We start from the raw sequence: 230,686 nt of genomic DNA on the forward strand, positions 1-230,686 counted from the left end.
GCGACTCCGATGCCAGATTCCAAGGCACCTGCCACAAAGCCCTGGATGCCTGCCTAATCCAGGTTGGTGCACGTGTGGTGCTGTGACGATGGGTGCATCACGTCGCACGCACACACCGCGCGTCGCGACGCGTGGCTCCCGTGGAGTTCACGACTTCAACCGCCTCATGCCAAGGCACTTGCTCCGCGACCGATTGCAGGCGCCCAGCCAGCGCCTGACCCGGCGCTAGCGACTCACTGCAAACCGGCGCGAATGCGTCCATCCCGACCGCCGCCTGAATGTTCTGCGTGAATCGGTGCAAGTGCCAGACTCCTCCTCTTGCCCTCAACGGGATCCGGCCCCATCCTGTGCGGTCTCGTAGGAACCAGCCACGACTATGTTCAACGATGCCCACACCATGACGGCAAACGGCGGACACTCGGCAGCCATCGCCGATGCTCAAACGCAGTGTCCCTGTGGCGGCGGCAAGAGTTACGAGCTGTGCTGCGCGCCGCTCCATGCGGGAACAACGCAAGCCGCGGACGCACTTGTGCTTATGCGCGCACGCTACAGTGCCTACGTTCGCAAACGTACGGACTTTCTCTTGACAACATGGCATTCAAGCACGCGTCCGCCAACGCTGGACCTAAGTGATCGCCCGGGCTTGCGCACTCACTGGCTTGGACTTCAGATCATCTCGCATCGGGTGCTTGATGCAAGCCGCCAGGAAGTGAGCTTCATTGCCCGAGTCAAGGTCGGCGGAGGCCCCGCCCAAAGAATAGTCGAGCGCAGCCGCTTTCTGCTGGAAGACGGCGTTTGGTACTACGTCGACGGCGAGATCGGGCCAAAGTAAGCCAGTGTCGTGAGCGTCGCTAACGATGCATCCCGCATTAGCGACGAACTGCAAGACGCCATTCGTACGCAGTATCGAAAGCTGCGCGACAGCTTTCCAGACTTTGTCGCGCGCTCTTCGCAGCGCCAGATGATCGCTGCGGTTGCACGGTCTTTGGCGCAGGACAAGGGTGTTCTGGCGGTTGAAGCCCCTACCGGTACGGGCAAGTCGGTGGCGTATCTCCTGGCGGCGCTGCCCATTGCGCTTGCCCAGAACAAAAAGCTGGTCATCGCGACCGCCACGGTCGCGCTGCAGGAACAGCTCGTCGAGCGCGACATTCCTTCGTTTCTTAGGGCCACCAGCTCAGACGCAATCGTGGTGCTGGCGAAGGGACGGCAGCGCTATGCGTGCACGCGGAACATGCATGAGCTGACTCGAGACGATGCGGAACTGCCTCAGGGCGGTTTCGATTTCGGCATCCCCCAGGGAACTGGCAGTTGGCCACGGCCTCCCCGCCGCGGCGAAGTCGAAAACTTGCGCAGCTTGCTGGATGCCCTGAGATCCAACACCTGGGATGGCGATCTTGATCGCGTTCCCACCACACTGGATGACGACACCAGGCGGCTGGTTACGACGTCTGCCGGGGGATGCAGCAATCGGCGTTGCCCCTTCATCACGGCATGCCCCTTCGTGCTGGCGCGCAATCGACTCAACGGCGCCCAAGTCATTGTGGCCAACCACGACCTCGTCCTGGCGGACCTCGAACTCGGACGAGATGAAGACGGTTCTGGTGGGGTGCTGCTTCCCGCACCCAGCGAAACGCTGTATGTCTTCGATGAGGCGCATCAACTTCCCGACAAAGCGATTGATCGCGGCGGAGCTGACGTCAATCTGGCCGACGCGGGGAGAAGGCTTCAGCGCGTCGCCGCACCGCTGCGCGCGGTCTATCTCGCCACCCAGAAGGAAAGGATAGGGCGCAAGGATGCCGCCGAAATCGACGGTTTGCTTGAGCAACTCATTGCAGACGTGGAGCGTCTCGACGCCGCGCTGGATGCCGCTTGGCCGAGCACTCCCGCACCGACGGAGCCCGTGTGGCGCGCCAGCTTGGGCCAGCTGCCCGAGGCATGGCGCCAGCTGGCCCAGGCCCTTTCGCAGCGCAGCTCAGAACTCGTCCGTTGGCTGCCGCTTGCCATCAAGGCCCTGCTGGAGAGCGACCTTCCGCCCGATCGCAGGGAAACCACGGCCCGCGAGCTGGGGATAGCGCGCGAACGCCTGGAGGCTCAAGCCGCGCTCTGGTGGTTGTGGTCGCAAGACGAAGCATCAGATCAATTGCCCAGAGCCCGCTGGCTGTCGCGCGAAGCGGATGGATCGATCACTTGCCACGGTTCCGAAGTGTCTGCAGCGCCGACCCTTCGGCGCGTGCTGTGGCCACAAGCCGCAGGGGTTGTGCTCACCTCCGCAACGCTATCCATCGGCGGCGACTTCAAGAGCTTCGCGGCGCAGGTGGGTCTACCCGCGCACGCTGAAACCTTGGCCCTGCCTTCTCCCTTCGCGCTGCGCCAGCAAGCGCGACTGCAGGTGCCGGCCTTCTCCGTTTCTCCCGACGAGCGCGATGCGCACGTACGCCACGTTGTGCAGTGGCTTGAGCGTGAGCTCGACTGGGCCGCGGGAAATCTGGTCCTGTTCACTTCCCGTGCCAAATTGGAGCAAACCCTTGATCAACTGACGTCCGCGTGCCGCGCGCGCGTGCTTGCACAAGGATCACGCAGCAAAGCTGCGCTACTCGCGGCCCATTCGGCGGCAATTACCTCCGGGTTGGGGAGCACCTTGTTCGGCCTGGCCAGCTTCGGCGAGGGCCTGGACCTGCCGGGTCGCCTCTGCGAGACCGTGGTCGTCACCCAGCTGCCATTCGCCGTGCCGACCGATCCCGTCGGCGCAACGTATGCCGAGTGGCTGGAAGCGCGCGGTCGTAACGCTTTTGTCGAAGTCAGCGTCCCCCAGGCCACACGAACGCTGATCCAGTACTGCGGTCGACTCATTCGCAGCGAACGCGACCACGGCCGCATCGTGATACTCGATAGCCGCCTGCTGACGCGGCGCTACGGTCCGCGCATGCTCGCGGCACTACCGGACTTTCAGCGAGAGCTCGGCTGACGGCGCGGACTCTTGTATCGCCTTCGCCAGCGCGATCGCGGACGCCTCGTCCCCGAACACGCGACGCAGCCAGCCGGGCAGCAAGCGTCAGCCGGTGACCCGCGGTACGAGTCAACGGCTCTCGATCTCTACCGGCAATGGCTTCAGCGGCGAGCTGTACCAGCCCACGACGCGCCCACGCTCGAAGCGCACATGCGAAGGGCCGTACTCCCACAGATCCGCCTGGGTCACCATCGGCGCACCCATCAGACGCTCAACCTGCGCTTCCGTGCTGCCCACCCGAATGCGAAGGCCCGGACCAGCTGCCGCGGCAGCAACCTCCACAGAGGCACCATGGATGGGTGCTTTCAGAGGTTCTGCCGCAAGGGCTGCCTCATCGCTGGGCTCGCTCTGCAGCAGGCCGCTCAGGGCAAGCAGCACACCCAGCGCCAGCACCACCCAGAACGTGAAGCCACGCGCCACACGCAGCGAGCTTGGGCCAGACATCCCGGCGCTGGACCCTGTACCCGCCGAGTCCGCAGCCGCGGGAACCTGAGCCGCGGGAACCTGGAAGCCCTGCACGGGAAGCGGTTCGGCCAAAGTTCCACCCGGCAAGCGACCGTGTTCACGCTCGAAGCTCCGCAGTCGCCGATAAGCAGCCGTCAGCTCATGCAGGCGCTGGGACCGTGAGGCCTCATCCAGCCCGGCGGCGATCCGATCCGGATGCAGATCGCGCACCGCGAGCCGCCAGGTACGCTGCAGCGCATCAACGCTGCAGCCTGGCTGAAGACCCAGTCGGGCATAGTCCGCAAGATAGTCGTCGGTCCGCATGTCCTGAGATCAAGTGTGATGGGCTTCTCATTAAGCCCGGGCGGGCTTATCATCCCAGCCTCCGGGGTTCTGCGAAAGACTTCACAGAGCCGGATGTCTGAAACGCCCTCAGGAGCGCCCGCGTGAAACGCACCCTCCGCCTGCTGCAGGCCCTGCTCACCCTTGCCTGCCTGATGACTGCGGCTCCGATGCCGGTGCTCGCGGCCGAGTCGACCGAGAACCTTTACCGCATTGGTGTGGATGACCAACTGCAGGTCGCAGTCTGGCGCAACCCCGAACTCAGCGTCAGCGTCCCGGTGCGCCCCGACGGCAGGATCTCCGTGCCTCTCGTCGGCGATGTCCTCGCCGGTGGACGCACCCCGGAGGAGGTCGCCCGGGATATCGAAGGCCAGCTCGCCGCATACGTTCGCGACCCCAAGGTTGCGGTCATCCTCACCGAGCTGCGCAGCCATGAGTTCCTCTCGCGCGTGCGAGTCACCGGCGCAGTACGCACCCCGATCTCGATCCCCTACCGTCAGGGCATGACCGTGCTCGACGCCGTGCTGCAGGCGGGAGGAGTCAGCGAGTTCGCGGCCGCCAACCGCACCCGCCTCTACCGCCGCGAAGGCGCCGATACGCAAGCCCTGAACGTCCGTCTGGGGGCCATTCTCGGCAGCGGCGACCTTGAGACCAACCTCGAAGTGCGTCCGGGGGACGTCATCACCGTACCGGAGCGCGCCCTGTGAAGCCGCAGGCCCTGCCGGGCCCCGCGCTGTCGTCGGGCGCCGAACTGTTTGCGCGTCTGCCCATGATGGTGGCAGAGCTGAGGCGCCACGGTGCGCTGCTGCTGGCGGCCTTCGGGCTGATCGCTGTGCTGTTCCTTGCGGCGGGCATTCTGTTGCCGCGCAAGTACCAGTCCGCAAGCACCATCCTCGTCAGTGAGGCGAACATCATCGCGCCGCTGATGGAGGGCCGCGCCGTGCCAACCGGCGTCGCCGATCGAGCGCGCATTGCCCGCGAAGTGATCTTCAGCCGCAGCATCATGGCTGAGATTCTGAAGACCGGTGGCTGGGGAGAAACCGTCACCGAGCCGCTGCCACGCGAGCGCCTGATCGGCGAGATCAAGCAGCGCACGCGCATCGACAGCCCGGGCCAGAACCTGATCCGGATCACCTACACGGATGCTGAGCCCGAGCGCGCCTACGCAATCGCCAATCGCTATGCCGAGCTGTTCATCAGCGAAAGCCTCGCCGCCAAGGAGCGGGAAAGCCGCGAAGCCTTCGAGTTCATCGCGGCGCGGGTCGACGAGTACCACCGCAAGCTGACCGATGCCGAGGAGCGCCTCAAGCAGTTCCGCGCCGCCAATCTCGATGCGCGGCCCGGTACGGACATCGATGTCCGCACGCGCATCGCCGAGATCCGCTCGCAGATCGAAGGCGCGCGCACCGATCTTTCCGAGCTGCAAATGCGCGAGAACGCCCTGCAGGCGCAAATCAGCGGCGAGGCCGAGGTCTCCGACCTGCGCTCACGCTCGGCCCAGGTCCGCATACGCATTGCCGAACTGCAGTCCCAGCTCGACACCCTGCTGCTCGACTACACCGATTCGTATCCCGACGTCGTGCGTCTTCGCCATCAGATCGAGGACATGCAGGCCATCCTCGCCCGCGAGGAGCGCTCGGAGTCCTCAGGCGCCCGCGGTGCCGACGTCGCGGCCGCAGGCAATCCGCTGTACCAGCAGCTGCGTTCCGACCTTGCCCGCGTGCGCAGCGACATCGCTGCCCTGCGCGCGCGCATCAGCGAGAACGAAAGTCTGCTGCAGTCGGAGCTCGATCGCGGCCGTCGGGTGGCCGACAGCGAAGCCTCGCTTGCTGAACTGACGCGTGACTACGAGGTCAACCGCGACATCTACCAGGATCTGCTGCGTCGTCGCGAAAATGCGCGAGTCTCGATGAGCCTCGACGCCGAGCAGCGCGGATTGACCTTCCGCATCCAGGAGCCCGCGGCGTTGCCGCTGCAGCCGACGGGTCTGCGCCTGATGCATTTCGCCGCTGCAGGCCTCGGCCTCGGCCTCGCGGTGCCGCTGGGTCTGCTGTTCGCCCTGCTGCAGATCGACCCGCGTGCGCGCAGCGCACAGTCGCTGGCGCAGGCCCTGCCGGTGCCCGTGCTGGTGAGCATCCCCGAGTTCCGCACCCGCGCGGATCGACGACGCACCGTCGCCAAACTGGCGGCTGCCTTCGCGGTACTCGCTTCCGTTTTCCTGATCTATGCCTGGGCGGCCATCAGCCGCGGAGTCATCGTGCTGTGAGCAAGCGTCATGAAGTCGAACCGCAGCGCGCCGGGCAGGCGCTCGCCGAGCGCGTGGGCACGCTGGCGCCCTTCACCGAGCAGCAGCTGCAGGCACGACGCATCGTCAGCCACGACATGTCCGACTCGCGGCCGGCCGACGCCTTCCGCGATCTGCGCACCCAGCTCCTGGCGCGCGTAGGCGGAGGCAGCCTCAGCCTGCTTGTGGTTCCTGTCGCACACGGCAGCGGCGGCAGCTTCGTCTCCGTAAACCTGGCCTCGGCCATGGCCTTTGACGAGCGCCGCACGGTGATTCTCGTCGACTGCTGCCTGCGTGCGCCGCAGCTGCACCGGCGGCTCGACGTGCCTGCGGATGCGTTCGGTCTGGTGGACTTCCTGGAGGGGCGGGTGGATCGCGTCGAGCAGATCGTGCACGCCACGGCCGTGCCGCGCCTGCTGCTGGTGCCCGGCGGCCCGAGGCGCGAAGCCAGCGGCGATCTGCTGGGCTCGGCGCGCATGCGCCTGCTGCTCGACTCGCTGCGCGGCACCCAGGAGGGCGTCAGCGTGATCCTCGATGCGCCGGCGGTGGCAGCCTCACCGGACGCCCGCATTCTCTCGAGCATGGCCGAACTCTCGGTCCTTGTTGCCGGCTACGGGCGCGACACGCCGACCGCGGTGCAGGAAGCGATTGCCGTGCTCGACCGCGTGCGACTTGCGGGCGTTGCGTTCAATCGCGTGCCGCAGTGATGAACTGCAGCCGGCCTTTGCTGCCATGCGCTGTCTCTGGAGAACCGCCGTGTTCCTGAAATCCACAGGCGCGTCCTCGCTTGTCCTGCTCGCCGCGCTGCAGGCGCAGCCGCTGGCCGCGCAGCCCACGGCCGAACGCCCGCTGCGGCTCGACTATCGCCTCGGCATGGCCATCGAGCGCAGCGACAATATCCGCCGCAGCGCGCTGGACCCGGTCGCCGACACCGTGCTGCGGCCCAATCTTGCCTTTGCGCTGACCGGCGAGGGCGATCGCCTTAGCCTGCGGGCGGCCGGTGACGCCGAGTTCTACCGCTATCAGACTTCCGGCTTCGACAGCGAGCTGCGCACCCGCCTTGGACTGAGCGCCGCATGGCGATTGCTGCCTGAGCGCTTGAGCTGGACCTTCGAGGATTACCTGGGCCGCCAGCCCGTCGACGCGTTCGCCGTCGACCGTCCCGACAACCAGCAGCGTACGAATGTGCTGTTGACGGGCCCCACCCTCAGCTTGCGGCCGGATGCGCGTACCCGCGTGCTGGCCGAGCTGCGCTGGGTCGATGCCTGGGCGCAGCGTACCCGCGAGTTCAACAGCGCTCGCTGGAACCTCGCCCTGCGCGGCCTGCGTCAGCTGTCGCCGACCCAGACGCTGACGGCAAACCTCGAGTACAACGACACCGCGTTCGAGCAGACCAGCGTGAGCGTGCAGGACTTCAAGCGCGTCGATGCCTTTCTGCGCTGGGGGCGACGCGGCGCGCAGGTGGAGCTCGCCCTCGATGCCGGCGGCTCTCGCATCGACTTTGTCGACGATGTGCGTCGCCAGGGCTCGCTGTTGCGCTTGAGCGCTGCCTGGTTGCCGGATGAGGCGCAGCGGTTCGAGCTGCGGGCTGCAGAGCAGTATTCCGATGCGCTGGCCGACCTCATCGGCGCGGCGCCGCGTCTGCAGGATTTCGGGCTTCCGGTCAGCGTGCCTAGCGAACGCGGCAGCTTCCTGAATCCGGATGTGTACCGTGAGTCCAGCCTCAACCTTGGCCACACCCGCAACGGCGCCACTCTGTTCTCACGTGTCGAGGCGTACTGGCGCGACCAGGACTACGCCCGCAGCGATGTGCTCGACCAGCGCGTCAGCGGTTTCGCCGCGGGTCTTTCGAGGCCGCTGCGACCGACCTTGACTCTGAATGTGTATGCCAACTACGACCGTCGCCGCTATCTCCTTGACGGACGTGAAGATCGCGATCGCATCTATGGCCTCTCGCTGCGCTGGCGCTGGCTGCGCAATCTCGAACTTGAGCTGGGCGCAAGCCGCGCCCAGCGTCGCGGCAGTGTGCTCAGCCAGCACTTCGACGAGACGCGCTACGTCCTGGGCCTGCTGTACCGCCGCGATCGCAGCTGATCGCGGCCCGGCAGGTATCGCGTCGGCCGGGTCCAAAGCCCGGCACCGCGGCATACTGGCGTCGCCCCTCTTCTGGAGCCCCTCTCAACGTGAATGCAGTGTCCCTGCTGCGCGACGACGCCAGCGTGCGCGTGGTCGAGTTGCATCTTGACGCCCTGGAAGCGGACTTCGATCTGCTGGATGCCGCCGAACGCGCGCGCGCGGTGCGTTTCGCGACGCCGCAGCTGCAGCGCCGCTTCATCGCCGCGCACGTGGCGCTGCGGCGCGTGCTGGGCTGGGCGGCGAACATCGATCCGGCCGCGCTGCGCATCGACGCCGACCCGCAGGGCAAGCCCTGCCTGCCGGAGCACCCCGGCCTGCACTTCTCGCTGAGCCACTGCGGCGGCCAGGCGCTGGTGGCTTTGGACGCCGCGCCGGTGGGGGTCGACATCGAAGCGCTAATCCAGCGCGACACCGACGTGCTGGCGCCGCAGATCCTCGGCCGCGGCGAGCTTGAGGCCTGGCGTCGGCTGCCCCTGGGCCACCGCGTCGAGGCGCTGACCGAAGCCTGGACCCGCAAGGAGGCCGCGCTGAAAGCCTGTGGCTTCGGGCTACGGGTCGATCCGGCCAGTTTTGAGGCTCCCCTGGGGGTGCTCGATCTGGGGCCGGGCAGACGCTTCCACCTGCGCGATCTGCGCGCGGCACCCGGCCATTGCGCCGCCTTGGCGCAGACGCAGCCACCGCGGCCGCTGCAGCGCTTGCGTCTGCAGGCCGAGGGCGTCCTGCAGACACTCGGCGGCGGCTGAGGCCGATGCGCAAGCCCGTGCCCGAAAAGCTCTGCCCGGTCTGCCTCCGGCCTTTCAGCTGGCGCAAACGCTGGGAGCGCTGCTGGGACAGCGTCGTCTATTGCTCGGATGCCTGTCGACGCGGAACCCCGCGCGGGCGAGCCCTTGCGCCCCCGGTGGGCCCCAGCGCGCCCGACACCACAAGCGACCGCCGCTCAGCGCCGCTCGCGCCCGCCTCCCGCCGCAAGCGCGGCTGAGGCCGATCCGCTCCCTGCGTGTAGGCGCGGCTGCCCTCAGCCTGCGGTCGGGTGCGTGGAAGTGAGAGCATGTGAGGCGTCTGCGCCGACTGCGATCACTGCGAGTCGCCGGTGGCGACAGCGGGCTGCGCGAATGCTGCCGTCACCGGTGCGCACGACTGCCGTACGTTCTCGCACTGCGCTCAGTCACGCACGCAGCGACGCCCTCGCGATGGCGGAGCGAGACTCGCGCAGGCTTTGGTCACACACCACGCAGGGCCTGCGCTTGCGCGTGCGTCCGTCACCCCTGGGGAGGGAAGGATGATTGCCGGCTGGGTTCTGCTGCTGGTTTCGCTGGTCTACATCGCCATCCTGTTCGGCGTTGCCTACTACGGCGATCGCCGGCCGATGTATCCCGACCGCACCTGGCTGCGGCCGATCGTCTACAGCCTTGCCCTGGCGGTGTACTGCTCGTCGTGGACCTTCTACGGCGCAGTCGGCACCGCGGTCTCGAATGGCTGGGCCTTCCTGCCGATCTACCTCGGGCCCGTCCTGCTTTTCCTGTTTTTCAGCGGGATCCTGCGGCGGCTCATCCAGATTGCCCGCGAGCAGTCGATCACCTCGATCGCCGACTTCATCGGCAGCCGCTTCGGCAAGTCGCAGGGGCTGGCTGCGCTGGTGACGGTGATCGCCGTGATCGCTGCAGTGCCCTACATCGCGCTGCAGTTCAAGGCCGGCGCGATGAGCATCGCGGTCCTGAGCGGCGCCACCGCGGTTGAAGGCGGAACCCCCGTTCTTGCTGACTCGGCCTTCTACCTCGCCGTGCTGCTGGCCGTGTTCGCGATCCTGTTCGGCACCCGCCAGGTGGATGCCACCGAGCACCACCACGGCTTGATGCTGGCGGTGGCGCTGGAGTCCCTGGTCAAGCTGCTGGCCTTCGTCGCGGTCGGCCTGTTCGCGCTGCAGTACGTGCCGGAGGACTGGAACCCCTTGCAGCCCGCCACGCTCAGTGCGCAAGGTCTCGATGTGTTTCCGGAGGGCTTTCTCGCCCAGACCGTGCTGGCCTTTCTCGCGATGTTCTGCCTGCCGCGGCAGTTCCAGGTCGGCGTGGTCGAGTGCGAGAACCCGGCCGACCTGCGCTACGCGCGCTGGCTCTTCCCGCTCTACCTGCTGATCATCTGCGCGCTGGTGCTGCCGATTGCGGCGGCTGGTACGAGTCTCTTCGCCGGCAGCGGTGTGCACCCCGATTCCTACGTGTTGCAGCTGCCGCTGGCGGCCGGCGAGAACGCGCTGGCCCTGTTCGCCTACCTCGGCGGGTTCTCGGCGGCCACCGGCATGGTGATCGTCGCCACCGTGGCGCTCGCCACCATGGTCAGCAATGACCTGGTGGTGCCGGCGCTGCTGCGCACCGCGCGCTACGCCAAGGGCGCGCCGCCGGATCTGTCGGTGCTGGTGCTGCGCATCCGTCGCACCACCATCGTCGTGCTCGCACTGCTGGCCTACGCCTACCACCGCGCCGCCGAGACCCAGACCAACCTGGCGGATATCGGGCTGCTGTCCTTCGTCGCGGTGGCCCAGTTCGCGCCGGCGATCATCGCCGGCCTCTACTGGCGCGGCGCCAGCCGCATTGGCGCGATTGGCGGCCTCTGCGCCGGCTTCGCCCTGTGGCTCTATACCCTGCTGCTGCCGACCCTGGCCCATGCCGGCTGGATGGATGCCGAGTGGACGCGCACCGGCCCGTTCGACATCGGCTTTCTCGAGCCGCAGGCGCTGTTCGGGCTGTCCGGCTGGAACGCGATCACCCACGGCACCTTCTGGACCCTGCTGTTCAACAGCGCGGCGCTGATCCTGCTGTCGCTGCGCTATCGCCCGAGCATCGACGAACGCCTGCGCGCCTTGCCCTTCCTCGACCCCTGGTACCGGCGTCCGGTCGGTGCGGTGACCGAATGGCGGGGGCGGCTGTCGGTGGCGGATCTGCGTCTGATCGCCGAGCGCATCCTCGGCCCGCGCGCGACCTCGCGCGCCTTCGAGGACTACGCCCGCGAGACCGGCCGCGCATTCAGCGATGGCGAGGCCGCCGAACGCGGACTGTTGCAGTACACCGAGCGCCTGCTCGCCGGTGCGATCGGCGGCGCCTCGGCGCGTCGCGTGCTGACCACCGCCCTGCGCGGCACCGGCCTCGATCTCGGCGAGGTCGTGTCCCTGCTCGACGAGGCCTCGCAGGAGCTGCGCTTCAACCGCGAGCTGCTGTCGGCCACGCTGGAGAACATCTCGCAGGGCATCAGCGTGGTCGATGCCGAGATGCGTCTGGTGGCCTGGAACCGCCGCTATCTCGAAATGTTCGACTACCCCGAGGGCATGGTCTATGTCGGCCGTCCGGTGGCCGATCTGATCCGCTACAACGCCGAGCGCGGCGAGTGCGGGCCTGGCCTCGTCGAAGACCACGTCGCCAAGCGCGTGCGCTACATGCAGCGCGGCAGCCCGCACGTGTTCGAGCGCGTGCGGCCCGACGGCAGCGTCATCGAGATGCGCGGTCGGCCCATGCCCGGCGGCGGCTTCGTCACCACGTTCACCGACGTTACCGCCTACAAGCGCGTCGAGCATGCGCTGATCGACGCCAACGAAACGCTCGAACAGCGCGTCGCCCAGCGCACCGGTGAGCTCACCCACGCGTTGGACGCGCAGCGAGTGGCCAAACAGGAAGCCGAGTCCGCCAACCAGTCGAAGACCCGCTTCCTGGCGGCCGCCAGTCATGACCTGCTGCAGCCGATGAATGCAGCGCGCCTGTTCACTGCCGCGCTGGCCGCCAAGCCGCAGGCCGACGCCGATGCGCGCCTGCTGTCCTCGCGCATTGACAGCGCCCTGCGCGCCGCCGAGGACCTGCTCGACGGCCTGCTCGACATCTCGCGGCTCGACTCGGGCGCGCTCAAGCCCGAGCTCACGGTGTTCGCCGCCGGCGAGCTCTGTCGTTCGCTGCAGGAACAGTTCGCGCCGATGGCCGAGCAGCGCGGTCTTGAGCTGCGCGTGCACGCGCCTTCGCTGGCCCTGCGCAGCGATCGCGGCCTGCTGCGGCGCATCCTGCAGAACTTCGTCGCCAACGCCCTGCGCTACACCCAGCACGGTGGCGTGCTGCTGGCTGCGCGCGCGCGCGGCGACAGCGTCGAGTTCCAGGTCTGGGACACCGGCCCCGGCATCTCGCCCGAGCACAGCGCGGTGATCTTCGAGGAGTTCCGCCGGCTGGAGCAGCCCTCGCCCTGGGGCGAAAAGGGCCTGGGCCTCGGCCTGTCGATCTGCGAACGCATCGCGCGCATGCTCGACCATCCGATCGCGCTGCACTCGCAGCCGGGACGCGGCAGCGTGTTCAGCGTGCGCGCGCCGCGTGCAAGGCTCAGCGACATCGCCGCGCCGCGTCCGGTCGAGAGCAGCCCCGGCCCGGTCGAAGGCCTGCGCGTGCTGTGCGTGGACAACGACCCCAGCATTCTCGAAGGCATGCGCGCCCTGCTCGAACGCTGGGGCCTCGCCGTCGATACCGTGACCGGGCTGGAAGCCGCCCTGCTGCAGGTGCGTGAACAGCGCCCCGACATGCTGCTGGTCGATCTGCATCTGGGCGAGAACCTGGACGGCCTTGCAGTCATCGACATCCTGCGCCGCGCCCTGCAGCCGGACGCGCCGCCGGCGGCGCTGGTCACCGCCGAAAGCGGCGACGCCCTGCAGCGACGCTGCCGCGAGGCGGGCTATCCGCTGCTCAACAAGCCGGTGCGACCGGCGGCCCTGCGCGCGCTGATCGCCGCGCTGGCCAAGCGGCGCGAGCGACCGCACGCCATCGACTGAGGCGCCCGGCGGTTCGCTGCGTCGAATCGCCCAGGTGGCCGCACCTTCACTCGCGCGCTTCGCCCTGCAGGCGCTGCAGCGCCGCCTGGGCGCTGCGCAACAGCCGACTGCGTTCGGCGTCGGGCTCGGACTGAAGTTCCGGCAGCGCGCGCTGCAGCAGGGCGCGTGCGGCTTCAGCCTCACCCGAGCGCTCCAGCAGCAGGCCGCGCAGCGCCGCCACCGTCTGCGCCCACTGACCGGTGCCGCGCTGGTTCTCCAGCGCCTCCACCTGCAGGCTGTCGATCAGCGCGCCCGCCGCCGCCAGCTCGCCGCGTTCGATCTCGACGCCGGCCAGCACCACCGCCAGATCCTGCGCCTGCGGCGCCTCCGCGCCTAGCGCGTCGACCAGCGCCGTATGCGCGGCTCGAAGCTCGACCTCGGCCTCGTCGAAGCGCCCCATCTCGTACAGCACGCGGCCGAGGTTGCCGCGGCTGACCAGGCTTGCGTTGTGGCTCTCGCCCAGGCGTTCGCGAATCCGCTGATGCACCTGCTCGGCATAGGGCAGCGCGCGCGCCCAGTCGCTGCGGCGGAAATACACCGCCATCAGCTCGTTCAGCAGACCCAGATGTCGGGTATGCGAGTCGCCGAGACGCTCCACGATCACCGGGCGCGCTTCCAGCAGCACGGCCTCCGCTCGCGCCTCGTCGCCGAGCGCACTGTGGCTGCGCGCGACGGCGACCTGGGTCAACGCCACCAGCAGGCCGTGGTCGCCGGGCCGGGCGCCGGCTTCGTCGATCAAGCGCTCGGCTTCATCACGCGCTTCGGCGTGCGCGCCTGAAAAGCCCAGCGCGACGATCAGGTCCACCCGCAGGCTGTCGTGCAAGGCCTGATGGCCGGGTTCGGCGATGCCGACGGTGGCGAGCGCTTCGCGCAGCTCGGGCACGGCTTCGCCGAAGCCCCCGCGGTGGTAGTGCAGGCTGTAGCGGGCCTTCGCCAGTGCGTGGCGGTGCAGCGGGTCGGTCCGGTCGACCCGGCGCTCCAGCTCGGCGATCTCCGCTTCGGCCGCATCGAAGCGCGCGAGTCGAGTCAGCAGCTGCGCGCGCAGGGCCCGGGCCTGCAGGCTGCCGCGGCTGCGCTCGCCCAGTTCGGCATCGAACAGGGCCAGGGCGCGCGTGATCTCCTGTTCGCCTTCGGCCCACAGATCGAGCGCCGCGAACAGCTGGGCGAGGCTGGCGCGCACGCTGGCCTCGGCCAGCGGCTGATCGGCGAATCGCGAAGCCAGCCGTTCGCGCGCCGCCAGCAGCACATCGCGCAGCGGCGCCTCGGCGCCGCGCGCCAGCACCAGCGGGTTGGCGCGGCTGATCAGGTCCTCGCTCAGGAACCGGGTGACTGCATTGGCCCGCGCCAACTCCGCCTCGGCCTGCCGACGCGCCTGCTCGGTGCGCTGCTGCAGGCCGATCGCCACGGCAAGGCCGAGGCCCAGAACGCCCAGCAGTGCCCAGACAAAGGGCCGACGGGCGCGGGCGCGGGCGAGCGCAGCGCTCGCCTGTCGCGCCTCGCGTTCGCCGCGCTCGGCCAGAGCCAACTGCGCCCGCCGCTGCGGCAGGGCGCGCAGACGGGCCGCGAACTCGGCGGCGCTCGACAGCCGCTGGCGGGGGTCGCCGTGGGTGGCGTCCTGCAGGTCGTCCCGCAGCAGTGGATCTTCGATGGCCTGCTCCCAGCCCGGTGCCATCGGCTGCCGCAGGCGATCGCCGAGCAGCTGGTACAGCAGCACCCCGAGCGCGTACACGTCGCTGCGCGCCGTCGGGATCTGCCCGGCGAACACTTCCGGTGCCAGGTAGAGCAGGGTGCCCGACTGCGAATCCGCGCCCAGGTTCTCGGTGAGGGTCAGGCCCATGCGGGTGATGCCGAGCTGCTGCAGCCGTTCGGGATCGAGCATGCGGCCGCTGCCGAAGTCGGTCAGGCGCAGCTGCGGTGATTCGATGGTCCCGGCCACCAGCACGTTGGCGGGCTTCAGATCCTTGTGCAGCACGCCGACCGCGTGGGCGGCGGCCACCGCATCGGCGATCTGCAGGAACAGGTCGATGCGCGCTTCGTTCGACAGTGCGGCCAGATGCTGCTCGCACCAGGCCTGCAGATCGAGGCCGCCGTATTCGCACTCGAGGAAGAACGGCGCGTCCGAGAAGTTCCAGTCGATCAGCGCGGCGAAGTGCGCCGGGTCGACCTCGCTGTCCTGCAGCACCCGCAGCAGGGTCGCCTCGCGCTTCAGGCTGCGCAGGCGCTCGCCGTCGAGCGCGAACTTGTAGACCCGCGCGTCGCGCGTCTTGGCGTGCTCGGCCAGCCAGACCTCGCTGCCGCGGTGCGCGCCCAGCGGCCGGCGCAGCACGAAGTTCGGACGCCCCGGCACCGGCTCGCCGGCGCGCAGCTCCAGGGGTGCCGCCGGCGTGCGGCCCACCGCCACGCGCGAGACCGGCCCGTCCAGGCGGTAGCCGATCCGCGCCTGGGTGGTGATGTATTCGGCATTCGCCTCGCCCAGCGCCCGCCGCAGCTTGGTGACCGCATTCGGCAGCACCTTGTCGACGGTCACCCGCCCGGCCCAGACCTCGCGGAACAATTCCTCCTTCGTGACCACCTCGCCGGCGTGGTGCAGCAGGCAGGACAGCACCTCCAGCGCCCGCCGCTCGACCTCCACCGGCAGGCCGGCGACCTTGAGCTCGAAGCGCGATTCATCGAATTCGGCACTGCCGAAGCGGAAGCAGTAGAGGGCTCGGTCCATCGGGCGCGACCCGCAGCGAAGGGCAGGGCGGCGGACCGTAGCACGCGCCTCCGCGCCCATGAACCCTGCCGTCTGCCGCCAGCAGACGCGCTCAAAGCGCGAAGTTACCGAAGCGTTACCGGTTTCCGGGGGGCGATACCCCGGCTGCCGACGGGGCCGACCTAGACTGCGCGCCCCTCGACCGGACGAGGGCCCGTTCAGACCAAGGATGACCCGACCCATGACCCCTTCCTTACGACTGCTCTGCGCCGCCCTGGCGCTGCTGCCCACTTCCGCCTTCGCCCAACAGCTGGACTGGCGGGTGCTCGCCTCCGACAGCGGCCAGGTGCTGGCGCCCGGGTTGCCCGCCGTCAGCCGCAGCCTGCAGGAGCCCCTGCTGGGTGATCGCGGCCGCGATCTGATCGGTGTGCGCATCAACTCGCCCAGCGCCCAGGCCGGCTTCTGGACCTGGCAGGCCGGCAGCTTCCAGCGCTGGTTCCAGTTCAGCGCCTCCGGTGCCCTGGGCCCGGGCCGCAGCGGCGCCGAGGCCGGCCACCAGTTCCTGGAAGTCGCCAGCGGCTACGGCGCCGCGGCCCCGGATGGCCAGCGTCTGGTGCGGGCCCGCGCAGGCGACCCCGCTGCGACCTTGAACAGCAGCTGGGGCCTGTGGCGCTGGAACGGCAGCAGCAACATCGAGATCGCCCGCCACGGCACCGACGGCTCACTGGGACCGAACCTCGGCGCCAACTGGGTGTTCGAGCCCGGCGCCAGCAACTTCGCCGAGGCGCAGATGCTCAACGGCGGCCGCGCCCTGCTGGTGGCCACGGTGCTGAGCCCGGGCAATGTCGAGAGCCGCCTGGTCGCCCGCCACGAGCCGGGGTTCGGCAACCGCCCCTGCCTGCGCAGCGGCAGCACCGACCCTGCGCTGGCCCCGGGCCTCGCGGTCGGTGACAGCTTCTTGAGCTTCTCGCAGACCCTCGATCGCTTCGTCAGCACGCCCGAGGGTCGCGTCTTCGCCCTGCTGCCCGCCACCAACACCCGCGATGCGATTTTCGAACTGTGCGAGGGCGCGCCGCGGGCGATCGCGGCCAACCGCGACACCGCCGCGCTCGGCCCCTTCGTCGCCGAGGCCGGCGCCGAGTTCGTGAACTTCTACCGTCTGCGGCCCTCGCCTTCGCAGGGGCTGGTGTTCGCCGTTGACTGGCGCACGCCCGGCACCGCCAGTCGGCCCGGCATCTTCCGGCACGACGGCAGCCGCAACCTGCCGGTGGCCTACGGCGACAGCAGCGGCTACTACGGGCCCAACTGGCTGGGCTCCACCTGGTCGAGCATGTCCGACCTGAGCGTGGCCGACGACTGGTCCGCGTTCATCGCCAGCGTCCGCACCAGCGACGGCGGCAGCGCCACCGGCCTGTGGCGGGTGCGCATGGGCGAGCGTCCCCAGCTCGTCGCCCTGCTGAGCCTCACTGACCCCGCCTACGTGCCGGAACCCGGCCGCACCTGGCGAACCTTCAACGCCATGGCCGTGCTGCGCGACGGCAGCCTCGTGCTGGATGCCAGCACCAACCCCAACCAGACTCGCGACCTCTGGCTGCTGAAGCCGCCGCAGGCGCCGCGCCGTCTGCTGTCGATCGGCCAGAGCCTGCCGGTGCCCACCACCAGCGGCCCGGTGTCGACCGTCGTGGCCGGCTTCACCCTGCCCGGCGACGGCAACCCCGAAACCGGCCGCGACGGCTGGGTCGGCGACGACGGCCAACTGCTGCTCCGCGTGTCCACCAACACCTACGGCACGGTGCTGGTCACCACCCGGCTGAGTCTGCCGGCGCCGGGCGCGCTGTTTTCCGACGGCTTCGAGTGAGCCCTCGGGCCTCGCCCCTCGCGTCGAATCGGCGCGAGGGGCGGGGCGGTCGACGCCGGGGCCTTGGCGCGCGCAGGTGAAGCGTGGGCTGGGTCCGTGCACGGCCGGCGCGGGCGCGACACACTGCAGGGCCCTTCTGCACGGACGCCGCCATGCTCGACCTGCACTACTGGCCCACCCCGAACGGCCACAAGATCACCCTAATGCTGGAGGAATGCGGGCTCGACTACCGCATCGTGCCGGTGGACATCGGCAGCGGCGCGCAGTTCGAGCCCGAGTTTCTCAAGATCGCGCCGAACAACCGCATGCCGGCGCTGGTCGATCACGCGCCCGCCGGCGGCGGCGCGCCGCTCAGCCTGTTCGAGTCTGGCGCCATCCTGCTCTATCTGGCCGAGAAGACCGGGCGCTTCCTGCCCACCGATCTGCGCGGCCGCAACGAGGTGCTGCAGTGGCTGTTCTGGCAGATGGCGGGCCTGGGGCCGATGCTCGGCCAGAACCACCACTTCAACGTCTACGCGCCCGAAAAGATCCCCTACGCCATCGACCGCTACGTGCGCGAGACCGCGCGCCTGTACGGCGTGCTCGATCGACGCCTGGCGGATCGCGAATTGATTGCCGGCGACTACAGCATCGCCGACATGGCCTGCTACCCGTGGATCGTGCCGCACGAGCGCCAGGGCATGCGCCTCGCCGACTACCCCCATGTGCAGCGCTGGTTCGAGGCGATCGCCGCACGGCCGGCCACCGTCGCCGCCTACGCCAAGGGCAAGCCCTGGGAGCGCACGGGGCCGATGAGCGAGGCGCAGAAGCGCATCCTGTTCGGCGCCAAGCCGGCCTGATCCGTCACCGGCCGGTGGCATCGCCTGCCGCGCCGCGCGGGCCCGTCACCGTCTCTGGCACAGGCCCTGCACTGGGCGGCCCATGCTTGAAACCAGCCCCCGCCTGCTAGCCCGCTTCATCGAGATGATCGGTGACGCCGTCTGCGTGGTCGATCGAGAGGGCTTCTTCCGGTACATCAGCCCCGGCGGTCGCGACGTGTTCGGGCGCGAGCCCGAGGCCATGCTGGGCACGCGCATGCTCGATTACCTGCACCCCGACGACCACGGCCGCACGCTCGCGGCGGCCGAGGGCGTGATGCGCGGCGCGCCGCTGCGCAACTTCCACAACCGCTACCTGCGCGCCGACGGCAGCGTGGTCGATCTGCTGTGGTCGGCGCGCTGGTTCGAAGACGAGCAGCTGCGCATCGCCGTCGCCCGCGATGTCACCGAGCTCAAGCGGGCGGAAGCGCGGCTGGTCGAGATGGCCCGCACCGATCCATTGACCGGCCTCGCCAACCGCCTGCAGGCGCAGGAGTGGCTGCAGCGGGCGCTGGCCCGGGCCGCCGAGCATGGCGCGCGTCTCGCGCTGCTGTATCTCGACCTCGACCGCTTCAAGGACATCAACGACCGCCACGGCCATCCCTTCGGCGACCGCGTGCTGCAGGCCTTCGGCGCGCGACTGCGCGACCTGCTCGCGCCCGACTGGCGCGCGGCGCGGCTGGGCGGCGACGAGTTTCTGGTGCTGCTGCCCGAGGTCGAATCCGCTGCGGCGGCGCAGGCCGCGGCGGATGCCTTGTGCGTGCGCCTGTGCGCACCGATCGACGTCGACGGTCGCATCATCACGCCGGGCCCGAGCATCGGGCTGGCCCTCTACCCCGATGACGCCGCGGACGCCGACAACCTGGTGCGCGAGGCCGACCGCGCCATGTACCGCGCCAAGGCCGCGGGCGGCAGCTGCGTGCGCGGCGGCGCGCTCATGCGAGCGCCAGCCGCTTCAGCGTAAGCGGCAGAAACGGCTCGCCCTCGGCGGCGCAGTCATAGCGCGTCCAGCGGCACAGGCGCTCGCCCTGCGCCGCGCTCCACTCGATCAGATTCACCGAGTTCGGCGCGCCGGGCCGCACGCGTTTGGAAACCGCCGTGCCCGCATTGATCGCCCAGGCCGCACGCGCCTGCGGCAGGCGCGCGGCGAACGGCCAGTGGATGTGCCCGGCCAGGCACAGGTCCGCACCCGCCGCGACCCAGGCTGCGAGTGCGGCGTCGGCGCCGCGACAGCGGTTGTGCTGATCGTCGGCGCGATCCACCCACAGCGGCTGATGCGTCACTACCAGCTTGAGATCTGCTGCGGGCAGCGCGCGCAGCGTGGCGGCCACCGCCTCGATCTGCGCCGGCGAGACTTCGCCGTCGATATGCCGCCGGCGCCGCGTGGTTTTGACCGCGACCGCATGCACGCCGGGCAGGCTAAGCGTCGGCGCCAGCGCGTCCACACCGAGCCCCGCGCGGTAGCGCGCATACGGCGAAAGCGCGCGCTGCCACAGCGCGAGCAGCGGGATGTCGTGGTTGCCCGGCAGCAGCAGGCGCGGGCAGGGCGGCAGCGCCTCAAGAAAGCGCCGCGCCGCCGCGAACTGCGCGCGCGTGGCGCGCTGGGTGATGTCGCCCGAGACCACGATCAGCTGCGGTGACAGCGTGTGCGCCAGCGCGATCAATGCGTCCACCACCTGCGGCCGCTCGGTGCCGAAGTGGGTGTCCGACAGATGCAGGATGCGCGTCATGCCGCGGCCTCCGTGCGTCGCGCCGGCACCAGCAGCGGCAGCCGCGTCTCGCTCACCCGAAAGCACAGCGGCGGACGCATGCGCGCCACCTCGCCGTCGCAGGCCACGCGCACGCTGCGGCGCCCGCGCGTGGGCTGCACGAGCAGCTGCTCGAACACGAACGCGTGCGAGCGCGCATCGTTCTGCCACCGGCCCATCAGCCCGCGTAGCGCCACGCCCAGCAGCGCCAGCCGATCCTGGGGGTGGAGGGTGAATCCGAGCAGCTGGCCGTGCTCTACGGCCTCGGCCTGCGGCAGGCCGAGCTGCTCCAGCTGCAGGCGATTGATGCCGGCGCCAAAGCTCAGCACTTGTTCGCGGCGCTCGCCGTCGGCGTCGCGCAAGAACAGCTCCAGACGCGGGTGCGGGCGCAGCAGCGTGTTCAGGCCCGCCCACAGCGCCACCAGACGCGAACGCCCCAGTCGCCGCTTGAACTCCTCGCGATCCTGCAGCAGGCGCCGGTACAGGCCGATGCTGGCATTGATCAGAAACACCCGCTCATTCACCAGCCCCACCGGCACGTAGCGCAGCTCGGCATCGAGCAGATCGCGGGCGGCGGTCTCGATGTGTTCGGACAAACCCTGGCTGCGCCCGAAGAAATTGAAGGTGCCCTGCGGCAGCGCGCCAAAGGGCAGGCCCGTGCCCAGCACCTGCTGCACCACCGCATTGATGGTGCCGTCGCCGCCCGCGGCCACCACCGCCCCGCCCACGGCCCGCGCCGACGCGATCGCCGCCGCGATCTGCGGCGGCAGCTCGCGCGGATGCCGCACCAGACGCACCTGCACCTCGCGCCCCGCCTCGCGCAGCACCCGCTCGACGCAGGCGCGCCGCGCCTGCGCCTCGGTACGACCGGAGCCGGCGTTCATCACCACGTCGAAGTGGGGCAGGGGCTGCATGCGGAGCTCAGTGGCTGGTGCGGGCGTACAGCACTAACGCAGGCAGGAGCCGCCCAAGTCAAATCTCGCTCAGGCGTGGGTCGCGGGCCCTGCCACCCGCCAGGCTCCGCCCACCCTCCTTGCCGCGCGCGCAGTGCGAAAAAAGAGGCGCATCCGATACGAACAGCCAGCGTCGCGGTCGTGCAGCGCTCGCGCGGGACAGCGCGGGCTCGCCCCAGCCGCTCGACCCGGCGGGCGTTCCTGCAAGACCAGAGTGCCTCGAAGCGGTGGTGAGACTCCGCCCTCGAGCGCCAGCCGTGCCCTGGCGTGTGTCCAGACAATCGACGCCGAGCTGCGGGCGACACGAAGATCTCGCGCAACGCAGCGACGGAGGCCGAACGGGATGGATCGGGTCGGTCTGGGGCGCTCCCTCTGAACATCACGCTGAACGGTGACGGCAGTCACTTTGCAAAAAAATGTGTACGAGTAAGGTTCTCGCCCGAATGACACCGTTGTCAATGACTGCCATCAGAGCGCGCGAAACCACGTTGCGGGCGTGGCTCGGCCACGGTGCTTGCCCAAACACTCCGCCATCCCTTCGGGAAACACGATGATCAAGCAACTTCTCGCCGTAGCCATTGCCCTTATCGCCAGCAACCACGCGCTCGCACAGGCCATTCGGGACGGACGGTACGCCCTGATTAACCGCCACAGCAGTCTCGCCTTGGATGTGGTGGCCGGCGGCACGCAGAACGGCGCGCGCTTGCAGCAATGGGGCTACGCGGGGAGCGCGAACCAACAGTTTGATCTGGTCTATCAGGGCTCTGGCTATTACTCGATCAGAGCCGCGCACAGCGGCAAGGCGCTGGATGTCGCGGGCATAAGTACGGAGATTGGCGCGGTCATCCAGCAGTACACGTGGGCGAATCAGGCCAATCAGCTGTGGCGAATCGCCGCGACGGATTCCGGCTACTACACACTGACGGCAAAGCACAGCGGCCAAGCGCTCGACGTGTGGCAAAGAAGCAGGGACAACGGCGGCGAGGTTCGCCAGTACACCCTCAACAACGCCTCTAATCAGCAGTGGAGATTCCAGTCCGTCAGCGTGCCATCGGGCAGTGCTCCGGTGGTCACTGGATTCGCCTCAATGCCGGGTGCGAATGGCATTCGAACAACTACGGGGGGCGGAACCGCCGCGCCGAGCGTCGTCACCAGCTGCGCGGCGCTGCAAAGTGCGCTCACCGACAGTGCCGCCCGAGTCATTCACATTCCCGCGAACGTGACGATTGACTGTCGTACCGCGCCGCGCACGCAAGCGGTCTGTGAGGTTCCCTGCTCAGGATCAGGCAAATCCACCTACCGCGTTCGGGTCGGCGCGCAGACGTGCACCGAGCTTGGGTCAAGAACCAACGCGACGGTCAACCGACTCCGAAACGAAACCCGAATCCAAGCCAAATCGAACAAGACCTTGCTGGGGCTTGGCACGGGCTCGCGCATCCTCGGCGCCAACATTGTCATCAGCGATGCTAACAACCTGATTTTCCGAAACTTCACCCTCGAAGACGTCAATCCCCACTTGGTTGAAGCGGGCGGTGGAATTGACATGAGCGATGTCACGCACGTCTGGATCGATCACGTCCGCTTCCGCATGATCAGCGACGGTTATGCCGACATGAGCAATGCCAAGAACATCACGCTCAGCTGGAATCACTTCGACGGCTACAACCCCAACACCTGCGACAATCATTTCAGTTACACGATGTTCGCTGACGACAGCACGGTCACCTTCCACCACAACTTCTTTGACCGCGCGGCGGGCCGCAACCCCAAGCTCAACAAGAGCCAGACGCGTGCACACCTCTACAACAACTACTGGTACGACATCACCTATTTTGCGACCAATACGGGAAACGGCGCCCAGGCAAAAATCGAAGGCAACTACTACGAAAACGCCTCCCGCCCGCACTGGAACGAGTCGGGCCTGATAGATGCCAACTTGGCCTCCAACCGCTACACCGGGCGATCGGCAACCGACAGCTACCGCCACACGGGCAGCAGGGTTTTCGGAGATGTCACCCTCTATCCCTACCGGCTGGACAACGTGGATACCCTGCCGAATCTGTTGCGCAGCCGGACGGGGCCTCAGTGAGGCCTGCCGATAGCAGGCTGTTTTTCGACGTCTCGCCAAAGACTGCTCCGCGTCAAGTCGACTGCGGAGCAAACCCGATTGAAATCTGTCCGAGCCAAACTCGCGATACCGGCCACCCTGACGACGCGCGCCGCGCGCCGAAACTCCTGAAACAGTGATCTTGGAGAACTCACCGTGCGACTCTCTCGTCTGACCCCGTGGCGCCTGGCCGCCGTGACCTTGTGCCTGCTGGGCGCCTTTACGAGCGCTGCGCTGGCTCAAACGGTCAACATCAACCCGAACACCACGTATCAGACGATCCGGGGTTTCGGCGGCATGAACGGCGCGGGTTGGATACCCGATCTCACCCCGGCACAGGTGGAAACCGCATTCGGCAATGGCAGCGGCCAGATGGGCTTGTCGATCATGCGCATGCGCATCGACCCGGACCGCGCCAAATGGCCGACCCAGCTGCCGTCGGCACAGCGCGCCAGAGCGCTGGGCGCCACGCTGTTCGCCACACCCTGGACACCGCCCGCCGCTTGGAAGTCCAACAACAGCCTCATCAATGGCGGCAGCCTGCTGAGCTCCCGCTACGGCGATTACGCAGGCCATCTCCTGAGCTTCGCCAGCTACATGAGCGCGGGCAATGCCGCGCTCTATGCCATCTCGCTTCAGAACGAGCCCGACTACGCGCCCGACTACGAAAGCTGCCGCTGGACAGCCGGTGAGTTCGTCAGCTTCCTGCGAAGCCAGGGCTCACGCTTCAACGGCATCCGGGTGATCGCGCCCGAGGCCTTGGGTTTCAACAAGGCGCTGTCCGACCCGATGCTCAATGACAGCACGGCCGTGCAGCATGTCGACATCATCGGCGGCCACCTCTATGGCACCTCGCCCAGCGACTACCCGCTGGCGCGCAGCAGAGGCAAAGAGCTGTGGATGACCGAGCACTTCACCGACAACACCGATGCAAACAACTGGACGGCCGCCATGCCGGTTGCCAGAGAGCTGCACAGCAGCATGGCCTCGAACTACAGCGCCTACGTCTGGTGGTACATCCGCCGCTCCTACGGCCTGCTGACCGAAGCCGGCACCATCAGCAAGCGCGGTCATGTGATGGCCCAGTTCGCCAAGCACGTACGCCCCGGTTTCGTCCGCATCGCCGCCACGGAAAAGCCCCACTCCGACGTCTTCGTCACGGCCTACAAAAACTCCGCCGGCCGACTGGTGGTGGTCGCAATCAACACAGGCACCTCGCAGCGGCGCCTGGTGCTGACCATGCAGGCGGGCTCGGCGAGGTCGTTCGTGAAGACGCGCACCTCGGCCGCCCACTCCAACGAATTTGCCGGCACCTACGCCGTGAGCGGCGGCAGAGCCACTGCCTTCGTCGACCCCGGCAGCGTGAACACCTTCGTCAGCCAGTAGGCGGGCAGACCTCGATTCACCCCCGCCTTGCGCCGCTGAGGGCGCAGGTCGGGGCGGGTCCAAACCATCGAGCGGACCCAAACCCTGCGGCTGGACGCGCCCCCGACGTGCACAACCGGGGGCGCAAGCCGCGGTCGGCCAAAAGGCCAGACCGCTTTGGCTCTCGTGCATCGGGTGGCGGGTGGATGTGTGGGCCCGGTCGCTCGGACGAACGCGTTGGCGCGGGTGAGAAGACAGAACCCGCTCGCGGGTTTCCCAGAGTCAACGCAGCTTCTTCTTCCTGCTGTCGGCGGGCGTGGAGATAAACGCCGGCAGCGCCGATGGCGAAGTCGGTCGCCGAGTCGGCGCGACAGGACCGGCCTGATCCGCCTCCGTTGATGTCGCGAGCAAGGCGGCGGACAGCGGCCTGCCATACCTGCGCTTGCGCTCTTCGGTGTAGTCCCACCAGGGCCTGGGCGCCGCGCCCCCCAGGAAGTCGGTGACTGACATCAGCACATCGAGCACACAGGGGTCCTGGCGCGTCCCCGAGGCGATGCAGAGGGCCTGGTACAGATGCCATGGATCAGCCCCGACGAGCTGCGAGGGCTGGGTAAACCCGAGAAGCTCGAAGTCGCCAGCCGATGCCGGCCCGATGTTCGGAAGGTCCGTGAACTTTGCGACCCTGCTCCTGATGACCTTGGCGGGATTCATTTTGGCAACCCCCTGGGTTGAGACGGGCAGCGGAGCCGCTACCGCTCCTGCGAACGGTTGGGCCAGCCCGGCGTGAGGCCCTCTTGGGCCCGCACTCTGCCACCCGCTGAGGGTGCGGTCATAGGCGGCAAGTCAGACGAGCTGGGCGCTGGCGAACACGACTTCAGCCCGGACTTGCCCCGGACCTTTTGCTAAAGCAGGCCGGTGACCAGCCCCAGCCCGATGAACACGAGCAGCACGGCCACCACGCGCTGGATCAGCGGCAGGGTCACTTTGTGCAGGTAGCGATTGCCGAGCACCGCACCGAGCAGGGCCGCCGCCACCGCCGCGGCAAGCACGGGCAGTGCGTCCCCGGGCAGCGCGGGTGGCATGGCCCCGGCGTAGACCGCAAGGCGCGAGACATCGACGAGCACGGCGATCACGACGCCGGTGCCGACGAAGGCTTCCTTCGACAGACCCGCCCGCACGAGAAAGGCCGAGCGCAGCGCCCCCTGCATGCCCGACAGCCCCCCAAAGAAGCCACTGACCAGCCCGCCAACGAAGAGGTGACGCGGCGCGAAGGAGAGCCCGCGGAACCTCGGCGCCACCTCAAGCAACGCAAACAGCAGCAGGGCCGAACCCACCACCAGCTTGACCGGCGTGACCTCGATCGCCGCGCCAAGCGCGCTGTAGGAAACAACCGGCGGCGCCGCGGACAGCCTCGCCAGCAGCCAGGCCCCGAGCAGGGCAGAGGCGATCGAGGGCAGGCCGAAGCGGGCAACGATGCCGAAGTCCGCCTGTCGCCCGATCAGCGCCAGCTTGAACAACCCGTTGAGGAAGTGCACAACCGCAGTCATCGCCACCGCGAGCTCGACCGGAAAGAACAGCGCGAACGCCGGCAGGAGCAGCGTGCCCAGCCCGAAGCCAGAGAAGAAGGTGAGCGCCGACGCCGCAAAGGCCACCAGGCAAATGATGAGAAAGCTCATGGTGTTGCGGGCCCTCTCGCCCATCCGCGGCCGCGGGCGGCCTCTCTCCGACCTGCATCATCGCGCAGCCGGGGCATGTCGTACCGCCCGACTCTGACAGCGTGACTTCAAGCCGCAGAGAGCCGGGGCAGACCGCTAGGGCGGCGGCCGGCTCGACATCACTCCAAAGACCTCTCGGCGCGGGCGCCAGCGTCCCCGGCCATGCGGCGGCGCCAGAGCTTGCGCACGTCGGTCTGGGTCCTGGACCCAGGACAGCGGCACCGGCGCGAGATCGGCATCCGCCGCGCCCTCGGCAGCACGGCCTTCGCAACCGCGTGCCGCGTGCCGTGATCCCTCGGGGCACTCGAATACGACAAGCCGTGTGCAGCCGTCGCTCTCACCCATCGAAGGAATTCCCCGTGCGCTGTTTTCTGCTTTTCTCCGCCCTGCTCCTCAGCCATACAAGCGTCGCAGGTCCAGCGCTGTGGACCAGCACCGGCCCCCACGGAGGCGGCCTGACTCATCTCGCGACCACTGCCGCCAGTCCGGACACGGTCTACGTCGCCAGCAGCTTTGCGGTCTTTCGCAGCAGCGATAGCGGGGTCAGCTTCAGTCGCCGCGCCGGCGCTCAGGATCTGGGTTTCATCGTGGACGTGGTCGTCAGCCCGACCGATGCCGATCGGGTCTATCTGCTGACGAACACGGGCGTCATGCGGTCCGTCGATGGCGCCGGCAGCTTTGCTCCGGCGAGCACGGGACTGCCGACAGCGAACTTCGTCCCCCGCGACCTCGCCATGCAGCCCGGCACGCCGGACACGCTGATCCTGACCTCCAACAGTCACGGCGCTTTCCGCAGCACCGATGGCGGCGCCAGCTGGGCGGCCATCGCCGCGGGCACCCTGCCCACCACGCTGTCACAGGTCGCGTTTGATCCGAACGACCCTGCACGCGTACTGATCAGCCCGTGCCCGCCGGATGACGGTTCAACCTATGCCGGAGCACCGCTGTATCGCAGCACCGATGGCGGCGTGAGCTTCAGCGCGGCCACCGTCACCGGCGCGCCACCGGAACTGGCCACCTGCACCGCCGCGCTGGCCTTCAGCAGCACCACCCCCGGCGTGGTGCTGGCGACCGAGGGCAACGGGCCGCTGCAACCCTTCAACACGCTGCTGCGCAGCACCGACGGTGGGCTCACCTTCGCGCGAAGCGCGCCAGGCCCGGCACCCACGTTTTCAATCGCCAGCTTCAACTTCGTACCCGGCACACCCTCCGTCGTGCTGGCCGCCAATGCGCGCGGCAGCCTGCAGCGCAGCATCGATGACGGCCTGACCTTCGCCGCGGCGTCGACACCGACCCTTCCCGGCCCGAGCGCCGCCCTGGAAAGCCAGGTGGTCACCAGCAAGCCCGGCGACCCGAGCGTGCGCTACTTCATCTCCCGCGGTGCCGGCTTCTTCCGTTCGACCGACTCGGGTGCCACCTGGACCGAGAGCAATGCCGGCATCGGTGCCGTCAATGTCCGCGCCATCGCGCTCAACCCGGCCAACCCGGCGCAGGTCTACGCAGGCCATGCGGAGTCGGAAGGCCCGGCCGTCACCTGGCCGTTCTTCAGAAGCAGCGACGCAGGCAGCAGCTGGAACAGCACCGGCAGCAGCTTCGCGCTTGACTGGATTCGCGGGCTGCTGGTCGACAGCAACACCGCGGCAACGCCAGCGAGCACCGTGATCTACGCGGTCGGTCGTGACATCGCGCCGACCAGCCAAGTGCTCCGCCTGCGCGCCAGCGGTGTCGCCAAGAGTACGGATGGCGGCGCCACCTGGATCAACCTCAACAGCTTCGCCGGACTGGGCCCCGCCCCCAACCCGCCAGTCGCCCAGCTGGGCACCGTCCGCACCATCGTGCCCGACCGCAGCGTGGTGAGCGGTGGCACGTGGACCAAGCTCTACCTGGCCGCCAGCGGAAACGGCACGTGCAGCGCCGTCGGCGGCACCGTCAACCTCACTGTGCCCAGGCTGTGGCGCACGCTTGACGCCGGTGCGTCGTGGAACACCATCAGCACCGCCGGCAGTACCAGCGTCGGCAGCGATGGCCTACCCACCGGTGAATGCGTAAACGCTGGCACGGTGGCGGAGCCCTTCGCGGTTGCCGATTTTCCGATTCCGGTGCCACTGGTGGTCGACCACGCGGATCCGAACACCCTCTACGTGGGTACCTACCTGCGCGGCTACAACAGTCAATCGAGCTACACCCCGAACGCCCCCAATGGCGTCTTCAAGAGCACCGATGGCGGTGTCAGCTGGACCCTCTCGTCGACGGGCCTGCCCCTGCAGCCGGGGTCGACAAGCAGCCACTATGCGGTGCTGGCGCTGGCCATGGATCCGACCAATCGCAACCTGCTGTACGCCGCGGTCAACCCCTTCCTCGACAACAGCAGCTTCATCGGCAACGTCTACAAGTCGACCAACGGCGGCAGCAGCTGGGCGCCGGCCGGCAGCGGCCTCGCCGGACAGGACATCCGCGCGCTGTTGATCGATCCAGACAACTCACTGCGGATCTTCGCCGCCAGCGGCGGCAGCTCGCTCAATCCCGGCGGCGTCTTCGTGTCCGAAGATGGCGGCGCCAACTGGAACTCGATCAGCGCAGGCCTGCCGCTGAGCTCGGCCACGGCCCTGGCGATCGACAACAGCGACCCCGCCGCGCCAGTCCTCCATGCCGGCACCCGCACCGGCGTCTACAGCTTCACCCGTGTCAGCGATGGCGATGGCGACGGCGCCGCGAGCGCTCCGGAAAATGCCGCGCCCAACGGTGGCGACGGCAACGGCGACGGCCAGCCCGACAGCGGCCAGAGCAACGTCGCCAGTCTGCCCGGCACGTCATCCGCCGCGCAGCGTGCGAGCTTGCCCTTCACTGTCAGCCTGACGCCGCTCAGCGGAACCTGCAGCCGTTTGTACGATGTGATTGCGGTGCCGTCCGACACCTTCGCCGCCGACCCGCAGGTGCAGAAGCCAGACGGCGCCTTTCGCTTCGAAGTGGCCGACTGCAGCAGTGCGCGCATCAGCCTGCGCATTCACGGCGGCAGCTTCGACGCCGACAGCTTCGTGCGCGCCTTCGGTGCACGCGTGCAGGGCGACCCGCTCAGCATCGGCTGGAACACGCTTGACGCCAACGTCGCCGGCGACACCCTCAGCTTTGTGTTGAACGACAACGAGGCCGGCGATGCTCGCCAGGACAGCGGCCGCATCCTGTTCCAGGGTGGCCCGGCGTTTGAGCGACCGCTGTTCAGCGACGGCTTCGAGTAAGCGCGCACGGTCGGCTGCAGCGCGGCTTGCGCGACGGCCTGCGCATTGATCAGGTCGTTCCTCTGCGCACGCACGAACGACGACACCCCTTTGCGGGCACCCGCCGCCGCACCTCTCGGCCTTCCGCGCTCACGCGCCGGGCCGGATGGCGCGCGCCGACTCAAGCCCCAAAGGGAAACAGCTCCGCATCAAGCCGCACGAGTGCTGCGAGGATGCCGCCCCGCGTGTGCTTGCCACGCAGGGCGGCATCACCGCTCGCCTCAGACGCGAACTCGAACCTCAGATGCACGGTCTTGCGGATCGGATCCGCCTGGATCGACGCGGCGCGCAGCTCGGCATGGACCTCGCCGAGCAGCGCGCGCTGCAGCGAAAGACGCAGCGCGACGGGAGTGAGCGGAGTGTCGATGCAGGTGAGGTCGTGCGGTGCGCTCGCAGCGCGAGATTCGGAACTCCGGACACGCGCCATACGTGCAAGGCTCGAACAATCCAACCAGAGCGATGCCCGTACTGCCCGCTTGTCTGGCGCCCGCCGCTACTCGAACCCATCGCGGAACATCGGCACGGCCGGCGCACTCTCACCCGGGCCCGCGTCGCATTGGCTGAAGCCATCGCCATCGTCATCGCGCGGCCGCGGATTGGACCGTGCGTCGACCTGCGCACAGCGGTTGAAGTCGGTGGCCGACTGCCCGGCGGTGGGCCCGTAGGCGTCGAAGATCGGGCTGCCCGCCGCGAAGGTCAACAGCGGCACCGGATCGGTGCTGGACACGCGACCGTAGCCCGCAATCCGTACATCGCTGCTGGCAAAGCCCGCGGCGGTGCAGCCGCCGCCACCGAAGTTGGCGATCGCTGACGCAGGCATGGCTTGCAGCGCGCAGAGGCCGCCACGCGAGGGTCCGAACACATTGCCGCTGAAGCCCCTGATCGTTCCGGAGAGCTGCGCGACGTGATTGGTGTTGTCGAAGAACGCGTTGTGCCGCATGGCCAGTGTGCCGCCGTCAATGGCAACGGCGGTCGGAAACAGGGCGGTGGGCGAGGAGGCGTTGCGATAGAAGCTGGTGTTCTCGATCCGGACCTCGCTGTTGAAGGCGGTCAGCGCGGTGCCCTGATCCGCATAGTTGTCGGCAAAGGCGACCCGATTCAGCGAGATCACACCACCGGCAGCGGCGTAGATCACGCCACCAGAATCGCTGGCACGCAGTTGGTTGTGGGCGAACTCCGTGTCTTCCGCTTCGAGAGAGCTGCCGCCTGCAAGATAGACGATGCCCTGTTGAGCACCAGGGCCTCCGTTGAACAAAAATCTGGAGCGCCTCAAGGTGAGGGTGCCGCGGCGTTGGTAGATGGCCGCACCTTGGCTGTTGCCGATTCCCGTAACGCTGGCAGCACGGATCGTGCTGTTTTCCAGGGTGAGGTTGCCGTTGGCGTAGATCGCACCTCCCGTCGAATTGTTGGCGCTTGAGGCGGCCGTGCAATTCGTCAGTTCCACGTTGGTCAGGGTGATCGTCCAGGGCGGCATGCCGGGGCGCGGATCGGTGGCGATGCAGCCGCCAAAGCTCGTTGTGGCTGCCGAGTTCACGTCGGCAATCACATTCAGGTTCGCCAGACTGAGTGTGCCGAGGATTCCACTCAACGCAAAGATGAAGCCCGAGCGAGGCGTGATCACGCGGGTCCGTACTTGCCCTGTGATCGAGAGACTGCGTCTGAGCTCCGGCAGCGGCTCCGTCAGCACGATCGGATCGGCTGAGGGCAGGATCTCGATGAGGTGCGGGTCACCTGCCGTGAGGTTGGCATCGAGCACAGCCTGACGCAGGGAGCCCGCGCCGCTGGCGTTACCGTTCGTCACGGTGAACGTGGCCGCGTCGGCTGCGAGATTCACGACCAGGCAACCGAGGAGCAGAAGCGCGCGCATGGCAGACCTTTTAGAAAAAGAAACCCGGGATACGCGCTGACGCGGCCTAACCCGACATGCGGATCCGAGGCCGGCTCTTCAGGACCTTTCGTCCATCGTTGGCGCTGATCACCGACGTCCGCTTCGGGCGGAGCCGGGCGCATGCCGTCGACCCGAACGATGAGCCGGGGCCTATGGCACAACATGCATTGACGAAGGATTCCACATGGACTCGGGCGCGGACGCTCAAGTCAGGTGCGGGTGCGCCGGAAGAAAGTGAACCCGCAACGCGGGCGGAGTTTTCTCAGCCCTGTTGAAGCAGGGGACGCGATCATTCCCCGTAACGCTCGCAGGCGCTCAGTCCAAGGCCTCGAACCCATTGCCAAACACCGCCACCGTAACGGCATAACGCTCGATGTAGCGCGCGGCGCTGGGCGGGCGGTTGCCATGCACGACCTGATAGGCATGCAGCGCAGCCACGGGCGCAGAAGCATCCTGCAGAACGGCGGCGCCGCCGACCACGCTACGGCTGTCGATCGCCGCGCCATCCCGCAGCAGTGTCACCGTGGACGCGCTGCTGGCGACGTCGAAGCGCAGGGGCTGGGCCGAGGTGTAGTCGTCGTCAGTGCGCTCGCCGTTGTCATCTTCAGCACGCAACACCGGCGGCGCATCGCATAGCTCCATGTTCGGATCATCTGATGGCCCGACGAACTGAACATCGCCGCGGACCTCCGTGCAGGCATCCAGCAGATTGCAGTAGGTCGCGGTGTACATGACCGCCCCCGGACCGTTGGCGAGCATGCCGTTGGTGCTGAGCAGCAGCGAGATGTCCAGCGCGACCCCGCGGACCACGATACGGGTCGGCGTCTCCTCGATGATCGCGGCGGACCCCACATCGCCACGTCGAAAGCGAAAGCCCGGCGGCCATACCGGCCTCGGGGTGATCTCGTACACCATCACCCCCGATGAAGTCGCCACATTCTCGATGCGAAACCTGTTCTGGACAGGCAGGCCGTTACCCACCTCGATGCACAGGCTCAGCGCTCGAACCGTCTGGATAGGCGCAACGCCGAACTGCACGCCCACGCGCGGAGCAGTGAAGGTGTAGGTGCCCGCCTCGGCGAGCGAAGCCGAGCCCGCGGCCCAGAGCAACAGCAACAGCGCAGCAAGGCGCGACCGGGTGAGAAATGCGTTCACTGGAGAGACCCCTGTGTGGACCGAGCATGCCCGCACACCGCGCTCGCGGCTTCGGGCTCCACCCAGAAAGCGTAGGGCGGCGGCCCACCCCTTAAGGCAACACGGATCAAGGCCAGGAGGGACTTGATCCGTGGTCGCGAGTCACAGCTCGACCGGGTCAACGCAGAACTCACGCAGCTCCTCAACGACACCGAGGCTCGCGCTCTTGCACCGGAAGAGCCAGACCTGCGGCTCAGCGCGCAGACTTCCGCCGCCTGTTGCGTCGGAATCGCCGAGAACCAAGAAGAGTTCGCCATCAGCGTCCTGAGCCAACCCGACCAACACGAACGAGTCGATGCCCTGACCCACCTCGGACGCGTGAAAACTGCGCCGGGATTCAAGTGCGGTGGCGACGCAAGGCATCACTTGGGTATCGATCTCTCCCGCGCGCATGCGGCCGTACTCGGTAGAACCCTTCCCTGATAGTTCAGCCAGGGCTGTTTGGAACGAACGTTCCATCGTCGGGATTGCGTTGCGGTGCGCGACACCGGAGCAGCCCGCCACCAAGAGCAGGCACATCAGGACAGCGATGCCTCGGGCAACGATCAGCATGAATCACGTCCTTGAGAGCGGGGTCGACCCGCCTCGGGCGTAAACGCTGGATGTCGTGCTGAAGCCTGCATCGACACGGAATCAGCCCGCTTTGCAGAAGCCGAAGCGCGTTCTCCAGGCATAGAGCGCCCCAGGAAGACCGAAAAAGAGCAGGAACAACAGGGCATTGAGGGTCGAAGGCTCGGCGCGCGACGTCGAGGCGACCGGGCCTGCGCCCAGCGTGGAGGCGAGGTACCACACGCCGGAGCCGAAGACGACGGCGCCAATGATGCTGCCGACAAACTGCCGAGGACGCCCTTTCGAAACACAGGCAAACGAGATCAGAAAGCAGAAGCCGGCGAATGCGTAGAAGAAAAGCCGCTTATCGCCTTCTTCGGGAGAAGCGATGAGTACCATCATGGCCCCAATCAGCAGCGTGAACCCGCCGAGAAGTAGTCGAGCGCCGAGACTCAAGTCCTCATCGGCTTCCTGATTCTGTCCACCGTTCATTGTTGGCCCAATGATTGAAAGGGGAGGTGCGGGGAATGGTAATGCTCATCGGCGATTGTAGAGGAAATGAATCGAACTCCGTATTCGCCGTTGCCAGCGCAAGGCGTTAGCAAGTGAACGCGAGCGCTTAATCTGAGCCTGAGATCTGAATACTGGGTCACAAATCGTCCTGTCAGATTCGACAGGTTGTGAGATTGCGCCCCCCTCAGTACGCTGCACCACAGGTCAGCCTGGTGCGATGGCGAACCTCCGTTGACGACGGGCGTGTTTAATCGCCCAGGGCTCTGCTGCTCTCAGTTTTCATGGTGTTGCGCGGCCCGGCAGATATGTGTCCATGGCGGGCTTGGAAGGGCGCCCATTCAAGTCATTCTCCAAAGCCCAAGTTCTAGGAGTTTCTGAGTTTCTGGGTCTCGGGGTTGGCGTTGGGCAACCGGACTCGACAGATAGCAAGACATCCTTGACTTAAACAGCCTAGTCCACAGCCCTTTGGTCTGAAGCGACGCCAGAGGCCGTAATTGATGCGTCAGCAGCAACTGTACGTCCACCACCCGAGATGCCCATGACCAATCAAACACAGACTACCTACAGCGGTGACTTGTCGAGCTGGATGTCGGGCTTGGACGATGCGTTGACGATGGCCCAGCTGTCGGTGCCGGGCACGCACGACTCGGGGACGAAGAAGATATCTGCCGGTCCATCCCACACGCAGAATTTTGGCATTGCCCAGCAGCTTGCAGACGGCATTCGATTCCTCGATATACGGCTCGCCAAGAGCTCGCCAAAAACGCCCGATGATCCACTCCAGGTTAATCACGGCAGCGTCTCCTGTGACATCACTTTTGGCGATGTTCTGAACCACTGCAGCGTCTTTCTCGCTGCAAATCCGCGCGAAGTTATTTTCATGCTGGTCAACGATGCCTACGGCGATGCAACGGATCCCACGGTGTACGACGGATTCCAGGCCTACCTGGGCAACCCTGCCTATCAGAATCTATTTTGTGTGAGCGCGACGCCGGCCCGGCTCGCGTTGTCGCAGCTGCGCGGAAAGGTGGTGTTGCTCCGTCGCTTCTTCGCGCCGGACGGCGTTGAGCTGGGATTGAATCTCCAGGAGCAGGGGAAGAATTTCGCAGGGGTCGGTTGGCCCAATAAGTACAGCTATACCTTTGATACCACCACCCCCGACGGCCAGACAACGCTGCATATCGAAGACCAATACAAAACGCACGATACCAGCCAGAAAATGCAGGCGGTTTCCGCTGCGCTGGACAAAGCGGCGGCCACTCCGACGGATGGCACGCTGTACATCACCTTCAACAGCATCGCTTTCGCTTCGGGGCATACGCCCTACCAGTACGCGTGGTCCGTCCAGGGTGCGATGAACCCAGCCCTCGAAGCCTATTTCTCCAACAAGTTCGCGAATTCGACGAGCCCGGCGCGTCTGGGGTTCGTCGTGCTCGACTTCTACAACAACGAAACCGGCCACCTGGACAACCGCAATGTGCAGACGGTGATCGGCACCAATTTCGGATAACGCTCGGGCGCGTCAATGGCGCATCGGGGCATCTCGTGGAGCCACTACAGAGGGTGTTACTGACATGACGACCATGCACGACAACGACTTCACGTTCAACTTCCCCGGCTTGACGCATGTGGGCTTTGTGGAGCGCGACCACTCCATCAGCAGCGGCCAGCCCTATGGCGGCGTCAGCATCAAGAACAGCAAGACCGTGACGGTCAAAGCCGGGCGGCACAAAACGTCGGAGGTGGCGCATTGGTTCAAGCAAGCGGTGCAAGGCGGTGGCGGCATCGCGCTGACCTACTCCGACACCTCGCCTGAGGAGCTGAACTTCGCTGTGCGCGGCACGCTGACCCTGGTCATCAACAACGTGACCTACACCGCCGAAAACTTCGTGCTGGCGCAAGGCAGCACCCCGACCGGCGGCAATAACTGGTGGCTGGGTTCGGCACAGATGTCCGCCATCACCCACAGCAATGTCACCCTCGACTATGCGACCGCCATCGTGGAAGCGACCCTGGGCTATGTGGTCGACATCGTGACCGAAGACCCGATTGGCGCCGTTGAAGACAGCGCAAAGCTGATCGTTGCGGCGCTGCAAAAGCACAAGGTCGGCTCGGGCCAGGTGCCCTTTACCCTCAGCACGGCCAACAACGCCGTCGAACTGCTGCTGTTCCAAGTGTCGGAGAACCACGACACCGATGGCTCGATACTCACCGGTACCTACACCGCTCCGTAATCCGCTGTTCACTTGAGCCGCGGGGCGAAGAGTAGGCCAATCGGGTAAATACGCACAGGCCGCTTCATCGTGATGAAGCGGCCTGTTCTTTTTGCTCGGGACTGGGTCCGAAGCGGGGTCCGCACACTTTCCATTACGGAGAAAGTGAACCTGAAGACTCATCGCGCCGCCCCCGACTGCTGACAGGACAGTCCAAGGTGCGGAACCTAGCTGGCTCATGTCCAGCAGCAGTAGGAGGCGGCGATGACACTGTACGCAGCGATTGATCTTCATTCCAACAACGGGGTGCTGTCCGTCATCGACGAGCAGGACGAAGTGGTGTTCGAGCGACGTTTGCCGAACAGCTTGGAGCACGTGCTGCAGGCGCTTGGGCCCTTCCTCAATGCGCTGAAGGCGCTGGCGGTGGAGTCGACCTACAACTGGTACTGGCTGGTCGATGGCCTGATGGATGCCGGCGTTGATGTTCGTCTGGTGAACACGGCCGCGATTCCGCAGTACGCAGGCCTGAAGCATGGCAATGACCACACGGATGCGCGGCATCTTGCCCATCTGCTGCGCCTGAACCTGCTGCCCGAGGGCTACATCTACCCGCGTGAGCGACGCGGCGTGCGCGATCTGCTGCGACGACGCTTTCTGCTGGTTCGCCAGAGCGTGACGCTGACCAATTCGCTGCAGAGTGCGTGGTCGCGGCGTATGGGCCACGGCATCCGCACCAACGACCTGCGGCAGCTGACCGGCGAGGCGATCGAGAGCACGTTCATGGACGTTCATGAGCGCCTGGCGGTGCTGTCAGAACTCAAGCTGTTGCAGTGTTTGCACAGCCAGGTCGACCAGATGGAACGCTGGGTGCTGGAGTCGATCCGTTGCACGCCCGAACTGCAAGCGCTGCGCAGCGTGCCGGGTATCGGTGTTGTGCTCGGTAGCACCATCCTCCTGGAGACGGGCGAGATCTCACGCTTCGAAAGCGTCGGCGACTACGCCTCGTACTGCCGCATGGTCGAGAGCACGCGGCTCTCCAACGGCAAGAAGAAGGGCAGCGGCAACGCCAAGTGCGGCAACCGCTACCTGAGCTGGGCGTGGATCGAAGCCGCGAACTTCGCGATCCGCTTCAGCCCCGAGATCCGCCGCTGGTTCGATCGCAAGGCGAGCAAGAAGCCGCGCCCGGTGGCGATCAAATCCGTGGCCCACAAGCTGGCACGCGCCGGCTACCACCTGATCAAAGACGGAGGCCACTTCGATGTGAAGCGGGCGTTCGGCTAAGCACACCGGCGGCGCCTGAGGTCGGAACATGGGGTTGGTTTGCAACCACCAGATCTGAATGATCCAGGCGTCGTCGGACCCGATTCAAAGGCAGGGGCCGCCTGCCCGGCGAGCCAACGAAGGGTTGGACGCGCACCGCGCGAACCACGTTACCTGTGCAGCCAAAACCGGCCACATGGACGCCAGGGCAGAACCGATGAGTGTTTGGGGCAGCGATGCCTGGGGCTCCCGAAGGAGCCTAGATCCAAAATGGTGACTGGTGCGGCCAAGAGCCGCAGCCACACGTGAACACAGGCGGGGACGGTCAAGCCAAGAGCGGGTCAGCAGGAATAGAGAGAAGCCCGGGAAGCGGGAGGAGTTTTGTCAGCCCTGTTGACACGGGCGGCGCAATGGTGACCCCGTTATTTGTTAGCCTCGTTTGCCTCTAGATCGTTCGCAATCGCTGTAGAAGCTTTCAATGAGACCTACGGTCTCGCCTTGGAACCTCAGTGTCCAACCCAACATCTGAGCGACGCCGGCATCTAGCAAGGAAATCCCTTGGGATGAGCGAAAAATCATGTAATCGCCAATGGCTGTTTTCCCTTCTTCTACTGTGTAATTGAGTTTGCCTACGAGTTCCTGCTTCAGTGAAGTCAGATCCCCCGTTCCTTTGTGGATTGAAACGGTGCCATTCTCCGGCGCATTGTAGAAATAGAAGTGCGATACGGTTGAATCTTGGCCTAGGCTGAGCGCATAACCCTCAGGAAGTGAAAACTGGCACTCCTGAATGTCTATCATTAGGCTTGCCGAGGCATTCGTACAGAAAGCGAGCGTCAGAATGAGCACGTTGGCCCAACGCTGAGTGGATGTTCCAATTCTTGCGTGCACAAATAGCTCTCTCAAAGAGAAGGTGCGCGAGGGGTTGGACTAGAGTGCGAGCCAAGATGTGGCAAAGCAAGACTCGACCCCGGTTTTGCTTATGACCCCGGTTTTGCTTAGGTGTTGACTTCGAGATCTAGACGCCTACTCTCAAAGCTCGTATGTGTGCCATTAACTTGCACGGCCAAACGATAGGAGCAGCCGGAACGGGGTCAGGTACACTTCCCGTTACGGAGAAACTGAACCTGATCCCGTAACTCGTGGTCGGGTTCGTTCGCTATCGCGAACAAGGTGAACCTGACCCCGTTCTTGCCGGGACAGTTTTTGTGATGACACATCAAGCGCCTTCAGTTATCGGATGATCACACCAATGACGGCGGGCAGGCTTAGGGCCAAAATCTGCCAACGACCACGCCACGCATGTGGCAAAAACAAGGCCTGCCTCCGGATTCTCGGAATCCGAAAACAGGAATAACTAGGCCGGTTCGCCGGCCTGCGGAAGATCTATCGTTAGATAAATGCGCTGCAAGAATAGCTGCTCGGCCAAGTCGATCGGAACCGCAAATCCATCCGGGTCAGCAACTGCTGAAAGCTTGACGGACACATCCGGGTCCAATGCAAGAAGTGCTGGCCGCTTTTCCTCGAACCAGGAGACAATTTGTTGAAGCGGCGACGTGGGCGGCTCCGCAGACACCACCCAGTCACGCATCCAGATCGATTGTCGCCGGATGAGGCCACTCGGGCGCGCCGTACCCAAGGCATGCTCCTTAAGACGACTCTCACCGAGTACAGCTTCCAGAGCGGCAAGATCCGCATTGGGAGAGTTGACGATCAAAGTGGCGCGCATTTTTGCTTACCTAAACTAGAGTAAGGCCGCGCCGCGATGCGGAGCCGGCTTGGATAATCAAAAAGTCGGGGGTCAGAAAGATCCGAGTACAGCTCTTGTCTTGCCACATCATTCTCCTGACCATCGGCGCGCGAGCCGTCTGATCGGAACGGGGTCGATCGGAACTGAGCCACGGGCACTTTCCATTACGGAAAAGTGAACCTGATCCCGTTATTCAGTGCTACAAAGCTAGACTAGACCCCAAGCTCCGCGATGAAATCAAGCTGACCCACGTGGAAAAACAATATAACTCCGTATTCCTCCCTCGGATTGCCGGGAACGGGATCCGCCTGACCATCAGTTGCGGGGAAATGAGCCTGACCCAAACGTGAGGCAGCCTTGCGACCTCAGTCGCCATAGCGTGTTACCAGTGCGGTGCGAGCCTGGTCCAACAGCGCCGCATACTCTGGGTGGAAGGGCTCCGCAAGCTGCTTTTCGAGTACGCCCGCCAAGGCCCAGAGCGCGTTGCGCTCGGGAACCTCAACGACCGCATCAAGCCGCTCCGATGCGAGTAGCCCGAACAACACTAGAGCTACGTCGTCCTCAATTGTTAGCTGGACCGCCACGATGACTCCCTGATGCTGCCAAACGGTTAGCTTGCAGCAGCAGGGCAGCAACGACTGCGACAACCTGACCGAGTGCGAATCCTACGAGGACAGGCAAAAGTGCCTGCTCGACGCTTGCGAAGTGCGCAAACAGCCCGCCGGCGAGAGCGCCAACACTGCCACCGAGAAGCAACTGATTACGCCTGGAACCCATCCATGCCATCTCTACAACCTCCATTCATGTACAACCTAGCGCCGTGTTAACCGGCCCGCGGCCGAGAGTGTTCGGTTCATTCGAAGCATGTCCCCGCAGGTCCGGTTGAACACAGAGTTAGACGAAAGCTCGAAGAGCGCGCGAAATTCGGGCTGTATGCCGTGAAACGGAGGGCCAAAACCAGGCCTCCGGCGACCCGAGCTCTGGGCTTGTTGGGAACCACTTCAACGCACGCTTCTGGGAATTGGCGCTAATGGAGGACGCGACCGTACTTGTGCCCCGAGCAAGAAGTTGGATCCACACCAATCCCCAACCCGAGAGCGCATGCCGGAATGAGCCAGCAGGAAAACCCGGCCCCTTCAGATCAATGCGGCGCTCCTGAACTTCCCCAAACATGTCTGGGTAGCGCAGGCCAAGATGAATGAGTGGGCCTCTCACACCAGAGCGCGCTTCCTCACAGTAAGAAAGCAACTCGTCCATGTTCGTGAATCGTCTGAGCTTCTCACCAATTGATGAATAGGCCTCCACGATCTCGGGTTCAGGGAACGCGAAGATCGCTTCACACACTTTGCGAATCGCGCCTTCTGGGACTGCAGAATAGGTAGGCATCTTTCGTCTACTCAATGTGGACGTCAAAGTGACGTCCAATCTGTCTTATAACTCGGGCCCCAACCCGCACGAACCCAAAAATCACCAGCAGTTTCAGCGCACTTCGTCCGGCCAGCGGAACAATCTGCGGCCGGAAATGGCGGAAATGGGGTCGGGTTCACTATCTATTGCGGAGAAAGTGAACCTGACCCCGTTATTAGCTAGTCTGTGTACTTTGTGCAAGGGCGAAATTAATGCGCTTCGGCACGTCATCATCTTTACCAAGGGCTATAGGAAAACCTCCAATCTCGAGAATCGCGCTCTCAATGGAAACGACAAGTTTGTCACCTTCAACCGCCAACCCGAATACTCTCGATCGCTCACCCAGTATGCTTCTGGCCAGCACATTGAAGCTTGTTGATGTGTCGCCGCTCTTGAATCTCTCGTGCGCGGGTGCAACAACCGAAAGCAACAGATCTCTCAACGCATCGGCTTCACAAATAATTTCCGCCCCTGAAGCATATTTAATGCATCGCGCCACGTCCGAATAGGTGGCATAAACATCTTGAGGCGAAAGCTGATTTAGGCTGTCGACTTCAATTACGGCAGCAGCTGGCTTACCAATCGAATTCAACTTGTCAGGCGCAAGGTAGTAGGACTCAATTGAGCCTCTGCGAAGAACGAAAAGACCACTCTGCTCCAACAAGTCAAGCAAGGCAATGAGTCTAGCCCTCATGCTTGTCCACGCGTCATCAGATGCCAGCTTCGACAAACCCATGTCAGAGGTAGTGAAAAGCGCACAGAAAGCAGATCGGCGCTTTGCCTTTGTATCTTCACCACTCTTCCGGTTTATCCAATATGGATGGACTTCGGCGAGTGAAGAAATCTCATCCCATCGGCTGTCCACCAATTTGCAGAAGTCAGCGTGTATCGTGCCGGCCATTTGGTTTGCGGACGCAAATCCTGACGAAATCGCACGTTGATCCGCTAGGGGATTTTCACTGAGGTAGGAGGTGACAAGATCGACTCCATCTGCAATACCATCTGCGTCTGTCAGTGAAACCGGAGTCTTTCCCAAAAGACGCAGCAACTTGCAAACGATCGGCATCTGGTCTTTACCGATAACAGGAAGCAGTTGCGATCCAGCAGCCTCCAGGTGCATATCTAACTTGCGCGCAAGCGAGCTACATATGATTACGTCAGATGGCCCTTCAACCAACAGAGGCCGCTTAGAAAACAGCGATAGTTTATGTTCTTGACCGAGGCGTGCGACTAGGTTCTGAATCTTTCTGTTTTTCAGTTCGCCCGCATCGGCCGGAATTTGAACGGGATCGGTCATAAGGTCATAGCAAAAGACTAGCGATAGCAGGTCCTCAGGGCTATGAATTTGAATCATCTCTGTTGAATGTGTGGCGATGATTACAATCTTTTTGTTTTTCTCTGCTGCTGGATCCCCCGAAACGCTAATTATCTCATTTAGAAGAAAAGCCTGCAGCTGAGGATGCAAGGACACCTCGGGTTCATCCAGAAGAAGTGCCCCCACATCATCATCATAAAGCGCGGCCAATACTCCAACCAATTGCATAAGGCCCGACGCTTCTCGGCCAGACGAATACGGCTCAACTTGGATATCCAATCGAGAAAACGATACGCTAAGGTTTCCTCCATCCCAGTCGATTAGGACATCACGCTTGAAGAGTTTACGCAATCTCTCCTGAATTTTTATCAAGATGTCAGCGCGCTCTGCAAGGGTTTGAAAATCCCCCGTTAAGGTTTCCATCTTGTGCCTAAGCTTTCCCTCACGTTTACTGCCATAGATTGCTTGATCGTAATTCGGTGAGCCCCCGCGTTGCCCGTCGTAGTCTGACCTAAACTGTTCCAGCAACCCCATTCGGCCAGCGGAAAGGAAACGGACATGTTTGCCGTTCATGTGTTCACTAAGACTTTGCTTAAGCCCCCTCAAAAGGTGCGTCTTGCCGGCTCCGTTTGGTCCAAGGAGCACCGTAAGCCCGCGGTGCAACGTGAGTTTGCGAGTGAACTTGCCATTGTGGCTCTGGATTTCTGCCGCCAGTTCTATAGGAAAGCTCACTTTCGTTACCTCGTAACGCTTCTCGAAACTTGCAGGGAATGGAGTCAAGTTGCTTTACTATGTGGGAAGAACTGAACCTGACCCCTTTGCCGCATGGTTAGAAGTCGATTTCCGACTGAGTATGCCGTGTCGGCGGAACCACTTCGATGACGTGTAGCACGGTGTGCACAACATGAACCACCTCACCGGTGTGACCATACGACACCTCTTGCCGCATGCGAACTCGCAGAGAATCGCCGGGGCGAACGGATTCCTCGCCGTTCTGAAAGCGAACAAGCCAATCATGATCTGCAATGGCAGCTTCAATTGAGTGGCCTGAGTACTTAAATGCCCACTTCGACCTGCCCAGGTAGTCAGGCTTCTTCACCTTGACGATGCGCGTATCCTCTGAAGCGAGGATTTCGCTTGTTAGAATCTCGCGAATCATCACTTCGTCAATGTGGAGACCTCGCGGAATCTCGACCTTTCCCATGGGGCTTTCGTAGAACACAACGTCTCGCTCGTCCAGGTAATGGACGGCGATCTGCAACTGGTTTAGATGCTCCAACAGCTGGTCTGTGCTGATAGGTTCGTACGCTGGAATCTCTCGAACACCGGTACGCTCTGCCAAAGTCTGCAGCTCGCCCTCAAGCGCTCGAACCTGCTGGATACTCTCAATCTTTTCGTTTTTGCCAAGCCACTCGATGACGCGGTACTTCGCTTTGACCAGGAAGTGCCCGATGATTTTCTTCGCATCGAGCTCGGATAGCGGACCATCCGGTATGGACGACAGGACGTTTCGAAGCCTCGATCTTATGGAGCCGGCAGTGATCTCTTCGAGTACGAGCTCAGTCGCCGCATCCCGGCCAAAGACACCAACCAGCTGCTTGTCGAGCGCGGCGAAGGTATCTACCAACAGTGCCATGGATTGAAAGACGCGTGACGGGCGCCCTTCCGACTTAGCGAAGTCCAAGTAGATCGCGAACCCTGAAGGCTCTTCGGTGGGGATTACCATGATCTCTGGCATCGACTTCTAACTAAAAGTGGACGACAGACTGAGGCTTAATCTGTCGTGTAACCGTTGCGCTTCTGTGCCCCGCCGCTGAAATCACATTCAAGCTCCGCTGCTTGCAACAGACGGGCGCACAGCACTGTCGCCTAATTCGCTTAGCGTCCTTCGGCGCGCCGAAGAAGCGCGTCCGACGCTACCTGAACAATCCAGGTGACTCAATCGCGCCTTGGGTCTCACCGCGTCCAAATACGCTACAGCCACCTACGGCTTGAAGGCCCCGATCAACCGCCCAACCCCGCCGACCGCTGAAAACCCAGCCGGCGGGGCCGCCCCAGCCTTACTCCCCCAAGCCCCCATGCTCCTCAAACCAGCGCTTCACCTGCTGGTACCAGAACACCGAGTTCTGCGGCTTCAGAATCCAGTGGTTCTCGTTGGGGTAGTACACGTAGCGCGTCGGTACGCCTTTCATCAACAGCGTCTGATACAGCTCCTGGCCGTGATTCACCGGTACGCGCAGGTCGGTCTGGCCGTGCACCACGAGCGTCGGCGTCTTGAAGTTCGCCGCGTGGTAGTGCGGTGAGGTCTTCTGGATCATTTCGCGGTTGGCCTCTTCCCAGAAGCCGCCGAAGCGCGGCAGCTCGCTGGCGAAGTCGGCGGCGTACTGGGTGTAGAGGTTGTAGACCGCGGCGTGTGCGACGAGGGCGCGGAAGGGGTGTTCGCGGCCCAGGATCAGGCTGGTGAGGTAGCCGCCGTAGCTGCCGCCGCCGGCGACCATGCGTTCGGCGTCAATCCACGGCTGCTGGGCGAACCATTCGGCGGCCTTGATTACGTCCTCGTAGGGCTTGTCGGCCCAGTTGGGGTTGATCGAATCGGTAAACGCCTGGCCGAAGCCCGAGCTGCCGTGGAAGTTCGGCCAGGCGGTGACATAGCCCCAGCTGCCGAACACCTGGGCGTTCCAGCGGAAGGCCATGCCGTTGGTGATGGCGTTGTGCGGGCCGCCGTGGATCAGCATGAAGAAGGGGTACTTCTTCGTCGTGTCGAAGCCCGGCGGGTAGTTCACCCACATCTGGATTTCGGCACCGTTGGCGCCGGTGTAGGTGATCGACTCGTAGGTGCCAAAGTCGGTGGCGGCCAGCAGGGCGTCGTTGATGGTCGAGAGCTTGGTGGTGCTGCCGCGGCGGGTGTCGATGGAAACGAGCGTCGGCGGCTCGATGAAGGTCTGGCGCAGGCCGACCAGGCGGCCGGACTTCGACAGGGCCAGCGAGCCGACCGATTCCACACCCGTCAGCGCGCGCGGTGCGCCATCGAGCGGCAGCTCGTAGACGCGCTCGGTGCCGGCGTCGTCGATCGAGGCGTAGAGGCGCTTGCTGTTGTCGGCCCACAGCGCGCCGCTGATGCTGCGGTCGAAGTCCGGGTACAGCTCGCGGGTGTTGCCGCTGCGGCGCTCGCGCAGCATCAGGCGCATGCGGTCGGCGTAGAAGCCCTTGATGCGCTGCTGGCTGTAACTGAGATAACGGCCGTCGGGGCTGTAGGCGGGGCTGCCGTCGTTGGCCGGGTTGTCGGCGGTGTGGTTGGTGGAGGCCTCGCTGCCCAGGGCCACGGTGAACACGTCGAGGTTGCTGCGGTTCGGCGCGGGGTCGGCGTCGGCCACGAAGGCCAGCTCGGCGCCGTCCGGCGACAGCGCGAACAGGCCGTCGGTGCCCTGCACGGCGGCGCGCGGCAGGCTGAAGCCGGTGGGCTGGGTCAGGGCCTGCACTTCACCGCCGGCGGCAGGCACGGCGAAGACGTGGAACTCGCGCTCGTCGAGGTACTGGTCCCAGGCGGTGACTGAGCCATCGAACACGCGCGCGGTCATCTTGCTGTTGGCGCGCTCGTCCAGGCGCTTGCCCTGATCGGCCAGCGGCAGGTCGGTGAACACGCGCGAGACGAAGGCGAGCTTCGATCCGTCGCCGATCCACTTCGGGCTCTGCACGCCGGTCGCCAGCGTGGTCAGGCGCGTGGCCTCACCGCCGTCGATCGGCATCACGTACAGCTGCGGGGCCTTGTCGTCTTCGCGCTGGGCGACGAAGGCGATGCGCCTGCCGTCGGGGCTGAACACCGGCGCGTTCTCGCCGCTGGTGTGGCTGGTGAAGCGGCGCTCGCCGCTGCCGTCGGCGTTCCAGAGCCACAGGTCGGTGTAGCCGCGGTCTTCCGCCATCACGAAGCGCGTCACTGGAGCCACGATGCGGCTGCCGTCGGGCGAGATGGTCGGCGTGCCGAGGCGCTGGATTTCCCAGCTGCGCTCGATGGTGAACGGCTGCTTGGCCGCGGTGTCCGCGAACGCGGGCAGGGCGGCGGCCAGCAGGCCAAGGCAAATCAGGTGTCGAAGCATCACGGGCGCTCCAGCGGGTGGAAAGCGTCGATGCTGGTCGGCGCCATCGCGCCGATCAAGTGCCGTCCGCCGTTATGGCTGGCGGGTTTCGTCGAGGGGCGCGTGAGCGATGTGTCTAGGCCGCCACGATCTCCGACACCTTCGCGCCCAGCACCTGCGCGAACACGCGCGGGTCGAGTTCGAGCTGCAGGCCGCGCTGGCCGCCGTTGCAGTAGACGGTGGTGTGCGCCAGCGCGGTTTGCTCGATCACCACGGGCAGGCGCTTCTTCTGGCCGAAGGGGCTGATGCCGCCGACGTGGTAGCCGGTGATGCGTTCGGCGGTGGGCACCGGCAGCATCGCGGCGTGCTTGCCGCCCAGCGCTGCGGCGAGCTTCTTCAGGCTCAGCTCGTGGTCGACCGGCAGGATGGCGCAGGCGGATTTGCCGTCGAGTTCGACCATCAGCGTCTTCAGCATGCGCGCCGCTTCGATACCCGGCGCGGCGGTTGCCTGCAGGCCGATGTTGGTGGCCTCGGGGTCGTAGTCGTAGGTGTGCAGTCGATATGCCACCTTCGCGGCATCGAGCATGCGGGTGGCGGGGGTGGCGCGGCACGTGGTGGCGTTTCCACCGCAGCGGTGGACGCGAGGCGAACAAGGTGTGAGGCGGGGTGGGGCTCACGGTGGGTCAAGACCCACCCTATGAGCTTCGCCTTCGCATAGGGTGGGTCTTGACCCACCGGAGCTCAATGCTTGCGGAGGTGATGGTCCGGGCCCTTCCCTTTGCCCCGCGTCGCGCGCACGGCGGCGTCCGGCCCGCGGTGATGTGGGTGTTCGCGGATCGGTGGGTCAAGACCCACCCTATGCAGTGCTGAGGCCTAACCCATCGTGGCGTTTCCATCGCGAGACCTCGCGCCAGCGAGCGCAGACCCGCGCCGGTAAGCGCGCTGCGGCGGCAAAGAATGCCGAGTGGGCTCAGGCCCCTGATGCCTTGAAGCGTGCTGGCTGCTGCAGCAACCAGGTCTGCAGGTCACGGCGGCTGTCGATGACCGCGACGACAAACACCGAGGTGTCTTCGACGCGATAGACGATGCGCCAGGGCGCTTCGATCACCTCGCGAAACCGCGTCCCTGCCAGCCGCCGCAGCTCCGGAACGATTCGCCCACGGGTCGACAGGCGAGCCAGCGACGTGGCCCGTCGTTCCAGAGCGTCGACGACTTCGAGAGCGTTCTCCAGACTGTCGTTCGCGATATGGAAGGCGATGGCGCGCAAGTCATCGCGCGCAGCATCCGACCAGAGAACGGTTCGCTCAGCCACGCGTGCGACGCGGGGATTTCGGCGATGCGGCTCGGGCTTCAAGGTCGCGGCGCAGGTCGGAGAACACCTGCGCCTGCGGGGTGACGCGGCCAGCACCGATATCGGCTTCGCCTGCGGCCACGATCTGCAGCATGGCAAGGGTTTCCTGCGTCTGCCGCCAGGATTCATAGCTCTGGACCACGGCGGTACCGCGGCCATTCTGGGTCAGCACGACGGGCGGCTGAGTCTGCAGACGCTTGATCCATCGGGCCGCGTCGTTCTTGAACTCGGTGAGGCTGATGATGTCCTCGCTAGGCACGGCAGCGCTCCGGTCTGAATTCGGACCGATGCTAGCACGCAAGCTGTCGGAAGCATCCGAGGGTGGCGGGCAAGGGCAGGGCCGCCAGCAGCTCGGCCTGATGGCTCCCTCGTGAGGTGCCGTGGATGATTGACGCAAGGTTTTCCGGGCCGCCGATCTCAAACACTTCAGTCCGCAGCGCTCACCCCGCCGCCACGATCTCCGCCACCTTCGCGCCCAGCAACTGCGCGAACACGCGCGGGTCGAGTTCGAGCTGCAGGCCGCGCTGGCCGCCGTTGCAGTAGACGGTGGTGTGCGCCAGAGCGGTTTGCTCGATCACCACGGGCACGCGCTTCTTCTGGCCGAAGGGGCTGATGCCGCCGACGTGGTAGCCGGTGATGCGTTCGGCGGTGGGCACCGGCAGCATCGCGGCGTGCTTGCCGCCCAGCGCTGCGGCGAGCTTCTTCAGGCTCAGCTCGTGGTCGACCGGCAGGATGGCGCAGGCGGATTTGCCGTCGAGTTCGACCATCAGCGTCTTCAGCATGCGCGCGGGTTCGATGCCGAGCGCGGAGGCAGCCTGCAGGCCGATGTTGGTGGCCTCGGGGTCGTAGTCGTAGGTGTGCAGGCGATATGCCACCTTCGCGGCATCGAGCATGCGGGTGGCGGGGGTGGCGCGGCTCATCGTGGTGTTTCCATCGCAGCGGTGGGAGCGCGGCATTGCAGTGTGGGGCGGGGCGGAGCTCATGGTGGACCGGGGCCCACCCTATGGGCTTCGCGCTTGCATAGGGTGGGTCTTGACCCACCGGAGCTCAACGCTCGCTTCGGTCATGCGCATCGCTTCGATCTCAAGGCTGGCCGCGGTCAATTCAATCGAAGCGATCCATAGGGTGGGTCTTGACCCACCGAAGCTCAACGCTTGCCTCGGTCAGCGCTGTCGGTTCGATCCAGTCGAAGCAATCCATAGGGTGGGTCTTGACCCACCGGAGCTCAACGCTTGCTTCGGTCACGCGCAGTTTTTCCATCTCGATGCTGGCCACGGTCAACGCGTCAGCAGCCGGCTTCCAGCAACGGTGTCGTTGGGGCGGCGTCGCGTGGTGTTGCGCGTGCATTGGGTGATGCGAGAGTTCCGCGGCGTTGGGTCAAGACCCACCCTATGAACAGCGCAGGTCTTCGCGGGTCACGCGACGGTGTGTCAAGACCCACCCTATGCGCAGCGCGAGTCTTTGCCGGTCGCATTGCGGTGGGTCAAGACCCAGCCTATCGGCAGCGCAATTCCTCGTGGGTCACGCGACGGTGGGTCAAGACCCAACCGATGCGGAAGGCGCGCGCCTACTCGTCGTCGTCCGCCGGCACCGCGGTTGCGCGGCCGTCGACGGTGAGCTTCGCGGCGAGCAGCACGGCTTGGGTGCGCGAGTGCGCGCCCAGCTTGCGCAGGATCGCGGTCATGTGGGCCTTGATGGTGGCCTCGCTGACGTTCAACTCGTAGGCGATCTGCTTGTTGAGCAGGCCGTTGCAGACCATGCTCAGCACGCGGTACTGCTGCGGCGTGAGTTCGGCGATGCGCGCGGCCAGAGCTTCCTCTTCCGGGTCCAGTGAGACGCCCGAGCCGCCGATGCCCGGCGGCAGCCAGGTGTCGCCGTCGAGCACGGCGTGGATGGCGCGACCGATCTGTTCGACCTCGGCCGATTTCGGGATGAAGCCCGAAGCGCCGTGACCCAGCGCGCGGCGCATCAGCGCCGGGTCTTCGCGCGCGGAGACGATCAGGATCGGCAGGGTCGGAAACGCCGCGCGCAGATGCACCAGTGCCGAGAAGCCATGCGCGCCCGGCATGTTGAGATCGAGCAGCAGCAGCTCGGCGCGCGGGTGTCGCGCGGCCAGCTCGCTCAGGCTGTCGACCGAGTCGGCTTCGAGCAGACGCGCGTCGGGCAGGATCTGCGCCACCGTGCGGCGCAGGGCGTCGCGGAACAGCGGATGGTCGTCGGCAATCAGGATGTCGCGCATGAGTTCGCTGGCCTCGTGCTCCGGGTGGGCGCCGGCCCAAGCCTGCGCCGGGCGCTCAGATTCGTCCATGTGGCCGCGGGCTTCGCTGGAACCGGCCATGGCGGTGTCCTCGCTTGCGCAACCCGGCGGGCGCCGCAGCGGCCCTGAACGCATCGACGGCGTGCCCACGCGGCAGTGCCCGGCCGGTCCACGACGGCGCTGCGCGGGCAGTCGATCACTTGAGGAAGCGCTCGCGCACCAGGTTTTCGACCACGCTGGGGTCGGCCAGGGTCGATGTGTCGCCCAGCTGGTCGGGCTGGTTCTCGGCGATCTTGCGCAGGATGCGACGCATGATCTTGCCCGAGCGGGTCTTCGGTAGGCCCGGCGCCCACTGGATGAAATCGGGCGTGGCGATCGGGCCGATCTCCTTGCGCACCCACAGCGCCAGCTCTTTGCGCAGCTCTTCGCTGGGCTGCTCGCCGGCGTTCAAGGTGACGTAGGCATAGATGCCCTGGCCCTTGATGTCGTGCGGGCAGCCGACCACCGCGGCCTCGGCCACCTTGGGATGCGCGACCAGCGCGCTTTCGACTTCGGCCGTGCCCATGCGGTGGCCGGAGACGTTGATGACGTCGTCGACGCGGCCGGTGATCCAGTAGTAGCCGTCCGCGTCGCGGCGCGCGCCGTCGCCGGTGAAATAGGTGCCGGGGAAGGTCTTGAAGTAGGTGTCGATGAAGCGCTGGTGGTCGCCGTAGACCGTGCGCATCTGGCCGGGCCAGGAGTCCAGCAGCACCAAGTTGCCTTCGGTCGCGCCCTCCAGCCGCTTGCCCTCGCCGTCGACGATGGCGGGGCGCACGCCGAAGAAGGGCAGGGTGGCCGAACCGGGCTTCTGCGCGATCGCGCCGGGCAGCGGCGTGATGAGGATGCCGCCGGTCTCGGTCTGCCACCAGGTGTCGACGATCGGGCAGCGGCTGTCGCCGACGACGCGGTAGTACCACTCCCAGGCCTCGGGGTTGATCGGTTCACCCACTGAACCCAGCAGGCGCAGGCTGGCGCGCGAAGTGCGTTTGACCGGCGCTTCGCCCTCGCGCATCAGCGCGCGGATCGCCGTGGGCGCGGTGTAGAACAGGGTGACCTGGTGCTTGTCGCAGACGTCCCAGAAGCGGCTGACGCTGGGGTAGTTGGGCACGCCCTCGAACATCAGGCTGGTGGCGCCGTTGGCGAGTGGGCCGTAGACGACATAGCTGTGGCCGGTGACCCAGCCGACGTCGGCGGTGCACCAGAATACGTCGTCCTCGCGCACGTCGAAGATCGCCTCGTGGGTCAGGCTGGCGTAGAGCAGGTAGCCGCCGGTGGTGTGCAGCACGCCCTTGGGTTTGCCCGTGCTGCCCGAGGTGTAGAGGATGAACAGCGGGTCTTCCGCGTTCATGCGCTCGGGCTCGCAGGTGTCGGGCTGGCCTTCGACCAGCACGTCGTACCAGCGGTCGCGCGGGCTCTGCATGTCGATGGCGCCGCCGGTGCGGCGGACCACGATCACGGTCTCGACGCAGTTGGTCTCGGTGTTCTTCAGCGCCGCATCGACATTGGCCTTGAGCGGCACGTGTTTGCCGCCGCGCATGCTCTCGTCGGAGGTGATCACGAGCTTGCTGCCGCAGTCGGCGATGCGTCCGGCCAGCGCATCCGGCGAGAAGCCGCCGAACACGATCGAGTGCACCGCGCCGATGCGCGCGCAGGCCAGCATGGCGACCGCCGCTTCCGGAATCATCGGCAGGTAGAGCGTGACGCGGTCGCCGCGCTTCACACCCAGGTTGCGCAGCGCATTCGCGAGTTTGCAGACGCGCGCATGCAGGTCGCGGTAGCTGACGTGGGCGGATTCGTCGGGGCTGTCGCCTTCCCACAGGATCGCGGTCTTGTCGCCGCGCGTGGCCAGATGACGGTCGAGGCAGTTGACGCTGACGTTCAGCTCACCGTCCTCGTACCAGCGAATGTGCAGGTCCTCGGCCTTGAAGCTGACGTCCTTGACCTTGGTCGGCTTCTTGAACCAGTCGAGGCGCTCGGCCATGCGGCCCCAGAAGCCGACGTTGTCCTCGATCGATTCGCGGTAGAGGCGCTCGTAGTCCTCACGGCGATAGCGGGCCTTGGCGGCGAACTCGGCGGACGCGGCGTAGATGGGGCCGCTGCTGGCTTCATTGGACATGGCTTCCTCCCTTGACTGAGCCGTGGCGCTCGGGCTGTTCTGCCACGGACAGATGCCGTGCGCCCGCGCGAGCAGGTGAGGAGTCTAGCCCCGCCGCGAGGCGTCGCGGCGTCGCGGTCGACCATGGTCGAAGGTCCGCTGCCTCTGCCGCAGCCCAAGCGGCCGCAGTTAGACCAACGTGGAATGGAATGCTGCACCGCGCCGCAGCCATGCTCGCCCCGCATCCTCGGGAGGGAGTGCCCTATGTTCAAACAAAAAACATTCAAACGCGGGCCATTGGCTCTGGCGATCGCTGGCCTCTTGGCGATGGGACCGGCGCTGGCGCAGAGCGAACGCGAAGCCCAGCTCGAAGCGCGCATCGCTGAGCTTGAGCGCCTGGTGGGTGAGCTGGTCAAGCAGCAGGCGCCCGCCGCCGCGCCCGCTGCGTCCGCGGCACCTGCAGCGCCTGCCGCGCCGCCCGTGCAGTCGGTGAGCATCGTGCCGGGCGCGAATCCCGGCACGCGCTTCAGCTATGGCGGCTTCATCAAGGTCAACAGCACCTACACCGACTACAGCGATGGCAACCCGCCGGCCGGCAGCCTGGCGCGCGATTTCTACCTGCCGGGTGCGATTCCCGTCGGCGGGCCCGGCGAGTCGGCGGTGTTCGACAGCCACGCCAAGCAGTCGCGCTTCTGGTTCGCGACCGATACGGTGCTGGACAACGGCGACAAGCTCGCCTCGCGCATCGAACTCGATTTCGGCGTGCCGACCGGTGGCGATGAGCGCAACACCAACACCTACAACCCGGTACTGCGGCGCGCGTACTTCACCTACAACAACTGGCTGGCGGGCCAGGAGTGGACGAACTTCATGGAGCTCGCGGCGCTGCCCGAGACCGCCGACTTCATCGGCCCCACCGAGGGCATGATCTTCGACCGCCAGGCGCAGGTGCGCTACACGAGCGGCGCCTGGGCGCTGTCGGCGGAGAATCCGCAGACGACGCTGCTGCCCTTCGGCGGAGGCGCGCGCATCGTGTCCGATGAGAACACCCTGCCCGACCTCACCGCGCGCTATATGCGCAAGGGCGATTGGGGCCTGCTCTCGGTGGCCGGCATAGCGCGACAGCTGCGGCTGGAGACGCCGGCCGGTGCGGAATCCGCGAACGGCTACGGTGTCAGCGTCACCGCCAAGCTGCTGTTCGGCGCCAACGACTTGCGGCTGATGGCGACGGCGGGTTCGGGCATCGGCCGCTACCTCGGCCTCAACTTCTTCGAGGACGGCGTGCTCGATGCGCGCGGCGAGATCGATCCGCTCGACGTGGTCGCCGCCTACGCCGCATGGCGTCAGGTCTGGGCCGGCAGCCTGCGCTCCAACTTCATCCTGGGCTACACCTCGGCCGACAACGACCGCGCGCTCACTGGCTTGAATGCGAACGCCGAGGCATCGAGCGCGCGGGTCAATCTGTTCTGGACGCCCGCGCCCAAGCTCGACGTCGGCATCGAGCTGTCGACCGCCAAGCGCGAACTGGAGCGTGGCACCAGCGGCACCCAGAACCGCATCGATCTGATGGCGCGCTACGCCTTCTGAGGCATCACGGAGCCCGCCGCGTGACCTGCGCGGCGGGTGTCAAGGGAATCCAGGGAGACACCCCATGTCAGGCAACAAGTCACCTGCGGAGTACTGGAAGGCCAATGTGCGGATCATCAGCATCTGCATGGCGATCTGGGCGCTCGTTTCGATCGGCTTCGGGATCGTGCTTCGGCCGCTGATCTCGGGCATCCAGTTCGGCGGCGCCGACCTCGGCTTCTGGTTCGCCCAGAACGGCTCGATCTACGTGTTCATCGCGCTGATCTTTTTCTACACCGGGTACATGAACCGACTCGACCGCGCCTACGGCGTGGACGAGCAGTAAGGAGCGCGACCCATGGACCAATTCACCATCAACCTGCTTTTTGTCGGCGGCTCGTTCGCGCTCTACATCGCGATTGCGATCTGGGCGCGCGCCGGCTCCACCTCGGAGTTCTACACCGCGGGCGGCGGCGTTGGCCCTGTGGTCAACGGCATGGCCACGGCCGCCGACTGGATGTCGGCCGCCAGCTTCATCTCGATGGCCGGCCTGATCGCCTTTGTCGGCTACGGCAACTCGGTCTATCTCATGGGATGGACGGGCGGCTATGTGCTGCTGGCGCTGCTTCTGGCGCCCTACCTGAGAAAGTTCGGCCGCTTCACGGTGCCGGACTTCATCGGTGACCGCTTCTACAGCCGCAACGCGCGACTGGTCGCGGTGGTCAGCCTGCTGATCATGTCGATCACCTATGTCATCGGCCAGATGACCGGCGCAGGCGTGGCCTTCTCGCGCTTCCTCGAAGTCGACACCAATACCGGCCTGATGATCGCCTCCGCCGTGGTGTTCGTGTACGCGGTGCTCGGCGGCATGAAGGGCATCACCTACACCCAGGTGGCGCAGTACATCGTGCTGATCATCGCCTACACCATCCCGGCGGTCTTCATCTCGCTGCAGCTCACCGGCAATCCGCTGCCGCAGCTGGGCCTGTTCTCCGAGCACGCCGCCAGCGGCACGCCGATCCTGCTCAAGCTGGACCAGATCCTGGTGGAGCTGGGCTTCAACAACTACACCGGCAATCACGGCTCCACCCTCAACATGGTGCTGTTCACCCTGTCGCTGATGGTCGGCACCGCCGGCCTGCCGCACGTGATCATCCGTTTCTTCACCGTGCCCAAGGTGTCCGATGCCCGCAAGTCGGCGGGCTGGGCGCTGGTGTTCATCGCCCTGCTGTACACGGTCGCACCGGCAGTGGGTGCGATGGCGCGGCTCAACATCATGACCACCATCTACCCGGAGGGCACGACCGCGCAGTCGGTGGCCTTCGACGAGCGCCCGGACTGGATGCGCAACTGGGAGAAGACCGGGCTGCTGAAGTTCGAAGACAAGAACGGCGACGGCCGCATCCAGTACTACAACGACACCAGCGAGAGCTTCAAAGCCGAGGCCGAAGCGCGCGGCTGGAAAGGCAACGAGATGGTGACTTTCAACCAGGACATCCTCGTGCTCGCCAACCCGGAAATCGCGCAGCTGCCGGGCTGGGTGCTGGGCCTGGTGGCGGCGGGTGCGCTGGCGGCGGCATTGTCGACCGCGGCGGGCCTGCTGCTGGCGATCTCGGCGGCGATCAGCCATGACCTGATCAAGTCCACGCTGAAGCCGGACATCACCGAGAAGGGCGAGCTGATGTCGGCGCGCGTGTCGATGGCGGTGGCGATCGTGCTGGCCACCTGGCTGGGCATGAATCCGCCGGGCTTCGCGGCGCAGACCGTGGCCCTGGCCTTTGGCCTCGCGGCGTCCTCGCTGTTCCCGGCGATCATGATGGGCATCTTCTCGAAGAACATGAACTCGACCGGCGCGATCGCGGGCATGCTGGTGGGCCTGCTGTCCACCTGCCTCTACATCTTCACCTACCTGGGCTGGTTCTTCATTCCGGGCACCAACATGCTGGAGAACGTGCCGGCCAACTGGATGTTCGGCATCGCGCCCTACGCCTTCGGTGCGATCGGCGCTCTGCTGAACTTCGCCACCGCCTATGCCGTGCTGGCGGTGACCCAGCCGGCGCCCGCGCACATCCAGGCGCTGGTGGAAAGCATCCGCATTCCGCGCGGTGCGGGTGCGGCCACGCACCATTGAGCGGGCCTCAAGATCCGTGAACTGCAGCGGCCCGTCCCTTCGCAGGGGCGGGCCGCTGCCTGTCCGGAGCCACTCCGCCGATGCAGCGGGCGTGCTGCCGCTGTCACCTGCCACACTTCACGCGCCCTGTTTGCGGGCACGCCTGTCCTGGAGCTCCGCATGCTGTTCGAACTGATCGCGGTGTTCGCCGCCGGCTTCTGCCTCGCCGGCTTGGCGCTCGGCCTGCGCTGGCTGCTGCGCGGGCGAGCGCCGGTATGGCTGGTGCCGGTCGCGGCCGGGCTGGGCATGCTCAGCTACGCCGTGTGGTCGGAGTACAGCTGGCTGGAGCGCGCGCGCGGCACGCTGCCGCGCACGGCCGAAGTGGTATCGACGAACGAGGCACAGGCCTGGTATCGGCCGTGGACGTACGCGGTGCCCCAGGTGAACCGCCTGATCGCCGTGGACCGCGCTGAGCTCAAACGCAATCCCACGCAGCCGGGCAAGGTGCTGGCCGGGGTGATTCTGATGGGGCGTTGGGAGCCCACCCGCCGAATCGGTGCGATGTTCGACTGCACCGAAGCGCGGCGCGCCGATCTGGTGGACGGCGTGCGCTTCGATGAAGCGGGTGCGCTGCAGGGCGCGCGCTGGATTGATCTGGACGCGGCCGACCCGTTGCTGGCGGCGGTATGCCGCGAGGATGCCGCGGGCTGAGCCCAGGGGCGGCGCCCCCTCGCCCGATCAGGCCGAGGGCGAATCCTGCGCGGCCGCGGCTTGCTGGGCGCGGCGGCGGGCTTCGGCTTCGAGCCGCAGGCGTGCCACTTCGACCGGATCGACGATGGCACCGCCGCTTTGCGACACGCTTTCGATGCGCGACTGCACCAGCAGCAGGGTGCCCCAGACCATGGCGACCAGCGCGATCGCCAGCAGCGGGAAGGCGATGAGCACGGTCTGGCTCTTCAGCACAACAGCGAAACAGACCAGCGAAAGCCCGAACAGGGCCCAGGGTTTCCATGCCATGGCAAGACTCCGGCGCGCCTGACGGCGCAGGTTCGTGGGTAGACACTAGGGCGGCAGCGCCCGGGGGCGAAGTGTAGTGTGCCTTCGGACCGCGCGTCGGGCCGCCCATCGGCTTGCTGACGCTTTTGCCGGCGGCGTGTCGCGTTTACGCCCCGGATTTCGTACCTGCGTTGACAGGCCCGCTTCCTGCGGGTTCCCCCACACCTGCTGTTGCCCGGAGTTCCACCATGCATCTCTCTCGATTGCGCAACCTGGCTAGCTTGGCGGCGCTGGGTTTGGCCGCGCCCTGTGCGGCGGGGCCGGGCGTCTGGACCGGCAGCGGCCCCGATGGCGGCTCGGTCTATGACGTCGAGATCCATCCCACCAGTCCGGCGCTGGTCTATGCCTCCACGCGCGGCGGCATTTACCGCAGCGTCGATGGCGCCAGCACCTGGCAGCGCATCGAGAACGGCTTTGGCGCCGGCAGTCGCGAGGATGTCAAGCTGACCCTCGATCGCGATGCGCCCAACCAGCTGTGGGCCGTCAACTTCGGCGGTCGCCTGTTCCGCAGCAGCGACGGCGGCGACAACTGGACGCCCACCGGATGGACCTCGACTTCGCCAGTGCGGGCGATCGCCGATGTGCCAGGAGTCAGCGGTCAGCTGTATGTCATCGACAACAGCGGCAGCCTGCTGCGCAGCACAGACAACGGTACGACCTTCGCGCCCCTGGGCTTGACCTTGCCCCTGCAGCCCATCGCCGAGCTGCGTCTGTTTACTCAGCCGGGCCGCCCTTTGGAGCTGGTGGTTGGCGTGAGCTACGTGACCGGCACGGGCGGTCCGGACACGCGCGTCGCCCTGCACCGCAGCGTCGACGGCGGCGCCAGCTTCACCCCGCTGCTGACCCTGCCGGCGGAAGCATCGATGTTCGCCGTCGACTTCAGCCGTGGCCCCGGTACGCGCCTGTATGCCGCGGCCAACGGCCAGCTCTGGCGCAGCAACGACGATGGCCTGAACTGGACGCTCACGGGCTTGTCCGCCCAGCGTGTGCGCGCCCATCCCAGCGTCGCCGATACCGTCTGGCTGGGGCAGTCGCTGCAGGACGGCAGCGGCAATCTGCGCCGCAGTACCGACGGCGGCGTCTCGGCAGTCGACATCGCCACCGGGCTGTCGCCCAACCCGGGCTACGGCTCGACCGCGGCGGTGTCGGAGATCGTCTTGCACCCGCAGTACCCGACGGTGCCGCGGCTGTTCGTGGCGGCGGTCGACGGCGGTCTGTTCGTCTCCGACAACGACGGCGTGAGCTTCAGCACGGCCCAGCAGGGGCTGGCGTCGATCAACGTGCGCGCGCTGGCGGTGCTGCCCAACCCGGCCTTCGCCGGCACCAGCAACCGGCGCATCTACGCGGGCTACGGCGATGCCTTCAACGCCGCCCTGCCGCTGCACTGGAGCATCAACAGCGGCGCGACCTGGACCGGCCGCAGCGTCGGCCTGCGCGGTCTGCAGGTGCGCAGCCTCGCGATCGATCCGACCACGGTCGGCAACAGCGCGGGTGCCCTGGCCTCGACGGTGATCTATGCCGGCGGGCGCTCGGCGCAGCCCTTGGCGCTGCGCAATGCCGGCCTGTACAAGAGCAGCGACGGCGGCAACAGCTGGGTCAGCATCGAGGCCGGCCTGCCGACGTCAGGCACGCCCGCCGCCGCGTTCCTTGGCACGGTGCGCCAGATCACCCTCGACCCGCGCTCCTGCGCCAGCCCGCCGGTCAGCGGTGCCTGCACGAGCGGGCCGCTGCAGACCCTGTATGCGACCAGCAACGGCTTCTCGACGTCCGTGGTGGGTGTGGACGGCGTGCGCCGACAGCAGCTGAGCCATCGTGTCATCAAGTCGACCAATGGCGGGGGGCTCTGGGCGAACGCCGAGACCGGCCTGCCGCTGCAGTACGGCCCGGTCCAGGGCACTGCGCCCAACGAGTTCCAGAACCTGCGCAGCTGGGCGGTGCCGGTACCGCTGGTGCTGAACCCGCAGAATCCGCAGGTGGGCTATCTGGGCACCTTCCTCAGCACCAGCGATGACATTTCCCTGACCCCGCCGACCCTCGCCAGCGGCGTGTTCAAGACCGTCGACGGCGGCGCCACCTGGAACCACGCCAGCGCGGGCTTGCCGACCTATCCGGGCAGCAGCGCCACCGCGTTCGATGTGCTGGCCTTGGCCATCCATCCGACCAATCCGGACATCCTCTGGGCCACCGCGGTCAATCTGCGCGACGGTGTCAATCCGCGCCAGGGCTTCGTCTACAAGAGCACCAACGGCGGCGTGAGCTGGAGCAACAGCTCGACGGGCTTGAGCACGGACGTCGACATTCGCGCCCTGCTGGTCGATGCCGGCAACCCGAACGTGCTGTACGCGGCCGGTGCGGGCACGCTGTCCAACCCCGGCTCGGTGTTCAAGAGCGAGGACGGCGGCGCCAGCTGGCGTTCGCTGAGCGTGGGTCTGCCGGCAGATGCCGCGCTGGCCCTGCATATCGACCCCTTCAACCCGACCCTGCTGTACGCCGGCACCAATGCCGCGGTCTGGCAGATCGAGCAGGTGCCCGATGCCGATGGCGACGGCGCGCCCGACCAGGTTGAGGGCAATGCGCCCAACGGCGGCGATGGCAACGGCGACGGCCAGTCCGATGCGCAGCAGGCGCGCGTGGGCTCCGCCATCGCACTGCTGGGCGCGCGCGCGGGCGATGGCAAGCAGGCGCTGGTGGCGGGCTCGTTCACTGCCACCGTGGTCAGCGGCACCGGCGCCGGCTGTCAGCGCCTGAACGATGTGCAGGGCGTGGTCGCCGCCCGCAACGGCCGCGACTGGCTGCCGGGCGGTGAAGGCCTGGGGCGCTTCTTCGCCTACCCGCAGGACCTGGTGCGCTTCGAGCTGCGCGAGTGCAGCGAGGCCGTGGTGGACATCCGCTTCCACGCCCCGGGCCTGGATTTCGGCGGATCCGACTGGAGCTGGCGCATGTACGGCCCGTCGCAGCCGGGCAACGATGCCAGCATGGGCTGGTACGACCTGTCCTCGCGCGCGCAGCGCATCGATGCCCGCACCTGGCGAGTCAGCCTGCAGGCCAACGAATTCGGCAGCTACCGCCCGAGCGACAGCGCCATCCTGTTCGTCGGTGGCCCGGCCTTCTTCGCCACGGGCGTGTTCGGCAACGGCTTTGAGGCCACGCCCTGAGCCTGTCGTGATCCAGCGCTCGGCTCCGTAGCACGCCCGGTCCGCATGAAGCAGAGGGAAGCACGATGAAGAACGCAAAGCTGTTGGGTGGCTGCCTCGCCGTGGCCCTGCTGTTGCTGGTGGTCGGCGGCGGAGCGCTGTACTGGATCGTGCTGCGGCCGCTGTGGCAGGGCGCCAGCGCTCTGGTCGACACGGCCCAGCAGTGGCAGCAGGTAGCGCAGCTGGAGCAGGAGGTGCGCAATCGCGAGCCCTTCCAGGCACCCTCCGACGGCCGTCTCGACGCCGGTCGCGTGGCCGCACTGGTGGCCGTGCAGCAGGCCATGTCGGCGCGGCTTGGCGATCGCTGGCAGCAGCTGGAGGCCAAGTACGAGGAGCTCAAATCCGACCAGCAGCCCGACGGCCGCGAGCCCGGCGTACAGGACATGTTCGTCGCCTATGCCGACATCGCCGGCCTGATCGTCGAGGCCAAGCGCGCCCAGGTCGAAGCCCTGAACGCGCAGGGGCTGTCGCTGGAGGAGTACCGCTGGATCCGCGCGCAGTCGTTTGCCGCACTCGGTCTCGCGACACAGGGCGGCGCACCGGCCGCGCTGGCCGGCAGCGAGGTCGCCGCGAACGCCGAACTGCTGCGCCCGCATCGCGATCTTCTCGTCAAGACAGCAGCCAGCGCCTGGCTGGGGTTCTGAGAGCCTCTTTGCTCCGCATCGCGGTGCGGGTGCTTCTGAAGAATCTCGAGTTCGTCAGCTTGCGCACCGTGTAGGAGCCTGCTCGCAGGCGACCGCGGCCTGCGCCTCGCACCCACCTTGCGCCCGGCCCTCAGCCTGCGGGTCGCGAGCAAGCTCGCTCCTACAAACAGCCGGGATCGGGATTTGGGATTCGTACAGCCCCCACTGCCACTGCCAAGCGCACGCTCTGCTCTTTGTAGGAGCCTGCTTGCAGGCGACTGCAGCCTGCGCCCAGCGCCGACCTTGCGCCCGGCCCTCACCCTGCGGGTCGCGAGCACGCTTGCTCCTGCAAGCAGACGGGATTCGGGATTCGGGATTCGTAGAGCCCCACGGCCACTGCCAAGCGCAGCCCCTGCGCCTTGGTCTGGGGCCGGCGGCGCGGTGGACCCGGCGCGCTGCACGGGCGGATGTGCGGAACCGTCTCCGGTGGGCCTTTCGACCCTTCCGTCGCGCGCGCGGGCTACCCCATACTCCGGCGTACAGCTGTTGGAGCGCGCTCTCGAATGCACAGTCACACCTTTGCCGGCGCGGCCGGACTGCGACTCGCCGCGAGCGTGGGTGGCCCGCTGGAGGGCCAACCGATTGTGCTGCTGCACGGCGGTGGCCAGACCCGCCACGCCTGGCGTCACGTCGCCGCGGATCTCGCCCGCGCCGGTCGCCGCGTCATCAGCCTTGATCTGCGCGGCCACGGCGACAGCGCCTGGTCGGCCGAGGCCGACTACAGCTTCGACGGCTTCGCTGCCGACCTGCGCGAAGTGCTGGCAACGCTGACCGAACCCCCGGCCCTGGTCGGCGCCTCACTGGGCGGGCTGACCTCGCTGCTGGTCGCGGGCGAAGACCCGCCGGTCGAGCTGCGCGCGCTGGTGCTGGTCGATGTGGTCCCGCGCCTGGAGCGCGAGGGCGTGATGCAGATCGTGCGCTTCATGCTGGCGCATGCCGACGGCTTCGCCAGCCTCGATGAGGCCGCCGATGCTGTCGCCGCCTACCTGCCGCATCGCCCGCGCCCGGAGAGCGCCGCCGGCCTGCGCAAGAACCTGCGCGAGGGTGCCGATGGCCGCCTGCGCTGGCACTGGGATCCAAAGCTGCTGCTCGGCGAGCGCGTGCCCGACCCCGAGCCCGCCATCGCGCGCTTCGAGGCAGCGTGTCGACACGTGCGCGTGCCGACCCTGCTGGTGCGCGGCGCGCGCAGCGAGATGGTGACCGAGGCGGGCGTGCAGGATTTTCTGCGCCTGATTCCCGCCGCCGAGTACATCGACGTGAGCGAGGCCGGCCACATGGTCGCCGGCGACGATAACGACGCCTTCAACGTGGCGGTCAAGAATTTCCTGGCGCGGCTGCCGTGAACCTGATTGCCGCTCCGCGCACCGCGACCCCCATAGGGTGGGTCTTGACCCATCATGAGCTGGATACTCGCCTCGGACTTCGCTTGTCGGCTGCCGCTGGCAGCCGATGCTGTCCGGAGCCCGAGCGAAGCGAAGGTCGGTCGGGGGAGAGGGGTGGAAGTCCTGCGGCGAGCGTTGCCCCCTCTCCCCAACCCCTCTCCCGCGAGGGGAGAGGGGCTCGCCCCGGTGGCCTGCGAGGCTGCGCCCCAGCCCAAGCCCAAGCCCAAGCCCAAGCCCAAGCCCAAGCCCAAGCCCAAGCAGCAGCCTCACGCGCTCGCCCATAAGCACGTCCGCCCATCCCTCTCCAAGCCCATCGGAGCCCCCATGCCCCTTCCCGCCTTGCTCGAAAACCGCCTGCGTCTGCCGCTCGTTGGCGCGCCGATGTTCATCGTCTCCGGCCCCGAGCTGGTGGCCGCGCAGTGCAAGGCCGGCATCGTCGGCAGCTTTCCATCGCTCAACGCGCGGCCGCTGTCGCAGCTGGACGAATGGCTGGCCCAGCTCAGCGAGGACCTCGGCGCGGCGCATGCGGCCTCAACGCCAGGCGACCCGGTGGCGCCCTTCGCGGTCAACCTCATCGTGCACGCCAGCAACAATCGTCTGGCCGAGGATCTGAAGCTGGTCGAGAAGTACCGGGTGCCTGTGGTGATCACCAGCCTGTCGCCGCCCGCGGAAGTTGTTGCGGCCGTCCACGGCTACGGCGGCGTGGTCTTCCATGACGTGATCAGCCGGCGTCATGCGGAGAAAGCCGCGGCGCAGGGCGTGGACGGGCTGATCGCCGTCTGCGCCGGTGCGGGCGGCCATGCGGGCCCCTTGAGCCCGTTCGCGCTGGTGCGCGAGATCCGCCAGTTCTATCCGGGCACGATCCTGCTGTCGGGGGCGATGGCCTCGGGCGCGGACGTGCTGGCGGCGCAGGCGATCGGTGCGGATCTCGCCTACCTCGGCACGCGCTTCATCGCCACGCCGGAGGCGCGCGCGGTCGACGACTACAAGCAGATGCTGGTGGACTGCCGCGCCGAGGACATCGTCTACAGCTCGCTGTTCACCGGGGTCAAAGGCAACTATCTGAAGCCCAGCATCACCCGCGCCGGCTTCGATGCCGACAACCTGCCCGAGGCCGACAAATCGAAGATGGACTTCGGCTCCGGCGGCAATACCGATGCCAAGGCCTGGAAGGACATCTGGGGCGCAGGGCAGGGCGTGGGCGGCATCCATGCGGTGCAGCCGGTGCGCGAGCTGGTGCTGCAGATGCAGGCCGAGTACCGCGAGGCCGTGCAGCGGCTGGAGCGCATCCGCTCGACCTGAGTTCGCGCCCGACCCCGCGGCTTTCGACGCCCTGGCCCGATGCAGTGCAGCATCTGGCCGCGGGCGGCCCCCTCCGGTATCGTTCCGGCGCATGAACTACGCCTCGGACTCGCCAGCGCGCGTGCGGCAGCGCGACCCCTGGCGCGCGCTGCGCTATGCGCTGCGCGTGCCGGTGCTGCTGCTGCACCTGCTGCTGTGCCTGCCGCTGACCGTGCTGTTGATCAACCCGATCACCCGGCGCATCGGCCGCGGCCGCGACCGCCTCGACTTCCGCGTGATCCGCCTGTGGTCGACCGGACTGCTGCGAATCTTCGGCTTTCGCATCCGCCAGTACGGTCAGCCCCTTCCCGGGGGCGTGCTGTTCGTCGCCAACCATGTCGCCTGGCTCGACATCACCCTGATGCACAGCCGCCATGTGGTGGGCTTCGTCGCCAAGGCCGAGATCAGCCGCTGGCCGCTGATCGGCTGGCTGGCCAGCCGCGGCGGCACCATCTATCACCATCGCGGCAACAACGAATCCCTGCACGGCGTCATGCACCAGATGGTGACCCGCCTGCAGGCAGGGCTGCCGGTCGGTGTCTTCCCCGAGGGACGCACCACCGACGGTCTGAAGGTGCACACCTTCCATGCGCGGATCTTCCAGCCGGCGCTGGCGGCCGGCGCCATCGTGCAGCCCGTGGCCCTGCGCTACGGCGAGCGCGGCAGCGCCCAGGCTCTGGTCGCCTTCCAGCCGGGCGAGAGCTTCCTGCAGAATTTCCTGCGCGTGCTGGGCGACCCGCCGCGGGTCGCCGAGGTGCATTTCCTCGCGCCGATCGAACCCAGCGACGAGGGGCGGCGGCGCATCGCCGAGACTGCGCGCGCGCAGATCGCCGAGGCGATGGACAGCTGATGCGGGCGGAGTTCCAGCCGCCGCGTCTGCTGCGCAATCCCCACCTGCAGTCGGTGCTGGCCAGCAGCCGGCTGCGTCGCTATGCGCTGAGCGCGCGCTCGCGCTTGGAACACGACGCCGAGGTGAGCGAACTGCACTGCCCCGGCGGCGCGCGCCTGCAGGGCTTCATCACCCGCCAACAGGCCAGCCCCGAAAGCCGCGGGCTGGTGATGCTGCTGCACGGCTGGGAGGGCAGCGCCCGCTCGAACTACATCCTCGATACCGGCAGCGAGCTGCTCCAGCGCGGCTTCGACGTGTTCCGGCTCAACTTCCGCGACCACGGCGATACCCATCACCTGAACCCGGAGTTGTTCAGCTCGAATCGCATCGAGGAAGTGGTTGAGGCCGTCGCCCTGGTGCAGCAGCAGTACGCGCCGCCGCGCTTCGCGGTGGCGGGCTTCTCGCTCGGCGGCAACTTCGCGCTGCGGGTGGCGCTGCGCGCCCCCGCGGCGGGCATCCGCCTCGATCATGCGGCGGCCGTGTGCCCGGTCATCAGCCCCGAGGCGGGCTTGAGCGCGATCGAGCGCGCGCCCTGGTTCTACGAGCACTACTTCATGCTCAAGTGGACCGGTTCGCTGAAGCGCAAGCAGCTGCTGTTTCCCGAGCGCTACCGTTTCACCCCGACGGAGTTCCGCAGCGGCATGCGTGAGCTCACCCGCATCCTGGTCGAACGCCACACCGCGCTGGGCAGCCTTGACGCCTACCTCGACAGCTACTCGATCGCCGGCGACCGGCTGGCGCCGCTGCAGGTGCCGGTGAGCATCCTCACCGCGGCCGATGACCCGGTGATCCCGGTGGCCGACTTCCACCAGCTGCAGCTGCCCGCGCACGCGCGGCTGCAGATCGCGCGCCACGGCGGCCACTGCGGCTTCTTCGACGGCTTCAACGCGCGCAGCCACGCCAGCCACTGGGTCGCCGAGCGTATCCAGCATGCGCTGGACGGACACGCCCGGTAGCCTCGTGGCGCGCTGCACTTCGGCGCCGTCCGGGGCACTGATAGACTCGCGGGCTTTCGTCTTCCAGGCCCCGCCTCATGCTCCAGCCCATCCAGGACGCGCTGCGGCGCAACGAACCCGATACCGCGATCCGTCTGGCGCGCGAAGCGCTGACCAGCCTGCCGAGCAGCCCAGACCTGCTGCATCTGCTGGCCCTGGCGCTGCTGCAGAAGGGCCGGCGCGAGGAGGGCGAGGACACGCTGGCACAGGCGATCGCGCTGGCGCCGCACCGCGGCGCCTTTCTGCTGACGCGCGCCGACCTGGCCTCCGCACGGGGCGATCTTGAGGCCGCCTACGCTGATCTGCGGCAGTCCGTCGAACTGGATCCGAACCTGCTGGCGGGCTACGTGGGGCTTGCCCGTCTGGAGGTGCTGCGCGGTGAGCTGGATCTCGCCGAGACCCGCATCAAATACGGCCGCCGCATCGACGCGGAGAACCCCGCACTGCTGCGCGCCGAGGCGGAGCTTGCGGCGGCGCGCGGAAACCTTGATGCCGCACTCTCTGCGCTCGATCGCGCTCTGAAGCAGCAGCCCAACCACCCCGATCTGCATTACGACCTGGCCATGATCCTGCAGCGCCGCGGCCTGCCCGCGGTCGCCGCGCAGGCCCTGCGCAATTGCCTGAAGCTCGCGCCCGGGCTGCGCGTGGCTGAGCGCATGCTGGTGACCGTGCTGCTGGATGCCAACGAGATTCCAGCCGCCCAAGAGCAGCTGCTGGAGATTCTGCGCAAGGAGCCGGGCGACGCCGGCGCCTGGGGGCTGCTGGGACAGATCGCGCATTCCTTGGGCAACGCCGCCGGGGCCGAGCAGGCGACCCTGCAGAGCCTCGTCCTCGCGCCCGAGCAGCCCGCGCTGATCGGCCGCCTGCTCGATCTGTGGAACCGCGCCGATGCGCTGCCGCGCGCGCGCGCCGCCCTCGACGCGCTGCTGGAGCAGCATCCGCAGGTCACCGCGTTCTGGAACGCGCGCTTCAGCCTCGACCTCTCCTCGCCGGAAGGTGAGAGCGTGCTGGAACGCTGGCGCCTGGCCCAGCCGAACAGCCTCGATATGCGCGAGGCCACGGCCCAGCGCGCGGCCACGCTCGGCGATCACACGCTCGCCGAGCAGATCGCGACCGAAGTCCTGGCGGTGGAGCCCCAGCGCGTCGGCGCAGCCCTGATCCTGGTCAACGGCGAGCGCCAGCGCGATCCGGCGGCGGCGCTGGAGCGTCTGGCCGCGCTTGCGCAGCGCCCGCTCAACCTGCCGCTGAGCCGCAGCATCGCAAGCCTGCGCGGACTTCTGCTGGACCGCTTCGACCGCATCGACGAAGCCCATGACGTGTGGTTCGGGGTGCACGCGGTGCAAGCCGACCAGCCCCTGCCGGGCCTGCCGCTGCCCGCGCTGCTGCCTGCAGGCCCGGCGCTGGCGGCAGAGGCTCCGCGTGGCGCCGCCGCGCGCTTCCTGTGGCCGCTGCCGGGCACTCCGGTCGGCACCGTGCTTTCGTGCCTTGGTGCACTCGCGCCCTTCCTGGTCGATCGCCTTGGCAACCCGCGTCGCATCGACGGCCTGGGGCCGCTGCGCCCGCAGGCGGGACACCACGGCGAGCAGGGTGCGGAAGCGGTATGGCGTGAGCAGATCGCGCAGGTCGGCGTCGCGCCCGAGCAGGTGGTGGACGTGCTGCCGCACGTCGACGCCGCCGTGCTCTCGGCCCTGCCGGAGGCGCGCCTGCTGGTGCTGCTGTCCGACCCGCGCGAGCTGCTGCTGAACTGGATCGCCTTCGGCTCGCTGCAGAACTATTCCGTGCAGAGTCCGCAGCGGATGGCCGTCTGGCTGGCTGAAGCGCTGGAGCAGCTGCGCCTGCGCCTGGCCGCCGAGCCTACGCGCGTGCACCTGCTGACCGTCGATGCGCTGGCCGCGGACCCCCAGGCGGCGCTGCGCGAGGCGGCCACATTCCTCGGGCTCGAGGGCGAGCCCGGCGACTACGCGAATGCACGCAGCGCAGCCGGCGATGTCTTCGAGCTTGCGCCCGGGCGCTGGCGCAGCTATGCCAGCGGCGCGCTGGGCGAGGCCTTCGAACTGCTTGCGCCGACCGCGGAAGCCCTGGGCTTCACGCGCTGAGGCCGACGCGCCGCGCCCGCCTCAGGCGCGCGCGGCGCTGAGCACGCGCGCGGGTGGCGACGGCGTTGCCAGCACTGCCGTGAAGCCGGGCGCCGGCGCGAAGCGCAGGAAGCGCCATGCGGCCGCATCGCCGGCCTCGGCAGGCGCCGCCAACAGTCTCGGTTGAGTCGCCCGCCGGTCAAGGTCGAAGACCCAGGCGTCCAAGCGGTTGCGCAGGCCGCTGCCGGTCGCCTTGCAGGCGGCTTCCTTGGCCGTCCAGGCCTGCAGAAACGTCTGCTCGCGCAGAGAGTCGGGCAGGGCGGACAGGGCCTCGAACTCACTCGATGCGAAGTAGCGGCGCGCCAGCCGCAGCGCGGGCATGCGGCGGTCCGCGCGCTCCAGATCCACGCCAATGCGCAGCCCGTTCGCCACCGCCAGCAGACAGCCACCGACGGTGTCGCTCAGGCTGAACTGCAGCCCGGGCAGACGCGATTCCTGCAGGAAGGGTCGCCCGCGCGGCTCGCGACCGAAGCGCAGCGCGGCCGGCGGCAGGTCGGCATAGGGGGCGAGCGCCGAGCGCAGCAGCGCCTCCAGCCCGTCGCGGCGGCCGCCGGGGCGCGGCTCCGGTGCCGGTGACCACAGCAGGTGCACGTCGCCGGGTTCGAGGTCAGGCAGGTCGCTCATGGCCGGCAAGCATGCCACGGCGGGAACGGGCCAGCTTGCCGGAGGGGCTTGACACCGGCATAATGCGCGGCTCGCTGTGTCCAGCCGATCCGTCGGCCGGTGTTTCAGGGCTTGCGCAGTCGCCCGCGAACGCACCGTCTGGCCAGCGCCGTTGTCTCCCGACTGTGCGCCAGCGCCTTCCTGTGAGGGTGCTGCGCGGGGCCGCTGTCGCCCTGGCCAAGGGCGGCTCCACAGCTACCATCGAGGTGCGCCATGGCACGCGTTTGCCAAGTGTCCGGAAAGGCCGTTCAAAGCGGCAACAATGTTTCGCACGCCAACAACAGAACCCGCCGCCGCTGGCTGCCGAACCTGCACGAGCGCCGGTTCTGGGTCCCCAGCGAGAAGCGCTGGGTCAAGCTGCGCGTTTCCACCCACGCCCTGCGCACCATCGACAAGAACGGCATCGAAGCCGTGATCGCCGAGCTGCGCGCCCGCGGCGAGAAGATCTAAGGAGCGATAGTCATGGCATCCAAGCGCGACAAGATCCGCCTGATCTCCTCCGCCGGCACCGGTCACTTCTACACGACCGACAAGAACAAGAAGACCATGCCGTCGAAGATGGAAATCAAGAAGTACGATCCCGTGGTTCGCAAGCACGTGATGTACAAGGAAGGCAAGATCAAGTAACCGAAGCCCCGCTTCGGTTGCAGCTGATCTCACCCGGGCCCGCTTGACGCGGGCCCGGGTTTTTTGTGGCCCCGGAAACCTGGCGCCATCGAAGCGGCGAGCGCCGCTCTCGCCTCGCCAGCCGAGGGTCAGGACACCGCTCGGCAAGCGACCTGCAGGCATGCCAAGCCGGACGCAGGGCGCACGGCGCGGCCGCTGGCCAGAGCCCTGCGGCTACACTGGCGCCCGAGCGCCGGGCCGCTTCCACCCGGCGCGCCTGTTCTGTTTCTCCGGAGACCTGCGTGAGCGACACGCCGCCTCGCCCCGAAACCTCTCCCGCCCCGGCCAAGCGCGGTCGCGGCCTGCTCTGGTTCGCCCTGGTCCTGCTGGCCGCAGCCGGCGGCGGCGCGGGCTATGTCCACTACGAGCTGCAGCGCGTGCGCGGTGCGGCGGTCGACGCCGAGGCCTGGCGGCTGGAGGCGGAGGCCCTGAACGCGCGGCTGTCGGCGCTGGATCGCCAGCTTGCGCAGTACGACGGCGGCCGCCGCAGCCTGGACGAGCGCACCGCTGAACTGGCCAGCAACCAGCGCGTGATCCGTCAGGAGCTGCTCGGTATGGGCGAGCGCGCAGCCACCATCGAAGACGCCGTCGCCCGCCTGTCAGATCAGCGCCTGCGCGGCGAGATCGCGCTCAAGCTCAACGAAATCGAAGGTCTGCTGGTGCTCGCCGACCAGCGCCTGCTGCTGGCGCGCGATCGCGCCGGCGCGCGCACCGCCCTGCAGCTTGCGCTGTCGGCGCTCGATACCATCGAGGATCCGCTCTACGCCGGTCTCGCCCTGCCGCTGCGCGCTGAGCTGGCGCAGCTCGATGCTCTGCCGGCCGATCCCCTGCCGGGACTGCGCGCGACCCTGGCGAACGCACTGTCGGCGCTGCCCGGCCTGCCGCGCGCGCCCCTGCAGGAAGCCCGCGGCGCGGCCTCGGCCGGCATGGGCCGACTGCAGCAGGCGCTGTCCGGTCTGGTCACCGTGCGCCGCACCGACGAGGCCGCGGCCGTGCTGACCGGCAGCGCGCGCGAGGCCGCGCTGGAAGCCCTGCAGCTCGACCTGCGCGTGGCTCTGCTCGCCGCCGAGGCCCGCGATGCAGACGCCCTGTCGGCAGCGCTGTCGCGCGCGCAGTCCGCCTTCGCCCGGCTGTTCGATGCGGACGATGCGCGCGTTCGCGGGCTCAGCGAAGCGCTGGCCGCCCTGAAACCCGCCGATCTCGCCGCCCCGCTGCCCACGCTTGGCGCCAGCCTGGCCGAGCTGCGCGCCTTGCGCGGCAGTCGCCCGCGGCTGCCGGAGGCGTCCGATCCGCCGTCGCCCGCGATTGAAGCCCCGCCGGCGGCTGCGGATCCCGTCGAGCCCGAGCCAGCGCTTCTGCTTGAGCTTGAGCCCGAGACGGAAGGCGAGCCCGGGTCGCGCGCATGAAGAGCTACCGCCTGCTGCTGTGGGGCCTCGGCCTGGCCGCGCTGGGCGCCCTGCTGTTCGGCCTGCTGGCCGAAGACCCCGGCTATCTGCTGCTCGAGTGGCGGGGCTATGCCATCGAGTCCACCGCGGTCGCCGCACTGGCCCTGGTCGCGGCGGCCTGGCTGCTGCTGCGCATCGTCCTGGGCCTGCTGCTATGGCCGCTGCGCGCCTGGCGTCGGCACGGCGAGCGCACCGCGCGCCGGCGTCTGGCCGATGGCTTGCTGGCCGCCCAGCGCGGCGAGCATGCCACCGCGCTGAAGCTGCTCAACCGCGTCGCGCGGCGCGCCCGCTTTCGCGTGCCGGCGCTGATGGCGGCGGCGGACAGCGCGCGTGCGCTGGCCGACGACGCGGCCGAGCAGCGCGCGCTGTCCGCGCTCGACGACGCCGACGCCGAGTCGGCGCGACTGGCGCGTTCGCGTTCGCTGCTCGCGCGCGGCGATGCGGCGGCCGCCCTCGTCTTGCTGCGCGCCGCCGCCGAGCCGGCGGCGCCGGCCATCCGTGTTGAGCGCATGCGCGCGGCGCTGGCCGAAGGCGAGGCCGGTGCTGCCCTGCAGGATCTGCGTGCGCTGAAAGCCGGCGCCGCCACGGTGCCGGCCGAGCTGGAAGCCGAGACGCTCGCCGCGGCGCTGCGCCACAGCCCCGACATCGAGCTGCTGCGCCAGCGCTTGGCCGAACTGCCGCGCAGCGCCCGCATCGAGCCGAGGCTGGTGGCCGCCTTCGCCGACCGCGCACGCGCGCTGGGGGCGCCCGAACTCGGCGACGACGCCATTGAGCACGCCCTGCGCAAGCAGTGGGACGAAACGCTGGTGGCCGACTACGGCCGCGCGGCACGCGGCGACCAGCGCGAGCGCATCCGCCGCGCCGAAGCCTGGCTGGAGGAGCACCCTGGCAGCCCGGCCCTGCAGCTGGCCCTGGGCCGCCTGTGCCGGATCGACGGCCTGTGGGGCAAGGCCGAGGCCCACTTGCTGCGTGCCAGCCACGGTCCGCACGCGGCCGCGGCCTGGGAGGAGCTGGCCTTGGCCTTTGTCGCGCAGGGCGAAGAGCTGCGCGCGCGGCAGGCCCTGCAGAACGCGCTTGCCGCCCAGCGCGGGCAGGTGGCCTCCACGCTCACGGCGCGGGCGCGCACTGCGCTTGGCGTCGGCAGCGAAGCCATCGAACGCCGCAGCTCGATGGGCGTGCCCCTGCTGGCCGACGGCAGCGCGCCGCAGGCGGATTGACCCTACGCACGAATCGGCTCAGGGACACCCTCGGAAATGGCAGGCCAGACAGTCTGCCTTTCAGGCCAGACAGTCTGCCTTTTCTGTTGCCGGCTGCGGCTACCAGCTGCCGATGTTCGGCATCGAGGCCCAGGGCTCGGCCGGCGGCAGCGCCTCGCCCTTCTGCAGCAGCTCCACCGAGATCAGGTCCGGGCTGCGCACGAACGCCATGCGGCCATCGCGCGGCGGGCGGTTGATCGTGATGCCACGCGCCTGCAGGTGCGCACAGGTGGCGTAGATGTCGTCGACGGCGAAGGCCAGATGACCGAAGTTGCGGGCCGACCCATAGGCCTCATCGTCGTAGTTGTACGTCAGCTCGACCTCGGCTTCGGGGTTCTCGGGCGCCGCCAGATAGACCAGCGTGAATCGCCCCTGCGGGTAATCGCGGCGACGCGTCTCGACGAGGCCGAGCCCGTCGCACCAGAACTTCAGCGACGCGTCCAGATCGCGGACGCGGACCATGGCGTGGAGGTACTTCATGGGATTGGGGATTGGGGATTGGGGATTCCCGAGCGTAGCGGAGTCATCGCCGAACTGGCGTGTCAGGGTTCAGCCGTGGCCATGCCAGGTGCCAGTCACTGCTCTCAGGGGCTCCGCGCGCGAGCGTGCCCACGAGACTTGCTTTGCTCGCAATGGTTCAATCCCCAATCCCCAATCCCCAATCCCGGCTCAAAGAAACAAATCCGCCATCAGCGGATGCCCCGGCTTCACCGCATAGGGCTCGAAGTCCTCGACGCCGTGCACGCGCAGCACGTCCTCGTCGATCAGGAACTGGCCGTTGAGGCGCGCAGCCGGTGTGGACAGCACCGCGTGGGCGGCGTCGGCGACGATCTCGGGCTTGCGGCAGCCGTCGTGGTCGACGCCCGGGATCATGTTCAGCGCATCCGTAAGGATCACCGTCTTCGGCCACAGCGCGTTTACCGCCACGCCCTGCGGACCGAACTCGGCCGCCAGGCCCATCGTGGCGAGGCTCATGCCGTACTTGGCCATGGTGTAGGCGGTGTGCGGCGCGAACCAGCGCGGGTCGAGGTTGGGCGGCGGCGCCAGCGTGAGGATGTGCGGGTTCGCAGACTTCAGCAGGTGCGGCAGGCAGGCCTGGCTGCACAGAAACGTGCCGCGCGCGTTGACGCCGTGCATCAGGTCGTAGCGCTTCATTGGCGTGTCCAGCGCTCCGCGCAGCCAGATCGCACTGGCGTTGTTCACCAGGATATCGATGCCGCCGAAGCGTTCGACCGCTGCAGCGACGGCTGCCAGCACATCGTCTTCTTCGCGGATGTCGCACTTGAGGGCCAAGGCCTGTCCGCCCGCTGCGATCACCGCTTCAGCGGCACTGTGGATGGTGCCCGGCAGCTTTGGGTTCGGCACCGACGACTTCGCTGCGATCACCACATTCGCGCCATCGCGGGCGGCACGCAGGGCGATCGCCAGTCCGATGCCGCGCGAGGCGCCGGTGATGAACAGGGTGCGATCCTTGAGGGACATGGTGTTTGGGCTCCGGGAGGCGGGGACAGGCGTTCGAGTGTAGGCGGTGGCTGGCCGCCTTCGCGTGGGGGATCGCCGAGGACAGGGGTCGCGCCGGGCGCGGGCACGGCCTACCGCGCTTCACTTGCCGTAGCGCAGGGCGCCGCGCATGCTTGCCGGCTTGCGCGACGGGGGTCGCGCGTTGATTGGGGACACACCATGCTTCACACGATTCTGCGGGCGCCGCTGGCCGCGCTCGCTCTGCTGCTGATGATCGCGCCTGCCGGCGCGGCCTTTGCCCAAGCCACCGCCGCCTCGGCGGACGGCCTGTGGAGCGCCATCGACGAAGCCCAGGTCGCGCGCAGCGCGGAGCCGCGGCGGCTGGTGCCGCAGCGCTACCGCACCCAGCAGCTCGATCGTGCTCGCCTCGCCGATCTGCTTAGGACGGCTCCGCTCGAAGCGCAGACCCCGGCGGCGGAGAGCAGCCTGGAGCTCAGCCTGCCGACCCCCGAGGGCGATTACGCCCGCTTCCGCATCGTCGAGTCACCCATCATGGAAGCCGCGCTCGCGGCCAAATTCCCTGAGATCCGAACCTACCTCGGCCAGGGCATCGACGACCCCACCGCGACCCTGCGCTTCGATGTCAGTCCGCAGGGCTTCCGCGCCCAGGTCATCGGCTGGCGCGGTAGCTACTACGTCGACCCCTACCAGCCGCGCGATCTCGACACCTACGTGGTGTATTCGAAGGCGGATGCCCCGGATGACGGCGAGCGCCTGCGCTGCGGCGTCACCGGCCAGGAGCTGCCGAAGGACCTGCCCAACTTCCAGCAGCGCGGCGTCACGCCCAAGATCAGCTCGGGCACGGTGCGGCGCACCTACCGGCTGGCCATCGCGGCAACCGGCGAGTACACCGCTTTCCACGGTGGCACCGTGGCCGACGGGCTGGCCGCCATCGTCACCACCATGAACCGCGTCAACGGCGTCTACGAGCGCGAGCTGTCGGTGCGCATGCTGCTGGTGGCCAACAACGACCTGATTGTCTTCACCAACGGGGCGACCGATCCGTACACCAACGGCAGCGGAACGACGATGCTCGGCGAGAACCAGGCCACCCTGACGAACCTGATCGGCGGCGCCAACTACGACATCGGTCATGTGGTGAGCACCGGCGGCGGCGGCGTGGCCGCGCTCGGCTCTGTCTGCAGCGCCAGCAGCAAGGCGCAGGGCGTCACCGGTTCAGGCTCGCCCGTCGGCGACCCCTTTGACATCGACTACGTCGCCCACGAAATGGGGCATCAGTTCCGCGGCCGCCACACCTTCAACGGCTCCGGCGGCAACTGCGCGGGCGGCAACCGCAGCGCTGGCAACGCCTACGAGGCCGGCAGCGGCATCACCATCCAGGCGTACGCGGGCATCTGCGCCGCCGACAACCTGCAGCCCAACAGCGACGACTACTTCCACCGCGCCAGCCTCGACGAGATGCTGGCCTTCGTCACCACCGGCGGTGGCGCGAGCTGCGGCACCACCAATGCCACCGGCAACACCCCGCCCACCGTCAACGCGACCGCGGTCTTCACCATTCCTGCGCGCACGCCCTTCGAGTTGAGCGCCACCGGCAGCGATACCAACGGTGATTCGCTGACCTGGGTGTGGGAGCAGTTCGACCTCGGCACCACGGCCAACACTGCCGGCAGCATCGTCGATGCCGGCCAGGGCCCGCTGTTCCGTTCCTTTGCGCCCACCCTGTCCAACAGCCGCGTCTTCCCCAGCTGGCGCTGGATCCTCAACAACGCCAACGTCGCCCCGGCGACCGCACCGCTGCAGGGCAGCAGCTCGCCGAACTGGCTCACCGCCGAAGTGCTGCCGAGCACCAACCGCACGCTCAATTTCCGCGTGACCGCGCGCGACAACCGCGCGGGCGGCGGTGGCACCAACGAAGCGGCCACCGCACTGACCGTGGTCGCGGCCGCAGGGCCCTTTGTGGTCACTGCGCCCAACACCGCCGTGAGCTGGGCCACCGGCAGCGCGCAGACGATCAGCTGGGACGTGGCTGGCACCACCGCCAATGGCATCAATGCCGCCAACGTGCGGATCACCCTGTCGCTGGACGGCGGCCTCACCTGGCCGATCGAGCTGGCGGCCTCCACCGCCAACGACGGCAGCGAGAGCCTGACGATTCCCGCCAACGCACCCGCCAGCACGCAGGCGCGCGTGCGCGTGCAGGCGCTGGGCAACGTCTTCTTCGACGTCAGCGACGTGAACTTCAGCATCACCGCGAGCGGCAACACGCCGCCGACGGTCAGCGTGACCGGCACGGTGAGCACGCGCCAGGGCAGCCCCGCCGCCACGGCCAATGTCGCCACCGTCAGCGATGCCCAGCAGAGTGCGGGCAGCCTGGGCGTGGCCCTCAGTGGCGCACCTCCGGGTCTCGCGGTCAGTGCGGTGAACACGGGCGGCACCATCAGCCTGTCCGCCACCGCCAGCTGCGAGCTGGTCGCGCCGGGCGGCAACCGCGCCTATCCGCTGCAGCTCAGCGTGACCGACAGCGGCGGTGCCACCGCCACCGCGGAAGTGGTGGTGAACGTGTCGCGAAACTTGGTGCCGAGCCTCGGCGCCTATACCAACCTCACGCTCAATCGCGGCGGCAGCCAAACCGTCGTGCCCACTGCTGCGGTCGCTGACGGCAACGGCAATCTGGTGGGCGTGACCGTCAGCCCGACCACGCTCGCGGGCGGCGGCAGCGTCAGCGTTGCTGGCAACGGCACCGTCACCCTCAACGCTGGCGCCAGTACGCCCTTCGGCAGCTATCCGATCACCGTCGAGGCGGCGGACACCTGCGGTGCGATCGAGCGCCGCAGCTTCACCCTGACCGTGGCCAGCGCGCAGCCGACGCTGGAAGTGGCGTCGACCAGCCTGCCGACCGGCAACGGCCTGGTCGAGCCGAACGAGTGCAACCAGTTCAACGTCAGCCTGCGCAACATCGGCACGACTGCGGCCACCGCGGTGAGCGCGAGCCTCGCGACCACCACGCCGGGCGTCAGCATCGCCCAGGGCAGCACGACCTTCGCCGACATCGCCGGCAATGGCGGCAGCCAGACCAGCCAGACGCCGTTCCAGATCAGCACCTCGGCCGGCCTTGCCTGCTTCGGCAACATCGACCTGCAGCTCACCGTGACCTACAGCGGCGGCGGCGGGCCCTTCAGCAGCACGATCCAGCTGCCCGTGGGCCAGCCGGCGTCGCCGAACTACACCTTCACGCCCAGCAGCGGCGCCACCCTGCCGGGCGGCGGCACCCTGGTCGCCGGCACCCAGGCCGACGATGCGGTGGTCAATCTCAGCGTGCCGGCGGGCTTCGCCTTCAGCGTCTACGGGCAGAGCTACACCGGCGGAGAGACGCTGCGCGTCAGCACCAATGGCAATCTGCAGCTGGTCGGTAGCGGCGGGTCTGCCGGTTGGACCAACACCGCGCTGCCCAGCGCCGGCAACGGCGACAGCGGTGCGGGCGCCTTCCCGACCTCGGCGGCGGTGCTGCTGCCCTACTGGGATGACCTCGACCTGCGCACCGCCGGCTCGCCGGGCGCGGGCGTCTACCAGCAGGTGACGGGCACCGCGCCCAACCGCCGCTGGCTGATCGAGTGGCGCGGGAAGCATGTCGACGACACCAGCATCGCGCAGACCGTGAACTTCGCCATCGAGTTCGTCGAGGGCAGCCCGCAATTCAGCTACCTCTACGCGCAGACCGGCAACACCAATGCCAACGGCGTGTCGGCCAGCGTGGGCGCACAGGCGGCCACCACCGGCAGCCAGTTCACCCAAGTGTCAACCGCACAGGGCGGCATCACCCCGGGCCTGCGCCTGACGGCGGCGCGCCCTGCGGCGATCTGCAGCCAGGGCAGCGGTGGCTGTGGTCCCCAGGTGTCGGTGCTGCTGATCGAGAGCAGCGGCAGCACCACCGCCAGCGAAGGCGGCGCGGGCGATACCTACAGCGTGAGCCTGAGCGCCGTGCCTTCGGGCACCGTGAGTTTCACCGCCAGCCCTGACGCCCAGCTGCAGATCAGCCCGAGCAGCCTGCAGTTCGACGCCCTGAACTGGAACCTGCCGCAGACGATCACCGTCAGCGCCGTCAACGACACCGTGGTCGAAGGCACGCACAGCGGCGTCATCACCCACAGCGTCAGCGGCGGCGGCTACAGCGGCGTCAGCGTGCCGCCGATCACGGTGGCCATCACCGACGACGACGTCGCCACCCTCAGCACCCAGGGCGTGGCGGTGGCCGAAGGCGACAGCGGCACCACGCCCATGATCTTCACCCTGCAGTTGAGCGGCCGGGTCGCGGGCGGCTTCAGCGTCAGCTACGCCACCCGCGCCGGCACCGCGACCGCGGGCACGGACTTCGTCGCCGCCACCGGCAGCGTCAGCTTCGACGGCAGCGCCAACCCCTCGCGCACGGTCACCGTGCAGCTGCAGGGCGACAGCGTCGCCGAAGCCGACGAGACCCTGTTCCTCGACCTCGTCAGCAGTACGCCGGGCGTGCTGCTGGCGCCGGACTCTCCGCAGGGCAGCATCGTCAACGACGACTTCAGCGCCGACCTGCGCCTGCGTCTGTCGCGCCTGCCGGGCACGGTCAGCGCCGGTGCTGCGATCACCTATGTGGTCGACGTCGACAACGCCAGCACCCTGCTCGCGGTGCCGCAGGCGAGCCTGAGCTTCGCGCCGGCGGCGCAGCTTCAGGGAGTGACTTGGACCTGCACCGCGCCCGCCGGCTCAAGCTGCTCGGCGGCCAGCGGCAGCGGCGCCCTGCCGACCGTCGCACTCGGCACGGGCGGCAGCGCCCGCCTGCAGATCACCGCGACGGTGGCGGCAGGCACCGCCCTGGGCACGCGCTTCGGCAGCAGCGCCACCGTGAGCCCAGTGGCGCCGTTCACCGACCCGGTGCCGGGCAACAACAGCGCCAGCCTGCAGAGCACCGTCGGCATCGACGATGTCTTCGCCAACGGCTTCGAGTAAGCCCGCCGCAGCGCGTTGAACGCAGAAGGGCAGGCCTTGCGGCCTGCCCTTCTGCTTTCCGACACGCGGCCCCGCGCCGGCCGGCCCGAGCCAATCTGCATTTCACGCGCACGCGCCCACACTCCCGACCATGCATCTCACCGTCCGACAGCTGCAGCGCCGATTCGGCGATACCCCGGTCCTCGATGGGCTCGATCTCGACCTCGCCCCAGGCGAGTGCGTGGCCCTGGTCGGGCGCAGCGGCGCGGGCAAGTCGACCCTGCTGCATCTGGTGGCGGGCATCGATCGCGCCGATGGCGGCGAGATCCGCTTCGATGACACGCGGCTCGATGCGCTGGATGAAGCCGCGCGCACGCGCTTCCGGCGGCGGCATCTGGGGCTGGTGTTCCAGAGCTGGAACCTGGTGCCCAGCCTGAGCGCGCTCGACAACCTCTGCCTGCCGCTGGAGTTGATCGGAGTCGCGGGTGCGGAGGCCAAGCGGCGCGCGCAGGCGCTGCTCGATCAGCTCGGTCTCGGCGAACTTGCCAAGCGTTTCCCGGATGAACTTTCCGGCGGCCAGCAGCAGCGCGTGGCGGTGGCGCGGGCGCTGGCGCATGGGCCCTCGGTGCTGCTGGCCGACGAGCCCACCGGCAGCCTCGATGCGGAGAGCGCGGCGGCGGTGATGCGGCTGTTGATCGGTGCGTGTCGTGAGGCCGGCGCCAGCCTGTTGCTGGTGACCCATGCGGCCGAGGTGATGGGCCAGGCCGATCGCCTGCTGCGCATGCAGGACGGCCGCCTGGTGCCGGCCTGAGGCGATGACGCAGCGACTCGCACTCACGCTGTGGAACGCGCACCGGCGCGCGCCGGGGCAGGCTCTGTTGATGTTGCTGGGCCTCGCGCTCAGCGTTGCGGTGGTGGTGGCGATCGATCTCGCTGTCGACTCCGCGCGCGGGGCTTTTCTCGAATCGCGGCGCGCGCTGTCGGGCTCGGCCACGCACCAGATCACCGCGGATGGCGGCGAGGTGCCGATGCGGCTTCTGGCCGAGCTGCGCGCGCAGGGCCTGTGGCGCAGCGCGCCGCTGATCGAACGCGAGGTGCTGCATGCGGGTTCCGGCGCGCGCCTGCGCCTGCTCGGCATCGAGCCCTTGAGCGAAGCCGCACTGCGGCCGTGGCTGGCGGGCGGCGTGGGGGGCCGAAGTGATGCCGAGTCGGCGCCGCGCGACCCCGCTCCCATCGACCCGGGCGCGCTGATCGGTCGAGACGACGTCGTGCTGCTGTCGCAGCGGCTGGCGGCGCGCTTGAAGCTCGCGCCGGGCGATGCGCTCACGCTCAGCGTGGATGGCAGGCGCGTCGAACTGCGCGTGCTCGCCCTGCTGCCCGACGACAGCCTGCCGAGCGGCAGCGGCGACTGGGTGCTTGCCGACATCGCTGCCGCGCAGGCCATCACCGGCCTCGAAGGCTTCACCCGTATCGATCTCATCGCCGATGAAGCCCGCGCCGCCGAGCTCGCGCAGTCGCTGCCGCTGGGCCTGCGTCTCGTCGCCACCACCGAGCAGGACAGCCAGCTCGCCGCGATGAGCGGGGCCTTCGAAATCAATCTGAAGGCATTGAGTCTGCTGGCGCTGCTGGTCGGCGTGTTCGTGGTGTTCCAGACCCTGAGCTTTCTTGCCCTGCAGCGTCGGCGATTGATCGGTCTGCTGCGCGCGCTGGGCGTGTCGAACCGTGAGCTCGGCGCACTGATGATCGGCGAGGCGGCCCTCGTCGGTGTTCTTGCCGCAGGCATCGGCATCGCACTCGGCATCGCCTTGGGCAGCGTGCTGCTGCAGGGCTTGGCGCGCAGCTACGGCGAGCTGTTCTACCGGGTTGAAGTCAGCGCGCTCAGCCTGTCGCCGCTGCTGCTCGGCAAGGCCGCGGTGCTGGCAATCGCCGGTGCCCTCGTCGCCGTGCTGCTGCCGCTGCGCGACGCCCTGGGCGTGCCGGTGCTGGATGCACTCGGCCGCGCCAGCGCAGGCCTGCGCGCGCCCGAGCAGCGTCTGCGCGCGCTGCTGATGCCGGCCGTCGTGCTCTTCGCGGCGGGTCTCCTGCTGATCCTGTACGGACCGCAGGGCTTGTTCTGGGGCTTTGCAGGTCTCTTCGCCTGCCTGATCGCAGCCCTGGGCCTGATCCCGTGGGCGGCCGGCCATGCGCTGGGCGCGCTCGAAGCGGTGCTTCGGGACACCCCCGTGCGCTGGCGCTGGCTGATCGCCGGCACCCGCCGCACGCTCGGTCGCACCGGCATCGCGCTGGCCGCGCTGTCGCTGGCCATCGCCACCGTGATCGGCATGAGCAGCATGATCCACAGCTTCCGCGAAGCGCTGAGCGTGTGGATTGATCGCAGCCTGCAGGCGCAGGTCTACCTCTCGACCGGGGGCCGCAGCGCGCTGCCCGAGGGGCTGGTGGAGGCGGCGCAAGCGCTGGACGGTGTTGAAGGCATCGGCCTCAATCGCCGCAGCCAGCGCTTGCCCGAGTCCGGCCCCGTTGAAGTCGTGGGCCTGCAGCTGCCCGCGCAGGGCCGCAGCGGCTTCGAGCTGATCGCCGGTGCCGAAGATCCGCAACTCTGGGCGCGCTTTGCGGCGGGCGAAGCCCTGATCAGCGAGCCGCTGTCGCAGCGCCTGACGCTTGCCGTGGGCGACGCGTTCCGCATGCCCACGCCGCAGGGCGAGGTCGATCTGCGCGTGGCCGCCATCTACCGCGACTACAGCAGCCCGCAGGGCGTGCTGACCCTGGACCTCGCGCGCTACCAGCAGCTGTTCGACGACCGCGCAGTCGGCGCTTTGGCTCTGTACGCGCCGGTGAGCGAAGCGGCGCGCCTCAAGACCGAACTCGAAGCGCTGATCGCCACGCGCTTCGCCGACCGCGCCGGCCTGCAGGTGGTCACCGCCGGCGAGATCCGCGCGATCAGCCTGGAGGTATTCGCCCGCACCTTCGCGATCACCGACGTGCTGCGCCTGCTGGCGGGCTTGATCGCCGTGGTCGCGGTGCTCGGCGCACTGTCGGCGCTGGCGATCGAGCGCAGCCGCGAGTTCGCCCTGCTGCGCGCGCTGGGCCTGACGCCGGTCGAACTCTCGCGCCTGCAGCGCGTTCAAGGCGCGGTGCTCGGTCTGCTCGCCGGCCTGGCCGCCCTGCCGCTGGGGCTGGGCCTCGCCGTACTGCTGATCGAAGTGATCAACCGCCGAAGCTTCGGCTGGAGCATGCAGCTCGACCTGCCCTGGGCGCAGATCGCCAGCGCGATCGCGATCTCGACGCTGGCCGCGGTGCTGGCCGCGTGGTGGCCGGCGCGGCGCAGCGCGGGCGCGGATCTCAGCCGTCAACTGCGAGGCGCGGGCGCATGACTGCGATCGCGAAGCTCCAAGGTCTGCGGCGATTGCGCCGAGTCGCCCTCGCGCTGTCGACCCTGCTGGTGCTGGTCGCCTGCACGCGCGCGCCGGGCGGCGCCGCTGGCGAGGTCGAGTCGAGCGCTCCGGCACCCCTGGCCCGCACCCTGCAGCTCGGCGAGGACACCGAAGGCTTCGACACGGTCACACCGCGCGCGCTCAGCTTCCCTGCCGACCACGGCGCGCATCCGCGGCATCGCATCGAGTGGTGGTATCTCACCGCGCGGCTTCAAGACGCGCAGGGCCGGCGCTTTGGCGCGCAGTGGGCGCTGTTCCGCTTCGCGCTGCGGCCGGAAGACGCAGCCACCCGCGCCGACTTCGAGGGCGGGCAGGTTTATATGCTGCACGCGGCGGTCAGCGATCTTGACCGCGGCGGCTTCCGCCACGTCGAGCGCTTCGCCCGCGGTGCAGCAGGGCTTGCGGGTGTGCAGACCTCGCCCTGGCGCGGCTGGCTGGGCGACTGCGTGGGTGCGTCTTCCGACGCGCAGCAGCTGCTGCCGCTCACGCTCGACTGCGGTGGCGAGGATTTCCGTTACCGGCTGCAACTGTCGGAAGCCGGCCCGCGCGTGCTGCACGGCGAGGGTGGCTACAGCGCGAAGTCGGAGCTGCCCGGCGCCGCCTCGTACTACTACGCGTATCCGTTTCTCGACGCGCGCGGCGAGATCGAGATCGATGGCGAGACGCATGCGGTGCAGGGCGGCGCCTGGTACGACCACGAATGGACGTCCAGCCTGCTCGGCGACGACCAGGTCGGCTGGGACTGGTTCTCGCTGCGCTTCGATTCGGGTGAGGCCTTGATGCTGTTCCACATCCGCGACCAGGCGGGCGCCGTGGTGTCCAGCCGCGGCAGCTTCATCCACGCCGACGGCCGGGTCGAGCCTTTCGCCGATGGCATGGTGGAAGCCAGCGCGCAACGCCAGTGGCTCAGCCCCAGGACCGGCGTGCGCTATCCGCTGGGCTGGCGCCTGCGCTCAACGCGCTTCGACTTCGATCTGCAGGTCGACAGCGTGCAGGACGCGCAGGAGCTCGACACCACGGTGCGCTACTGGGAGGGCGCGATCGATGCGCGCGGCACCTTGGGCGGGCGCGAGGTGCGGGCCGAGGGCTATCTGGAGCTGACGGGCTACGGGGAGTGAGCTTCCAGCTTCCCTTCTCCCCGCGGGAGAAGGTGGCGCGCAGCGCTGGATGAGGGGCCTTGCAGCGCGCGGCGATGTGGCCTGCATGCAGATCCGCTTGCACCCAGCTTGCGCGGAATGCCCGCAGCGCCTAACCCGCTGTCGGCAGCGCGCAGCTCTGCAGCGATTCGCCGCTCGCCTGCGCCCACGCGTCGGCGGCCACCGGCTGCGGCGTCTGCGGAAACGCGATGTGCGCCACCACGTTCTCGCGCGCGCTCTCGCGGATGTTGGTCATGCCCTCGAAGCGCAGCAGCCACTGATCGGCGTCGCGGTAGATCACATCGATGGCCGGCGCGAACAGCCCGAACACGCCGCTCAGCGACAGCCGCATGCGGCTGGCGGCCTCGCCTTGGATCTGCAGCGCCTCGACCTTGCTCAGCCGGAAGCCGTAGCTGCGCGCTCGCGAGGGCACCAGGAAATCGATGGGCACGCTTTCGCCGGCCTGCAGCTGCGCCCAATGCTGACGCACGAAGGGCTCGAAGCCGGCGTCGGCGACGATCGACTCGATGTCCTCCAGCGGCGTCTGGTGGGCGCGCTCGCCGGCCCCACCGAACACGATCCAGGCCTCACCCTCACGGCGCAGGCCCTCGCGGTAGTCGAGCCGCGCATCGACCAGCTCGAAGGCGGGCGCGAAGGGCTGTGCGCCGTACTCGACCTGCTTGCGCGCGAACGGCGTGCCGTCGGCGCAGCGGTACAGCACCAGTCGCTCGACCGGCTGCCCGGCCTGCTCGCGCAGCAGGTGTTCTTCGACATAGATCAGCGCGCCGCTGTCGGGCGCGCGGGCTTCGCCGGCGTAGCGGAGCAGGCGCGCGCCCTCGCCGGGCTCCGGCACGGCGGCGTCGGCGACAGTGAGCGATGCGCCCAGGCCCAGCGCGAGCAGGGCACGGGGCAACAGACGGAGCGGAGGAGGGCTGAGGCTGGGCATATCCGCATGCTTGAGCAGGCCGACGTAAGCCGGCGTGCAGACCGCGTGCGCAGCGCGTCAAGGCGCGCACGCGGCCCGATCGCCTTACGCCGCCTGCAGGGTCGACATATCGATGACGAAGCGGTAGCGCACGTCGTTCTTCAGCAGGCGCTCCCAGGCCTGGTTGATGTCGGCCATGGCGACCGTCTCGATGTCGGCCAGCACGCCGTGCTGGGCGCAGAAATCCAGCATCTCCTGGGTCTCGGCGATGCCGCCGATCAGCGAGCCGGCCAGGCGACGACGGCGGCCAATGATGGCGAAGGGATGCACCGGCAGGGCTTCCTCCGGCACGCCGACCAGTACCAGGGTGCCGTCGGTGCGCAGCAGATTCAGCGCGCTGTTCAGATCGTGCACCGCCGACACGGTGTCGAGGATCAGGTCGAAGCGCCCGGCGGCGGCCTTCATCGCCTTGGCGTCGGTGCTGACCAGAAAATCGTGCGCACCCAGCTCGGCGGCATCCGCGCGCTTGCGCTCGGAGGTCGAGATCACGGTCACCTCGGCCCCCATGGCGCGGGCGATGCGCACGCCGACATGGCCCAGCCCACCCAGGCCCATCACCGCGACCTTCCTGCCCGGCCCGCAGCCGAAGCGCTTCAGCGGCGAATAGGTGGTGATGCCGGCGCACAGCAGCGGCGCGGCGCGGTCCAGCGGCAGGGCCTCGGGCACGCGCACCACGAAGGCCTGATCGACCGTGATGCGCTGGCTGTAGCCGCCGAAGGTCATCGTTTTGCCGTCCTGCTCGAAGCCGTTGTAGGTCATCGACGCGCCCTTGTCGCAGAACTGCTCCTCGCCGGCCGCGCACTGCTCGCAGGTCCGACAGGAATCGACCATGCAGCCAACGCCAACGCGGTCACCGACCTTGTAGGCGTCGACCTTGGCGCCAACCGCGCTGACATGGCCGACGATCTCGTGCCCCGGCACCATCGGGAACAGCGCCGGCCCCCAGTCCTCGCGCGCCTGGTGCAGATCGGAATGGCAGACCCCGCAGTAGGCGATCTCGATCAGCACGTCGGTCGGCCCGACTTCGCGACGGTCGAGCTTGAAGGGTGCGAGTGCGGCCTTGGCGGAGGGAGCGGCGTAGGACAGGGTGGGGTGGGGCATGGGGAAGCTCCGGCGGATTCGTCAGGCCATGCTAGATCACTGAATGCAGTCGCGGCGTCGTCGCTGCGTTCGAGCCCCTCTCCCCCGGAGCGGTTCGGCGCCGCTCAGCGGCTGCCAGTGGCAACCGCTGACGCCGAGAGCTCGAGCGAAGCGAAGGCCGAGGGCTTGGGGTGAGGGCTGGGCGAAGCGATCACTTCAAACGTCGCGGAGCATCGCCTCTCGTCTTTCCGCCCGTGTGTCGTCTTGGACGAAGCGCAGAGCATTCGATCCGCCCTTCGCCCAGAACGTCTCTCCGCGCCGCCCATGCCGCGGGCATGCACGGAGCGCGCGACGGACGGATTCCGTCTGATCAAGGGCGAATGCGGCGCAGTGGATGCCTCGCAGGGCTTGAGCCGAAGCGGCTCCGTGATCTCCTGCAGCAGACGTTCGCCAAAGCCGTCAGGCCTGCCCGCCAGCTGCGGAAACTGCGGCTCCCATGGGCTCTGCTCGAAGTGCTGACGATAAAGTGACTCCACTTCGTCGACCTGGTCTGGGCTGAGCGGCCTGCCATGCACCTCGCGCCAGTCGTCGCCGCCCAGATAGGCACGCCGAAACAGGGCGGAGGCGACCTCGGGCTTGCGCCAGTCCTCCGGCATCACGCCGGCAAGGGCATCCGCGCCGGAATGGGCGCCGACCCAAGCGAGGAGCACGTCGGGATGGCCTGCGTCGAAGGCGAGCCGGAACAGTTGCCATGCATGCAGTCGGTACATCGCGTAGAGCTGCGGATCGCGCACCAGATCGCCCGGCTGCGCCGCGATGGAAACGAACTGAGCGGCCGACTGCACGTTTCCCTGCAGGGCAGCGGTCAGGTGGTAGCGGGGCAATTCGTGCTTCACCTCGGGAGCGACGCGCGCGCAGCCTTCGACCAGACGCCTGCCGCGCTCCAGCTGGCGAGTCAGCTCCGGCAGCAGAGCGCTCACGTCTTGGTGCTCAGCCGCGCGCAGCGCAAGCAGCTCCGACCAGTTTCGCGCGCCCCAGAAACCCAGCTTCTCGCAGCGCACAAGCTCGTTGCCGATGCGGCAGGCCGCCATGGCCTCGCCCGCGCGAGCGGCTGCATCAAGCTGCGCGATGACCCGGTCCACCGGGGTGTCGTCGGGCAGCAGGGCAGCGGCGCTGGCGGTGGCCACGCTCTGCTTCGTGTCCGTGCGGGTCGGCGCGCTGCTGAAGGCGGCGCTGGGATCAGCGCGATCCGGCGCGCGCACCTGCGCAGTCTCCGCTGCGCTTGGCGTCGCCGTAGGCCCTGCGTGGCTGGAAAGGTCTGTGCGGGAGGCGTCGAGATGCCAACCGGCCGCGAGCGCGGCAATGACCAGCGCTGTCCCAAGAAGGACGCGAGAGTGGAGGGTCATGCAAGGCAGACAGGCAAGCACCCAAAGGTGCGGAGACCGAACAGACTGCGCAGTTGCTGTGGAGTTCCGTGGGCGTGCTCGCGTGGCCGGTGAGCGGCGTTGTTCCATGGGACATCAGGGAAGCGGTCAAGCGGAGCGCAGGCGCTTATAGCGATGGATGGCCAGTCATCGGGCGCATGGAAAGGCTGATCGACAGCGATCGCTCACCTCTTCGAACAACGCAGCAACGAAGCCAGGCCCAGGCGAATACCGCGCTCACGCTGGGCCAGGGTGCACGCTAAGGGCATCGGGCGGCCCTGTCCGCTTGCGGCGATCCTCATGCCTATGCGCATCAGGATTCATCCGCTGCTCGACTCGCAGGGTTTCAGGCGAATCTGTTCCTCCACCTGATCGAGCAGGTAGCGCTGCGGGTCCCAGGGCTGCGTCTGCGGCGGTACGTACTGTGGCTCCCAGCGGCCCTGTTCAAACCGCTGGCGATACAGGTCTTCCACCTCTGCGGCCTGCTCCGGGCTCAGCTGCTGGGGCTGTATCGCCGGCGACCGAGGGTCTCGAAATACAACGCGTTGGGCCAGGGTCTGGGCCACTTCCGGCTTGCGCCATTCCTCGGGCAGGACACCCCCGAGCATATGGTTGCCGCGACTTGCCTGCGCCCAAGCAAGAAGCACGTCGGGGTGACCGGCTTCGAAGGCCTGCAGAAACAGCGGCCAGGCGTGGGCGCGATACAGCGCGTACAGCTGGGGATCACGCACCAGATCGCCAGGGTCGATGGCGATGCCCGTAGCGAACTGGGCTGCCGAGTGGATGTTGCCGCCGAGCGCTGCTACCAGGTGGTAGCGCGGCAGCTCACGGCGGACCTGGGGCGCGACGCGCGCGCACGCGTCACGCAGCTGGGCGCCACGCGCCAGCAATCGATCCAGCTCGGCGAACATGGCCTCGCCGGTGTCCGGGCCCAGCTCGGTCTGAGCCGCCTGACTGAGCCAGCGCGACTCGTCCCAGTACTGCATCTTCAGGCAACGCTGCAGCTCGCTGCCGACCCGGCAGGCCGCTCGCGCCTCGCCCGCCCGCGCACGTGCATCCAGCGCCGCGATGACCTGGTCCACCGCCACATCGTCCGGCGGAAGCGGCGCCTCTTGGGCCGGTGCCAGCCGCGCTGGGTGCGGCGCAGGACTGCGCGTGGCCGAGTCGAAGACCGTGGCCGCATTCGCGGTTTCGATCTCCGGTTCTTGCGGCACGGAGGCTTCCCTTGTCTCGAGGGTGTCCGCGGAAGGCTCATGTGCCGGCTTGGCCGGCCAGACGTGCCAAAGCACGAGGAGTGTGCAGACGAGCAGTGCAGCAAGCGCTGCGCGAAGCAGGGAAGGGGACATGAAGGACCTGCAGAACGAAGGACGGAATCCGCCCATGCGGACAGCATGGACGGCAGAAGGTTACGCGTCGGACTATGCCGCGCCGAGCGCTTCAATGCCATGACATGCCACGCGACGCCAAAGGACTGGCAGCTCGGCGATACGTGGGCTGGGTTCTTCTTCTGACGAGACCGGACCGCAGTGCCCTGGGAGAGACCTGCGCCGGAGGCGCCGGCGCTCTGCCCGAGAACGCGCGAGCGGCTAGCAGCTTGTTGAAAAGCTCCCATCCGGGGAGTCTTTCAAGTCGGCGGTCCGGTGCAGGTCCGTACCGCCTCACGACACATCAATCGCATACGCGCTTGCTTCGTCGTCCCGGCCATCCCTGGCCGGACTTGCAGGCCGCTCTTCAACAGCCTGCTAGCCCTCCGACAGGCCGGCGGTTTCGCAGGGTCGTGGACGATGCGCGTCCTGCAGCACGTGCAGCTCCCGCTCTGCGCCGGCAAGGCCAACGCCGGTCGAGTGCTGGCCCTGCCAGCGCGCGTTGGCGAAGCGCGTCTGGTAGATCTGTTCGGCCTCCTGCTGCAGCGCACGGGCCCCGGCCGACTGGCCTGGGTCAATCGGAACTGAACCCGGTCGGTGCACGCGCATCATCAGCGCACCCGCCAGCTCGGGCCGGCGCCATGCGTCCGGCATGACGCCCCAGAGGGGCATCAAGCGCGCGCTCGAATTGCTGTAAACGACGGCGGCGGACCAGGTTTCCAGGGCGTCAGGGTGCCCCGCTTCGAAGGCCAGCTCGAACAGGCGCCAGGCATGCGCGCGGTACAGCGCATACAGCTGCGGATCGCGCACCAGATCGCCCGCATTGACCGCCGCCCCTGCGAACTGGGCGGCCGAGTGCGGATTGCCCTGCAGCGCCGCCACCAGATGGTAGCGGGGCAGGTCTTTCTGAACGCTGGGGGCGACACGTGCACAGTCCTCGATGAGCCGTCGCCCTTCCGCGAGGATTGCCTGGCGTCGCTCGGCAGGCAATTCGCCTGCCGGCAAGTGTGTGGCGTATGCCTCCCAGTGTTCCATGCGTTGGCAGCGCTGCAGCTCGCTGCCGATCCGGCAGGCGGCACGCGCGTCACCGGCACGTGCGCGCGCATCCAGCGCAGCGATGACCTGGTCGACCGGCGTACCGTCCGGGGGTAAGGCGCGCAGGAACTCCGCGGGTTGCAGACCCGCGCGGCTCCCCGATGGTGGGAACACCGGATCGCGCAGCGCGCGCTCCTGAGGCCTTGGCATCAGGGCATCCGGACGCAAGGCCATTGCGTCGTCGCGCGCTTGCCTGAGCTGATCTCCAGGGGCGTTCCCGCCGCCCTGCAGCAGGAGAAGCACCACACTGAGGCCGAGCCCCAGGGCCAGACCGAGCCGAAGTGCGGGTTGGAAGCGGCGTGCCATGGCGGACTCCGGTGTCTGGACTGGCGTGGATCGAATCACTCTGGAATTGCGCTCGAACGAGGTGTGACGCGCACGGATGCCGCGTTGCCTCAGTGGCTTGGCCTGAGGCGCAGACATCGCCCGGCGAAGCGCATGAAAGCAGGCCTGCCCTGCAGGGCTTTACCCTTTGCGCGTTCGGGCTCCTCTCCCGTCGGGAGAGGGATTGGGGTGAGGGCTGGGCGAGGCGCGCGCTCCGGATCTCGCCGAGCATGTCGACTCGGCTCTCGCCTCGCTTGCTGCTTGTCGCGTCTCGCTCCAGCAGATCGCAAGCGCTTTCGCTCAGCCCTTCGGGTGGGGCGAAGAACGCACCCAAAGCCTTTCGCTTCGGTCAGCACCGCGAGCAAGCGGAACCGGGGCGAGCGTGGAGCTCATGGTGGGTCAAGACCCACCCTATGGGCTTGGAGGACCGAGGCCTAAGCGGAGCTCACGGTGGGTCGAGACCCACCCCATGGGCTTGAAGGGCCGAGGCCTAAGCGGAGCTCATGGCGGGTCGAGACCCACCCCATGAGTCGGATAGGGTGGGTCTTGACCCACCGTGCGCGGCGTTTGCCTCTGGCGCCGGGTTAGCGGGATTTGCGCATTGCCATCGCAATGCAGTGATGCCGAGGCCAGCGTCGGGCTCCGGTGGGTCAAGACCCACCCTATGAGTCTCGCGACGAAGTCGGGTCGAGCGCAGCGACGCGCCTCGGTGGGTCAAGACCTACCGTGTGCGGCGCACGGGTGGCTGATGCATGGGCCGCGTCGCCGACCGTTCCCCACGCCGTGAAACCGCTGATCACATTTTTCCGGCAGCCGCGTCTGGCCCCGGGCACGCTCACTGTGCACACGTATCCGGGGAGACCACCATGACCGCTTCGCGCAATCTGCCTTCCGCTCTGATCGACACCTATCTCGCACCCAGCCAGGCTTTCGCTGCCCTGCGCGAGCGTCCCGCCTGGGCCTGGGCGGCGCTGCTGCTGGTGGCGCTGGCCACGGTCGCCTCCACCTACACCTTGTTCGGCGGCATGACGCCGGAGTGGATCGTCGAGCAGCAGATGGCCGCGCAGCCTGACATGCCGGCCGACCAGGAGGCCGCGATGCGCGCGCAGATGCAGCAGATCGCGCCGGTGACCGCGCACTTCGCGGCGGGTGGCAGCGTGGTCGCGCTGCCGATCTTCGCCCTGCTGTTCGCCCTGGTCTACTTCGCCGGCGAGCGCCTGCTGAGCCGCGAGCGCAACAGCTTCGGCCGCTGGTTCGCGGCCTCGTGCTTTTCGATGCTGCCGATGGTGATCAGCGCGCTCGGCCTGATCGCGCTGGTGCTGGTGCGCGGCGGCGGCAATCTGCCGATGGACCTCGGCAACTACGCCAGCCTCAACGCGCTCATCTTCGGTATCCCGGCCGACGGCAAGGGCTACACCCTGGCCAGCAGCGTCAACCTGTTCTCGTTCTGGAGCCTGTTCCTGGTGGCGGTGGCCGCGCGCGTCTGGAGCGGTCTCGGCTGGGGCAAAGCCGTGCTGCTGGCGGCCCTGCCGAGCCTGCTGATCTACGGCCCCTGGCTCACCCTGACCCTGCTGAAAGGCTGATCCCCATGCGTAAACCCCTCATCGCCCTCGCCATCGTCGCCGGCCTCGGCCTCGTGCTCTGGGCCGGTTCGCGCGGTGGCCAGCAGACGCCGCAAGTCGACGTGGCCGAAGTGGAGCGCGGCGCGCTCAACGACACCGCGCTGGCCTCCGGCAACCTGGTCTACGAGACCCAGATCCAGCTGCGTTCGGAAGTCACCGGCCGCGTCGCCGAGGTGCTGGTCGAGGAAGGCCAGCGCGTGCAGCGCGGCGACCTGCTGATGCGGCTCGACCAGGAAGCCTTCCAGGCCGATCTGGACTCCGCCGATGCCGGCGTGCGCGCCGCCGAAATCGAGATTCGTTCGCGGCGCGCGCGGCTCGCCGATCTCTCGCGCCAGCTGGAGCGCCAGCGCACGCTGCGTGAGCGCGGGCTGGTCGGCCAGGACGGCTTCGAGCAGCTGCAGAGCCAGCACGAGATCGCCCGCATCGCGGTGGAAGCCGGCGAGCAGACCCTGGCGCAGGCGCAGGCGCAGCGCGAGCTGTCGCGCGATCGCCTGCAGCGCACGCTGTTCACCGCGCCGATCGACGGTCTGATGGTCTCGGTCGACGTCAAGCCGGGCGAAACGGTTATTGCCGGCACCACCAATATCGTCGGCTCGGACCTGATGGTGCTGGCCGATCCGTCGGTGCTGCTGGCCGAGCTGCGCGTGGACGAGGCCGACATCGCGCGCGTGCAGCTCGGCCAGAAGGTCGAGGTGTTCGCCGCCGCGCATCCGAACACGCCGCTGCTGGGCAAGGTCGTGCAGATCGGCACCTCGGCGCGCGCCGCCACCGCCCTGCAGGGTGCGAGCAGCAGCCTGAGCTTCAAGGTGCGAGTGCAGCTGGAGCCGAGCGCGCTGAGCCTGCACCCGGGCATGAGCTGCCGCGCCGAGATCGAAACCGCGCAGGGCGAGCCCGGCCTGAACGTGCCGGTGGCGGCGGTGCGCAAAGAGGGCGAGCAGCACTACGTCTGGCGCCTCAGTGCGGAGCAGACCGCAGAGCGCGTCGAGGTCGAGGTCGGCATGGCCAACGACTTCTCGCAGGAAGTGCGTGGCGAACTCAAGGAAGGCGATCGCGTGGTCACCGGCCCGGGTCGGGTGCTGGCCTCGCTCAGCGCTGGCCAGGCCCTGCGTCTGCGCGAGGGCGCCAGCGCCGAGGCTGCCGATGCCACCGAGAGCGAAACCGAGGGCGAGGACGAATGAGCGCGCAGCCGCTGCCAAATGCCAGCGAGGTGATCCGCCTCGAAGGCGTGCGCAAGCGCTACCGCATGGGCGACAGCGAGTTCATGGCGCTGGACGGCATCGATGTCGCCATCGAGGCCAACGAGTACGTGGCGATCGTCGGACCCTCGGGCTCGGGCAAATCGACCCTGATGAACATCCTCGGCTGCCTCGACGTGCCCAGCGAGGGCCGCTACCTGCTGCGCGGGCGCGACGTGGCGAAGATGGACGAGACCGACCTCGCGCACGAGCGCAACCGCTCGGTGGGCTTCATCTTCCAGAGCTTCAACCTGCTGCCGCGGGCCTCGGCCCTGGCCAACGTCATGCAGCCGCTGGTCTACCGGGTGATGTCGCGCAGCGAGCGCCGCGAGCGTGCGCTGCACGCGCTGGAACGGGTGGGGCTCGCGCAGCGGGTGAACCATCTGCCCAACCAGCTCTCCGGCGGCCAGCGCCAGCGCGTCGCAATCGCGCGCGCCCTCGTCACTGAGCCGACCATCCTGTTGGGCGATGAGCCCACCGGCAACCTCGACAGCCGCACCACGGTGGAGATCATGGCCCTGTTCGATGCGCTGCATGCCGAAGGCCACACCATCCTGCTGGTGACTCACGAGCAGGACATCGCCGACCACTGCCGGCGCAGCCTGCGTCTGGTCGACGGCCGCATCGTCGAAGACCGCCGCCAGCGCGGACGCGCGGGGGTCGCCCATGGCCAGCACTGACAGCAGGCGCGGCGTGCCCGCGGTGATCGAGTCGGGCCTCATGCATGCGGTGCTCGAAGGCAGCTTCGCGGCGATCGCGGCGATTCGCGCGAATGCCCTGCGCAGCGCGCTGACCGCGCTCGGCATCATCATCGGCGTGGCCGCGGTCATTGCCGTGGTGGCGGTGATGCAGGGCCTGTCCAGCTCGGTGACCAAGCAGCTCGACGACCTCGCCTCGGACATGGTCATCGTCAGCGCCTACACGCCGCGCCAGCAGGCCATGCTGGGCCTGCGCAACACCCTGTCGAGCGAGGACTTCCTGGCCGTGCGCGAGCGCGTGCTTGAGGTCGAGGACATGACCGCGGTGACCCAGCCGATCGGCCTCGGCGGACAGATCCGCAGCGCCACTTCGACCACCAGCGCGCAGATCCTCGGCACCGTCGCCAACTACCAGCACGTGGTGCGGGTGTATACCGATCAAGGCCGCTTCATCTCCGACAGCGACGATGCGCGCCGCCGTCGCGTGGTCGTGCTGGGCACGACCGTAGTGAAGGACCTCGAACTCGGCGACAACCCGGTCGGACAGTTCGTGCAGATCGGCGGCGAGTGGTTCCGCGTGATCGGCGTTGGCGAGGAGCGCGGCACGCTGTTCGGGTTCGATCAGGACAACTACGTGTTCGCGCCCTTCTCGACCCTGCGTTCGCTGTCGGCACCCGGCGCGCCCGAGGACGTGCAGATCTACTTCCGACCCAAGGCCGGTGGCGACGTCAAGCAGCTGGAAGCGCAGGTCAAGCAGGTGATCCGCGCGCGCCGCGGGCTGGCCAAGGACGCGCCCGACCCGGTGCAGTTCCAGACCGCCGAGCGCACCCGCGAGAGCTTCGACAGCATCGTCAGCGGCGTGACCCTGGTGGCCGGCGCCGTGGTCGGCATCAGCCTCCTGGTCGGCGGGATTGGGGTGATGAACATCATGCTGGTCTCGGTCACCGAGCGCACGCGGGAGATCGGCATCGTCAAGGCGCTGGGCGCCACGCCGCGCTTCATCCTGCTGCAGTTCCTGGTCGAGGCGCTGGTGCTCAGCCTGTTCGGCGGCTTGATCGGGCTGGCCCTGGGCTGGGGTTTCGCATTCCTGCTGAGCGCGGTAGTGCCGGCTCTGAGCGGTGCCTCCGTGCCGGGCTGGGCGGTGCTGCTGTCGCTGGGCTTCACCACGGCGATTGGCGTGATTTTCGGGCTGGCGCCCGCGGTGAAAGCGGCGCGACTGAACCCGATCGAGGCGCTGAGGTATGAGTGAGAAGCCCGGATTTGGGATTGGGGGGTCGGGATTGGTCTGTGGGCCGGCAGGTGAGGCGCCATGGCGGCCGATCCATGCAGGTCGGTGCCTTGGCTCCCCTCTCCCCTCGCGGGAAGCGGAGGAGAGCGCTTGTCGGCTGCCGGTGGCAGCCGACGCTCTCTGGAGCCCGAGCGAAGCGAAGGTGGGCTGGGGGGAAGGGGCGCACGCTCGCGGCGAGGTTTCTCCCCCTCTCCCCAACCCCTCTCCCTCATGGGGAAAGGGGCTCGAAGTCAGGCGTCTTTCCGATACCGGAGTCTCGCCCTCGAACGCCAAGATCCGATCGGCGCGGAGCGATGCCCGAGCTCCCCTCTCCCCTGGAGGGAGAGGGGCTCGAAGTCAGGCGTCCTTCCGATACCCGAGTCTCGGCCTCGAACGCCAAGATCCGATCGGCGCGGAGCGATTCCCGAGCTCCCCTTTCCCCTCGTGGTAGAGGGGCTCGATGTGTCGCTCTCTTCCGGTATCGGAGACCGGGTGTCGCTCGCTCGATCGAACTCCGCCGCCTCGTTCGCGATGCGGTGGTTGCGAAGCGCGGGATGCGCTTCGGTTGGGGCGCGTTCGCGCGTCCCGTCGCGCCGCGCGCAGGGACGCGCGCGGGCGGCATCTTGTTTGCGGCCTGCGCGATGATGCGCGGGCCTGAAGATCACTGAGAGCCCATGCACGCCGAGGCCACGCCGCCATCTACGCTGAGGACCCTGATGCAGGGCTGGCGGCGCACGCTGTTCCGCGCCTCGCCGGCGTACTGGGCGCTGCAGGCGGTCGTGTTCGTCGGCTCGATTCTGGTCAGCGCCGTCCTGCTGCAGAAAATCGTGGGGTCCGGCGGCGCCAGCAGCCAGGCCTGGATCGCGCGCATGGCGCTGGAGGCCTGGGTGTTCTTCCTGGTCACCCATGCGGGCCTGCGGCCCGCGCTGCGACTGTTCTTCTTCGGTCAGGTGCCACGCTGGCCGGCGTGGTTGGGCCTGCTCGCATGGATCCTCGTCCTCTCTCTGCTCTCGCTCGGTGCGACACTTGCCATCGACTCGCTGAAGCTGATGCAGGCCGGGACCATCACCTCGGTGCGCTTCGATTCCGAGGGCGCCGAGTTCGGCGTGAGCATCGAGGGCCCGCAGTTCTACGTGCTGGCGGTCGCCAACCTCGCCTCCACGCTGTGCGTGTGGACGGCGCTCTATCTCGGCTGGCATGCCTTCCGCCAGCGCCGTCGCCTGCAGCAGCAGGTGCGCCAGGCGCGGCTCGACCAGCTAACCCGTCAGCTCAATCCGCATTTCCTGTTCAATGCCTTCAACACCATTCGCGGCACCATCTTCGAGGACCCGCAGCGGGCGGCGGATCTGGTGACCCAGCTGTCGGAGCTGTTCCGCTTCCATCTCTCGCAGGCCGAGCGCAGCACGCAGACGCTGGAAGAGGAATGGCGGCTGGCGCAGCGCTACCTCGCCATCGAACAGGCGCGCTTGGAACAGCGTCTGCGGGTGAACCTCGATCTCGACCCGATCTGCATGAGCCGCAGCCTGCCGTCGCTGGCCCTGCTGCTCTTGGTCGAGAACGCCATCAAGCACGGCATCGCGCCGCGGCCGGAAGGCGGCGAGCTGCTGATCCGCGCGCGCCCGCAGGCCGATCACTGGTGGCTGGAGGTCGTGAACCCGCTGTCCTCCGACGCGCATGCCGACGGCACCCGCACCGGGCTCGCCAACCTGCGCGAGCGACTGCAGCTCGGCTACGGCGACGCCGCGCGACTGGAGCTGCAGGCGCTGAGCACCCAGTTCCGGGCACGCATCTGCCTGCCCTGGCGTTCGAGCGGGGAGGGCGCATGAAGCGACACGCCTGCGTCTCGGTCACGTCGTCAGCCTCCGTGTGGACGCTTGCGCGCCAGGGTGGGTCAGGGCCCACCCTATTCCTGTGCAAGTGGGGAAAGCGCATGAAGACGTCGATCGGTGCTGCGGCCACGCCGCTGGCGCTCGTGAGGACGGATGTGGGCGGCGGTGGGCCAGGGCCCACGACTGCTACCGCGCGCACGCGCGTCGGGCGGGAGCCCGCATGAATGCCCGTATCCGCACCCTGCTGGTCGACGATGAGCGCCTCGCCCGCGCCGAGCTGCGGCGCCTGCTGGCGGTGCATCCGCAGATCGAGATCGTCGGCGAGGCCACGCACGCGCAGGAAGCGCTGCTGGCGATGGAGCAGCTGCAGCCGGACCTCGCCTTTCTCGACATCCAGATGCCCGGCATGAGCGGCCTGCAGCTGGCCGAACACATCGAGGACCGCTGCCAGTTCGTGTTCTGCACCGCTTTTGACAGTTTCGCAATCGACGCCTTCGGCCTGAACGCGCTCGACTATCTGGTCAAGCCGGTCGAGCCCGAACGCCTCGCGAGAACGATCGCCCGCCTGCGCCCGCCCGAGGCGCCGTCCACCGCGGTGGCGACCCTGCCGATGGAGCACGGCCTGCTGCTGAAGTTCGGCGAGAGCGCGCGCATCGTTCGCCTGCGCGACATTGAGCGCTTCGAATCCGTCGGCAACCACGCCGCGGTGTACAGCGCGCACGGCCAGAGCTTCGTGCTGAGCTCGCTCAATCGCATCGAACAGCGGCTCGATCCGGCGCACTTCTTCCGCGTCAACCGCAGCTGCATCCTGCGGCTGGATGCCATCCGCAGCCTCGAACCCGATGTCGGCCAGGGGCTCATCGCACGCACGGCCAGCGGCGTCGAGATCGAAGTCAGCCGCAGAGCGGCCCAGCAGCTGCGCGCGCGGATGGTGTTGTAGAGCGGGGGCCGAGGCCGGGATTCGCTAGAGCGCGAACGCCCTGATCCCGTAGGGTGGGTCTTGACCCACCATGAGCTCGACGCCCGCCCCGGTCCCAACGCCCGCCGCACCCCGGGCTTGCCTACCTGGCGATCGAGCGGCGATCAGCCATCCCAGGGCGATCGGCGCCCCAAAACGAACGAAGCCCGCTTCGTCTTCACGAAGCGGGCCTCTCCCTCCCCAGGGTTCGCGGCGGACGTCTTAGCGCCGCAGCCGCGAGAGCGACTTTAGACACTGTTCAGGCGGCCTTGCACGCTGCACTGCACTAAAGAACGCGGAGCGACCTTCCGACGGGACGCGATGGATCACGGGTGGATGCACGAAGGGGCGCCTTGCGGCCGACCGAGCGATGCGTACGGCTGCCGTTGATCGGTTGAGGCAAGCGTTCGGCTCCGGTGGGTCAAGACCCACCCTATGCTTGCTTCGGCTTCGGCTTCGGCTTCGGCTTCGGCTTCGGCTTCGGCTTCGGCTTCGGCTTCGGCTTCGGCTTCGGCTTTGGTGGGTCAAGACCCACCCTATGTGCGCTTTGGCTTTGGCCTGACGGGCTAGGCCTCGGCCAGACCGCGTTCATTCCAGGCCTGAGCAATCCGCTGGCGCGCGGCCTCGGGGGCTTTGGCCTCTGCCACCAGGCGCGGGCGGCCGTCGAGGGTGCAGGCGAGGCCCAGCGCCAGCAGCTCGGCGTGGGCCTGGGCGAGTGCGCTGGCGGTGTCGGCCTTGAACCAGCCGGCGGCGGCACAGCGCTGGATCAGCGTCGCGCTCTCGCGTGATTCGACCAGCGCGGGATGCTCAGCGCCCAAGGCCAGCACGCCGGCCTGCAGCAGGAATTCGAGATCGACCAGGCCACCCTCGCCCTGCTTAAGATCGAACTCGCCCGGCCGGCTGCGATCCAGCGCTTCGCGCATGCGCCGCCGCATGCCCGCGACTTCGCGCAGCACCTCGTCGAGGGATCGCGGCGCGGTCAGCACCTGCGCGCGCGCGCGCTCGAAGCCGGTGCCGATCTGCGCGTCGCCGCAGACGTAGCGCGCGCGCACCAGGGCCTGCTTCTCCCACAGCCAGGCCCGATCGCGCTGGTAGGCCTCGAAGCTGGCCAGGGTCGAGATCAACAGGCCCTTGCTGCCGTCCGGGCGCAGGCGCAGGTCGGCTTCGTACAGGCGGCCGCCGGTGGTGGTCATGCCCAGCCAGGAGATCAGCTTCTGCACCACCCGCTGGTAGTAGCGCGCGGCATCCAGCGGCCGCGCGCCGTCGCTCTCGGCGCCCTCACGGGCGCGATACAGAAACACCAGATCGAGGTCGGAATTGAAGCCGAGCTCCAGCGCGCCGAAGCTGCCGAAGCCGAGCAGGGCCAGCCCGCTGTCGGGCAGGCGGCCGTGGGTCGCGATCACTTCGGCCTCAGCACGATCGAGCAGCCGCGCCACGATTACTTCGGCCAGCCAAGCCAGCTGGCGGGCGCTGTCGCCGGCGGCCTGGCCGCCGAACAGGGTGGCGCGGGCGATGCGGAAGGCCACGCTCTGGCGGAACTCGTTCAGCGCCGGCAGCAGGCGCTCGATGTCGTCCGGCGGTACTTCGATCAGCGCCTGATCAAGCTCGTCGGCGATCGCCTGCAGCGACTCCGGAGCGCCCTGGCTGCGGGTGTCGAGCAGGTCGTCGAGCAGCAGCGGATGCGCCGACAGGCGCTCGGCCATCCAGGTGCTGGCGACGAAGGTGTCGAGCAGGCGCTCGCGCGCCGGTGCGCTCTCGTCGAGCAGGGCGAGGTAGCTGGAGCGACGCAGCACCGCGTGCAGAAAATGCAGCACGCGCTCCAGCAGCTTCTGCGGCTGCGGCCGCGCGGGCAGGGCCTCGAGCAGGGCCGGCACCAGCCGGTCGAGCCGCGCCCGGGCGCGTGCCGACAGCTGCGCCCGCACGGGGCTGGCGGCGAACTGGCGCAGCCGCTGCTGCGCTTCCTCGGGCTGCGGAAATCCGGCCTGCCGCAGCAGGTCGATCGGCGGCTCGCGGTCGATCTGCCGCCAGTAGTCCTGCATCAGCCCCGCGCGCGGGCTGGCGGTCTCGCCGCGGCCGCCTTCGAAGACCTCCTCGAAGGCCGCACGCACCAGCGCGCGCTGCAGGTTCAAGGCGTCCAGCAGCGCTGCGTAGTCGGCATGGCCCAAGCCGCGGGCCAGGCGCAGCTGTTCGAACGCATCCTCGGGCAGCTCGTGGGCCTGCTGCTCGCGCAGCATCTGCAGGCGGTTCTCGACGTGGCGCAGCAGACGGTAGGCGGCAAGCAGGGCGTCGGCGCGCGCTTCATCGACGTGGCCGCCCTCGCGCAGCGCGGCCAGCGCCGGCTCCAGCCCGCGCGCGCGCAGCGCCGGCTCGCGGCCGCCGCGGATCAGCTGCTGCAGCTGGACCATGAACTCGATCTCGCGGATGCCGCCGGGGCCCAGCTTGAGGTGCTCGGCCAGCTCGCGGCGCTGCACCTCGGCCTCGATCATGGCCTTCATCTCGCGCAGGCCCTCGTAGGCGGTGTAGTCGAAATAGCGCCTGTAGATGAAGGGCCGCAGGCTGCGCAGAAAGGCCTCGCCGGCCTCGATGTCGCCGGCGATCGGACGCGCCTTGATCCAGGCGTAGCGCTCCCAGTCGCGGCCTTCGCGCTGGAAGTAGTGCTCCATCGCCGCGAACGACAGCGCCAGCCGGCCGGAATTGCCGAACGGCCGCAGGCGCATGTCGACGCGGTAGACGAAGCCGTCGACGGTGACCTCGCCGAGCAGGCGGATCAGCAGCTGGCCCAGGCGGACGAAGAAGCTCTCGTTGTCGAGCGCACGCGCGCCGTCGGTTTCGCCGCCCTCGGGATAGGCGAAGACCAGGTCGATGTCGGAGCTGAAGTTGAGTTCGCTGCCGCCCTGCTTGCCCAGCCCGAACACCACCAGCTGCTGCAGCGCGCCCTCGCGCGAGCGCGGCAGGCCGTGACGCGCGACCAGCACCGCCATCGCATAGTCGAGCGCCAGCTGGCAGCAGCGGTCGGCCAGCACCGCGCTGGCCCGGACGGTGTCCTGCACGGCGTCGATGCCGGCGACATCGCGGGCGATCTGGCGCAGCGATTCGGCGTGGCGGTAGCGCCTTATCGCGGCCATCGCGGCGGCCTCGTCGAGACCGTCGAGCGTGGGCTCCGCCGCGGGCTCCAGCAGCTGCGCCATCCGTCCCGGGCGCTTGCACAGCTGCTCGAAGGCGTAGTCCGAGGCCGCCAGCAGGCGATCCAGAGACGGGCCGATCGGCCCCGACTGCAGGGCCTCGAAAGCGCTGCCGTCCAGCGCCTGCAGGCGGGCGCGGCGTTCATCTAGGAGGGCGGACAGACGGAATCCGATCGAGGTCACGCGGGGCTCCCTTAGGCTTGAACGGGCGCGCCTGCGGGCGCGGCAGCGCAGTCTAGGACAACACTGATCAAGTCCCTCCTGGCCTTGATCAGTGGTCGCGAGTCCGGCGCGGGTCGGGACTCGTTCGGCCGCACCGCGGCGACGCCTTCGCTGCGCCCGGTCACCCAGATCGAGCACGTGGGCGCTGGATCCGCGGGCGCGCCTCCCAAGGGGCGCGGCAACGCTGGAATTTGCCGCGCCGCTTTCGTGGATGCGGCTCAGCGGCCAAGGCACTGCCGCTGACTGGGTTTCAGGGGAGGTGATCAGATCGGCTGCCCCACTGCGCGTAGTGCCCAGGAAGGACGCCGGCGACCGTGCCAGGGACGCGGCACACGGGATTGCAGGCGGGATCCTTCCATCCAATCGAATGAGGGAGAACACCATGAAGATCAGCAAACTGATGCTGGGCGCTCTGTTGGCCATTGGCTCGGCGGTCGGCGCTGGCGTGCAGGCGGAGTCGATCAACTACGGCATGTACATCTGCTGCTCGCAGCTGCAGGACGACTGCAACTGGTCCTACGGCGAAGACCATCCGCGCTGCGTAGGCCTCTACGAGCGCTGCATGCTGAGCCGCCGCTGCATCATTCCCTGATGCCTGGCTGTGCCTGAACGCGCGCACGTCGCGCCCCTGCTGCGGCCCGGCCTCGCGCCGGGCTGCGGCATTGTCCCGAGGATTCCCATGCAGACGCTGAAATCCGTTCTGCTGATGCTTGTCGTGGTGCTCGCCGGCACCCTCGGCGGCAGCCTGCTCACCCGCTGGTGGTTCACGACGCCCGAGCCACCCGCCGTCGAAGCGCTGCGCGCGCCGGTCGCGGCCCTGGCGCAGCTGCCGCAGCCGGTGGTGTTCACACTCAGCACCTGCCCCGCCTGTGCCCAGCTGCGGCGCTGGATGGGTGAGCATGCGATCGCCTACCACGAGCTCAGCGTCGACACCGACAGCGAGGCCGCGCGGCTCGCCCGTGAGCTCGGCATCGACAGCGTGCCGGTGCTGTTCACCGCCACCCATCGCGTCAATGGCTACGTGCCCGAGCAGCTGCAGTCGGTGCTGCAGCGCGAACCGCAGCACACGCCGTGAGCCTGTCCCCTTGAGACCGATGCCCGCGCCCGACGGTGACGTCGCCGGATTGGCGGCGCGCGCCGCCGCCACCTACACTCGCGCGCTTGCCCTGTTGCGGGATCGCGGCGTGAACGAACCCTCCGGCGACATCACCGAGCTGCTGGAGCGCTGGCGTTCGGGCGACCGCAGCGCCGAAGCGCGCATCGTCGAACAGCTGTATCCCCTCCTGAGAAGGCTCGCCAGCAGCCAGCTGCGCGATGTCGACGGCACTCCGACTCTGTCGGCGACGGCGTTGGCCAACGAGGCCTTCATTCGTCTGCACGCGCAGCGCGTTCTGGATTGGCAGAACCGCGATCACTTCTTCGCGATCGCCGCCTCGCTGCTGCGGCGGGTAGTGGTCGACTATCTGCGCGCGCGCAGTGCGGAAAAGCGCGGCGCCGGCGCGGTCGTGCTGGCGCTGCAGGATGCCCGCGAGATCGATCTGCCGCAGCAGGGCGACCACACCGATTGGCTGGCTTTGGATCAGGCTTTGAACCGTCTGGCCCTGTTCGACCCGGACTGCGCGCGAGTCATCGAACTGCGCGTGTTTGCAGGCCTGACCATCGAAGCGGTCGCCGCACTGACGGAGGTATCGGTGCCGACGGTGGTGCGCCAGTGGCGCTTTGCCCGCAGCTGGCTGGCCGAACAGATGGAACTGGACGGTGAAGACTGAGATCGCCGCCAGCGAGGCCCAGCGCTTTCGCCGGCTGCGCGCGCTGTTCGACGAGGCGATCCTGCTGACGCCGGCGGCGCGCGAGGCGTGGCTTGCGGGGCTTGCGGGCGACGACGCCAGGCTTCGCGAAGCGCTGCAGCGCCTGCTTCAGCATGACCAGGCGATCGTGGCACAACCCACACAGCGCCCGGAGGCGGCACTGCAGGCCTGGTGTGCCGAAGCGGCCGAGCCCTTGCCTGCACGCATCGGACGCTTTGCGATTGCCGGTGAGCTCGGCCGCGGCGGCATGGGCCGCGTCCTGCACGGTGTCTGCACCCGCGACAACGTGGAGCAGCATGCGGCGATCAAGATCCTGCGCAGCGATCGTTGGGACCCGCTTGCCGAAGGGCGACTGCGCGAAGAGGCGCGCGCCCTCGCGAGCCTCGATCACCCGGGCATCGCGCGCCTGCTGGAGGCCGGCCGCAGCGCCGAAGGCATCGCCTTCATCGCCATGGAGCGCGTGCGAGGCGAGCCGCTGATGGCCTGGTGTGCGCTGCGGCGGCTGGGTCTGCGCGAGCGCATCGAGCTGTTCCGCGGCGTGCTGGCTGCGGTGGCGCACGCGCATCGCGCCCTGCTCGTGCATCGCGATCTGAAGCCCTCGAACGTGATGGTGGACGAGCACGGCCGGGTGCGTCTGCTCGACTTCGGCCTGGCCCGCTTCATCGACGCCGAGCCGCAGGAGCGGACGCAGACGGCCGCGCGCTTCCTCACGCCGGCCTATGCCGCGCCTGAGCAGCTGCGCGGCGAGCGCATCACTATCGCCACCGATGTCTATGCGCTCGGTGCGCTGCTCTACGAGCTGCTTGCAGGCACGCCGCCCTTCGAGCTGGCGGACTGCTCGGCGGGCGCCGCCGAGCAACTCATACTGGAAGCGACTCCGCCCACGCTGGCGCAGAGCTGTCTGGGGCGCGAGCGTGCGCAGGCCCGGCTGGGGCGAGAGGATCGGTTGGCGTGGGCGCGCGCGCTTCAGGGCGACCTGGAGGCGGTGGTGCAAAAGGCCCTGCGCAAGTCGCCCGGGCAGCGCTATACGAGCGCTGAAGCCTTCGACGAGGACCTGCAGAACTGGCTGCAGCGGCGCCCGGTGCACGCCCGGCACGGGCGGCTTGCGTACCGCTTCCAGCGATTCCTGCAGCGCAACGCGCTGGCCGCGGCCTTGACCGGCTTGAGCGCGCTGGTGCTGTCCCTCGCGGCGGCGCAGGTGTGGCAGCAGGGGCGTCTGGCGGCGCATGAGCGAGATCGCGCGGTGGCTGCCCTTGGCATTCTTAACGACGCTTTCCTCGCGGCCGATCCCACCCGCTCGGAAGCCGGCGAGACCCGCGTGCGCGAGGTGTTGCATGCCGCCGCTGAGCGCTTGCGTTCACTGCAGTCCACGCAGCCCGCACTGGCGGCCGAGCTGAGCGCGCAGATCAGCGAGATTCGCAGCGCCCTCGGCCTGATTGTCGATGACGGCGTACTTGAGCAGGCCCTGGTGAACGCCGAACGCCTGCAGGTGGACTCCGAGCTGCTGCATCGACTGCAGCTGGCGGCCGCGCGCGAAGCCGTGTTGGCGCAGAAACTCGATCTCGCGGCGCAGCGCATCCAACAGCTGCGTGCGGCTGCGCCTCTTGATCCGCGGGTCGCTCTCATCGACGCCCAGCGCTGGCTGCAGCAGCAGGAGGCGGGCCCGGCGCTCACTGCGCTGCAGCCGCTGCTGGAGCAAGCCCAGCCGCTGGAGCCGAGTCTGCGACGCGAGCTGCTCTGGCTGCAGGCGCGGTCATTGCGCCTTGCGGGTCGCGGTGAGGAGGCGCTGAGCGTGCTGGCGGCGTTGCTGGAGAGCCAGCAGGAGGCCAGCGAAGGCGGCGCGCTGATGACGCGCTTGCACCGGCTGGACGTGCTGGTGGAGCTGGGCCGGTTCGATGAGGCGGAAGCCGAGCTGGAGCCGCTATCCCGAGCGCTTCCCGAGCGCTTCGGCCAGCGCTCGGCGGTGCTCGCACATCTGCATGCGAGCCGTGCCAGCCTGCGCATGGCCCAGCAGCGATTTGCCGAGGCCGCCGACGCCTACAGTGCGGCGGCGATCGAGTACGCCGGCAGCCTGGGCGACCATCATCTGAACGCCGCGCGTGCCCGCTTCAACGCCGCCCAGCTGCGCGTGCATCTGCAGCCCGGCACCGACGCCGCCGACGCCGACTTTGCGGCGGCGATCGACAGCGCCTCACGCGCGCGACCGCCGCTGTCGCCGCTGCCGATGTTCTTCCGCGCGGTGTTCGCCCGTCAGCTGATGCAGCGCGGCCAGTTGGCCCAAGCCCGCGAGACCCTGTTGCCGGCGCGCGGCGTGCCGCAGCTCGAGGGTTTCGAGGCGGGCAACCGCGCCGACTTTCTCGATCTGCTGGCGCAGCTGTACGGCGCACCCGAGTGCGCCGCCACCGGCGCCTCGCTGCAGGACGAAGCGCCGCGCGGCGCGCGCGCCAGCTTCCTGCAGTGTGAAGCCGCGCGTGCGCCGCGCAGCAGCGAACGCACCGACCCTGACCCGCCCGGCGCAGCGCCTGCGTCTGCTTCCATTGAGGATTCACCATGACTGTGCCCCAGCTTGCGCTGTTGTCGCTGCTGCTTGCGTTCGGCGGCGCCGCCGCTGCTCAGCCCATCACTGCGCGTGAGCCTGCACCGCTCGCACCCCCTGATTCGGCCCCAGCGTCACCGGCGCCGCGGAAATCGCCCGTGCTTTGCCCCATCCCCAAGACCGGGTCAGAGGGCTCGTTCTATGTGGTCGCTGCCCCGGACGTCGTCTGCCCGAAGTCGATTGCGGTCAATGAGCCGATCTACGCCATCCTCGAATGCATGACGGGTCCGCACAGTGCCACCTGTGAAGCCTGGCCGCGCGTGTATGCGGTGAACCCCGGCGATGAGGACCGGCTTCAGTACACGTGGACGGTGCGCGTCGGCTGGAGCACCACCCACTATCCGATCAGCAGCAACCCCACGATCAGCTTCCCCTGCCCCGGCATCCAGCCGGTCAGCGTGACGGTGCGCGTGAGCAACGGCACGGCCAGCGACCTGGATATGACTGGCTTCCGCTGCGGCGACGATCCGCGCTGAGTCGCGGGCAGGCGCGGTCGCGTCGTCGCGACCGCTGATCCCGTTGGGGCAACACGGATCCAGTCAATCCTGAGCTTGATCCGTGGTCGCGACTTCGACGCAAATCCGGACGCGCTTAGGATGGATCGAGCATCGCGTGCTCGGCCTCGCTGCCCCTCTGCTGGAGGTTCTGCGGCAGCGCGGCCACCGCGTCGACCGCGCCAGTGGATGCCTGCTGGGTCTGTGCATGGCCGCTGTTGGCGACTTCGATACGCTGATGTGCGATCTCGATCCGCTGCGCCTCAAGGGCCTCGGACTCTGCGCACCGCTGCGTGCCTGGGGCCATTCGCTGCCGGCGCGGATGCCGAGCGCGGGCGACGCGCTCGATGTCTGCCGCGCCGGCTGCGATCGTGGTGCTTACGACGACATGCCCAAGCCCTTCGGTCTGCTTGTGCTGGAGGCCGTTCCGCACGCCCTGCGCAGGCGGCAGCGCGGCTGCGTGCCGACGACCGCTGTGCGCGGCTCGCCAAGCAGGTCTCGGGTGAGGACGTGTCCGGCGTCGTCGCCCTGCACAGCCTGATGCGCGCAGCGCGGGATCGACCTTTCGGCCGTGCGCTGATCCGCAGCGCCGCGGGCATCGGCTATCGGCTGGCCAGCGCCTGGCGAGGCGTGGCCGGAACTGCGGCTTCGTCGGTACTCGCTTCGTCGTCCGCGCTGCCCGGCTCGCTGGCCTGCACCGCACCGTCGAGGAAGGCCTGCGCCGGCAGTAGCCACAGGGGGCTGCGCTTGTAGTCGAAGCGGCCCTCGCTGCGCGCCGCAAGCGCGCCGCGCACGCGCTTGTCGCGAGCGAGCAGCAGGCCCTGCGGATGGGCCTGTGCCCACGCCTGCGCCGCGGCCGGTGCAATCGCCGCGATCGGCTGGCGCAGTCGGCCTGCGAAATGGAACTCACCCTGGTAGATGCCGATGTAGGCAAGGGGCCGGCCCTGTGCCTGGGCGGTCGCCAGGGACGCGCCGATCGCGGGCAGCGGGTAGTGCGTCGACAGCGGACCCGACGCCAGCGCCAGCAGGAGCAGCAGCGCGGCGCTTCCGGCGAGGGCGATCCGCCGCGCGGGGCGCTCGTGCTCGCCGCACTCTGCAAGCAGGCGCGCCAGCAGCAGGTAGCCGAGGGCGAGCATCGGGATCAGGTAGTGGACCTGCTTGCCCGCGATGCCGAGGTGGATCAGCGACGCCACAGCGAGCGTCGCCATCGCGAAGCGGGCGCCGCTGTCCCGGGCCAGCGCGCGCAGCCGCCCCAGTGCGCGCCAGGCCGGCGGCCACAGGCTCCAGGGCAGGGGCAGCAGCAGCAGGAAGGGCAGATAGAACCCGAGCGGTCGCGGGTGGCCCATCGCGCCCTGCACGCGATCCAAGGTCTGGCCGAACAGCAGGGCCTGGCGGAAGGCCTCGCCGCCGCGTTCGCTGGCGGCCAAGGCCCAGAGCAGCACCGGCAGCGTGGCCAGTACGGTCAGCAGCAGGGGCAGCCACAGGCGCTTGAGCGCCGGCTGCCCGGGCGGGCGCCACCACGGCCAGGTCAGGATCGGCGCCAACAGATGCACCAGCGCCACCGGCCCCTTGCACAGCAGGGCCAGCGCCGCCCACAGCAGGAACAGCGCGGCCGCGGCCGGAGTGGGTGCCGACAGCAGCCGGTGCAGCTGCAGCCACGCGGCCAGCAGCAGGGCCAGCAGCAGGGTGTCGAACATCAGCAGCGAGGTGTAGGCGAACAGATACAGGCTGCCGAAGGCCAGGATCGGCGCCAGCGCTGCCGCCGCCGGGCGCTCGGGCCACAGCGCGCGCGCGAGCCCGCGCAGGCCGAAGACCGCGGCAACGGCGGCCAGGGGGCTCAGTAGTCGCGGCCAGACGTCGTTGACGCCGAACACCGACCAGCCGGCGTGGATCAGCCAGAACAGCAGCGGCGGTTTGTGGTGGTAGGGCTCGCCATTGAGCCAAGGCAGCACGAAATCGTCGCGCCACCACATCTCCCAGGCCACGGCTAGATAGCGGGTTTCGTCCACCGGCAGCGTTGGCCGCAGCCACAGCGAGGCAAGGCCAAGGGCGGCGATTGCGAGCAGCAGCAAACGCAACCCAGGCTCCCGCAGGAGCGCGCGAAGACGGTCGGAAGCGGCGAGGCGATCGGACTCACGTGTGGACACGGCGGACGCTCGGTTCGCAGCGACGGGTGGCCACAGCCTGGACCAAGGGCTGTTAAGGCAGCACCGATCATGTGCATGCCGCGCTTGATCGGTGTTGCTCTGGCAGGACCCCAGCGGCGCTCCGCCGCCTGCGGACAGAGCACTCGGGCTTAACGAATCACTCACTCCCTGCCAAGCTTTCTGCAAACTCGAACGCGCATTCTTGTTGCCCATGGCTTCCTTCTTCCCTGCCGCGCTGCGCCTGCGCCCGCCCCTCGACCTCTGGCTGCTGGCCGCGCTCGCTCTGTGGCTGCTTGGCGTCGGCTACGGCCTGCGCGATCCGTGGCCGGCGGATGAGCCGCGCTTCGCGCTGATGGGCCGCGACATGGTCGAGACCGCGCGCTGGTGGGTGCCGCACCGCGGGCCTGAGCTGTACGCCGAGAAGCCGCCGGTGTTCCTGTGGCTGCAGGCCGCCGCCTACGCGCTGACCGGGCAGACCCGACTGGCCTTCCTGTTGCCCTCGCTGCTGGCGGCCTTCGGCACGCTGGCGCTGACCTGGGATCTGCTGCGTCGTGTCTACAACCGCCGCGTCGCCTTCTGGGGTGCGCTCGGCCTGCTGTTCTGCGTGCAGTTCACCCTGCAGGGCCGCACCGCGCAGATCGACATGGTGCTGGTGCTGTTCACCACGCTGGGCCTCTACGGAATCCTGCGCCATCTGCTGCTGGGGCCGGCCTGGGGCTGGTACGTGCTTGCCGGCGTCGCCACCGGCCTTGGCGTCATCACCAAGGGCACCGGCTTTCTGCCCTGGCTGCTGCTGATCCCCTATGTCGTGGCGCGTCTGCGCGGCATGTACGGGCTCGCCCGCTTTGAGGGCGGCTGGCGCTGGGCTTGGGGGCCGCTGGCGATGCTGCTGCCGATCCTGGCCTGGGCGCTGCCGCTGCTGTACTTCGCCGCCCAGCCGGGCAACGCCGAGCTGGCCGCCTACCGCGACGACCTGCTGTTCAAGCAGACCGTTACCCGCTACGCCAATGCGTGGATGCACCTGAAGCCCTGGTGGTACTACCTGATCGAGGTGGTGCCGGTGCTGTGGCTGCCGCTCGCGCTGCTGCTGCCCTGGGCGCTGCCCGCTTGGTGGCGGCGGATGCGTCGTGGCGATGCGCGGCCGCTGCTGCTGATCGGCTGGGTCGCGCTGGTGCTGCTGTTCTTCTCGCTCTCGCCGGGCAAGCGCGGTGTCTACCTGCTGCCGGCGGTGCCGGCGCTGGCGATGGCGCTGGCGCCGCTGCTGCCGGGCCTGCTGCGCCGGGCCGGCGTGCAGCGCGCGCTGTGGGCGCTGGGCTTCGCCCTCGCCGGCCTGCTCGCGGTCGCCGCCGCTTGGGCGCTGCTGGGCGAGCCGCGCTTCGCTCAGCGCGTACTGGAGCAGAACGGCGTGGCGCCCTGGGACTGGCTGCTGGCGGTTGGCACGCTGGGCGTGCTGGCCTGCATCGCGCTGTGGCGGCGCGGTGCGATCGCCTTCGCCGCGGTGATGACGATGGTGTGGAGCGGCTACGGCCTGCTCGGCTACCCCGACATGAACGGCGCGCGCTCGGGGAGCGCGCTGATGGAGCGCGCGCACGCGCTGCTGCCGGAGGGCGCCGCGATCGGCATCGTCGGCGGGCCGGAGCAGTTCCTGCTGCAGGGCGTGGGCGAAGTCCGCGCTTTCGGTTTCAAGACCACGATCGAGCACCAGCGCGAACTGGCGGACGCCTGGCTGCGCGCGTCCGATCGCCACTGGATGCTGATCCAGCGCACCTACAAGGACGACTGCATCGACCCGGCCCGGGCCATTGAGGTCGGCATCTCCAACCGCCGACACTGGTTCCTCGTCAACGCCGCCGGCCTGCGCGCGAACTGCGTTCCGCCGGCTGCCGAACAGACTTCTCCGCTGCACCTCGATCAGGATGACTGAACCTGTGGACACCTCCGACCGCCTGACGATCTCGGTCGTCATTCCCGCCCATAACGAAGCCGGCAACCTGCCGGGTTTGATCGACGAAGTCGTGGCCGCCTTCGCGGGTCGCCGTGACTACGAGATCGTGGTGGTGGATGACGCCAGCAGCGACGCCAGCCCGGCGGTACTGGCAGAGCTGCAGCAGCGCCTGCCGCAGCTGCGGGTGCTGCGGCATGTGCGCAATGCCGGCCAGAGCACCGCGCTGATCAATGGCGTGCGGCATGCGCGCGGCCTGTGGATCGGCACCCTCGACGGCGATGCGCAGAACGACCCCGCCGACCTGCCGCGCCTCTTGGCCGAGATCGAGCGCCGGGCCGACCCCGCGCTCAAGCTGATCCAGGGCTGGCGGGTCAGCCGCCGCGATTCGGGCATCAAGCGGATGTCCTCGAAGATCGCCAACGCCGTGCGCGGCGGCCTGCTGCGCGACTCGACGCCCGACAGCGGCTGCGGCATCCGCGTGGTCGAGCGCGCGGCCCTGCTCAACGTGCCGGCCTTCAACCACATGCACCGCTTCATCCCGGCCCTGATCCGTCAGGGCGGCTGGACCGTCGACAGCCTGCCGGTCAACCACCGCCCGCGCGGCGCCGGGCAATCGCACTACGGCACCTGGAACCGCCTGTGGGTCGGCATCGTCGACCTGTTCGGCGTGGCCTGGCTGGGCCGGCGGACGCGGGTGACGACGGTGAACGAGCAGCGCATCGAGCGCGCCGCGCCCCACCAGCGGCGGGCCTCGTGAACTTCGCCGATCCGATCTGGCTGGGCGTGGGCCTGCTCGCGCAGGTCGCGTTCTCGGCCCGCTTCCTGGTGCAGTGGGTGCTGTCCGAGCGCGCTCGCCGTTCGCTGCTGCCGGTGCACTTCTGGTTCTTCAGTGTGATCGGCTCGGTGCTGCTGCTGGCCTATGCCGCGCACCAGCGCGACGCGGTGATCGCGCTTGGCCAGATCGTTGGGCTGGCAATCTACCTGCGCAACATCGAGCTGGTGCAGCGCGCCGCGCGCGGGCGCGCGATCGGCTTCGCCTGGCCGTGGCTGGGGCTTGCCGGTGTGGCGCTTGGCGCTGGTCTGCTGAGCCACGAGGCGCCCGTGGCGAGCGCGGCGGTTGAACGCGCGGAGCCGCTGTGGTTCGCGCTGGGCTTTCTCGGCCAGGCGCTCTTCACCGGCCGCTTCGTGGTCCAGCTCTATGCCTCCGAGCGCGCCCAGGCCTCGGTGAATCCGGTGCAGTTCTGGTATCTGTCGCTGTCCGGCAGCCTGCTGCTGTTGGCCTATGCGCTGCACACCGGCGATGCGGTGATCATTCTCGGCCAGAGCTTTGGCCTGATCGTCTACCTGCGCAATCTGGCGCTGATCCGCAAGCAGCGCGCGCCTGACCGCCACGGCGAGGACTTCGACGATGAAGTCGCCGCGCTGCGCGCCGCCGAAGGGGCCAAGGATGAAGTGCCAGCGTCGCCAGCAAAGCCCGCTCCGACCTCGCGTCCGGGCTAAGGCGGCACGGATCGAGTCCACGCTGGGCTTGGGCAACACGGATCAAGTCCCTCGTGGCCTTGATCCGTGGTCGCGAGTCCGGCACATGTCCGGACTCGCTTGCGCTGGATCAAGCACGTGCGCGCTCGCTCCGCGGGCGCGCCCTCCATGGCGCGCGCAACGGCCTGGGCGCCCGCTATGGCGCACGCAACGGCCCGGTCGCGCGGCGCAGCACAGCGATCGATGCCCGCTGTCCGCCTGCGCACGGTGGCGGCGCCACCCGGTGCAGGCCGGCGCGGTCTCGCGGGAGGAAGCCCCCACGCCCGCGCCTGCGACGGATCGCTGCCGCCCCGGCGTACCACGGCTGCACCGCGCCGCATTCCTGCTCCCACCTCACGAGGTCGTGCCATGAGCCAAGCCCGCTATCCCCGCCCGCTGATCGCGCTGCACTGGTTGACCCTGCTGCTGATCGCGGTGGTCTACGCCTGCATGGAATTCCGCGGCTACTTCCCGCGCGGCAGCGAGCCGCGCGAGCTGATGAAGGCGATCCATTTCTCCGGCGGCCTGACCGTGCTGCTGTTCGTGATCGCGCGCATCGCACTGCGTCTGCGCGGCCCGATCCCGCCGGTCAGCCCACCGCTGCCGGCCCTGCAGAAGCTGGCCGCGAGCGCCGGTCACCTGGCCCTGTACGGGTTCATGCTCGGCATGCCCATCGTCGGCTGGCTGATCCTCTCGGCCGAGGGTACCGCGATCAGCCTGTGGGGCATTCCGCTGCCGGCCCTGGTCGGCGAGAACAGCGATCTTGCCCACACGCTGGAAGAGTTCCACGAAATCGGCGCCACGGTCGGCTACGCGCTGATCGGGCTGCATGCGCTGGCCGGGCTGTACCACCACTACCTGCGTCGCGATGACACCCTGCGGCGCATGTTGCCGGGCCCGCGCGCGTGATGCGCCGCTGGCACGTCGAGCGCCATGGCGTGCAGCGCGGCGGCTGGCTGCGCGCCGCCGTGCTCGGCGCCAATGACGGGCTGATCTCGACCGCCAGTCTGGTGCTGGGCGTGGCCGCGTCCGGCGGTGAGATTTCGGCGGTGCTGATTGCTGGCACCGCGGGCCTGATCGCCGGCGCGCTGTCGATGGCGGCCGGCGAGTACATCTCGGTCAGCACCCAGGCCGACATCGAGCGCGCCGACCTCGCCCGCGAACGGCGCGAGCTCGTCGAGACGCCGGATGCGGAGCTGGAGGAACTTGTGGCCCTGCAGCAGGCGCGCGGGCTGCCGCCTGCGCTGGCCCGCGAAGTCGCCATCGCCCTGACCGCGCATGACGCCCTCAGTGCGCATGCGCGCGACGAGCTGGGCATCACCGATCAGCAGCGCGCACGGCCGGTGCAGGCGGCGCTGGCCTCAGCCGCCGCGTTCGCCGCCGGGGCCGGGCTGCCGCTGCTCATGGTGCTGCTGGCGTCGCCGGCGGCCATGGCGATCGTGGTGCTGGTGGGCAGCCTCGTCCTGCTCTGCGTGCTGGGGACACTCGCCGCCTGGGCCGGTGGAGCACCGCTCCTGCGCGGCGCGCTGCGCGTGCTGTTCTGGGGCGGGCTGGCGATGGCCTGCACTTGGGCCGCGGGTGCGCTGTTCGGGGCGGTGGGTTGATCCCGGCCGGCGTCCTCCAGCGCAGCGATGCGAACCCATAGGGTGGGTCTTGACCCACCACGCGCTTCGCTTCGGCCTCGGTGTTCCGATCTCATTGGGTGGGTCTTGACCCACCAAGAGCTCCACGCTCGCCTCGGTCCTGTTTCGTCGCTTGAAGCGAAGATCAAGAGCTTTCGGTCCGTCCTTCCGCGCTCCCAAAGCATGGCCATCCATGGCCATTCCCGCGTGCGGCCGGCCCGACCTACCTTTCTTTGAATGGCCAAAGAAAGGTAGGCCAAAGAAAGGCCACCCCTCGTACGCGCCCTCTGCGCATCCGTGCGCAGAGGGTACGCGTGAGTCGGTCGGGGTTTTCGGACAGGCCCTCCCTGGCCTGTCGAAAACCTTGGCCGCATCCCTGCGGCCAACCCTGCGGGCGGATCGACCGCCTCCCGCCGCTCCCCAGGGGCCCCGGGCAGAGCGCGGGCTCCTCCCCGCAAGAGCGAAGCGAGAGCCGAAGCATTCATAGGGTGGGTCTTGACCCACCGTGGCGTTGATGTGCGCCCCGGTGCGTCGACACGCGAACCGCCGTGTGCTCGGATGTGTCGCGAAGCCGGTGATCGGGCGAGGGAAGCCGAAGCATTCATCGGGTGGGTCGTGACCCAGCGTGGCGTTGATGTGCGCCCCGGTGCGTCGACACGCGAACCGCCGTGTGCTCGGATGTGTCGCGAAGCCGGTGATCGGGCGAGGGAAGCCGAAGCATTCATCGGGTGGGTCGTGACCCAGCGTGGCGTTGATGTGCGCCCCGGTGCGTCGACACGCGAACCGCCGTGTGCTCGGATGTGTCGCGAAGCCGGTGATCGGGCGAGGGAAGCCGAAGCATTCATCGGGTGGGTCGTGACCCAGCGTGGCGTTGATGTTCGCGCCGGTGCGTCGCCACGCGAACCGCCGTGTGCTCGGATGTGTTGCGAAGCGATGATCGGGCGAGAGAAGCCGAAGCATTCATAGGGCGGGTCTTGACCCACCGTGGCGTTGATGTTCGCCCCGGTGCGTCGCCACGCGAACCGCCGTCTGCTCGGATGTGTTGCGAAGCGATGATCGGGCGAGAGAAGCCGAAGCCTTCATAGGGTGGGTCTTGACCCACCGTGGCGTTGATGTTCTCCCCGGTGCGTCGCCACGCGAACCGCCGTGTGCTCGGATGTGTCGCGAAGCCGATGATCGGGCGAGAGTGAAGCTCGTGGTGGGCCAAGCCCCACCCGATGCCCTCGTGAGCTTGCGCCGAGCGCTCATGGCCGCGAGCCGTTCCTCACTTCTCACTTCTCACTTCTCGTTCCTCGCTTCCCGCCTCACACAACCCTCGCCCGCGCCAGCGGATTCAGCGCCAGCGCGCCGACCGCCGCCGCGGCGCCCAGCGCGAGCGCGGTCAGCAGGGGTGTGAGCTGCGGCACCGCGGTGCCGAGCACGCCCGAGGCCGCGGGCCACAGGGTCAGCGCGAGGCTGGTCAGCGCGAGCGCGGCGATGAGGCGGGCGCTGCGGCTTCGACCGAGGCCGATCAGCACGGTCGCGCTGAAGGCCACCAGCGCCGCCAGCGCGAGCGTGCGAGGCAGCGCGTCGGAGTCCGCGCCGTCGAACCACGTCGGCAGCGCCTGGGCCAGCAGCACTGCGGCGCAGCCCAGGCTGCCGCCGAGCAGCAGACGCCGCCAGGCGCGCGCATCGAACAGCTGGCCGGCACGCGTCGGCGCATCGCCGTCGACGCCGCCCGCCTCGCGCTGGAAGCCCAGCATCGCGCTCGGATGGATGATCAGTTCCAGCCAGACGATGTGGATCGGCAGGAACAGCAGCGGCCCGCCGAACGCCGGCACCAGCGCGGCGCTGAGGACGAAGGGCAGGTGCACCAGCAGCAGGTACGCGAAGCTCGCACGCAGGTTGCGGTACAGCGCGCGGCCTTCGGCGATGGCGCCGGCAAGCGTGGCGAAGTCGTCGTCCAGAAGAACAATCGCGGCCGCCTCGCGCGCCGCCTGGGTGCCGCGTTCGCCCATGGCGATGCCGACATCGGCGGCCTTCAGCGCGGGCACGTCGTTGACGCCGTCGCCGGTGACCGCCACCGCCACGCCCGTCGCCTGCAGGGCCTGCACCAGGGCCAGCTTCTGCTTCGGCTGCGCGCGCGCAACCACATCGGCCTGCGCCAGCGCTTCCGGGCTGACCTCGTCGTCGAGGCTCACCACCCGCGGCGCGCCCGCGCACAGCCCCGCTTCGACGGCGATCGCCGCGGCGGTGGCCGGGTGGTCGCCGGTGAGCATCACCACCCGCAGACCCTGCGCGCGGCAGCGCGCCAGCGCCGCCGGCACGCTGGCGCGCAGGGAGTCGCCGAAGCCGAGCAGGCCGAGCAGGCGATAGCCCTGATCGGGTTCGATCGTGAGCTCGGCCGCGTTGTCGATCAGGCGCTCGGCCAGCGCCAGCACCTTCAGCCCGCGCGTCGCCAGCGACTGCGCCTCGGCCTGCCAGTGCTCGAGCTCGGGCGGCGCCAGAGCGCAGGCCCGCAGCACGGTTTCCGGTGCGCCTTTCATGCGGGCGATCCGCGTCTCACCCTCAATGAGCAGCACGGTTTCGCGACGGCGGTCCTCGGTGAACGGAAAGCGCTGTTGCACTGCTGGCACGGGTGCCGAAGGCGCGGCCTCGCGCAGGCAGACATCCAGCGGGTCGGTACTGTCGGCGGCCACCGACTGCGCGGCGCGCTGGGCGAGTTCCTCGATCGAAAGCGCGGCCACAGGCCGCAGCTCGCGCAGGCGCAGTCGGCCTTCGGTAAGCGTGCCGGTCTTGTCGGTGCAAAGCACGCTGACCCGGCCGATGTCCTCGACCGCCACCGCACGCCGCACCAGCGCATTGCGTCGCGCCAGCCGGAACACGCCGACGCCGAGGAACAGGCTCAGCACCACCGGAAACTCCTCGGGCAAGGCGGCAATCGCCAGCGTCAGCCCGCTGAGCAGCGCGTCCAGCCAGCCCTGGCCCTGCCACAGCCGCACCGCGGCCAGCAGAATGCACAGAACCAGCGCGATCCACACCAGGGTCATCACCAGCCGCGTCACCGCCTGCTGCAGAGGGGTGCGCGGCTGCGTGGTGGTCACCGCCAGCCGGACCAGCTCGCCGTAGCGGCTGTCGCCGCCGGTGCCGAGCACCTGCAGCTCGCCGCGGCCGGCCAGCACGCGGGTGCCGGCGAAGCCCCAGTGTTCGGAGGTGAGCTTCGCGTCCTCGGTGATCTGCTTCCGCACCGGCACCGACTCGCCGCTCAGGCTGGATTCGTCAACCTGCAGCGCCTCGGCCGCGCGCCACAGGCCGTCGGCCGGGATCGCCTCGCCGCTGGCCACGCGCACGCGATCGCCCGGCACCAGGGCGGAGGCCAGGATTCGCTGCCATGTGCCATCGCGCAGCGCCATCGCTTCGCTGGCCAGACGGCTGGCCAAGGCTGAGGTCGACAGCTGCGTGCGCCGGTGCAGGAAGGCGTCCATGCCGAGCAGGGGCAGCATCGCCAGCAGCAGTACGCTGGCTTCAAGCGTCTCGCCGGTGGCGAAGAACAGCGCGCTCACCACCAGCAGGAACCACAGCATCGGATCGGACGCAGCGTCGCGCAGCGCATGCCAGAAGCGATGCCGTGGGGGTTCGACGATGCGGTTGTCGCCGTAGCGGGCGCGCAGGGCTTCGACGTCTCTCGCCGTGAGACCGCCTTCGCCGCCTGGCAGGGTGGACAGTCGATCGAGCAGGTCGTGCGGGCTTTGCATGCGCAGCCTCCGAGCGTTGGCCTCCAGCGAAGCACGTGCGAGTGCACCGCGTCGGTGGGTCAGGACCCACACGATGGGCGTGTGGGGCGCGGCCCATCCCAAGGCATGCATAGGGTGGGTCTCGACCCACCATAAAGCAGATATGCGGTGGGTCTCGACCCAGCCTAAGCGCCACGCTCGCTGCAGGTCATGGGTTCTGCGCCGTAGCGAAGCCCGCGTCTTCATGGATCGGTGGGCGACACGCGGGGAAAGAATCCATGCGACGGTGGGTCAAGACCCACCCTATGGGCCTGGGGCCAGACCCACCGAAAGCTCCACGCCCCCACGCCCCTCGCGCAGCAATTCCTTAACCCGCTCCAAAGACGCGCTTAACGCGCCGACAAGCTTGGCCCAAGCTTCGGCGCGCAGCCTGTGCGCCATGGACACCTCCCGCCACGGGCCTCGCGCCTTCCGCCACGCCGACTGCATCGACCGCGCGCATCCGCAGCGCGCCGAAGTCGAGGCCTTCATCCAGCGCATCTACGCCGCCCGCTTCGATGCGCGGCCGCCGGCCTTGATGCCGCATCTGCTGGCTTTCCGCGATGCCGACGGCAGTCTCATCGCCGCGGTCGGCCTGCGCTGCGCCATCGAAGGCCCGCTGTTCGTCGAGCGCTACCTGGGCGCGCCGGTCGAGCGCGTGCTGGCCGAGCGGCTCGGCACCGCGCCGACGCGCGCCGAGGTGGTCGAGATCGGCAACTTCGCCGCAGCCTCGGCGGGCGCGGCGCGGTCGCTGATCCTCGCGCTGATCCCGCTGCTGCGCGGTGCTGGTCTGCGCTGGACCCTGTTCGCCGCCACCCGTCAGCTGCGCAACGCCTTCGCCCGCCTCGGCCTCGACCCGCGCTTCCTGTGCCGGGCGCAGGCCGCAGCGCTGGGCGCCGAAGGTGAGGCCTGGGGCCGCTACTACGAGACCGACCCCGAGGTGCTGTTTGGCGACCTCGACGGCGCACACGTCGACGCGCCGGAGCGCGCGGCGAACGTGGCTGCGCGCGAAGCCGCGCTGTCCAGCCGTGACGCACTCGGCTGCGGAGCGCCGGCATGAGTGGCGCGCAGATCCACAACGCGCTCTACGCTCGCCTGCTCGCGGCGACGCGTCGGCAGCCGCAGGCGCTGGCGCTGAAGGACGGCCACTGGGCCCTGCGCTTCGGTGAGCTCGCCGATGTGCTGACCGGCCTGCTGTATGCCCTGCGCATCGAGGGCCCGGTGCTGGCCAGCCGGCTCGACAACGGCGTGCCGGCCCTGCTGGTCGAGCTCGCCGCGCAGGCGGCCGATGTCGCCGCACTCGCGTTGCCGCCGTACTTCACTGCCGCACAGTGCCAGCATGCGCTGGACCAGAGCGGTGCGCGGATGCTGCTGCTGCCGCAGGGCGCCCCGGCACCCGACGCCCGCTGGCGCTGCGAGGCCTCCGCGCCCTGGCCGGGGCTGTCGCTCTGGCGTCGCGCGGCGCCGGCGCCGGCCATCGCCCTGCCGCCGGGCACGGCGTGCATCACCTACACCAGCGGCAGCACCGGCGCGCCCAAGGGCGTGTGTCTGTCCGCAGAACATCTGGCCACGGTCGCCGCTTCGCTGGGGGATGCCTTCGACGTGCTGGCGCCGCGCCATCACCTCTGCGCGCTGCCGCTGTCGACCCTGCTGGAAACGGTCGGCGCCTACGCGGCCCTGTTCGTCGGCGCGCGCGTCGAGCTGCGCGGGCTGGCCGAGCTGGGCTACACCGGTGCGGCCGGGCTTGATCCGCTGCGTCTGCGCGCCGTGCTGGCCGAGCTGCAGCCGCACAGCCTGATCCTGGTGCCGCAGCTGCTGGATGGGCTGCTGCTGGCGATCGACGCGGCGGGCCCGCTGCCGCAGCCGCCGCGACTCATCGCCGTCGGCGGCGCCCGCGTCGCGCCGCGACTGCTGCAGCGCGCCGCCGCAGCCGAGCTGACGGTGTTCGAGGGCTATGGCCTGAGCGAAGCGGGTTCGGTGGTGTGTCTGAACCGCCCGGGCGAAGTCGCGCCCGGCAGCGTCGGCCGACCGCTGCCGCACCTGCAGCTGAGCGTCGCTGCCAACGGCGAGCTGTGCGTGGACGGTCCGCGCTTCCTCGGCTACCTCGGTGAGCCGGCACCGCCGCCGGGCCCGCTGCACACCGGCGATCTCGGTGCCATCGATGAGGCCGGCCGCGTGCACATCGAAGGCCGCCTGCGCGAAATGTTCATCACCAGCTACGGCCGCAACGTCGCGCCGGCCTGGATCGAGGGCGAGCTGCTGGCCGAGCCGGCGATCGCCCAGGCCGTGGTGAGCGGCGAGGCCGAGCCCTGGAACCTCGCCCTGATCTGGCCGCGCGATCCGGCGCTCAGCGAGGCCGAACTCGCGCGCGTGATCCAGCGCGTCAATGCCGGCCTGCCTGACTACGCGCGCATCGGTGGCGTCCTGCGCCTGCCCGCGCCGCTGTCGATCGCGGCCGGCCTGCTCACCGCCAACGGCCGCCCGCGCCGCGAAGCCGTGCTCGCCCACTACGCCGAGGCCATCGCCGCGCGCCGCGCGCTGGGCCCGGATGCGGCCCTGATCGCCGCCACTGCATCGACGCACTCCACCTCTCGCCCCCAGGAGATCCCCGCATGAGTTTCCACACCCGACTGCTTGCCGAGACGGCCCGCGAGCGCGCCGAACTGCAGAGCCTGCCGATCGTGCAGCGCGCGCTCGCTGGCCGCATCCGCCGCGAGGAATACGCCGCCTTCCTCGGCCAGGCCTATCACCACGTGCGCCACACCGTGTCCCTGCTGATGGCCTGCGGCGCGCGCCTGCCGGCCAGCCACGAATGGCTGCGTCGCGCCGTGGCCGAATACATCGAAGAGGAGATCGGTCACGAGGAGTGGATCCTCGACGACCTCGAAGCCCTGGGCGAGGACCGCGCGCGCTGGGCGGCCAGCACGCCGCTGCACGCCACCGAGATGATGGTGGCCTATGCGCACGACGGCATCGCGCGGGTCTCGCCGCTGTCCTTCTTCGGCATGGTGCTGGTGTTGGAAGGCACCAGCGTGGCGCTGGCGACGCGCGCGGCCGAGGCGATCGAACACAGCCTCGGCCTGCCGCGCACGGCGTTTACCTACCTGCGCTCGCACGGCGATCTCGACATCGAACACACCGGCTTCTACGAGCGTCTGATGGACCGCATCGAAGACCCCGCCGAGCAGGCCGTGATCGTTCACGCCGCGCGTCGCTTCTATCGACTGTACGGCGACATCTTCCGCAGTATCGAGGCCGGCCCCGCGCTGGCGGAGGCCGCGTGATGGACCTGCGCGGCAAGACCGTCGTTCTGACCGGCGCCACCGGCGGCATCGGCAGCGCACTGGCGCTGGAGCTGTGCGCCGAAGGCGCCCACGTCATCGCCATCGGCCGGCGGCCGGCCGCGCTGGAGACCCTGCGCCAGCGCGCGGCCGGACGTCCCGGTCGGCTGCAGCCGCTGGTCGCCAACATCAACTGCGAACGCGACCGCGCGCGCGTCGTCGAGGTGGCGCGCGCGCCCGATGCACTGATTCACGCCGCCGCGCTGGGCAGCTTCGGCCTGTTCGCCGACAGCGAGGCCAGCGAGCGCGAGGCCCTGTTCCAGACCAATGTGCTGGCACCGATGGCCTTGACCCAGGCCCTGCTGCCGGCCCTGCTGAAGCGCCCCGAGGCGCGCGTGCTGGCGGTGGGCTCGACCTTCGGCAGCCTCGCGCATCCGGGCTTCGCTGCCTACAGCGCCTCGAAGTTCGCTCTGCGCGGCTTCATCGAGGCGCTGGGACGCGAGCACGCGGACTCAAGCCTCGTCGCGCAGTGGATCGCCCCGCGCGCCACCGACACCGCCTTCAACCCGCCGAACGTCGTGGCCCTGAACAAGGCGCTCAAGACCCACGTCGACGCCGTCGACGAGGTCGCGTCGCAGATCGTGCAGGCCCTGCGCGCTGGCACCCGCCGACGCCAGCTGGGCTGGCCGGAGAAGCTCTTCGCCTGGCTCAACGGCGCGTTTCCCGCGCTGGTCGATCGCGGCCTGCGCGCGGCGCTGCCGGTGGTGAGGGCGCACGCAGTGGGGCAGCGCGAAGCCCTGGCTTTCCCAAGGCCGCCGATCGCGGCGTCCGAACAGGCGCAGTTGGCCGCCGTTTTGGACGGGCGCGAACGGCCTCCAAGCCCTGGCCCTGACGCCACGGTGAAGCCGCGAACGGCGGCCTCGCTACGCATGCCGTGAGGCCTCCCACGACGACCTGCCCCGCCGACGCGCGCGCTTGCTCTGCTCGATCGCCGACGGCGCTGCCGATGCACCCGCGGCGCACTCGCCGCACCCTTCTTTCCCTCTCTGTCACCGCTCCAAGGAGTCACGCCATGAACTCGCATACCCCGCCTGCTGCACACCTCGATCTGGCCGTCAGCGCTTCCGACACACCGCGCAGCGGACGCAGCCCGCGTCCGCGTACCGCCGGCGCGCGCAGCGCACTCGCGATGGCGCTGGTCGTCGGCGTGCTGGGCGGTCTGTCCGCCTTCAACTGCGCGCACGCCGCCGAGGTCAGCGCTGCGCCGGTCGCGTCCGTGCAGGCGGATTCGACGGCAGTGGCCGCGACTGCGAATGACATCGACGCAGACCCGCTGCCCGGCATCCAGGCGCGCTGGGCCGAGATCCACTATCAGCTGCCGGAGGACGAGCGCGTCAAGGCCTTCGATGCGCTGGTGAACGAAATCGGCCGCGCCCAGCTGCGCGCCCCGGACGACCTGCGCCTCAAGGTGTGGAAAGGCATCGTGCTCGCCAGCGAGGCCGGCGCGCAGGGCGGCCTGGGCGCGCTCAGCCTGTGCAAGCAGGCGCGCACCGAGTTCGAGGCGGTGATCGCCAAGGACGGCCAGGTGCTCGACGGCTCGGCCTATACCAGCCTTGGCAGCCTCTACTACCAGGTGCCCGGCTGGCCGCTCGGTTTCGGCGATGAGGACACCGCGCGCGAGCTGCTGCAGCAGGGCCTGTCGATCGCGCCCGACGGCATCGACGCCAACTACTTCTGGGGCGACTTCCTGCTCGATCAGGAGGACTACGCCGGCGCTGTGCAGGCCTTCCAGAAAGCCCTGGCCGCCCCGCCGCGCCCGGGCCGCGAAAGCGCCGACGCCGGCCGCCGCGCCGAGATCGAAGCCGGGCTGGCGAAGGCGCAGGAAGAGCTGCGGGGGTGAGAGCGGGGATTGGGGATTCGGGATTCGAAGCAGCGTTGCGGTTCGAATGGGCTCGCGAAACCCGCATAGCGTGGCCCTGGCCCACGACGGGCTCCACCCTCGAAGCGCGCATTTCCGTCGCAAGCCGCACGGGCAAGCTCCTTCGAAGCGATGCATCAACGCACCGGGGCGGGCCTCCACGCCCCGGTGGGCCAAGGGCAACCCTATCGGTGTGACGCGATTACAGTGTCGATCGCACGTGCCACGGAGCCCCCATGCGCCTCTTGCTGATCGAAGACGACACCCTGCTCGGCGAGGGCCTGCAGGAAGCGCTGCGGCGCGCCGGCTATACCGTTGACTGGCTGCAGGACGGCCAGCACGCGCTGGACGCCCTGCGCGACGGCGGCTTCGATATCGCGGTGCTGGATCTCGGCCTGCCGCGGCTCGACGGCCAGCGGGTGATCCGCCAGGCGCGCGCCGCCGGTGCCACGCTGCCGGTGCTGGTGCTGACCGCGCGCGATGCGGTGGCCCATCGCGTCGAAGCCCTCGACGGCGGCGCCGATGACTTTCTTGCCAAGCCCTTCGACCCGGCCGAACTGCTGGCGCGCCTGCGCGCGCTGCTGCGCCGGCGCGAGGCCGCACCGCGCATGCAGCTGGCCTTCGCCGGCATCGAGCTGGATCCGGTGCGCTTCGAGGCGCGGCTGGCGGGCCAGCTGCTCGATCTGCCGCGGCGCGAGTTCGCGCTGCTGCACTCGCTGGTCGAAGCCAACGGCCGGGTGGTCTCGCGCGAGCTGCTGCAGCAGCGCCTGTACGGCTGGGACGAGGACGTCAGCAGCAACACCCTGGAGGTGCTGATCCACCACCTGCGGCGCAAGCTCGGCGCCGAGCGCATCGGCACCGTGCGCGGCATCGGCTACCGCCTGCTGGCGCCGGCATGAGGACGCTGTGGAAGCCGCTGCTGTTCGGACTGCTGCTGGCCACCAGCGTGGCCGGCGCGCTCAGCACCTGGGTCAGCTGGCGCGCCGCCCGCATCGAAGTCGACGAGCTGCTCGACGCCGAGCTGGCGCAGTCGGTGCGCGGCCTGGCCGTGCTTGCGCAGGGCCTGCTGCAGGACGAGGCCGACCGCGACGCGCCGCGCGTGCTGCCGGCCTGGCAGGGCGCGATGGCGCAGCTGGGTGCGGCCGCCACCGGCGAGCGCGGCCACGCGTATGAGCGCCTGCGTCGCTACTACCTGTGGCGCGGCGAGCGCCTGCTGCTGCGCTCGCAGGAAGCGCCTGAACTGGCCTTCGATGCCGCCCTGGAGGGCTTCGGCGAGGTCCGCGAGGGCGATCGGGTGTGGCGCAGCTTTCGACTCGACGGCCCTGAGGGCCTGCGCGTGCTCGGCCTGGAGCCGCTGCGCGTGCGCGGGCACATCAGCGCCGAGATCGCCCGCGGCATGGCCTGGCCGCTGCTGCTGGAGCTGCCGCTGCTGGGCCTGTTGATCTGGGCCGCGGTGCGCGCGGGCAGCCGCTCGCTGCGGCGCATTGCGCGTGCGGTGTCGACGCAGGCCGGTGATCACCTGCAGCCGATCGAGCGCACCCGCGTGCCGGTCGAGATCCACGGCCTGGTCGATGCGATCAACGATCTGCTCGGCCGCGTCGATGAAACCCTGCGCCGCGAGCGCCGTTTCATCGACGAAGCCGCACACGAGCTGCGCACGCCGGTGGCCGGGATGCGCCTGCATCTGTCCAATTTCATCGAGGCCGAGGATGAGGCCGCGCGCGCCCGCGCGCTGGCCCAGATCCAGCGCGGGCAGGCGCGGCTTGAGCGCGGCGTCGCCCAGCTGCTCGCGCTCAGCCGACTCGGGCCCGGTGCACCGGCACCGCGCAGCGAGCGCGTGGACCTCTGTGTCCGCCTGCCCGAGTGGCTGGCCGAATGGATCGACGCAGGCCTGGCCAATGATGACGAGCTGGAGCTCGTCGCTGCCGCCGGCTGCGCGATCGAGATCGACCCGGAACAGCTGCAGCTGCTGCTGCGCAATCTCATCGACAACGCGCTGCGCCACGGCGGCCGGCCGGCGCAGCTGCGGATCGAGCTGGCGCGAAGCGCAAACGAGGTGCGCCTCGTGGTCGAAGATGCCGGCCCCGGCTTGCCGCCCGACGAGCGCGCGCGCGTGCTCGACCCCTTCTACCGCCCGCCGGGCACACGCGCCGATGGCAGCGGCCTCGGCCTGTCGATCGTTGCCCGCGTCGTCGAGCTGTCCGGCGGACAGTTGAGCCTGGGCGCCGGCCGCGAGGGCCGCGGCCTGCGCGTGGAAATCGCCTGGCCGGCCGCTTGAGCACGCCCTGAGCACCCGCCCCCGAGCCCACGCCGCGCATAGGGTGGGTCTTGACCCAGCCTACGGCGGGCGTCGAGCTCCGGTGGGTCAAGACCCACCCTATGCAGGTTCGGGGTTTCGCGGGTGTGTTGCGGCGAGTCGCGGCGAATCCCCGCTCTTCAAGGCATAGGGTGGGTCTTGACCCACCGGGAGCGCCCTCACCGCAGTGGTGTCCCGCGGTTCGCGTCGGGCGATGACCTGACAGCGGGGCGAGGTTGTGGCGCGGCATGCCTCGCATGAGCGTGAGGCGGGCGTCGGGCTCCGGTGGGTCAAGACCCACCCTATGCGGGCAACGGGGCCTCGCGGATGTGTTGCGGGGCGGCATTGCTTGCATGAGCGTGAGGCGAGCGTCGCGCTTCGGTGGGTTGAGACCCGCCCTATGGCGTGCGTCGGGCTCCGGTGGGTCAAGACCCACCCTATGCAGGTTCGGGGTTTCGCGGGAGCCGCGCGGCAAGGTCGCGCGGCTCCCCAATCCCCAATCCCCGCTCTTCAGCCGCGCAGCCTCCAGCCCAGCCAAATCCGATAGATCGCCGGAATCAGCAGCATCGACAGCAGCGGCGCGCTCAGCATGCCGCCGAGCATGGGGGCGGCGATGCGCTGCATGGTCGCGGCACCGGCGCCGTCGCTGAGCAGGATCGGCGTGAGGCCCACCAGCAGGGTCAGCACGGTCATGGCCTTGGGCCGCACGCGTTGCACCGCGCCCTCCTCCAGCGCGGCATCGAGTTCGCGCAGGGTGTTCAGGCGGCCGGTGGTGCGCGCGCGCTCCACCGCCTGTGCCAGATACAGCAGCATCACCACGCCGAACTCCGCGGCCACGCCGAACAGGGCGAGGAATCCGACCACTACCGCCACTGACATCGCGTAGTCCAGGCCCCACAGCAGCCACAGCCCGCCGACCACCGACAGCGGTGCGGTGAGCAGCACGATCAGCGCATCGGGCCAGCGGCGGAAGATCAGATACAGCAGCACCAGAATGATCCCGAGTGCCGCTGGAATGGCGAGGCTCAGGCGCTCGCTGGCGCGCAGCAGGCTTTCGTACTGGCCGGTCCACCCAAGGCTCACACCCGCCGGCAGCTGCACGCGTTCGGCCAGGGCCGCATCGGCCGCGCGCATGGTGCCCAGCAGATCACGGGTGTCGGTGTCGACGAACACCCACGCAGTCAGGCGCGCGTTTTCGCTGCGGATCATCGCCGGCGCTTCGACCAGTTCGATGTCGGCCAGCCGGCCCAGCGGTACCTGCGCGCCGGACGGCGTCACCACGCCGAGTTCGGCCAGCGCCTCCGGCGTGTCGCGTACGTCCTGCGGCAGCCGCATCGCCACCGGAAAGCGCCGACGGCCCTCGTAGGCGGTGGCGATCGGCGCGCCGCCCACCGCTTCGCCCAGCCAGGCCATGAAGGCCTCCATCTCGACGCCGTAGCGGGCGAGGTCTTCGCGGCGTGGGCGGATCTCCAGGCTGCGCGCGGTAGCACCGCGATCGGCGAAGGCCGAGCGGATGCCCGGCACGCCCGCCAGCGCAGCTTCCACTTCGGTGGCCAGTGCGGTCAGCTGCTGCAGATCGTCGCCGGCAAGACGCACGCCCAGCGGCGTGCGCAGGCCGGTCGACTGCATGTCGATGCGGGTGCGGATCGGCTGCACCCAGGCATTGGTGACGCCGGGGATGCGCAGGCGGGCGTCGAGTTCGGCGATCAGGTCCTCGATGGTGAATCCCTCGCGCCACTCGGACTCGGGCTTCAGGCGGATCGTGGTCTCGATCATCGAGATCGGTGCCGGATCCGTCGCGCTGTCGGCGCGGCCGATCTTGCCGAACACGGTCTCGACCTCGGGCGTCTGCCGGATCAGCCGGCTGGTCTGCTGCAGCAGCTCCTGCGCCTTGCCGGGCGAAAGCTCGGGCAGGGTGGTGGGCATGTACATCAGGTCGCCTTCCTCCAGCTGCGGCATGAACTCGCTGCCCAGCTGGCGCAGCGGATACAGCGCGCTGGCCGCGATCACGAGGCTCAGCACCACGGTCAGCCAGGGCGCACGCAGCACGCCGCGCAGCACCGGCCGGTACAGCGCGATCAGGGTGCGCGAGAGGATCTGCTCGTGCTCACCGCGGATGCGTCCGCGCACGCACAGCGCCATCAGCACCGGCCCGAGCGTTACCGCCAGCACGGCGGCGGCCAGCATGGCCCACGTCTTGGTCCAGGCCAGCGGCGCGAACATGCGGCCTTCCTGGGCTTCGAGCAGGAACACCGGCAGGAAGCTGAGCGCGATGATCAGCAGCGACATGAACACCGCCGGGCCCACTTCGATGCAGGCCTCGGCCACGAGCTTCAGGCGCTCGGGCTCGTCCGGCTCGCGGGCGTGGTCGTCCTTGAAGTGCTCGATGCGCTTGTGCGCGTTCTCGACCAGCACGATCGCCGCATCGACCATGGCGCCGATGGCGATGGCGATGCCGCCCAGCGACATGATGTTGGCGTTGATGCCCTGCAGCCGCATGATCGCCAGCGCTGCGAGAACACCCAGCGGCAGCAGCAGGGCCGGCACCAGGGCCGAGCGGAAGTGGCCGAGGAAGAGCAGGCAGACCAGACCGACCACCAGGATCTCCTCGACCAGCTTGGTCGAGAGGTGGTCCACCGCGCGCTCGATCAGGGCCGAGCGGTCGTAGGTGGTGACGATCTCCACGCCCGCGGGCAGGCTGGAGTCCAGCGCTGCAAGCCGCGCCTCGACCGCCTCGATGACCTCGCGCGCATTGCCGCCGTCGCGCATCACCACGATGCCGCCGACCACCTCGCCCTCGCCGTCGAGTTCGGCGATGCCCTGGCGCGGGCCGGCGCCGAAGCGGATCTCGGCGACGTCGCCGAGCAGCACCGGCACGCCGTCCATCAGCGGGCCCAGCGGCACCTGCGCGAGGTCTTCCAACTTCCGCAGAAAGCCCACGCCGCGCAGGCTGATCTCGCCCTCGCCGACCTCGATCAGCGAGCCGCCGCGCTCGGCGCCTGCCGCGCGGACGCGCGCCGCCACGTCGTTGATCTGCAGCCCGTACTGGCGCAGGCGCAAGGGATCGATGATGGCCTGGTACTGCCGCTCCATGCCGCCGACCGTGGCGACCTCGGAGACGCCCGGCAGGGCTTGCAGTTCAAGCCTCAGGAACCAGTCCTGCAGCGCGCGCAGCTCGGACAGGTCATGGCCGCCGCTGCGGTCGACGAGCGCGTACTGATAGACCCAGCCGACGCCGCTGGCATCGGGCCCGAGCGCGGGCTCGACGCTGTCGGGCAGCTCCGCACGCGCCTGGCTCAGGTACTCCAGCACCCGCGAGCGCGCCCAATAGGGGTCGGTTCCGTCCTCGAACAGCACGTAGACGAAGGAGTCGCCGGTCATCGAGAAGCCGCGCACGTGACGCGCACCCGGTACGGCCAAAAGGCGCGAGGCCAGCGGATAGGTGATCTGGTCCTCGACCAGCTGCGGCGACTGCCCCGGCCACTCGGTGCGCACGGTCACCTGCACGTCGGACAGATCGGGAATCGCATCGACCGGCAGGGTGCGCGTGGCCTGGATGGCGGCCAGGGTCAGCAGCATCGAGAGCAGCAGCACCAGCCCGCGGTTGTCCAGCGAATAGCGGATCAGGGCGGCGATCATGGCTGGGCCCCGAGAGCCGGGATTCGGGATTTGGGATTGGGGATTCGTGCAGCCGGGATTCGGGAGTTGGGATTCGGGATTGGTAGAGCGCCGCACGGCGACTGCCGGGCCGTGTGCCTGCTCTTTGTAGGAGCCTGCTCGCAGGCGACCGCAGCTTTCGCCTCGCTCTCACCCTGCGGGTCGCGAGCAAGCTCGCTCCTACAAGAAGCCGGGATTCGGGATTTGGGATTCGGGATTCGTAGAGCGCGCCAGGGCGACTGCCACGCGCTGTCCCTGCTTTTCGTAGGAGCCTGCTTGCAGGCGACCGCAGCCTGCGCCCTGCACCCACCCTGCGGGTCGCGAGCAAGCTCGCTCCTACAAACAGCCGGGATTCGGGAGTTGGGATTCGGGATTCGCAGAGCGCGCCGCGGCCACTGCCAGGCCGTGTGCCTGCTCTTGGTAGGAGCCTGCTCGCAGGCGACCGCAGCTTTCGCCTCGCTCTCACCCTGCGGGTCGCGAGCAAGCTCGCTCCTACAAGAAGCCGGGATTGGGGATTGGGGATTCGGGATTCGCAGAGCGCGCCGCGGCGACTGCCAGGCCGTGTGCCTGCTCTTGGTAGGAGCCTGCTTGCAGGCGACCGCAGCTTTCGCCTTTCTCTCACCCTGCGGGTCGCGAGCAAGCTCGCTCCTACAAACAGCAGGGGCACCAAGGCCGATGGAGCAACGACCGTTCGCTGCCTCAATGCGCATGACCCGCCTCCAGTCGCTGCAGCCCGGCGCGCAGCGCGGCTTCGGAATCGAGCAGGAACTGCGCCGACACCAGGACGCGCTCGCCTTCCTTGAGCCCGTGCAGGATCTGGGTGCGGCCGTCGACGCGCAGGCCGGCGTGCACCTGGGCCACGCGGAAGCGGCCCTCGCCGGCATCCACCACCACGCGCTCGCCGTCGGCGGTGCGGATCACCGCCTCGCTGGGCACGCTCAGCACCGGATCGCCTTCTTCGCCGCGCAGCCGCGCCTCCATGTACTGACCCACGCGCAGCAGGCCGCGGCGGTTGGGCACCGGCACGCGCAGCTGCACGGTGCGGGTCATCGCGTCCTGGCTCGGATACACGTAGCTGACTTCGCCGCGCCACAGGCGATCCGGCTGGTTCGGCAGGTTCAGCGCGGCGTAGATCGTGCCGCCGCCCAGACGCTCCAGCTCCTCGGGGAACACCGACACGCTGACCCAGACCTCGCTGAGATCGGTGATCTCCAGCGCGATCGTCGAGGGCTCGACGTACATGCCATGGCGCACGTCGAGCAGGGTGACCACGCCGTCGGCCGGCGCACGCACCGGCACCCGCTGCAGCGATCGTCCGCGCTCGCTCAGTGCATCGATGAAGTCCTCGTCCACGCCCAGCCGGCGCAGGCGCTCGCCCGCCGCGCGCTGGGCGCGCGAGCCGACGCCGCCCGAGCGCAGGGCGATCAGGTAGTCCTCCTGGGCGGCGACCAGATCCGGCGCGTAGATCTCCATCAGCACCTGACCCGCGCGCACGCGTTCGCCGAGGGCGTGCACGCGCAGGTCCTCGACCCAGCCGGGGACGCGCGTGTGCACATGGCGGATGCGGTGCTGGTCGGCCACCACCTCGGCCGGCGCGCGCACCCGCGGCGACAGCACGCGGCGGTCGACTTCAGCCGTGCGGATGCCCAGCGCCTGGCGCAGGCCGGCATCCACCTCGATCACGGGTGCGGCCTGCGCGCTGCTGCGGCTGCGCGCGACCAGGTCCATGCCGCAGATCGGGCAGCTGCCGGGCGTCTCGCTGGTGATCTGCGGATGCATGGGGCAGACGTAGAGCGAGGGCGCTGGCGGAGCGGTGCCGGGCAGGGTCTCGGCGCCGGCCGCAGCGGGCAGAGCCGAGCCTGCTCCCGGCGCGGGCGCCGGGTCAGCCTGGTCGGCGTGCTCGTGCTCGCCTTGGCCGGCGTGCTCCGCGTGCGCCGAGTGCTCATCGTGTGTGTGTTCCGACGTGGGCGGGGATTCCTGCGCCGCGATCGGCAGGGCTGGCAGGGTCAGGGCGGACAGAGCCAGCGGCAGGGACAACAGCAGGGCGCAGCGACGCTGCGACCGGACGGAAACGGCGGACATGACAGATCTCCAGCAACAGGGGCCGGGCGCGGCCCGGCGGCTCAGGCGTGATGCGCTGGGCTGCTGGAGATCGGAGGTCGCAGGTTCGGCGCGCTGAAGGGCGCAGGCTGCAGGCTGCGCTGCACGCGCGGGGCGTGGACCGGCAGCAGCGGGGGCTGCAGGTTGAGAAGTTCGACCGGCGGCACCTGCAGGCGGCACTGCTTGCAGTGCTCACAGCCGGCGTTCGCGGCATCGGGCGTTGCCGGGCTCGCGTCGTCGATAGCCACCGCGGCGGCGCGCGCGGCCTTTGCATGCGGGCAATCGGCCATGCCGGCGTGCGCGGCGTCGGTGTTTGCCGTCGCTGCGTCGAGCGCCGCCGCCATCGGGCAGCCGCTCGCCGCCGCGCCAGTGGCGAGGCAGAGCATCAGCAGCAGGGTGAGCAGGCGGCGCAGCATGGGACGCATCTTAGCGCCGGCTTTGCGCCCGCGTTGGAAAGAAGCGTGGACCAGAGTGCGAGGAAGCCGAAATCCGGGACGGGCTTCGGGGATTCCGGTGGGTCGAGACCCACCCATGGCTGCTTTGGGGCTTCGGTGGGTCAAGACCCACCCTATGGAGCCAGGCAGACCTGCGATCCGCCGTTCGCTTTCGGGTCGACCCCTTCCGCGCATTCCCGATCGCCCGCGGCGATTCCCGATGCACCGGATCGGTGGGTCAAGACCCACCCTATCAAGCCAGGCTGGAGGCGCACTGGACAGGTCTTGATCCCTGCCGAGCCGTGCCCCGAAACGCTCTTGTGCCGCTCCAAGCGCTGCGCCTGCTGTAGCGTCGCCAACGCCCTTGCCGTCCTGCGTGCGCGCCAGGCGCGCTATCGCCACCTGCGATGTCCGGCCGTCCTGCCTGCCCGCGTTCCGCCACATTGCGTCCTCGCCACTCCGCTCTGCCCTCGCACTATGCGCAGCCACGTGATTGCAGGAACATGCGGCTCAGCCTGGCGGCCGCGGGTTCGCCTACTCCACCCCTATCCGGTGTCCCGATGAATGCTCACGCCCTGAGTCTGCTTCTGCTGCTCGCGGGCTCCGCCAGCGCCCAGACCGCTCCGGCTCCGCCGAGCAAGGACGCGGCCGCGGCGGCCGAAGCGCCCGGCGTCGACTGGCAGGGGCCGTCCGCCGGCTGGCGGGTGCATGGCTTGCTGGAGAACAACAGTGAGGCGCGCGTCGCCTACCCGACGCCGCCCATCGATCGCGGCGGCCAGCGCGGACGCAGCCTGATCGAGGGCCGCCTGCGCGGCATCGATGCCACCCGCCGCGCGCAGACGCTGGCGGTCAACGGCAATCCGCTGCCGCTCTACGCCGATGCAGAAGGCCGTTTCAGCCGGCCCTATGCCTTCGGCGCCGGCTCGAACAGCATCGCCCTCCACACCGCCGAGGGCGAGGTGCTGAAGCGCGTGCAGTTCTACGAGGCCAACACGCTGAAGACGCCCGCGCGCATCCGCATCGTGGTCGGCTGGGACGATCCGGGTGCCGAGATCGACATGCACGTGCTGACGCCTGACGGCGGCCATGCCTACTGGGCCGCACCGGTGCTGGACAGCGGCGGCGGGCTCGATACCGACAGCGTCGACGGCCCCGGGCCGGAGGTGTTCACCATGACCGCCCCGCTGCGCGGGCGCTACTCGGTCTACGTCAACTACTGGGGCAACTACGGCGCCAGTGGCTACAACTTCGTCGAAGGCAGCAACGAGCGCGACCTCATCACCACCCGCATCAGCCTCGTGTACAACGAGAACACGGTGAACGAGCGCCGCGAAACCTTCGTGGTGCCGCTGCGCGCGATCGGCGATCTGCAGCTGATCAAGACGTTCGAATACTGAGCAAGTGAACTCCGCGCTGCCGCGGCACGCCTTTCTTCGGAGCTCGTGCTCCCTTCATCCGGCTTCAAGACCATGTCCGACCCCGCGACCCTCCGCGTCGAACCCAAGCGCCCATCGGGCTGGCCCGCGCGCCTGCGTCAGGCCGTGCTGCCCTTCCTGTGGCTGCTGCCGATCGCCGCGCTCGGCTGGGTCGGCTGGCACCACTGGCAGGTCGCCCAGCGCGAGGTCTGGCGCGGCGAGACGCCGCTGGCTTTCGACCCGCAGCGCCCGGATGCGCTGATCGAGTCGGAATCGCTGGCGGCCCTGCCGCGCGATCTGCTGCGCGTGCCCCTGCTGCGTGATCTGCTCAGCGAGGACTTCGTTTTCTACTACGAGAGCAACGCCGAGCGGCTCGGCGTGGTCGGCGCGCTGCGCCGCATCGCCTATGAGCACACGCTCGAACTCGGCGATCACGTGGTCGCCGAACTGCTCGACCAGCCCGCGCAGCTGGCGCTGTGGCGCAGCCAGGACGGCCGCCTCGACCACGCCCTGCTCAGCCTGCGTCGCGGCGCCTTGTCCAGCGCGCTGGAGCTGCTGGCGCCGGTTGCGCAGAACGATGCCCAGCTGAGCCAGGTCACCAATCTCGAAATCGACGGCCAGCGCGTGCCGGTCTACCGGCTGCGCTTCGGCTGGCAGCGCGCCCTGCTGTTCGCCGGCCACGGCGAGCGCCTGCGCGTGCTGGTTTCGCCGAGTCTGGTCAGCGCCCACGGCGAACTCGACGCGGCCTACGCGATCCTCAGTGCGGCGCTGGCGCAGGATGAGCTGGCCCTGCCGGCGCGCTTCGCGCTCAACCCGAGCAGCGCCCGCCATCGACTGGTGCTGAGCGCCGACTACCTCGCACTGGGTTACGGCCGTCTGCTGCCGCAGCTGGCGGGCCTTCGCTTCGAGCTGCGCGGCGGCCAGTGGCAGAGCTTTGTCGCCCTGAACGAAGTGAGCGCCAGCGAGCTGGATTTCGATGCGCTCTGGCAGGCCGCCCCGATGGGGGCCGCCGCCTGCGCGGCGGTGCCGGTCTCTGCCGAAGCCCTGCAGAGCCTGCTGCGCGCCTTCGAGCGTCGTGAGGCCCTGCCGGAGGCCTTGGTCAGCCGCCTCGGCGGGCCCGCCGCGGTGTGCTGGTATGCGAACTCGCGCCTGCTGAGTCCGCTGCTGATCAGCCGCCTGCAGCCCGCCGCGGAGGGCAGCGCCAGCGATCCTGCGGCGCTGGACGCAGCGCTCGCCCAGGCCTTTGCGACCTACATCGGCAACCCCGAGCGCGAGGCCGGCGACGCGCGCTGGCCGGTGCGTGAGACACGCGAGGCCACGGGGCCGCGCTGGCAGCGCGCGGTGGCTTCGAACTTCGGCCTCGTGCCGCGCGAGGAGGCCGGCGAAGGCGAGCCCAAGGACTCGCCGGCCTTCCTGCGCGTGGCGCTGGCCCGCCACGGCGAGCACCTGCTGTTCTCGCTGGACGCGCGCCTGGTCGAGCAGGCCCAGGCGACTCTCGATCGGCGCTATCCGCCGCTTTCAGAGCACTTGCCGGGCGGCCCGGTGCCGCTGTACCTGGCGCCGGCGCCGCTGGCCCAGCTGGCCGAGCAGGAGGCGCTGATCGGCCTGCCCATGGAGCTGCAGCCGATCTTCCACAACGCCGCCCAGGCGCATCTCCTGCCCAAACTGAAGGCCGCCGCAGGCCACGCGCCGCTGGCCCTGCGTCTGGACGAAGACCGCGCCGAGTCGGCCTGGAGCTGGCAGCCGGTGCGCTGGGAGTCGCTGTGAACCGACGCCTGCTGCTGGCCCATCTGCTGGGCGCGGGCGCCTGTGCCCTGCTGCCGGGCCGCGCGGGCGCGGCGGAAGCGGGCGAGGTCTTCCTCGATCCCGCCCAGAGCCGCGTCTTTCGCGCCTGGTTCGTGCGCATCGTCAACGAACAGCTGCGCCAGGGCCCGAGCCCGCGCTGGCAGCAGCAGGACTGCGCCGGCCTGGTGCGTTTCGCCGCCAACGAGGCGCTGAAACGCCACGATGGCGCCTGGCTGCGCAGCATGGGCATCAGCCACGCCGACCTTCCGCCCGAGCTGGATCTTTCGCCCGAGCAGCGGCGGCTGGCGCAGACCTGGCAGCAGGGCGGCGGCCAGACCGGCGCGTACGTCAGCGCGATCGGTCTGGTCCAGCACAACAGCATCGCGGTCGCGCGCGATGTGCAGCAGGCCGCGCCCGCTGACCTGCTGTTCTTCGATCAGGGCGATGCCCAGCACCTGATGATCTGGATGGGCCGCTACATCGCTTACCACACCGGCAGCAGCAGCGCGCAGGACAACGGTCTGCGCCGGCTCAGCCTGGCCGAACTCATGCAATGGAAGGACACACGGTGGATACCGGACGCCCACAACCCCAACTTCGCCGGGGTCTATCGGCTGCGCTGGCTGCGCGCATGAGCGGCCGACTCGTCGACGCATTCCTGCGGGGCCTGCTGCTGCTTGGCGCACTCGCCGTGCAGGCGCAGCCGCAGGACATCGGTCAGTCCGGCAGCTATACGCCGGAGCCGGGCGAGCAGTTCTTCCTGCTCGCCGACAGCAGCTTCGGCAGCGACGAGACCGCGCGCGTGCGGCTTGAAGCGCCGGGGCGCGACTACCGCCGCTATGTGATGGAGCCCTATGGCGGCGTCGATATCCGGGTCTATCGGGTCGACAAGCCCCTGGAGTTTCTGCGCCGCCAGAAGAACCTGCACCGCATCCGCGTCGACAGCGCTTTCCGCGGCGAAGGCCTGTCGAATGCGCTGGCCTATCTGTGGGATCACTGGTACCGCAGCTCGCGCCGCGCCATGCAGCGCAGCTTCGCCTACGAGGCCCGGCGCGAGGTCACCGCCGAGCTGCCCGAGCTGAAGCTGGGCGACAGCATCCGCCGGCCGACGAACTTCCAGCCGCAGCCGCAGTACGACCCGATTCCCGGCCTGCCGCTGGTCAGCCAGTTCCGCTATCCGCTGTGGGAGGCCGAGCCGATCCAGCCGCCGGCCGAGACCCAGCTGAGCGGCTCGTCCAGCCAGTTCATCGAGCCCAAACCCGGCAATGTCGAGATCCCGGTCGGCAAGCTCGCGCCCGGTCTGTACGTCGTCGAAGCGCTGATCGGCAGCTACCGCGCGACCACGGTGCTGTTTGTCGCCGACACCGTGGCGATCACCAAAATCGCCGGCAACGAGCTGCTGGTTTGGACGGCGCACAAGCGCGCGGGCACGGCCGTGGCCGGCAGCGAACTGCTGTGGACCGACGGCCTCGGCGTTCTGAGCCAGGGCCGCAGCGATGCGCAGGGTCTGCTGCGACTGCAGCACCTGAGCCCCGAGCGCTCCTACGTGCTCGGCCAGGACCCGGCCGGCGGCGTCTTCGTTTCGGAGAATTTCTACTACGACAGCGAGATCTACGACACCAAGCTCTATGCCTTCACCGATCGCCCGCTGTACCGGCCGGGTGACTGGGTCGAGGTCAAGATCCTCGGCCGCCACTTCACCGCGGCGCGGGATTCGCAGCCCGCTGTCGATGCACCGATCGAGCTCGCGGTGATCGATGCGCTCGGCAGCCAGCTGCAGAGCCTGGCGCTCGACTTCCGCGGCGAAGGCGGTGCGCAGGCACGCTTCCAGCTGCCCGAGGGCGCGGTGGCTGGCGGCTACGAGCTGCGCTTCGCCTACCGCGAGCAGCTCTACAGCGCGGCCTTCCGCGTCGCCGAGTACATCAAGCCGCACTTCGAGATCGTTCTCGATCTGGACAAGGCCGAACACGGCACCGGCGAGCCGGTGCGCGGGCGCCTGTCCCTGCTGTACCCGGATGGCTCGCCGGTGGTCGATGCGCACGTGCAGCTCAGCCTGCGCTCGCAGCAGCTCAGCATGATCGACAACGAGCTGCAGTACCTCGGCCAGTTCCCGGTGCAGCTCAGCGCCACTGAACTGCGCACCGACGCCAAGGGCCAGGCCCTGATCGAGCTGCCGCCGGCCAGCGAACCCAGCCGCTACCTGCTCAGCCTGTTCGCCAGCGACGGTGCGGCCTATCGCGTGCGCAGCAGCCGCGAGATCCTGATCGAGCGCGGCGCCGACCGCTATCGGCTGCAGGCCGCGCGCCAGTTCAGCAGCGTCGGCGACAGCGTGCGCGTGCGCTTCGCGCGCGAGGCCGCCGGCGACACCCCGCTGCAGACGCCGCAGCACTACACCTGGCTGCGTCTTGAAGACCGCAGCACCGGCCGCGCCGAGCTGCCGGCCGGCAGCCGGCACTTCGACCTGCGTCTGCCGCGGCCCGGCAACTACACCCTGCACCTGCGCGATGCGGCAGGGCAGATCCTGGGCGCAACCTCGCACGCGGTCAGCGGTGCCGGCCAGCGCGCCAGTGCCGGCAGCATCGAGATCGTGCTCGACCAGCGCGAGTACCAGACCGGTGCCACCGCCGAGGCCCTGATCACCTTCCCCGAGCCGGTCGACGAGGCCCTGCTCACCCTGGAACGCGATCGCGTCGAGGCCACCGCCCTGCTCAGCGAGGGCGGCAGCTGGCTCAGCGCCGAGCGCCTCAACGAGACCCAGTACCGCGTGCGCATTCCGGTGCTGGCGCAGTTCGCGCCCAACCTGACCCTCTCTGCCCTGTACACGCGCGGCGGCGAGTACAGCTTCCAGAACGCCGGCATCGTGGTGAGCATGCCGGCGGTCGAGCTGTCGATCACGCCCGAGCGCGAGCTGTACCGCCCGGGGGAGGAGGTAGTGCTGAACTTCACTGCGCAGCGCGAGGGCCGCCCGGTGCGCGCGCGCCTCAGCGTGTCCGTGGTCGACGAGATGATCTATGTGCTGCAGCCCGAGATCGCACCGGCCATCGGCGACTTCTTCTACCACCCGCGCCGCAACAACGTGCGTACCAGCGCCAGCCTCGCCTTCATCAGCTACGACGTGGCGCTGCCAGGACGGCCGGGCACGCCGCCTGCGGCCAACCGCAGCGAGCGCGGGGTCAAGGTGCTGGAGCGCCCGCGTCGCGAAGAGGTCGATACCGCCGCCTGGGCGCCGGATCTGGTCACCGATGCGCAGGGCCGCGCCCAGCTGCGTTTCCGCATGCCCGATTCGCTGGCGCGCTGGCGCATCACCGCGCGTGCGATCGACGGCGAAGGCCAGGTCGGTCAGCGCCGCGGCTTCATCCGCTCCGAGCAGCCGCTGTACCTGAAGTGGAGTGGGCCGACCCGGTTCCGGCAAGGCGACGCGCCGCAGCTGGGCGTACTGGCCTTCAACCAGGGCAGCGAAGCGCAAGCGGTCGAGCTGGTGCGCCAGTGGCAGGGCCGCGAGCAGCGCAGCCGCCATGAGCTGCAGCGCGGTGCGAACTATCTGCCGCTGGAAGACTTTGAGCTTGGCGCAGGCGGCGAGCTCAAGCTCGGCTTGGCCAACGCCGCCGGCGAGCGCGGCGATGCCATCGCGCTGCAGCTCGAAGCTGCATCGGTGAACTGGCAGGCCCAGGCCAGCCTCAGCCTCACGCCCACTGCAGCATTGACGCCGCTGCAGCTGCCTGCCGACGCCAACGGCATCGAGCTCGTTCTGGCCGGCGACCGCGACAGCCTGTTCCGCGGCGTACTCGATGGCCTGATCGACTATCCCTGGGGCTGCGTCGAGCAGACTGCGAGTCGGCTCCTGCCGATGGCGCTGGCCTGGTCCAGCCTGCAGCAGATCAGCCCGGCCCAGGCGGATCGCCTGCGCCTGTCGATGCAGAACGCTCGCCTGCGCCTGATGCATCTGGCTGGCCCGCAGGCGCAGTTCGGCTGGTGGGGCAGCGAGGCCACGCCCGATGCCTTCCTCACCGCCTATGCCTACTACGCCGACCTGCACGCCGCTCGCGCGCTCGGCATCCGCCTGCCGCCGGATCACGCCGAGCGCGCCCTGCAGCTCTACAGCGAGCAGGCGCGCCAGCTGCCGGCGCTGCAGCGCATGCTGGTGCTGGAGTTCCTGCACGGCATGGGCGCGCCGGTGCGGACGCTGCTGGAGGGCGCGCTCGCCGATCTGCCGGCGGCGGTCGACGCCACCGAAGCAAAGACCACGCGCGCCCTGGATGCCGCCGACAGCCTGCCCTTCGTGGAGGCCTCGGCCACCAGCGATGACGCGGCCCTGCTGCTCGGGCTGCAGCTCGCCCGCGAACTCGGCGCCGAGGTGCCCGCTGGCCTGGGCCAACGGGCCGAGCCCGCACGCGAGCGCCTGCAGGCCTCCGAGCTGCCCCTGCTGCGCGCCCTGCGCGTGCGTCTGGGCGCTGCCTCGGGTGCGGAACAGGCCGCGCTGCTGCGCAGCCTTGGCCGCGAGACCGCGACCTTCGAGCGCGCCATCGCGCTGGCCTGGCTGCATGCCGCCCTGCCGCTGCAGAGCGCAGCAGCGAAACTGCCCAGCCCGGGCCCGGGCTGGCAGCGCCTCGACGGCGGGCTGACTCCGCGCTGGCGCTGGACCGAGGCCGCGCCGCCCGCATCGCTGGAATTGAACGGCGAGCTCGATGCTGCACTCAGCGCCCAGCTCAGCTATCGCAGTGAGAGCGCTCGGGGCGACGCGCTGGGTCTCACGCTGAGCCGACGCCTGTGGAAGCTGGTGCCCGGCGAGAACGCCTTCCAGTTCAGCCTGAGCGCGGTCGCGGCCGACGAGCCGCTGTCGGCCAGCGCGCTCTATCTCGACCAGATCGAGCTCGACTACAGCGGCGAAACCCTGCGCCATGGCCTGCTCGAAGTGCCGCTGCCGCCGGGCGCGGATGTCGAGCGCACCACCTGGGGTTTGGAGCTGGTCGCCGGCCCCGGCGGGGTGGCCGCTCCGCAGCTTGAGCGCGCCCGCCACGAACCCGGCGAGCAGAGCTATGCGCTGCCCGTCGAGCTGCTGCAGGGCAGGCTGCAGTTCAACCACCTGATCCGCTTCTCGCAGCGCGGTGAGTTCCAGCTGCCGCCGGCGCGCTATCAGCGCATGTACCAGCCGGCCGATCAGGCCTGGGAAGAGGCGCCCCTGCTGTCGCGGGTACGCGTCGATTGAGCCCCTCCACGCCTGCGCTCGCGGCCCTGCTGGCTGCGCTGCTGCTGGTCGGCGGCAGCGCAGCCAAGGCCGCGCCCGTGCTGCAGCTGGCGCTGCGCGAGGAGGGCCAGACCCGGCTCTGGCATTTGCCGGTGCAGGGCGAGGCGGAACCGCGACCGGCGGCCGAAGCGGCCGCGCTGCGTGCGCCGCTGGGCAGCCTGTGGAAACTGTTCGTGCACGCCTGGCTGCAGGCGCATGCAGCGCAGGAGCCGGCGTACGAGTGCCGCGGCCAGCAGCGTGACGAGGTCTATTGCTGCGAGCCCGGCCAGCGCATCGAGCGCGAGCAGGCGCTGTTGAACTCCTGCGGTCTCTACTACGAACCGGAACGGCTCGGCATCGCCGCGCTCGACTGGCAGCGCTACTGGCAGCAGCGCGGTGCGCCGGAGTGGCTGCAGCAGCTGGCGGCGATGCGGCCCGACAGCGAAGTGCCCGTCAGTGAACTGTTGCGCGAGCTGGAGCGTCTGCCGGCGCGCGAGGCGATCCAGACCCAGCTCGCCGCCGCCCTTCTGCAGCAGCCCGAGCCGGTCTTCGATGCGCTGGGCGCGCAGCTGCGCATCAAGACCTGGAGCTGGCACCGCGGCAGCGAGGATCGGCGCATTGGTGGGTTCGCCGGCTGGCGCAGCGATGGGCGCGCGCTGTGGGCGGAAGGCCAGGGCACCAGCCGCAGCGTGCTGCAGCGGCATGCCGCGGCGATCGCGCGCCTGCTGCCGCCAGCGCGGACGCTGCAGGCGGGTGAGTGCGTGGAGGTGCGGATGTTTGCGCGCTATCCGCTGGCGCGCATCGAGGCCTTGGACGGCAGCCCAGCTCCGCGCGGCGCCCTTGAGGGCCGCTACCGTCTGCACTTCGCCCGCGGCAACACCCTCAGCATCGAATCCCGCGGTGAGCTGCTTGTGCAGAACGAAGCCGGGGTGCCGCAGATCCTGGCGCGACTGTCGCGCGAGGACTACGTCGCCCGCGTGCTGCAGCGCGAAGGCCATACCGACAACCGCACCGCCGCCCGCGTGCTGGCGATCGCCATCCGCAGCTATCTGGCCCAGCAGGCCGAAACCGGCAGCAGCTGTCTGCGCATCGATGACAGCAGCCGCCGCCAGCGCGTGTCGCCGCGTCCTGCCTCCGCCGAAGCGCGCGAGGCGGCGGCTTTCAGCGAGGGCCTGGTGCTGACCGGCATGCCCGTCCAGTACCACGCCGACGAGGCCGCGCCGGGCCAGCTGTCCTGGGCGCAGCTGCTGCGCGATGCCGAGAGCGGCGCCTCTGTGCAGGCGCTGCTGCGGCAGACCTGGCCGCAGGCGGAGCTGGTCGCCTGGGGCAGGGCGCAGACCCAGTGCGAAGCGCTGCCCGAGGCGCAGGCCTGGCTGGCCACGCAGCGGCCGCGCTGGCGGCCTTTGCTCGCTGCCGAGTTCGGTCACGAGGAGCGCCCCGAGGTGCAGGTCTGCCGCCTGCGCTCCGGCCGCCCCTTTGCCGATCGCGCGCGCCAGCGCGTGCACATCCGCGGCCTGCGCAGCCAGCAGGACCAGCTCGACCTCACCCACGAATACCTGCATCTCGCCTTCGAGGCACACCCCCATGGACAGGACGAAGACTTCATCGAGGCTTGGGCGCGCCGGCTGGTGCTTGGGCAGTAGGCGCGCGGCGTGGGCATGGGCCTGTGCGAGCAGCCTGATCGGCGTGTGCGCGCAGGCGCAGCAGGCCCCGAAAGTCGAGCTTGAGGGTCCGCGCTCGGGCTGGCGGCTGCACACGCCCGAAAGCGCCAGCTTCATGCAGGCGGTGAACTATCCCGCCAACAGCGTCAATACGGGCGATGCCGCGATCGGCAGGCTGATCCGCGGGCGCGTGCTGGGCGCCGCCAAGGGCCCGGCGCGGCTGATCGTCAACGGCGTGGCGATGCCGCAGCGCATCGAGGACGACGGCAGCTTCGCCCGGCCCTATGCCTTTCCCAGCGGCAGCAACAGCATTGAAGTGCGCAGCAGCGATGGCGCGGCGCGCCTGCGCCGGCAGTTCTACGCGCAGCCGGCCGGGGCCATCAGCCCGCGCCTGCGGGTGATGCTGGCCTGGGACACCGACCAGACCGACCTCGACCTGCATGTGATCAGCCCCGACGGCCAGCACGCCTGGTACGGCGAGCGCAGCCTGCCGAACGGCGGTGGCATCGACACCGACGTCACCACCGGCTACGGCCCCGAGATCTACGCCAACCCCAGCCCGCCGCCGGGTCTGTGGCTGGTCTACGTCAACTTCTACGGCGGCCGCGCCAGCAGCGAGGAGGGCCTGACCATCGCCAGCCTCAGCATCCTCAGCAACGAGGGCACGCCGGACGAGAAGCAGGAGACGTTCCGCATTCCCATGCGCGAGGCCGGCGAGACGGTGCTGGTGAAGCGGTTTGCGTATCCGTAGGGGCGGGGATTGGGGATTCGGGATTGGGGATTGGAGAGCGGGGATTGGGGACTCCGGATTCGGTGGGTCAAGACCCACCCTATGTGCCATCCGATTTCATAGGGTGGGTCTTGACCCACCCTGCGCTGTCAAATGGGCAGACACCCGGTGCTTGACCGTCGCGCTACCGTGCCGGCCTAGCACCCCCGACATCGGCCTGCAGGCGCGACCGCACCAAGGCAGAATCGGCGCATGACCGCGCCCCCGGAACCCGCACTCACGCAGTGGCTGGCCCGCGCCCGCGAGGGCGACGGTGATGCCCTGCGGCAGGCGTTTGCGGGCGTCTATGGCGAACTGCGGCGGCTGGCGCATCGGCAGCTGGCGGGGCAGCCCGAGCGCACCCTCAACACCACCGGCCTCGTGCACGAAGCCTTCCTGCGCTTGCACGGCCACGCCGGCGAGGTGCGCGATCGCGGCCATTTCTTCGCGCTGGCGGCGCGGGTGATGCGGCAGGTGGTGGTCGACTTCGCCCGCGAGCGGCTCAGCGAAAAGCGCGGCAGCGGTGAGCGCGGCCTGCCGCTCGAGGGCATCGATGTCGCCGAGGCGCGCGAGGCCGAGCACCTGCTCGCGGTCGACGAGGCCCTGCGCCGGCTGGCCGAGCGCGAGCCGCGGCAGGCGCAGGTGGTGGAGTGCCGCTACTTCGCCGGCCTCACCGAGCCGGAGACCGCCGAGGCGCTGGGCATCGGCGAGCGCAGCGTGCAGCGCGACTGGCAGCAGGCCCGCGCCTGGCTGCGCGAGCAGTTGGCGTGAGCACCACGGTCAGGCCAGACGATGAGGAGGGCTTTCTCGCCCCCGGCGGCGCGCTGGCGGGCGCACTGGGGCAACGCCTGCTGGAGCGACTCGGGCCGCCCCGCCCGAAGCCCGGCCAACGCTTCGGGCCGTTTGCCCTGGTCCGCGCGCTGGGCCGCGGCGGCATGGGCGAGGTCTGGCTGGCGCGGCGCGCCGACGGCGCCTTCGAGCAGCAGGTCGCGCTGAAGTGGCTGCAGGGCGGCCTGTTTGGCGATGCCGATGCCCTGCTCGCGCGCGAGCGTGGGCTGCTGGCCGGGCTCGATCATCCGCACATCGCGCGCCTGATCGACGGCGGCCGCAGCGAGGCGGGCCTGACCTGGTTCGCGATGGAGTACGTCGACGGCCTGCGCCTCGATGCGCATGCGCGTGAACATCGCCTCGACCTGCGCGCGCGCCTGCGCCTGCTGCTGCCGCTGTGCGCCGCGCTGGCCTTCGCCCACCGGCGGCTGGTGGTGCATGGGGACCTCAAGCCCGCCAATGTCATGGTCGACCGCGAGGGCCAGCCCAAGCTGCTCGACTTCGGCATCGCGCGCCTGCTGAAATCCGACAGCGATGGCCTCGCCGCGGCGCTGACGCCGGGCTGGGCGAGCCCGGAGCAGAGGCGCGGCGAAGCGCTGGGTACGGCCAGCGACGTCTATCAGCTGGGCCTGCTGCTGGCCTGCCTGTCCCAGCTGCCGGCGCAGACCGACCTGTCCTCGACGGCGCTGCCCGAGACCGTGCTCGCCGCGCCGCTGACGGCCGACGCTGTGCCGCCGGAGACGCTCAAGGATCCGGAGCTGCGCGCCATCGCCCTGCGCGCCTGCGCGCCGCGCCCGGAGCAGCGCTACCCCAGCGTCGATGCCTTCGCCGACGATCTGCGCGCCTGGCTGGCGCATCGGCCGGTGTCGGCGGTGCCGGCATCGGCCTTCTATCGCCTGCGCAAGCGCCTGCGCCGGCATCCGCTGGCGGGCGCACTGGGCCTCGCTGGCGGCCTCGCGCTGGTCGCCCTCGGCCTTGGCCTGCAGCAGCAGCGCGAGGCGGCGCTGGCCGCGGCCGCGCGCGCCGAGCGCGAGGCCCTGCAGGCGCGTCGCGAGTCCGAACGCAGCGCGGCCGCGCTCGGCTTTCTCGGCGAGCTGCTCGGCAAGGCGCAGCCGGGCGAGCATCGCGGCCGCATTCCGACCGTGGAGGATGCGCTGCAGGCTGGCGCCGAGCGCCTAAGCGAGGACAGTGCGATGCCGCCCGCGCTGCGCGGCGCCCTGCTGGCGCGGCTCGGCAGCATCCGCATCGAGCGCAGCGAGTTCGGCCAGGCCCGCGCCCTGCTCGAAGCCGCGGTGCCGCTGCTGCGCGCCGCCGATGAGGACCCGGTGCTGCTGTCCGAGGCCGAGGGCGAACTCGCCTACAGCCTCGACTACAGCGACTCGGCCCGCGCCCTGCCGCTGTTCGACGGCGCCATCGCTCGGCTGTCCGCGCTGCCGGACGAACAGCCGCGACGCCTGCGCCTGCAGCGCCTGCGCGCGAGCCTGCTGTACGGCATCGGCCGCTACGAAGACGCGGCTGCGGCGCTGCGCGGGCATCTGGCGGAGTCCGATGCCCGGCTGGGCGAAGACAGCGTCGAATCCGGCATGGGCCGCGTGCTGCTGGCGATGAGCCTGAATGCGCAGGGCGACATCGAGGGCGGGCTGGCCGCCAGCGCGCAGGCCTGGCGCACGCTCAAGGCGGCGCTGGGCGAGGCGCATCCGCGCAGCGTGCAGGCCGGCAATGGCTACGCCAGCGCCCTCTACAACCACGGCCGCTACGCCGAGCAGATCGCCGTGCTCGACGAACTGCTGGCCACCGCACGCAGGCTGTGGGGCGAGGCGCATCCGCGCGTGGCCCTGCTGCTGACCTGGAAGGGCGCCGGCCTGCTGGCCGCCGAGCGCGCTGCCGAAGCGACCGAGGCGCTGGAGCGGGCGGCCGCGCTGTACGCCGCCGCGGACCCCGACGACGACCTCGGCAGCCCCAACACCCTGGGCGCGCTCGGCGATGCCTATGCCGCGCTCGGTCGCAGCGACGACGCCCTGGCCGCCTATGCACGCATGGCGCAGGTCGAACGCGAACGCACCACCGCCCTGCCGCCCGACGACGGCAGCCGCGCGATCAAGCCGGCGCGCCTGCTGGTCCAGCTCGGCCGCCACGACGAAGCCCGCCGCGCGCTCAGCGAAGCCGAATCCCGCGCCGCCCGCAGCGGTCACACCAACGCCCCGCTGCGCCGCGAGCTGGACGCCCTGCGCGAAGCGATCGAACACCCATAGGGTGGGTCTTGACCCACCATGGCCTCGGCACCGCGGCACGCCGTGGGCTCGCGCTAAGTCCCGCGGCACGCCATTGGCCCGCGCTGCATGCCACCTCGTGCCATCGACGCGCACGGCGCCACGCCCAACCCGCATGGCGAATCCCGAATCGTACGCACGCGGCAATTGCGGATGCCGCGCAGCGGTGGGTCAAGACCCACCCTATGTGTCGGGAGGCCGGGATGGGTCAAGACCCACCCTATATGTCGCAAGGTTCATAGGGTGGGTCTTGACCCACCATGGCCTCGGCACCGCGGCACGCCATGGGCTCGCGCTAAGTCCCGCGGCACGCCATAGGCCCGCGCTGCATGCCACCTCGTGCCATTGACGCGCACGGCGCCACGCCCAACCCGCATGGCGAATCCCGAATCGTACGCACGCGGCAATTGCGGATGTCGCGCAGCGGTGGGTCAAGACCCACCCTATGTGTTGCAAGGTCCATAGGGTGGGTCTTGACCCACCGGAGCTCGACACTCGCCTCACGTTGAACTCGCCTCACGCTGTTCTCGCCTCACATCAAACTCGCCCCAATCCGCATGCGCCGCACGCCCAAGCGCTGCCAAGCCACCCCGCGCCTCGCACGACCGCACCGTTGGCGTGTTGATCACCCCGCCACTGGCGTCGCGCTGGGCACGAAGCGATGCAGGGAAGTGCCCCAGTCAGGCGCGAGCAGCCCCTCGCACACGTAGCGATGAACGCTCGAATGCGGCCAGTCGATGGCACGTTCGACGTGGCCGTGCTTGACCGGGTTGTAGTGGATGTAGTCGATGTGCGCGCGCAGGTCGCGCTCATCGAGGATCAAGCGCTCGAAGTAGCGTCGCTGCCAGATGCCGCGCTCGCCCTTGTCGGCGCGGCTTGCGCTCAACGGCTCCCCTGCCGGCAGGCTCAGGGTGAACAGGGTCTTGATCTGGCGCCAGCGCGTGGCGTTGTCGTCATCGCCGTCGGGCAGGGTCCAGAGGCAGTGCAGGTGATCCGGCAGAACCACCGCCGCCAGCAGATCGAACGGGCGCTGCCGGCGGGTGGCGCGAAAGGCCAGACGCAGGGCGTCGATGTGATCGACCAGCAGACGCTGCTCGCGATTCCATAGATTCACGGTGAAGAAGCAGGTCGCGGCAGAAAGGCGGAGGCGGCGATAGTTCGGCATGCGCGCAGGATCGGCGCACCGCCTCGACACAAGCGACCGCAGGACACCGCTAGCACGTGTAGGAGTTTTGCCCGCGCGGGCCCAGGGCGTGCCGCGAGACACACCGCGAGCCCATGGCGTGCCGCAGGGTCAAGGCCATGGTGGGTCAAGACCCACCCTATGGGATCGCAGTCATCGGGTGGGCCGCGATCCATCGCACCCCGTCGTTCCATAGGGTGGGTCTTGACCCACCGTGCTTCGATGTTCGCGCGGTCTCTCGAAAGCCTCACGCCGCGTACTCGGGAGGGGCGCGCGCAAGCCCCAGCCCCCACTCCACTACACTCCCCCCATGCTCTGGGAAACCCTCACCGCCGCCCGCGATCTCGGCCGCCTGCATGACGTGGCGGGCGTGCTGGTGCGGCACGGCTTTGGCGATGTCGCGCGAAGGCTGGGCATGCTGGGCGCGCTGGAGCGCGTCGGCCGCGTGCTGCCGACGCAGAATCTGGAGGCGCTGGTCGCCTTGAAGCCCGAGCAGCGCCTGCGCTGCGTGCTGGAAGAACTCGGGCCCTGCTTCGTCAAGCTCGGCCAGGTGTTGGCGACGCGCGTGGACCTGTTCGGGCCGGACTGGATCGCCGAGTTCGGCAAGCTGCAGAACCAGGTGCCGGCGGTCGACTTCGCCCTGCTGCGTCCGCAGCTGGAGCAGGACATCGGCGGCAGCGTCGAGACCGTGTTCGCCGAGTTCGACACCGCGCCGCTGGCCGCGGCCTCGATCGCCCAGGTGCATCGCGCCCGCTTGCAGGACGGCCGCGCGGTGGTGGTCAAGATCCGCCGCCCCGACATCGAGGCGACGGTCGCCGCCGACACCCGCCTGCTGGAGCGCGCGGCGCGTCTGGTCGAGTCGGAGTGGCCGGAGTGGCGGCGCTACCAGCCGCTGGCCCTGGTGCGGCAGCTGAAGTCCTCGCTGCGGCGCGAACTCGATCTGGCCGCCGAGGGCCGACACGCCGAGCGCATCGCGCTGAGCTTCGCCGACGAACCCAGGATCGTGGTGCCGCGCGTGCACTGGCCGCTGACCGGCACGCGGGTGAACGTGCAGGACTTCATCGACGGCATCGCCCTGTCCGACACGAGCGCGCTGCAGGCCGCCGGTGCCGATCGCCATGCGGTGGCCCAGCTGGGCGCGCAGGCGGTGCTGAAGATGATGTTCGAGGACGGCTTCTTCCACGCCGATCCGCATGCCGGCAACGTGTTCTGGCTGCCGGGCGATCGCCTCGCCCTGATCGACTTCGGCATGGTCGGCCGCCTCTCGGAGGCGCGCCGCCACCAGCTGGTGGCCTTGATGCAGGGCCTGGTCGCGCGCGACACCGGCGCCGTGGTCGAGGTGCTGCTGGCCTGGACCGAACAGGGCGAGCTGGACGAAGAGGTTCTGGCCGAGGACATCGACGCGTTGATCGACAGTTACTACGGTGTCCCCCTGGGCGAGCTGCAGTTCGGCCGCCTGCTGGGCGAGGTGATGGCTTTGCTGCGCGATCACCATCTGGTGCTGCCGGCCGACCTCGCGCTGGTCATCAAGGTGTTCGTGACGCTTGAGGGCATGGGCCGGATGCTCGACCCCGGCTTCGACATGGCCGCGGAAGCGGCACCCTTCCTGAAGCGCTCGCTGCTGAAGCGCTACCACCCCAAGGCGATGGCGCGGCGCGGCTGGCGTGCGGCCGGCGATGCGCTGGCCCTGCTGCAGGCGATGCCGCGCGAGCTGCGCCAGCTGCTGCAGACCGCGCGGCGCGGGCGCTTCAACGTGCACATCGACGTCGAGCGCCTGAAGCGCTTCGGCGAACAGGTCGAGCACTCGGCCAACCGGCTCAGCATCGGCGTGGTCACCGCCGCGCTGATCATCGGCTCCTCGATCGTGATGACCGTCTCCGGCGGGCCGACCCTGCTGGGCCTGCCGCTGTTCGGCCTGCTCGGCTTTCTCGGCGCGGGCGCCTGCGGGGCTTGGCTGATCTGGTCGATCTGGCGCAGCGGCGGCGGGCGCTGAGCGCCCGCTGCCCGGTCTGGCGGGATTCGTCGGCGCATTCCGTGGGTGCAGGCAGGGGCACTGATGCCTCGGCGATGCGGAGCGGGTCATGGCGGCATGGAAGGGATGGCACGGCGGCGCGGCCCTGGCCTTGGGCCTGTGCCTGGCCGGGGCGACACAGGCCGGCGAACTGCGGGTGAATTCGGCGGGCTGGGATCTCGCGCTGGACGACAATCTCAGCCTGCGCGAGGCCCTGCTGCTGGCGCAGTGGCCGCTCAACGAGTTCGAGAAGCGCTGCTGGCGCAGCGGCGAAAAGGACCGCAGCAGCGGCGGCAACTGGCAGCTGGCGAACCCGGCCAACAGCGAGCACTGCATCCAGCCCCCGAGCTGCGCGACCAACAGCGCGACCTGCCTGTGGGTGCTGGCCAGTGTGCCGTCGTATGGCCTCGGGCTGGATCACGCCGACACCCTGCGCATCGACGCCAACATCGGCCCCGCGCAGCCCACGGCGCCGATCTTTCTGCGCAGCGATGACCGCCTGCTCGGCCAGCGCCCCGACGGCCAGCGCCTGCCGATCGACGGCAGCCAGCTGCCCGCCAGCGTCCCGGCCCTGCTGCAGATCGCCGGCACCAATGCGCTCATCGAACAGGTCGAGGTCTATGCCAGCCCCAGCGTTGGCATCGCCGTGACCGGCAACGGCAGCCGTATCGAGGCCAGCTTTGTCCGCAACAACGCCGGCGCCGGCATCCGCCTGCTGCCCAAGCAGGGCGGGCCCGCGCCGTTCTCGCCGCGCGACATCACGGTGGGCAGCACCGATCCGGGCCGCGGCAATTTCATCGTCGGCAACGGCGGCGATGGCGTGCTGCTGGAGGCGGTCGCCACCGAAAGCAGCTTCAGCCACAACAACAAGTTCTTCGCCAACTTCATCAGCGGCAGCGGCGCCTCGGGCATCGCGGTGTTCCATTCGCGCGGCAACCTGATCGGCGATGCCGGCCTCGGCAACGAGATCCAGAGCGCCGCCGGTCTCGCCGGGGTGTTCATCGAAGGCGAGAACGCCGACGACAACCGCATCGCCGGCAACCTGATCGGCGTGAGCAGCGGCTTGAACGGCAACACGCACGGCGTGCTGATTCTGGGCGGCGCCGATGCGGCGCTGATTGGCGGCAGCGGCGCGCTGGCCAACCGCATCCTCGGCAATCGCGGCCACGGCATCCAGCTGATCGGGCCGGACAGCTCCGATCACCAGATCCTCGACAACGCCATCGGTGCCGCCGGCAGCACGGCCCTGGGCAACGGCGGCGATGGCATCCGCCTGCAGAACGGGGTCAGCAACGTGCTGATCCGCGGCAACACGCTCGTGCGCTCGGGCTATCCGACCGCGCTCGCCGCGGATGCCGGCTGGGGTGTCCGCATCGAGGGGCCGATCAGCCGCTTCAACCGCGTGCAGCAGAACAGCATCGGCCTGCTCGGCACGACAGCCGCCGGCAACCGCCGCGGCGGCCTCGCCGTGCTGGACGGCAGCGAAAGCACCCGCGTCGGCGGTGCGGTGCTGGGCAATACGATCGGCAGCAACGAGGGCCCGGGTGTGCTGATCGAAGGCGCAGGCACCGCGGCGACGCAGCTGGAACACAACCGCATCGGCTTCGCTGTCGACGGCGGCAGCCTCAGCCGACCGAACGCCGGCAGCGGCGTGCTGATCCGCGGCGGCGCCCGCGACACCGTGATCGGCGAGGGCGACGGCAGCCCCGCCGACAGCAGTCGCCGCAACTGGATCAGCGGCAACGCCCGCGACGGCATCGAGGTGCTGGGTGAGACCAGCGACGGCGTGCGCATCCGCAACAACTACCTCGGCACCGAGATCGTCGGCGTAGGCGCGCTCGGCAACAGCCGCAACGGCCTCTACGTGCAGGACGCCGACGGCATCGTGATCGAGCGCAATCTGATCTCCGCCAACGGCAACGACGGCATCAAGCTGGAGGGCGCGGTGGCGGGCGCACAGATCCAGGGCAACGGCATCGGTCTGAACGCCGATCGCGATGCCGTGCTGGGCAACGCGGCGTCGGGCGTCGCCCTGCTCAGCGGCCCCACCGACACCCTGATCGGCAGCACGGCGGCCAACTGGATCGGCGGCAGCGGCGGCAGCGGCGTGTACATCGAGGGCGCCGCCACCCTGCGCACACAGGTGCGCGGCAACTCCATCGGCGGCAGCGGCGTGCGGGCCTTCGGCAATCAGGGCTCGGGGGTCTTCATCGGCGGCGGCAGCAGCCAGAACCTGCTGCGCGGCAACCTGCTGCTGGCCAACGGCGTCGCCGGCGTCGACCTCAACAACGCCGATGCGAACACGCTCGCCGCGAACTTCGTTGGCGCGGTCGGCGCCGGCGGCGTGTTTCCGAACCCGCGCGGCATCCGCGTCTATGCCGGCTCGGCCGGCAACGTGATCGGCGGCAGCGAGGCCGCCGACCGCAACTACATCACCGCCGGCAGCTTCTACGGCATCGGCCTGTTCAACGCGGGAACAAATGCCAACCGGGTCGAGAACAACTGGATCGGCGAGCTGCTGGGGGGCGCGCCGGCCGGCGTGCAGGGGCCGGGCGTGTTGATCCAGGAGGGCGCGCAGTTCAACGAGATCCGCGCCAACCTGATCGCCTGGAGCCTTGGGCCCGGCGTTTGGATCCGCAACCTCGGCATGCTCACCCGCGACAACGAGGTGCTGGGCAACACCGTGCGCAACGGCGTGGTCGAGGGCGTGCGCATCAGCGATGGCGCGTCGTTCAACCAGATCGGCGGCGAGAGCGCAGGCGAGGCCAACCAGATTCGCGACAACGATGGCGCCGGCATCGTGGTCAGCGGCGGCGACGGCAATGCGCTGTGGGGCAATGGCCTGCTGTTCAACGAAGGCCCGGCGATCGACCTCGGCGGCGACGGCGCGACCGCAAACGATACCGGCGACACCGATACCGGCCCCAATCGCCTGCAGAACTTCCCGCAGCTCGGCGCGCTGATCCGCGACGCCAGCTCGACCCGCGTGAGCTATCAGCTCGACTCCGCGCCGAACCGCAGCTATCGCATCGAGCTCTACGGCTACGCGGCGGCCTGCGCGCCGGGCGGTAGCGGCCAGGGGCTGCGCGCGCTGGTGCAGAACGTGCAGACCGGCGCCGACGGCCGCGCCAGCGGCGAGCTGCTGCTGCCCTTCCGCCTGCCCGGCTTTGTCAGCGCCACAGCCACCGACCTCGTCACCCTCGACACCTCGGAGCTGGGCAGCTGCGTCGGCGATCCGGCGGAGATCTTCAGCAACGGCTTCGAGTCGTCCTGAGCCGCGGGCTTTGGCCCAAACCGATCGCGTGTGCCGGGCCCTCGCGAAGCCTCGCCCGCGCCCGCGGGCTTCGCACCGGCGCTTGGGCGGCGCCTGCGGCGCGCCGTCGAAAACTCGATCGACAGTGTCGACTGGCCGCAGCACCGCGGGACGGCAGGGCGCCGTCCCGCGGCAAAGGCCATTAGAACTTCCAGGTCGCGCCGAGGTAGGCGCTGTCGTTGCTGGCGTTCTTGCTTTCGATGCTCGACTCGCGGTCGCGCGTTTCGTAGCCGAGCTCCAGCGAGAGCCACTTGCCGAAGTCCTTGGTCAGCTGCAGGCCCCAGGTGGTGTTGTCGTCCTCGCGGCGTGGCACCAGGTTCTTGTGATCGACCGAATCGAACTTGTAGCCAACGCCGGCCGTCATGTCCCAGGGCAGCTTGCGCGTGTAGGTCAGCTCCCAGCCCCAGGCATCGGTGTTGCGCGTGACCTGGGTCGAGTCTTCCACCTTCGGGGCGTACTTCAGCTTGAAGATGTCGTCATTGGTGGCCTTGAAGTCGGCGCCGAAGGCCAGGGTGTCGACGCGCGAGTCGGGCGCGGTCGGCTTGGCGATGTCCTTGTCCTGGTAGTTGTAGGTGGCGCTGAGCCCGAGGCGCTTGCTGACTTCGTAGGTATAGGCCAGCGAGGCGACGAAGGTGGTGGCGAACTTGTTGTTGTCGGTTTCCAGCGCGACGTAGGACAGCGAAGGCTTGAAGCCGTGCTTGCTTCCGGCCGGCGAGATATCGAAGCCGCTGGTGACCGCCCAGTTGAACTTGTCGAGATCATCGCGCTGGTTGTGGGTATCGCTGGCGAAGCGAATGCCGTTGTTCCACGCAGTGGTGCCGCCGGCGTAGGTGTACTTGTGGCCCAGGCCGACCTTGGTGGTGTAGCGGCTCTCGGAGTCGACAACGCCGCCTTCATCCGGGTCGAGCAGGTCGTCGATGCCGTCGCCGTCTTCGTCGAAGGCATCGTCCTCTTCGATCTCGTCTTCGGACGGGTCGACATCGATGAGGTCATCGAAGTCATCGCCCTCATCCCCCTCGTCCTCCTCTTCGGAGTCGTCCGCCGCCGGATCTTCTTCGTCTTCGATGCCGAATTCGGAGAGTTCCGCGTAGTCGAAGCGCTCGCCCGAAGAAGGCGCCACCGAGATGTTGTTGTTGGTGCGGTACTGGACCTCGACGCTGCCCTTGAACGCGTGGCCGGTCTTGGGCTGTTTGGCCCAGGCGTCGCTGCTGGCCGTGCCGAGAGCGGCCACGGCGATGGCCAGAAAAAGTGCGCTGCGCTGCATGCTGAAACTCCGTTGCTGACGGGAAAAACCGTGCGCCCTACCGGCACCGGAGCGCGCGGCAGGCCTGCACGAGAGAGGGAGGGTCGCTTCGAATGCGTCGCTGCCAGACGCGAGCCGGTGAGCGGCTGCGGCTTGCTAGACCTGGGCCCGCGTGCGGACTCGGGGCCTGGGACTTCGCGTCGGCACCCCGGCAGGCACGGCCGGCCGGATGCGCTGACGAAGCGCGTGGACGGCGGTCGCTTGCGCATGGGGCGGGCGCGCGGCGGCGGGAGTCTACACGCTCATGGGCGCCGTGGAGGGCGCGCTCGCGGCTCGCGCAGGGATCCGTGGATGGACCTGAGCCGGTGCCGGGGCGTGCGAAGGCGGATGGCGGCGCTCGCAGGCGTGCGTCAGCGACCGCTTGGGCTGCGGCCCGATCGGCGGCAAGGGCGGGGGCTGAGTGGGCCTGATTGTCGCGGGGCTTTCAGCCCTCGAATCCGTTCGCGAACACCGTGGCAGGCGCTGGCGCCGCGCTGAGATAGGGCAGCAACCAGGCCATCTGCGGGCGGTCCTGCGGCGGGTTGCCGGTCGGCTCCAGGGTGAAGATGTACTCGCCCCACTGCGGGCCGGCGGCCCACCAGGCCCAGCCCAGCCAGACGTCCTGGTTGGCCTGCAGGTAGTCCAGCGCGCTGGTCACCGAAGTCCGGCAGGCCGCACTGTTGCCGCCCGCGAACTCGCCCAGATAGCCGCGCACGCCGCGCGCGCGCAGCCAGGCGGTGACGGTCTCGAACTGCGCCGCGCCGTGGCCGGCGCTGCACTGCGCCGACTGGCCCGAAAAATCGCCGTCGAAGTACTGGTGCAGCTCGTAGGCGAAGTTCGCGCCGCTGTCGACGATGCCGCCCATCACCTGCGCGTTCGGCGTGCCGTACCACTTCTGGCCCCAGCTGTGGGCGCCGGTCCAGGCGTTGCCGGGCACCAGGATCAGCTGCTGCGCGCCGGTGGCGCGGATCGCGGCGATGGCCGCGTTCGCGGCCGACAGCCAGGCCTCGGTCGACATCGAATGCGGCTCGTTCATCAGGCCGAAGATCACCTGCGGGTTGTTCCGGAACTCGCTGGCCAGCCGCGTCCACAGATCGGCGAACTGCGCATTGGACAGATTCGGCGAGCCCACCACCGCGCCGTTGAAACGCGCGTAGTTGTGCGGGTCGAGCACGACCTTGAGGCCCGCCGCATTGGCCGAGGCCACCACGCTGCGCAGGCTGGCGAGGTAGGCGGCGTTGAACGGCTGGCCCAGGCTCGGCTGCAGACGCTCCCACTTGAAGGGCAGGCGGATGTGGTTCATGCCCTTGCCGCGGAAGTAGCTCATCTCCGCCGGCGTCGGCCAGAAGGTGCCGCTGTCGAACTCGGCGCCAGCAAGGTTGACCCCGCGCAGCTCGAAGGCCGAGGCCTGCGGGAGAGCCGGGCCAAAGCCCAGGGCCAGGCCGAACAGCAGCGGGAAGAGCGGACAGCGCATGGTCGATGGGCTCAGCAAGCGGTGCGGGTGCTGAACGTTAGCACCGACCCTGGGCGAGGCAGCCGTGCGACCCGTGGCGCCTTGGGCGCAAGCGTGATGCAGCGCATACTTCGCGCGCCGGAGGTCAGCCGAATGCCGGGTCCAGCCAGCGATCACGATGACACGCCCACCCTTGCCCTGAAGTCGGTCGGGCCCGTTGCGCCCGGAACTGGCGCACAGCCCGGCCTGCGCATCGGCGCTTATGCGCTGACGCGGGCGCTGGGGGCTGGCGGCATGGGCGAAGTCTGGCTGGCCGAGCAGCTGCAGCCGGTGCGCCGTCCGGTCGCGCTCAAGCTGATGCAGCGGCAGCTGCTGAACCCCCTGTCCGAAGCCTACTTCGAGGTCGAGCGGCAGGCGCTGGCGCGCATGGATCACCCGGCCATCGCCAAGGTCTTCGACGCCGGCCGCACGCCCGAAGGTCATCCGTGGCTGGTGATGGAGTGGATCGACGGTGAGCCGCTGCTCGACTGGTGCCGCGAGCGCCAGCCCGACCTGCCGAGCCGACTGCGCCTCTTGGCCGCGCTCGCCCGCGGCGTGCAGCACGCGCATGCGCGCGGCGTGCTGCATCGCGATCTCAAGCCCGGCAACGTGCTGGTGGTGCAGGTCGACGGCCAGGCGCAGCCCAAGCTGATCGATTTCGGCATTGCGCTGGGCCTTGACGCCGGCCCGACCGCGTCGCTTGCGACGCACAGCTACGAGGCCGCCGGCAGCGGCGCCTTCATGAGTCCCGAGCAGCGCGCGGGCGCCGCCGAGGCCATCGATCCGCGCGCCGATGTCTATGCGCTGGGGATGATCCTGCTGTGCCTGCTGCTGCCCGGGGCGCGCTTGAGTGCCCTCGGCGATGACAGCGGCGATGCGCAGCGCCTGCGTGCCCGCTTCGACGCCGCGCTGGCCACCGGCCGCGGCCGCAGCGAGCCGCTGTTGTCGGCCCTGCCGCGTCCGCTGCTGCAGCTGCTGCGCTGCGCGCTAGCGCCGCAGCAGGTGGAGCGCTACGGCTCGGCCGAGGCCTTGGCGATCGATCTTGACCGCTACCTGCAGCGTCGCCCGCTGGCGGTGATGGGCGAGAGCCGGCGCTATCGCCTCGGCCTGTTCCTGCGCCGCAATGCGCTGGCCACCACGGCGCTCGCGGGCATTGTGCTGGCGCTGGCGGCGGGTCTCAGCTTCGCGCTCTACGGCCTGCGCGAGGCGCGCAGCGAAGCCGAGCGTGCGCGCCTGATGAGCGGCTTCATGACCGATGTGCTTACCGGTGTCGATCCACAGTATGCCGATCGCCTCGATCGCACCCTGTTGAACCGCATTCTTGACGACGCCGCCGAGCGCGCCGGGCGCCAGCTCGAGACGCGGCCGGAAGCGTTGGCCGAAGTGCTGGGCGTGGTGGGCAGCACCTACGCCAACCTCGGCGACCATGCGCGCGGGCTTCCGCTGCTGCGGCAGGCCCATGCGCTGGCGGCCTCGCGCCTAGCCGATTCACATCCCGTGCGCCTGCGGCTGGTGAGCAGACTCGCCGATGCCCTCGCCATCACCGGTGAAGCCAAGGAGGCCGAGGCCCTGCTGCGTCCCGCGCTGGCGGCGGTGGGTGCAATCGATCCGCGCTATCCGCTGGCACAGCCTGATCTGCGCCTGAGCCTCGCCTGGGCGCTGCGCGATCAGGGCCGCCTTGAAGAGGCGCTGGCGGAAGCCCGCGCCGCGCGTGCCGAACTGGCGGCGCTGCCGACGCCCGACGGCGATCCGGACCCCCTGACGGCCGGCTATGTCGAGCAGGTGGTGCTGAGCGATCTGGGCCGCGCCGAAGAGGCCGAGCGCATCCTGCGGCCGCTGCTGCAGGCCCACATCGCGACCTTCGGTGAAGCGCACGCGCGCACCTTGCGGCTCGGCAACAGTCTGGGGGTGCTCTTGCTGCAGCAAAGACGCTTCGCGGAAGCCGAACCCGTGCTGCGCCAGAACCTCGCTGCCAGCGAGCAGGTCTATGGCGCCTCCCACATCGCCACCCTCAACCCGATCAGCAACCTCGCCGGCGCGCTGCGCCAGCAGGGCAAGGTCGAAGAGTCCGGCCCCTACTACCAGCGCGCCTACGACGGCTTCGTGGCCGCCTTCGGCGAGACCCATCCGCGCGCGATCCAGACCCTGGCCAACCTCGGCAACTACCAGTTGAGCGCCGGCGATGCGCAGGGCTCGCTGCAGAGCCACCTGCGTGCGCGCGAACTGTCGAAGGGCGTGTTTGCGGCCGAGCATCCGTCGATCGAGGAAACCCACCTCGGCGCCGGCAAGGCCTATGCAGCGCTGGGCCAGTGGGCCGAGGCGCTGGTCGAATTGGAGCGCGCCCTGCAGCTGCGGCAGGCGCGCCTGCCGCCCGAACATCCCGGCATCGCCGACGTGCAGGCCGAGCTGGACAAGGTGCGGGCGGCGCTGGCGGCAGGCGATCGGGGCTGAGCGCTTTCGCCGTGAGCCTCAGGCTCGCCCCGATGTGGAGATCCAACGCCTCCGCCAGGGTCGCGCTGCGTGCGATCCAAGCCGCGGCACTGCGCGGCCTGTGAACTCGCCGAGGCTGGCGGCCTTCAAGCCGTGCTCAATACACCGGCGGCTCGCCCGGCGGTCGGCGCTTGTAGCGCTTGTGCACCCACAGGTACTGCGCCGGCGCTTCGCGCACCATGGCCTCGACCGCGGTGTTGACCCGCGTGGTATCGGCCGCAGCATCGGCGCTCGGGAAATCGGCCAAGGGCTGGCCGATGCGCAGCACGTAGCGAGCGCCCTCGCGGCGATGGAAAAAGGGCACCACTGCTGCGCCGGACAGCCGCGCCAGTTGATGCGTCGCCGTGATGCTGGCGGCGGGAATGCCGAAGAAGGGCACGAACAGGGTGTCCTTGCCCAGCATGTCCTGGTCCGGCGCGTACCACAGGATGCCGCCGCCCTTGAGATGGCGGATCGCCGCGCGCAGCTCCTCGCGCTTGAACATCGCGCAGGCGTAGCGCAGTCGCCCGGCCAGCACCGCGGCCTCCATCACCGGCTCGTCGTGGGCGCGGTACATGCCGGCCACCGGGACATGTGCGGTCAGCAGGCGTCCACAGGCTTCCAGCGTGGTGAAGTGGCCGGACACCAGCAGCACGCCGCGGCCCTCGCGGGCCAGCGCTTGCAGGTGCTCGATGCCTTCGATTTCGAGCCCGCGCCGCCAGGGCCTCTCGCTGCCGAACCAGGCGCGGGCGAACTCGAAAGCGCCGGTGCCCAGCGCGGCGAAGTGCTCGCGCAGGAGGCGCTCACGATCGGCGGGTGCGAGTGCGGGAAACACCAGTTCGAGATTGCGCGCGGCCACGCGGCGGCGGCCGCGCGCGACCCACAGCAGCAGGCGGCCCAACACTGGACCAAGGCGCAGCTGCCACGACCACGGAATGCGCGCCGCCAGCTTGAGCGCGGCGACGCCGAGCTGGGCGGGCCAGTGGCGCGGCGCCCACAGGGAAGAAGGCTTGGAACTCATGGCGCCAGTGTAGCGGCCGCGCCGCGCCCGCCGGAGGCCTGCAGGCTGCGCCAGGCGCCGACCAGCGCCCGCGCATGCAGATGCTGGGGCGCCGACAGCAGACGGTCGGTCGGCCCCACTTCGACCACGCGGCCTTCGAACATCACCGCACAGCGCTGGGCCAGTGCGGCCGCCGCGCCCGGGTCATGGGTGATGAACAGCAGGCTCAGGCGCCGCGTTCGCTGCAGCTGACGCAGCAGGTCCAGCACCTGGCGGCGGCTGATGGCATCGAGCGCGCTCACCGCCTCATCGCAGACCAGCAGTTCAGGTTCGAGCATCAGCGCGCGGGCGATGGCGATGCGCTGGCGTTGGCCGCCGGAGAAGGCGTGCGGATAGCGTCCCAGCGCGTCGGATTCCAAGCCGACTTCGTTCAGGGCCTGCACCAGTCGTGCGCGCTCGCAGCGCTGACCGTGCAGGGCCAGCGGTTCGGACAGCAGGGCCCCGATACGCTGGCGCGGATCGAGCGAGCTGTAGGGGTCCTGGAAGACGATCTGCGCGCGCGGGCGCAGCTGCCGCAGCGCCCTGCCCGACAGCGCATGCAGCGGCGCGTGGTGCAGCCAGGCCTCGCCTTCGAGGCCTGCGTTGGTGAGCCGCAGCAGGCCGCGCACCAGCGAGCTTTTGCCGCTGCCCGAGGCGCCGAGCACGGCCAGGCATTCGCCGGCACCGACTTCAAGCTCGACGCCCTGCACAGCGGCGCGCGCGGTCTGCGGATAGCGCAGGCCGAAGCCGCGCAGGCGCAGCAGAGGCGCGGTCGCTTCGGCCGCTGGGGTCTGCAGCGATGACCCGGGTGCAGCGGCCGGCGTGCGCGCGTTGCCGCCGGAGTGGGCCGCAGTGCGGGTGTCTTGCGCTGCGATGTGACGGTCCGTCGCTGTTCCGGCGTCGCGCGCCGCCAGCAGCCGCTGTGTGTAGCCCGCCTGCGGATTCGCCAGCACCGCGTCGGTCGGCCCCTGCTCGACCACGCGCCCGCGTTCCAGCACGCAGAGCTGATCCGCCAGACGCGCGACCACGTCGAGATCGTGGCCGATGAACAGCAGGGCGAGACCGCGCTCGCGGCGCAGGCGTTCGAGCAGTTCCAGCACCTCGTGCTGGCTCAGCAGATCGAGCGCGCTGGTGGCCTCGTCGCAGATCAGCAACTGCGGCTGCCCGCACAGGGCGAGCGCGATCATCACCCGCTGGCGCTGGCCGCCGCTCAGCTGGCCCGGGCGGGCGCGCAGGAAGCGCTCGACCGACAGCGCCTGCGTTTGCCGCGGGTACCCCTCGCTTGCGGTCGATGCGTGGGCGGCCTGCGCCGCCGTGCCAGCCGCGGCTGTATGCCCGACCTCGACCTCGACCTCGACTTCGACTTCGCCCAGCCCGACTTCGATCAGCGCCGCGCGCGCGGCCGACTCCAGCGCATCGCCGCGCAGGCCGCGCAGCTGGCGCAGGCTCTCGCGCAGCTGGCTGCCCACGCTGCGCAGGGGATGCAGGCTGGCCAGCGGGTCCTGGAAAACCAGGCCGAGCGCGCGCCCGCGCAGCCCGGCGGGCAGGGGCTTGGCGAGATCGATGCAGCGATCGCCTAGACGCAGCCGGCCCTGCGCGCGCAGCCCGCGCGGCAACAGCCCCGTCAGCGCCAGCGCCGACAGGCTCTTGCCCGAGCCCGAGCCGCCGATCAGGCCGAGGCAGGCGCCGCGCGCCAGCGCGAAGGACAGCGGGCCGATGGCGCGGCCGTCGGGCAGGGTGATGGTGAGATCCTCGACGGCGATCGCGGTGTCTGCGTCGGTCGCGTGCGGCCTCGCATCGGCGCTGGGCTCGATGCGGGCCTCGCCCGAAGCGGACGCCTGCGGGGCAGCGTCCACCAGCCGCGGATCCAGCGCATCGCGCAGCGCTTCCCCGAGGCGCTGGAAGGTCAGCAGCAGCGCGCACAGCAGCAGGGCGGGGCCGATCAGCACCCAGGGCGCGGTGTCGAGTTCCTGCGCGCCTTCGCCCAGCAGCGCGCCCAGCCCCGCCCACGGCTCGCTGAGGCCCAGCCCCAGAAAGCCGAGAAAGCTCTCGACCAGCACCACGTTGGCAGCGATCAGGCCGGCATAGACGAGGGCCAGCGGCAGCAGGTTGGGAATCACATGCCGGCGCAGCAGATCGACACGCCCGGCGCCGGCGGCGCGCGCGGCCAGCACGAAGCCGCTGTCGCGCAGGCGCGCGGCCTCGGCGCGCATGACCCGCGCCAGGTCGATCCAGGCCTGCCCGGCGATGGCGCCGAGCAGCAGCCACAGCGAGCGCTCGAACAGGGCCAGCAGCAGGATCACCAGCAGCAGGAAGGGCAGGGCGGAGAGCACGTCCAGCGCGCGCATCATCAGGCGCTCGCTGCGGCCACCGACCAGCCCCGCCCAGGCGCCGTAGGCCAGCCCGATCAGCAGGGCGACCAGCGTTGCGCTGACCCCGATCAGCAGCGACATGCGCAGGCCCATCAGGCTGCGCGCCAGCACGTCGCGGCCGATCGCATCGGTGCCCAGCCAGTGCTGCCATGAGGGCGGCTCGGAGAGGGCCTCCCAGTCGGGCTTCCAGGCCGCCTCGCTGCCGGTGATCAGCGGGCCTACGAAGGCGAGTACGGCCAGCGCGCCGAGCAGCCACAGCAGGCGCCGCACGGGCGCCGAGGCCAGGGCGTAGCGTTGGGCGGGCAAGGGCAGGGCTTCGACAGTCATGGCCGCGCAGGATACGGCCAGGCGATCGCGATCAACGAGCGCAGACAGGCTCAGCCTTACACTGCGCGCCTTTCCCGAATCGACCGGAGCCCGCCATGGCCTACCCGCACACCCGCCCGCGCCGCATGCGTCGCGACGACTTCTCGCGCCGGCTGATGCGCGAGCATCGCCTGAGCGCGGACGACCTGATCCTGCCGGTGTTCGTACGCGAGGGCGAGAACCTGCGCGAGTCGATCGGCTCGATGCCGGGCGTTGAGCGGCTGTCGATCGATCTGCTGCTGAAGCTCGCCGATGAAGCGGTCGAACTCGGCATTCCGGCGCTGGCCCTGTTTCCGGTGACGCCGCCGGAAGCGAAGTCGCGGGACGCCGCCGAGGCCTGGAACCCGCAGGGCCTGGCCCAGCGCGCGGTGCGCGCCTTGAAGGGGCGGCATCCGGGTCTCGGCGTGATCACCGATGTCGCCCTGGACCCCTTCACCACCCACGGCCAGGATGGCCTGATCGACGCCAGCGGCTACGTGGTCAACGACGAGACCGTCGAAGCCCTGGTCAAGCAGGCGCTGAGCCACGCCGAGGCCGGAGCCGACGTGGTCGCGCCCTCGGACATGATGGACGGCCGCATCGGCGCGATTCGTTCTGCGCTGGAAGCGGCGGGCCACAGCCACACCCGCATCCTTGCGTATTCGGCCAAGTACGCCAGCAGCTTCTACGGGCCCTTCCGCGACGCTGTGGGCTCGGCCGGTAACCTGGGCAAGGGCAACAAGTACACCTACCAGATGGACCCGGCCAACTCCGACGAAGCCCTGCGCGAGGTTGGCCTGGATCTCGACGAAGGCGCCGATATGGTGATGGTCAAACCGGGCCTGCCCTATCTCGACATCGTGCGGCGGGTGAAGGACCGCTTCGGCGCGCCGACCTTCGTCTACCAGGTCAGCGGCGAGTACGCGATGCTCAAGGCCGCCGCACAAAACGGCTGGCTCGACGAGCGCGCGGTGGCGCTGGAGTCCCTGCTGTCGATCAAGCGCGCGGGCGCCGACGCCATCCTGACCTACTACGCGCTGGACGCCGCACGCTGGTTGCGCGAGGGCTGAGCGCATAGGGTGGGCCCTGGCCCACCGTGAGCTGCGCACTGCTCGAACGAGTGGTTCTTCTCGAAGCTTGGCGCCGGATGCAGCGACGGCGCGCCTTCGCTGACCTGACGAAAGCGCTGCATTGAGCCCCTCTCCCCGTGTGGAGCTAACCGAGTCGCTAATGGCCCCTCGGTGGGGGCCATGACTCGGTGAGCCCGAGCGAAGCGAAGGTCAAGGGGTCGGGGGAGAGGGGTGAAGCCTGCCGCGAGGGTCGTCCCCCTCTCCCAAACCTGCCGTCGCTTCGCTCAGGCCGCGGAGCGTGTCGGCCGCCAAGGGCAGCCGACCAGCACTCTCCTCCGCTTCCCGCGAGGCGTGAGGGCGATGCGCCTCCATCGGTCGCCCGGCACTACTCGGGCGCTGCAGCTTCAAGCACTCCTCGTGCGCTGTGCATGCGTTCGCCCGAGCCAACCGTCCATCCCCAACTGCCCGCCAGAGCGCGTCGAATCACGTCCTCTGCGGAGCGCCCGGACACCTGGAACTCCCGTTGCGCAAGCTCCGGCTGCCAGCCAGCACAACGAAGCTCGACATCTATCCCCGAGCCCCGCAAACGGAAGAAGAAGTCATGGCTCTGATTCGCCAGTGGGCGCTCGATCCACTTCAAGCGGACCCCGCCGAGCGCGCTGGCGAGTTGGTGGGCCGCATCGGCCAGGGTCAGGGGCTGTGGCGACTGTAGCCAGAACCGCGTTGCAGCGGGCGCGCTCATTCCACCCTCGCACCGGGTGCTTCGCCGATGCGCTCGAACGCCAGTTCAAACGCATCGCCATCAAAGCTCAGAACACGTCCGACCCGATCCAGCACGGCATGGAAGGTCTTGCGCGTAGCCGAGGCATCCTCACCGCGATCCACCACAGCGGGATCCGCGGCAATCGCCTTGACCATGCGCAGCGGCAGGCCGTGCGCCAGCGCTTCGCGCAGATGCTCGGCAAATAGCCGATTGCCCGGACCCTGCCAGCGGCTCAGGCGGTCGCGATACACCCAGACGCCGTTCTCGGTCCGCAGCCTGTGCTGCCAGAGGCTCATCACTACGCCCTCAGCCGAGCGTGCGGAGACGGCCCACTGCACGTTGGCGAGCTTGGCGTTGAAGCGGGCGAACTCGGCGGCGATTCCCATGGGGCGGTGTCCTTGGACTGTCCAACAGTTCACCAACGTTGCCCAGAACAATGTCTCGGCGAGCGATGACCAAGGCGCCCTGCACGCCTGCGATGTTGGGACGCGCCTGCGGCTTGCCCCAACCTACGCGCCGCTTGTCCCAACCTACCCGAACTCCGCGGCGTGGCCCAGGCTTGGTAGGTTGGCGCCAAGCGCAGCGCGGCCCAACGGTGATCGCGGCGAGCTGTGAGTCTGCGATGTTGGGACGCGCCTGCGGCTTGTCCCAACCTACGCGCCGCTTGTCCCAACCTACCCGAACTCCGCGGCGTGGCCCAGGCTTGGTAGGTTGGCGCCAAGCGCAGCGCGGCCCAACGGTGATCGCGGCGAGCTGTGAGTCTGCGATGTTGGGACGCGCCTGCGGCTTGTCCCAACCTACGCGCCGCTTGTCCCAACCTACCCGAACTCCGCGGCGTGGCCCAGGCTTGGTAGGTTGGCGCCAAGCGCAGCGCGGCCCAACGGTGATCGCGGCGAGCTGTGAGTCTGCGATGTTGGGACGCGCCTGCGGCCTGTCCCAACCTACGCGCCGCTTGTCCCAACCTACGCGAATAATGCGCTGCGGCTCAGCCTTCGTAGGTTGGTGCCAAGCGCAGCGCGGCCCAACTCCGGGCGCACGGATGGCAGAGACTGCCTGAGACATCCGCGCGAACACGTTCTCGAAGCGCTCCGTTCAGACACCCCGCGCTTGCGTGGCAGCAAGGCAGACGTCGAGCGCGCTAAGCGCCCGCGCGAAGCCCTCCGCTCCCAGATTGCCCGCGCTCAGCGACGCGGAGCGCGCGTTCTTCGGCCGCAGCAGGCCCGCATAGCTCGCGAGCTCGGGCACCGCGCCGCACCAGTTGCGATAGCCGCGCATGCACAGCACCAGCGCATCGCGCCGCATCGCCCGCTGCAGCAGTTCGAAGCTGAAGCGCTGCGAGGGCAGGCGCAGATGGGCGTGGGCGAAGGATCGCGAGTGGTACGGAAAGAACTCGATGCACAGCAGGCGCGCGGCGAGCTGTTCAACGCTGCAGCCGGCCGCCTTGAGCACGGGCCCGACCTGACGCAGCCACCAGCGATGGCCGGGGCCTTGGCTCGGGTCCAGAAGGTGGAAGTGCGGTGCCCCGCTGTCGCTCTGGACATGCGCCCGCAGTGCACGGGTGAAGTCTTCACGCTGATGGTGGCGGGCATCGTCCTCCCCCACACCCGGGTTCAAGAGCAGCACCACCACCGGCGCCTCGTGCGGACCGAAGAAAGGCTCGGGCTGCAGATCGAGGTTCAGAGCCGCGCGCGCTCCTCGTCGTCTTCCGCCATAGGCGACCGCAGCAGTGGCAGCCACGGCGCATCGCAGGCAGGCACAAACGGCGCGGCGACTGACAAGTCGCGCCACGGGTTGAGTGCGCTCTCGCTCACGCCACGCCATTCAACTTGGCGGCGCTGGCCTTGCCGCGCCCGCGCTTCGCCTTCTCGATCGGCAGCAGGCCGGTCAGGGCCTGGTGGCGTTCGAGTAGGAAGGCGACGCGTGCGGCGTCGGCGCCGAGTGTCGGGGCCTTCAGACCGGCGGCTTTCTCGACCGCGGTGTAGGCGGCATCGATGGCGCGGTCGAAGAGGTGGAAGAAGCCGTCCCAGAAGCTCTTGGCCTCGGCGTCTTCCGACGACTCCTGCGCCCAGTCGCGTGAGAAGCGCAGGGCGCGGTCCTTGATCTCGTTCCAGCTCAGCGGCATGCAGTGCCCCCCGACATGCGAACTCGGCGAGGATGCCATAGCGCAGCGGCGCCAGACGGCGCGCGGCGCTTTCGACGTATCGCGGTGCTAGCGCGCCGCGCAGTGTCCCTTCTCGCTGGTCTGCCCGGCATGTTCCATCGCGGGCGCCCGATCCAGTCCCCGCGGACGCGCTGCAGCAAGCTGCTAGAGTCGGGCGCCCTGCATTCCCTGCCTTCGAGGAGCCCGCCATGACCCAGCACTTCGCCGTCTTCGGCCAGCCGATCCACCACTCGCTGTCGCCCTGGATCCACCACGAATTCGGCAAGCAGTGCGGGATCGATCTCGACTACCGCGCGATCGAGGCCAGCCCGGAGGACTTCGCCACTGCGATCGCGTCGTTCGGTGCGGCCGGCGGTCGCGGCGCCAACATCACCCTGCCGCACAAGGAGGCCGCCTACGCCCTCTGCAAGGAAGTGAGCGAGTACGCCTTCCATGCGGGTGCGGTGAACACCCTGATCCGTCAGGGTGACGGCTGGCTGGGCGACAACACCGACGGCGCGGGCCTGATCCGCGACCTCACCGAGCGCGAGCGTCTCGACTTGCGCGGCCGGCGCTGCCTGATGATCGGTGCCGGCGGCGCCGCGCGCGGTGTCGCACCGGCGCTGATCGAAGCCGGCGTGGCCGAGCTGATGATCGTCAACCGCAGCCCGGAGCGCGCCGACAAGCTCGCCGACATCCTCGGTGAGCCGGACCGCGTCAAGACGCGCTACTGGCAGGATCTGGGCGAGCAGGGCAGCTTCGAGCTGATCATCAACGCGACCTCGGCGGGTCGCCTGGGCGGTGCGCTCGATCTGCCCTTCGCTCTGCTGGCGCCGCGCGCGCTGTGCGTCGATCTGAGCTACGGCGAGGCGGCGATCGGCTTTCTGTCCTGGGCCCGCGCCGGCGGCTGCGAGCACGCGGTCGACGGCCTCGGCATGCTGATCGAACAGGCTGCCGAGAGCTTCCTGCGCTGGCACGGCGTGCGCCCGCAGACCGACGAGGTCTATGCCGCCCTGCGTGTGCGCCAGAACGAACTGCAGACGGCCGACTGATGCAGTGCCGGACGGGCTGCGGCGCCTGCTGCATCGCGCCCAGCATCAGCAGCCCCATCCCCGGCATGCCGCAGGGCAAGCCCGCCGGCGTGCGCTGCGTGCAGCTCGATGACTTGAACCGCTGCCGGATCTTCGGTCGGCCGGAGCGGCCGGCCGTGTGCTCGGCGCTGAAGCCCGAGCCCGCGATGTGCGGCGCGGATGCGGCCGAGGCTCTGGCCTGGCTGGCGCGCTTGGAGCAGGCGACCGGCTGACTCGCGACACGCAGACTCGCTTCACCCTCCACCGATTCACCCCCGAAGGCGTCGCGCAGCGTCGACCACAGCGTCGATTGCGCTTCGCCCAAACCGGAGCGCTTCCCATGAGCCAACCCGCGCACAGCGGCGTGCTGATCTACGCCAAGCAGCTCGAACGCATGTCGATCTTCTACCAGCGCGTGCTGGGCCTGCGCGAAGTGCATGCCGATGCGATGCACCGGGTGCTTAGCGCTGGCGAGACCCAGCTGCTGCTGCACGCCCTGCCGCCGCACGTGGCCGCGCAGGTGCAGATCGCATCGCCGCCCGAGCCGCGCGAGACCCAGGCCATCAAGCCCTTCTTCACCGTGCCCAGCCTGGCCGAGGCCGAACGCGAGGTCGACGCCTGTGGTGGCCTGATCCACGGGCCGATCTGGCCGGGCCCCGGGCTGCGCGTGCGCAACGTCTGCGACCCCGAGGGCAATGTCCTGCATCTGCGCGAGCGGGTGGGCTGAAGGCGTGACCGCGCCTGAAGAGCCGCGTGCGAATGCCCCGCGTGTGGGGGTCTCTCAGGAAACAGAACGCTTGCGACCCGCTGGTCGTACCGCGACGCCCGGCTGTTTGCAGGAGCGAGCGTGCTCGCGACCTGCAGGGTGGGGCCAGCATGCAGACTGCAGTCGCCTGCAAGCAGGCTCCTACCAAAAGCGCGAGCGGACCGAACCGAGTTTCTTCGAGAACACCTGCTTCGCGGCGCGGCGCTGAGACGCTCTCAGGCGCTGGAGTTCCGGCCTTGCGTAGGCCCCTGCGCGCAGGCTCTGCCGCGGGGCTTGACGCGGCCTTGCCGTCTGCCCGCGCAGGCTCCGCGCCACCTTCACAGTGCAGGTCGCACCTATGTCCTTCGTCCGTTCGCTGTCTTCGCTGGGCCTGCTCGCCACGCTCGCCGTGCCGGCGCTTGATGCGCGAGCGCAGAACGATCGGCGCGGGCCGCCGACCTGGAGTGCCGGGGTGATGGGCATCGTTCGCGATACGCCCTATCGCGAGGCCGACAGCGACAACATCGTGGTGCCCTTCGTCGGCTACGAGGGTGAGCGCGTGTACTTTCGCGGCCTGAACCTCGGCTGGAAGCTCGACCCCACCGCCGACATCCAGGTCGAGCTGATCGCCCGCGCCCGTCTCGACGGCTTCGAGGCCAAGGATTCCCCGGTCTTTGCCGGCATGGCCGAGCGCGAGCGCTCACTTGAGTTGGGCGCCTCGGCCAGCCGTGCGCTCGGCCCGGGGCGCATCGAGTTCGCGGCCTTCACCGATGCGCTCGACCGCAGCGGCGGCCAGGAGCTGGACCTGATGTGGCGCGGCGACTTCGGCCGCGGGCCCTTCCGCGTGCAGCCCGAGGCCGGCCTGCGCTGGCAGAGCGAAGACCTGGTCGACTACTACTTCGGCGTGCGTGCGGACGAAGCCACGACCCTGCGGCCGGCCTATCGCGCAGGTTCGGCGCTGGTGCCGCGCGTGGCGGTGAATGCGCTGGCCCCGCTGGGCGGGCAGTGGAGCCTGTTCGCGCGCTTGTCCTACGACGATCTGCCCGCGGCCATCACCGACAGCCCGCTGGTCGATCGCGGCAGCGAGCGGCGCGCTTTCATCGGTCTCGTTTACGGCTTCCGCTGAGAGGCGCGCGCCGCGGGCGGTTCCAACCCTGTGCATTGAGACGCCTCCGCCCGCGGCCGCGGGCGGAGCCTCACCTGCGGTCAGTGGTGCGCGTGCGGGTCGGCCGGCTTGCCGCTGCGGTCTGCCACTGCGAACTCGACCTGGATCGACGCGTCGCCGTCGAAGCGCAGGGTGACCGGAATCGTCTCGCCTTCCGCGAAGGCGGGATCGGGGTTGAAGAACATCAGATGCTCGGCGCCGGGCTTCAGGCTGATCTTCGCGCCGGCAGGAATCTCGATGCCGTCCGGTAGACGGCGCATGCGCATCACGCCATCGACCTCGGTCATGGTGTGGATTTCCATGCTCGACGCCCGCGGGCTCTCCGCGCCGAGCAGGCGGCGCGTCGTCTCGCCCGCGTTGTGGATCTCGACATAGCCGCCGCCGACGCGCGCGCCCGGCGGCATCGGCCGCACCCAGGCGCCGCTCACGTGCAGGGTGGACGCATCGGCAGCAACAGCAGCCGCTGCGGGCAGCAGGCCCGCGAGCAGCAGGGAACAAGCAAGAGCACGAAGCAGCATGATCAGCTTCCAGGGGACGGGCGCGCGAGACTAGCGCCGCCCGCGTGAATGGTCGATGCGACCGGATGTCGCAGGGGCGTGATGTCGCCGGTGCCAGACGTTGCCGGTGCCAGGCGTCGCAAGCGCCGGAGTCGCAGGTGGCGAACCGCAGCGGATCCCGCTGGGGACTGCCGGCAAGCCATCCGCCCGAGCGGCGAGTGGGGCGTCGCAGGAGGCGAGCAGCACGGGGCTGTGTCCGGAAGCGGGGTGGCGCCCCGTATCGCCTCGACTGACGCCCTCATGAGCCCGCCATGCACCGCTTGATCTCAGCGCCCTCCCCGTGTCGCCTGCTGTTGACCCTCGTCCTTGCCAGCCTGGCCGCGGCACCTGCCGAGGCCCAGTTCGACGCCCAGGGCGTGCAGTACCTGAGCCCGATGGGCGAGGCCAACAATGCGCTCGGCAGCGCGCTGGCGGTGCACGCCGATGGCAGCTTCACCGTCGCGGGCACCGGCTACCCCAGAGGGGCGGCGACGCCGGTGCGGCTGCTGCTGCGCCGCTACCGCGCCAACGGCACTCTCGATACGTCCTTCGACTTCAGCCTGGAGCATTCGGCGGACATCCGCCTGTCGCCGCGCAGCCTGCTGGCCTTGCCCGACGGCGGCCTGCTGCTGGCCTATACCCTCGCCAACCCTAACTCGCCCGGTGACGGCTACACCCGGATCGTCAAGCTCAATGCCAGCGGCGTGCCCAGCGCTGGGTTCAGCCAGTTCACGTTCGACCCGAGCCTGGGCTACGACGAGGTGAATACGCTGGCGCTGCAGGCCGATGGCCGCATCCTGATGGCAGGCAGCTGGCCGGTGCCGGGCAGCAGCGGCCAGCGCCAGGCCGTGGCCCTTCGCCTGCTCCCCAACGGCAGCCTGGACGCCAGCTTCGGCGACAGCGGCTACTTCAACCAGATGGGCATGCTGAGTCCCAATCAGCTGCAGACCCTGCTGTCAGATCCGGACTTCCGGTCCATCAACCTGCTCGCCGACGGCCGCATCCAGCTGGTCGGCACGGCCAGCAACTCCACCCGCAGCCGCAGCGAGATCCTGCTGATGCGGCTGCAGCCGGATGGCAGTCGCGATCCCGAATTCAACAGCGGCCAGCCACGTCTGTACGCGCATCAGCGCGGCAGCAATCTAGGCTTTCGCACCGAGGGCAGCGCCGCCGATGTCTCGCCCGAGGGCGTGATCCTGGTCGGTGGCTTCAGCACGGCAGGCAACAGCAATGCGCCTTACCTCTGGCAGTTCAATGCGAGCGGCCAGCTGATGGCCTCGGCCTCCGCGGAGCTCGATGATTTCCACACCGTTCGCGACGTGCAGCTGCTGCCGAATGCCGGCGCCGTCGCCGTGGGCAGCTACACCGACGCCAGCGTCACCGGCGCCCTGCTGGCGGTGTACCCGCAGGGCCTTGGCTTCAGCGGCAGCTTCATCGGGCGCTTCCCCTCGAGCGCGCGCGACCACAGCTTGTCGGCCGTGGCCTACCTGCCGGACAGCGGGCGCGTGCTGAGCTTCGGCAGCGGTGTCACCGCGATCAGCGGGCAGTTCTCGAACCGCTGGGTGCTGACGCTCGACAGCGTTCCTGCTCTGGACCTCCTGCCGACGCTACCCCCGGACCTGCGCTTCGAAGGCGTCGCGCCGGGGGCGAGCATCGACAGCGGCGCGCTGAGCCTGCCGGGCATCAGCGACTTCGTGCGCGTGCCGCTGCGTGTGCGCAGCGGCTCGCTGGAAGTCGGCGGCCTTGGCGTCGACAGCCCCGACGACGCTAGCCCGCGCCTGCTCTGGGCCAACAGCAGCGGCGCGCCGGCGGCGCTGACGCTGCGGCTGCGGCATACGGCCGCAGCGACGCTCGGCGTGGAGACCGTGACGCGACTGCAGGCCGGTGGCGCCGTGCGTTCGCACAACCACGCGCTCACGGTCGGCAGCACCGCCGAGCTGCGCATGGAGTCCTTGACCGGGCAGGGGTCGGCGATCTTCGCGGATGGATTCGAGAACGTGGAATGAGAAGGGCGCCTTGCGGCGCCCTTCGTCATGAACATCAGGATCGCTCAGTCGATCAGACGTGGCTGGGGTTCGGCTTGTCGGCCTGGATGCCGAACTCCTTGATCGCCCGCGCCACGTCTTTGGCGTTCATCACGCCCTCGTCGGCCAGCGCGCAGATCGCCGCGTGCGCGATGTGGAAGCGGTCGACCTCGAAGAAGCGGCGCAGGTTGGCGCGGGTGTCCGAGCGGCCGAAGCCGTCGGTGCCGAGCACGGTGTAGCGCATCGGCACGAAGGCGCGGATCTGGTCGGCGAAGCCGCGCACGTAGTCGGTGGCGGCGATCGCCGGACCCGCGCGGCCTTCGAGCAGTTCAGTCACGTAGGCCTTGCGCTGCGGCTTCTCCGGATTCAGGCGGTTGTGGCGCTCGGCGTCGAAGCCGTCGCGACGCAGCTCGGTGAAGCTCGGGCAGCTCCAGATGTCGGCGCTGACGCCGAACTCCTTCTCCAGCAGCTCAGCGGCCGCCATCACTTCGCGCAGGATCGTGCCCGAGCCCAGCAGCTGCACGTGCGGCTTCTTGCTCTTGCTCTTGCTCTTCCCCGACTCGCCGTTGCCGTTGCCCGATTCCCGCAGCAGATACATGCCGCGGATGATCCCGTCCTCGGCGCCGGCCGGCATTTCCGGGTGGGCGTAGTTCTCGTTCATCAGGGTCAGGTAGTAGTACTCGTCGACCTGCTCCTCGATCATCCGGCGCATGCCGTGCTGCAGGATCACCGCGACCTCGAAGCCGAAGGTCGGGTCATACGGGCGGCAGTTCGGGATGGCACCCGCCAGCAGATGGCTGTGGCCGTCTTCGTGCTGCAGGCCTTCGCCGTTCAGCGTGGTGCGGCCGGCGGTGGCGCCAAGCAGGAAGCCGCGCGAGCGCATGTCGGCGGCCTGCCAGGCGGAGTCGCCGATGCGCTGGAAGCCGAACATCGAGTAGTAGATGTAGAACGGCAGCATCTGCAGGTTGTTGGTGCTGTAGCTGGTGGCCGCGGCCATCCAGCTGGAGAACGCACCGGCCTCGGTGATGCCTTCCTCCAGCACCTGACCGGCGGCGTCTTCGCGGTAGTACATCAGCTGGTCGGCGTCGACCGGCTTGTACTTCTGGCCGTGCGGCGCATAGATGCCGATTTGCCGGAACAGACCCTCCATGCCGAAGGTGCGCGCCTCGTCGGCGACGATCGGCACGCAGCGCGGGCCGACCTGCTTGTCGCGCAGGATGATGTTGAAGGCCTGCACGAAGGCCATGGTGGTGCTGATCTCGCGGTCGCCGCTGGCCTTCAGCAGGCGGTCGAAGGCGTTCAGCTCCGGAACCTTCAGCGATTCGCTGGCCTTTTGCCGGCGCTGCGGCAGCGGGCCGCCCAGCGCGGCGCGACGCGCCTTCAGGTACTGCACTTCCGGCGAGTCGGGGCCGGGGTGGTAGAAGGGCACCTCGGCGAGCTTGTCGTCGGGCACCGGGATCTTGAAACGATCGCGGAAGGCGCGCACCGCCTCGTCGTCGAGCTTCTTGGTCTGATGGGTCGGGTTGAGCGACTCGCCGGCCTTGCCCATGCCGTAGCCCTTGACCGTCTTGGCCAGGATGACCGTGGGCATGCCCTGGGTCTTCATCGCGGCGTCGTAGGCGGCATAGACCTTGTGCGGGTCATGGCCGCCGCGATTCAGGCGCCAGATGTCCTCGTCGCTCAGGTTGGCAACGAGAGCCGCGGTTTCCGGGTACTTGCCGAAGAAGTTGTCGCGCGTGTACTTGCCGCCGAAGGCCTTGCAGTTCTGGTACTCGCCGTCGACCGTTTCCATCATCAGCTGGCGCAGTTTGCCGGTGGTGTCGCGGGCCAGCAGCGGATCCCAGTAGCTGCCCCAGACCAGCTTGATCACGTTCCAGCTGGCGCCGCGGAACACGCCTTCCAGCTCCTGGATGATCTTGCCGTTGCCGCGCACCGGGCCGTCGAGGCGCTGCAGATTGCAGTTGATGACGAAGATCAGATTGTCGAGGCCCTCGCGGCCGGCCAGCGCGATCGCGCCGAGGCTCTCGGGCTCATCGCACTCGCCGTCGCCGAGGAAGCACCACACCTTGCGGTCGGTCTTCGGCATCAGGCCGCGGCCTTCGAGGTACTTCCAGAAGCGCGCCTGGTAGATCGCGCTGATCGGGCCGAGCCCCATCGACACGGTCGGCAGCTGCCAGAAGTCGGGCATCAGCCAAGGGTGCGGGTAGGAGCTGATGCCCTTGCCGTCGACCTCCATGCGGAAGTGGTCGAGCTGGCTCTCGCTGATTCGGCCCTCCAGAAAGGCGCGGGCATACACGCCCGGCGAGGAGTGGCCCTGCACGCCGATCAGATCACCGGGGTGATCCGCACTCGGCGCCCGCCAGAAATGGTTGAAGCCGACGTCGTAGAGGGTGGCGGCCGAGGCGAAGCTGGCAATGTGTCCGCCCAGTTCGCCGGGCTTGCGGTTGGCGCGCACCACCGTGGCCAGCGCGTTCCAGCGCACGATCGAACGGATCCGCCACTCCATCGCGGCGTCGCCGGGGCTTTTCGGCTCCAGAGGCGCCGGGATGGTGTTGACGTACTCGGTGGTCGGGTTGAAGGGCAGGTGGGCGCCGGCGCGGCGGGTCTGCTCGACCATGCGTTCGAGCAGGTAGTGCGCGCGCTCGCCGCCATCGGCCGCGATCACCGCCGACAGCGCTTCGACCCATTCCTGGGTCTCGGTGGGGTCGAGGTCGGTGTCGATCAGATCCTGCAGAACGTTCATGGCGGCCCTCCGAAGGCTGCGGCTGTGCGCGGTGGTGTGCGATTGGTATTCCGGTGGTCTGGCGTGCTCTGCGGCGCCGCCCGACCTCGCCGCGCGGACGCGGACGAAACCGCCGCATGGTAACCGAAGGCCACTTGCCTTGGGCCTCTGCTGCACTGCGGAAAATGCGTACTTCGGCGTACGGAAACGCCCTGCATGCCTTCGTCGCCGCCGCGATGCACGCGCGGTGAACACAAGGCCACTTTGAATACCAGTTCGATGCCCGGGCCTCGCGCTCGGGCAATGTCCCCGCAGCGCACGCTGGCGGTCGGCCCGCCCGGGGTCAGTCGCCAGCTTCTCGCTCGGCCAGCGCGCGCGCGCCGGCCAGGATCATCCGCACCATCAGGCTCAGTTCCTCGATCAGCTCGGGGTCGCGATCGGGCGGGGCATCGATCGCCGTGGCGCCCATCGCGAACACCAGCCGGGTGATGGCGCGCGCCACCGTGCGCGGCTGCTGCAGGCGTTTGCCCTGGGCTGCGTTGATGCGCACCAGGTCCGAATGCAGCTCGTCCTCGAAGAAGCCGAGCTCACGGTCGACCGCGGCCTTGAAGGCATCGGTGCCGGCCGTGCCTTCGCGCAGCAGCACGTGCAGCAGGCGGTCGTCGGCGCGCACCTGCTCGATGAAGACCTCGATCGAGCTGCGCACGATGCCGCTGGCATCGCCGGCGCGTTTGCGCGCATTGCCGACGATGCGCCGCAGGGCTTCGCCGCTGAGTTCGATCAGCGCCACTGCGAGTTCGTCGATGTCGCGGAAATGGCGGTAGAAGCTGTTGGGCGCGATATCGGCCTCGCGCGCGACCTCGCGCAGGCTCAGCGTCGACACGCTGCGATGTGGGCCGATCAGGCGCAGCGCGGCGGCGATCAGATCCTCGCGGGCGATGCTGGGCTTGCGCCCCGGCGTGTGGTCGGCCGGGCGTGACGCGGAAGGAGGCAAGGCGCACTCCGGCTGGGGGCGGGGCGCCATCTTAGCCGGCAGTGTTTCCGCACAGATATCTGCACATGCGTGCATATATGCGTATAGTGCGGCGCATGCCCATCCCATCACCCACCGCCCGCCCGCTCGACACAGGCGCCTTCGATAGGGTGGGTCTCGACCCACCGTCGCTCGACGCCGGCCTCGGTCAAGCAAGCGCCATCGCAGCACCACTCGCGGCGCGCAACGATCGCGACATCGCCGGTCAGAACCGGCGGTCGCGCCTGAACCCCCGCCGCTGGCTGCAGCCCGCGGTCTTCGACTTCTGGGCGCGGCACTTCAATCGCACCTGGTCAGCCGAGCGCATCCTCGCCCGCGTTATCGAGCGCCGCGCGGCGTCTTCGCGCGCCACCACGCTGGTGCTGAAGCCCAACCGCCGCTGGCCAGGCGCTATCGCCGGCCAGCATCTGGACGTGATCGTCGAACTCCAGGGCGTGCGCCACCGCCGCAGCTACAGCCTGTCGGCGCCGCCGCGCGCGGACGGCTGCATCGAGATCACCGTCGCCGACGTCGAAGGCGGCCGGGTCAGCCCGGTGCTGGCGCGCGCGACGCGGATCGGCGATGTGCTGGAGCTGTCCGCGCCTTACGGCGGGCTCGTGCTGTCGTGCCGAGGGGCGCTGGCGCCGATCCGCGAGGCGCGTCCGTTCCCCCTCTCCCCACCCCCTCTCCCACCAGGGGAGAGGGGCTCACGCTCGCAGGATTCCATCGTCCCGGCGCCCGCGCTGCTGCTCGCCGCCGGCAGCGGCATCACCCCGCTGCGCGCGCTGCTGCTCGATGCGCTGGCGAAGGGCGAGGCGCGCGCGATCACCCTGCTGTACTGGGCGCAGACCCGCGAGGAGCTGTGCTTCCGCGAGGAGCTGCTGCAGCTCGCGCAGCAGCATTCGAACCTGCGCGTCGAATTCCTCCTGACCCGCGATCCCGCAGCGCCGGTCGCGCGCATCAGCGCCGGGCAGCTGCAGACGCTCGCGCCGGATCTTTCCCGCTGCGACGTACTGGCCTGCGGCCCGGACGGTTTCATCGCCAGCGCTCGCGAACTCTGCGCGTCCGCGCGCGGCTTCCAGGCCGAGGGCTTCACCGCGCCCTCCGCAGGTGACGCGGGGGCAGGCCCGGTGCGCGTGGAGCTGAAACGCAGCGGGCTGGCACTCGACCTGCCCACCGACCGCCCGCTGCTGCAGGCGCTGGAAGAAGCCGGGCAGACGCCCGCCTTCGGCTGCCGCCGCGGCATCTGCAACACCTGCAGCTGTGATCGCGTGGCAGGCGCCTCGCGCGACCTGCAGAACGGCGCGCTGCGCGACGAACCCTCCACCCCCATCCGCCTATGCGTGCATGCCGCCGCCGCTGGCCTTGTCCTGGACCTGTAATGCAGTACTCACCGCACAGCCGCGCGCTCGACGCCGCGCAGACCGAAGCCTTCGCCGCCGAGCTCGACGCCCTGCGCGAGCGCATGCGCGCCCAGCTGGGCGAAGCCGATGCGCGCCATATCCGACGCGTGTACGCGGCCGTGCGCTACACCGGCTTCGCGGGTCGCGCCCTGCTGGTGATCGCCGCGATCGTCAGTGGCCTCTGGCTGCCGGCCCTGCTGTGGCCGCTGTGTGGCCTCGGCGTGCTGCTGCTGGCGCTGTCGAAGATCCTCGAGAACATGGAACTCGCCCACAACGTGATGCACGGCCAGTACGACTGGCTGCGCGATCCGGTGCTGGACGGCCGCCGCTACGAGTGGGACATCGCCGGCACCTCGGACAACTGGCGCGACACCCACAACTATCGCCATCACACTTACACCAATGTGCGAGGCATGGACGAGGACCTGGGCTACGGTCTGCTGCGCCTGTTTCCCGAGCAGCGCTGGAAGCCCTTCTATCTGTTCCAGCCCGTGATCGCGGTGGTGTTCGCTCTGCTGTTCGAGTGGGGCATCGCGGTGCAGAACCTGCACCTCGGCCGCTACTTCAAGGGCCGCATGAGCAAGGCCGAGCTGCGCGCGGCCTGGAAGCCGGCGGCGAAGAAGATGCGTCGGCAGATCGTGCGCGACTACCTGGTGCTGCCGCTGCTGGCCGGGCCCTTTTTCCTGCCCGTGTTGCTGGGTTCGATCGCGGCCAACCTGATCCGCAATGTCTGGACCTGGGTGGTGATCTTCTGCGGCCACTTCACCGCCGATGCCATCACCTTTCCCAAGGACGTGCTGCGCGACGAATCGCGCGGCCAGTGGTACCTGCGCCAGCTGCACGGCAGCTCCAACCTGCGCGGCGGCCGTCTGATGGATCTCATGACCGGCAACCTGAGCCATCAGATCGAGCACCACCTGTTCCCTGAGCTGCCGGCCAACCGCTATGCGCAGATCGCGGTCGAAGTGCGCGCGCTGTGTGCCCGCTACGGTCAGCACTACAACACCGGCTCGATGCCGCGGCAGTTCGCCCAGGTGCTGTGGCGCATCCTGCGCCACGCGTTTCCCAGCCGCGCCCCGCGTCGAGAGGCCGAACCCCTCGCGGTGGCCTGAACCGCGCCGCGCGTCGCATAGGGTGGGTCTTGACCCACCAAAGCGCAGAAGCCCTCATCGCCACACAACGGCAGCGGCTCTACGGCCCGCATAGGGTGGGTCTTGACCCACCAGAACCGCGCGAGGTGGGTCTTGACCCACCGGAACTCGACACTCGCCCCGACGCTTTGCTTCAAGACCTCAGCACGCCGGATCCGCGCTGGAGCCAGGCCGCCGCCAGCGACCGGACACCTCGCCGCGCTCAGGCCGCGCGGGCCTTGAGCGCTTCGATCGCGTCGATCTCCTTGGGCACGCCGCCGGTCAGCAGCTCGTGGCCGTCTGCGCTGACCAGCACGTCGTCCTCGATGCGGATGCCGATGCCCTGCCACTTTGCCGCCACGCCTTTCGAACCCGGCGCGATGTACAGCCCCGGCTCGATGGTCAGCACCATGCCGGGTTCAAGCAGGCGGTACTCGCCGCCGATGCGGTAGTCGCCGACGTCGTGCACGTCGAGGCCCAGCCAGTGGCCGGTCTTGTGCATGTAGAAGCGCCGGTAGCTTTCGTCGGCGATGCACTGCTTCACGGTGCCGCGCAGCAGGCCCAGCGAAAGCAGGCCCTCGGTCAGCACCTCGACGGCAGCCTCATGCGGATCGATCCAGCGCTTGCCCGGCTTCACCGCGGCGATCGCGGCCGCTTGCGCGGCCAGCACGATCTCGTACAGCGCACGCTGCTCGCGGCTGTAGGTGTCCGAGATCGGGAAGGTGCGGGTGATGTCCGAGGCGTAGCCCTCGTACTCTGCGCCGGCGTCGATCAGCAGCAGCTCGCCGGGTTTGAGCGCGGCACTGTTGGCGCGGTAGTGCAGCACACAGGCGTTGGCGCCACCGCCGACGATGGGCTCGTAGCTGGGCACCGCGCCGTGGCGGCGGAACCCGTGCAGCAGTTCGGCCTCGATCGAATACTCGTGCAGCCCCGGCCGCGTTGCCTGGATGGCGCGCACGTGCGCTTCGGCGGCGATCGCTGCGCTGTGCCGCATCAGCTTCAGCTCGGCCGCGCTCTTGAACAGGCGCTGCTCGTGCAGCAGGTGTCCCAACTCCATGAACTCGTGCGGCGACTCCGCGCCGTGGCGGATCTGCGCGCGCACGCGGTTGACCCAGCCGATCAGCTTGAGATCGAACTCGACCTCGCGGCCGAAGTGGTAGAACACCCGCGAGCGGCCCTCGATCAGGCCGGGCAGGATGTCGTCGATGTCGCCGATCGGATAGGCATCGTCGAAGCCGTAGTTCTCGACCGCGCCTTCGGGGCCCGCGCGCGGGCCGTCCCAGGCCTCGCGGTCGGCGTCGCGCTCGCGGCAGAACAGCAGGGCCTCGCCGTGGCTGCGGCCCGGGATCAGCACCAGTACCGCCTCCGGCTCATTGAAGCCGCTCAGGTACCAGAAGTCGCTGTCCTGGCGGTACGGATAGGTGCTGTCGCGATTGCGGATGCGCTCGGCGGCGGCCGGTAGGATCAGGATGGCGTCATCGCCGGCCAGCCGCATCAGCTGGCGGCGACGGCGGACGAACTCGGCGGTGCGTATCGGTGCCGGGGCGCGCAGGGGAGGCATGGCGAATCCGTGCTGGCTCAGTGCAGGGTGGACTGGGCGGAGTCGGCGCCGTTCTCGCTGTGCAGCAGCAGCACGGCGACGCGGACGAATTCGATGATCTCTTCCAGCGCGCTGGCGTCGTCCTCGTCGTCCTCGAAGCTGAGCTCGGCCTGGGCGATGCGGGCGAGGTCTTCGAGCGCTTCGCGGGCTTCGTCCGACAGCCGCGAGGCCGAGGCTGTGCCGAGGCCGAAGCCGCCCAGGAAACCGCGGCACCAGGCGCCCAGCGCTTCGACGCGGTCGCCAAGTGCGGAATCCTCGTCGGGCAGCAGCAGCTCGAAGCCGTATTCGCTGTCGGCCAGCTGCGCGAGGGTGCTCGCGCGAAGACGGTCCAGCGTGCCGCCGGGCGCTTGCCGCGGACCCTCCACGGCGAGAGCGTCCAGCCAATCCGCGCCGGCCAAGCGGCCACCGGCCGAGAGCAGACCGCAGATCGACCCGTGCAGCTCGGCGGCGTCGATCCCGATGGCGGCCTCTGACAGCGCGCGCTCGACTTCAGGAAGGGAGGGCAGGGACGGCTCGGACACAGGACGAAGCACCAGTGCTGACGGCTGCGCAGTGTAACGCGAGCCCTCGCGGCGGCCGCGCATCGGCTGGCATTGGCCCTGCATGCAAGAGTGGAGAGCGTGTCGCGGAGTGCGCGAGCCGTCACGTTTGCTTGTTGGGCGTGCGGGCACTGCCTACACTCCGGCGCTCGGGTCCGGTCGCCGCCGCGGCCGGGGCGTCGCGCCGGGCGGGACGAAGGGTGCGGCAAGCAAGCACAGGACAGGCATGGCGCCGGGCGAACACAGCGCGAAGCGGGAGTCAGGCGGTGCAGTCGCCCTGCTGCTTGCCCTGTTATGCCTGCTGCTGCCCGTGCTTGCGCAGGGCGCGCGCCAGGACTACCACTTCCGCGTCATCGACAGCCGCAGCGGACTGGCGCAGAACACGATCAACGCCTTGCTGCATGACAGCCGAGGTTTCGTCTGGATCGGCACCGAGGGCGGCCTGCACCGCTACGACGGCTACGGCCTGCGCCTGTTCCTGCACGATCCGGACGATCCGACCAGCCTGCCGGAGAGCTTCATCACCGCGCTCGCCGAAGACGACGCCGGGCGGCTCTGGGTCGGCACCAACACGCGCTTCCTCGCCTCCATCGACCTTGCCAGCGGCAGGGTCGAGCGGCACCTGCTGGCGCGCTCGGAAGGCGGCAAGGGGCACCGCGATCGCGTCACCGGCTTGCTCCACCAGCCCGGCGTGGGCCTCTGGGTCAGCACCGGCCAGGGCGTCGAACTGTTCCATCCAGAGACCGGCCTGCGCGAGCGTCGCCTGAGCTTCGAGGGCGACATCGAAGGCAGCTTGCGCTTGGCCGGGCTGGCCCTGCAGTCCGACGGCAGCGTGCTGGTCGCCACTCACGAGGGGCTGTTTCTGTTCGCGCCCGGCGCCACCCTGCCGCGCCGGCTGGGGCCGAGGCAGCGCCTGCACGCGCTGGCCCTGCAGGACGACCAGGCGTGGATCGGCGCTGACGATGGTCTGTACCGCTGGCGCCGCGGAGAGCGCGAGCCGCAGCGGGTGTGGCCAAAGGAGGGGCGCGGTCAGCCGGTGCGCGCCATCGCGCTCGATCCGCAGCAGCAGCTGTGGCTGGCCCTGCACAACAGTGGCCTGGTGCGTCTGGACCCGACGACCGGCGCCAGCTTGCGCCTGCGCCACGACCCCGATCAGGAGCAGAGCCTGCACGAGGACCGCCTGGCGCGCCTGATGATCTCGCGCTCGGGCTTGCTCTGGGTCGGTGGCGAGGCGCGCGGCGTCGCCACCGCCCGCCCCGAGGGCGCGCTGTTCTCGCGGATCAGCGAGACCCGCAGCGAACTGGATCCGGTGCTGGTGAACAACATCCGCACCGTCCATGAGGACGTCGAGGGCCAGCTTTGGCTCGGCACCGAGGGCCGCGGCCTGGTCCGGCTGGTGGGGCCGCAGATGGCCTTCGAAAGCCACTACGCGCCGCTGCGTGCGGCCTTGCCGCGCGGCGGCGAGGATCCGCCGATCCGCGTATTCGGCATCGCCGACGCCGGCGACGGGCGGCTGTGGGTGTCCAGCGATCAGGGGCTGTTCGAGTACGACCCCGCGCAGCGCCGCGCCCGTCTTCGCGAGCTGCCGCTGGCGCCCGGCGAAGACCAGCCGGTGAGCGATCTCCGTCATCTGCTGCGCGCGCGCGATGGCCGGCTGTGGATCACCACGTTCAGCGATGGCCTTCTGGTCTGGGATACCGCCAGCGGCGAACACCGCTGGTATCGCCATGACCCGGAGGATCTTTCGACGCTGAGCCATCCGCTCGTCACCTTCGTGCTGGAGGACCGCGAGGGCACCGTGTGGGCGGGAACCCTGGAGGGTCTGAACCGCATCGATCCCGACAGCGAGCGCGTGCAGCGCCTGCTGCACGACCCGGCCGATCCCGAGACCTTGAGCGGCAACCTGGTCCGGCATCTGTTCCAGGATCCCGAAGGCCAGCTCTGGGTGTCTACGCACAGCGGCTTGAACCGCCTGCGCCAGCGCGCCGAGGGCGGCCTGCAGGTGACGCGCTACGGCACCGCGCATGGCTTGGCGACGCCGACGGTGTACGCGGCGCTGATGGATGCGAAGGGCAAGGTCTGGTTGAGCGGCAACAGCGGTCTGGCGCGGCTGGATCCCGACTCCGGCGAGGTGCTCCGCTACGAGCTGCAGGACGGTCTGCAGGACCTTGAGTTCAACGGCGCCTCGGCGCTGGCGCTGCGCGACGGGCGGCTGGCGTTTGGTGGCGTGCGTGGCGTGAACCTGCTGGACCCGCGGCGCGCTTCGCCCAGCCGCTACGAACCGCCGGTGCGCCTGACCTCGATCGGCGTCGGCCGGCGTCTGCAGCCGGTCGCGGGTCTCGACATGCCGGCCGCATTGCGCTTCGCGCAGGCCGAACAGGTGCTGCGGATCGAGTTCGCCGCCCTGGACTTCGGCTTCCCCGAGCGCAATCGCTTCCGCTATCGGCTGGAGGGCTTCGACGAGGACTGGACCGACGCCGGCACGCGCAACTCGGCCACGTACACCAATCTCGCCGCCGGCAGCTACACCCTCCGCGTGCAGGGCAGCAATCGCGACGGTCGGATCAGCCGCGAAGAAGCGGTGCTGCAGATCGAGGTGGTGCCGCCGCTCTGGGACAGCCTGCCGGCTCGCATCGCCTATGCCGCGCTGGCCCTAGTTCTGCTCGTGCTGTGGCTGCGCCGCCAACGCCGCGAGCGCGCGAGCCAGCGCCAGCTGCTGAGCGAACTCAGCCAACGCGAAGAGCGCCTCAAGCTATCGCTCTGGGGTTCGGGTGACGAGTTCTGGGACTGGGACATCCGCAGCAACCGTCTCTACCGCGTCGGCGCCGAGCAGCTGCTCGGGCCGGGCGCTGACAGCGAGCTCGATACCGAGGATTTCCGCTCGCGCGCGGTGCATCCGGAGGACATCCGCCGGCTACAGCAGATCATGCAGGCGCATATCGCCGGCCGCACCGAGTTTTTCGAATCCGAGCACCGCGTGCGGCGCGGCGACGGTGATTGGGTGTGGGTGCGATCGCGCGGCAAGGTGGTCGAGCGTGACGCCGCCGGTACGCCGGTGCGCATGGCCGGCACCGCCCGCGACATCACCGAGAGCCGTGCTGCCGAATACGAGCGCCGCATCGCCTCCGAAGTGCTGCGAAGCATGGGCGAAGCGGTGGCGGTCTGCGATCTTCTGCTGCGCTTTGTCAGCGTCAACCCGGCGTTCTGCCGGATCACCGGCTATGGCGCCGACGAGGTCATCGGCCAGTCGGTGGATCTGCTGCACAGCAGCCAGCATGACCCTGCCTTCTACCGTCAGGTCAACGAGACCGTCTCGACCGCGGGCCAGTGGAGCGGCGAGATGTGGCAGCGCCGGCGCGACGGCGAGGAGTACCTCGCTGCCGTCCAGGTGAACGCGGTCACCGACGCCCACGGCGAGCGCAGCCACTACGTCTGGGTGGTCAGCGACATCACCGACCGCAAGCGCGCCGAGCAGGAGCTGCGCTATCTCGCCAACTACGACACCCTCACGGGTCTGCCCAACCGCAGCCTGCTGTCGGAGCGCTTGGCACGCGCGGTGGTCCGGGCGCGTCGTCAGGGCACGCGGGTGGCAGTGCTGTTCCTCGATCTTGATCGCTTCAAGGACATCAACGACTCCATGGGGCACGCTGCCGGCGACCGCATCCTGAAATCGGCGGCGGCGCGCCTGCTGGCCACCGTGCGTCCGCAGGACACGGTGGCCCGTCTCGGCGGCGACGAATTCACCGTGATCCTTGAAGACGTCGAAGACCGGGCCGCTGCCGAAGACGTGGCGCAGCGGGTCATCCGCGCCTTCATCGCGCCGCTCGAGGTCGAGGGCCGCAGCGAAATGATCATCACGCCCTCGATCGGCATCAGCCTCTACCCCGACCACGCGCTGGTGCCGACCGACCTGCTCAAGTTCGCCGACACCGCGATGTACGCGGCCAAGGATCGCGGCCGCAACACCTACAGCTTCTACAACGAGGCCATGGACGCCGAGGCGCGTCGCCGCGCTTCGCTGGTGGCGGCGCTGCGGCGCGCGCTGGACCGCCGCGAGTTCTACCTGGTGTTCCAGCCGCGGCTCGACCTGGCCTCGGGTCGCGTGGCTGGCTTCGAGGCCCTGCTGCGCTGGCGCAGCGAGGAGCTGGGCCCGATGAGCCCGGGCGAGTTCATCCCGGTCGCCGAGGAGACCGGCCTGATCCTGCCGATCGGTGAGTGGGTGCTGCGCGAAGCCTTCAGCGTGCTCTCCGGCTGGCATGCCGACGGCCGCGCGGGTCTGGCGATGTCGATCAATGTCTCGGTGCTGCAGCTGCTGCGCGGCAACGTCGTCGAGCTGATCCGCGAGCTGCTGCGCGAGTATCCGATGCCGCCGGCCTCGATCGAGCTGGAAGTCACCGAAAGCATGGTCATGGCCAACGCCGAGCAGACCACCGCGGTGCTGCACGAATTGAAGAAGCTGGGCGTGCTGCTGGCCATCGACGACTTCGGCACCGGCTACTCCTCGCTGGTCTATCTCAAGCGTCTGCCGATCGACACGCTCAAGATCGACAAGGAGTTCGTTGGCGACCTCACCACCGACCCCGACGACGAAGCGATCACCGCCACGATCATCACCATGGCGCACTCGCTGGGCCTGAACGTGGTCGCCGAGGGCGTGGAGACGGTGGAGCAGCTGCAGTACCTGCACGAGCAGGGCTGCGACGAGATCCAGGGCTACTGGCTGGCGCGCCCGCTGGAGGAAAGCGACTGCGTGAACTTCCTCGACCACCACGATCCGGCCCTGCTGCTGGCCACCGCCGGCCTGCGCCTGTCTATTGACCGCTGAGCCCGCGGGCGCCTATCGTCGGCCGTCATGAGCACCCCCGATCCCGTCGAACAGCTCGCGGCCCTGGTCGAGCGCGTCGAGCGCCTGGCCGCGCTGGTGCAGCAGCTGTCCGGCGAGAACGTGAGCCTGCGTCAGGCGCAGCAGCAGCTGTTGGGTGAGCGCGCCAGTCTGCTGTCGAAGAACGAGCAGGCGCGGACGCGGGTGGAGGCGATGATCCAGCGCCTGAAGTCCCTGGAACAGAGCGCCTAGGCCATCGCCCGATGAGTGATCCCGTCAACCTGCGCGTGCTCGACCGCGAGTTCCTGGTGGCCTGCAAGCCGGAAGAGCGCGCCGGCCTCGTGGCCTCCGCCGAGCAGGTCGACCGTCAGCTGCGAGAGTTGCGACGCAGCCATCCCAGCGCCACCGTCGATCGTCTGGCGGTGCTGATGGCCTTGAACCTCACCCATGAGCTGAACGCTCTGCGGCAAGCGCAGACCGAGCGCGACGCGCGACTTGAGCGCAGCATCGGCGATCTCAACCGCAGGCTCGACGCGCTGATGCCGAGCGGCGCCCCCGGCCAAGCGCCCAAACTGCCGCTGTAGTTTTGCGGGCTCGGGCGCGCTCGCAGAACCCTGCGAGCTTCGTGCACGCTTTCACGTTTTCCGCGCAATTGCGCCGTCGCCGCGCCCTTCGCTGCACGCTACACTGCGGGCGTCCTCTGCCGTGCAGGCTCGCGGACCTTACTTTTTGCCTTGACCCTAACTAACGACCCCGGGAGCGCGATACCCGGGCCCGGCGTGCAAGTCCGCCCCGCAGCGGAAAGCCCAAGAGCCCGTGAGCAATCCCACCTGATCCCTGGGATCAAGGTCGTTTGGTCAGCAACTGCACGGTAGGGGATCTTTCCCCAGGCCCGACGCCGGGCAATCACGCTGCCGACCATGAACGCTACCGATCCGCGCGCCGACCTTCGCCGCGAGCTGCGCCTGCGCCGTCGCCAGCTGCCTGCCGCTGAGCGCATCGCCGCCGCCTTGGCCTTGCCTCAGCGCCTGCGTGCGCTGCCGGCGCTGTCCCAGCCCGGCTATGTCGCCGGCTACTGGGCGATGGACGGTGAAGTCTCGCTGCATGCCCTGCTGATGGGCCAGCCGCCTTTCGTCTACTGCCTGCCCTGCCTGCGTGAGGACGGCTCGCTCGGCTTCGCGCCCTGGCGCACCGGCGATCCGCTGCGCAGCAACCGCTACGGCATTCCCGAGCCGGATCTCGCGCCGAGCTCGCAGCTCGAACCCGAGCAGATGCACTGCGTGCTGCTGCCGCTGGTCGGCTTCGACCGCCGTGGCGGCCGGCTCGGCGCGGGCGGCGGCTACTACGACCGCAGCTTCGCCTTTCTCAACACCCGCCCGCGCCCGCCAGCGCCGCAGCTGGTCGGCGTTGCCTACGGCTTCCAGCAGCTCGACGCCTTCGCGGCCGAGCCCTGGGACGTGGCGCTCGACTACGTGGTCACCGAGCGCGAGCTGATCGACTGCCGCGCCGCGGCCTGAATCTTTCGACGGAGAGTGCAGCGCATGGCCTACTGGCTGATGAAGTCCGAGCCCGAGGAGTTTTCGATCGACGATCTGAAGAAGGTCGAGCGCGAACCTTGGACCGGCGTACGCAATTACCAGGCGCGCAACTTCATGTGGAAGGACATGCAGCCTGGCGACGGCGTGCTGTTCTACCACTCCAACTGCCCCGTGCCCGGCGTGGCCGGTCTCGCCCGTGTGGTCGGCGAGCCCGCGCCGGACCCGACCCAGTTCCAGCCCGACAGCGACTACCACGACCCCCGCAGCGCGCCCGACAACCCGCGCTGGTGGCTGCGCCACGTCGCCTTCGAGCGCAAGTTCAAGCGCGTGGTCTCGCTCGACCAGCTGCGCGGCGAAGCCGAAGCGCTGGGCGACTTCGCCCTGCTCCGCCGCGGCAACCGGCTGTCGATCCTGCCGGTCACCGACGCCCAGTGGGCGCATATCCTGCAGCTCGCCGGGGAAAGCTAGCCGCCCGCTTGCGCATCTGCGGCCCTGCAGGTCTTGAGTCTCGCGACAACCCGCTCCTGCGAATCCCCAATCCCGAATCCCCAATCCCGGACTCCCAGCCATGTCCCTCGAAGAGCAGAAACGCAAAGCCGCTGAACAAGCCCTCGAACACGTCGAGGACGACAGCGTCGTCGGCGTCGGCACCGGCTCCACCGTGCGCTATTTCATCGAAGGCCTGGGCCGCATGAAGTCGCGCATCCGCGGCGCGGTGTCGAGCTCCGAGCAGAGCAGCGCTCTGCTGCGCGCGCAGGGCATCGAAGTGATGGATCTGAACGCGGTGGGCCCGCTCGCGCTGTATGTCGACGGCGCCGACGAGTGCGACCCGCACCGACGACTGATCAAGGGCGGTGGTGCGGCGCTGACCCGCGAGAAGATCATCGCCGCGGCCAGCGCGAAGTTCGTCTGCGTCATCGACTCCAGCAAGCAGGTCGACGTGCTCGGCCGCTTCCCGCTGCCGGTCGAGGTGATCCCGATGGCGCGCAGCCACGTTGGCCGCAAGCTGGTGGCGCTCGGCGGCCAGCCGGTCTGGCGCGACGGTGTCATCACCGACAACGGCAACTGGATCCTCGACGTGCACAACCTGCGCATCACCGACCCGGTCGGCCTGGAGCGCGAGATCAACCAGATCGTCGGCGTGGTCTGCTGCGGACTGTTCGCCGCGCGGCCGGCGGACGAAGTCATTGTCGGGCGGTGAATGCGCTCGCCTCGCGGCGTCCATAGGGTGGGTCTTGACCCACCATGAGCTCGACACTCGCCTCGGTCTTGGCAATGCATAGGGTGCTGTCGATCCAGGCGGAAGTGATCGAACCCGCAACCGTCAGCGCGCCGGACCTGCGCTACCCGAAGGACCACAACGTTCTCGGCACCCTCCTCGCGCTGGGCGAACGGCACCCTAGTCTGTCGCCCGCGGACTTCTGGGCGAAACATGCGGGGCTGTGAGGCGGAGGCTGACACCGGACCGGCTCGGGATCGCTGGCGGGTGCGAGATCCGTGAACCGCGACAAGGATGCTGCGAAGCTGGACCTGACCCCGCTCCATGTTCGGACGGCGCCATGGTGGCCCCGGATTTTCATCGCTCACCCATAAACATCAGCGGGCGGGGATGGGCTGAGGCGTAATCCATCGGTCGAAGCTGTCGCTGAAAACTCCGTCCGGGGCGATCTTCAGCTGATAGGCGAAGGCCCCGACGCCAGCACCCACAGACACCATGTGCCTATGGTCGGAGATCCTGAGGCTCGTCAGGGTATCGTTGGCGGAAAGAAGACCCATTGGATCGCTTGCCGCGCGGACTTGGCCCGAGACCCCGTCAATCACCTTCAGGCGCGAATCCACGAGAACCACCAAGAAGTGAACGGAAGCCCCCTGCGGTTGGTGAACTCCAACCAACTGCCAATTCAAATCGACCGTTCGCAATAGGTCGCGGCTCGCCACATCGTAGAACTCGATGGATCTGGAGTCGAAGATCGCCATTTCAGCACCCGCGACGCCGTTCTCGATCAATGAACCGCCCGCGTTGCCGAAGCCTGGTAGTGACCACGTGAGTAGACGGGTGTCGACATCGAAGGCCCGCACTCCCAGCCAGAACACTCCGACAATGTTGCGGCTCCCGTTGATCTCGGTCAGGAACAGGCTGTTGCAGGAGGTCAAGGGCATTTCGACAGATTCCCAGAGCAGGGCGCCGTCAGCGAGGCGATACTCTTGGATGCGCTGCTGGTTGGTGCAAACAAACATCGAATCGGCCGTGCCGTCCCCGTTCCTGTCGAACGGCAGACTCCGCTCGAAGTACTGGGAGCCCGCAGCGCTTCCGTGCGTACGCGTCCACAGTCGGGAGCCATTTTCGCCGCGAAACGCCGCCATCACCCGCTGGCCGGCACTACGACCGGTTGCGATCAGGATCGGGCCTGCCTGGCCGTCGAGGCGTGTCGCATGAAGGTCCTGAACCTCAATGGCGCTCATTAAGTCAGGTGAAGCGAACGCTGGTAACGACCACGCGCCTTCGGACGATGACACCGCCGCCGCTCGCACGAGTCCGGGCAAGCCTGCCGGGAAGCTCCCACTACGAGAAGCTTGCGCCATCCGCACTTCATCGCCGGCCTTGAAAAGGGCAGCGGCGTAGGGCCCCGCCCGCACCGCCGCAATGGAATGCTCGAGTGCACCGGTGGCGGCATCGACGATCTGCAGGTGCGCGGGCCCAGCACCGTGGGCTCGGGGGTCCAAGAGCAGCGCGACCTCGGGAGACCCGTCGCCATCGAAATCACCGGCCGCGACGCGATACACGTTGCCGGGTTGGTAGTGCCTGCGAGCCTGACGAAGCTGGACGTCGAAGACTTCGGCGCGGCGACCGAACGTGCCAGCGTGCACGAGCTCGTCAATGCCATCACCGTCCACATCAACTACCGCGATCGACTCGATGTTCTTGTCACCCACGTCCCAAAGTGGCGACCACGGCGCAGCCTGGAACATGACGATCCGATGGTCCCCCGTCACGAACCGGGGAAGGCCGCTGCCAAAGCGCCCCGTTGCCATGGCCAAGCCGAAGCCGTCCTTGTAGTGCCACTGAGTGGCTTTGGTGGCACCGTCGAACACGAACCCGCCACCCAGAATCTCGAGCGCTGCATCGCTATCGAGTTGTGCGGTGATGACCGACGGCGCAAAGCCTGGAATGGTCGTCCGCCACTCCAGCGCCCCGGAATGCAGGTCGTGCACTGCGAGCGTCGCCGGGCTGCTGGCGGTCGCACTCACGATTTCGAGGTCGCCGTCGGTGTCGATGTCGGCGACTGCGACCGCTTGAGGTCGCCATGCCTGCACATCCAGGATGCGCAGCATGCGCAGGGGCCAGCCGCCGTAGATGAAAATTCTGCTGTCCTTGGTGAGGATGAGATAAGCCCCGGTCCTATCCCTGCCCGCCGCGACACCGATCGGCCAGTTCGCGTTGCCGGGTTCATGCGCAACGAGGCTCTGCTTCGTGCGCCATCCCAGCTGGGAGCCCGTTCCAACAATGCTGACGACGGATTCGTTGAAGTTGTGCTTGGGCACGACCACGTCCCGCAATCCGTCGCCGTCAAAATCAGCCACCGGAACGCTCCGGGTCGTTGCCGGCTCGTAAGCGGAGACATCCTTCTTCAACAGGTCAAGTTGGGCCTCTTGGGCGAAGACGACATCGGCTGCAACAAGCAGTACGAAAAAATGCAGAAGAGAAGAAGAGAGGCGCATCCGAGTTCTCATTGATTTACAGTTCAGAGCCCGCAGTTTAGGACGCCCACCCGCAAGGTCAAAGATTGCTCGGAGTCGACAGCGGTTCATTGCGCACGAGACGCAGCGGCCACCGGTCGGGCAACCGCGCTAGCAGACGCAGTCCGCAACACCGCGGTGGCGCATCCCCGGTCGAGGAAGGGAGGTCGGCAGGCGAGAGTCGTGGTGTGGTGGATCCCTGGCCGACCGGCGTCAGTCCGGGGATGTGCCAAACAAGACCGATGCTCGCGTCGTGCCAAGTGAGCGATGTGCGAACCGGGTCGCGGATGCCACGAAGCTAGACTTGGCCGCGACTCTGCAGAGCGCGTCGCCCGGGACCAACCTCAGCCCGCGGGCGAGTGGTCGTCCAGCGCCATCGGCTCGGAGGCGCTCAGGCGCGGCAGCTCGATCTTCAGATGGAAACTGGAGCCACCGGACGACACACGCACGGGCACAGCTGCCGTGGCCGCGTTCGGCGCCGCAAGGCCGGAACTGCTGGGCGGAAATGTTGGCCTGGGCAGGGGAATGACGCCACAAGGGTTGGGCTTGCGGCAGGCCCAGTGCTCACCTTCGACCGCGCTCAGGTGGATGCTGACCGCGCCGAGATCCTGCAGCTGTGCAGCCATTGGCAGCGGCGGCTGGAGCCACTTGTCGCCGGAGAGTACGCGCCTCGGCTGATCGAGGCGCGCATGGTAGTTGCCAGTCAGCACCAGCAGCTTCGCCTCCGGGTGGGCTGCGTGCGCTGCGCGCAGAGCGTCGGACATCAGCGCGTCACGGCTGCCCGTCTGACTGAAGAAGCCGGTGTCATCGAAGGCCAGCAGGCGCAGTTCCGGGTAGGTGCTGCGCAGCAGTCGCAGCTGCTCGATCAGCGCGAACATCGCCCGGCTGCGTCGACCGTCGCTGCGTTCCGGTTCGCGCCTCCAGAACTCGCCGTCGAGCAGTTCGCGCTGAGCCTGCCTCGATCCGTCGGAGGCCAGATAGGCGTCGAGCCGCGCCTGCTCCTGCGCGGGAATCTCCAGCGCCACGGTGAGCGCCCCGGAGTCGAGCAGACGCGCCGCCAACGTCCCGACCACCGCTGGCGCTTCGACGGTTCCGTGCAGTTCGCCCAGCACCAGCAAAGGCGCTTCGGCGTGACGCTCCAGAATGACCACAGCTGCGGCGTCGATGGGTTCGGCCGCGCGCAGCGGCAGGGCCAACGCGGCCAGGAGCAGCAGGGCGGACCCGCGTGTGGCATGGATCAGCATGTCGACTTCTCGGGTGTGAGGGCCTCGTTGATGTGGGCACGGCGGCTGCGCGTTCAAGCGCTCGCCACGCGCGCCCTGCAGTGCCCAACGGTGACCCGATTTCATTGCGCGCCGATCGCCCGATGGGCGCATCCGACGAGATCGAGTTATCGCCCGCATTCACTGGGCGCCGCTGGCGATGCGGAACGCGGGGGATTTTCGCGAGACGGAAGTGGTGCTGGGGGATTCTTGGCGGGGCTGAGCGCGGGGATGCGTCAAGACGAGGCCTGACCCTCGCGCTCCGTTGAGGGGATCGCAGGTTCACTCGACCTGCTCTCTGCGCGCGTTCTGTGATCTGCGTGGAAGGCACTGCGAAGCAGGACCTGACCCTCGTGCCCTTCAAGCAGGATGTGAGTCTCGCGTATCACGCTACCTCGCCGTCCGCAGGCCGAGCGCGATCGCCCAATCCCACTGCTGCAGGTCGACGAGCGCATCCCAAAGCCACAGCACACAGCGGGCTGCATCCTGCAGGCTCGCGCCCTCAGGCAATGCGCGAGCGCCGTCGAGAATCTCCTGGCCGAATTCGAGCGACCCGCTCGGATCGTCCAACTCAAAGCCGAGCCGGCCAAGGGCATCGCGCACGTGAGGCGGTGGATCCGGAAAGTCCTGGTCGCCCGTGTTCGACATCAGCAGGTAGTGCAGATGACTCGCCCGGACAAGCTCAGGCACCGGACCGGGTGCGACGCGCAGCCTGGCCAGCGCCGCACGCAGGCCGGCGAGATCGATCATTCGCTCCTCCAGCGACGCCAGATGGGAGTCCGCGCGTGAATGCTCGGCGATCACACGCCAGGCCGATGCATCGACGGGGCCATGCACCTGACGCAGATGCCTGGCCGCATAGGAAGCCATTGCGTCGATGTCGTCCGTCAGCGGGCTCATCACGAAGTCATCGGCGAAACCGAAATACCACCAGCGCCCATTGAGCTGAATCGACTCGATGCCGGCGACGTTGGCCGGCACCAGATCAATCAGCGAGGGCAGGCCTGCAGAAGCCCCGCGAACCCGATAGGCCCTCCATGCCGCCCGCAGCAGCACAAGGACCACCAACAGGACTAAAACCACCAACAAGAGAGAGCTCATGCACGACTCGCGTCTGGAGAAGCGCGCGAGCCTACATCACCGTCGTTGGCACGGCGGAGGCGCGACATGCGATTGACCGACGCGCAAGCCATGCCTTGAGGTGATGTGTCTGCCATGTACGGGTGCGGAAGGTGGAGCTCAGGCGAGCACGCTCAGGCAGCAGTGAGAGAGGCGAGGGCGAGTACCGCGATCGATCCAGGCGCCGAGGATCAAGGTGTCGGCAGTGAACGATGAAAGGGGCGCCGCTGGCGCTACCTGAATCTCCCGAACCAGAAAACCACCGCCCAGTCATCTCGATGGCAGGTCGCGTGCGGCCTAGCCTCCAGGGCCTCAAGGCACGAGGACAGCCCCATGGGCGAGCCCCAACTCTCCGTACGCAGCGCCCGGGCCCGCGATCTGGCGCACCGGCTGGCGCGGCGCGAGCAGCGCACGGTGGCCGAAGTGGTGGAGGGCGCGCTGTAGGCCTACGAGGCCGCCCAAGCAGGCCGTGAGCCGGCCGCCAGCTTTTACGCGCGACTCAGCCAGAGCTACGGGACCGATATCGATCTTGAAGCCGTGCTGCGCGAGCAGCGCCGCCCTGCCCACCGCGGCATCGAGTTGTGATCTTCCTCGACACCAAGGTTGTCTCCGAGACGCTCAAGTGCACACCGGAGCCGACCGTGCTGCGCTGGCTGGAGAAGTACGACGCCGAGCTGGCGCTGAGCACCGTGGTGATCGCCGAGCTGGCCTTCGGCATCGCCAAGATCCGGCCTGATGAGCGCGCACAGCGGCTCGCCGATGGTCTGGATGCTTGGCGCAGCCGCTTCGCCGGGCGCATCTTCGCGTTTACCGAAGAAGCCGCGCTGATCTATGGCGAGCTGATGGGCGAAGCCGCGCGATGCGGCCGCCCGATGAGCGCGCCGGACGGCATGATTGCCGCCATCGCCCGCATCCACTCAGCGCCGCTGGCGACGCGGAACGTGGCGGACTTCCGGGAGGCGGAGGTGAGGCTGGTGAATCCTTGGGAGGGTTGAGCGCGGGTAGGTGGCAAAACAAGCCTGATCCTCGCGCCCTGTGACCCTCGCGCCCGTGAGCCTCGCCCTCAGGTGGTCCTGCCGCACCGTTTGACCTTCGAGGCATATCGACCATACTGGTCATATCGACTTGCGGAGAGCCAACCATGATCACCGAAACCAGCGCGGTCGCGTTTCGCCAGAACCTCGGCGAGATGCTGAACCAGGTGCAGTACCGTCACGACAGCATCGTCATCAACAAGGATGGCAAGCCCGTCGCCGCCTTGGTCGACGCGCGGCTGTTCGCCCGCATCCGCCGCCTGCAGGCGCGCTTCGACGCGCTGTCGGCGCGTATCGAGGCGGGCTTTGCGCCGCTACCGGAGGCCGACGGCATGGCCGAGATCGAGGCCGCCGTTCGCGATGCCCGCGCCACCAGCGCCCAAGGCTAAGCCGCGTGGCAACGCTGCGAGTGGTGCTGGACACTAATGTGCTGCTGTCAGGCATCGCCTACCCGGCCAGCGTGCCGGGCAAGATCCTCGCCGCGTGGCGGCATGGTTCCGTCGAGGTGCTGCTGTCCGACTACATCCTCGGCGAACTGCGCCGCGTGCTGCCCAGGCTGGCGCATCGGCATGGGCTGAGCGCGAGTGAGATCGATGACTTGGTCGATGCGCTGTCGATCCAGGCCGAACTGATCGAACCCGCGCCCGGAAGCGATCTCGACCTGCGCGACCCGAACGACCAGGACGTGCTCGGCACCCTGCTCGCCGCCCTGGAAACGAGCGCTGCCGACTACCTGATCACCGGCGACAAAGACCTGCTCGCGCTTGCGCACAGGCACCCGATCATCACGCCTGCGGACTTCTGGGCGAAGCATGCGGGGGTGTGAGGTGGTGGGGTGTGCCCCGCGTAATCAGTCTCTGCGGCAAGCGCTGGATCTGTGATTGGGATCAAGGATGCTACGAAGCTAGACCTGACCCTCGCGCCGTCGATCACCTGAGTCCACTCGGCGCCGCTGGCGACCCGGAACGTCGCCGACTTTCGGGAGACGGAGGTGACGCTGGCGAATCCTTGCTTGAATTGAGGGCGGAGGTGTGTCAATAGGACATAACTCTCGCGCTTCCGTATAAGAGCTTGGAGGTCTGCAATGCGCTACCAGTTTTTTATAAATGTCCTTGACGGAATCATCAGAGAAGCTCCAGCGCGGTACGGGAAGAAGTATCCCCAACCCCCAGCAAACGCTGATCAGTTAAACCAGGCTCGGTCCCGAGCGCTGATCCATCTGTTCCTAAAGGTCAGATTCGGTCTGACTGCTTTTGAGGATCGAGAGCGGACCGTCACGGATGGTGGATACGATGGTGGCGTTGATGCTTACCACATCTGCCGCCAAACGCGGAAGATCTATTTGCTTCAGAGCAAGTTTAGGACAACCGAAGCGAATTTCGAGTCCAAGGAAATTACAAGCGATGAGCTAATCGCGATGGACGTCGACCGAATCACCGGCGGGTTCGAACAGGATGAGCTCGGAAACGAGTACTCTGGAAAAATAAAGCAGCTGCAGCGCGAGATAAGCGAAATAGCTGATATAGGCCGCTACGACTATGTTGTGGTTCTCCTCGCGAATCTTGCGAGTTCCCAAAGAGATCGATTGAGCAGGCTATTCGGGCGGCACTTGATTGACGTTTTCCCGGCTGAAAGAACCTACAGCGAGCTGGTCTTTCCGGTGCTAAGTGGAACGTACTTTACGGCCTCGGATCTCGTCATCCCAATTGATCTATCGAGCAAAAATGCAGGCAGCAAAATCAGCTATGAGGTAAGGACAAAATACGCAGATTGCGAGATCACTGTCTTGTTTGTTCCGGCAATCGAGATTGCTCGGATAATGCACCTATACAAGAACGCGATACTGAAATATAACCCAAGAAGTTACCTGGAGCACGAGGGCCAGTCCGTAAATAACGCGATTCGACAGACGGTAATGGACTCCGATGCGAACGAGCTAGCGCTCTACAACAACGGCATAACCATGTTATCTGAGGAGACCAACATAAACGAAAGAGTCGGCAGGCGGGCGTCAGCTCAGCTGTACGTTAGGAATCCACAAATCATTAATGGTGGTCAAACCTCCTTTACCCTAAGTCGGATCTACAGTGACCCCGAAATCGACGCTGAGAAGGTTTTCGGGAACAAGGAGATCATGCTAAAGGTAATAACGGTTTTCGATTGCTCTCCCGACAACAAGGGGCGCCTCATCGACGAAATCTCAACTGCAACAAATCGACAAACTCCAGTAATCGGCGCGGATCGATTCGCAAACGACAGTTTCCACTTGCGCGTGCAGAAGATGATATTCGATCGCTACGGGGTGCTTTATGAGCGCAAGCGAGGTGAGTTTGCAGACGGCGTGAGGGACGGGTATATCACCCTCCGCGTAGTCATTGAGAGAAACAGCTTCTGGCGCGTCTATTACGCAGCCAATGGAGACATCGATCAGGCGGCTCAGAAGAGGTTGTTCCAGAAGAACAACTTCAAGGAAAAGATCCTTCAGGACCCTGCTTCCTTTGACAGATGGGCGCAGGGCTTCCGAACCTATGCTCGAATTCGGTCGGTGCTTGGGTCGGGAATGCGATTCGAGCGCTCTCATTACGCGATGATATTCGCGTGTGTGGAACTGTCTGATCGTTGCTTGGAGCCAACTGACGAGGCGATCGATGCGATTCTATTCAGCGATGGTGGATTTTGGGATCGCTTTGTCTCATCGATTCGTGAGCGTTCAATCGCCGATCCCCAACTCTTTCCCGGGCTCTTGCGAAAGGGGAAATTCTCGGTCAACCGCTACTTCAAAATGCCTCAGTCACTTCGTGACGTAAAGCAGGCAGTGCGTCGCGAGCGCGAGAGTGGCAATCATTCGAATTGCGATCCAATCAGGCCTCTTCAATGAAATAACAGGGTGGCTGATCCTCGTGAACTGGTTGGGAGCAATTCGAGTGTCTAGTTGCCGCCCGCTGTGATGCGGGTGCCCCGATACGCTGATTCTGGGAAGGGAGTCAGGTTGATTTTCCCGTCACAGTTCATGAGCTCAACCCCATTGTTTGGCGACGAGGAACGTGGCGGACTTTCGCTAGACAGGCGTGGAGCTGGTGGCGCCTTGGCGGGGCAGAGCATGGGGATGTGTCAAGACAAGATCTGGCTCGCGCGCTTCTCATGCGCGCCTCTGCTTGCGCCCATTACATCTGATTGCGAATGGCCTCAGCTAGTTTTGCTAGACTCTCTACGTTGAATTCATTGGCACGGGTCAGTCTAATTGCTCTTTCCATAACTGAATGCTTTTTTAGCTGACGTCCTATTGTTTGTTGCAGCCACGAGTCCACACGCTTTGAGAACATGGATTGGGCCGGACTAGCGTTGCTGGTCGACCAAGCGCGGAAGCCTTCAGCTGTGATACTTTCGCTTGAGATATCGAGTGCTATGCACTCTTCGGCAAGGGCGGCGATGTATCGGTCGAGTGGCACTATCTCTTCAAACTCAGTTTGCTTGGGGAGTTCGATCGTTGGTACTCCTGCCTCTACCAGCTTTGCCGCCTCTCGCTTTTTGTCGCCGTCGAGAAAAGCTATTGGACGCCCATTTTGATCGCGAGCAAGCTTGCAGTAGTAAAAAATGCTGTCACCCCACCCACAGACGAAATGGCACGAATCGAGCAGGGATGACAGGTTCTCAAAACCAGAAACACCTTCTCTATCCAGTCTCCTCAGCAGAGGTGCAAGGCACCGAGCTTCTGTTTCCCCTTCAACGATAATGGTGACTAATCCGTAGAGGAGTGAGTCGCAGGGTGTAATCCCAAGACTAATCCTCGCCGCTTGGAAATTCTCCGAGTGCGAAAGCCTTTCGACTTGGCTAGTGCCAACATCACCGTTCCATTTACGGGAAAAGACTCTCACTCTCTCGGGATGGGCTGGATTGACCATGGCCGGTGAGTGGGTTGCGTAGATCACTTGAACCTTAGGATTCTCGGATATTTGCTCAAGCGTCCGGCGCACCTGATGCTGCGCGTCCGCATGGAGTGAGTTTTCGGGTTCATCCAGCAACACAATGCTGTGCTTTTCTGGATTGACCTCTGAGAGCAAGAACACCATAAGCGAAACTAGGCGTCGCACGCCCGCGCCCCTCAGGCCTAGTTCAGCGTAGCCTTGCACCGCATCGACAAGGCTGACGCCCAGTGTCTTTGCGCTGCCGCCGATCTCGAAGATTTTGAATTGATAATGGAGGGCTTTAGGGAAAAATTTGTCTAACTTGTTATTTAGTCCATGGATTGCCCGGTCGAGATGTTGAGCGCGCGCCAGTGGTGTGTTTTCGAGAAGGGCCTTTGGCTCAAACTGAGCACCAAACGCTAGTCTCAGAAATTGGAGCTCCGACGGCGTCGGATCTGCAAGATCAATGATGTCCCTGATGGAGCTCGCGGGATCAAAGATTGCCACTTGTGGCAGCTTTGCTACTCGAACGTTATCGGGCGAAATCTGCGACTTTGGCCGCCGAACTTCATAGACATTGTAGTCACGGCCCTTAATGTTGCCCTGGTAGCGGACCGAAACTATGTCACCTGCGCGAGGACTTCCTCCCACAAGTTTTTCGCGAATAGACGCTTCCGTGATCTCTAGCTCGGCGTTTAGTGACAAGTCAGGATCTGTATCCCATGTCCCTGGGTGCCTACCGAATCGATCTTTGTGAACATCAGACTCGGAGAGTCTTTGTCGCGCGCAAAGGATCCGAATTGCCTTAAGTGCGCATGATTTTCCCGTATCATTTGCCCCCGTAAAGATGGTGACCTTTGGATCGAGGTCAATCCGAGTGGAGGTGTAGAATCCGCCGAAGTGCCTAAGCGTTACCGCATTCAATATCACTGCTTTCACCCGCGTTTTTTGATTGGCTGATTAATCTGTCGAGCGAACTCAATACAGATCCCCCGGATCCACATCCAAGCTCCACCGCACCCCCCGCCCACTCTTCAACTCAAACAGCGCCGCATTCCAAGCCCGCAACACCGCCTGCAGCCCCGGCCTCAGCTTCGCCGACAAGAGCATCTGCGCCCGCATCCGTCCCGCCCGTCGCGCCATCGGTGCCGGCATCGGCGCGTGTACCTCGACGCTCAAGCTCGGATCCGCAGCAACGATCGCCCGCGCCGCCGCATGCGCCTCCCGCATGAACAGTTGCAGCGCGTCCTCGCGATGGCTGTCCACGCGCAGCAGCGCCAGATGCGCAAACGGCGGAAACCCCGCAGCCTCGCGCTCCGCCAGTTCGAGCTTCGCAAACGCCGGATAGCCGCCCGCCAATAGCGTCGCCAGTAGCGGATGCTCCGGGTGGTGGGTCTGCAGCAGCACTTCGCCCGGGGCCTGCGCGCGGCCGGCGCGGCCGCTGACCTGGATGAGGAGCTGGGCCAGCTTTTCGGCCGCGCGGAAGTCGGCGCTGAACAGGCCTTCGTCGATGGTGACGACCACCACCAGCGAGAGCTTGGCGAGGTCGTGGCCCTTGGCCAGCATCTGGGTGCCGACGATCAGGCCGGCGCCTTGCCCCAGCGTGTCGAAGTGGCGGGCCAGGTCGCCGTGGTCGCGGGTGGTCTCGCTGTCGATGCGCACCAAAGGCACGTCGGGGAAGCGTTCGGCCAGCGCCACTTCGACGCGCTCGGTGCCGGCACCCTGCGGCATGAGCGCCAAGCTGCCGCAGTCGGGGCAGGCGGTCGGCGCGCGTTCGCGGTGGCCGCAGTGGTGGCAGATCAGGCGGTCGCGGCCGTGCAGGGTGAGTGCGGCATCGCAGCGGCTGCAGTTGGCGCGGTAGCCGCAGTCGTGGCAGAGCAGGGCGGGCGCGTAGCCGCGGCGGTTGCGGAACACCAGGGCCTGTTCGCCGCGCTGCAGGCATTCGGCAATCGCCTGGAAGGCCGGCTCGCTGAGGCCGTGGGTCAGGCGCTGGCGACGGGCGTCCAGCACGCGCACGTGCGGGGCGCGTGCGGCGGCGGCGCGCTTCTTCAGCTGCACGTGGGCGAGGCGGCCGCTGCGGGCCAGCTGCAGGGTTTCCAATGCCGGCGTGGCGCTGCCCAGCACCACCGGGATGTTGAGCGCCTTGCCGCGCACCAGGGCGAAGTCGCGGGCGTGGTAGCGGAAGCCGTCCTGCTGCTTGTAGCTGCTGTCGTGCTCCTCGTCGATGATGATCAGGCCCGGCTGCGGCAGCGGCGCGAACACCGCCGAGCGGGTGCCGACCAACACGCGGGCCTCGCCGCGGCGCATCCCCGTCCAGGCCCGCGCGCGCGCGCCCTCGGCCATGCCGGAATGGAAGCTGTGCACCTCCACCGGCAATCGCTGCTGGAAGCGCCGCAGGGTCTGCGGGGTGAGTCCGATTTCAGGCACCAGGATCAGGGCCTGCTCGCCGCGGGCCAGCGCGGCTTCGATGGCGTCCAGATACACCTCGGTCTTGCCCGAGCCGGTGACGCCTTCGATCAGGATCGGGTCGAACTGGCCCAGCGCTTGCCGGATGCGTTCGGCGGCGGCGGCCTGTTCGGGGTTGAGCGCGGGCGGGGCGCGTTCGGGCGATCTCTGAGCATTCGCGCCCAGGCATTCCTCGACAAAGCCGCGGCCCATCAGGCTGCGCAGGGCCGGGCGCCAGTCGGGCAGGCGCTGGTTGAGGGCGGCGGCATCCAGCGCGCCGGCCTCGGCCAGCCAGTCGGCGAGCTGGCGCGGGCGCCCGCCTGAGCGCAGCTGGCGCAGATTGGCCGCGCCAATAGGTGTGAGTCGCCAGGCCAGCGGGGCGGTATCGGGCAAGGGTTTGCCCTGGCGCATATCGACAGGCAGGGCCGCAGCCAGCACTTCGCCCAGCGGCCTCTGGTAGTAGCCGGCGGCCCAGCGCAGGCTGGCCAGCAGCTCGCCGGCGATCAGCGGCTCGGTGTCGAGGCGTTCGATTGCGGGTTTGAGCTTGCCCGGGTCGATCTCCGGCGGGCCGACCTCGGCGACCACGCCGATTGCATGGCCGCGGCCGAAGGGCACGCGCACGCGGCAGCCGATCCAGCCGGCGTCGACCCTCGCCCGCGCAGGCGGGGCGTAGTCGAAGAGCTGCGGCAGGGGCAGGGGCAGGGCGACGCGCAGGGCGGTGAATTCGAACATCCGGCCAGTGTAGCCAGCCGCTTGGCGCCGACCGGGGGCACTTGGCGGGCATTCCTCACCCGATTCTGACGAAAACCCCCTAAGTCGCCGGTGGGCTTGGAGTTTCCGGCTTATCCACACAGCCTGTGGATAAGTCGGTGGATGAAAGCCCGATGAGGCCCTCGCCGGGCCGCTGGCGCCGGGCTTGCGTGGATTATGGCGAAAATTTGACCAAGCCCTTGGGCCCAATTGAATCAATGACTTGCAATCGCCCAGTTCGGCAAATGTGACAGCCGTCAGGGACCATTCGGGTTCGAATGCTGGCGCCAGCCCGCGCCCACCGGCCTGTGCACAAGTCAAGCCCCCCGGCGGCCCAATCGTGGGGCGGGAGAGCGCCGGCCGCCCGAAAGTCAAGCCGCACAGCAGCGGCTGCGCCGAGCCCACCCTGCACTTCCGTCAGATCGGTAGCGGCCGCGGCTGCCGCTACACTCGCGGCCCAGCCTCGCTTCGCCGACCCGTCTGATGCCCGATTCCGCCGCCGCCCGCACTTCCGCCTTGCTGCGGGCCTGGCTTCTGGCGGAGGGGCTGGTGCCCGCTGCCGCGCCGCGCGTCCGCGACTTCGCCCAGGGCCTGACCCTGCTGCAGTCGCAGCCCGGCACGCGCGGGCACCCGCAGATCGAGGGCGGGGGCGCGTGGCTGCGCCTGTGGGCCGGGCTGCCGGCCGGCGCCCGCGATCTGCTGGCCCTGCGCGTGCTGGGCGGGCTGTCGCTGGAGCGCGTCGCCGAGCTGCAGGCCCGGCCGCTCGGCCGGGTCGAACGCGAATGGCTGCTGCTGGGGCGGCGCCTGGCCGCCAAAGACGCCGCCTGGCCGGCGGCCCTGCGCGCGGCCTTTCTGGCCCTGCTGCCGGTGGCCGCGCCGCGCCGCACGGGCCTGCGCGTCGTCCTGTTGCTGGCGGCCCTGGCCTGCTTTGCCGGCGCGGCCATGGCGCCGCAGCTGCACTACGCCTTGCTGCTGGATCCGGCGCAGCAGCGCCTGCAGGCGCCGCCGGCCGCGCCGCCGCCGGTGGTCGAACAGGTGCCGCTGTCGGCGCCGGAGTTCGAGCTGTGGGCCGATGCGGTCGAGTTCGCGACCCTGGAGGGCCTCGACTTTCTGCTGTGGCGGCTGCAGGCGGGCGGCGGCGAGGTGGTCGCGGCCGCCGCCCCTGCCGTGTCGCCGGAGAACCCCGCGGTACCCCCCGAGACCTTGAGTGCGCTGAAACCCTGGGCCGAGTCGTGGCCGCGGCTGCAGCCCGAGCAGCGCGCCGAGCTGCTGGCCCGCGCGCGCCGCTGGGAGGCCCTGGGCGAGGCCGAGCGGCTGCGTTTCGAGCAGCGCGCTGCGGCCTACCGCACGCTGCCGCCGCTGCAGCGCGCCGACCTGCGCGAGCGGCATGCGCGCTGGGCGGGCTTTGACGCCGCCACGCAATCCACCCTGCGCGCGCTGGAGGCCGGGGTATCGGCGGCCACGCCCGATGCGCAGGCCGCGCTGCGCGCTGAGTTCGATGCGCTGCCCGAGGCCGTGCGCCGCGGCCTGCTGGCCGGCAAGACGCCTGAGCTGGCCGAGCTGGCGCGTGAGGCTTTCGCCTTCGTGCCGGAGGACGAGCGCGAGAACACGATCGAACTGCTGCGCGGTCTGGGTGAACCCGAGCACGGCCTGCTGCGGCGCATGGCGCGCCGGCTCGATCCGGCGGCGCGCGAAGCGCTGCGCGCCGAGCTGATCGCCGCCGAGCCGGCCGCGCGTGCGGCGCTGGTGCGCGAGCGCGCCGCGGCGGTGGGCGTGCGCGCCGACTGATTCCGTCGAACGTGCGGGCGCTGCCGGCGTGCTACCGCGCCAACGCCGGGTGATCTGTCGCTACATCGCCACCAGGCCGATCAGCAGGGTCACGACCACGCCCGCGCCGATCAGCGCCGTGTAGGCCGTGCCCAGCAGCGCGTACTTGAGCAGGGTCGAGCCCCAGCCTTCCCGATACACGCGCTTCTGCATCAGCAGCAGGTAGAGCGGCATCCACACGGCGAGGGCGATCGACAGCGCGCTGGTGCCATCGCGCGCCAAGCCTGGCGCCAGCGCCGCGTGCAGCAGCCCGAGCAGGGCCAGCAGCAACACCGCGAGGCTCAGAAACGCGTGACTGTGCAGGGCGACGATCAGGTGCTCCATGTACAGCCGTCGGCGGAAGGCGTAGGCCAGCTTGAGCAGCAGGGCGAACACCGGCAGCAGCACGAACAGGGTCTGCGGCAGCAGCTCCAGCACGTACTCGCCCAGACGCTGGCGCGCGCTGCGGTCGCCGCGCAGCTCCAGCAGGTTGTCGACGCCGCGCTGCAGCCAGAGGTTGAGCTGTGCGTTCGCGGCCGCCGGCAGCCAGGCGAGCTGCACGGGGTTGTCCTGCGGATGCCAGACGCCCTGGCCAAGGCGGATCTGCAGCGGCGTGTCGCGATGGCGGCCCGCGACAGGCGCGGCCGTCGCGACCCCGTGTGTGTCGGTTGCGCCGGCGAGATCGGCGCTGCCTGCTGTGCGCAGCGCGTCGATCCGCGCCTGCGCGGCCTGCTCGATGGCCGAACGCGCGCCGGCGAGGCCGACCGCCACGCCGGGTGCGTCCAGCGCGAAGCGCCGCGCGTCGAACTCGCGCAGGGCGCGCTCGCGCTGGGCGAGCACCGCATCCACCGAGGCGGCCTGGGAGAAATCCGCGCTGGCCGCAGGCGGGTCGACGGCGGTGGCGGCGGCCTCCGGTTCGATGTTCGGGCGCCCGGCCACGAAGGCCAGCAGGCTGATGAACACGAACAGGCGCACCGGGCTGACGTAGCGCACCCGCCGCCCGGCGAGATACTCCAGGCTCAGAAAGCCCGGACGCAGCAGCAGCGGGCCGAGGGTGCGCAGCAGCCGGCCGTCGAGGTTGAACACGGTGTCGACAAAGTCGCCGAGCACGCCGCGGAAGTGCCGCACCAGACTGCGCGCCGGCTGTCCGCAGGCGTGGCAGTGGAGGCCCTGCAGCGCCGCGCCGCAGTTGCCGCAGCGACGCGCCGGGCTGAGCTCGGCCTCGGGCTCGGCGCCTGAGGAAGCGGGCAGTGCGTTCATCTCGTGCGTCGCCCGGCCTGCACCGCCGCTACATCGCCACCAGGCTGATCAGCAGGGTCACCGTGATGCCCACGCTGATCAGCACGCTGTACGCCGTGCCGAGCAGGCTGTACTTCAGCGTGGTCAGAATCCAGCCCTGCCGGTAGACGCGCTTCTGCATGATCAGCAGGTACAGCGGCATCCACAGCACCAGCGCCAGCTCGATCCAGCCCAGCGCGGCGTGCAGCAGGCCGTCGCCGAGCGCGCTGCGGGCCAGCGTCGCCAGCGCCAGCAGCAGCACCGCCGTGCTCAGGAAGGCGTGGCTGTGCAGGGCGACGATCAGGTGCTCCATGTACAGCCGGCGCTTGAACACAAAGGCCAGCTTCAGCATCAGCGCGAAGATCGGCAGCAGCACGAACAGGGTTTGCGGCAGCAGGTCGAGGAAGGCGCCGGCCAGCAGGCGAGGATTGCTGTTGACCCGCTCGCTGTTCTCCAGCGCGCGGCCGATCCAGATGTTCAGACGTGCGTTCGCCAGCTCCGGCAGCCAGCTGATCTTGACCGGGTTGGTCTGCGGGTCCCAGACGCCGCTGCCGAAGTTGAACGAGTTGCGCACCGCGCGATTGCCGGCGGCCTGGGCTTCGCTGGGGCCCTCTTCCGGGCTTGTGTCGGCGGCAGCCGCCGGAGTGGACTCCGCTGCCACGGCGCTGTCCTCCGTGCTGTCCGCTGCGCTCGCGGCGGATGCGCTCTCGGGAGTGTTCGCGACACCGTCGGCCTGCGCCTTCTGCAGGTCGCGAATGCGGCGCTGCGCCTCGGCCTCGATGCCCTGGCGCGCGGCCTGCAGGCCGATGGCCAGCCCGGGCACGTTCGGAGATTCCTTGAGCGCCTTGTCGAACTCGGCCAGCGCGGCATCGCGCGCGGCCTCCACCTCGGCCACGGTTTTCGCATCCAGCATCGAGCGCGAGGCGACCTCGATCGCCGGCCGTTCCGCGGGAGCGTTGCCGGCCTCGCCCGCCTCGCCGGTATCGACGCTGAGACGCGAGGCGAGGAAGGCGAGCAGACAGGTGAACACGAACAGGCGCACTGGGCTGACGTAGCGCACGCGGTGGCCGGCGAAGTATTCGAGGCTCAGGAAGCCCGGCTTGAACAGCAGCGGACCCAGCGTGCGGAAGATGCGGCCGTCGATGTTGAACACGGTGTCGACGAAGTCGCCGACGATGCTGCTGAAGTGCCGGACCAGACCCTTGGTGGGCTGTCCACAGGCATAGCAATGCTCTCCGCGCAGCTCGGCGCCGCAGTTCTCGCATTCGCGTGCGGATGCCGGAGCGGTAGAGGAAGGCGTGGGAAGCGGCGGCGGTGCGGAAGTTTCGGCGGGTCGGCTGTCCATGGCGCGGTTCGTCGGTGAAGGCAGCGGCTACCATAGCGCCCCCGCTTCACGGTGCGCCACGCATGCCTTCGCCCACGCCTCCGTTCTTCCGCCGACTCGGCGCGGAGGTCATCGCCACCACCGTGCTGGCGCTGCCGCTGGTGATGGGCCAGCTGTCCTCGATGATGATGAACGTCATCGACACCGTGCTGGCCGGACGCCACTCGGCGCTCACCCAGGCGGCCGTGGCGATCGGCACCGCGGTGTGGTCGGTGGCGATCCTGATCGTGATCGGCGTGCTCATGGCGATCCCGCCGACCGTGGCCCAGCTCGACGGCGCGGGCCGCCGCGGCGAGATCGGCGCAGTGTTGCGGCAGGCCGTGTGGCTGGCGCTGCTGCTGGGCCTTGGGCTTGCCGTCTTTGTCGCCAACGCCGGCTGGCTGCTGCAGTTCGCCAATGTCGCCGAGGAGGTCCGGCCGCAGGCGCTGGCCTTTCTGCGCGGCGTGGCGGCCGGCGCGCCGGCCTTGGCTCTGTTCTTCTGCTTCCGCTATGTCAGCGAAGGCGTGTCGCTGACCAAGCCGACCATGGTGATCGGACTCAGCGGCCTGCTGCTGCTGCTGCCGCTCGGCTATGCCCTGATGTTCGGCAGCTTCGGCGCGCCCGAGCTGGGCGCGCGGGGCCTCGGCATCGCCACCGCCGCCACCCTGTGGGCGCAGGCCATCGCCTACGGGCTCACCCTGCGCTACGGCCGTGGCTACGCCGACCTCAACCTGTTCGCCGGCTTCGAGTGGCCGCGCTGGGCGCCGATTGCCGATCTGCTGAAGATCGGCCTGCCGATGGGCTTCTCGATCTTCATGGAGGGCAGCCTGTTCGTCGCCACCGCGCTGATCATCGGCAGCCTGGGCACCCTGCAGACCGCAGCGCACCAGGTGGCGATCAATCTGGCCTCGGTGACCTTCATGATCCCGCTGGGCGTGGCCATGGCCACCACCGTGCGGGTCGGCAACGCGGTCGGTCGCGGCGATCCGCGCGGCGTCGCCTGGGCCGGCGGCGCCGGCTACGCGATCACCTGCGGGACCCAGCTGGTCTCGGCGCTGGTGCTGCTGTTTGGCGCCGGCGCGATCGCCTCGGTGTGGACCAAGGACCCCGCCGTCGCCGCGCTGGCCGCCCAGCTGATGGTGCTGGCGGCGGCCTTCCAGTTCTCCGACGGCATCCAGGCGGCCTCGGCCGGGGCCCTGCGCGGCCTCAAGGACACCCGTCTGCCGGCGATCATCACCGTGCTGAGCTACTGGGGCCTCGGCATGCCGCTGGGCTACTGGCTGGGCATCGTGCAGGGCCAGGGTGCGCACGGCATGTGGTTCGGGCTGATCCTCGGGCTGTCGGCGGCGGCGCTGATGCTGACCACGCGCTTTGTGATCCTGGCCCGTCGCCTGCGCCGTCAGGCCCTTGCCCAGGCATGACTGTCCGCCGATGACCGCGGCCGAAGAAGTCACTACTCTCTGGCCCCGTTCGCGTCACATGCGCGAATGCCGGCGCATCCTGCCGGCCACCTCGACCGCCGGGCATCGGGTGCCGGCGGCGAACCTCTGAACCACGAGACCGTCCATGAACCAGCCCAGCCGCGGCGCCTTCGTCAACTTCGTGATCTTTTTCTGGGATGCGCTGAACTTCAGCCGTCGCTTACTGCTGAACGGGCTGCTCCTGCTGGTGCTTGGCTTCCTCCTGTACGCCGTGCTCAAGGGCGGCCCGACCCTGGAGGAGCGCAACGCCTTCGTGCTCGCGCCCAAGGGCCGCATCGTCGAACAGTTCACCGCCGATGCCGCCTCGCGCGCGCTCGGTGAGCTCACCGGCGACAGCGTCGCCGAGGTGCAGCTGCGCGACCTGCTGCGGGCGATCGACTCGGCCGCCACCGACAAGCGCATCGAGCGCATGGTGATCCGCACCGACCAGATGGCGGGCGCGGGCTTCGCCGCCCTGCGCGAGGTCGGCGCCGCGCTGAAGCGCTTCAAGGAGAGCGGCAAGCAGATCGTCGCCTACGCCGACAACATGGACCAGGCCGGCTACTACCTGGCCGCGCACGCCGACGAGGTCTACCTGCACCCCTCGGGCGCGGTGCTGCTGGAAGGCATCGGCCGCTACCGCGCGTACTACCGCGAAGCCCTGCAGGACAAACTGGGCGTGAAGGTGCACCTGTTCCGCGTCGGTGAGTTCAAGAGCTTCGCCGAGCCCTACATCCGCGACAACGCTTCGCCCGAAGCCAATGAGGCCGACCTCTACTGGATGACCGACATCTGGCAGCGCTACCTCAGCGAGGTGGCCGAGCTGCGCGAGCTGAAGCCCGAGACCCTGCAGGCGCAGATCGATGGCCTCGACGTCGAAGTCGCTGCGGTGCAGGGCGACCTGGCCCAGCTGGCCCTGCGCATGGGCCTGGTCGATGAGCTGAAGACCGCCGACGAGTTCCGCGCGCTGATGATCGAGCGCGGCGAGAAGGACGAGGAGAACCACACCTTCCGCCAGGTCAACCTCGAGGCCTACCTCGGTTTCCTCGACCGCGAGAAGCTGCCGATCGACAGCCGTCCGAAGGTCGCGGTCGTGGTTGCCCAGGGCGGCATCGCCGACGGCGAACTGCCGCAGGGTCAGGTCGGCGGCGTGTCCACGTCCAGCCTGATCCGCCGGGCGCGTGAGGATGAGGACGTGAAGGCGCTGGTGCTGCGCGTCGACTCGCCCGGCGGCGGCGTGTTCCCCTCCGAGCAGATCCGCCGCGAGGTCGAGCTGACCCGCGCCGCTGGCAAGCCGGTGGTGGTGTCGATGGCCAACGTGGCGGCGTCGGGCGGCTACTGGATCTCGATGAACGCCCAGGAGATCTACGCCGACCCCAGCACGATCACCGGTTCGATCGGCATCTTCGGCCTGTTCTTCACCGCCGAGGACACCCTGGCCCGCGTCGGCGTGCGCAGCGATGGCGTGGGCACCACCAGGATTGCCGGCGCCTTCGACCCCACCCGCCCGCTGGATCCGATGGTCGGCACCATCCTGCAGACCGTGATCGAAGACGGCTACCGCGATTTCATCAATCGCGTCGCCGAGGCGCGCGGCAAGAGCTACGAGGACGCCGACAAAGTGGGTCGCGGCCGCGTCTGGAGCGGCGCCCAGGCGCTGGAGCTGGGCCTGGTCGACAAGCTGGGCGGCCTGCGTGACGCCATCGATGCGGCAGCCGGCTTCGCCGAACTGGCCAAGGACAGCTTCCAGGTCAGCTACGTCGAGAAGGAGCCCTCGCCGTTCGAGAAATTCCTCGCTGACCTCGGCAAGAACGCCACGGCGCGCGCGGTGGCCGGCAGCCTCGGCCTGCCGCCCGGCCTGGCCGAGCAGCCGCTGGTGCGTCAGCTGCGTGAAGAGCTCGAACTGATGGCGCCGCCGGTGCGCGGCCTGCCCGCGCGGGTGCTGGCGCACTGCCTCTGCAGCGCCGAGTAAGCGCAGCAGCGAGCGCAGAGCGGGCGGGGCCGGCCTTTCGGGGCCGGCCCCGTCCGTTTGGTCAGCACGACGCTGGCGCCAGCCACGCTTGCGCTGACGGGAGTGAATCGGTGCCGGCCTTCACAGATCGCCGCCGATCGCGCTGACTTCCTTGCCCGATCCGCGCTGATCCGGCCCCTTCCAGCTTGCAGCACCGGACAAAGCCCGGTAGCGTTCGCAGGCTTTGCCGTCCCCCACACCGGATTCCCCATGCTGTTCCAGCACGTCTCCATCGCCAGCGTGGCGCACATCGACGCGCCGCATCCGCTGAGCTCGGCGGACATCAACCTCCAGCTGAAGCCCACGCTCGATCGCCTGAACATCCGCGCCGACGTCCTCCAGGACATCGCCGGAATTCGCTCGCGGCGCATGTGGGACGACGACGTGCTGGCCTCGGACGCCGCCACCCTGGCCGCTGAAAAAGCGCTGGCCGAAGCCGGCGTCGAACGCGGCCGCATTGGCCTGCTGGTGAACACCTCGGTCAGCCGCGATTTTCTGGAGCCGTCGACCGCCAGCATCGTCTCCGGCAACCTCGGCCTGCCCGAGACCTGCCAGAACTTCGACGTGGCGAATGCCTGCCTGGCCTTTCTGAACGGCATGGACATCGCCAGCCGGATGATCGAGCGCGGCGAGATCGACTACGCCCTGATCGTCGACGGCGAGACCGCGAACCTCGTCTACAAGCGCACCCTGGAGCGCATGCTGAGCCCGACCATCACCGACGAGGAGTTCCGCAGCGAGCTCGCGTCGCTGACCCTGGGCTGCGGTGCGGCGGCGATGGTGCTGGCGCGTCGCGAGCTGGCGCCCGATGCGCCGCGCTACCGCGGCGGCGTCACCCGCGCGGCCACGCAGTGGAGCCACCTGTGCCGCGGCAACCTCGACCGCATGGTCACCGACACCAAGTCCCTGCTGATCGAGGGCATGAAGCTGGCCCAGGTCACCTTCGGTGCCGCGCGTCAGGCGCTGGGCTGGGTGATCGATGAGCTCGACGAATTCGTCATCCATCAGGTCAGCCGGGTGCACACCGAGGCCCTGCTGAAGACCTTCGGCATCGACCCGAAGAAGGTGCACACCATCTTCCAAGAGCACGGCAACATCGGCCCGGCCTCGGTGCCGATCGTGCTGTCCAAGCTCAAGGAGATGGGCCGCCTGCGCAAGGGCCAGCGCATCGCCCTGCTCGGCATCGGCTCCGGCCTCAACTGTTCGATGGCCGAAGTGGTGTGGTGATGTGCCGCGCGCGGGCGTGAGGCCCGTGCCCATGCCGCGTCACCGTCGAAACAGCACCGCGCGGCACGCTCCGCCGCCCGCGTGATCCCGCCAAAGCCCGCGCCCTGCGCGGGCTTTGTCATTCCATAGGGTGGGTCTTGACCCACCATGGGCTCGACGCTCGCCAAGCGCCTTGCGCCGATGCGCCGCTTCACGCCTCGCGCCATGTGCCATGCGCCAACCAAGCAAACACCGGGGCCAGGGTCGTGGTTCGGTGGGTCAAGACCCACCCTATGGCGGTGCTTCGCCGCTTTGGACGCGACGCGAGTGCCGGGCACGCGCCGAGGCGCGAATCGAACCCGCGATTTCATAGGGTGGGTCTTGACCCACCATGGGCTCGACGCTGGCCTTGTTCCGATGCGCCATGCGCCAAGCGCCAACCGTCGATGCGCCGCTTCGCGCCACACACCAACCAGGCGAACACCGGGGCGAGGGTCGAGGGCCGGTGGGTCAAGACCCACCCTATGGCGGTGCTTCGCCGATTTGGACGCGACGCGAGTGCCGGGCACGCGCCAAGGCGCGAATCGAACCCGCGATTTCATAGGGTGGGTCTTGACCCACCCAATGGGCCTCGCCTCGGCCTAGGCCAACAGCCGCTCCAGCATCTCGCCGCAGTCGCGCGACAGGCTCTGTGCGGCGAGCCCGCGCAGGCCCGCTCCGATCAGTTCGCGACGGCCGGCGTCGAAGCGCTGCCAGGCTTCCAGCGATCCCAGCAGGCGCGCCGCGACCTGCGGATTGAGCGCGTCGATCTTCGGCAGCTGGGCGAACAGCAGGGCATAGCCGGCGCCATCCGCGCGGTGGAACGCGGCCGGGTTGCTGCGCGCGAAGCTGCCGAGCAGGGCCCGCACGCGGTTGGGATTGCGCGGGTTCCAATGCGGGCTGGAGAGCAGGTCCAGCACATCGTCGAGCGCGGCCGGCTGCGGCCGCGTGGCGACCGCGGCGATCCACTTGTCGTTGAGCAGCAGATCCTCACCCACGCGCTGCTGGAAGGCGTCAAGCGCCGAGTCCGCCTGCGCCGCAACGACGTGGATCAGCGCAGTCAGCGCCGCGAGCCGATCGGTCAGGGTGCCGGCGCCTTCAAACTGCGTGAATGCACGCTGGCCGTCGGCCTCGACCAGGCCAAGGTAGTGCAGGCAGGTGTTCTTCAAGCGCCGCGCGGCGGCGGAGCTGGCCTCCAGCGCATCCGGCAACTGCACGCTGAGCGCCGTGTAGCGCTGCGCCAGCAGGGCCGCATGGTCGTGGGCGAGCTTGAGCCGCAGGGCGCGGCGGGTGCCGAGCAGGCCGTCGATATCGACCTGCGGGCGCGCGTTCACCAGCACCTCGAACTCGGGCAGCTGCCAGCACAGGGCGACGAAACTCGGGTCGACGCTTTCATCGGCCAGCAGTGCGCCCAGCGCTTCGCTGAGCGCCTGCGCATGCGCAGCGGACGCGTCGAGCAGGGCGGTCTGCGCCAGCTGCTGCAGAGCGTCCCAACGGCACAGCGGGTCGCGCTCGATGCGCGCCAGCCGGGCCAGCTCGGCGGGGCTGTAGTCGAAGCGCAGACGCACCGGCGCCGACAGGCCCTGCAGAAAGCTCAGCAGCGGCGGCGCGTCGAGGTCTTCGAAGACCACCGTGTGCTGCTCGGCGCTGAGCTCGATCAGGCCCGGGCGTGCGATGGCGTCACCGCCGGGCAGCGCTTCGATCGGCGCGTCGTCGGCGCCGTACAGGGCGTAGGCCAGAGGAATGTGCAGCGGCTGCTTGTCGGCCTGGTCCGGCGTTGGCGCGGTGTGCTGGCGTATCTGCAGCGTGCAGCGCCGCGTGCGTGCATCGAAGCGCGCTTCGATCTGCACTTCCGGCGTGCCGCTCTGTGCGTACCAGCGCTCGAACTGCACGAGATCGCGGCCGCTGGCTTCGCGCATCGCCTCCAGAAAGGCATCGACGCTGGCGGCCTTGCCGTCCCAGCGCGCGAAATACAGATCGCAGCCGCGGCGGAAGGTCTCCTCGCCGAGCAGGGTGTGCAGCATGCGCACCACCTCGGCGCCCTTCTCGTAGACGGTGGCGGTGTAGAAGTTGTTGATCTCGCGGTAGCTGTCGGGCCGCACCGGATGCGCCAGCGCGCCTGCGTCCTCGGGGAACTGGCGCATGCGCAGCATGCGCACGTCCTCGATGCGCTTGACCGCGCGCGAGCGCAGGTCGGCGGTGAACTCCTGGTCGCGGAACACGGTGAAACCTTCCTTCAGCGACAGCTGGAACCAGTCGCGCACGGTGACGCGGTTGCCGCTCCAGTTGTGGAAGTACTCGTGTCCGATCACCGATTCCACCGCCTCGAAATCGGCGTCGGTGGCGCTGTCGATGTCAGCCAGGATGTAGCGCGCGTTGAAGATGTTGAGACCCTTGTTCTCCATCGCGCCCATGGTGAAATCCTGGGCGGCGACGATGTTGAACACGTCGAGGTCATAGCAGCGGCCGAAGCGCTGCTCGTCCCAGCGCATCGCCCGCAGGGTGGCGCCCAGCGCGTACTCGCAGCGCGGGGCGAAGCCGGGCTCGGCCCAGACATTGACCTCGACGTGGCGGCCCTCGCTGGTGATGTAGGGCGCGGAGACGCGCTCCATGCGGCCGGCAGCAATCGCGAACAGGTAGCAGGGCTTGGGATGCGGGTCCTGCCAGCGCGTGTAGTGGCGGCCGCGGTCGAGTTCACCGCTGCCGGCGGGATTGCCGTTGGCCAGCAGCACCGGATAGCGCGCGCGCTCGGCGCGCAGCTCGACCGCATACACGCTGAGCACATCGGGCCGATCGATGAAGAACGTGATGCGACGAAAGCCTTCGGCCTCGCACTGGGTCAGCAGCAGCGCGCCGCTGGTGTACAGGCCTTCGAGCGCGGTGTTGGCGGACGGTGCGATGGCTACCCGGCTGCGCAGCACGCAGGGCTGACGCAGTCCCTCGATACGCAGGCGATGGCCGTCGTAGTGGTAGTCGCCGGACTCAAGCCGACGGCCGTCCAGCTCCAGCCATTCGAGTTCAAGACCTTCGCCGTCCAGCTCCAGCGGCTCGCCGCGGCGGCTGCGCTCGGGCTCCAGAAACAGCTCGCTCTCGACGAGGGTGCGCTCGGCATCGAGCTCGAAGACCAGGCCGATGCGCGGAATGCGCCAGGCCGGCGGGCGGTAGTCGTGGCGGTGGATGAGCGGAGACTCGGACATGGCGAAGGGAGAGTGGAATTGATGGCGTAGCATGCCGCCACCGACGCGCTCCGGCGAGCTGCGAAGGTCATGTCGGGCGCCCGTGTGGGCGCATGCCGGCGCTGCTACGACCAAAGTCGAAGGAGGGTGCGCATGTATCAGCTGCACGGACGCGAGGGCTGGGGCTCGGCCCTGATCGAGGCGCAGCTGGCGTGGTACGGCCTGCCGTACCGGTTCGAGCGCGTGGGCGACCTGCTGGCCGATGCCGCCGCGCGCGAGGCGCTGGCCAGGCTCAATCCGCTGGCCCAGGTGCCGACGCTGGTCACCGCCGGTGGCGAGGTGCTGGCGGAGAGCCTGGCGATCACGCTCTGGTTGGCCGAGACCAACGACAGCGAGGATTGGGTGCCGCTGCCGCGCGAGCGCTGCCGCGGCCGCTTTCTGCGCTGGCTGACCTTCTGCGTGTCGACGCTCTACCCCACCTTCACCTACGCCGACATCCCCGCGCGCTTCGTGCCGATGACCGAGGCGCAGCCGGGCTTCCTTGCCTGCATCGAGGACTGGCGCAACCGCGGCTGGGCCATGATGGAGAACGAAGCCAGCGGGCCCTGGTTCCTCGGCGAGCGGATGAGCGCGATCGACCTCTACATCGCCGTGATGAGCCGCTGGGAACCGCGCCGACCCTGGTTCGCCCAGCATGCCCCGAAGCTTCACGCCATCGCCGCGGCCATCGATGCGCTGCCGCCGCTCGACGCGGTGATGGCGCGCAATTTTCCGGCGAAGGCTTGAGAGCGGGGATTGGGTATTGGGGATTCGGGATTCGGGATTCGCAGAGGGGCCGCGGCTACCGCGAGGCACTGTCCCTGCTCTTTGTGGACACTCTCTTTCAAGTCAAGCCTCCTCGGCGGTGTATAGGTGAGCGCGCGACCCGCAAGCTGGGTGCAGGCCGCAGGCTGCGTGCAGAGCGTTGGCTGCTGTTGAGCCCCTCTCCCCCCGAGGGAGAGGGGTTGGGGAGAGGGGGCACACTCGCGGCAAGATCGCCCCCTCTCCCCCGGCCCCTCTCCCTGCAGGGGAGAGGGGAGCAAAGCACTGAATCGGCGCACGGCGGGCCACAAGGGCCGTCCTTCGAGCAAGAGCCCTCAAAGGCGTCGCGTGCCTCGGACTTGCGCATCGAGGCTCCAATTGCGCCACCATCGCTGCACGCTTAGCGCACGCTGCCCCACTCAATTCACTGTGACCATGAACCCCGCCACCACCGTTCCCATCCTTGACGACATCCGCGCCGCCGCCGCGCGCATCGCCCCGCATGCGCAGGTCACCCCGGTGCTGCGCTCCGGCTCGCTGGACCGCATCGCCGGCTGCCGCCTGCACTTCAAGTGCGAGAACTTCCAGCGCATCGGCGCCTTCAAGTTCCGCGGCGCGGCGAACGCGGTGTTCGGGCTCAGCGAGGCGCAGGCGGCCCGCGGCGTGCTGACCCAGAGCAGCGGCAACCATGGCGCGGCGATCGCGCTGGCCTGCCGCTTGCGCGGCATCCCCGCCCGCGTCGTGGTGCCGCGCTCGGCGCCGAAGATCAAGCTCGCCGCGATCCGCGACTTCGGCGCCGAGATCATTCCCTGCGACACCCATCAGGCTGCGCGCGACGCCGCCATGGCCGAGGTGCTGGCGCAGACCGGCGCCGAGGTCGTGCACCCCTACAACGATGCGCGGGTGATCGCGGGGCAGGGCACCGCCACGCTGGAGCTGCTGCACAGCGTGCCGAGCCTGGACACCGTGCTGGCGCCGGTCAGCGGCGGCGGCCTGCTCTCGGGCACGGCCATCGCCGCGCAGTCGCTCAAGCCCGGCATCCGCGTGTTCGGTGCCGAACCCGAACAGGCCTGCGACGCGCACGACTCGCTGAAGTCCGGCCAGCGCATCACCGGCCGCATCGCCGACACGATCTGCGACGGCCTGCGCGCGGAACTCGGCCCACTCACCTTCGGCATCCTGCGCGAGCGCCTCGACGACATCCTGCTGGCCTCCGAGGCCGAGATCATCGCCGCCATGCGCCTGATCTGGGAGCGGCTGAAGATCGTCATCGAGCCGAGCTGCGCGGTGCCGCTGGCGGTGATCCTGAAGAATCCCGCGCTGTTCGCCGAACGCGAGGTCGGGGTGATCCTGTCGGGCGGCAATGTGGATCTGGACGCCTTGCCCTGGTAGCCCGCGTCGCGCGATGCGTGGCGCTGCGCGATGCCCGCCGCCGGGCATTGGCTTGCATCGCGCGATGCATAGGGTGGGTCTTGACCCACCGTAGTCCTGCACTCGCCTCGGTTCTGCGATCGACGAATGTCACGCTTTGCATCCGCCGAAACAGATCGGCGTGTGAGCCTGCGCCAGCTAGCCCGGCGTGCGTCGATCCGCCAGGCCCAGCTCCCGCTGAAGCGCATCACCCACATCGCAGTAGCTGCTCTTGCTGTGCCAGCTGCGTGACTCCTCGAAGTAGAGCGAAGGCCTCCCTGGAACGCCCTCCGCATTGCGGTGCAGCGTGAACTCACGGAATCGCACTGGGAGCTCCTCGAAATAGGACTCATGCAGCTCCCGCTCCGCGACTACGACCACTGGCCCTGACTCCGGGGCGACCGTCAGACGGAAATCACGCAGCACGCAGTCCGCACCCTCGTTTGTTCTTAGCGAGGCGGATTCACCGTCCTGCATAAAGAACGGAACGAGCTGCTGCTTCTCTGCGGACTCCGATGAGCTTGCGCTGTGCACGAACAGGACATCGAAACCGTGCGCATTGAAGTTCTCACGGCGCAGCAAGGTCGTGCGCAGGCCGAGTTCAGTCGCGGCGCCGCGCACTTTGTGGGTCCCGTACGACAGGCGGAGGGTTTCGCCGCGTTCTTCCGCCGAAGCAAATGCCGACGCGGTGGTGCCTGCGATCATCAGCAGGAACTGAATCCATCGGCCAAGAGTGAAAGCAGGAAGTACGAAGCCGCAGGGCCCATCTTTCATAAACGTCACTCCTGAAGAACGCCGACGCCTGGCTGGCTCAACTGCTCGGATCCCGCCAATGGCTGCAGAGATCGGGCGGGCGCCCGCCTCGCGCGCAGGGTAACGCGGCGAGGAACGCCCCCCCAACCAACGACCCTCACCCCCTCGCCACCCCACGGCCATACTCCGCGCCACCCCATCGGCAAAGGACGCTTCATGGCCCCCTCGATCTTGAGCCGCGCGCTGCGCGCTTCGCTGGTACTCGCGGGCTTCGCCGCGGCTGCGCAGGCCAGCGCGGAGACAAAGCTGCTGCGCTTTCCTGACGTGCACGGCGAGCGTGTCGCCTTCGTCTACGCCGGCGACATCTACATCGCCTCGACGGCAGGCGGACTCGCCCAGCGACTGACCTCGCATGCCGGCCGCGAGCTGTATCCGAAGTTCAGCCCGGACGGCACGCAGATCGCGTTCTCGGCCGAGTACAACGGCACCCGCCAGGTCTTCGTGATGCCGGCCGCCGGCGGCGAGCCGCGGCAGCTGACCTGGTACAACGATGTCGGCTTGATGCCGCCGCGTGGCGGCACCGACAACCGCGTGCTCGACTGGACGCCCGACGGTCAGCACATCGTGGTGCGCATGAATCGCGTGCCTTTTGATGAGCGCAGCGGCCGGCCGTATCTCGTGCCGGTGGCCGGCGGCATGGAGCAGCCGCTGGCGATTCCCGAAAGCGGCGGCGGCATGTTGAGCCCGGACGGCACGCAGTTCGTCTACACGCCGATCGACCGCGACTTCCGCAGCTGGAAGCGCTACCGCGGCGGCCGCGCGCAGGAGGTCTGGAGCTATGACCTCGTCAACAACACTTCGCAGCAGCTGACCAATCACCCGGCCACCGACCACCAGCCGATGTGGATCGGCGACACGATCTACTTCGTCTCCGATCGCAACACCACGCTCAACCTGTTCGCGATGCCGGCCAGCGGCGGCGAGCCGCGGCAGCTCACGCAGTTCACCGACTTCGACATCCTCTGGCCCAGCGCCGGGCCGGACAGCCTGGTGTTCGAGAACGGCGGCGCGCTCTGGCAGTTCCTGCCGGCCACCGGCGAGACCCGGCAGATTCCGATCACGGTGCGCGCGGATTTCCCCGAAACCCAGCCGCGCTTTGTCGATGCGTCGAAGAACATCGAGAGCTTCGACTTGAGTCACGACGGGAAGCGCGCCCTGTTCGGCGCGCGTGGCGAGGTCTTCAGCGTGCCGGCCAAGCACGGCGAGGCGCGCAATCTCACGCGCACGCCCGATGCCCGCGAGCACAGCGTCAGCTGGTCGCCGGACGGCCGCTTCGTCGCCTATCTGTCCGATGCCTCGGGCGAGTACGAGCTGTACGTGCAGGCCCAGGACGGCAGCAGCCCGGCGCGGCGCGTCACCACCGACGGCGACATCTGGCGCTTCGCGCCGAGCTGGTCGCCCGATGGACGCCACTTCGTCTATGGCGACAAGCGCCAGCGTCTGCGCCTCGTCAACGCCGAGACCGGCGCGACCACCGAGATCGACAGCTCGGTGCAGGAGGACATCACCGAGTACAGCTGGGCGCCCGACAGCCGCTTCATCGCCTACGTCAAGACCGGCAGCAGCCGCAACGGCTCGATCTGGCTGTACAGCCTGGACAGTTCCGCCACGCAGCAGTTGACGCCGGACGAGACCAGCGAGTTCGCGCCGGTGTTCGACCCGGAAGGCCGCTACCTGTACTTCCTGTCGAACCGCGACTTCAACCTCGCGTTCTCAGCCTACGAGTTCAACTACCTCTACCAGAACGCCACCCGCGTCTACGCCGCGCCGCTGGCCGCCGATGGCCCGGTGCTGTACGCGCCGAAGAGCGATGAGGTCGCGCCGCGCGCGGCGGCTGAAAGCGCGCCGGACAAGGGCGGCGACAAGGCCGAGCCCAAGCGTCTGCGCATCGACGTGCCCGGCTTCAATCAGCGCGTGGTCGCGCTGAAGGCGCCGGCGGGCAGCTACCAGGGCTTGGCCGCGAACGCGCAAGGCGTGTTCTTCGTCGCCAGCAGCGGCCAGGGCCCCGGCGAGCTGCGCTATCTCGGCCTCGACGACGAGCAGCCCAAGACCGTCGCCGGCCAGATCACGGGCTACGCGCTGGCGGGCGGCGGTGGCCATCTGCTGCTGCGTCGAGGCGAGCGCTTCGCCATCGTCGAGGCCAAGCCCGAGGTCGACTTCGAGGCCGGCGCGCTCAAGCTCGACGGCCTGCAGCTGCGCGTCGATCCCAAGCGCGAGTGGGCCCAGCACTACGTCGACGCGTGGCGCATCCTGCGCGACTGGTTCTACGACCCCGGCATGCACGGCCAGGACTGGGTGGCGATTCGCGACCGCTACGCGGCCCTGCTGCCGCATGTGGCCAGTCGCGCCGACCTCGACTATCTGCTGAGCGAACTGGCCGGCGAGACCAATGCCGGCCACGTCTACGTGGAGCGCGGCGACGAGCCGCAGGTGCCGCGTCGCGCCGGGGGCCTGCTGGGCGCGGAGCTGCGCGCGCATGAAAGCGGTTACTTCCAGGTCGGACGGATTTTTGCCGGAGAGAACTGGAATCCGGCCCTGCGCAGCCCGCTGACCGAGGCGCATGCCACCGTACGCGAGGGTGAGTTCATCCTCGCCATCGACAACGTCAGCACGCGCGAAGTGGCCAACGTTTACCAGCTGCTGGAAGGCAAGGGCGACGCGGTGGTGAGCCTGCGCGTCAATGCGCGGCCGGAGGACGCCGGCGCGCGCACCGTGCGCGTGCAGACCCTGACCCGCGAGCAGCCCCTGCGCTACAAGGACTGGGTCGATGCGCGGCGTCGCCTCGCCGCGGAGCTGTCCGGCGGTCGCGTCGGCTACATCCACCTGCCGAACACGGCGGTGGAGGGCAACCGCGAGCTGCATCGCGGCATGCTGGCCTATGCGCACATGGACGCGCTGATCATCGACGACCGCTACAACGGCGGCGGCTTCATTCCCGACCGCATGATCGAACTGCTGTCGCGCCAGCCCCTGAACTTCTGGAAGCAGCGCGGGCTTCAGCCCAACCCGACCCCCCTGCTGCACCACGCGGGGCCCAAGGCGATGCTGGCCAACGGGCTGTCGAGCTCGGGCGGCGACGCCTTGCCCTACTACTTCCGCAAGATGGGCCTGGGCCCGATCATCGGCACCCGCACCTGGGGTGGCCTGATCGGCATCAGCGGCAACCCGCGCCTGGCGGATGGCGGTGCGATTCTCGCTGCGACCTTCCGCTTCATGGACACCGAGGGCCGCTGGGCGGTGGAGGACGAGGGCGTGGCGCCCGACATCGAGGTCATCGATCGCCCCGAGGCGATCGCTGCCGGCCGTGACCCGAGCCTGGAGCGTGCGGTCGACGAGCTGCTGCGCGCGCTGGAAGCCAACCCGCCGAAGCGCATCGAGGCACCGCCGGCGCCGACGCAGTTTCCGCGGCTGTGATCGCCGCGTACGCGGGCGCCGTTCATGCGCCCGCGCGTGCCGCAGAGGGTGGCGGTGTTTGGGCGCGTCGCTGCGTCCTGCGCGCGACGTTGGGCCGCGCTGCGCTTGGCCCAACCTACCCGGGGGCTCGCGGTGCCTGTGTAGGTTGGGCCAAGCGCAGCGCGGCCCAACGGGGTGCCTGCGACAGGCCCGAGTGCTCGCGGTGCCTGTGTAGGTTGGGCCAAGCGCAGCGCGGCCCAACGGGGTGCTTGCGACAGGCCCGAGTGCTCGCGGTGCCTGTGTAGGTTGGGCCAAGCGCAGCGCGGCCCAACAGGATGCTTGCGACACGCGCGAGACAGCGCACGTCAGTCTCCCCTGAGGCCGCCGCTCGGCGTCCACCGGGGTGATGCGGTCCATCGCGCCCGCCACCCTGTGCCAACTGGCAGGTCAGTCGGCGTACGCCGCGTGGCTATGATCGTGCTCCCTTTCCACGGATACGGAGCGGCGCATGCGTCTGCCTTCCACCAAACCGCTGGCGGTGGCGCTTCTCAGCGCTCTGCTTGGCGTATCGCTCGTCGCCTGCACGCCCGCCGAGCGCGTGCGCGGCGATGTCGCTGCTTCGTCCGCGAAGACCGAGATCGCGCTGCCGGTCGACATTCCCTACGAGACCTTCACCCTGCCGAACGGCCTGCGCGTGGTCGTGCACACCGACCGCAAGGCGCCGATCGTCGCGGTCAACGTCTGGTACCACGTCGGCAGCAAGGACGAGCCGGCCGGCAAGACCGGCTTCGCCCATCTGTTCGAGCACCTGATGTTCCAGGGCTCGGAAAACTACAAGGGCGAGTTCTTCGAGCCCTTCGAGCAGGTCGGCGCCACCGGCCAGAACGGCACCACCAACACCGACCGCACCAACTATTTCCAGAACGTGCCGACTACCGCGCTCGACATGGCGCTGTGGATGGAGTCGGACCGCATGGGCCACTTCCTCGGCGCCATCGACCAGGCGCTGCTCGACGAGCAGCGCGGCGTGGTGCAGAACGAGAAGCGCCAGGGCGAGAACCAGCCCTACGGCCAGGCCTGGGAGCGCCTGTCCAAGGCCATGTATCCCGAAGGCCACCCCTACAGCTGGAGCGTGATCGGCTCGATGGCCGATCTCAATGCCGCCACCCTGGACGACGTGCGCAACTGGTTCCGCACCTGGTACGGCCCGAACAACGCGGTGCTGGTGCTGGCCGGCGACATCGACGTCGAGACCGCGCGCGAGAAGGTCACGCGCTACTTCGGCGACATCCCGCCCGGCCCGGTCACCACCCAGCCCAAGGTCGACGTCGCCAAGCGCGAGGCCTCGACCCGCGAAGTGCTGCCCGATCGCGTGCCCCAGGTGCGCGTCTACCGCGCCTGGAACGTGGCCGAGGCCACCGACGCCGACGCCGATCGCCTGCAGCTGGTCTCGCAGCTGCTGGGCGGCAGCAGCACCTCGCGCCTGGACCGTCGCCTGGTCCACACCGACAAGCTGGCCGACAGCGCGTCGAGCTTCCTGCTCGGCGGCCAGCTCGGCAGCCGCCTGCTCGTGTTCGTCGACGTCAAGCAGGGCGTTGAGCCGGAGACCGTGGAGCGCGTGCTCGACGAGGAGATCGCGCGGCTGCTGAACGAAGGCATCAGCGACGAGGAGCTGGCGCAGGCCCGCACCGTGTTCGAGGCCAGCTTCATCCGCGGCATCGAGCGCGTCGGCGGCTTTGGCGGCAAGTCCGACGTGCTGGCCCAGTGCACCGTCTACACCGGCAACCCCGGCTGCTTCCGCGACGAGATGCGCACGATCCTGGCGGCCACCCCGTCCGAGCTGCAGGCCACCGCCCAGCGCTGGCTGTCCAGCGGCGACCACACCCTGGTGGTGGTGCCGGGCCAGCGCCCGCCCTCGCCGCCGGATGTGCGCAGCATCGAGGCCGGCGAGGAAGCCGTCGCCCTGGTCGAGCCGACGCCCGCCCCGGGCCTGGGCGCACTCGATGCAGGCGTCGACCGTTCGACCGGGGTGCCGCAGACCACCGAGTTCCCCAAGCTGAGCTTTCCCGCGCTGGAGCGCGCGACGCTGTCCAACGGCGTGCAGGTGGTGCTGGCGCAGCGCCATGACGTGCCGGTGGTGCAGCTCAGCATCGAGTTCCGCGGCGGCTACACCCTGGACCAGGGCCGCACCCTGGGCACCGCCGGCTTCACCATGGGCATGCTCGACGAAGGCGCCGGCGATCTCGATGCGCTGGCCTTCGGCGCGCGCGCCGAATCGCTGGGCGCCAGCATCGGCGCCGGCGCCGGTCTCGACGGCGCCAGCGTCTCGCTGTCGGCGCTGCGCGTGAACCTTGATCCCTCGCTGGATCTGCTGGCGGACACCCTGCTGCGTCCGCGCTTCGACGCCGCTGACATCGAGCGCGTGCGGCAGAGCTGGATCGCCGCCATTCGCCAGGAGAAGGCGCGGCCCAACTCCATCCCGCTGCGCATCCTGCCGCCGGTGCTGTTCGGTGAAGGCCATCCCTATGCCATCCCCTTCAGCGGCACCGGCACCGAGGATTCGATCGCCGCACTGAGCCGCGAGGAGCTGCTGGCGTTCCACCGAGATCAGACCCACCCGGGCCTGGCGACCATCGTCGCGGTCGGCGCCATCACGCTCGATGAGCTGATGCCGCTGCTGGAGAAGCACTTCGCCGAGTGGAAGGCCGACGGCCCCGCACCCGCGGTGCCCACGCTCGCCACCGTGGCATTGCCGCAGGGCCAGCGCGTGTTCCTGGTCGATCAGCCCGGCGCGATCCAGGCCAACATCCTCGCCGGCCAGCTGGTGGCACCCACCCAGGATCCGCGCTCGATCGAGTTCGACGTCGCCAACGGCGTGCTCGGCGGCACCTTCTCCTCGCGCCTCAACATGAATCTGCGCGAGGACAAGAGCTGGTCCTACGGCAGCTACAGCTTCGTGCCGGCGGCACTCGGGCAGCGCCCCTGGATCGTCTCGGCCCCAGTGCAGATCGACCGCACGGTCGATTCGATCGCCGAGATCAAGCGCGAGCTGCGCGAGTTCACCGGCGCGCGACCGGCCAGCGCCGAAGAAGTCGAGAAGATCAAGGCCCGCAACGTGCGCGCGATGCCTGGCTCGTTCGAGAGCGCGGGCGCGGTGCTCGGCCAAGTCAGCGGCATCCTGCGCTACAAGCGCCCGGACGACTGGCCGCTGCAGTACCAGACCCTGCAGGAAGCGATGACCCTGGACCAGGTCCGCAGCGCCGCCGGCGTGATCCAGCCGGACGCCCTGACCTGGGTGATCGTCGGCGACTTGAGCAAGATCGAACAGCCGGTGCGCGAACTGTTTGGCGCGTCGGTGCCGGTGCAGGTGCTGGATGCGGACGGGGAACTCGTGAAGTGACGGCTCGCGGCTGAGCTGTTCCGCAGAGTGCTTGAAACGCAAACGCCGCCGCAGAGATCCGGCGGCGTTTGTTTTTTGCGCATGTCTGCCAGGGCGAGATGTTTCGCGCTCAGCAGAGCGATGCCGTGAGAGCGCGAGACAAGGAATTCGTAAAGGGCAGCGAGGGGGCGTTGCCACGCTAAGCGAGCCTAGGCCCAAGACCCGCTCCAAGCTCCGCGTTTGCCCTGGGCTGCCCGCTCGGGCGCTCCCACGACGGCCAGATCGTTTGGATCCCTGCGCCGACGTTGCGGCCACGATGGCCCACCGTGCGTTGGGGTCATGTCGGAACCGACACTGCGAAAGCGCCGGTTGAAGTCGGGCTCCGGCTCACGCGTTCTGCGCCGCGCCCAGATATGCCAGCCATGACGTAGACGGCGGGTACGTCCAATGCCACAGGCGTCCTCTCGCCTTGACAGGGCCCTTGTCCGCTGGTCAAGTCGCGCGCTCGCTCTCGCGCCAGCTCAACGTCCCGCGCGTGTTTCACGCCGCCGGGTCTGGCTCGGCGCGCCCTGCCCCGTCGAGTTGCCTCATGCCTGAAGCGATCAATCCCAAGACTGCGTATCTTCTCGTCCTGCTGCTGATCTTCGCCCTGCCGTGGCTGTTCTGGCGCTTGGCCCGCACGGACGACGTTGCGCCTCTGCCGGTCGTGCAGATTGTGGCGGGCATCCTGCTGGGGCCGGGCATTGCCGGCGCGCTGTTCCCCGCAGCGCACGATGCGCTGTTCACGCCCACGGTCATCGACAACCTCAACGGCATCGCGTTCTGGGCGGTGATCGTGTTCCTGTGGCTGGCTGGGATCGAGCTGGACCTCAAGAAGGCCTGGGTCGGCCGCCGCGAAACCGCCGTCACGGCGGGGCTGGCGCTGCTCCTGCCGCTGCTGTTGGGGGCTGTGACTGCGCACTTCTTGCTGCTCTGGCAGCCGGGCCTGATTGGCCCCAAGGCGTCGGAGTGGCAGTTCGTCGCCGGCGTCGGCATGGGCTGCGCCGTGACGGCGCTGCCGATTCTGATGCTGCTGATGGAGAAGCTCGGCATTCTGCGCACGCCGCTCGGTCAGCGCGTGCTGCGCTACGCCAGCCTGGACGACATCGCGATCTGGGTGGTGCTGGCTCTGATCCTGGTCGATGCCGATCGGCTGCTGCACCAGCTGGGCTTTCTGGTGGCGTTCGCGGTGCTTGCGCCCTGGGTGCGGCGCGGCCTGCGCCGGGTCGGCGATGTCGATCGCTGGGCGCTGGGCCTGGTCTGGCTGCTGGCCTGCGCGCTGGCGTCCGATGTCGCGGGCCTGCACTTCATGGTCGGCGCCTTCCTGGCGGGTGTGATCATCGACCGCGAGTGGTTCAAGGAGGAGCACTACGACCTGGTGCGCCACCACGTGCTGCTGCTGATGATGCCGGTGTTCTTTCTGTCCACGGGCTTGCGCACCGAGTGGGACGCCGGCGGCGCAACAGTGTTCATCGTCGCCGCCGCGCTGCTGGCCGCTTCGGTGGCGGGCAAGCTGGCAGGCGTGCGCATCGCCGGGCGTCTGCTCGGCTGGAAGCCCGGCGAGGCGCAGCTGATCGGTTGGCTGCTGCAAACCAAAGCGCTCATCGAGATCATTTTCGCGACCATCCTGCTCGACAAGGGCGTGATCTCGGCCGATGCCTTCACTGCGCTGCTGCTGATGGCCGTCACCAGCACGGTGCTGACCATCCCGATGGTGCGAAAGCGCGCGCCGGCCTTGGCCGAGGCGGCGCGCGGCGACTGATGGCTGGTTCTGGCTATCGACGTTCGGGGCTGGGGCGGGCCTGCGCCTGACCCGGCGCGTGCCCGGCAGGCTGAACGCTCTCCGCAAGGCCGCGTCGGCGCTCGCTGCCGCCCTTGCTAGACTCCGCGGCATTCAGCGACTTCGGAGCCCACCCATGTCTCGTTTCGTTCGCGTTGCACTCGTCACCAGCCTTGTCGCCCTGCTGCCGGCCTGTACCTGGGTCAAGATCGAAGCCGGGGCCAAAGAGATCCGCGTGGTCGACATCAATGCTGACATGGGCCGCTGCGGCAGCATGCTGAGCGAGATCTCGGTGAGCGTGCGCGACCGCGTGGGCTTCGTCGACCGCAATGCGATCAAGGTGCGCGACGAGCTGGAGACGCTGGCGCGCAACCAGGCGGCCGGTGGCCAGGGCGATACGCTGAAGCCGCTGGCCGAACCGCTCAACGGCGAGCAGACCTTCGGCACCTGGCGCTGCGCTGGCGGCACCCCGCCGGCGGCGCAGGCCACTCGGCCCCAGGCCGAGACGCGGCCGTCCAACTTCGAGGAAGTGGAAGTCATTCCGCTGGAAGACTGAGACCTCGCACGTCGACCTGCACGTCGGGCGCCTTCGGGCGCCCGCGTTGTTTCCGGTCTTCGGTGGTTCAGCGTCGCTTGCCTTGAGTCCGCCCGGCGGGGCGCTCGCGCTGCGGGCGGCGCGCGGGCTTCAGTGCTGCATCCAGCCCTGGATGCGCGCTTCCGATTCGATCGCCTCGATGTCGATCTGCAGCTGGCGCTGACGCCGCTGCAGGGCGCCAGCGGACTCGCCGGTGGTGGTTTGCAGTTGCTCGGCCAGTTCATCGAACTCGGCGCGCAGGCCCGCGAGCTCAGTGCCGAGCAGGTGGGCCTCCTTGGCGGCGTCCTCGCTGCAGGCCGTGTCGGGCAAGCGTCGTTCGAGGCCGGCGCGCCACTGCGCCTGCGGGCTGCAGTCACTGACTGGCGTGGGGGCGTCGGCGCAGGCGCCGAGCAGGAGTGCGAACAGGCCGGTGGCAATCCAGCGGGGAGGGGCGCGCATGCGGGTTCTCGCGGCGGTGGCGGCCTGCGATTATGCCGGCCGGATTCCCTGTATCGAGGTCGTGGCATGACTGCATCGCGCTGGCGTTTGGATGGCCAGGTGGCCTTGATTACCGGCGCCAGCTGGGGCATCGGGCTGGCCTGCGCGCGCGAGCTGGGCGCGCTCGGCGCGCGCCTGCTGCTGGTGGCGCGCGAGGGCGAGCGCCTGGCGGCCGTGCAGGCTGAGCTGGAGGACGACATCGCCGGCCTCGAATGCTCGACCTTCGCCGCCGATCTGGCCCAGCCCGAGGAGCGCATCGCCCTGTTGGATTGGATCGAGGATCGCGGCGAGGCGCTGTCGATCCTGGTCAACAACGCCGGCACCAACGACAGCCGCGCGGCGGTGGACTACGAGGATGCGCAGTGGCGGGCGATCGTCGAGCTAAACCTGGCCGCCCCCTTCGAGCTGTGCCGGCTGGCCTATCCGCTGCTGCGGCAGCATGCGCAGTCGAGCATCGTCAACATCGGCTCGGTGTCGGGCCTCAACCATGTGCGCACCGGCGCGCCCTACGGCATGAGCAAGGCCGGCCTGCACCAACTCTCGCGCAACTTGGCCTGCGAGTGGGCCGAGGACGGCATTCGCGTCAACACGGTTGCGCCCTGGTACATCCGCACGCGCCGCACCTCGCCCAAGCTGGCGGACCCGGACTATCTCGATGAAGTCATCGCGCGCACGCCGATGCGGCGGGTGGGCGAGCCGGAGGAGGTCGCAGCGGCGGTGGCCTTCCTGTGCCTGCCGGCGGCGAGCTACGTCACCGGCCAGTGCATCGCGGTGGACGGCGGTTTCAGCGAGTACGGCTTCTGAACCACCCTGCCAGCGCGCAGCGGCCGAGCGGCCGCTGCGCGCCATCTGCAGGCGACCTCAGCGCTTCGGCACCACGTACTCGGCGGTGAACTCGATGCCGTCGGCGGTGAACAGCAGCTGCCCGTCGGCGCGCTCGATCAGGTCCTCGTAGAGCTTGAACATCGCGCTCATGTCGGGCGCGTTCGGATCGGCTTTGGCGGCCTCCTCCATCACGCTGCGCATGACTCCACCGTAGAACTTGCCCTGGTAGCTGAACTGGATCAGCGGCTGCGGGCCGGCGGAGTCCACAGCCAGTGAGGCGCGCAGGCTGTCGCGCTGCGCTTCGCCGATGGCGATGCCCAGCGCCTGGCTGCTGGCCGCCCCAAACAGCTGCAGCTCGACGGGGGAGTCCGGCAGGGTCGGCAGGGCCACGGGCTCGGCGTCGGTTTCGAGGCGGAACTCGGCGAGCTGCGGCACGAAGTTGCGCGCCATCGCCACCAGGCCCTGCGGGTTAGGCGAGCCGATCAGCAGCTTGCCCTCGAAGGTCGGTGTCTCGCCCGAGGAAAAACCGCCGGGCGGCAGCTCGAACTTGCTGAGCAGCATATGGAAGGCGTTGGCGCTGGGGCCGACCGCGTACACGGCCGGGTTCTGCATCGCATCGCCCAGCTCGGAGAAGCTTTCGTTGAGCGGCTGCAGGGCCTCGCAGGTCCAGGGGGCGCTGCGCACGGCGTTGGCCCACTTGCTGGCGAGCGGCGGCAGGGCGTCGGCCTTCAGCGCCATAGAGAAGCTCATCAGCGCACTGGCGGCTTCGGCCAGGCCCGGCGTGGGCGCCAGCACGGTGCGCAGGTCGTCCATCACCGGCTTGGGGGCTTCGATGAGGGCGCGCATGCTGTAGCCACTGGCGTCGAAGCGGGTATAGCCCAGTGCGGTGCGCGGCCACTGTGCGGTCAGCGCACGACCCTCGCTCATGCAGGCCTCGGAGGTCGCATCGGGCGGGGTGATCTTGAGCGCCTTCAGAAACGCCCCCTGGCTGCCGGTCATCGGCTTGGCGAACAGCTCGAACAGGCGCGCATGGTCGAGATAGCCGGAGCCATAGGCGACGTAGCCGAGGCGCTTGTTCAAGTCGGCGAGGGTGCCGGCGTCCAGCAGGTTGTCTTCGGGCAGTTCGAGGCCGAGCAACCGGCGCAGCAGAGCGTCATCGGCGGTGGTGGGGGCGAGGGTGGCGACCAGCTGATTGCCCTGGGTGGCGAACACGAGGCGCAGCGGCCCTTCGTCCGTCTGGAAGCTCCAGTACGACAGCTCATCGACGGTGCCGCGGGTGAGCGCGGCGCCCGCTGCGGTCTCCATGCGGGCGATTCCCTCGGCGAAGCGCGTGGCATCGGCGAGTTCGACGCGCATGACCGGCACCAGATCGATGCCGTAGAACGCGCTCAGCGGCGTCAGCGTGAGGCCCCAGGCATCAGCCAGCTGGGCCAGGTCGGCTTTGCCCTCAAGCTCGGCGCGCAGGCCGCGCAGCAACGGCAGGCCTTCGGCTTCCTCAGCCGCTTTGCCTTCGAGCTCGGTGATGGCCTGATCGAGCAGGTCGCGGTACATCGGCAGCAGGGTGTTGCTCAGGCGGAGCCACTCGTCAGCGACCGCTTGCGGGATCGGCTCAATCGCGCCCATCACATAGGGCGTATCGGCGGGCACGTAGGCGAGCGGCGGCAGCGGGCCGTCGTCCTTGCCGCAGGCAGCGAGCAGCAGGGCGGCGAGGGTGGCGGGCAGGACGGCGATACGCAGCTTCATGGCGGAAATCCTTCGAGTGAAAACAGCGTGGATGGTAGCAAGCCTTGCAATTCGCCCGGCCCGCGTCCAAGGCTGTCCGGGCCAGCCAGACTGACGGCGCCTGACCCTCGATACCGCCATGCGTGACATCGATCTTTCGTCCGAACCCCTGCCCGGGGGGCTGCAGGACGCCTTGCGCGGCGCGCAGCGCCCGCTACTGCTGACCGGCGCCGGCATGTCGGCGGAGAGCGGCATCGCCACCTTTCGCGGCGACGAGGACAGCCTGTGGCCGCGCTTCGACCCGATGCGGCTGGCGACGCCCGAAGCCTTCGATGCGGATCCGCCGCTGGTCTGGGCCTGGTACCGCTGGCGGATGGCGAAGATCGCGCTGGCGCGTCCGCACGCCGGCCACCGCGCGCTGGCCGCCCTCGCTCAGCTCAAGCCTGGCCTGGTGCTGGCGACGCAGAACGTCGATGACCTGCACGAGCGCGCCGGCAGCACCGGGGTGCTGCACCTGCACGGGCGCATTGCCGCCACCCGCTGCCGCGACTGCGATGCCGATCAGCCCATCGCCATTGATCCCGCCTGGGCGGATTCGCCCGTGCTGCGCGCGGCACCGCCATCCTGCAGCGTCTGCGGCGGGCCCTTGCGACCTGGCGTGGTCTGGTTCGGCGAGTCGCTGCCGGCGGACGAATTCACCGCCGCCGGACGCGCGGCGCGGGCGGCCGATCTGGTGCTGGTGGTCGGTACGTCGGGCCTCGTGCATCCCGCGGCCGGGCTGCCTGACATCGCGCCCGCGATCTGCCCGCGCTACGAGATCAATCCTCAGCCCTCGGCGCTGAGTGCGCGGATGGACGGCGTGTGGCGCGCGACCGCAGCGCAGGCCTTGCCGCAACTCCTCGTGGCCTTGGAAGTGAGCCAAAGCCGCGACCCCGGGCGCAGGGCGCCCTGCATCTCCGCACGAGTCAAGACACGCCACACCCCTGGGACGGAAGGGTATGCAGATCGGTTGAGTCTCTCGCATGGCCCCGCGCCGCTCAGCGCCGACGCATCGCGGCCCTTGATCGCTGCGGTGGGTCAAGACCCACCCTATACCTGACCCGCAGTCACGACCCACCCTGCACCTGGCCCGCAGCCGTAACCCAACCTACATCTGGCCCTCAGCCATAGGGTGGGTCTTGACCCACCAAAGCCCTGCTCTCGCCTCAACCGCGCTCCGGGCGAGGGGTGTGGCTCTGGCGGGTCCAAATCCGCCCCTTGGCGCCGGGGCGTCAAGGCCCACCGCTATGCAATGGCGTTCAGCCGGCGGCGTAACGGCGCCGCCTCGACGTGCCCGGCCTGCTTGCTAGCGGTTGGTCAGCTGGATCTCGATGCGGCGGTTGCGGGCCAGGGCTTCTTCGCTGGTGCCGGGGTCGAGCGGGTGGTGCTCGCCGAATCCGTTCGCCGCCAGCCGCTGCGGCGGGATGCCCGCCTGGGTGAGGAACTTGACGATGGCGATGGCGCGCGCCGAGGACAGCTCCCAGTTGGACGGAAAGCGTCCGGTGCTGATCGGGCGCTTATCCGTATGGCCGTCGATGCGCAGCACCCAGTCGACGTCGCCGGGGATCTGCGCGCTGACCTCCTTGAGGGTGCTGGCCAGCTGCTGCAGCTGCTGGATGCCGGCCGGATTGAGTTCGTCCGAGCCGCTCGGGAACAGCAGCTCCGAGGGCACTACGAAGCGGTCGCCCACGACCTGGATATCGGCACGGTTACCCAGCGCGGTGCGCAGCTTGCCGAAGAACTCGGAGCGGTAGCGGGTGAGCTCGTTGATACGGTCGGCCAGCGCCAGATTCAAGCGCGCGCCCAGCTCTTCGATCTGCAGATCCTTCTGCCGGCCTGCGCCCTCCGCCGTAGCCAGCGCGGCTTCGACTCGCGCCAGCTGCTCGCGCAGGGCCAGCAGCTGGCGATTCAGCAGCTCGGCCTGGGCGGCGGCTTTGGCCGACAGATCGGTCTGCACGACCAGCTTCTCCTGGTTCTCCTCCAGCGCCGCCAAGCGCGAGGCAAGCTCCGCCTCAAGCTGGCGCTTCAACTCCGCGAGTGCGTTGACGTCGGCCGTCAGCCGCGCGCGCTCGGACTCGCTGTCGGTGAGCTGGGTGCGGGTGCTGTCGAGGTCGAGCTGCAGCTGCGCGCGGGCTTGCTCGCTGGTCGACAGGCTGGCGGTGAGGTCACCGACCTGGGTCAGGGCCTGTTCCTTGGCGCTGCGCTCCATCGACAGGGTCTCGGCCAGGGCCGCAAGCTCCCGGTTCAGCGCATCCAGCGCGCGGTCGCGGCCGGACAGGGCGTCGGACAGCGCGAACTGGCCGATCGCGAACACCAGCAGCAGGAATACCAGCACCATCAGCAGGGACGACAGGGCATCGACGAAGCCCGGCCAGAAGTCGACGCCGCGACGGCGGCGCGCGGCGAGCGTGCTCACGGCGCGCTCCGGCGCGCCTCGCTGGCGGCCGCGATCGTGCGGCCGAGCAGGCGGAACTCCGAGCGCAGATCCTCGCTGAGCGTGTTGCCCTGGCCCAAGGCCTTGAGCGCCCCGCGCAGTTCGACCTGGGTTTCGGCGAGCCGGGCCAGCTGGGTCGAGAGTTCGGCCATCTGCTCAGCGGCACCGCGGCGCTCGCGTTCGCCCTCGACCATCGCCCGCTGCATTCGCTCCAGCCCATCCGCGGTCTGCTCCAGCAGGGCCTGCACGTAGGCCGGTACGCTGGCTTCACCGTCGCCACTGCCGATGCCGCCCGCCGACAGCCGGGTCATGCCGGACAGCCACTCCTCCACCTCGTTGTAAAAGCGGTTGGCGGCGCGGGCGGTGAGCAGGTCGGTGAGTCCCAGCACCAGCGAGCCGGCAAGCCCGAACAGCGAAGTCGAGAAGCTGGTGGCCATGCCGCCCAGCGGCTCCTGCAGCCGGGACTTCAGCTGCTCGAACATCTGCGCGGCATCGGTGCCCGCCGACAGGCCGGCGATGATCTCGCTGACCGAGCCGATGGTGATCAAGAGACCCCAGAAGGTGCCGAGCAGGCCGAGGAAGATCAGCAGGCCGATCAGATAGCGCGACAGATCGCGCTGCTCTTCGAGCCGCAGATAGACGCTGTCGAGGATCGTGCGGGTGGAGGCCGTGGACAGGCTCTGCGGCTTGACGCCCTTGCCGAGCATCTTGGCCATCGGCGCCAGCAGCACCGGCTGGCCGCTCGGGGCGTGCTCAGGGTTCGCGCGGCGGAAGCCTTCGATCCAGCGGACTTCACGCTGCAGGCGCAGCACCTGGGTCAGGTTAGCCGCGAGGCCGACCGCGAACACGGCGAGGATGACGCCGTTGAACACCGGCGTGGCGGCAAAGGCGGCCGCCAGCGGCGTGGCCAAGGCGACCGCGACAGCGACCAGCAGGATCAGGACTCCGAGGATCCAGGCGAGCACGCGGATCGGTTGGCTCATGGGGCGTTCCAGAACGAGTGGGGAGGGGGCGCAGCGGCGCGCCGCCAAGCATGACTGCCCGCGTCGACGCTTTGTTCCCCCGCAGCTGAACGGCGATGCGCGACGTATCGCCGCGGCAAGAACCTTGCACGGCTCCCGGCGTTCGCTCCTGACCGCCCGACAGAATGCCGGCGCGGGACGGCGGGGTTGATGAGTCGCAGCAGCGGTGGCGGGTAGGGGTGTGGATCCCGTCGGCATTGCTAGAATCGGCCGCACCGCTGTCCCGGGCCACGCCCGACCCTACGGACCCCGCCCATGTCCTCGGCCCTTCCCGCCTCCCATGTCAGCCCCGCGGCCTCCGCCGCCCAGGCGCATGCGCACGCCTGGGTCGAGCGTTTCGGTCAGCTGCTGATGGGTCAGTGGCAGCCCAGCGAAGTGCTGGGTCTGCATGAGCAGTTGGACGAGTTGGTGCACGAGGCCGATCTGGCCGGAGCTGGCGATGTGGTGGAGCACGCGATCGCGCTGTCCGCCTATCTCTGCTCGTTCGCGGAAGAGGCGCGTCATCCGGACGCGAACCAGCGCCTGCGTCTGCGTCGTCTCTGCGAGGACCTCGCGCCTGAGGTGCATCTGGACTTGCTGCCGACCGTGGTGGCGACCAGCGCTCAGCAGCCTGCCCGTACGCTCCTGCTGGTCAGCCAGGATCTTGCCCTCGGTGAGGCGCTGTCGCGCAGGCTGCGTGACACGGGTATCGATGTGCAGGCCCGTCCCGATGTCGAAGCGGCGATCGCCCAGCCGATCGAGGCGGGGCTCGATGCCGTGCTGATCGACGCCACCGAACTTCCCGAATTCGCCCGCCGCGCGCGCGCCTTCAGCCATGCCTACCGCAGCGAGGACCGCCGGCTTGCCCTGCTGGTGCTGACCCGCAGCGCCGACCCCGCGGAGCGCATGTTCGCCCTGCGGGCCGGTGCGGATGAAGTCATCCGCCACGCCGACGGCGTCGAGGCTCTGGCCACGCGCGTGCTGGAAGCCGTGCAGCCCGGCCAGGCCAAGCCCTTCCGGGTGTTGATCGTCGACGACGACCGCAGCCAGATTCTGTTCTGCGAGGCGGTGCTGCGCAGCCAGAACGTGCAGACCCGCGCCTGCATGGACCCCGAGCTGGCCGTCGATGCGGTGCGCGAGTTCCAGCCCGAGGTGGTGTTGCTCGACCTCTATATGCCGGGCATCGACGGTATCGAAATCGCCTCGCGCATTCGCGCCCTGCCAGGCAGCGAGCTGCTCTCGATCGTGTTCCTCTCCGGCGACCACGAGCAGGACGTGCGTTTCGATGTGCTCGCGGCGGGTGGCGATGACTTCTTCACCAAGCCCATCCAGCCGCGGCATCTGGTCACCGGTGTGATCAGCCGAGCCCGCCGCGCGCGCGCGCTGGCGCGGCGCATCGCCGAGAGCTGAATCCGGCCGCGGCGCTCCCGGCCCGGCAACAGCCGCCAGCGACCTTTCCGGATGCCCGGGCGCTGCCTGGCGGCTTGATTTCTGAACGTTTCCCCACTGCGATCCCCCTCACGGCGGCGCTCATGACTTGTGGCCTATCGCGCTCTTGCTTTGGTGTTGTAGTATACCAGCACACCACAGCACGGAGACACCACCATGATCAGCCCGGACCCCCGCATGAACTCGCGCACGCCGGCTGTCACGGCCCCCCTGCCGACCCGTCCGCTGCCCGCACAGGACGACGGCCACGAGCGCTACCGCGAGCGCGACTTCGGCGTCGGCTACGGCCGCAGCAGCGGCTACGCCCAGGCGCGCCGCTACGCGCCTGGCCTGCGTGCCACTTCGTTCAGCGTGCGCTGACGCGTTCCAACAGACCTGAGTCGGCGGGGCCGGAGGCCTCGCCCGCCCGACGGCAGCGCCGCCGGGAATCCGGAGAACGACGCCAGGACGGTGTCGGTCCCGGGGGCCATGGAGGGCCCACCCGCGCAGGGACCGCGCGGGGCGGGGGCGCCGATGGGCGTTTGGTTCGCTGGGTGCCCCGCTCGATGCAACGACACAAAGGGACCGGGGCCCGCGCAAGCGGGCCTTTCCTTGTGCAATCATTTCGACGATTCCAGAACCGTAGAAATATGGACACCCCCATCGCACTCGACTGCCTGCGCGCCTTGGCCCAGGAACACCGCCTCGCCGCATTCCGCGCACTGGTGCAGGCCGGGCCGACCGGGCTCTGCGTGGGTGAGCTGAGGCAAGCGCTCGACATTCCCGGCCCCACGCTGAGCTCGCACCTCAACCAGCTGCGCGCCGCCGGTCTCGTGAAGGACCACCGCGACGGGCGACACATCCAGCTGGCCGCCGACTTCCAGCGCATGAACGCGCTGCTCGCCTACCTCACCGAGAACTGCTGCGCCGGCGCCCCCTGCGCGCCCGCGTCCGTCTGCACACCCGCCATCGAGGAGCCCGCACGATGACTGCTGAACTCGTCCGCGTCCTGTTCGTCTGCGTCGAGAACGCCAACCGCAGCCAGATGGCCGAAGCCTTCGCCCGCCTCCACGGAGGTGCCCAGGTTGAGGCGCACAGCGCTGGCTCACGGCCTTCAGGCGTGATCAATCCGAAAGCAGTGCGCTTCATGGCGGAACTGGACTACGACCTCACGGCGCACGGCTCGAAGTCGCTGGACGAGATCGCCGGCATCGACTTCGATGCAGTCATCACGATGGGCTGCGGCGACTCCTGCCCGTGGGTGCCGGCCAAACGTCGCGAGGATTGGGCGCTGCCTGACCCCAAGCACATGGACGAAGAGGCCTACCGCGCCGTGCGCGACGACATCTCCAAGCGGGTGCGGGGCCTGCTGAGCGCACTGGGCGTGCGCGCATGAGTACCGCCGTGCGCGAACTCGAATCGAAGCGGCCCGGACTCGATCTGTTTGGCCGCTACCTC

The 230,686-nt window shown here is 68.8% G+C and carries 174 protein-coding genes, 1 other RNA gene and 1 pseudogene (1 of these 176 cut by a window edge); 110 read left to right on the forward strand and 66 right to left on the reverse strand.

The window, feature by feature from the left end; all coding sequences use genetic code 11:
* The first annotated feature begins 397 nt into the window (after positions 1-397).
* Positions 398-832: a hypothetical protein gene (locus H4O13_15990; protein ID MBE5316894.1), complete on the forward strand. Its 435-nt coding sequence runs from the start codon at positions 398-400 to the stop codon at positions 830-832.
* Between the two features lie 36 nt (positions 833-868).
* Complete coding sequence (gene dinG, locus H4O13_15995) at positions 869-2,965, forward strand: ATP-dependent DNA helicase DinG (protein MBE5316895.1); 2,097 nt, start codon at positions 869-871, stop codon at positions 2,963-2,965.
* 111 nt (positions 2,966-3,076) lie between these two features.
* Here the strand turns inward: dinG and H4O13_16000 are convergent, their stop codons facing one another.
* Entirely contained in the window at positions 3,077-3,775 is a 699-nt protein-coding gene (locus H4O13_16000) for a J domain-containing protein (protein ID MBE5316896.1), read from the reverse strand.
* Between the two features lie 188 nt (positions 3,776-3,963).
* Between H4O13_16000 and H4O13_16005 the strand changes: the two genes are divergently transcribed.
* The 7 genes from H4O13_16005 to H4O13_16035 all read left to right on the forward strand — a co-directional run bounded on the left by H4O13_16005 (position 3,964) and on the right by H4O13_16035 (position 13,002).
* On the forward strand, positions 3,964-4,500 hold the full coding sequence (locus H4O13_16005; protein ID MBE5316897.1) for a polysaccharide biosynthesis/export family protein: 537 nt from the start codon (positions 3,964-3,966) through the stop codon (positions 4,498-4,500).
* A complete protein-coding gene (locus H4O13_16010) occupies positions 4,497-6,059 on the forward strand; it encodes a hypothetical protein (GenBank protein ID MBE5316898.1) in 1,563 nt (520 codons plus the stop codon). The genes H4O13_16005 and H4O13_16010 overlap by 4 nt, the downstream gene beginning before the upstream one ends.
* The gene (locus tag H4O13_16015) at positions 6,056-6,784 is read left to right on the forward strand and encodes a polysaccharide biosynthesis protein (GenBank protein ID MBE5316899.1); all 729 of its coding nucleotides are present in this window, start codon (positions 6,056-6,058) and stop codon (positions 6,782-6,784) included. Before H4O13_16010 ends, H4O13_16015 begins: the two co-directional genes overlap by 4 nt.
* A 49-nt stretch (positions 6,785-6,833) precedes the next feature.
* A complete protein-coding gene (locus tag H4O13_16020) occupies positions 6,834-8,171 on the forward strand; it encodes a hypothetical protein (protein ID MBE5316900.1) in 1,338 nt (445 codons plus the stop codon).
* Positions 8,172-8,260: 89 nt separating this feature from the next.
* Positions 8,261-8,956, forward strand: coding sequence for a 4'-phosphopantetheinyl transferase superfamily protein (locus tag H4O13_16025; protein ID MBE5316901.1), 696 nt, complete (start codon positions 8,261-8,263; stop codon positions 8,954-8,956).
* 5 nt (positions 8,957-8,961) lie between these two features.
* Positions 8,962-9,192, forward strand: coding sequence for a DUF2256 domain-containing protein (locus H4O13_16030; protein MBE5316902.1), 231 nt, complete (start codon positions 8,962-8,964; stop codon positions 9,190-9,192).
* 300 nt (positions 9,193-9,492) lie between these two features.
* Positions 9,493-13,002 (forward strand): hybrid sensor histidine kinase/response regulator, encoded by a 3,510-nt coding sequence (locus H4O13_16035; GenBank protein ID MBE5316903.1) that lies wholly within the window; start codon positions 9,493-9,495, stop codon positions 13,000-13,002.
* Between the two features lie 46 nt (positions 13,003-13,048).
* Here the strand turns inward: H4O13_16035 and H4O13_16040 are convergent, their stop codons facing one another.
* Positions 13,049-15,757 (reverse strand): winged helix-turn-helix domain-containing protein, encoded by a 2,709-nt coding sequence (locus H4O13_16040; protein ID MBE5316904.1) that lies wholly within the window; start codon positions 15,755-15,757, stop codon positions 13,049-13,051.
* Between the two features lie 220 nt (positions 15,758-15,977).
* On the opposite strand from H4O13_16040, the gene H4O13_16045 reads away from it, so the two are divergent.
* The 3 genes from H4O13_16045 (at position 15,978) to H4O13_16055 (ending at position 19,415) form a co-directional block, all read left to right on the forward strand.
* Positions 15,978-17,594 (forward strand): hypothetical protein, encoded by a 1,617-nt coding sequence (locus H4O13_16045; GenBank protein MBE5316905.1) that lies wholly within the window; start codon positions 15,978-15,980, stop codon positions 17,592-17,594.
* 152 nt (positions 17,595-17,746) lie between these two features.
* Complete coding sequence (locus H4O13_16050; GenBank protein MBE5316906.1) at positions 17,747-18,433, forward strand: glutathione S-transferase N-terminal domain-containing protein; 687 nt, start codon at positions 17,747-17,749, stop codon at positions 18,431-18,433.
* Positions 18,434-18,515: 82 nt separating this feature from the next.
* Positions 18,516-19,415 carry a GGDEF domain-containing protein gene (locus tag H4O13_16055; protein MBE5316907.1) on the forward strand — a complete coding sequence of 300 codons (900 nt, stop codon included), beginning with the start codon at positions 18,516-18,518 and terminating at the stop codon, positions 19,413-19,415.
* On the opposite strand, the gene H4O13_16060 is transcribed toward H4O13_16055, so the two are convergent.
* Together H4O13_16060 and H4O13_16065 are read right to left on the reverse strand one after the other, a co-directional pair.
* Positions 19,387-20,181 (reverse strand): metallophosphoesterase, encoded by a 795-nt coding sequence (locus tag H4O13_16060; GenBank protein ID MBE5316908.1) that lies wholly within the window; start codon positions 20,179-20,181, stop codon positions 19,387-19,389. The genes H4O13_16055 and H4O13_16060 overlap by 29 nt on opposite strands.
* A complete protein-coding gene (locus tag H4O13_16065; protein MBE5316909.1) occupies positions 20,178-21,113 on the reverse strand; it encodes a diacylglycerol kinase in 936 nt (311 codons plus the stop codon). Before H4O13_16065 ends, H4O13_16060 begins: the two co-directional genes overlap by 4 nt.
* Before the next feature lie 589 nt (positions 21,114-21,702).
* On the opposite strand from H4O13_16065, the gene H4O13_16070 reads away from it, so the two are divergent.
* Both H4O13_16070 and H4O13_16075 read left to right on the forward strand, forming a co-directional pair.
* The gene (locus H4O13_16070) at positions 21,703-23,241 is read left to right on the forward strand and encodes an RICIN domain-containing protein (protein MBE5316910.1); all 1,539 of its coding nucleotides are present in this window, start codon (positions 21,703-21,705) and stop codon (positions 23,239-23,241) included.
* 315 nt (positions 23,242-23,556) lie between these two features.
* Positions 23,557-24,645 (forward strand): xylanase, encoded by a 1,089-nt coding sequence (locus H4O13_16075; protein MBE5316911.1) that lies wholly within the window; start codon positions 23,557-23,559, stop codon positions 24,643-24,645.
* Between the two features lie 261 nt (positions 24,646-24,906).
* Here H4O13_16075 and H4O13_16080 read toward each other — a convergent pair whose 3' ends face one another.
* Positions 24,907-25,335: a helix-hairpin-helix domain-containing protein gene (locus H4O13_16080; GenBank protein ID MBE5316912.1), complete on the reverse strand. Its 429-nt coding sequence runs from the start codon at positions 25,333-25,335 to the stop codon at positions 24,907-24,909.
* A gap of 191 nt (positions 25,336-25,526) precedes the next feature.
* Positions 25,527-26,300 carry a sulfite exporter TauE/SafE family protein gene (locus H4O13_16085; protein MBE5316913.1) on the reverse strand — a complete coding sequence of 258 codons (774 nt, stop codon included), beginning with the start codon at positions 26,298-26,300 and terminating at the stop codon, positions 25,527-25,529.
* A 398-nt stretch (positions 26,301-26,698) separates the two neighbouring features.
* On the opposite strand from H4O13_16085, the gene H4O13_16090 reads away from it, so the two are divergent.
* Positions 26,699-29,575, forward strand: a complete 2,877-nt coding sequence (locus H4O13_16090) for a hypothetical protein (GenBank protein MBE5316914.1) — start codon at positions 26,699-26,701, stop codon at positions 29,573-29,575.
* Positions 29,576-29,735: 160 nt separating this feature from the next.
* Here H4O13_16090 and H4O13_16095 read toward each other — a convergent pair whose 3' ends face one another.
* The 5 genes from H4O13_16095 to H4O13_16115 form a co-directional block, all read right to left on the reverse strand.
* Entirely contained in the window at positions 29,736-30,041 is a 306-nt protein-coding gene (locus H4O13_16095; protein ID MBE5316915.1) for a hypothetical protein, read from the reverse strand.
* A 66-nt stretch (positions 30,042-30,107) separates the two neighbouring features.
* Positions 30,108-31,481 carry a right-handed parallel beta-helix repeat-containing protein gene (locus H4O13_16100; protein ID MBE5316916.1) on the reverse strand — a complete coding sequence of 458 codons (1,374 nt, stop codon included), beginning with the start codon at positions 31,479-31,481 and terminating at the stop codon, positions 30,108-30,110.
* 336 nt (positions 31,482-31,817) lie between these two features.
* Positions 31,818-32,657 (reverse strand): hypothetical protein, encoded by an 840-nt coding sequence (locus H4O13_16105; protein ID MBE5316917.1) that lies wholly within the window; start codon positions 32,655-32,657, stop codon positions 31,818-31,820.
* A gap of 141 nt (positions 32,658-32,798) precedes the next feature.
* Positions 32,799-33,248, reverse strand: a complete 450-nt coding sequence (locus tag H4O13_16110; GenBank protein MBE5316918.1) for a hypothetical protein — start codon at positions 33,246-33,248, stop codon at positions 32,799-32,801.
* Between the two features lie 81 nt (positions 33,249-33,329).
* The gene (locus H4O13_16115) at positions 33,330-33,737 is read right to left on the reverse strand and encodes a hypothetical protein (GenBank protein MBE5316919.1); all 408 of its coding nucleotides are present in this window, start codon (positions 33,735-33,737) and stop codon (positions 33,330-33,332) included.
* Between the two features lie 559 nt (positions 33,738-34,296).
* Here H4O13_16115 and H4O13_16120 point away from each other — a divergent pair.
* From H4O13_16120 to H4O13_16130, 3 genes are all read left to right on the forward strand, one after another.
* The gene (locus H4O13_16120; GenBank protein ID MBE5316920.1) at positions 34,297-35,268 is read left to right on the forward strand and encodes a phosphatidylinositol-specific phospholipase C; all 972 of its coding nucleotides are present in this window, start codon (positions 34,297-34,299) and stop codon (positions 35,266-35,268) included.
* Between the two features lie 73 nt (positions 35,269-35,341).
* On the forward strand, positions 35,342-35,992 hold the full coding sequence (locus H4O13_16125) for a flagellin (protein MBE5316921.1): 651 nt from the start codon (positions 35,342-35,344) through the stop codon (positions 35,990-35,992).
* A 243-nt stretch (positions 35,993-36,235) separates the two neighbouring features.
* On the forward strand, positions 36,236-37,252 hold the full coding sequence (locus H4O13_16130) for an IS110 family transposase (GenBank protein ID MBE5316922.1): 1,017 nt from the start codon (positions 36,236-36,238) through the stop codon (positions 37,250-37,252).
* 408 nt (positions 37,253-37,660) lie between these two features.
* On the opposite strand, the gene H4O13_16135 is transcribed toward H4O13_16130, so the two are convergent.
* From H4O13_16135 to acs, 13 genes are all read right to left on the reverse strand, one after another.
* A complete protein-coding gene (locus H4O13_16135) occupies positions 37,661-38,077 on the reverse strand; it encodes a hypothetical protein (GenBank protein MBE5316923.1) in 417 nt (138 codons plus the stop codon).
* Positions 38,078-38,585: 508 nt separating this feature from the next.
* On the reverse strand, positions 38,586-38,957 hold the full coding sequence (locus tag H4O13_16140; protein MBE5316924.1) for a hypothetical protein: 372 nt from the start codon (positions 38,955-38,957) through the stop codon (positions 38,586-38,588).
* 386 nt (positions 38,958-39,343) lie between these two features.
* The gene (locus tag H4O13_16145; GenBank protein ID MBE5316925.1) at positions 39,344-39,562 is read right to left on the reverse strand and encodes a hypothetical protein; all 219 of its coding nucleotides are present in this window, start codon (positions 39,560-39,562) and stop codon (positions 39,344-39,346) included.
* Positions 39,563-40,560: 998 nt separating this feature from the next.
* Entirely contained in the window at positions 40,561-42,432 is a 1,872-nt protein-coding gene (locus tag H4O13_16150; GenBank protein ID MBE5316926.1) for an AAA family ATPase, read from the reverse strand.
* Between the two features lie 97 nt (positions 42,433-42,529).
* Positions 42,530-43,438 (reverse strand): hypothetical protein, encoded by a 909-nt coding sequence (locus H4O13_16155; GenBank protein ID MBE5316927.1) that lies wholly within the window; start codon positions 43,436-43,438, stop codon positions 42,530-42,532.
* Positions 43,439-43,760: 322 nt separating this feature from the next.
* Entirely contained in the window at positions 43,761-45,794 is a 2,034-nt protein-coding gene (locus H4O13_16160) for a S9 family peptidase (protein ID MBE5316928.1), read from the reverse strand.
* Positions 45,795-45,909: 115 nt separating this feature from the next.
* Complete coding sequence (gene ybaK / locus H4O13_16165; protein MBE5316929.1) at positions 45,910-46,359, reverse strand: Cys-tRNA(Pro) deacylase; 450 nt, start codon at positions 46,357-46,359, stop codon at positions 45,910-45,912.
* 384 nt (positions 46,360-46,743) lie between these two features.
* Positions 46,744-47,085 carry a type II toxin-antitoxin system RelE/ParE family toxin gene (locus H4O13_16170; GenBank protein ID MBE5316930.1) on the reverse strand — a complete coding sequence of 114 codons (342 nt, stop codon included), beginning with the start codon at positions 47,083-47,085 and terminating at the stop codon, positions 46,744-46,746.
* Complete coding sequence (locus H4O13_16175; GenBank protein ID MBE5316931.1) at positions 47,078-47,383, reverse strand: type II toxin-antitoxin system Phd/YefM family antitoxin; 306 nt, start codon at positions 47,381-47,383, stop codon at positions 47,078-47,080. The genes H4O13_16170 and H4O13_16175 overlap by 8 nt, the downstream gene beginning before the upstream one ends.
* A gap of 181 nt (positions 47,384-47,564) precedes the next feature.
* The gene (gene ybaK / locus H4O13_16180) at positions 47,565-48,044 is read right to left on the reverse strand and encodes a Cys-tRNA(Pro) deacylase (GenBank protein ID MBE5316932.1); all 480 of its coding nucleotides are present in this window, start codon (positions 48,042-48,044) and stop codon (positions 47,565-47,567) included.
* 184 nt (positions 48,045-48,228) lie between these two features.
* Positions 48,229-48,399, reverse strand: coding sequence for a hypothetical protein (locus H4O13_16185; GenBank protein MBE5316933.1), 171 nt, complete (start codon positions 48,397-48,399; stop codon positions 48,229-48,231).
* A 292-nt stretch (positions 48,400-48,691) separates the two neighbouring features.
* Positions 48,692-49,363 (reverse strand): response regulator transcription factor, encoded by a 672-nt coding sequence (locus H4O13_16190; protein MBE5316934.1) that lies wholly within the window; start codon positions 49,361-49,363, stop codon positions 48,692-48,694.
* A 214-nt stretch (positions 49,364-49,577) separates the two neighbouring features.
* The gene (gene acs, locus H4O13_16195) at positions 49,578-51,536 is read right to left on the reverse strand and encodes an acetate--CoA ligase (GenBank protein MBE5316935.1); all 1,959 of its coding nucleotides are present in this window, start codon (positions 51,534-51,536) and stop codon (positions 49,578-49,580) included.
* 306 nt (positions 51,537-51,842) lie between these two features.
* Between acs and H4O13_16200 the strand changes: the two genes are divergently transcribed.
* From H4O13_16200 to H4O13_16215, 4 genes are all read left to right on the forward strand, one after another.
* Positions 51,843-53,102, forward strand: a complete 1,260-nt coding sequence (locus tag H4O13_16200) for a porin (protein MBE5316936.1) — start codon at positions 51,843-51,845, stop codon at positions 53,100-53,102.
* A 64-nt stretch (positions 53,103-53,166) separates the two neighbouring features.
* Positions 53,167-53,427: a DUF4212 domain-containing protein gene (locus H4O13_16205; protein ID MBE5316937.1), complete on the forward strand. Its 261-nt coding sequence runs from the start codon at positions 53,167-53,169 to the stop codon at positions 53,425-53,427.
* Between the two features lie 12 nt (positions 53,428-53,439).
* On the forward strand, positions 53,440-55,212 hold the full coding sequence (locus tag H4O13_16210) for a cation acetate symporter (GenBank protein MBE5316938.1): 1,773 nt from the start codon (positions 53,440-53,442) through the stop codon (positions 55,210-55,212).
* A gap of 159 nt (positions 55,213-55,371) precedes the next feature.
* Positions 55,372-55,902: a hypothetical protein gene (locus H4O13_16215; protein ID MBE5316939.1), complete on the forward strand. Its 531-nt coding sequence runs from the start codon at positions 55,372-55,374 to the stop codon at positions 55,900-55,902.
* Between the two features lie 27 nt (positions 55,903-55,929).
* On the opposite strand, the gene H4O13_16220 is transcribed toward H4O13_16215, so the two are convergent.
* Positions 55,930-56,208, reverse strand: a complete 279-nt coding sequence (locus H4O13_16220) for a hypothetical protein (protein ID MBE5316940.1) — start codon at positions 56,206-56,208, stop codon at positions 55,930-55,932.
* Between the two features lie 227 nt (positions 56,209-56,435).
* On the opposite strand from H4O13_16220, the gene H4O13_16225 reads away from it, so the two are divergent.
* The 7 genes from H4O13_16225 (at position 56,436) to H4O13_16255 (ending at position 66,827) form a co-directional block, all read left to right on the forward strand.
* Entirely contained in the window at positions 56,436-59,402 is a 2,967-nt protein-coding gene (locus tag H4O13_16225) for a hypothetical protein (protein MBE5316941.1), read from the forward strand.
* 65 nt (positions 59,403-59,467) lie between these two features.
* Positions 59,468-60,085 carry a hypothetical protein gene (locus tag H4O13_16230; protein MBE5316942.1) on the forward strand — a complete coding sequence of 206 codons (618 nt, stop codon included), beginning with the start codon at positions 59,468-59,470 and terminating at the stop codon, positions 60,083-60,085.
* Between the two features lie 542 nt (positions 60,086-60,627).
* Complete coding sequence (locus tag H4O13_16235; protein MBE5316943.1) at positions 60,628-61,467, forward strand: alpha/beta hydrolase; 840 nt, start codon at positions 60,628-60,630, stop codon at positions 61,465-61,467.
* 363 nt (positions 61,468-61,830) lie between these two features.
* The gene (locus tag H4O13_16240) at positions 61,831-62,808 is read left to right on the forward strand and encodes a nitronate monooxygenase (GenBank protein ID MBE5316944.1); all 978 of its coding nucleotides are present in this window, start codon (positions 61,831-61,833) and stop codon (positions 62,806-62,808) included.
* A 91-nt stretch (positions 62,809-62,899) separates the two neighbouring features.
* Positions 62,900-63,697, forward strand: coding sequence for a 1-acyl-sn-glycerol-3-phosphate acyltransferase (locus H4O13_16245; protein ID MBE5316945.1), 798 nt, complete (start codon positions 62,900-62,902; stop codon positions 63,695-63,697).
* A complete protein-coding gene (locus H4O13_16250) occupies positions 63,697-64,692 on the forward strand; it encodes an alpha/beta fold hydrolase (protein MBE5316946.1) in 996 nt (331 codons plus the stop codon). Before H4O13_16245 ends, H4O13_16250 begins: the two co-directional genes overlap by 1 nt.
* A 77-nt stretch (positions 64,693-64,769) precedes the next feature.
* Positions 64,770-66,827: a tetratricopeptide repeat protein gene (locus tag H4O13_16255; protein MBE5316947.1), complete on the forward strand. Its 2,058-nt coding sequence runs from the start codon at positions 64,770-64,772 to the stop codon at positions 66,825-66,827.
* 21 nt (positions 66,828-66,848) lie between these two features.
* On the opposite strand, the gene H4O13_16260 is transcribed toward H4O13_16255, so the two are convergent.
* Positions 66,849-67,490: a 4'-phosphopantetheinyl transferase superfamily protein gene (locus H4O13_16260; GenBank protein ID MBE5316948.1), complete on the reverse strand. Its 642-nt coding sequence runs from the start codon at positions 67,488-67,490 to the stop codon at positions 66,849-66,851.
* A gap of 252 nt (positions 67,491-67,742) precedes the next feature.
* On the opposite strand from H4O13_16260, the gene rpmB reads away from it, so the two are divergent.
* From rpmB to H4O13_16280, 4 genes are all read left to right on the forward strand, one after another.
* Complete coding sequence (rpmB, locus tag H4O13_16265) at positions 67,743-67,979, forward strand: 50S ribosomal protein L28 (GenBank protein ID MBE5316949.1); 237 nt, start codon at positions 67,743-67,745, stop codon at positions 67,977-67,979.
* A 12-nt stretch (positions 67,980-67,991) separates the two neighbouring features.
* Complete coding sequence (gene rpmG, locus H4O13_16270) at positions 67,992-68,156, forward strand: 50S ribosomal protein L33 (protein MBE5316950.1); 165 nt, start codon at positions 67,992-67,994, stop codon at positions 68,154-68,156.
* Between the two features lie 281 nt (positions 68,157-68,437).
* A complete protein-coding gene (locus tag H4O13_16275; GenBank protein ID MBE5316951.1) occupies positions 68,438-69,601 on the forward strand; it encodes a uroporphyrinogen-III C-methyltransferase in 1,164 nt (387 codons plus the stop codon).
* Positions 69,598-70,857 carry a hypothetical protein gene (locus H4O13_16280; protein MBE5316952.1) on the forward strand — a complete coding sequence of 420 codons (1,260 nt, stop codon included), beginning with the start codon at positions 69,598-69,600 and terminating at the stop codon, positions 70,855-70,857. Before H4O13_16275 ends, H4O13_16280 begins: the two co-directional genes overlap by 4 nt.
* A gap of 99 nt (positions 70,858-70,956) precedes the next feature.
* On the opposite strand, the gene H4O13_16285 is transcribed toward H4O13_16280, so the two are convergent.
* Both H4O13_16285 and H4O13_16290 read right to left on the reverse strand, forming a co-directional pair.
* Positions 70,957-71,376 (reverse strand): VOC family protein, encoded by a 420-nt coding sequence (locus H4O13_16285; GenBank protein MBE5316953.1) that lies wholly within the window; start codon positions 71,374-71,376, stop codon positions 70,957-70,959.
* A 189-nt stretch (positions 71,377-71,565) separates the two neighbouring features.
* Entirely contained in the window at positions 71,566-72,378 is an 813-nt protein-coding gene (locus tag H4O13_16290; protein ID MBE5316954.1) for an NAD(P)-dependent oxidoreductase, read from the reverse strand.
* A 198-nt stretch (positions 72,379-72,576) separates the two neighbouring features.
* Here H4O13_16290 and H4O13_16295 point away from each other — a divergent pair, with 198 nt between their 5' ends.
* From H4O13_16295 to H4O13_16310, 4 genes are all read left to right on the forward strand, one after another.
* Positions 72,577-77,364, forward strand: a complete 4,788-nt coding sequence (locus tag H4O13_16295; GenBank protein MBE5316955.1) for a hypothetical protein — start codon at positions 72,577-72,579, stop codon at positions 77,362-77,364.
* 130 nt (positions 77,365-77,494) lie between these two features.
* The gene (locus H4O13_16300; protein ID MBE5316956.1) at positions 77,495-78,154 is read left to right on the forward strand and encodes an ABC transporter ATP-binding protein; all 660 of its coding nucleotides are present in this window, start codon (positions 77,495-77,497) and stop codon (positions 78,152-78,154) included.
* 4 nt (positions 78,155-78,158) lie between these two features.
* A complete protein-coding gene (locus tag H4O13_16305; protein MBE5316957.1) occupies positions 78,159-80,714 on the forward strand; it encodes an ABC transporter permease in 2,556 nt (851 codons plus the stop codon).
* A complete protein-coding gene (locus H4O13_16310; GenBank protein MBE5316958.1) occupies positions 80,711-81,892 on the forward strand; it encodes a carotenoid 1,2-hydratase in 1,182 nt (393 codons plus the stop codon). Before H4O13_16305 ends, H4O13_16310 begins: the two co-directional genes overlap by 4 nt.
* A gap of 130 nt (positions 81,893-82,022) precedes the next feature.
* Here H4O13_16310 and H4O13_16315 read toward each other — a convergent pair whose 3' ends face one another.
* The 5 genes from H4O13_16315 to H4O13_16335 form a co-directional block, all read right to left on the reverse strand.
* Positions 82,023-82,856: a hypothetical protein gene (locus H4O13_16315; GenBank protein ID MBE5316959.1), complete on the reverse strand. Its 834-nt coding sequence runs from the start codon at positions 82,854-82,856 to the stop codon at positions 82,023-82,025.
* Positions 82,857-82,940: 84 nt separating this feature from the next.
* Positions 82,941-83,996 carry an NAD(P)-dependent alcohol dehydrogenase gene (locus tag H4O13_16320; GenBank protein MBE5316960.1) on the reverse strand — a complete coding sequence of 352 codons (1,056 nt, stop codon included), beginning with the start codon at positions 83,994-83,996 and terminating at the stop codon, positions 82,941-82,943.
* A 104-nt stretch (positions 83,997-84,100) separates the two neighbouring features.
* Positions 84,101-85,162: a hypothetical protein gene (locus H4O13_16325; GenBank protein ID MBE5316961.1), complete on the reverse strand. Its 1,062-nt coding sequence runs from the start codon at positions 85,160-85,162 to the stop codon at positions 84,101-84,103.
* A gap of 557 nt (positions 85,163-85,719) precedes the next feature.
* The gene (locus tag H4O13_16330; GenBank protein MBE5316962.1) at positions 85,720-86,613 is read right to left on the reverse strand and encodes a hypothetical protein; all 894 of its coding nucleotides are present in this window, start codon (positions 86,611-86,613) and stop codon (positions 85,720-85,722) included.
* A 528-nt stretch (positions 86,614-87,141) separates the two neighbouring features.
* Entirely contained in the window at positions 87,142-88,164 is a 1,023-nt protein-coding gene (locus H4O13_16335) for a hypothetical protein (protein MBE5316963.1), read from the reverse strand.
* Between the two features lie 884 nt (positions 88,165-89,048).
* Between H4O13_16335 and H4O13_16340 the strand changes: the two genes are divergently transcribed.
* The 6 genes from H4O13_16340 to H4O13_16365 all read left to right on the forward strand — a co-directional run bounded on the left by H4O13_16340 (position 89,049) and on the right by H4O13_16365 (position 95,773).
* Positions 89,049-89,765: a YIP1 family protein gene (locus H4O13_16340; protein ID MBE5316964.1), complete on the forward strand. Its 717-nt coding sequence runs from the start codon at positions 89,049-89,051 to the stop codon at positions 89,763-89,765.
* Between the two features lie 5 nt (positions 89,766-89,770).
* Positions 89,771-90,982, forward strand: a complete 1,212-nt coding sequence (locus tag H4O13_16345; GenBank protein ID MBE5316965.1) for an efflux RND transporter periplasmic adaptor subunit — start codon at positions 89,771-89,773, stop codon at positions 90,980-90,982.
* Between the two features lie 29 nt (positions 90,983-91,011).
* Positions 91,012-91,719 (forward strand): ABC transporter ATP-binding protein, encoded by a 708-nt coding sequence (locus tag H4O13_16350; GenBank protein ID MBE5316966.1) that lies wholly within the window; start codon positions 91,012-91,014, stop codon positions 91,717-91,719.
* Between the two features lie 22 nt (positions 91,720-91,741).
* Positions 91,742-92,986: an ABC transporter permease gene (locus H4O13_16355; protein MBE5316967.1), complete on the forward strand. Its 1,245-nt coding sequence runs from the start codon at positions 91,742-91,744 to the stop codon at positions 92,984-92,986.
* Positions 92,987-93,678: 692 nt separating this feature from the next.
* Complete coding sequence (locus H4O13_16360) at positions 93,679-94,830, forward strand: histidine kinase (protein MBE5316968.1); 1,152 nt, start codon at positions 93,679-93,681, stop codon at positions 94,828-94,830.
* Between the two features lie 223 nt (positions 94,831-95,053).
* Complete coding sequence (locus H4O13_16365) at positions 95,054-95,773, forward strand: response regulator transcription factor (protein MBE5316969.1); 720 nt, start codon at positions 95,054-95,056, stop codon at positions 95,771-95,773.
* Positions 95,774-96,357: 584 nt separating this feature from the next.
* On the opposite strand, the gene glnE is transcribed toward H4O13_16365, so the two are convergent.
* Entirely contained in the window at positions 96,358-99,156 is a 2,799-nt protein-coding gene (gene glnE, locus H4O13_16370) for a bifunctional [glutamate--ammonia ligase]-adenylyl-L-tyrosine phosphorylase/[glutamate--ammonia-ligase] adenylyltransferase (protein ID MBE5316970.1), read from the reverse strand.
* Between the two features lie 421 nt (positions 99,157-99,577).
* Here glnE and H4O13_16375 point away from each other — a divergent pair, with 421 nt between their 5' ends.
* The 6 genes from H4O13_16375 to H4O13_16400 all read left to right on the forward strand — a co-directional run bounded on the left by H4O13_16375 (position 99,578) and on the right by H4O13_16400 (position 104,634).
* Complete coding sequence (locus tag H4O13_16375) at positions 99,578-99,787, forward strand: hypothetical protein (protein ID MBE5316971.1); 210 nt, start codon at positions 99,578-99,580, stop codon at positions 99,785-99,787.
* 87 nt (positions 99,788-99,874) lie between these two features.
* Complete coding sequence (locus tag H4O13_16380; GenBank protein ID MBE5316972.1) at positions 99,875-100,270, forward strand: glutaredoxin family protein; 396 nt, start codon at positions 99,875-99,877, stop codon at positions 100,268-100,270.
* Between the two features lie 109 nt (positions 100,271-100,379).
* Complete coding sequence (locus tag H4O13_16385; protein MBE5316973.1) at positions 100,380-100,964, forward strand: sigma-70 family RNA polymerase sigma factor; 585 nt, start codon at positions 100,380-100,382, stop codon at positions 100,962-100,964.
* Positions 100,954-103,557, forward strand: a complete 2,604-nt coding sequence (locus H4O13_16390) for a serine/threonine protein kinase (GenBank protein MBE5316974.1) — start codon at positions 100,954-100,956, stop codon at positions 103,555-103,557. Before H4O13_16385 ends, H4O13_16390 begins: the two co-directional genes overlap by 11 nt.
* A gap of 140 nt (positions 103,558-103,697) precedes the next feature.
* Entirely contained in the window at positions 103,698-104,075 is a 378-nt protein-coding gene (locus H4O13_16395) for a hypothetical protein (protein ID MBE5316975.1), read from the forward strand.
* Positions 104,076-104,157: 82 nt separating this feature from the next.
* A complete protein-coding gene (locus tag H4O13_16400; GenBank protein ID MBE5316976.1) occupies positions 104,158-104,634 on the forward strand; it encodes a hypothetical protein in 477 nt (158 codons plus the stop codon).
* A gap of 61 nt (positions 104,635-104,695) precedes the next feature.
* Here the strand turns inward: H4O13_16400 and H4O13_16405 are convergent, their stop codons facing one another.
* Positions 104,696-106,171: a glycosyltransferase family 39 protein gene (locus H4O13_16405; GenBank protein ID MBE5316977.1), complete on the reverse strand. Its 1,476-nt coding sequence runs from the start codon at positions 106,169-106,171 to the stop codon at positions 104,696-104,698.
* 280 nt (positions 106,172-106,451) lie between these two features.
* Here H4O13_16405 and H4O13_16410 point away from each other — a divergent pair, with 280 nt between their 5' ends.
* The 5 genes from H4O13_16410 to H4O13_16430 all read left to right on the forward strand — a co-directional run bounded on the left by H4O13_16410 (position 106,452) and on the right by H4O13_16430 (position 111,307).
* Positions 106,452-108,164, forward strand: coding sequence for a glycosyltransferase family 39 protein (locus tag H4O13_16410; protein ID MBE5316978.1), 1,713 nt, complete (start codon positions 106,452-106,454; stop codon positions 108,162-108,164).
* Positions 108,157-108,942 carry a glycosyltransferase family 2 protein gene (locus H4O13_16415; protein MBE5316979.1) on the forward strand — a complete coding sequence of 262 codons (786 nt, stop codon included), beginning with the start codon at positions 108,157-108,159 and terminating at the stop codon, positions 108,940-108,942. The genes H4O13_16410 and H4O13_16415 overlap by 8 nt, the downstream gene beginning before the upstream one ends.
* The gene (locus H4O13_16420) at positions 108,939-109,685 is read left to right on the forward strand and encodes a lipid-A-disaccharide synthase N-terminal domain-containing protein (GenBank protein MBE5316980.1); all 747 of its coding nucleotides are present in this window, start codon (positions 108,939-108,941) and stop codon (positions 109,683-109,685) included. The genes H4O13_16415 and H4O13_16420 overlap by 4 nt, the downstream gene beginning before the upstream one ends.
* A gap of 387 nt (positions 109,686-110,072) precedes the next feature.
* Positions 110,073-110,612 carry a cytochrome b gene (locus tag H4O13_16425; GenBank protein MBE5316981.1) on the forward strand — a complete coding sequence of 180 codons (540 nt, stop codon included), beginning with the start codon at positions 110,073-110,075 and terminating at the stop codon, positions 110,610-110,612.
* The gene (locus tag H4O13_16430) at positions 110,612-111,307 is read left to right on the forward strand and encodes a VIT family protein (protein MBE5316982.1); all 696 of its coding nucleotides are present in this window, start codon (positions 110,612-110,614) and stop codon (positions 111,305-111,307) included. The genes H4O13_16425 and H4O13_16430 overlap by 1 nt, the downstream gene beginning before the upstream one ends.
* Positions 111,308-112,629: 1,322 nt before the next feature.
* On the opposite strand, the gene H4O13_16435 is transcribed toward H4O13_16430, so the two are convergent.
* Positions 112,630-115,059, reverse strand: a complete 2,430-nt coding sequence (locus H4O13_16435) for a cation-transporting P-type ATPase (GenBank protein MBE5316983.1) — start codon at positions 115,057-115,059, stop codon at positions 112,630-112,632.
* Between the two features lie 418 nt (positions 115,060-115,477).
* On the opposite strand from H4O13_16435, the gene H4O13_16440 reads away from it, so the two are divergent.
* The 7 genes from H4O13_16440 (at position 115,478) to H4O13_16470 (ending at position 122,554) form a co-directional block, all read left to right on the forward strand.
* Positions 115,478-116,137, forward strand: a complete 660-nt coding sequence (locus H4O13_16440; GenBank protein MBE5316984.1) for a thermostable hemolysin — start codon at positions 115,478-115,480, stop codon at positions 116,135-116,137.
* The gene (locus H4O13_16445) at positions 116,134-117,693 is read left to right on the forward strand and encodes an AMP-binding protein (GenBank protein ID MBE5316985.1); all 1,560 of its coding nucleotides are present in this window, start codon (positions 116,134-116,136) and stop codon (positions 117,691-117,693) included. The genes H4O13_16440 and H4O13_16445 overlap by 4 nt, the downstream gene beginning before the upstream one ends.
* The gene (locus H4O13_16450; protein ID MBE5316986.1) at positions 117,690-118,361 is read left to right on the forward strand and encodes an iron-containing redox enzyme family protein; all 672 of its coding nucleotides are present in this window, start codon (positions 117,690-117,692) and stop codon (positions 118,359-118,361) included. The genes H4O13_16445 and H4O13_16450 overlap by 4 nt, the downstream gene beginning before the upstream one ends.
* Complete coding sequence (locus H4O13_16455) at positions 118,361-119,296, forward strand: SDR family oxidoreductase (GenBank protein ID MBE5316987.1); 936 nt, start codon at positions 118,361-118,363, stop codon at positions 119,294-119,296. Before H4O13_16450 ends, H4O13_16455 begins: the two co-directional genes overlap by 1 nt.
* 281 nt (positions 119,297-119,577) lie before the next feature.
* The gene (locus H4O13_16460) at positions 119,578-120,258 is read left to right on the forward strand and encodes a hypothetical protein (protein ID MBE5316988.1); all 681 of its coding nucleotides are present in this window, start codon (positions 119,578-119,580) and stop codon (positions 120,256-120,258) included.
* Between the two features lie 254 nt (positions 120,259-120,512).
* Complete coding sequence (locus tag H4O13_16465) at positions 120,513-121,175, forward strand: response regulator transcription factor (GenBank protein ID MBE5316989.1); 663 nt, start codon at positions 120,513-120,515, stop codon at positions 121,173-121,175.
* Complete coding sequence (locus tag H4O13_16470) at positions 121,172-122,554, forward strand: hypothetical protein (GenBank protein MBE5316990.1); 1,383 nt, start codon at positions 121,172-121,174, stop codon at positions 122,552-122,554. Before H4O13_16465 ends, H4O13_16470 begins: the two co-directional genes overlap by 4 nt.
* Before the next feature lie 528 nt (positions 122,555-123,082).
* Here H4O13_16470 and H4O13_16475 read toward each other — a convergent pair.
* From H4O13_16475 to H4O13_16485, 3 genes are all read right to left on the reverse strand, one after another.
* The gene (locus H4O13_16475; GenBank protein MBE5316991.1) at positions 123,083-126,211 is read right to left on the reverse strand and encodes an efflux RND transporter permease subunit; all 3,129 of its coding nucleotides are present in this window, start codon (positions 126,209-126,211) and stop codon (positions 123,083-123,085) included.
* 717 nt (positions 126,212-126,928) lie between these two features.
* Entirely contained in the window at positions 126,929-128,311 is a 1,383-nt protein-coding gene (locus H4O13_16480) for an efflux RND transporter periplasmic adaptor subunit (GenBank protein MBE5316992.1), read from the reverse strand.
* 41 nt (positions 128,312-128,352) lie between these two features.
* On the reverse strand, positions 128,353-128,745 hold the full coding sequence (locus H4O13_16485) for a hypothetical protein (protein MBE5316993.1): 393 nt from the start codon (positions 128,743-128,745) through the stop codon (positions 128,353-128,355).
* Positions 128,746-129,323: 578 nt separating this feature from the next.
* On the opposite strand from H4O13_16485, the gene H4O13_16490 reads away from it, so the two are divergent.
* From H4O13_16490 to H4O13_16525, 8 genes are all read left to right on the forward strand, one after another.
* On the forward strand, positions 129,324-130,160 hold the full coding sequence (locus tag H4O13_16490) for a DUF2135 domain-containing protein (protein ID MBE5316994.1): 837 nt from the start codon (positions 129,324-129,326) through the stop codon (positions 130,158-130,160).
* 72 nt (positions 130,161-130,232) lie between these two features.
* Positions 130,233-131,945: a DUF2138 family protein gene (locus tag H4O13_16495; protein ID MBE5316995.1), complete on the forward strand. Its 1,713-nt coding sequence runs from the start codon at positions 130,233-130,235 to the stop codon at positions 131,943-131,945.
* 14 nt (positions 131,946-131,959) lie between these two features.
* Complete coding sequence (locus H4O13_16500) at positions 131,960-132,598, forward strand: DUF1175 family protein (GenBank protein ID MBE5316996.1); 639 nt, start codon at positions 131,960-131,962, stop codon at positions 132,596-132,598.
* Positions 132,517-137,169, forward strand: a complete 4,653-nt coding sequence (locus H4O13_16505) for an alpha-2-macroglobulin family protein (protein ID MBE5316997.1) — start codon at positions 132,517-132,519, stop codon at positions 137,167-137,169. The genes H4O13_16500 and H4O13_16505 overlap by 82 nt, the downstream gene beginning before the upstream one ends.
* Complete coding sequence (locus H4O13_16510; protein MBE5316998.1) at positions 137,166-138,830, forward strand: DUF2300 domain-containing protein; 1,665 nt, start codon at positions 137,166-137,168, stop codon at positions 138,828-138,830. Before H4O13_16505 ends, H4O13_16510 begins: the two co-directional genes overlap by 4 nt.
* Entirely contained in the window at positions 138,772-139,599 is an 828-nt protein-coding gene (locus tag H4O13_16515; GenBank protein MBE5316999.1) for a DUF2135 domain-containing protein, read from the forward strand. Before H4O13_16510 ends, H4O13_16515 begins: the two co-directional genes overlap by 59 nt.
* Positions 139,600-139,830: 231 nt before the next feature.
* Positions 139,831-140,388 carry a sigma-70 family RNA polymerase sigma factor gene (locus tag H4O13_16520; protein ID MBE5317000.1) on the forward strand — a complete coding sequence of 186 codons (558 nt, stop codon included), beginning with the start codon at positions 139,831-139,833 and terminating at the stop codon, positions 140,386-140,388.
* Positions 140,385-142,697, forward strand: a complete 2,313-nt coding sequence (locus H4O13_16525) for a serine/threonine protein kinase (GenBank protein MBE5317001.1) — start codon at positions 140,385-140,387, stop codon at positions 142,695-142,697. Before H4O13_16520 ends, H4O13_16525 begins: the two co-directional genes overlap by 4 nt.
* A gap of 643 nt (positions 142,698-143,340) precedes the next feature.
* On the opposite strand, the gene H4O13_16530 is transcribed toward H4O13_16525, so the two are convergent.
* Positions 143,341-143,880 carry a transposase gene (locus H4O13_16530; protein ID MBE5317002.1) on the reverse strand — a complete coding sequence of 180 codons (540 nt, stop codon included), beginning with the start codon at positions 143,878-143,880 and terminating at the stop codon, positions 143,341-143,343.
* A 328-nt stretch (positions 143,881-144,208) separates the two neighbouring features.
* Between H4O13_16530 and H4O13_16535 the strand changes: the two genes are divergently transcribed.
* Positions 144,209-145,891 carry a ubiquinone biosynthesis protein UbiB gene (locus tag H4O13_16535; GenBank protein MBE5317003.1) on the forward strand — a complete coding sequence of 561 codons (1,683 nt, stop codon included), beginning with the start codon at positions 144,209-144,211 and terminating at the stop codon, positions 145,889-145,891.
* Between the two features lie 88 nt (positions 145,892-145,979).
* On the forward strand, positions 145,980-149,183 hold the full coding sequence (locus tag H4O13_16540; protein ID MBE5317004.1) for a right-handed parallel beta-helix repeat-containing protein: 3,204 nt from the start codon (positions 145,980-145,982) through the stop codon (positions 149,181-149,183).
* A 181-nt stretch (positions 149,184-149,364) separates the two neighbouring features.
* Here H4O13_16540 and H4O13_16545 read toward each other — a convergent pair whose 3' ends face one another.
* Both H4O13_16545 and H4O13_16550 read right to left on the reverse strand, forming a co-directional pair.
* A complete protein-coding gene (locus H4O13_16545) occupies positions 149,365-150,486 on the reverse strand; it encodes an MtrB/PioB family outer membrane beta-barrel protein (GenBank protein MBE5317005.1) in 1,122 nt (373 codons plus the stop codon).
* A 463-nt stretch (positions 150,487-150,949) separates the two neighbouring features.
* A complete protein-coding gene (locus tag H4O13_16550) occupies positions 150,950-151,978 on the reverse strand; it encodes a glycoside hydrolase family 5 protein (protein ID MBE5317006.1) in 1,029 nt (342 codons plus the stop codon).
* Between the two features lie 132 nt (positions 151,979-152,110).
* On the opposite strand from H4O13_16550, the gene H4O13_16555 reads away from it, so the two are divergent.
* A complete protein-coding gene (locus H4O13_16555) occupies positions 152,111-154,447 on the forward strand; it encodes a serine/threonine protein kinase (GenBank protein ID MBE5317007.1) in 2,337 nt (778 codons plus the stop codon).
* A gap of 136 nt (positions 154,448-154,583) precedes the next feature.
* On the opposite strand, the gene lpxL is transcribed toward H4O13_16555, so the two are convergent.
* On the reverse strand, positions 154,584-155,486 hold the full coding sequence (gene lpxL / locus H4O13_16560; GenBank protein MBE5317008.1) for an LpxL/LpxP family Kdo(2)-lipid IV(A) lauroyl/palmitoleoyl acyltransferase: 903 nt from the start codon (positions 155,484-155,486) through the stop codon (positions 154,584-154,586).
* Positions 155,483-158,203, reverse strand: a complete 2,721-nt coding sequence (locus tag H4O13_16565) for an ATP-binding cassette domain-containing protein (protein MBE5317009.1) — start codon at positions 158,201-158,203, stop codon at positions 155,483-155,485. Before H4O13_16565 ends, lpxL begins: the two co-directional genes overlap by 4 nt.
* A gap of 95 nt (positions 158,204-158,298) precedes the next feature.
* Between H4O13_16565 and hemB the strand changes: the two genes are divergently transcribed.
* Positions 158,299-159,291, forward strand: coding sequence for a porphobilinogen synthase (gene hemB / locus H4O13_16570; protein MBE5317010.1), 993 nt, complete (start codon positions 158,299-158,301; stop codon positions 159,289-159,291).
* A 738-nt stretch (positions 159,292-160,029) separates the two neighbouring features.
* Here hemB and H4O13_16575 read toward each other — a convergent pair.
* From H4O13_16575 to H4O13_16585, 3 genes are all read right to left on the reverse strand, one after another.
* Positions 160,030-160,440 carry a hypothetical protein gene (locus H4O13_16575; GenBank protein MBE5317011.1) on the reverse strand — a complete coding sequence of 137 codons (411 nt, stop codon included), beginning with the start codon at positions 160,438-160,440 and terminating at the stop codon, positions 160,030-160,032.
* Positions 160,441-161,146: 706 nt separating this feature from the next.
* Positions 161,147-161,791 carry a hypothetical protein gene (locus H4O13_16580; protein ID MBE5317012.1) on the reverse strand — a complete coding sequence of 215 codons (645 nt, stop codon included), beginning with the start codon at positions 161,789-161,791 and terminating at the stop codon, positions 161,147-161,149.
* 70 nt (positions 161,792-161,861) lie between these two features.
* Positions 161,862-162,176, reverse strand: a complete 315-nt coding sequence (locus tag H4O13_16585) for a hypothetical protein (protein ID MBE5317013.1) — start codon at positions 162,174-162,176, stop codon at positions 161,862-161,864.
* Positions 162,177-162,403: 227 nt separating this feature from the next.
* Here H4O13_16585 and aroE point away from each other — a divergent pair, with 227 nt between their 5' ends.
* The 4 genes from aroE (at position 162,404) to H4O13_16605 (ending at position 165,135) form a co-directional block, all read left to right on the forward strand.
* The gene (gene aroE / locus H4O13_16590; protein ID MBE5317014.1) at positions 162,404-163,246 is read left to right on the forward strand and encodes a shikimate dehydrogenase; all 843 of its coding nucleotides are present in this window, start codon (positions 162,404-162,406) and stop codon (positions 163,244-163,246) included.
* Positions 163,246-163,497: a YkgJ family cysteine cluster protein gene (locus H4O13_16595; protein ID MBE5317015.1), complete on the forward strand. Its 252-nt coding sequence runs from the start codon at positions 163,246-163,248 to the stop codon at positions 163,495-163,497. The genes aroE and H4O13_16595 overlap by 1 nt, the downstream gene beginning before the upstream one ends.
* Positions 163,498-163,604: 107 nt before the next feature.
* Positions 163,605-163,991 carry a hypothetical protein gene (locus H4O13_16600; GenBank protein MBE5317016.1) on the forward strand — a complete coding sequence of 129 codons (387 nt, stop codon included), beginning with the start codon at positions 163,605-163,607 and terminating at the stop codon, positions 163,989-163,991.
* Between the two features lie 376 nt (positions 163,992-164,367).
* A complete protein-coding gene (locus H4O13_16605) occupies positions 164,368-165,135 on the forward strand; it encodes a MipA/OmpV family protein (GenBank protein ID MBE5317017.1) in 768 nt (255 codons plus the stop codon).
* An 80-nt stretch (positions 165,136-165,215) separates the two neighbouring features.
* On the opposite strand, the gene H4O13_16610 is transcribed toward H4O13_16605, so the two are convergent.
* Complete coding sequence (locus H4O13_16610; protein MBE5317018.1) at positions 165,216-165,692, reverse strand: copper chaperone PCu(A)C; 477 nt, start codon at positions 165,690-165,692, stop codon at positions 165,216-165,218.
* A gap of 290 nt (positions 165,693-165,982) precedes the next feature.
* Here H4O13_16610 and H4O13_16615 point away from each other — a divergent pair, with 290 nt between their 5' ends.
* Positions 165,983-167,716: a hypothetical protein gene (locus tag H4O13_16615; protein ID MBE5317019.1), complete on the forward strand. Its 1,734-nt coding sequence runs from the start codon at positions 165,983-165,985 to the stop codon at positions 167,714-167,716.
* A gap of 52 nt (positions 167,717-167,768) precedes the next feature.
* On the opposite strand, the gene aceE is transcribed toward H4O13_16615, so the two are convergent.
* Both aceE and fabR read right to left on the reverse strand, forming a co-directional pair.
* Positions 167,769-170,477: a pyruvate dehydrogenase (acetyl-transferring), homodimeric type gene (aceE, locus tag H4O13_16620; protein MBE5317020.1), complete on the reverse strand. Its 2,709-nt coding sequence runs from the start codon at positions 170,475-170,477 to the stop codon at positions 167,769-167,771.
* A 322-nt stretch (positions 170,478-170,799) separates the two neighbouring features.
* The gene (gene fabR / locus H4O13_16625; GenBank protein MBE5317021.1) at positions 170,800-171,480 is read right to left on the reverse strand and encodes an HTH-type transcriptional repressor FabR; all 681 of its coding nucleotides are present in this window, start codon (positions 171,478-171,480) and stop codon (positions 170,800-170,802) included.
* A 65-nt stretch (positions 171,481-171,545) separates the two neighbouring features.
* On the opposite strand from fabR, the gene H4O13_16630 reads away from it, so the two are divergent.
* On the forward strand, positions 171,546-172,850 hold the full coding sequence (locus tag H4O13_16630) for an iron-sulfur cluster-binding domain-containing protein (GenBank protein ID MBE5317022.1): 1,305 nt from the start codon (positions 171,546-171,548) through the stop codon (positions 172,848-172,850).
* Complete coding sequence (locus tag H4O13_16635; protein MBE5317023.1) at positions 172,850-173,983, forward strand: acyl-CoA desaturase; 1,134 nt, start codon at positions 172,850-172,852, stop codon at positions 173,981-173,983. Before H4O13_16630 ends, H4O13_16635 begins: the two co-directional genes overlap by 1 nt.
* A 241-nt stretch (positions 173,984-174,224) precedes the next feature.
* Here H4O13_16635 and H4O13_16640 read toward each other — a convergent pair whose 3' ends face one another.
* Positions 174,225-175,562: an aminopeptidase P N-terminal domain-containing protein gene (locus tag H4O13_16640; protein MBE5317024.1), complete on the reverse strand. Its 1,338-nt coding sequence runs from the start codon at positions 175,560-175,562 to the stop codon at positions 174,225-174,227.
* A gap of 17 nt (positions 175,563-175,579) precedes the next feature.
* Entirely contained in the window at positions 175,580-176,185 is a 606-nt protein-coding gene (locus H4O13_16645) for a UPF0149 family protein (GenBank protein ID MBE5317025.1), read from the reverse strand.
* Positions 176,186-176,366: 181 nt separating this feature from the next.
* Between H4O13_16645 and H4O13_16650 the strand changes: the two genes are divergently transcribed.
* From H4O13_16650 to H4O13_16685, 8 genes are all read left to right on the forward strand, one after another.
* Complete coding sequence (locus H4O13_16650) at positions 176,367-180,965, forward strand: EAL domain-containing protein (protein ID MBE5317026.1); 4,599 nt, start codon at positions 176,367-176,369, stop codon at positions 180,963-180,965.
* A gap of 27 nt (positions 180,966-180,992) precedes the next feature.
* A complete protein-coding gene (locus H4O13_16655) occupies positions 180,993-181,214 on the forward strand; it encodes a TIGR02449 family protein (protein ID MBE5317027.1) in 222 nt (73 codons plus the stop codon).
* Between the two features lie 11 nt (positions 181,215-181,225).
* Positions 181,226-181,546: a cell division protein ZapA gene (locus H4O13_16660; GenBank protein MBE5317028.1), complete on the forward strand. Its 321-nt coding sequence runs from the start codon at positions 181,226-181,228 to the stop codon at positions 181,544-181,546.
* Positions 181,547-181,656: 110 nt separating this feature from the next.
* Positions 181,657-181,844: non-coding RNA, 6S RNA (ssrS, locus tag H4O13_16665), on the forward strand.
* A 38-nt stretch (positions 181,845-181,882) separates the two neighbouring features.
* Positions 181,883-182,479 carry a 5-formyltetrahydrofolate cyclo-ligase gene (locus H4O13_16670; protein MBE5317029.1) on the forward strand — a complete coding sequence of 199 codons (597 nt, stop codon included), beginning with the start codon at positions 181,883-181,885 and terminating at the stop codon, positions 182,477-182,479.
* A 24-nt stretch (positions 182,480-182,503) separates the two neighbouring features.
* Positions 182,504-182,968 carry an EVE domain-containing protein gene (locus tag H4O13_16675; GenBank protein ID MBE5317030.1) on the forward strand — a complete coding sequence of 155 codons (465 nt, stop codon included), beginning with the start codon at positions 182,504-182,506 and terminating at the stop codon, positions 182,966-182,968.
* 100 nt (positions 182,969-183,068) lie between these two features.
* Positions 183,069-183,701, forward strand: a complete 633-nt coding sequence (gene rpiA / locus H4O13_16680) for a ribose-5-phosphate isomerase RpiA (protein ID MBE5317031.1) — start codon at positions 183,069-183,071, stop codon at positions 183,699-183,701.
* A 44-nt stretch (positions 183,702-183,745) separates the two neighbouring features.
* Positions 183,746-183,946, forward strand: coding sequence for a hypothetical protein (locus tag H4O13_16685; GenBank protein ID MBE5317032.1), 201 nt, complete (start codon positions 183,746-183,748; stop codon positions 183,944-183,946).
* A gap of 150 nt (positions 183,947-184,096) precedes the next feature.
* On the opposite strand, the gene H4O13_16690 is transcribed toward H4O13_16685, so the two are convergent.
* The 3 genes from H4O13_16690 to H4O13_16700 form a co-directional block, all read right to left on the reverse strand.
* Positions 184,097-186,220 (reverse strand): hypothetical protein, encoded by a 2,124-nt coding sequence (locus tag H4O13_16690; protein ID MBE5317033.1) that lies wholly within the window; start codon positions 186,218-186,220, stop codon positions 184,097-184,099.
* A gap of 362 nt (positions 186,221-186,582) precedes the next feature.
* Positions 186,583-187,482: a hypothetical protein gene (locus H4O13_16695; GenBank protein MBE5317034.1), complete on the reverse strand. Its 900-nt coding sequence runs from the start codon at positions 187,480-187,482 to the stop codon at positions 186,583-186,585.
* A 408-nt stretch (positions 187,483-187,890) separates the two neighbouring features.
* Complete coding sequence (locus H4O13_16700; protein ID MBE5317035.1) at positions 187,891-188,601, reverse strand: hypothetical protein; 711 nt, start codon at positions 188,599-188,601, stop codon at positions 187,891-187,893.
* Between the two features lie 351 nt (positions 188,602-188,952).
* On the opposite strand from H4O13_16700, the pseudogene H4O13_16705 reads away from it, so the two are divergent.
* The 5 genes and pseudogenes from H4O13_16705 (at position 188,953) to H4O13_16725 (ending at position 192,531) form a co-directional block, all read left to right on the forward strand.
* Positions 188,953-189,204, forward strand: a pseudogene (locus H4O13_16705) (plasmid stabilization protein).
* Positions 189,201-189,614, forward strand: coding sequence for a type II toxin-antitoxin system VapC family toxin (locus tag H4O13_16710; GenBank protein MBE5317036.1), 414 nt, complete (start codon positions 189,201-189,203; stop codon positions 189,612-189,614). Before H4O13_16705 ends, H4O13_16710 begins: the two are co-directional and overlap by 4 nt.
* Before the next feature lie 146 nt (positions 189,615-189,760).
* Positions 189,761-190,042 carry a type II toxin-antitoxin system Phd/YefM family antitoxin gene (locus tag H4O13_16715; GenBank protein MBE5317037.1) on the forward strand — a complete coding sequence of 94 codons (282 nt, stop codon included), beginning with the start codon at positions 189,761-189,763 and terminating at the stop codon, positions 190,040-190,042.
* 5 nt (positions 190,043-190,047) lie between these two features.
* Complete coding sequence (locus H4O13_16720) at positions 190,048-190,479, forward strand: putative toxin-antitoxin system toxin component, PIN family (GenBank protein MBE5317038.1); 432 nt, start codon at positions 190,048-190,050, stop codon at positions 190,477-190,479.
* A gap of 258 nt (positions 190,480-190,737) precedes the next feature.
* Positions 190,738-192,531, forward strand: coding sequence for an AIPR family protein (locus H4O13_16725; protein MBE5317039.1), 1,794 nt, complete (start codon positions 190,738-190,740; stop codon positions 192,529-192,531).
* A 286-nt stretch (positions 192,532-192,817) separates the two neighbouring features.
* On the opposite strand, the gene H4O13_16730 is transcribed toward H4O13_16725, so the two are convergent.
* Both H4O13_16730 and H4O13_16735 read right to left on the reverse strand, forming a co-directional pair.
* Complete coding sequence (locus H4O13_16730; protein MBE5317040.1) at positions 192,818-194,497, reverse strand: AAA family ATPase; 1,680 nt, start codon at positions 194,495-194,497, stop codon at positions 192,818-192,820.
* A 39-nt stretch (positions 194,498-194,536) separates the two neighbouring features.
* Positions 194,537-196,735, reverse strand: coding sequence for a primosomal protein N' (locus H4O13_16735; protein ID MBE5317041.1), 2,199 nt, complete (start codon positions 196,733-196,735; stop codon positions 194,537-194,539).
* A 501-nt stretch (positions 196,736-197,236) separates the two neighbouring features.
* Here H4O13_16735 and H4O13_16740 point away from each other — a divergent pair.
* Positions 197,237-198,541, forward strand: coding sequence for a DUF3106 domain-containing protein (locus H4O13_16740; GenBank protein MBE5317042.1), 1,305 nt, complete (start codon positions 197,237-197,239; stop codon positions 198,539-198,541).
* A gap of 60 nt (positions 198,542-198,601) precedes the next feature.
* On the opposite strand, the gene H4O13_16745 is transcribed toward H4O13_16740, so the two are convergent.
* Positions 198,602-199,819: a DUF3667 domain-containing protein gene (locus H4O13_16745; protein MBE5317043.1), complete on the reverse strand. Its 1,218-nt coding sequence runs from the start codon at positions 199,817-199,819 to the stop codon at positions 198,602-198,604.
* A 28-nt stretch (positions 199,820-199,847) separates the two neighbouring features.
* On the reverse strand, positions 199,848-201,182 hold the full coding sequence (locus tag H4O13_16750; GenBank protein MBE5317044.1) for a DUF3667 domain-containing protein: 1,335 nt from the start codon (positions 201,180-201,182) through the stop codon (positions 199,848-199,850).
* Positions 201,183-201,244: 62 nt separating this feature from the next.
* Here H4O13_16750 and H4O13_16755 point away from each other — a divergent pair, with 62 nt between their 5' ends.
* A complete protein-coding gene (locus H4O13_16755) occupies positions 201,245-202,621 on the forward strand; it encodes an MATE family efflux transporter (GenBank protein ID MBE5317045.1) in 1,377 nt (458 codons plus the stop codon).
* Positions 202,622-202,766: 145 nt separating this feature from the next.
* Positions 202,767-204,632, forward strand: coding sequence for a signal peptide peptidase SppA (gene sppA / locus H4O13_16760; protein ID MBE5317046.1), 1,866 nt, complete (start codon positions 202,767-202,769; stop codon positions 204,630-204,632).
* Positions 204,633-204,752: 120 nt separating this feature from the next.
* Here sppA and H4O13_16765 read toward each other — a convergent pair whose 3' ends face one another.
* Entirely contained in the window at positions 204,753-204,896 is a 144-nt protein-coding gene (locus tag H4O13_16765; protein MBE5317047.1) for a hypothetical protein, read from the reverse strand.
* Here H4O13_16765 and H4O13_16770 point away from each other — a divergent pair.
* On the forward strand, positions 204,882-205,898 hold the full coding sequence (locus tag H4O13_16770) for a 3-oxoacyl-ACP synthase III (GenBank protein MBE5317048.1): 1,017 nt from the start codon (positions 204,882-204,884) through the stop codon (positions 205,896-205,898). The genes H4O13_16765 and H4O13_16770 overlap by 15 nt on opposite strands.
* A 620-nt stretch (positions 205,899-206,518) precedes the next feature.
* On the opposite strand, the gene pepN is transcribed toward H4O13_16770, so the two are convergent.
* The gene (pepN, locus tag H4O13_16775; GenBank protein ID MBE5317049.1) at positions 206,519-209,113 is read right to left on the reverse strand and encodes an aminopeptidase N; all 2,595 of its coding nucleotides are present in this window, start codon (positions 209,111-209,113) and stop codon (positions 206,519-206,521) included.
* A 132-nt stretch (positions 209,114-209,245) separates the two neighbouring features.
* Here pepN and H4O13_16780 point away from each other — a divergent pair, with 132 nt between their 5' ends.
* Together H4O13_16780 and H4O13_16785 are read left to right on the forward strand one after the other, a co-directional pair.
* The gene (locus H4O13_16780; GenBank protein MBE5317050.1) at positions 209,246-209,878 is read left to right on the forward strand and encodes a glutathione S-transferase family protein; all 633 of its coding nucleotides are present in this window, start codon (positions 209,246-209,248) and stop codon (positions 209,876-209,878) included.
* 450 nt (positions 209,879-210,328) lie between these two features.
* Entirely contained in the window at positions 210,329-211,285 is a 957-nt protein-coding gene (locus H4O13_16785) for a pyridoxal-phosphate dependent enzyme (protein ID MBE5317051.1), read from the forward strand.
* Between the two features lie 177 nt (positions 211,286-211,462).
* On the opposite strand, the gene H4O13_16790 is transcribed toward H4O13_16785, so the two are convergent.
* Positions 211,463-212,008, reverse strand: coding sequence for a hypothetical protein (locus H4O13_16790; GenBank protein MBE5317052.1), 546 nt, complete (start codon positions 212,006-212,008; stop codon positions 211,463-211,465).
* 264 nt (positions 212,009-212,272) lie between these two features.
* On the opposite strand from H4O13_16790, the gene H4O13_16795 reads away from it, so the two are divergent.
* The 4 genes from H4O13_16795 to H4O13_16810 all read left to right on the forward strand — a co-directional run bounded on the left by H4O13_16795 (position 212,273) and on the right by H4O13_16810 (position 221,263).
* Entirely contained in the window at positions 212,273-215,530 is a 3,258-nt protein-coding gene (locus H4O13_16795) for a PD40 domain-containing protein (GenBank protein ID MBE5317053.1), read from the forward strand.
* Between the two features lie 487 nt (positions 215,531-216,017).
* Positions 216,018-218,909 (forward strand): insulinase family protein, encoded by a 2,892-nt coding sequence (locus H4O13_16800; protein MBE5317054.1) that lies wholly within the window; start codon positions 216,018-216,020, stop codon positions 218,907-218,909.
* Positions 218,910-219,477: 568 nt separating this feature from the next.
* Positions 219,478-220,689: a cation:proton antiporter gene (locus H4O13_16805; protein ID MBE5317055.1), complete on the forward strand. Its 1,212-nt coding sequence runs from the start codon at positions 219,478-219,480 to the stop codon at positions 220,687-220,689.
* Between the two features lie 154 nt (positions 220,690-220,843).
* On the forward strand, positions 220,844-221,263 hold the full coding sequence (locus tag H4O13_16810) for a DUF4156 domain-containing protein (GenBank protein MBE5317056.1): 420 nt from the start codon (positions 220,844-220,846) through the stop codon (positions 221,261-221,263).
* A gap of 129 nt (positions 221,264-221,392) precedes the next feature.
* Here H4O13_16810 and H4O13_16815 read toward each other — a convergent pair whose 3' ends face one another.
* Complete coding sequence (locus H4O13_16815) at positions 221,393-221,740, reverse strand: hypothetical protein (protein ID MBE5317057.1); 348 nt, start codon at positions 221,738-221,740, stop codon at positions 221,393-221,395.
* Between the two features lie 66 nt (positions 221,741-221,806).
* Here H4O13_16815 and H4O13_16820 point away from each other — a divergent pair, with 66 nt between their 5' ends.
* Positions 221,807-222,583 carry an SDR family oxidoreductase gene (locus H4O13_16820; GenBank protein ID MBE5317058.1) on the forward strand — a complete coding sequence of 259 codons (777 nt, stop codon included), beginning with the start codon at positions 221,807-221,809 and terminating at the stop codon, positions 222,581-222,583.
* Between the two features lie 57 nt (positions 222,584-222,640).
* Here H4O13_16820 and H4O13_16825 read toward each other — a convergent pair whose 3' ends face one another.
* Complete coding sequence (locus tag H4O13_16825) at positions 222,641-224,347, reverse strand: hypothetical protein (protein ID MBE5317059.1); 1,707 nt, start codon at positions 224,345-224,347, stop codon at positions 222,641-222,643.
* 118 nt (positions 224,348-224,465) lie between these two features.
* Between H4O13_16825 and H4O13_16830 the strand changes: the two genes are divergently transcribed.
* A complete protein-coding gene (locus H4O13_16830) occupies positions 224,466-225,425 on the forward strand; it encodes an NAD-dependent protein deacylase (GenBank protein MBE5317060.1) in 960 nt (319 codons plus the stop codon).
* Positions 225,426-225,671: 246 nt separating this feature from the next.
* Here the strand turns inward: H4O13_16830 and H4O13_16835 are convergent, their stop codons facing one another.
* Together H4O13_16835 and H4O13_16840 are read right to left on the reverse strand one after the other, a co-directional pair.
* A complete protein-coding gene (locus H4O13_16835) occupies positions 225,672-226,781 on the reverse strand; it encodes a peptidoglycan -binding protein (protein MBE5317061.1) in 1,110 nt (369 codons plus the stop codon).
* Positions 226,778-227,794: a flagellar motor protein MotA gene (locus H4O13_16840; GenBank protein MBE5317062.1), complete on the reverse strand. Its 1,017-nt coding sequence runs from the start codon at positions 227,792-227,794 to the stop codon at positions 226,778-226,780. The genes H4O13_16835 and H4O13_16840 overlap by 4 nt, the downstream gene beginning before the upstream one ends.
* Positions 227,795-228,076: 282 nt before the next feature.
* Here H4O13_16840 and H4O13_16845 point away from each other — a divergent pair, with 282 nt between their 5' ends.
* The 5 genes from H4O13_16845 to arsB all read left to right on the forward strand — a co-directional run.
* Positions 228,077-229,210, forward strand: a complete 1,134-nt coding sequence (locus H4O13_16845; GenBank protein ID MBE5317063.1) for a response regulator — start codon at positions 228,077-228,079, stop codon at positions 229,208-229,210.
* A gap of 195 nt (positions 229,211-229,405) precedes the next feature.
* Entirely contained in the window at positions 229,406-229,609 is a 204-nt protein-coding gene (locus H4O13_16850; protein MBE5317064.1) for a hypothetical protein, read from the forward strand.
* 269 nt (positions 229,610-229,878) lie between these two features.
* A complete protein-coding gene (locus H4O13_16855; GenBank protein MBE5317065.1) occupies positions 229,879-230,217 on the forward strand; it encodes a helix-turn-helix transcriptional regulator in 339 nt (112 codons plus the stop codon).
* Positions 230,214-230,624 carry an arsenate reductase ArsC gene (locus tag H4O13_16860; protein MBE5317066.1) on the forward strand — a complete coding sequence of 137 codons (411 nt, stop codon included), beginning with the start codon at positions 230,214-230,216 and terminating at the stop codon, positions 230,622-230,624. The genes H4O13_16855 and H4O13_16860 overlap by 4 nt, the downstream gene beginning before the upstream one ends.
* Positions 230,621-230,686: the start of an ACR3 family arsenite efflux transporter gene (gene arsB, locus H4O13_16865; GenBank protein ID MBE5317067.1), read on the forward strand. The gene runs 996 nt beyond the window's last position; the window shows 66 of its 1,062 coding nt (coding positions 1-66); its start codon is at positions 230,621-230,623; the stop codon falls past the right edge of the window. The genes H4O13_16860 and arsB overlap by 4 nt, the downstream gene beginning before the upstream one ends.

This window comes from Lysobacterales bacterium (genome assembly GCA_014946745.1).
Lineage (GTDB): Bacteria > Pseudomonadota > Gammaproteobacteria > Xanthomonadales > Xanthomonadaceae > Aquimonas.

Coding starts and splice junctions, on each gene's coding strand:
- H4O13_16860 (MBE5317066.1), top strand. CDS start 230,214: ATGACTGCTGAACTCGTCCGCGTCCTGTTCGTCTGCGTCGAGAACGCC.
- H4O13_16300 (MBE5316956.1), top strand. CDS start 77,495: ATGCATCTCACCGTCCGACAGCTGCAGCGCCGATTCGGCGATACCCCG.
- H4O13_16245 (MBE5316945.1), top strand. CDS start 62,900: ATGAACTACGCCTCGGACTCGCCAGCGCGCGTGCGGCAGCGCGACCCC.
- H4O13_16655 (MBE5317027.1), top strand. CDS start 180,993: ATGAGCACCCCCGATCCCGTCGAACAGCTCGCGGCCCTGGTCGAGCGC.
- H4O13_16610 (MBE5317018.1), bottom strand. CDS start 165,692: ATGCTGCTTCGTGCTCTTGCTTGTTCCCTGCTGCTCGCGGGCCTGCTG.
- H4O13_16750 (MBE5317044.1), bottom strand. CDS start 201,182: ATGGACAGCCGACCCGCCGAAACTTCCGCACCGCCGCCGCTTCCCACG.
- pepN (MBE5317049.1), bottom strand. CDS start 209,113: ATGTCCGAGTCTCCGCTCATCCACCGCCACGACTACCGCCCGCCGGCC.
- H4O13_16140 (MBE5316924.1), bottom strand. CDS start 38,957: ATGCGCGCCACTTTGATCGTCAACTCTCCCAATGCGGATCTTGCCGCT.
- H4O13_16845 (MBE5317063.1), top strand. CDS start 228,077: ATGTCCTCGGCCCTTCCCGCCTCCCATGTCAGCCCCGCGGCCTCCGCC.
- H4O13_16220 (MBE5316940.1), bottom strand. CDS start 56,208: ATGGCATGGAAACCCTGGGCCCTGTTCGGGCTTTCGCTGGTCTGTTTC.
- H4O13_16545 (MBE5317005.1), bottom strand. CDS start 150,486: ATGCAGCGCAGCGCACTTTTTCTGGCCATCGCCGTGGCCGCTCTCGGC.
- rpmB (MBE5316949.1), top strand. CDS start 67,743: ATGGCACGCGTTTGCCAAGTGTCCGGAAAGGCCGTTCAAAGCGGCAAC.
- H4O13_16565 (MBE5317009.1), bottom strand. CDS start 158,203: ATGACTGTCGAAGCCCTGCCCTTGCCCGCCCAACGCTACGCCCTGGCC.
- H4O13_16795 (MBE5317053.1), top strand. CDS start 212,273: ATGGCCCCCTCGATCTTGAGCCGCGCGCTGCGCGCTTCGCTGGTACTC.
- H4O13_16600 (MBE5317016.1), top strand. CDS start 163,605: ATGAGCCAACCCGCGCACAGCGGCGTGCTGATCTACGCCAAGCAGCTC.
- H4O13_16465 (MBE5316989.1), top strand. CDS start 120,513: ATGCGCCTCTTGCTGATCGAAGACGACACCCTGCTCGGCGAGGGCCTG.
- H4O13_16825 (MBE5317059.1), bottom strand. CDS start 224,347: ATGAAGCTGCGTATCGCCGTCCTGCCCGCCACCCTCGCCGCCCTGCTG.
- H4O13_16785 (MBE5317051.1), top strand. CDS start 210,329: ATGAACCCCGCCACCACCGTTCCCATCCTTGACGACATCCGCGCCGCC.
- H4O13_16360 (MBE5316968.1), top strand. CDS start 93,679: ATGCACGCCGAGGCCACGCCGCCATCTACGCTGAGGACCCTGATGCAG.
- acs (MBE5316935.1), bottom strand. CDS start 51,536: ATGTCCAATGAAGCCAGCAGCGGCCCCATCTACGCCGCGTCCGCCGAG.
- lpxL (MBE5317008.1), bottom strand. CDS start 155,486: ATGAGTTCCAAGCCTTCTTCCCTGTGGGCGCCGCGCCACTGGCCCGCC.
- H4O13_16435 (MBE5316983.1), bottom strand. CDS start 115,059: ATGCAAAGCCCGCACGACCTGCTCGATCGACTGTCCACCCTGCCAGGC.
- H4O13_16280 (MBE5316952.1), top strand. CDS start 69,598: ATGAAGAGCTACCGCCTGCTGCTGTGGGGCCTCGGCCTGGCCGCGCTG.
- H4O13_16335 (MBE5316963.1), bottom strand. CDS start 88,164: ATGGCACGCCGCTTCCAACCCGCACTTCGGCTCGGTCTGGCCCTGGGG.
- H4O13_16050 (MBE5316906.1), top strand. CDS start 17,747: ATGCTCGACCTGCACTACTGGCCCACCCCGAACGGCCACAAGATCACC.
- H4O13_16490 (MBE5316994.1), top strand. CDS start 129,324: ATGAATGCTCACGCCCTGAGTCTGCTTCTGCTGCTCGCGGGCTCCGCC.
- H4O13_16200 (MBE5316936.1), top strand. CDS start 51,843: ATGGGACCGGCGCTGGCGCAGAGCGAACGCGAAGCCCAGCTCGAAGCG.
- H4O13_16820 (MBE5317058.1), top strand. CDS start 221,807: ATGACTGCATCGCGCTGGCGTTTGGATGGCCAGGTGGCCTTGATTACC.
- sppA (MBE5317046.1), top strand. CDS start 202,767: ATGAACCAGCCCAGCCGCGGCGCCTTCGTCAACTTCGTGATCTTTTTC.
- H4O13_16030 (MBE5316902.1), top strand. CDS start 8,962: ATGCGCAAGCCCGTGCCCGAAAAGCTCTGCCCGGTCTGCCTCCGGCCT.
- H4O13_16650 (MBE5317026.1), top strand. CDS start 176,367: ATGGCGCCGGGCGAACACAGCGCGAAGCGGGAGTCAGGCGGTGCAGTC.
- H4O13_16380 (MBE5316972.1), top strand. CDS start 99,875: ATGCAGACGCTGAAATCCGTTCTGCTGATGCTTGTCGTGGTGCTCGCC.
- H4O13_16520 (MBE5317000.1), top strand. CDS start 139,831: ATGACCGCGCCCCCGGAACCCGCACTCACGCAGTGGCTGGCCCGCGCC.
- rpiA (MBE5317031.1), top strand. CDS start 183,069: ATGTCCCTCGAAGAGCAGAAACGCAAAGCCGCTGAACAAGCCCTCGAA.
- H4O13_16830 (MBE5317060.1), top strand. CDS start 224,466: ATGCGTGACATCGATCTTTCGTCCGAACCCCTGCCCGGGGGGCTGCAG.
- H4O13_16410 (MBE5316978.1), top strand. CDS start 106,452: ATGGCTTCCTTCTTCCCTGCCGCGCTGCGCCTGCGCCCGCCCCTCGAC.
- H4O13_16040 (MBE5316904.1), bottom strand. CDS start 15,757: ATGGACCGAGCCCTCTACTGCTTCCGCTTCGGCAGTGCCGAATTCGAT.
- H4O13_16635 (MBE5317023.1), top strand. CDS start 172,850: ATGCAGTACTCACCGCACAGCCGCGCGCTCGACGCCGCGCAGACCGAA.
- H4O13_16230 (MBE5316942.1), top strand. CDS start 59,468: ATGAAGAACGCAAAGCTGTTGGGTGGCTGCCTCGCCGTGGCCCTGCTG.
- H4O13_16080 (MBE5316912.1), bottom strand. CDS start 25,335: ATGAATCCCGCCAAGGTCATCAGGAGCAGGGTCGCAAAGTTCACGGAC.
- H4O13_16585 (MBE5317013.1), bottom strand. CDS start 162,176: ATGCCGCTGAGCTGGAACGAGATCAAGGACCGCGCCCTGCGCTTCTCA.
- H4O13_16225 (MBE5316941.1), top strand. CDS start 56,436: ATGCATCTCTCTCGATTGCGCAACCTGGCTAGCTTGGCGGCGCTGGGT.
- H4O13_16035 (MBE5316903.1), top strand. CDS start 9,493: ATGATTGCCGGCTGGGTTCTGCTGCTGGTTTCGCTGGTCTACATCGCC.
- H4O13_16700 (MBE5317035.1), bottom strand. CDS start 188,601: ATGAGCTCTCTCTTGTTGGTGGTTTTAGTCCTGTTGGTGGTCCTTGTG.
- H4O13_16320 (MBE5316960.1), bottom strand. CDS start 83,996: ATGCCCCACCCCACCCTGTCCTACGCCGCTCCCTCCGCCAAGGCCGCA.
- H4O13_16805 (MBE5317055.1), top strand. CDS start 219,478: ATGCCTGAAGCGATCAATCCCAAGACTGCGTATCTTCTCGTCCTGCTG.
- H4O13_16555 (MBE5317007.1), top strand. CDS start 152,111: ATGCCGGGTCCAGCCAGCGATCACGATGACACGCCCACCCTTGCCCTG.
- H4O13_16660 (MBE5317028.1), top strand. CDS start 181,226: ATGAGTGATCCCGTCAACCTGCGCGTGCTCGACCGCGAGTTCCTGGTG.
- H4O13_16810 (MBE5317056.1), top strand. CDS start 220,844: ATGTCTCGTTTCGTTCGCGTTGCACTCGTCACCAGCCTTGTCGCCCTG.
- H4O13_16285 (MBE5316953.1), bottom strand. CDS start 71,376: ATGAAGTACCTCCACGCCATGGTCCGCGTCCGCGATCTGGACGCGTCG.
- H4O13_16745 (MBE5317043.1), bottom strand. CDS start 199,819: ATGAACGCACTGCCCGCTTCCTCAGGCGCCGAGCCCGAGGCCGAGCTC.
- H4O13_16695 (MBE5317034.1), bottom strand. CDS start 187,482: ATGCTGATCCATGCCACACGCGGGTCCGCCCTGCTGCTCCTGGCCGCG.
- H4O13_16315 (MBE5316959.1), bottom strand. CDS start 82,856: ATGCCCAGCCTCAGCCCTCCTCCGCTCCGTCTGTTGCCCCGTGCCCTG.
- H4O13_16675 (MBE5317030.1), top strand. CDS start 182,504: ATGGCCTACTGGCTGATGAAGTCCGAGCCCGAGGAGTTTTCGATCGAC.
- H4O13_16130 (MBE5316922.1), top strand. CDS start 36,236: ATGACACTGTACGCAGCGATTGATCTTCATTCCAACAACGGGGTGCTG.
- H4O13_16495 (MBE5316995.1), top strand. CDS start 130,233: ATGTCCGACCCCGCGACCCTCCGCGTCGAACCCAAGCGCCCATCGGGC.
- H4O13_16190 (MBE5316934.1), bottom strand. CDS start 49,363: ATGCGCGACATCCTGATTGCCGACGACCATCCGCTGTTCCGCGACGCC.
- H4O13_16780 (MBE5317050.1), top strand. CDS start 209,246: ATGTATCAGCTGCACGGACGCGAGGGCTGGGGCTCGGCCCTGATCGAG.
- H4O13_16505 (MBE5316997.1), top strand. CDS start 132,517: ATGGAAGGACACACGGTGGATACCGGACGCCCACAACCCCAACTTCGC.
- H4O13_16540 (MBE5317004.1), top strand. CDS start 145,980: ATGGCGGCATGGAAGGGATGGCACGGCGGCGCGGCCCTGGCCTTGGGC.
- H4O13_16535 (MBE5317003.1), top strand. CDS start 144,209: ATGCTCTGGGAAACCCTCACCGCCGCCCGCGATCTCGGCCGCCTGCAT.
- H4O13_16670 (MBE5317029.1), top strand. CDS start 181,883: ATGAACGCTACCGATCCGCGCGCCGACCTTCGCCGCGAGCTGCGCCTG.
- H4O13_16575 (MBE5317011.1), bottom strand. CDS start 160,440: ATGGGAATCGCCGCCGAGTTCGCCCGCTTCAACGCCAAGCTCGCCAAC.
- H4O13_16110 (MBE5316918.1), bottom strand. CDS start 33,248: ATGCTGATCGTTGCCCGAGGCATCGCTGTCCTGATGTGCCTGCTCTTG.
- H4O13_16740 (MBE5317042.1), top strand. CDS start 197,237: ATGCCCGATTCCGCCGCCGCCCGCACTTCCGCCTTGCTGCGGGCCTGG.
- H4O13_16425 (MBE5316981.1), top strand. CDS start 110,073: ATGAGCCAAGCCCGCTATCCCCGCCCGCTGATCGCGCTGCACTGGTTG.
- H4O13_16690 (MBE5317033.1), bottom strand. CDS start 186,220: ATGCGCCTCTCTTCTTCTCTTCTGCATTTTTTCGTACTGCTTGTTGCA.
- H4O13_16160 (MBE5316928.1), bottom strand. CDS start 45,794: ATGCTTCGACACCTGATTTGCCTTGGCCTGCTGGCCGCCGCCCTGCCC.
- H4O13_16450 (MBE5316986.1), top strand. CDS start 117,690: ATGAGTTTCCACACCCGACTGCTTGCCGAGACGGCCCGCGAGCGCGCC.
- H4O13_16430 (MBE5316982.1), top strand. CDS start 110,612: ATGCGCCGCTGGCACGTCGAGCGCCATGGCGTGCAGCGCGGCGGCTGG.
- H4O13_16685 (MBE5317032.1), top strand. CDS start 183,746: ATGAGCTCGACACTCGCCTCGGTCTTGGCAATGCATAGGGTGCTGTCG.
- H4O13_16415 (MBE5316979.1), top strand. CDS start 108,157: ATGACTGAACCTGTGGACACCTCCGACCGCCTGACGATCTCGGTCGTC.
- H4O13_16310 (MBE5316958.1), top strand. CDS start 80,711: ATGACTGCGATCGCGAAGCTCCAAGGTCTGCGGCGATTGCGCCGAGTC.
- fabR (MBE5317021.1), bottom strand. CDS start 171,480: ATGGCGCCCCGCCCCCAGCCGGAGTGCGCCTTGCCTCCTTCCGCGTCA.
- H4O13_16235 (MBE5316943.1), top strand. CDS start 60,628: ATGCACAGTCACACCTTTGCCGGCGCGGCCGGACTGCGACTCGCCGCG.
- H4O13_16340 (MBE5316964.1), top strand. CDS start 89,049: ATGACCGCTTCGCGCAATCTGCCTTCCGCTCTGATCGACACCTATCTC.
- H4O13_16755 (MBE5317045.1), top strand. CDS start 201,245: ATGCCTTCGCCCACGCCTCCGTTCTTCCGCCGACTCGGCGCGGAGGTC.
- H4O13_16790 (MBE5317052.1), bottom strand. CDS start 212,008: ATGATCGCAGGCACCACCGCGTCGGCATTTGCTTCGGCGGAAGAACGC.
- H4O13_16345 (MBE5316965.1), top strand. CDS start 89,771: ATGCGTAAACCCCTCATCGCCCTCGCCATCGTCGCCGGCCTCGGCCTC.
- H4O13_16735 (MBE5317041.1), bottom strand. CDS start 196,735: ATGTTCGAATTCACCGCCCTGCGCGTCGCCCTGCCCCTGCCCCTGCCG.
- H4O13_16125 (MBE5316921.1), top strand. CDS start 35,342: ATGCACGACAACGACTTCACGTTCAACTTCCCCGGCTTGACGCATGTG.
- H4O13_16725 (MBE5317039.1), top strand. CDS start 190,738: ATGCGCTACCAGTTTTTTATAAATGTCCTTGACGGAATCATCAGAGAA.
- H4O13_16215 (MBE5316939.1), top strand. CDS start 55,372: ATGCTGTTCGAACTGATCGCGGTGTTCGCCGCCGGCTTCTGCCTCGCC.
- H4O13_16240 (MBE5316944.1), top strand. CDS start 61,831: ATGCCCCTTCCCGCCTTGCTCGAAAACCGCCTGCGTCTGCCGCTCGTT.
- H4O13_16770 (MBE5317048.1), top strand. CDS start 204,882: ATGCTGTTCCAGCACGTCTCCATCGCCAGCGTGGCGCACATCGACGCG.
- H4O13_16630 (MBE5317022.1), top strand. CDS start 171,546: ATGCCCATCCCATCACCCACCGCCCGCCCGCTCGACACAGGCGCCTTC.
- H4O13_16205 (MBE5316937.1), top strand. CDS start 53,167: ATGTCAGGCAACAAGTCACCTGCGGAGTACTGGAAGGCCAATGTGCGG.
- H4O13_16070 (MBE5316910.1), top strand. CDS start 21,703: ATGATCAAGCAACTTCTCGCCGTAGCCATTGCCCTTATCGCCAGCAAC.
- H4O13_16800 (MBE5317054.1), top strand. CDS start 216,018: ATGCGTCTGCCTTCCACCAAACCGCTGGCGGTGGCGCTTCTCAGCGCT.
- H4O13_16305 (MBE5316957.1), top strand. CDS start 78,159: ATGACGCAGCGACTCGCACTCACGCTGTGGAACGCGCACCGGCGCGCG.
- H4O13_16075 (MBE5316911.1), top strand. CDS start 23,557: ATGAACGGCGCGGGTTGGATACCCGATCTCACCCCGGCACAGGTGGAA.
- H4O13_16515 (MBE5316999.1), top strand. CDS start 138,772: ATGGACAGGACGAAGACTTCATCGAGGCTTGGGCGCGCCGGCTGGTGC.
- H4O13_16155 (MBE5316927.1), bottom strand. CDS start 43,438: ATGCCAGAGATCATGGTAATCCCCACCGAAGAGCCTTCAGGGTTCGCG.
- hemB (MBE5317010.1), top strand. CDS start 158,299: ATGGCCTACCCGCACACCCGCCCGCGCCGCATGCGTCGCGACGACTTC.
- H4O13_16260 (MBE5316948.1), bottom strand. CDS start 67,490: ATGAGCGACCTGCCTGACCTCGAACCCGGCGACGTGCACCTGCTGTGG.
- H4O13_16000 (MBE5316896.1), bottom strand. CDS start 3,775: ATGCGGACCGACGACTATCTTGCGGACTATGCCCGACTGGGTCTTCAG.
- H4O13_16815 (MBE5317057.1), bottom strand. CDS start 221,740: ATGCGCGCCCCTCCCCGCTGGATTGCCACCGGCCTGTTCGCACTCCTG.
- H4O13_16085 (MBE5316913.1), bottom strand. CDS start 26,300: ATGAGCTTTCTCATCATTTGCCTGGTGGCCTTTGCGGCGTCGGCGCTC.
- H4O13_16250 (MBE5316946.1), top strand. CDS start 63,697: ATGCGGGCGGAGTTCCAGCCGCCGCGTCTGCTGCGCAATCCCCACCTG.
- H4O13_16855 (MBE5317065.1), top strand. CDS start 229,879: ATGGACACCCCCATCGCACTCGACTGCCTGCGCGCCTTGGCCCAGGAA.
- H4O13_15990 (MBE5316894.1), top strand. CDS start 398: ATGACGGCAAACGGCGGACACTCGGCAGCCATCGCCGATGCTCAAACG.
- aroE (MBE5317014.1), top strand. CDS start 162,404: ATGACCCAGCACTTCGCCGTCTTCGGCCAGCCGATCCACCACTCGCTG.
- H4O13_16475 (MBE5316991.1), bottom strand. CDS start 126,211: ATGATCGCCGCCCTGATCCGCTATTCGCTGGACAACCGCGGGCTGGTG.
- H4O13_16470 (MBE5316990.1), top strand. CDS start 121,172: ATGAGGACGCTGTGGAAGCCGCTGCTGTTCGGACTGCTGCTGGCCACC.
- H4O13_16055 (MBE5316907.1), top strand. CDS start 18,516: ATGCTTGAAACCAGCCCCCGCCTGCTAGCCCGCTTCATCGAGATGATC.
- H4O13_16640 (MBE5317024.1), bottom strand. CDS start 175,562: ATGCCTCCCCTGCGCGCCCCGGCACCGATACGCACCGCCGAGTTCGTC.
- H4O13_16645 (MBE5317025.1), bottom strand. CDS start 176,185: ATGCGCGGCCGCCGCGAGGGCTCGCGTTACACTGCGCAGCCGTCAGCA.
- H4O13_16715 (MBE5317037.1), top strand. CDS start 189,761: ATGATCACCGAAACCAGCGCGGTCGCGTTTCGCCAGAACCTCGGCGAG.
- H4O13_16440 (MBE5316984.1), top strand. CDS start 115,478: ATGGACACCTCCCGCCACGGGCCTCGCGCCTTCCGCCACGCCGACTGC.
- H4O13_16615 (MBE5317019.1), top strand. CDS start 165,983: ATGCACCGCTTGATCTCAGCGCCCTCCCCGTGTCGCCTGCTGTTGACC.
- ybaK (MBE5316929.1), bottom strand. CDS start 46,359: ATGCTCGATGCCGCGAAGGTGGCATATCGACTGCACACCTACGACTAC.
- H4O13_16255 (MBE5316947.1), top strand. CDS start 64,770: ATGCTCCAGCCCATCCAGGACGCGCTGCGGCGCAACGAACCCGATACC.
- H4O13_16455 (MBE5316987.1), top strand. CDS start 118,361: ATGGACCTGCGCGGCAAGACCGTCGTTCTGACCGGCGCCACCGGCGGC.
- H4O13_16295 (MBE5316955.1), top strand. CDS start 72,577: ATGCTTCACACGATTCTGCGGGCGCCGCTGGCCGCGCTCGCTCTGCTG.
- H4O13_16065 (MBE5316909.1), bottom strand. CDS start 21,113: ATGCAGCCCCTGCCCCACTTCGACGTGGTGATGAACGCCGGCTCCGGT.
- H4O13_16210 (MBE5316938.1), top strand. CDS start 53,440: ATGGACCAATTCACCATCAACCTGCTTTTTGTCGGCGGCTCGTTCGCG.
- H4O13_16005 (MBE5316897.1), top strand. CDS start 3,964: ATGCCGGTGCTCGCGGCCGAGTCGACCGAGAACCTTTACCGCATTGGT.
- H4O13_16045 (MBE5316905.1), top strand. CDS start 15,978: ATGACCCCTTCCTTACGACTGCTCTGCGCCGCCCTGGCGCTGCTGCCC.
- H4O13_16100 (MBE5316916.1), bottom strand. CDS start 31,481: ATGCGCGCGCTTCTGCTCCTCGGTTGCCTGGTCGTGAATCTCGCAGCC.
- H4O13_16060 (MBE5316908.1), bottom strand. CDS start 20,181: ATGACGCGCATCCTGCATCTGTCGGACACCCACTTCGGCACCGAGCGG.
- H4O13_16485 (MBE5316993.1), bottom strand. CDS start 128,745: ATGCTGCGCCGCCTGCTCACCCTGCTGCTGATGCTCTGCCTCGCCACT.
- rpmG (MBE5316950.1), top strand. CDS start 67,992: ATGGCATCCAAGCGCGACAAGATCCGCCTGATCTCCTCCGCCGGCACC.
- H4O13_16120 (MBE5316920.1), top strand. CDS start 34,297: ATGACCAATCAAACACAGACTACCTACAGCGGTGACTTGTCGAGCTGG.
- H4O13_16365 (MBE5316969.1), top strand. CDS start 95,054: ATGAATGCCCGTATCCGCACCCTGCTGGTCGACGATGAGCGCCTCGCC.
- H4O13_16480 (MBE5316992.1), bottom strand. CDS start 128,311: ATGTCCGCCGTTTCCGTCCGGTCGCAGCGTCGCTGCGCCCTGCTGTTG.
- H4O13_16850 (MBE5317064.1), top strand. CDS start 229,406: ATGATCAGCCCGGACCCCCGCATGAACTCGCGCACGCCGGCTGTCACG.
- H4O13_16115 (MBE5316919.1), bottom strand. CDS start 33,737: ATGAACGGTGGACAGAATCAGGAAGCCGATGAGGACTTGAGTCTCGGC.
- H4O13_16605 (MBE5317017.1), top strand. CDS start 164,368: ATGTCCTTCGTCCGTTCGCTGTCTTCGCTGGGCCTGCTCGCCACGCTC.
- H4O13_16550 (MBE5317006.1), bottom strand. CDS start 151,978: ATGCGCTGTCCGCTCTTCCCGCTGCTGTTCGGCCTGGCCCTGGGCTTT.
- H4O13_16530 (MBE5317002.1), bottom strand. CDS start 143,880: ATGCCGAACTATCGCCGCCTCCGCCTTTCTGCCGCGACCTGCTTCTTC.
- H4O13_16595 (MBE5317015.1), top strand. CDS start 163,246: ATGCAGTGCCGGACGGGCTGCGGCGCCTGCTGCATCGCGCCCAGCATC.
- ybaK (MBE5316932.1), bottom strand. CDS start 48,044: ATGAGCCGCGCCACCCCCGCCACCCGCATGCTCGATGCCGCGAAGGTG.
- H4O13_16445 (MBE5316985.1), top strand. CDS start 116,134: ATGAGTGGCGCGCAGATCCACAACGCGCTCTACGCTCGCCTGCTCGCG.
- H4O13_16095 (MBE5316915.1), bottom strand. CDS start 30,041: ATGGCGCGTGTCCGGAGTTCCGAATCTCGCGCTGCGAGCGCACCGCAC.
- H4O13_16290 (MBE5316954.1), bottom strand. CDS start 72,378: ATGTCCCTCAAGGATCGCACCCTGTTCATCACCGGCGCCTCGCGCGGC.
- aceE (MBE5317020.1), bottom strand. CDS start 170,477: ATGAACGTTCTGCAGGATCTGATCGACACCGACCTCGACCCCACCGAG.
- H4O13_16375 (MBE5316971.1), top strand. CDS start 99,578: ATGAAGATCAGCAAACTGATGCTGGGCGCTCTGTTGGCCATTGGCTCG.